This is a genomic window from Streptomyces sp. NPDC057877 (assembly GCF_042796855.1).
Classification (GTDB): domain Bacteria; phylum Actinomycetota; class Actinomycetes; order Streptomycetales; family Streptomycetaceae; genus Streptomyces.
Window position 1 is genome coordinate 111,747 of record NZ_JBHVMS010000012.1, and the last position, 209,141, is coordinate 320,887.

Consider the following 209,141-nt stretch of genomic DNA (forward strand, 5'->3'; position numbering starts at 1 on the left):
GCTGGGGCTGCGGATCTCCGCGTCGCTCGCCGAGTACTTCGCGTACGCGGCCCGCCGGATCCACCCGGACGTGCGGCTGGTCACCCGGGGCGGCACCGTCGCCTACGACGCGCTGCTGCAGTCCCGGGAGGCGGGCGGCACCTGGGTGCTGGCGTTCTCGCTGCCCCGGCACGCCCAGGAGACGCTCACCGCGGTGCGGGTGGCGCGCGAGGCGGGGCTCCGGGTCGCCCTGATCACGGATCTGGCGCTGGGGCCGATGGTCGACGAGGTCGACGTCACCTTCGCCACCGGGACCGGGTCCCGGCTGGTCTTCGACTCCTACGCCGCGCCGGGCGTGATGGCCGCCGCGCTGCTCCAGGCGATGACGGACGCCGACCCGGAGCGCACCCAGGCGCGGCTCGAGGCGTACGAGCACGTCTCCGACCAGCACCACTTCTTCCTGCGGGACTGACGGCCCGGCCCGACGGGAACGGCGGCCCCCGGTTCCCCATCACACATGAATGTTTTCATACCTCTTGCAATGGCGACGGCATATATAAATACTGCGGGCGGGCGCGGCCCCGGTCATCCCCTAGGCCGGGGCCGCCCCCACCGTCGGACCATCCGTGACGACGCAGCACACCGGAAGCGAAGATCATGCCCCTGACGTCCACGCGCACCAGCCCGGACTGGCCCTGCCAGGTGAAGACGCCCGGCAGCTACGACTGGGAACGCTCCGCGGCCAGGTGGCTCCGTGAGCTGGTGCCCGCGCGCTACGCCAGCTACCCGGTGTTCCTGCGCCACCCCGTCCTGCTCGCCCGGCACGCCCAGATCCAGGTCGAGCAGGAGATCCGGATCGCCCGCACCGCCCTCCAGACCGCCCGCACCGACCTGCCCCGCCTCGGCATGCACGAGTCGGCGATCGAGCACACCATCAAGCTCTACGCCGCCGAGGTCCTCCAGCTCCAGCACCTCGCCCGCAGCATCCGCACCGTCACCCAGGCACTCGCCGACCGGGGCACGGGACGCTGAGCCGCGCACGCATGGCGCGGGCCCGGTGTGGCACTCGTGGTGAGCATGAGCGCCACCCAGCAGCACCGGGCCGAGCCCGTGACCACGGTCCTCACCTGGCGGGTGCGCCCCGGCCGGGAGCGGCAGTTCGAGGAGTGGGCGCACGGCATCACCCGCTGTGCGCAGGAGTTCCCCGGCAACGAGGGCGTGACCTGGCTGCGCCCCGAGAACGGCGGCCACCGTTACCACGCGCTGCTGCGCTTCAGCGACTCCCACCGGCTCACCGCCTGGCTGGACTCCGAGGAGCGGGCCGACTGGCACGCCCGGATCGAGGGCATCGCCAGGGAGGTCAGCAGCCAGCGGCAGTCGACGACCGGCCTGGAGACCTGGTTCGGGCTGCCCGGCACCACGGTCCGCCCGCCGCCGCGCTGGAAGATGGTGTTCACCACGTTCCTGGGCGCGTACCCCTTCACGTTCCTCATCCAGTGGCTGATCACGCCCCACACCCAGACCTGGCCGCTGCCCCTGCGCGCCGCCGTGTTCCCGGTGCTCCTGCTGCCCCTGCTGACGTATCTGGTGATGCCGGTGCTCAGCAGGGCGCTGCGGCAGTGGCTGTACCCGCGGCCCTGAACGGATCTCTCCGGGCAAGGGCGCGACCGGGGCCACCTCGATGTGCCATGCTCAACGCGTGACCAGCGATCCGGCCGTCCCCCCGGAGCGCGGCGTCACGGCCGAGGGTGCCGGGACGTCGGCGGTCCTGGAGCGTGCCACGGGCGCGGTCATGGCGCTCACGGGCTGTTCGGCGGACGCCGCCTTCGAGGAGCTGACACAGCGCGCGAAGGCCGGGAACCGCACGCTGATCGAGGAGTGCTGGATCACGCTCGGCGGCCTGCTGGAGCGGGCGCCACGGATCGCCCCCGCCCCCGTGCGCCCCTCGCTCGGCACCGTCTCCCCGGACGCCCCCACGACACAGGACCGCTCCGGGGTGCTCGCCCGCCTCGGCGAGGGGCTCGTTCACGTCCGCACCACGCAGGACCTGGCCGGATGCCTGCTGGAGCACCTCGGGCCGCCGGTGGGCGCCGACGCCGTCATGATCTACGCCCGGCTGCCCGCCGGCGGCCTCGAACTCGCCGGGCGCGCCGGAATCGACGACACGCTGGCCGCGCAGTGGCGGCGGCTGCCCCCGCTGAGCGGGTTCCCCGCGCTGGACGCGCTGCGCTCGGGTGAGCCGCGCTGGCTGGAGGGCACCGGCGCGGACCAGGAGCGGTATCTGCCGATCGGCGGCCACCCGGGTCGCTGGCGTGCGAGCGCCTGGCTGCCCGTGCGGGCCGGGGACACCGCGGAGGTGTCCGTAGGGCTGCTGCGTGAGCACGGCGGACCGTTCACCCCCGGCGTCCGGGAGCTGCTCGGGGCCGTCGTCCCGCTGTGCGCCGGGCGCCTGCGCACCCTCTCCCGGGACACGGCCGACGCCGCCCTGGACGCCGTAGCGGCGGTGATCGGGGCGCTGCCGGGCGCGGTGGCGCTGCTGCGTCCGCTCCGCGCGGCGGCGGGTGGGCCCGAGGACCACCGCGTCGTCGCGGCCACCCCGGAGGCGGCCGACCTGCTGGGCCTGGCCGGACGCCCGCTCATCGGGCTGCGGCTCGGGGAGTGCTGGCCCGACGCGGACGACACGCTCCGGTCGGGGCTGCGGCGCGCCCTGGACACCGGGGAGCCGTACGAGGCCGGGCCGTTCGCGCTGCCGCCCGGTGCCGCGGCACCGGCCGCCCACAGCGTGCGCGCCGAGCGGCTGGGCGACGGGCTGGTCGTCAGCTGGTCCCGGTCCGCCCCGACGGACCAGCAGGAACAGCGGCTGGCGGACATGCAGCGGCTGGGCAACCTCGGCTGGGCGAGCTGGAACCTGGTCACCGACGAGGCGCTCTGGTCGGACCAGGTGCACACCGCCCTGGCCCTCGACCCCGCCGACGGCCCGCTCCCGCTCACCGCCCTCCCGGCCCTGGCCGTGCCCGAGGACCGCCCGGTCTTCACCGGCGCCGTCCGGGCCCTGCTGCGCGACGGGCGCCCGCTGGACGTGCCGTTCCGCATCCGCACGGCCGGGACCGTACGGCATCTGCGGGCCGTCGCCGAGACGGTGCAGGACGCCCAGGGCACGCCCGTGGAGGTGCACGGCTTCGTGCAGGACCTGACCGCCCAGCGCAGCGCGGAGCTGGCGCTGGTGGAGAGCGAGCGGGCGGTCCTGGTGCAGCACGGCGCCCTCCAGGCCGAGCGGGCGCTCGCGGGGCGCCTCCAGCACGCGTTGCTGCCGCTGCCGCGCCGACAGCCGCTGCGGCTGGCCGGGCTGCGGGTGGAAGTGGCCTACCTGCCCGCGCAGTCGGGGCTGCACGTCGGCGGCGACTGGTTCAGCGCCATCGAACTGCCCGACGGCAGCGCGCTGTTCGTGGTCGGCGACGTCGCCGGGCACGGCGTCGACGCCGTCGCCACCATGGCCCAGCTCCGCTTCACCGCCAAGGGCATGGTGAGCACGGGCTCGTCACCGACCGGCGCGCTCAGCCGCCTCAACACCCTGCTGCTGCACTCCCACGACCCCCATGGCACGGCGACCATGGTGCTGGCCCGCTACCACCCCGAGGAGCGGCGCCTGGCGTGGGCGCAGGCGGGCCACCCGCCGCCGCTGCTGAAGCGGGGCGGCGAGGTGCGCTACCTCGACCGGCCCGCCGGGATGCTGCTCGGGGCGACGGCCACGCCCCACTACGAGGAGGCCGAGTGCCGCCTCGAACCGGGCGACCGGCTGCTGCTGTACACCGACGGTCTGGTGGAGCGGCCCGGCGAGATCATCGACAGCGGGCTTGAGCGGCTCGCCCGAGCCGCCACGGCCCGCCATCTGGAGGCGCCGGGGTCGCTGAGTCCCCTGCTGTCGGCGGTGCTGGAGGGCGAGGACGAACGGCGGGACGATGTCTGCGTGCTCGACATCAGAGTGCCGCTCGGCCCCCGGTAACCCGGCGGTCAACCCTCGCCGGTGCGGCCCGCGGTCTCCCGCACCCGGTGCGCCTCGTCCTGGACGAGAAGCGCCAGCAGCGAGGCCACGCTCAGTCCGGACTCGGCCGGATGGCGCAGCACCTTCCCTGGCTCGATCCGGTACGTGTTCCCGCGGCCCTCCCTGGTGTGCGACAGGTATCCGTCCTGCTCCAGATCGGCGATGATCTTCTGCACGGCCCGCTCGGTGAGCCGGCAGTACGCGGCGATGTCCCGGATGCGGGCATTGCGATCATCGGCGATGGCGGCCAGCACGCGGGCATGATTGGTGAGAAACGTCCATCCTGTATGCGGCTCAGGCACTCCACCCATGGGCACAGCATACGACCGGCCATTCCCGCATACAAAAGCCCGAAATTCGTTTCCGGTATCTCTTGACGTGTTCTCCTCGCTGGGGTGAGCCTGTAGGCGTACGGCCGGAACACAAGGGAGAGGCGGCCATGCCGGAGTCCGCGCATTCCGCGTTGCCCCCGTCAGTGGACACCACGCCCACGGCAGTGGTCCCGTTGGTCGATGCCCGCCCGGAGGGCACCCGCACCCTCGTGACCCTCCAGGGTGAACTCGGCCTTCCGGTGGACGACCAGGTGCAGAAGGCCCTGCGGGAGGCCCTGACCGACTCCGCCGAGGGCGTCGACCTGGATCTCACGGGCGTTGAGTTCTGCGACTGCTCCACCCTCAACACCCTGCTCACCCTGCGCGAACAGGCCCTGGCCCAGGGGAAGACGGTCACCGTCCGGTCCACCGGGCCCGCCGCGGGGCGGCTGCTCGCCCTGACCGGCACGCTCGCGATGTTCACCCCGACACCGGCGGGCGGCGACGGCGACCGCAGCCTCGGGGTGGAGGTCGTCCAGCTGCGCCGGGCCATGCAGACCCGGCCGGTCATCGACCTGGCCCGCGGGGTCCTGATGGCCTCCTTCGGACTGAGCCCGGAACAGGCCTGGGAGGTGCTGGTGACGGCCTCCCAGCACACCAACACCAAGCTGCACCGCCTGGCCGACGACCTGGTGACCGCCGTCCAGGGCGACCCCCTGCCGGACGCGGTGCAGCGTCAGGTGGCCGCCGCGGTGGCCCGGGTGACGGCACCGGACGACGCCTGAGCCGTCACCCGGCGAGCAGGCGCCGCAGCGAGGTCTTGAACGCCGCGACGAAGGCGTCCCGCCGGTCCTCCGGCAGGGCGTCCAGGGACAGATACGGGTTCAGGTCCTCCAGCTCGACGAGCAGGAGTTCCCCGCCCGGGGCGCGGCAGGCGTCGACGCGCTGGATGCCGTGCTCGATGCCGTTCCAGTCGACGAAGCGGCGGGCGAACTCCAGGTCCTCGACGGTGGGTTCGTACGGCTCCAGCTGCCAGCGCCGGTCGGGGCGCGGGGCGTACAGGGCGTACCGGAAGTCGTGGTCGACGAAGTAGAACGAGACCTCGTAGGCGAAGTCGATGTGCGGCTGGACCAGTACGGTCCCGTCGACCAGGCCGGACAGCCCGTCCCCGGGCACGATCCGCAGGCCTATGGAGTCGGCGCCGAGCCTGGGCTTGACCACGTACCGCTCGGCCTCCGGCAGCCGGTGCAGGTCCGCCGCGCTGTCGACGGTGGGGATGACGGGGAACCCGGCGGTGGTGAGATCGACCAGGTACCGCTTGCCGCTCATGTCGGCGCGGCCGGTGAGCGGGTTGTAGACCCGCGCCCCGGTGCGCAGCGCGTGCGCGCGGAAGGCCTCGTACGCCTCCTGGTACGCGAGCACCGGCCCGCTGTTGCGGACCACCACGGCGTCGAAGGCGTCCATCAGCGCGAGAGCGTCCAGCGGATGGCACAGGGCCACGTCGAAGTCCTCGCGGAGCCGGGCGGTGAGGTGGATGTCCTCGTCGCAGTAGCGGCGCCCGCGCGCCTGGTACGCCAGGTCGGTCACGTACAGGATGCGGGGGCGGGTGGACGGCATGGCGGCTCTCCCAGGGGCGCGGAACGGTGCCGAAAGGTTAAGCGGTGCACGGCCGGGACCTGCTCTTACCCCTGGTTCGGCACGGAGTGCCAGCACAGAGTCATCCCCGGAGCACCTCGATCCCAAGTGGCTCCGGGCCCCTCCCCCGGCAACGCGCGACTGAGGCCCGAATTTCCGGTACCGAGTCCCTTTACGGCTGGCACTGAGTGCCATACGCTGTCGCCGTGCACGGTGGCACGGCGACCGGGCACGTCCGTGCACGGGTGAGCCGCGCACGTGGGATTTCCGGCCGAGCGCAGGGAGTTGACCAGCGTGTACCACCACTCAGGACACCACTCGGGACGTCAGCAGGGCACCGGTACCGCCACGGGCGTCCTCGACCACGCCACCCCGGACAAGGAGACCCTGGTCTACCAGCGCTGCACCTGGTGCGGCACGGCCATGTACCACCGGCTGCTGTGCCCGGTCTGCCAGGGCAGCGACCTGCGCACGGAGCGCAGCGAGGGCACCGGCACGGTCCGCCACTCGACGGTGGTGCACCGCAACACCCCCGCCGCGCGCAACATCTCCCTGATCGAGATGGCCGAGGGCTTCGTGGTGCGCGGCCGGGTCATGGGCCCGCCCGTCGGCATCCACAGCGGCGACCGGGTGCGGCTGTCCACCGCCAAGGACCCGGTGCGCGGCGAGCCGGTGTTCCAGCTTCTCGACGAGCCGTACCGGCCCTGGAGCTGACCCGGCCTCAGGGGTTCGGGGTGACCCGGATGCCGACGGTCCCGGACGCGCCCCGGCGCAGTCGGCTGCCGAGGAGCGTGAGGCGGCCGACGACGCCGTACTTGCGGGCGATGAGCTTGCGGTAGCGGGCGCTCGTGGCGGCGTCGCAGATCTCGGCGGTGGCCGGGTACTCCGGGCCCCGGGGGTTGCCGCGCAGATCGCAGGCGGCGACCCGGACGTCCGCGCGGCGCCGGATCCGCTTCACCTTCCAGGAGTCGGCGACCGTCCACACACCGAGCGCCTCCTCCCCGTCGCGGACCACCCAGACCGGGGTGGGCACGCCCGTGCCGTCCTTGCGGTGGCTGATCAGCAGCAGGTACCTGCCGTCGCCGAGCTGCTTCAGCAGCGTCTCGTCCATTCCCGGAGTGTAGGGCGGTCCAGGACGAAAACACCGGACCGGCGGCAAAGATCAACTCAGGCGTCTAGATTGCTCCTTGACACTGCACACGGCACCAGGCATTCCAGGAGCTGACCCGTGACCGAGAACCCGTCTGCGACGGACGGCGTCGCCGAGACGCTGCGTGAGCGCATCAACACCTCCCAGCCGCACACGGCGCGGATCTGGAACTACTGGCTCGGCGGCAAGGACAACTACGAGGTCGACCGCGCGGCCGGTGACCAGATCCGCCAGCTCCACCCGGGCATCGGCGAGTACGCCCGCGCGGACCGGCTGTTCCTCGGGCGGGCCGTGCGCCATCTGGTGAGCGAGGCCGGAATCCGCCAGTTCCTGGACATCGGCACCGGCCTGCCGACCGCCGACAACACCCACGAGGTGGCGCAGCGCATAGCCCCGGAGTCACGGATCGTCTACGTCGACAACGACCCGCTGGTCCTCGCGCACGCCCGCGCCCTGCTGACCAGCACCCCCGAGGGCCGTACCGACTACCTCGACGAGGACCTGCGCAACGTCGACGCGATCCTCGGCCACGCGGCGAAGACCCTGGACCTCAGCCAGCCCGTGGCACTGGTGCTGCTCGGCGTGGTCATCTTCCTGCGGGACGACGAGGACCCGTACGGCGTGGTGCGGCGGCTGATGGACGCGCTGCCCGCGGGCAGCCATCTGGTGCTGTCGCACACCATCACCAGCCCCTCGATGCCGGACGTCGACGAGGCGGTGCGGTTCTGGAACGAGCACGGCACCCCGAAGCTGACCCAGCGCACGCCCGAGGCCGTGACCCGGTTCTTCGACGGCTACGAACTCCTGGAGCCGGGCGTGGTGTCCTGCTCGCGCTGGCGTCCGGAGTCCGCCGCGGGGCCGGAGCCGGAGGAGGTCGCCATGTTCGGCGGCGTGGCGCTCAAGAGGTGAACTGAGCAAGGACGTTGAACGCCCCCGGGTCCCGGCACGTATGGACAGGGGGCGCTCGACAACCCGGGTGCCCCGCGGTGCTGACGCCGCGTGTTCGGGGTTCGGGAGCCATGCATGAGGCACGCACGACGACGGATCGTCCGGCGGGTGACACGGCTGGCGGCCGTCGGTGGACTTCTCCTGGGCACGGTGATGGTCACCCGGGCCGTCGCCAGCGAGCCTCCAGGGGTGCCCGCGGAGCCACGCGCCGCGACGGGTGCGGCGGTCGCGCCCGGCGCGGAACTCCTGGACCGCCTCGGCACCACCCGTACGGCGGGCAGCTGGATCGGCGACGACGGGCGGCCGGTCGTCGCGGTCACCGACCGGCAGGCGGCCGCCGAGGTGCGCGCCGCGGGCGCGGCGGCGAAGGTCGTACCGCACAGCATGCGCGAGCTGAAGTCGGCCACGGCCGCGCTGCGTTCGGCGCCCCGGGTACCGGGCACGGCGTGGGCGGTGGACTACCGCTCCAACGAAGTGGTCGTCCGCGGTGACACCACCGTCTCCGGCGCCGACTGGTCGCGGCTGACCGACCTCGCCGAGAGCCTCGGCGGCTCCGTGCGGATGGAGCGCACCGAGGGCACCTTCACCACCCGGCTGAACGGGGCGCAGCAGATCCTGTCGACGGCCGGGCGCTGCTCGGCGGGGTTCAACGTGACCGACGGGCGCCGTGACTTCATCCTCACCGCCGGGCACTGCGGGCCGGGCGGCTCGGTCTGGTTCGCCGACAGCCAGGGCAGGCAGCAGGTGGGCCGCACGGTCGACCGGAGCTTCCCCGGTGACGACTACTCCCTCATCCAGTACGGCGACGGCCGCGCGGGCGACGGCGCCGAGGTGGTCGCCGTGGGCGACGGGCGCGGCGTGCGGATCACCGGCCTGGGTGATCCCGCGGTCGGTCAGCGGGTGTTCCGCAGCGGCAGTACGACGGGGCTGCGGGACGGCCGGGTGACCGCGCTGGACGCGACGGTGAACTACCCGGAGGGCACGGTCAGCGGGCTCATCGAGACGGACGTGTGCGCGGAACCCGGGGACAGCGGGGGCCCGTTGTTCTCGGAGGGGATCGCGCTCGGGGTGACCTCGGGCGGCAGCGGTGACTGCACGGCGGGCGGTACGACGTTCTTCCAGCCGGTGACCAGGGCGCTCACCGATCTGGACCTGCGGCTGATCGTGGCGGCGCCGCGGGGCGCGGGCGGCCAGGAGGAGGGGGCGGGGGCGTCACCGGAGCCGTCCGCGTCGGCGACGCAGAGCGCGGTGGCACCCGGCGCCGCCTCGCCCGGGTCGTCGGCGCCGGTGGGCGGGGACGTCAGGGCGACGGCGGTGCTGTCGCGGCTGTCGGATCCCCGCAACGTCGGGCCGGGGCTGCTGATCGTGGCGGGGAGTCTGGTCGCGCTGGTGGCGACCCGGTGGATCCGGGCTGAGCAGGATCGCAGGTCCTATCAGCGCCATTACTCGGCGACTTGGGGATGACCCACCCGCCGCCGAGTACGACCGGAGGGATCAGGCGGCCCGCGCGGACTGCGGGGCCGCGGCGGCCCACTCCATCACGAGGCGCTGGTACTCCGCGCGCTGCTCGGTGTTGAGTGTCCCGCCCGACCGGCGCCACAGGGCCCTGATCTCCTCGTTGACCTCCGCGGCCGATCGCTCGGAGAGGGGTTCAACAGTGGTGGACATGCCGTGAAGCATACGAGTCCTGACGTGAAGGCGCTGTGAGTAATCAGGAGCGAACCCGGCAATTCGGACCGTGTTGCTGGTCACGTGCCCGGCTTGCGGCCGTACACGAACACGTCGTCGCCCTTCTTCAGGAGCGACCAGTACTTCTTGGCGGTGGTCGTGGTCATGTTGACGCAGCCGTGCGAGCCCGGCGGGTTCCACATGCTGAGGTTCGCCGAGTGGAAGGCCTGGCCGCCGTCGAAGAACTGGCTGTAGGGCATGGGCACGTCGTAGATGGTGGAGACGTGGTCGATGTTCCGCCAGTAGATCTTCTTCAGGCCGGTGCGGGTCTCGTACCCGTTGCGGCCGGTGCGCACCGGCACGGGTCCGTACACGAGCTTCTTGCCGTCCTGGATCCAGCTCAGCTGGAGGGTGAGGTTCACACAGGCGATCCGGCCCTTGTTCACCGGGCACTTACCGGCCTTGTTGGGGTTGGTGCCGACGGCCTTCTGCTTGAGCATGAGGTCCATCACACCCCAGGTGATGGGCCCGGCGTAGCCGACGTTCGGCTGGATGCCGTGCTTGGTCTGGAAGGCCTTGATCGCCTTGCAGTCGGCGGGTGACTGCCTGCCGTCGACCGGCCGTCCGAGGAACTTCTCGACCTGCTTCTGGTACGGCCCGGTCTGGGTCGTACAGCTCGCGGCCTGCGCCGGACCGGCGCCCGCGACAAGTGTGACCGGTGCCACCAACGCGGTGACTCCGAGAACGACGGCTCCCCGTCTGCGCATGTCCCCCATGGCTGGCCTCGCCTTTCACGCGGAGTGCTCCGCTGGTCGCTGCGGTGTCTGCTTGCTAGACCGACATGGGGGGCCGGTGGTTGCACGGCGGGGCTGAGGAAATGCGTCGATTGCGTCACAGGCCGGGTTTTCCGCCCGTGTGGTGTCCCGGGCCACAGGGACCGCCGAGCATCGCGTGTGTCAGCGGTAGCCGGTGGTGTCCGCGGGCCTGCCCGGGTCCTGGACCTCGACGAGATAGCGCCAGGCGTCGGGGCGGCTGCCGTCGAGGTCGGTGAAGCCGTACTCCTGGGCGAGGCCGCCGCTGGAGAGGGAGCCGCCGTTGAAGCGGGCCACGTCCGGGTCGGCGGCGAGGGCGGCGACGGCGCGGCCGACGTAGCGCGGGGTCTCGGAGATGGCGAAGTGGGGGACCTTGTCGAGGGCGTCACGCCAGTTGTCCTCGCCCACCCCGTAGGCCTCCAGCATCATCTCCGAGCGCAGCCAGCCCGGGGTGAGGGCCACGGCGGTGGCGCCGCGCGGGCCGAGTTCATGGCCGAGGGCGAAGGCCATCCGCAGGACGGACGCCTTGGCGAGGTCGTAGAAGAAGTTCACGCGGTAGGTGTCGCGGTTGTACTCGGCGGTGCCGTCGGTCATCTCGACCACCAGGCCGCCGGGGTGGCGCAGCAGCAGCGGCAGGGCGCGGTGGCTGGTGACGGCGTGGGTCTCCACGGCGAGGCGGAGCAGGCGCAGGCCGTTGTCGAGGTCGTGCTCCCAGACCGGGGTGTCCCACTGAAAGAGCTTCTCGCCGCCCCAGATGTCGTTGACGAGGACGTCGAGCCGACCCTGCTCGCCGTCGATGCGGTCCACCAGGGCGCGTACGGCCGCCGGGTCGAGGTGGTCGGTGGGTACGGCGATCCCCCGGCCGCCCGCGGCGGTGACCAGGTCGGCGGTGTCGTCGATGGTCTCGGGGCGGTCGTACTCCGAGCGGTGGCCGCGGGTGGTGCGTCCGGTGACGTAGACGGTGGCCCCGGCCGCGCCGAGTTCCACGGCGATACCGCGCCCGGCTCCCCGGCTCGCCCCCGCGACCAGTGCGACCCTGCCCGTCAGCGTTCCTGCCATGTGTCCGGCCTCCCGTGTCGTGGACTGTTCTCCGCTACGAGGGTGACGGGGAAGCCGGACATCTGCTGTCGTCTTTTTCGCCCGGGTCGGGCGAGGTCGGATCGAGGCCGTCAGTGGCCCCGGTCGATCCACTCCTGGAGGTGCGGGGCCTCTTCCCCGATGGTGGTGGCGTCGCCGTGGCCGGTGAGGACCTTGGTGTCCGGCGGCAGGGTGAGCAGCCGGTCGCGGATCGAGTCGATGATCGTCGGGAAGTGCGACCAGGACCGTCCGGTGGCGCCGGGGCCGCCCTGGAAGAGGGTGTCCCCGGTGAAGACCGCCCCGAGCCCGGGGTCGTACAGGCAGACCGCGCCGGGCGCGTGGCCGGGGGTGTGCACCACCGTGAGGTCGGCACCGGCGGCCTCGATCACCTGGCCGTCGACCAGCCAGGCGTCGGGCTCGCGGTCCGGGTGGGTCTGCTTCCACAGCGGCAGGTCGTCGTGGTGCAGCCAGATCACGGCGCCGGTGCGCTCGGCGAGGGCCGGGGCGGCGTTGACGTGGTCGTTGTGGGCGTGGGTGCAGACGATCGCGGTCAGCCTGCGGTCGCCGACGGCCGCCGCGATGGCGTCGGCGTCATGGGCGGCGTCGATGACGACGCACTCGGTGTCGTCGCCGACGATCCAGACGTTGTTGTCGACGTCCCAGGTACCGCCGTCGAGGCTGAACTGCCCGGAGGTGACGAGGCGTTCGACGCGGGCGGCCATCACAGCACCACCACCGAGCGCAGCACGTCACCGGCGTGCATCCGCTCGAAGGCCTTCTCCACCTCGTCGAGCTGGATCGTCTCGGTGACGAAGGCGCCGAGGTCGAGGCGGCCCTGCTGGTGCAGGTCGATGAGCATGGGGAAGTCACGGGAGGGCAGACAGTCGCCGTACCAGCTCGACTTCAGCGCGCCGCCGCGGCCGAAGACGTCCAGCAGCGGCAGTTCGAGTTTCATCTCCGGCGTGGGCACGCCGACCAGGACGACCGTGCCCGCCAGGTCACGGGCGTAGAAGGCCTGTCGGTACGTCTCCGGGCGGCCGACCGCCTCGATGACGACGTCCGCGCCGAAGCCGCCGGTCAGGTCCCGGACCGCCTCGACGGGGTCGGTCTGCGCGGAGTTGACGGTGTGGGTCGCGCCCATCGAGCGGGCCAGCTCCAGCTTGCGGTCGTCGATGTCCACGGCGATGATCTTCGCCGCTCCGGCCAGCCGCGCGCCCGCGATCGCCGCGTCACCGACACCACCGCAGCCGATCACGGCGACCGAGTCACCGCGGGTGACACCGCCGGTGTTGATCGCGGCGCCGATCCCGGCCATCACACCGCAGCCCAGCAGTCCGGCGACGGCCGGGGAGACGGCGGGGTCGACCTTGGTGCACTGGCCCGCCGCGACCAGCGTCTTGTCGGCGAACGCGCCGATGCCCAGGGCCGGGGACAGCTCCTGGCCGGTGGCGGCGAGGGTCATCTTCTGCCCGGCGTTGTGGGTGTCGAAGCAGTACCAGGGGCGGCCCCGCAGACAGGCCCGGCACCGGCCGCACACCGCCCGCCAGTTCAGGATCACGAAGTCACCGGGGGCCACGTCGGTCACACCCTCGCCGACGGACTCCACCACCCCGGCCGCCTCGTGGCCGAGCAGGAAGGGGAACTCGTCGTTGATGCCGCCCTGCTTGTAGTGCAGATCGGTGTGGCAGACCCCGCAGGCCCGCACCTGGACGACGGCCTCTCCGGGCCCCGGGTCCGGTACCACGATCGTCTCGATCCGGACCGGCTCGTCCTTGCCCGGTGCGATCACACCACGTACTTCCTGCGCCATGGCGCTGACCCCTTCCTCTGCTGCGTCCGTCGTCTCCGACCGTACGCGTGACTGATCAGTAACGTCAGCTCCCCGGGCGGCCGGGAGATTCGTTGTCAGTGGCCCCGCGTAGGGTGAACATCTCTCGCCCGACCGGTGAAGGAGCCCCGTGAGCATCGCCCCGACGGAACCCGCCCCGCCCCCTTGGCGGCTGCTGCTCGGCTATGTCGCGCCGCACCGCTGGTCGCTGCTCGTGGGCGCGCTGCTGTCGCTGGTCACCGGCGCCACGGGGCTGCTGCTGCCGCTGGTGGCACGGGAGTTGATCGACGACCTGTCCCATGACCGGACCATCACCGGCGCGCTGCTGCTGATGTCGGCGCTGGTCGTGGCCAACGCGTCGGTGGGCGCGCTGGGTTCGTTCGTGCTGCGGCGCACCGCCGAGTCGGTGGTGCTCGGCGCGCGGCGCGCCCTGTCGTCGTATCTGCTGCGGCTGCGGATAGCCGCCGTGGACCGCAGTGAGCCGGGCGATCTGATGGCCCGGATCACCTCCGACACCACCCTGCTGCGCGAGGTCACCACGGACTCCCTGGTGGGCCTCGGCACCGGCGGGCTGACCCTCGTGGCGACCGTGGTGATGATGGGCCTGGTGGACCCGGTGCTGCTCGCGGTGACGCTGGCGGTGGTGCTGGGCGCGGGGACCGTGCTCGGGGTGATCGTGCCGAGGATCAACCGGGCCAGCAAGCAGGCGCAGGACGCCATCGGGGTGATGGGCGCCTCGCTGGAGCGGGTGCTGGGCGCGCTGCGCACGGTGAAGGCGTCCGGCGCCGAGCACCGCGAGGAGCGCACCCTGCACGCGGCGGCCGAGGAGTCCTGGCGGCAGAGCGTGCGCGCCGCCAAGTGGTCGGCGGCGGCGGGCAACACGGCCGGTCTGGCGATGCAGAGCGCCTTCATCACGGTGCTCGCGGTGGGCGGGGCGCGGGTGGCGACCGACGCGATCGACATCGGCACCCTGGTGGCGTTCCTGCTGTACGTCTTCTATCTGATGGCGCCGATCCAGCAGGTGGTGGGCGCGATCACGCAGTACCAGACGGGTAAGGCCGCGCTCACCCGGATCCAGGAGGCGCTGCGGCTGCCCGCCGAGGAGCGCGCCCCGGCGGCCCCGCTCCCCGTCGACGCGACGGAACCGGCCGCGGTCGCCTTCCACGACGTCCGCTTCCGCTACGCCGACGATCTGCCGTACGTCCACCACGGGGTCAGCTTCGCCGTGCCACCGCGCGGCATGACCGCGTTCGTGGGGCCCTCGGGCGCGGGCAAGACCACCGTGTTCTCGCTGATCGAGCGGTTCTACGACCCCGAGTCCGGGGTGATCACGGTGGACGGCCGGGATGTCGCGGAGTGGGAGCTGCCGCGGCTGCGGTCCGCGATCGGCTATGTGGAGCAGGACGCGCCGGTGCTGTCCGGTTCGCTGCGGGACAATCTCCTGCTGGGCAATCCGGACACCGACGACGCCGCCCTGGCCCGGGTGCTGAAGACGACCCGCCTGGACGGGCTGGTGGCGCGGCTGCCGGGCGGTCTGGACACGCTCGTCGGGCATCGTGGCACCCGGCTGTCCGGTGGGGAGCGGCAGCGGGTCGCGATAGCCCGCGCGCTGCTGCGCCGCCCCCGGCTGCTGCTCCTGGACGAGGCGACCTCGCAGCTGGACGCGGTGAACGAGGCGGCGCTGCGCGACACGGTCGCCGATGTGGCGCGGGCGACGACGGTGCTGGTGGTCGCCCACCGGCTGTCCACGGTCACGATGGCGGACCGGATCGTGGTCATGGACGCGGGCCGGGTCCGGGCGGTGGGCACCCACCGCGAGCTGGTGGCCGCCGACCCGCTGTACGCGGAGCTGGCGGCCACGCAGTTCCTGGCCACGGCGGACTGAGCCGTCCGGCGCCGCGGGGTGGTGCTACTTGATGCCGTGGACCAGCCCGACGACGGGAGCGATCGGGGCGGCGACCTGCTCCAGTTCCTTGAGGCGCCTGAACTGGGCCACCTGCTGGGAGGGCAGCGGCAGGGCCTCCCGGTAGCGCAGGGGCATGTCCTTGACCTGGAGCGAGTCGACGATGGCCAGCGGGCTGATCTTGTCGGTGCCCTTGGACTCCGCCTCGGCGGCGCTCGCCGTGGGGGCGGCGAGGCCTGCGACACCGGCGGCGAGACCAACGGCAGCGACGATACGACGTGTTGAGATCATGCTTCCAGCAACGGCACCGGACCCGGCCCGGACACGGGGCCCCGGCGCCGGTCACCCATGAGGCGCAGCGGGCGGCCTGCGTTTGCCGGGCGGCGGGAGGCGGAGGACGCTCGTAGTGAGGCCCTTCGCGGCCCGCGCGGATCGGGCCGCGGCTCTTGGAGGAGGTCACCATGGGCACTGCGGCAGGCACCGGCTTCGACACCGAGACACTGCGCCGGGGCATCGAGGAACAGAACGCGTCCACCCTGCTGTCGCTGTACGCGGACGACGCGGAAGTGCGCGTCATCGACCGCAACACCCAGCCCAGCCACCCCAAGGTGATGCACGGCCGGGACGAGATCAGCACCTTCCTCGACGACGTCTACAGCCGGGACATGACCCACAAGCTGGACACCTGTGTGGTCCAGGGCGACCGGCTCGCGTTCAGCGAGTCCTGCCAGTATCCGGACGGCGTCCGGGTGCTCGCCGAGTCCATGGTCTCGCTGCGCGGCGGCAAGATCACCGAGCAGACGCTGATCCAGGCCTGGGACGAGTAGCCCGGCCCCGCACGGACCCGCCCCCGGGTCCGCCCCTCACGGACCAGCCCCCGGGTCCCAGCCCGCCGGGCGCAGGATGCACAGCAGCTGGCGGACCAGTTCGTCGACGGCCTCTTCCAGGGTGGCCTCGACCCATCCGGCGTTCCAGTCGTGCAGCAGTCCGTTGACGCTGCCGATGAAGGCCGTCGCCGCGAGGCGGTAGTCACGGGGGGCCGCCTCGCCCCGGGCGACGGCCGCGGTCGCCTCGGCGCACAGCAGGTCGACCCAGCGGGCGCGGCGGGCCAGCCGCTGTTCCTCCAGGCGGGGGCTGACGCCGACGATCTCGACGAAGGTGATGCGGATGCGGCGCGGATCGGCGGTGACGTTGGCGGCGTAGGCGCGGAAGATCGCGGCGGCCCGGTCGGCGAGCGGCAGCCCGCCCGCGTCCGCGAGGGCCGCCACGACCGCCTGCTCCGCCCAGTCGTTGACCTGGAGGTGCAGGGCGGCGAGGACGTCCTCGAGGGTGCGGAACTCCTCGTAGAACTGGCGGGTGGACAGGCCCGCGGCCTCGCTGAGGGCGGCGACGGTGGTGGCGCGGTAGCCGGGAGTATCGCCGAACAGCCGCAGTGCCGCGTCGAGGAACCGGCCGCGGCGCTCTGCCTTGCGCTCCTCGGCCGATCTGCCGCCGTAACGGCCGGTCGGCGCCTTGAGCCTGCCCGCCACGTGATCCACCCCGTTCCCCCGCCGTACCGGTCCCCGGTCCTGATCTCCAATTTTGTCGTGTACGCGGTCTTGTGGTGAAGGCCAACTCTCCTTACTTTTCAGTAAGTTCACTCTGAACGTGACCGTGTTCAGATTTCCCTTCCGGCTTCCCTCCCGAGGAGAGAGCACCCATGCCTGCCATCAGACCCAGGCACCTTTGCTCCGTGGCCGCCGCCCTCGCCCTGACCCTGACCACCGCCGCGACCACCGCCAGCGCCGACCCCGGCCCCGCCGCCCTGCGCGAGGTGCTGTTCGTCGGCAACAACTGGGACGGCACCGCCGACGTGCTGAAGTCCACCGGGGACTTCGCGAAGATCGGCCGGATCAACGTCGTACCCGACAAGGCACAGCGCATGGCCGAGATCAACGCCGACCCGATCCGGTGGATCTACTTCATGGCGATCCGCAACAGCGTCGGCGAGGGCCATGACCAGTTCGTCGACGACATGTACGCCACCCCGGACGGCCGCTCGATGGTCGTCTCCCGGCCGAGCTTCGCCGACGTGGTCTCCCTCGACCTCGCCAGCGGGAACATCAACTGGCGCTTCCCGGTGTCCGGTTACCGCGCCGACCACATGGCGGTCTCCCCCGACGGCACCCGGGTCGCGGTGTCCGCCTCGACCTCCAACACCGTGCACGTGCTGAACATCGACACGGGAGCGCAGGTCGGCAGCTTCGCCACCGGTGACAAGCCGCACGAGAACGTCTTCACCCGTGACGGCCGCATCTGGAACATGTCCATCGGCGAGGTGAACACCGACCTCGACGCGCCCTGGCTGGACTGGACGAAGGGCGACCGCCGCATCACGGTCGTCGACGCACGGACGTTCCAGCAGGTCAAGGTGGTCGACATGCGCTCGCGACTGGACGCGATCGGCCTGAAGGACTACTCGGACGCGGTACGGCCCGCGGCCTTCAGCCCTGATGAGTCCAAGCTCTACTTCCAGGTGTCGTTCTTCAACGGCTTCTTCGAGTACGACGTCGCCACCGACCGCATCACCCGCACCAAGACCCTGCCGAAGACCCCGGCGACCGGGGACGACCGCACCACCTTCGTCAACGACTCACGCCACCACGGCATCTCGATGAAGCCGGACGGCAGCAAGCTGTGCGTGGCGGGCACCATGGACGACTACGCCACCGTCGTGGACCGCGCGACGCTGCGGGAGGGCCCGCTCGTGCCCGCGGCCAAGCCCTACTGGGCCACCGTCAGCGGTGACGGCAGGTCCTGTGTGGTCTCCGAGAGCGGCGCCGACCAGGTCACCGCGATCGACTTCGCCACCGGCCAGAAGACCGTCTCCGTCCCCGTCGGCGACCATCCGCAGCGGGTCCGGCTGGCCCGCGTGCCCGCCGACTGGACCGGTCCCTCGTCGAGTTGACCGGTCCCGCGCCCCGGTCGCCCGACCGCACGGCCCGCGCCCGGCGTGGGCCGTGCCGTCATGTGTGGCCCTTGCGGCCGGAGAAGACGACCGACTCCAGCTGGTGGTCCAGGGCCGGGCGGATCTGACCGCTCGGGGAGCCGCCGGTGGCCTCGTCGACGGCCTGCACCACACGGCGCGCCGCGTGGATCGCCTTGGGGCAACTGGTCCCGGCCCGCTCCGCGATCCGGCGGAAGAACGTCTCCTGGCTCGTGCGCTCGCCGGTGAAGGGCTCTCCGGGCTGGTGGGCGACCCCCGCGGATGCTCGCCGATCTCGTGCGGGAGCCGCGCCGAGGCCTTCTCGGCCACGGTCGACGGCACCCGCTCCCCCAGCGTCTCCAGGCTCGCCCTGGTCGCCCGCCCGGCGGCGCCGCGGCTGTCCAGCCGGGCCCTGGCCCGCACCTGGCCCGCACCCGGCCGATGAACGGGTCATGCCGCATGACTCACTCCCACGGCGCCTATGTGCCATTTGCCGGATCTACCGGGCGCCCGGGGCCGAGGGGAGCGAAACGGAGATCGACGCGGATCCGCCGCGAGGGACCCGGCAGGGTTAGCATCGGGCCACGCGCATCATGCCCGCAGGTGAACGGCAAGCAACTCCAGGGGGCCCAGTAGCTCATGCCGGTCAAGGTCAGTGTGGTCGTCCCGGTCTACAACCCGGGTCGGTACATCGAGGAGTGCATCGCGTCGCTGCTGAGGCAGTCGCTCCCACCCGACGCATACGAGGTGATCTTCGTCGACGACGGGTCCACCGACGAGACCCCCGCCCGGCTGGACGCGCTCGCCGCCGAAGACCCCCGGGTCAAGGTCATCCACCAGGAGAACTCCGGCTGGTCGGGCAAGCCCCGCAACGTCGGCATCGCCGCCGCCCGCGGCGAGTACGTGATGTTCGTCGACAACGACGACCACCTCGGCGACCAGGCCCTTGAGCGGATGTACGACTACGGCGTCGCCCACGGCGCGGACGTGGTCGTCGGCAAGATGGCGGGCAAGGGCCGCGGCGTCCCGGTGGAGCTGTTCCGGGAGAACCGGCCCCGGGCCTCCGTGCGGAACGCGCCGCTGATCGACAGCCTCACCCCGCACAAGATGGTCCGCCGCGCCTTCCTCGACCGCACCGGCCTGCGCTTCCCGGAGGGCAGACGGCGCCTGGAGGACCATGTCTTCGTCACCGAGGCGTACTTGCGCGCCGAGAACGTCTCGGTGCTCAGCGACTACGTCTGCTACTTCCACACCCGCCGCGACGACGGCTCCAACGCGGGCTTCCAACGGTTCGACCCGGCCGGGTACTTCGGCAATCTGCGCGAGGCCCTCGACATCGTCGAGCGGTACACCGAGCCCGGTGAGCTGCGCGACCGGCTGCTGCGCCGCTGGCTGCGCAACGAGATGGTGGAGCGGCTGCGCGGGCGCCGACTGCTGGCGGCGCCGGAGGACTTCCGCCGCGAGCTGTTCGAGGAGATCCACAAGGTCGTCACCGAGCGCTTCGGGCCCGGTGTCGCGGCCGGACTCCAGCCCGTCCAGCGGATCGTCGCCGCGCTGGCCGCCGCCGGACGGTACGACGACGTGGTGGCGTTCGCCGAGTGGGAGGCCGCGGTCGGGCTGACGGTCACCACCGACGACGTCGAGTGGGACGACGGGGTCCTGCGCGTCCGGCTCAGCGCCGAGTTCGCGCTCGACGGGCAGCCCATGACCTACCCCGCCGACGCCGGGCAGCCCTCGTTCGACGCGCCGCCCCGCGATGTCGCCGAGGCGGTGGACCGGCTGGGCGCGGACAACGTCGCCCGGTTCGGCAAGGCGACCTTCGATCTGGTGCTGCGCGAACGCTCCAGCTCCGCCCCGCACTTCCAGCCGACCCGGGTCACCCATGAGACGGTCCCGGTCGGCGACGGCTCCCGGGTCCGCCTGGTGCTGCGGGCGACGGCCACGGTGGACCCCGGCCGGGCGGTGGGCGGGGGGCCGCTGGACGCCGGGGCCTGGGACGCCGTCGGCCGGGTCAGGCTCGGCGGCTGGACGAAGGAGGGCAGACCCGGCTCGGGGCCCGGGCTGCGGATGCCGTACGCCGGTGTCGTCGCCGGACGCGTGGTGCTGCCCTACCTCACCGATCCGCACGGCAACCTGTCGCTGGACGTGGACCGGCTGCGGGGGCGGCTGGGGCTCGCCCCGGTCGGGGCGGGTGACGTGCGTGTCACGGGCGGGCGGCTGCGGGCGCGGCTGCCGCTGTACGCGCCCGGCGCCGCCAAGGTGCGGCTGCGGCTGACCGCGAGCGGGGACCGGGCGGTCACCGTCCCCGGCACGCTGTCCCCCGTGGACTCGGGGCCGGGCGCGGTACTGGAGGCCGTACTGCCGACGGGTCAGCTGGCGGGCGGCGGGGTCCTGCGGGTCGGTCTCGGGCCGGATCCGCTCGCCGCCGAGCCGGAGTTCGTGCCGCTGCCGCTGCCCCTGCAAGCGGGGCCGGGCGGGGCACGCGTGCGGGTGGTGCGCACCCGGCCCACGGCCGCGCGGCGGCTGGCGCGGCGGGCACGGCGGGCGCTGGGCAAGGCGACGGCCTGGATCAAGGGGAGGTGACGCGGTGCGAGCGCTGGACATCGAGGGGGCCTGGGTCCTGGAGCCCAAGGCCTTCCCGGACGAGCGGGGCAGTTTCCACGAGTGGTACCGGGGTGCGGAGTTCCGCGAGGCGACCGGCTACGACCTGGATCTCGCGCAGGCCAACTGCTCGGTCTCACGGCGGGGCGTGGTGCGCGGGGTGCACTTCGCCGATGTGCCGCCCGGGCAGGCCAAGTACGTCACCTGTGTGCGCGGTGCCGTCCTGGACGTGGTGATCGATCTGCGCGTGGGCTCCCCGGACTTCGGGCGGTGGCAGGCGGTACGGCTCGACGACGACACCCGGCACGCCGTGTTCCTCGCGGAGGGCCTCGGGCACGCCTTCATGGCCCTCAGCGACGACGCGACGGTGGTGTACCTGTGCTCCACCGGGTACGCGCCGGAGCGTGAGCACGGGGTGCACGCGCTCGACCCGGACCTGGGCATCGAGTGGCCCGAGGGCATCGCCCCGGTGCTGTCGCCGAAGGACGCGGCGGCGCCGTCCCTGGCCGAGGCCCGGCGGACCGGGCTCCTGCCGTCGTACGACGCCTGCCGCGCCCACTACGAGCGGCTGCGCGGGTAGGGACGGGCTCAGGGGCTGGGGGCCAGCCGCTGCACGGCGGCGCGCAGCGGCTCCCAGCCCCGGGAGCGGCGCAGGCCGCGGTTGCGGGCCCGGATCAGCGGACGCCAGAAGTCGGCGCCGACGAACTCCTCGGGGCGGACGGCGCGGACGCGTTCGAGGACCGCCTCCGGCACCTTCTGCGGGTCGGGCACCTCGTACTCGGCCATGATCTCGTCGTACTTGTCCTTCAGCACGGTGTTGTGCGGATCGGCGCCGAACACCACGAGCTGGCCGGTGGGCTGGGTGTCGACGAGGACGGTCGCGAGGTCGGGGCGGTAGCGGGCGAGAATCTCGATGATCTTGTAGACATCGCCGGTCCAGGCACCGGTGTGGCGGTCGCGGGCCGCCTCGTCGACGTTGCGCGGCAGCATGTCGTCGAAGACGATGACGCTGGACCAGTCCGAGTGCCGCTCGATGTTGATGAAGTCGCGCAGCGCGTACTCGAACAGGTGCATGCCGTCGATGAACGACAGGTCGAGGGTGGTGCGCCGCCAGTGGCCCAGCGGGTGCCTGCCGCGGGCGATGTTGCGCACCGGGTGACGGCCCCCCTTGAGGTGGGACAGCGGATCGGCCCGGGCGAAGAAGTCGTCGCTGGTGGCCTTCACCAGATGGACGTCGCAGTGGATCTCCGAGGTCACCTTGAACGCGGGGTCGATCGCGATGCTGGGCACCCGGGACAGCCGCAGGCTGCGGCCGTCGTTGACCCCGATCTCCAGGTAGTTGCGGTTCGCGACGGCCTTGTGCAGTTCCCGGAGGAACTCATGACGTTTCACTTGGTCACTCCTTGGTGCTCCTTGCGGATCAGGGGCAGCGCCTCGTGCAGCGCGGCCCGCCAGGCGCGCGGCTCGGGCAGACCCACCGCCGCCCAGCGGCCGTGGGCGAGAACGCTGTACGCGGGACGCGGCGCGGGCCGCGGGTAGGCCGCACTGCTGGTGGGGCGCACCCGGCCGGGGTCGGCGCCGAGGCCGCGGAAGACCTCGCGGGCCAGGTCGTACCAGGTGGCCTCGCCGGAGGCGGTGGCGTGGAAGACGCCGTGGGCGTCCGGGCCGACGCGGGGGCCGAGGTCGGCGAGGAGCGCCGCGACGTCCGCGCTCCAGGTGGGCTGGCCGCGCTGGTCGTCGACGACGTCGACGGTGTCGCGGCTGGCCTCGAGACCGATCATCGTGCGCACGAAGCTGCGGCCGTGGACGCCGTACAGCCAGGCCGTGCGCACCACCGCGCTGTGCTCCGGGAGTTCGGCGCGGGCCGCCTGTTCACCGGCCAGTTTGGTGCGGCCGTAGGCGGTGCGCGGGGCGGGCGGGTGGTCCTCCGGGTAGGGCGTGGTGCGGGCGTCGCCGTCGAAGACGTAGTCGGTGGAGACGTGCAGCAGCCGGGCCCCGGTCGCCGCGCAGGCGCGGGCCAGGAGCCTGGGGCCCTCGGCGTTGACCCGGGCGGCGCGGGCCTCGTCGGTCTCGGCGTCGTCGACGGCCGTGTACGCCGCGCAGTTGACGACGATGTCCGGCTGGTGCTCGGTGAAGGCCCGCTCGACGGAGTCGGGTTCGGTGATGTCCAGCGCGGCCCGGCCCAGTCCGGTCACGTCCGCGCCGCGCCGCAGAAGGGCGTCGACGGTGTCCCGGCCGAGCATCCCGCCCGCCCCGGTGACCAGCCACCTCATACGCGCTCCCGCTTCAGCGGCTGCCACCAGTCGCGGTGCTCCCGGTACCAGGTGACGGTCTCGGCGAGGCCGGTGGTGAAGTCGTGGCGGGGGCGGTAGCCCAGTTCGGTGCGGGCCTTGGTCCAGTCGACGGAGTAGCGCAGGTCGTGTCCCTTGCGGTCGGGGACGTACCGGACGCGGTCCCAGTCGGCGCCGCAGGCCTCCAGCAGCAGGCCGGTGAGGTCACGGTTGCTCAGTTCGGTGCCGCCGCCGATGTTGTAGACCTCGCCGGGGCGGCCGTTCGTCCGCACCAGCTCGATGCCGTGGACGTGGTCCTCGACGTGCAGCCAGTCGCGGACGTTGAGTCCCTCGCCGTACAGCGGGACGGCCAGTCCGTCGAGGAGGTTGGTGATGAACAGCGGGATGACCTTCTCCGGGAACTGGCGCGGCCCGTAGTTGTTGGAGCAGCGGGTGACGCGGACGTCCAGGCCGTGGGTGCGGTGGTGGGCGAGGGCGAGCAGGTCGGAGGAGGCCTTGGAGGCGGAGTACGGGGAGCTGGGCTGGAGCGGGTGCGTCTCGGGCCAGGAGCCGGTGTCGATGGAGCCGTAGACCTCGTCGGTGGAGATGTGCACGAAGGGGCCGACGCCGTGTCTGAGGGCCGCGTCCAGCAGGGTCTGGGTGCCCAGGACGTTGGTGCGGACGAAGTCGGCGGCGGAGTCGATGGAACGGTCCACGTGCGACTCGGCGGCGAAGTGCACGACCTGGTCGGCCTCCGCCATCAGCTTGTCGACCAGGGCGGCGTCGCAGATGTCGCCGTGCACGAAGTCCAGCCGGGGGTGGCTGGCGGGCAGGTTGTCGCGGGAGCCCGCGTAGGTGAGCAGGTCGAGGACGGTGATCCGGGGCGCGTCGGGACTGTCGTCGGCGAGCAGCGTACGGACGTAGGCGGAGCCGATGAACCCGGCGGCGCCGGTGACGAGGAGGTTCATGTGTCGATCTGCACCTTGGTCATCTGTGGGTCTGCACCTGGGTCATATGTGGATCTGCACCTTGGTCATATGGGGGTCCGCACCTGGGTCATACGCGGGTCCGCACCTGGGTCGTACGGGGGTCTGCGCTCGGGTCATGTATGGATCTGCACCCTGCTGTGGTCGCCGAGGACGAGTCGGTGGGCGCTGGGCACGCTGGGCGCGGTGGTGACCTGGGCGTGCCTGCCGATGAGGGAGTTCTCGATGCGGCCGACCCCGTCGATGGAGGAGTCGCGGAGCACGATGGAGAACTCCAACTCGCTGTCCTTGATGCGGCAGTTCTCCGCGATGGAGGTGAACGGGCCCACGTAGGAGTCGGTGACGACGGTGCCGGAGCCGATGACGACGGGGCCGACGATGCGGGAGTTCGCCACCCGGGCGCCCGCCTCCACGACGACCCGGCCGATCGTCTCGGAGGCCTCGTCCACCTCGCCGTCGATCCGGCGCTCGACGGTTTCCAGGACCGTGCGGTTGACCTCCAGCATGTCGACGACGTTGCCGGTGTCCTTCCAGTAGCCCTTGATGATCGTGCAGCGGACGTCGGCGCCGGTGTCCAGGAGGTGCTGGAGGGCGTGGGTGATCTCCAGTTCGCCGCGCCAGGACGGGGTGATGGCGCGCACCGCCTCGTGGACGGCGGGCGTGAAGAGGTAGACGCCGACGAGGGCGAGGTCGCTCTTGGGCCGCTCGGGCTTCTCCTCCAGGCCGATCACCCTGCCGGTGGGCCCGAGTTCGGCGACGCCGAAGGCGCGCGGGTCGGAGACGCGGGTGAGCAGGATCTGCGCGTCGGGGCGGGTGGCCCGGAACTCGTCGACGAGGTCGGTGATGCCGCCGACGATGAAGTTGTCGCCGAGGTACATCACGAAGTCGTCGTCGCCGAGGTAGTCACGGGCGATCAGCACCGCGTGGGCGAGTCCCAGGGGGCGTTCCTGGGGTATGTAGGTGATCTTCAGCCCGAATCTCGATCCGTCGCCGACCGCCTCCCTGATCTCCTCGGCGGTGTCCCCGACGACGAGTCCCACGTCGGTGATACCGGCCGCCGCGATCGATTCCAGTCCGTAGAACAACACGGCCTTGTTCGCCACCGGCACGAGCTGTTTGGCCGAAGTGTGCGTGATCGGCCTCAGTCGTGTCCCGGCGCCTCCGGACAGCACGAGTGCCTTCATCTGCCTCACCTTAGCGGCGATCGCGCGAACGGACTTCGCTTTGCCTTCACTCAGCGGTCACGGCTGCTTGTCCGCCCGTTCGCCGGGTAGTCAGGTCGGTTCGGATCCGCCCACGCATACCCGGAATCGCGCTCACCACTCCCGGGCGGCCGTGAGCAACCGGTCGCGGACCAGCGTGACGTGCGCGCTGCGGGCCGGACCCGGGCGCTGCACCAGGAAGGACGTGTTGATCGGCGGGTCGTCGGGGGCGTCCAGGGGGGCGAGGGCGCCGGACTCGAGTGCCCCGGCGCACAGATAGCGGGGCAGCACGCTGAACCCCGCGCCGCCCGTCACCAGCGCCAGGACGGCCCGGAGGTCGGGGACGGAGACGGCGGCCCGGCAGTTGAGCCGCTTGCCGAAGACGTGCCGCCAGTAGCGGCGGACGATCGGCAGGTCCTCGGCGTAGGCGATCAGCGGCACGGTGTGCAGCACGCCGGGTCCGTCGGCCGCGAGCGGCGCCCGCAGCCGGTCGGCCCAGTCGGGCGCGGCCACCAGTACGAACTCCTCGTCGGCGAGCGGTACGGCGGTCAGGGTCCGGCCGCGCGGGCGGGTGGTGGCGATGACGAGGTCATGGCGTCCGGCGCGGAGTTCGTCGAGGAGCGGGTCGGTGAGTCCGGGTGTGGCGCGGACACGGACGCCCTCCGCCACCAGGGGGCCCAGCGCGGGCAGTGCCCGGGTCGCCAGCAGCTCGGCGGGCCCGGCCAGGTGCACCGGCTCCGGCGGGGTCTGCCGGGGCTCGCCGTCGCCGGTGGCGGCGGCCAGCGCGTCCAGGGGCGTGGCGATCCGGGCGGCCAGCTCGTCCGCCACGGTCGTGGGCGCGACCCCGCGCGGCAGCCGCTCGAACAGCTCGCGGCGCAGTTGCCGCTCCAGCGAGCGGATCTGCGTGGTGACGGTCGGCTGCGACAGCCCCAGCAGCTGTCCGGCGGCCGTGAACGAACCGGAGCGGTACACGGCGAGGAAGGTCCGCAGCAGATTGAGGTCGGCGGGGGCCGCGGGGACCGGTGCCGAGTCATTGGGTTCGTGATGCCTCACTCGGGTGAGGCTACGGCACGCCTATGGGTCAGCGGTTCAGTGCCATCTCGCTCCACACCTGCTTGCCGCCGCTGACCGGGACGCTCCCCCACGCCGTCGACATGGCCTCGATCAGCAGCAGCCCACGGCCGCCGGTGGCCTCCCAGCCGATGCTGGTCGGTTTCACGGGGGTGCGCGGGGAGGAGTCGGCGACCGAGATGCGCAGCCGGTCGCTGAGCAGGGTGAGGTCGAGGCGGACCTTGCCGTCGGTGTGCACCAGGGCGTTGGTCACCAGTTCGGAGACGACCAGGAGGGCGGCGTCCACATGCTCGGCCGCGCCCCAGGAGCGCAGGGTGCGCCGGGTGAAGCGGCGGGCGTGCCGGACAGCCTCGGGGACCCGCCACACCGTCCAGCTCTCCCGCCGGGGGCGTACGGCCATGCCGTCGTAGCGCATCAGCAGCAGGGCGATGTCGTCGCTGCGCCGGGCACCGCCCAGCAGGGCGTCGGCGACGTGGCCGAGGTGGTCGGCGCCGGCGGCGGCGAGCGCCTCGGCGAAGCGTTCCATGCCGGTGTCGATGTCGGAGTCCGGGGACTCCACGAGTCCGTCGGTGGTCAGCGCGATCAGGCTGCCGGGCTGGAGCCGCAGCGGGCTCATGGGGAAGTCGGCCTGCGCCACCACCCCGAGCGGTGGCCCGCCCTCGGCCTCCGCGATGTCCGTGGAGCCGTCCGGGTGCCGCAGCACGGGCGGCAGGTGCCCGGCGCGCACGCACCAGGCGGACCCCTCCTCCATGTCGACGTCGACATAGGCGCAGGTGGCGAAGAGGTCGGTCTCCATGTCGACCAGGAGCCGGTTGGCGTGGCTGACCACCACGTCCGGCGGGTGTCCCTCGGCGGCGTAGGCGCGCAGCGCGGTGCGCATCTGGCCCATCAGGGTCGCGGCGCCCGCGCTGTGCCCCTGGACGTCGCCGATGACGAGGGCCACGTGGTTGTCGGGCAGCGGGATGACGTCGTACCAGTCGCCGCCGACCTCCAGACCTGTCGTGGCGGGCAGATAGCGGGCGACGGCCTCCGCGCCCGGCAGTTTCGGCAGGCGGCGCGGCAGTAGCTGCCGCTGCAGCATGCCGACGAGTTCGTGCTCGGCGTCGAAGGCGTGGGCGCGCAGCAGCGCCTGTCCGGCGAGTCCGGCGGACGCGGTGAGCAGGGCGCGCTCGTCGGGGCCGAAGTCGTGCGGGGTGTCCCAGCCGATCAGGCAGGCGCCGACCATGCGGCCCCCGGCGGGCAGCGGCAGCACGGCGAGTCCGCCGGGGCCGACCTCGGCGAGGGCGGGCTCCAGGGCGGAGGCTCCGGCGGGCCAGATCTGGGCGCGTCCGTCGCTCAGCGCGGCGGCCAGGGTGGGCATGGTGCGCACCGGCGCGTCGGGCCACTCGCCGCGCCACTCCAGGCGCCACACCTCCGGCCAGGACTCGGGTTCGGGCGGGTCCAGGACGGTGACCACGAGGCGGTCGTGCTCCAGTTCGGCGAGGGCGATGCGGTCGGCCCGCAGCGGTTTGCGCAGCGCGGAGACGAGGGCCTGACTGACGTCGCGTACGGTGCCCGCCGTGGCGAGCGCGGCGGCCAGCCGCTGGATGCGGGCGACGTCGGTGACGTCGGAACGCAGGTGGGAGGCGTCGACGACGCTGCCGACGAGACGGGCCGGGTGCCCCTCGCCGCCGGGCAGCAGACGGCCGCGCAGCCGCAGCCACTTCGGCGGGCCGGTGGGCTGGAGCACCCGGAACTCCAGCTCCCGCTCGCCGATGGACATGTGGTCGGCCTCGACCACGGACATCAGCGACGGCAGGTCCTCGGGCACGGTACGGCCGAGCAGGGTCTCCACCCGGCCGTCGAACTCACGCGGACGCAGCCCGAACAGCTCCAGCAGGCCCTCGCCCACGTCGACCCGCCCGCTGTCCATCGACAGACCGAAGGCGTACGGCGGCGGCTCGCCGCCCTCGGGGCGCCAGACGGGGACGGGGCAGACGACGGCGTCGGCGATCAGCTCCAGGCACAGGCGCTCCTCCGGTCCGAAGCCCTCGGCGCGCTCGCTGACGGCGAGGAGACAGCCGCCCTCGTCGTCGTGGTGCGCGGGCAGCGCGCCCAGATGGAAGTCGCGCGAGGGGGTGCGCCGGGAGTCGGCCCGGTCGGCCAGCTCCCGCGGCCCGAGCCACACCGGCCGTCCGGTGCGGTGGGCGTCGGCGACCGGGGAGCGGCCGTCCACGGCGTAGCTGTCGCGCAGCCCGTACAGGGTGCGGGGCGCCCCGGCGGACTCGATCAGGAAGAGCGAGTCGCCGTCCTCGCTCGGCGTGTAGACGGCGGCGAAGGCGGCCCCCGCGAAGACCAGCGCCTGCTCGAGGACCCGATGCCGCCGTTCGGGGGAGTCGGGATCGGCCAAGAGCGCTTTCAGGGCACCTTCGGTGCGCAGCGTTACCGTGCTGCGTCCTGCGGCGCCATGACTGACCACGTGGGTATTACAGCGCTTATGCGGCCACCGCGCAGCCCCTGGGAACGCTCCGCGCCGTCCGGCGGGCCTGGGAACGTTCCGTGACGGCACCCGGCCGACCGCTCGGATCCGGCCGAAACCGGGGCGGCGCGCTCCCACGGCTCCGGCCGCGACCCGGAGCACTCTCGCCGTGCGCGACGCGCCCCGGAGAGGGAGATTTGTTCCCTGGGACCCGTTGTGCGGCACGGCGAGGAGGTGGTCGGCGTGTCCGAGGGGCAGGACACCGGGTGGCAGGCACCGGCCCCCCGGCTTCCGGTCGGCCTTCCGCTGCTGTCGCTGACGCTGGCCGCGATGATGGACGACGTCCACGCGCACTCCGGCGCGGTGTATCTGCTCGCGCCCGACGAGCCGGTGCTCCAGATGGCGGTGATGGCAGGCCTGCCCCGGGCGTTCGCCGCGCCCTGGGAGCGGGTGGGCCTCGCGGCGCCGATACCGGTCGCCGAGGCGGCCCGGGACCGGAACCTGGTCTGGGTCGCCGGCGCGGAGGAGATGGCGCGCCGCTTCCCCCGGGTGGCCGTGGTGCTGCCGTACCCGTTCGCGCTGGCCGCGCTGCCGGTGGCGACCGAGAGCACGCTGTACGGGTCGGTCTTCGTCACCTGGCCCGGCGGTCACCCCCCGGAGCTGTCGGAGCGGGAGCGGGACCATCTGACGGCGTCCTGCCGACGGCTCGCGGTGCGCCTGGAGCGCGCGGCGCGCGAGGGGCTGCCGACCCACCCGGAGCCCGATCTGCTGGCCACCCCGCTGATCGGCAACATGTCCGGCACCCTCGGGTCGGTGGAGGCGACCCGGATGGTGTCCCGGCTGCCGTACGGACTGTGCTCGCTGGACCTGCAGGGGCGGATCACCTTCGTCAACCCCGCGGCGGCCGACCTGCTCGACGTGTCGGCCGACCGGTTGCTCGGCACCCAGCTGTGGGCGTCGGTGCCCTGGCTCAACGACCCGGTGTACGAGGACCGTTACCGGGCCGCGCTGTTCAGTCAGCACGTCACCTCGTTCGTGGCGCTGCGCCCGCCGGGCGACTGGCTGTCGTTCCGGCTGTATCCGAGCACGACCGGGCTGAGCGTGCGGATCAGCAGGGCGCGGGCGGTGGCGGAGATGGCACGGGCCGGGCCGCGGCCGGGCGACGCGCCGTCCCGGCTGGTGACCATGTCGCAGGTGCTGAGCATGGCCGGGGCGCTGACCCAGGCGGTGGGCGTGCGGGACGTGGTGCAGCTGGTCGCCGACGAGATCGCGCCCGCGGTGGGCAGCCAGGCGCAGGTGCTGCTGGGGACGCGGGCGGGGCGGCTGCGGGTGCTGGGGCACCGCGGCTATCCGGACCCGCACATGGTGGAGCAGTTCGACGGGCTGCCGCTGAACTCGACGACGCCCGGCGCGCAGGCCCTGACCAGCGGGGTGCCCGCGTTCTTCGAGACCCGGGAGCAACTGGAGCGGCTGTATCCGGCGCGGCCCGCCACCCCGGACGGGTTCGTCTCCTGGGCGTTCCTGCCGCTGATCGCCTCCGGGCGGCCGGTGGGCACCTGTGTGCTCGCCTACGCGGAACCGCACTCCTTCCCGGCCGACGAGCGTGCGGTGCTCACGAGCCTGGGCGGGCTGATCGCCCTCGCCCTGGAGCGGGCGCTGCTCTACGACGCCAAGCACCAGCTCGCGCACGGCCTCCAGGCTGCGCTGCTGCCGCACTCGCTGCCGCCGCTGCCCGGCATCGACGCCGCCGCCCGCTATCTGCCGGGCACCCGCGGCATGGACATCGGCGGCGACTTCTACGACCTGGTGCCCACCGGGCGGCAGGCGGCGGCGGTGATCGGGGACGTGCAGGGTCACAACGTGACCGCGGCCGGGCTGATGGGGCAGATCCGCACCGCCGTGCGCGCGTACACCGCCGTCGGGCAGTCCCCGCAGGAGGTCATGGCCAGCACCAACCGGCTGCTGATCGACCTGGGTTCGGACCTGTTCGCCAGCTGTCTCTATCTGCGTCTCGACCCGGAGCACGGGCGGGCGGTGATGGCCAGGGCGGGCCATCCGCCCCCGCTGCTGCGCCGCCCGGACGGCCGGGTACGGGTGCTGGACCTGGCCGGGGGCCCGCTGCTCGGCATCGACGGCTCCGCCGTCTACCCGACGACCGAGGTCGCCCTCACCCCCGGCTCCGTGCTCGCCCTCTACACGGACGGTCTCGTCGAATCGCCCGGCGTCGACATCGAGGACGCCCTCACCGACCTCGGTCGGCGCTTCACGGACGCCGGGGACCTGCCGCTGGACGAGCTGGCCGACGCGCTGGTGCGGGAGGAGGCCGCGGCGGAGGAACGGGACGACGACGTGGCGCTGCTGTTGTTGCGGGCGCGGGGTGACTGACGGGCGGCCGTGCGAGCACCGCGGTCCGGTCCCTCCGCCGAAGGACCGGACCGCGTCGTCCGCTGCCGCTGGTGGGGGGCGGTCAGGGGACATTCATGGGGTGGTACGTCACCGGGTCTTGGACAGCCCGTTGCCGAGGCCGACCTCGTCGCCCAGACCGGGAACCTCACCGGCGCCCGTGTCCGCACCGGCACCGGCGTCCCCGGCGTCCCCGGCGTCTGCGGCCCCGCCCTCGCCCAGCGTCGCGCCGACCGCCTCCAGCGCCGTGGTCACCGGCTGGAAGAACGTCTCGCCGCCGATCGTGCAGTCACCGCTGCCGCCCGAGGTCAGGCCGATCGCGCTGCCGTCCTGGGTGAACAGGGAGCCGCCGCTGTCGCCGGGCTCGGCGCAGACGTCGGTCTGGATGAGGCCGGTGACCGTGCCCTCGGGGTAGTTGACGGTGGCGTCGAGGCCAGTGACGGTGCCGTCGAAGAGTCCCGTCGTGCTGCCCATCCGGAAGACCTGCTGCCCGACCGCCGCCTCGGCGGCCTGCGCGATCGGGACGAGTTGTCCGCCGCCCACGTTGACGTCGCTGGGCGCCTCGGTGGCCGGGTCGTCGTACGTGACGAGCGCGAAGTCGCCCGCGCCGGGGAAGACGGCCTGGTCGACGGTGCCGACCGGGGCCCCGCCCTGCGCGTCGGACCACTGCTCCGCCGCGACCCCGCAGTGGCCCGCCGTCAGGAAGGCCGGGGTGCCGTCGGCGGCGGTGACGTTGAAGCCGAGGGAGCAGCGCGCGCCGCCGCCGAAGATGGCGTCGCCACCGGAGGCGAAGGTCTTGAAGGTGCCGGTGGACTTCTTGATGGTGGCCATGCCGGAGCCCAGGGTCTCGACGGTGGACTCCAGCTGGTCCCACTTGTCGCCGGTGACGGTGGAGTCGGCGGTGACGAGGATCTTGTTGGTCCGGGGGTCGACCGCCCAGGCGGTGCCCGGGATGGTCGCCTCGCTCTTGAGGGTCTGCGCGGCGGCCTCGAGTTCGCCCATGCTGTTGTCGACCTGGCGCACGGTCGCCCCGGCCTTCTTGGCCTGGACAATCACCTGGTTGTCGTTGCCGACCACGTTCACGACGAGTTGCTGGTCGCCCGCGTCGTAGTAGGAGCCCGCGAAGGCGTCGCCGAGCAGTCCGGCGAGCTGAGTGGCCAGGTCCGAGGCGTCCGACGACTTGAGGGTCTTCGGGGCAGCGGCGTCCGACGCGCCGTCCTGGGAGGCGTTGGCATGGGGCAGCAGGATGGCCGCCGCTCCGAGCGCCGCCACGCCGCCCACCGCTATCGCGGCCTTGCGCTTCGGAATTCGCTTGTGACTCAACCTTCTCGACCTCCTGGGGGACGGGGTCTGCTCGCCGCCGGTCGGCGGCTGTCGGGGGCGCCTGGATGGTCATGGGTACGCACGGGGCGCACGGGACGTTCAATTCCGTTTCCGCGCGCCGGGTCTGACGGTCCGATTCGGCCGTGCGCGGGGAGAATCGCCGTATGACGATGACCACGGCCGAGGCCGACAAGATCCTGTCCGCCAACTTCGCCCCCTGGGTCCTGGAACTGGGCCTGTCGGTGGAGTCGTTGGGCGACGACCGCGCCGTGCTGCGGCTGCCCTGGTCGGAGCGGCTGTCCCGGGAGGGCGGCGGGCTGTCGGGACAGGCGCTGATGGCCGCCGCGGACACCGCGACCGTGATCGCCGTCTCGGCGGCGCGCGGCGGCTTCGTGCCGATGACGACGGTGCAGCAGTCCACGTCGTTCCAGCGCGCGGTGACGGGTTCGGACGTACGGGTCGAGGCGGTGCTGACCAAGCTGGGCCGCCGGATGGCGTTCGCCGACATCACCATGACCGTGGCGACGACGGGTGAGCTGGCGGCCCGCGCGAGCACCGTCTACGCCCTGCTGGGCTGAGCGGGGCCGATACCGGCCGTATCCGGTCGACGACGATCCGTTTCGAACAGGGGGCGGAATCCCGGGTTCAGGGAATCTGCACATCGATTGCCCAAGGCGGGCACCGGGTGGGGCGGATCTGCACAACCGCGGGCCGTCGGACACCCGTTTGGGGCGGGAGTGCCGGACGGGACGCCACGGCGGCAAGGGGTGGTGCGCGACGATCCCGCGCGGACTGTGAAGAAGTCGCCAGCGAGTCGTGCCCGGCTCTGCACGGTTGGTTGCCGGTGGGGCTCAAGTGCCCAGGTGGGACGGGGTGATTGATTGGAAGCACCCGGTGGCCGCGTGCTTTGATCCATCGCACCGCGGGGCTCGCCACGGCACCCGCAAGGGCGTCCGGCGCCCGCGGTCGCGGCCGTCCCTCTGTCCCCGGCAGGGGCCCGAAAAGGGGCCGCTCCCCCTTGTGAGATATCCATATGAAGGGAAGTTCCATCATGAACTCCACCCCCCAGGTTGAGACCGTCGAGATCGCCGACGCCGACCTCGACAACGTCTCCGGCGGCCTGCACGTGAACGCCCTGGGCACCGTCACCGGTCTCGTGGACGGCATCGCCCCGGTCTCCGGCCTGGTGGACACGGCCGTCGGCACCGTCGAGGGTGTCACCGGCCTGAACACCGCCCCGGTCGCCAACCTGGTCGCCGGTCTCTGATCGCACCCGCGTGCGTCCTCGAGGTCCCGGAGCCGTCGCCCGGCTCCGGGACCTCGGGCTGCGCCGAGGACATCCCGTGCAGTTCCGCCAACAGGCCCTCGCCAAGCTCCAGTCACCGGAGGAACTCGACCTCCCGGTGCGCCTCGCCCGCCCCCAGGGCTGGCTCGTGCTGTCCGTGACGGTCATCGCCATGGCCGCCGCCTCCGTGTGGGCGGTGACCGGCACCGTGTCCGCCACGGTGAGCGCGCCCGCCATCCTCACCCACGGGAAGGGCAGCTACGTCCTGCAGAGCCCCGTCGCCGGTCAGGTCACCGCGATCCTCGCGAAGGAGGGCGCGCGGCTGCCCGCCGACTCCCCCGTGCTGAAGGTCCGTACCGCCGAGGGCGAGACCGTGGTGCGCACCCTCGCCGCGGGCCGCCTCACCGCCCTTGCCGCGACCATCGGCCAGATCGTCGCCACCGGCGCCAACCTGGCCGCCGTGGAGAAGGCCGCCGGGGCGGACGACCCGCTGTACGCGACCGTGTACGTGCCCGCCCAGAAGGCCGCCGCCATCCCCGCCGACGCGAACGTGGACCTGACGCTGCAGACCGTGCCCGCGGAGCAGTACGGCGTGCTGCGCGGCCAGGTGACGTCGGTCGACCGCTCCCCGCAGTCGGCCCAGCAGATCGCCGCGTTCCTCGGGGACGGCCAGCTCGGCGAGCAGTTCACCAGGGACGGCCGCCCGGTCGCCGTCACGGTCCGCCTCAAGGCCTCCGCCGCCACCGACAGCGGCTACCGGTGGTCCTCGGCGGACGGCCCGCCGCACGCCCTCACCTCCATGACGCTCGCCACGGGCTCCATCCGGCTGGCCGACCAGCGTCCCGTCGACTGGCTGCTGCCATGACCGCCACCACCCAGGGCACCCGCGGCAGACGCCGCGCCGCCCCGCCCAAGCGCTCCGTGCCGAAGGCCCGCGCCCGCACCGTGCGCACCCCGACCGTCCTGCAGATGGAGGCCGTGGAGTGCGGCGCCGCCTCGCTCGCGATGGTCCTCGGCCACTACGGCCGCCACGTCCCGCTGGAGGAACTCCGCATCGACTGCGGCGTCTCCCGCGACGGCTCGCGCGCCAGCAACCTGCTCAAGGCCGCCCGCTCCTACGGCCTGACGGCCAAGGGCATGCAGATGGACCTCGCCGCCCTCGCCGAGGTGACGGCACCGGCGATCCTGTTCTGGGAGTTCAACCACTACGTCGTCTACGACGGCATGGGGCGCCGCTTCGGACGGCGCGGGGTGTTCGTCAACGACCCCGGCAAGGGCCGCCGTTTCGTGCCGCTGGAGGAGTTCGACGGCAGCTTCACCGGCGTGGTCCTCACCATGGAACCCGGCGAGGACTTCACCGGCGGCGGGCGCCGCCCCGGCGTCTGGGGCGCCATGCCCGCCCGGCTGCGCGGCACCGCCGGGACCCTGCCCGCCGCCGTGCTCGCCAGCCTGCTCCTGGTCCTGGTCGGCGCGGCGGTCCCCGCGCTCAGCCGGACCTACATCGACACGTTCCTGATCGGCGGCCAGACCTCGCTGCTCGGCGTGCTGTTCGCCGCCATGGGCGCCTGTGTGCTGCTGACGGTGGTGCTGACCTGGCTCCAGCAGGCCAACCTGCACCACGGCCGGATCATCTCCTCCACCCTCTCCAGCGCCCGCTTCCTGCGCCATCTGCTGCGGCTGCCGGTCACCTTCTACGCCCAGCGCAGCCCGGCCGACCTGGTGCAGCGGCTCCAGTCCAACGACGCGGTCGCCGAGACGCTGGCCCGCGACCTCGCGGCGGCGGGCGTGGACGCGGTCGTGGTGGTGCTGTACGCCCTGCTGCTCTACACCTACGACCCGCAACTGACCTTCGTCGGCATCGGCGTGGCCCTGCTGAACATCGTCGCCATGCGGGTCGTCGTACGGCTGCGCGCGACGCGTACGGCGAAGCTGCGCGCCGACAGCGCCCGGCTGACCAACACCGCCTACACCGGCCTGCAGCTGATCGAGACGATGAAGGCGACCGGCGGTGAGGACGGCTACTTCCGCAAGTGGGCGGGGCAGCACGCCACCACCCTGGAGGAGCAGCAGCGGCTCGGGGTGCCGACCGCCTGGCTGGGCGTGGTCGCGCCGACGCTGGCGACGGTGAACAGCGCGCTGATCCTGTGGATCGGCGGCATGCGGGCGATCGAGGGCCACATCTCGGTCGGTCTGCTGGTCGCCTTCCAGGCGCTGGTGACCCGCTTCACCGCCCCGCTGACCCGGCTCAACGGCGTCGCGAGCCGCATCCAGGACTTCGCGGCGGACGTGGCCCGGCTGAAGGACGTGGAGAACTTCCGCTCCGACCCGCTGTACGACCGTGCGGGCGGCGACTCCACGCGGCGGCTGCACGGGCATGTCGAGCTGCAGAACATCACCTTCGGCTACAGCCCGCTGGACAAGCCGCTGCTGACCGGCTTCGACCTGACCGTGGGCCCGGGGCAGCAGGTGGCGCTGGTCGGCGGCTCCGGCAGCGGCAAGTCCACGGTGTCCCGGCTGATCTCGGGCCTCTACGCCCCGTGGGACGGCGTGATCCGCGTCGACGGGCAGCGCCTGGAGGACATCCCGCGCGGGGCGCTCGCGGCCTCCGTCTCCTTCGTCGACCAGGAGGTGTTCCTGTTCGAGGGCACCGTCCGCGACAACGTGGCGCTGTGGGACCCGTCGATCCCCGACGAGGCGGTGGTCGAGGCGCTGCGCGACGCGGCGCTGTACGACGTCGTCGCGCGGCGGCCGGGCGGCATCCACAGCCCGGTGGAGCAGGACGGCCGCAACTTCTCCGGCGGGCAGCGGCAGCGGCTGGAGATCGCCCGGGCGCTGGTGCGCCGCCCCAGCATCCTCGTCCTGGACGAGGTGACCAGCGCCCTCGACGCCGAGACGGAGCAGGTGGTGATGGACAACCTGCGGCGGCGCGGCTGCGCCTGTGTGGTGATCGCGCACCGGCTGAGCACCGTACGCGACAGTGACGAGATCGTCGTGCTCCAGCACGGCGCGATCGTGGAGCGCGGGCGGCACGACGAACTGGTGGCGCGCGGCGGGGCGTACGCGGCGCTGGTCAGGGAGCGGTGAGATGACGTCCGTACCGGAAGGCGACCTCGTCCTCGGTGCCCTCGGGTCGCTGGGCACGGCGGTGGACTGCGCCGGGTTCACCCGCCTCGACCTGGAAGGGCCGCAGGTGCTGTGGCTGGTCGCGGCCGGGGCGCTGGACCTGTTCGCGGTGGACGCCGGGCAGCGGGGCCACTGGCACCACCTCGGGCGCCTGGAGGCGGGCTCGCTGCTGCTCGGCCCGGTCTCCGGACCGCTCCACACGCTGGTGGCCCGCCCGCTGCGGGAGTGCGTGGTGCACCGCATCGCCCTGCGCGAGCTGTACCAGCCCGCGCCCACCCAGACCTGGTCCTACGACGAGTACGGCAACCCGCGGTACGTGCCGCCCACCACCAGCCCGCTGGAGTACGCCCTCGCCCTGGGCGTGGGCCGTGGTCTGTCGGTCCTCTTCCAGGCGCCGATGGCCAGCGCGGGCGCGGCGGAGGTCACCGACGACGACGTGTTCTGGATGCAGGTGCCGCCCGGCAGCGTGCAGTACGGGTCGGTGTACGGCGCGGAGGCGGCGGCCGATCTGCTGATGGACCCGGCGGTGTGCCAGTCCATGGTCGACCAGCAGTACCGGCTGCTGACCACCCTGGACCGCTGGATCGAGCAGTTGGAACGCACCCACGAGACCCGTACGGCCGCCGGGATCCGCGCCGGTGAGGCGGTGCGCGACCAGGCGGACCGGACGCTGCTCGCGGCGATCGGCAAGCCGTCGGCGCGGCGCGTCACGGCCGCCGACGCGGACGCCACCTACGCGGCGTGCCGTCTGGTGGCCCGCGCGTCCGGGATCGCCCTGGCCGACCCCGGGCACGGCGGCGCCGAGAGCGACCGGCTCGACCCGGTGGAGCGCATCGCGCTGGCGTCCCGGGTGCGCACCCGGGCGGTCCGGCTGACCGGCCGCTGGTGGCGGGAGAACGTCGGCCCGCTGGTCGGCCACCGGGCGCTGTCCGGGGCGCCGGTGGCGCTGCTGTGGCGGCGCGGCGGCTATGTCGCCGTCCATCCGGCGACGGGCCGGGAGACCCCGGTGGAGAAGGCCAACGCGGCGGAGTTCGAGGCGCGCGCGGTGATGTTCTACCGGCCGCTGCCCGACCGCCCGCTCGGCCCGCTGGGGCTGCTGCGCTTCACCCTGGGCGGCACCCGCGGCGATCTGACCGCCCTGCTGCTGAGCGGGCTCGTGACGGTCGCCATCGGCGCGCTGGTGCCGATCGCCACCGGCAAGGTGCTCGGCGAGTACGTGCCGCGGGCGCAGGCCGGGCTGATCGCGCAGGTCTGTCTGGCGGTGCTGGTCAGCGGGGTGGTCGCGGCGGCGTTCCTGCTGATGCAGAACCTGACCGTGCTGAGGCTGGAGGGCCGGATCGAGGCCGCGCTCCAGCCCGCCGTGTGGGACCGGCTGCTGCGGCTGCCGACCGGGTTCTTCACCGGGCGCTCCACCGGCGAGCTGGCCAGCGCGGCCATGGGTGTCAGCGCGATCCGCCGGATGCTCGCGGGCGTCGGCCCCACCGTCGCCCAGTCCGTCACGGTCGGCGCGATGAACCTGGGGCTGCTGCTGTGGTTCAGCGTGCCGATGGCGCTCGCGGCGCTCGGCATGCTCGTGGTGATCGCGGCGGTGTTCCTGGGGCTCGGCCTGTGGCAGGTCCGCTGGCAGCGGCGGCTCGTGGTGCTCACCAACAAGCTCAACAACCAGGCCTTCCAGACCCTGCGCGGACTGCCCAAGCTGCGGATCGCCGCCGCCGAGAACTACGCCTACGCGGCCTGGGCGGGCGAGTTCGCGCGCAGCCGGGAACTCCAGCAGCGGGTGGGCCGGATCAAGAACCTCACCACGGTGCTCGGCGCGGTCTATCTGCCGCTGTGCTCGCTGCTGATGTTCATGCTGCTGGCGGGCCCGGCGCGGGGCAGCATGTCGGCCGCGGACTTCCTGGCCTTCCACACCTCGGTGACCATGCTGCTCACCGCCGTCACCCAGGTCACCGGCGCGTTCGTCTCGGCGGTGGCCGCGCTGCCGCTGTACGAGCAGATCAAGCCGGTGCTCCGGGCGGCCCCCGAGGTGCGCGCCTCCAGCACCCGGCCGGGCCCGCTCACCGGGGCGCTGGAGGCCCGGCGGCTGTCCTTCCGCTACTCCGACGACGGCCCGCTCGTCCTGGACGACGTGTCCTTCGCGGTGCGGCCCGGCGAGTTCGTCGCGGTCGTCGGCCCCAGCGGCTGCGGCAAGTCCACCCTCCTGCGCCTGCTCATCGGCTTCGACCGCCCGCTCACCGGCAGCGTCCTGTACGACGGCCAGGACCTCGCCGCCCTCGACCAGTCCGCCGTACGGCGGCAGTGCGGGGTCGTCCTCCAGCACGCCCAGCCGTTCACCGGCTCGATCATGGACGTCATCTGCGGCACCGAGCCGTATCCGCCCGAGGAGGTGATGGCGGCGGCCGAGATGGCGGGGCTCGCCGAGGACATCCGGCGGATGCCGATGGGGCTGCACACCATCGTCTCCGGCAGCGGCTCGGTCTCCGGTGGCCAGCGGCAGCGGCTGATGATCGCCCAGGCGCTGATCCGCCGCCCGCGGATCCTCTTCTTCGACGAGGCGACCAGCGCCCTGGACAACGACACCCAGCGCACGGTGATCGAGAGCACCAAGGCCCTGAACGCCACCCGGGTCGTCATCGCGCACCGGCTGTCGACAGTCATGGACGCCGACCGCGTCATCGTGATGGCGGACGGCAGGATCGCCCAGCAGGGGGCGCCCGCCGAGTTGCTGGCCGATACCACCGGACGGCTGCACGAGCTGGTACGCCGTCAGCTGGCGTAACCACACCGGGTACCGGGCCGTCCCCGCGGGCCGCTGACCGCCCGGTTCTCGCCGTTACGGTGCCGGACACCTTTGACACCCGCCGTGAACGGGTACTCGCGGGCCCATGCGAATCAGCGTGGTGGATGTGGGGTCGAACACGGTCCGGCTGGTGGTGGCGGATGCGGCGGGCGGGGTGCCGCTGCCGGTCCACACCGCGAAATGGCGGCTACGGCTGTCCGAACAGGTCAGGCCCGGCGGCGAGGTTCCCGACGACGCCGTGGAGCGGCTCGTCGGCGCGGTCGGCGAGGCGGCGCGCACCGCGGCCCGCTGGCACGCGGCGGGTCCGCTGGCCTTCGCGACCGCCGTGGTGCGCGCCGCCCCGAACCGCGCGGAGGTGCTCAGCGCCGTCCGGGAGAGAACCGGCGTGAACCTGTGCACGCTGCCGGGCGAGGTGGAGGCCGAGCTGACGTTCCTCGGGGCGCGGCGGTGGATGGGCTGGCGGTCCGGGCCGCTCGCGTTGCTCGACATCGGCGGCGGCTCGCTCGAAGTAGCCTTCGGGCGGGGGCGGCTGCCGGACTTCGCGGCGTCGCTGCCGCTGGGCGCGGCCCGGCTGACGCATGAGTACTTCGCGGACCAGGATCCGCCGTCGCCGGAGCTGATCCGGGTGCTGCGCCGCAAGGTCCGCCACCAACTGCGGGACGTGGCCGCCCGGATCCGCTGGGAGGGGCCCCGCACCGCGGTGGTCACCTCCCGGACGTTCCAGCAGCTGGGCCGGTTGTGCGGGGCGGCGCCGGGCCGTCACGGGCCGTTCGTGGACCGGCGGTTGAACCGGGCGGACCTGAGCCGGGCGGTGGCCCGGCTGGCCGCCCTGCCCGCCGCCGAGCGGTCCCGGCTGCCCGGCATCTCCGCGCCGCGCGCGGCGCAGAGCCTCGCCGGTGCGGTGGTCGGGCACACGGCGATGAAGCTGACCGGGCTGCGCACGGTCACCGTCTGCCCCTGGGCGATCCGCGAGGGCATCCTGCTGCGGCACATAGAGGACGGCGCGTCCTGGTGGGCGGAGGTGTCCCACCCCGCCGCCGAGGGGGAGACCGCCGAGCCCGTGCCGCTGCGGATCGCCACCTCGACGAACTGACAGGAGGATTGCGATGTCCGAGGAAGCCACGGGCCCCGGGAACGGTCCCGAGGAGCGCGCCGAGACGGCGCGTGAGGAGGTGCTGCGCGAGATAGAGAAGATCGAGCGCCGCACCCAGGACACGGAGGAACAGCGTCGCCGGGAAGGGGAGGCAGGAGAGGCCATCACTCCCAATGTGGAGGCGCAGGAGGAGTCGCGGGGGGAGTGAGCGGCCGCTGGCGGGGCGGGTGCACGCGCCGGATGGCCCCGGGTGGCCGGGAGCGGCCCCGTCAGCCGGGTGGCCCGGAGCGTCCTGGGCCGCGCCCCGCCGCGCTGCGCGAGCCGCGCGGCAGGACCCACTGCCCCGGCCCGCCAGGCGGCAGCGCCCCGCCGACCGCCGCCCGGCGCAAGCAGACACCCGGCCCACCAGGCAGCGCCCCGCCACGAGTGCCCACCACGCACCGCCCCGCCACCCGCGCGGCACGAGTGCCCACCACGCACCGCCCCGCCACCCGCGCGGCACGAGTGCCCACCACGCACCGCCCCGTCAACCAGGCGGCGCCCCCACCGGGCATTCCGTCAGCGCCCTGGCCACGCCGTACAGGTTGGCGGCCATGGCGCGGGCGGTGCGGTGGGACCAGTCGCGGCCCTTCTCCTCGTCGAGGTAGTCGGGGCCGGGTCCGGGGCCGAGGTGCCAGTAGGTCCAGGCCTGGCCCGGGACGGTGTAGCCGATGTCCCCGAGCGCCCCGGAGATCTCGCTGATCACATGGTGCGCGCCGTCCTCGTTGCCGGTGACGACCACGCCCGCGACCCGGTTGTAGGCGACGGGCCGGTTGTCGTCGTCGGTCTCGGAGAGCATCGCGTCCATGCGTTCCAGGACCCGCTGGGCGACGGACGACGGCCGCCCGAGCCAGGTCGGGGAGGCGATGACGAGGATCTCGGAGTCCAGCAGCCGTTCGTGGACGGGCGGCCACTGGTCGCCCTCGCGCACGGGCTCGCTGGTCACCCCGGGCGCGATGTCCAGGTCCACGGCCCGTACGACCTCCACCTGGACGCCGTCCTTCTCCAGCCGCTCGACGACGACCCGGGCCAGCGCCTCGGTGTTGGAGGGCTCCGGCGACGCCTTGAGCGTGCAGTTGATCACGAGTGCCTTCATGTCGACGCCGGGTACCCCGCCGCGCGGACGGGACACCGGGTGCGGCCCGGGTACCCGGGTCCCATGGCACATCAAGAACCCCAGTTGCCGCCCGCGCGGGGCCCGGTCTCCGCAGCCGTACTGGCCTGGCTGACGGAGGCGGGGCCGCCCCCGCGCCCCGAGGACCTCGCGGACGTGGCGGCGTACGGCGACGACCTCCAGCTCGCCCTGTACCTCTGCTACGAGCTGCACTACCGCGGCTTCGCGGGGGTGCGCCCGGACCACGAGTGGGACCCGGACCTGCTGCGCGCCCGCGCCGCGCTGGAGCACCGCTTCCTGTCCGCGCTGCGCGCCGACACCCGGGCGCACGACGGCGTGACCGACGCGCTGGCCGAACTGCTGGTGGAGCCCGTCGACGGGACCGGCGTCACCCACTACCTGCGGGACGAGGGCGAGCTGTGGCAGCTGCGCGAGTACGCGGCGCAACGCTCCCTGTACCACCTCAAGGAGGCCGACCCGCACGCGTGGGTACTGCCCCGGCTGTGGGGACGGGCGAAGGCGGCGATGGCGGCGGTGGAGTTCGACGAGTACGGCGGCGGCCGTCCCGACCGGGTGCACGCGCGGCTGTTCGCCGACCTGATGACGGACCTGGGCCTGGACACGTCGTACGGCCGCTACCTGGCGGTGGCGTCCGCCGAGGTGCTGGCCACGGTGAACCTCATGTCCCTGTTCGGGCTGCACCGCTCCCTGCGCGGCGCCCTCGTCGGGCACTTCGCCGCCGTCGAGGTCACCTCCTCCCCCGGTTCCCGGCGGCTCGCGGAGGCGATGCGCCGCACCGGCGCGGGACCGGCCGCCGAGCGGTTCTACGACGAGCACGTGGAGGCCGACGCGGTGCACGAGCAGGTGGTACGGCACGACGTCATCGGCGGGCTGCTGGAGGAGGAGCCGTATCTGGCGCAGGACGTGGCCTTCGGGATCGACGCCACCGGTCATGTCGAGGACCGTCTCGCGGCCCGGCTGCTGACCGACTGGCACGCGGGACGGTCGTCGCTGCACGCACCCGAATCCGACCTGCTGACCCATATGTCGTGACGGCCGGGGTACCTGGGACTCGTGACCCTTGAGGCGACACCGGTACCACCGGACCCCACGAGCCCCCTGGCCCCGCCGGGCGTCTACGCCCCGCAGGAGGACACCGCCCTGCTGGCGCACGCGCTGGCCGAGGAGCCGCTGCCCCCGGGTGCGGACGTCCTGGACGTCGGCACCGGGACGGGCGCGCTGGCACTGCGGGCCGCGCGGCGCGGCTCACGGGTGACCGCGGTGGACGTCTCCTGGCGGGCGGTGCGCGCGGCACGGATCAACTCCCGGCGGGCCGGGCTGCCGGTGCGCGTCCGGCACGGCGATCTGTTCGCGCCCGTGCGCGGGGAGTCGTTCGATGTGATCGTGGCCAATCCGCCGTACGTGCCGGGCCCGGACGAGGGCCCCGAGCCGCGCGGCCCGGTCTCGACCTGGCACGGCGGCCACGACGGGCGGACGGTCCTGGACCGGATCTGCCGGGAGGCGCCGGGCCTGCTGTCCCCCTCGGGCACCCTGCTGCTGGTGCACTCCACGCTCAGCGATCCCGACCGGACCCTCGGGCAGTTGCGCGCGGCCGGTCTGCGGGCCACGGTGACGCACCGGCGCGGGATCGCCTTCGGACCCGTCCTGCGCGCGCGGGAGAACTGGCTGCGCGAGCGCGGCCTGCTCTCCCCCGCCCAGCAACAGGAGGAGTTGGTGGTCGTCCGTGCCGAAGCCCCCCGCTGAGACGTCCGGCGCCGCGCACCGGGTCAGGATCCAGCGGCGTGGCCCGCTGCTGGTGGAGGGCCCGGTCGAAGTGGAGTTGGAGGACGGCACCGTCGTCTCCTCCGACCGCTTCCGGGTGGCCCTGTGCACCTGCCGCCGCAGCCGCCGCTACCCGTGGTGCGACACCAGCCACCGGGACCGCGCCTGACGCGTCCCGTTGATTCCCGAGGACCGGCAGGCGGCCCCACTCCGCCCGCCGGTCCCCAGTGCGGAACCGCCGTGCCCCGTGAAGGACCCGCACTCCCCAGTCACGGGTCGGCTGCTGCGCTCACGGGGACCGTGCGATCCCGGTCCTAGAACGTGAAGAGAGCCCCGTAGGAGTCCTTCACGCACGCGTTGCCGAAGGTGCGTTCATAGGAGACGCGCTCGCCGTGCCAGACGCCGTCGACGGTGACGACCACGGGGCGGTACTCGCGGGTGCACAGCACGTCGCCGCGAGCCTCCATGGCGTCCACGTCACCCCCTGCCACGCGCAGTTCGGCGCAGGCCTCCAGCGGCGCCGGATGCGTCCCGGCGGGCCGCGTCGCGCAGTCCAGGGTGACGGCGCGTTCGGGAGCCGTGGTCGCCGCCGTCTCACCGTGGCCCACGGTGAGCACCAGGGCGGACGGGGCGTAGAGCGCGGACGGGGCAGGGCCGGTGGCCTGCGCCGCCCCGGTCAGGGGTCCGCAGACGGTGGCGGCCGTGAGGCCGAGGGTCGCTGCCCAGCGCGCGGGGTTCCGCATTGTGTGCATCCTTCCGCTCGATTCCAGGGGTGCCGGAACGGACGTCTGGTCGGTGCCGGACCGGCGAGCGCGAGTCTGCCGAGTCCGTCGCGGAAACACACATCGACCCCACCGGTTTCAGTAACCTTGCGTGTTGAATCAGTGGCGGGAAGTCACAGAATTCGAACGTTACAACTCCGATCCCAGGCCACTCTTGATCAACCCTGATGACCGAATGGCCGGTTCACCCCTGCTTTTTAATCGGCCGGAAACAAACCGCGCGGGGCGCGATCCGGGTGACCCGGGGCCGTTGTCAGACCCCTCCGCTACGGTGCGGGCATGACCAACTTCGTACTGATGGCAGGGGCCTGGCTCGGCGCGTGGGCCTGGGAGGAGACGGCCGCCGAACTGCGCGCGGCCGGGTACGCCGTGCGCCCGCTGACCCTGACCGGCCTCGCCGAGAAGCGGGGCGTCCCGGCCGGGCAGCGGGCCCACGTCCAGGACGTCGTCGACGCGGTGGACCAGGGTGACCTGCGGGATGTCGTCCTCGTCGGGCACAGCTACGCGGGCGTCCCGGTCGGGCAGGCCGCCGAGCGGATCGGCGACCGGCTGCGGCGCGTGGTGTTCGTCGACTCCAGCGTGCCCGTCGACGGGGAGTCGTTCCTGTCGGGCTGGCCGAGTGACAGCGTGCGGGCGGCGATCGAGGCGAACGACGGCTGGTGGCCGCCGATCACGGCGGACGACTGCGCCGGACAGGGCCTGACGGACGATCAGGTCTCCCGGTTCCTCGGCGGCGCCACCCCGCACCCCGGCGCCTCACTCACCGAACCGGCCGAGCTGACCCGCCCGCTCGCCGACCTGCCCGCGACCTACGTCAAGTGCCTGCTGGACGACGAGGAGCCACCGGACGCCGCGGCCGGACCGCTGAAAAGCGGGCACTGGGACCTGGTGCGGATGGACACCGGGCACTGGCCGATGTTCTCCGCGCCCCGCGAACTGGCCCGCGTCCTGCGTGAGGCGGCGCCGCGCGAGTGAGGTCCGGCCGCTGGACGGACCCCGGCTTACTCGCCAGTATCGTCGGGGCGCGCGGCTCGGCGAGGACGACAGGCGGGAGTTGGCTGTGGCGAAGCACTGGGCGGACTTTCAGTACGAGATCTATCTGAACGGCATGACGGGCGCGGTGCCCCGGCTGCCCACCGATCTGACGCGGCTGGAGGAGCTGACCGAGCGGCGGCTCGGCCCGGGCCCGGTCGGCTATGTGGCGGGCAGCGCCGGGGACGGCAGCACGGCCCGGGCCAACCGGGCGGCGCTGGCCCGGCGCCGGATCGTGCCGCGGATGCTGCGGGACGTGCGCGAGCGGGACCTCGCGGTCGAGGTACTGGGGCGCGCGCTGCCCGCCCCGCTGGCGCTGGCCCCGGTCGGGGTGCTGTCGATCATGCATCCGGACGCCGAGGTGGCCGCCGCCCGGGCCGCCGCCGCCCAGGGGGTGCCGTTCGTGCTGTCCTCGGCGTCCAGCACGCCCCTCGAGCAGGTCGCGGCGGCGATGGGCGACGCCGAGCGCTGGTTCCAGCTGTACTGGGCCAAGGACCGCGAGGTGACCCGGAGTTTCCTCACCCGGGCGAAGGCGGCCGGGTTCTCGGTGCTGGTCGTCACCCTCGACACCCCGCTGCTCGCCTGGCGGCCCCGCGACCTGGACCAGGCGTATCTGCCGTTCCTGCACGGCGTGGGCACCGCCAACTACTTCTCCGACCCGGCGTTCGCGGCGGGACTGGCCAAGCCGCCGCACGAGGACCCGAACGCCGCCGTGATGCACTTCGTCGGCATGTTCGCCGACCCGGGCAAGACCTGGCCGGACCTGGCGTTCCTGCGGGAGAACTGGGACGGCCCGATCGTCCTGAAGGGCGTCCTGCACCCGGACGACGCCCGGCTCGCCGCCGACGCCGGGATGGACGGGGTGGTCGTCTCCAACCACGGCGGCCGTCAGGTGGCCGGTGCGGTCGCGGCGGCCGATGCGCTGCCGGGGGTGGTGGCGGCGGTGGGCGACCGGCTGACGGTGCTGTTCGACAGCGGGGTGCGCACCGGCGACGACGTCTTCAAGGCGCTCGCCCTCGGCGCCCGCGCCGTCCTCCTCGGGCGGCCGTACGTCTACGGTCTGGCCCTGGACGGGCAGGCCGGGGTCGAGCACGTGATCCGCTGTCTGCTCGCCGAACTGGACCTCACCCTCGCCCTGTCCGGCCACGCCACCCCCGCCACGGTCGGCGCCGCCGACCTGACCGAGGAGACCGGCTGAGGGCGGACACGCCACCCGGTGACCGGGGGCGTGCCCGCCCGCGTCAGGCGGTCCGCCCCGGCAGCTCCACCCGGCGCGCCGAAGGACTCTCCGTGCCGGTGACCGACAGCGGGTCGGGGCTCGCCGACGACGAGCCGGTCAGCCAGCGCTGGCCGTCGGAGCCGTCCCGGACCTTGACGACGATGTCGGCGCCCGGTGCCTCGGTGGTGGCGCCGAGGGCGAGCTGTTCCTCCCAGCGGGGCAGCAGCTCACCGCGCACGGTCAGGTCGTAGCGCACGTCGACCCCGCGCTCGGTGTCGGCGGCGGCGCACTCGCCGAGGATGACGACCCCGGCGTCCGCGTGCGAGTCCAGGCACAGATCGGGCGCGGCCACGCTGCGCAGCAGCCCGTCGTCCTCGTACGACCACTGCTGGCCGCGCGCGTCGGAGCACTCCGCCAGCTCGGTGCCCGCCCCGGCCCGCGCGGGGCCCCGGATGCCGAGGCACAGGTCGGCGGCGACGTTGCGCAGACCGATGCGGCGTATGGCGCCGGGCAGCGCGGCGCTGTCGGGGGGCGCGGAGGACACCCCGGGCGGTCCCTGACCACCGGCGGCGTTGCTGGAGGCCGTGGGGTCCACGTCACCGTCGTAGGACCACAGGTTGGCCACCAGGACGGTGGCGAGCACTCCGGCCGAGACCACGCCGACGCCGGTGAGCAGGGCCCGTGGGGTGGGCAGGACGACGGGGCTGGGGATGCGGGACAACAGCCGGTGGCGCCGGGTGCGCCCGCCGTGCCGTCGTCGGCCGCGTGGGCCCTGCTGGCCGCGGGCGGGCCGGGAGTCGAGGTAGCGGCGGGCCCCCCAGCCGAGCACGGCCTCGGCCAGCAGAGCGCCCAGACCGCTCTCGACATGGCTCAGTTGTTCGGCCGCGGAACGGCAGTAGCGGCAGTCGTCGAGGTGCTGCTGGACGTCCGGCAGCAGGGTGCCGCCCCGGCGGATCGGGACGTCGAGGAGACGGTTGTAGAAGCCGCACTCCTTGCTCGGCGCGAGTTCCCGGTGGGCGCGCACAACGCCTTCGCGGAATTTATCCCGGGCCTCTTCCAGAGCGGCCGACGCGCTGTGGGTGTCGATGCCGAGCAGAGAGGCGGGAACGGTTATCGGTTCCGCCTCGACCTCGCTGTGCCACAGCAGACAGCGGGCCGGTGGCGTGAGGCCGTGGAATGACCGTTCCGCCAGCTTGCGGCTTTCCGGCGTCAGGGAGCCCGCCGCGCGCATACCGCGGCCCCCGGCGGGTTTCAGCAGATCCGGCAGCACACCGGATATCCGGTCGTCGGCCGACCAGCGGCGGACCGTGTCACGCACGGTGACCAGGAGCAGGGGCCGCAGCGCGACGCCCGGCTCGCCCAGGGTCAGCCGGTCGAACACCTGGTGGAAGGCGGTGCCGGTGACCATGGAGGCGGCCTGCGCAGAGGAGGCGAGACAGATGACGGCGTACTCGTGCACCGGCTGCCAGTGGCGCGCCATCAGCACACCGGTGGAGTGGGCGACCTCGTCGTCCGGGGCACCGGTGAGCCGGGCCGCGAGGGCCTCGTCGGACTCACCGGGCACCGCGCCGGGCGGCGGGTAGGGAGGTCGAGGGGGGTGGGGGGTGGGCACTTGAGCGGGTTCCTTCCCACGCGCGCGTGGACACACATGAGTTCTGGGTCGCCGAAAAGGGCACCGGATTGGTGCGTACCTTTTTGGCGGTGAGCGGAGAGCGTGAATTCACCTTTGGGGCATCGGACCCGGTTCAACAAGTCCATGAGCCCTGGCAATTGCCCCCCGCATGACGTGGTCACCCTTGCACAGGTCACACAGGGCCAACAAGGCACTTGAGCAACATAGGTATCACTGAAAGTGAGTCAATTAGCATCGCCTCATCTGCGGGTTCGCACCGGCATTCGACTTTCCTTGCGCCCCGTGTGAATCACGCGCACAGACCCGCGCCCCGCGCACGCTGCCGTCCACCGGAGAGGGCGTTGTCCCATGGGGACCGGCCCTCTCGGAGGCCCCGCGCAGGACGGCGGCTCTCCTGCGCGCTGGGCCGCCTGGCCCCGTTCCCTCCGCCCTCGGCCAGGCGGCCCCGGGAGGTGGGGCACGCCGACCCTCAGATCTGCCAGGAGCGCAGCCTGTCCGCCGCCGCGTAGACGTCCACCTTGCCGTCGATCAGATCCCGCGCGAGGTCCACGAGGGCGCCGTAGGGCGGGTCGATGCCGACGCCGCTCACGAACATGTACGCCACCGCGGTCGCACAGGCGAAGCGGGCGTTGGCCGACGGCAGGGGCTTGAGCAGGGCGAGGGTGTGCAGCAGGGCGGCGGCGCGCCAGGCCGGGTCGGAGTCCACGCCGAGCCGGGGCGGGTCGACCCGGTGCCGGGCCACGGCGGCGACCAGCGCCGAGAAGTCGTTGACCGTGGGCTGGTCCGGCAGGACCTCCTCATGGCGCTGGAGCAGCCAGGGTACGTCGATATGGACGACGGGAGGTGTCATCGGTCAGGCGGCCTGTCCCTCGCCCTTGGCGGGCGGCTCGTCATCGGGGAAGGCCGCCGCGAATTCGTCCGCGTGCGCGGCGAAGAACTGGCGGAACGCCTCCGCACCTTCCTGGAGCGCCCGGTGCCGGGCGATATCGGCGGCAGCCGCCTCACGCACGAGGGCCTTCATCGACGTACCGCGCTCCTTGGCGATCTGTCGCAGGTCCTCCAGCTCGCGCTCGCTGAACTCCACATTCAGAGCTGGCATGCCTTCCACGGTACCGCTCGGGTACTTACTCGTAAATACCCGCAGCTCAGGACGGGTACGGCAAGGTACCGAGGAGACCGGAACCAGTCGATTTCGCTCGGATTCGACGAGACGGGGGTCACATTCGGGCGGATGGCTGTCACAAACAAGGTCACCGAGGGGGCGAAGGGGACAAAGAGGAAGGAGACAAGGAGGAAGGCGACAAAGAGGAGCACGCCAACGGCGGCTGAACATCCCGGCGTTCGGCTCCGTACAAGTACGGACGGCTTTCGTGACCAGGCCGCCCCCACACTTGTAGGAGTCATCCGTGAGACGCAACACGCGCAGACGCCCCAAGGGCGCGCGACGCGCGACCTTCGCAGCGATCGCCCTGATGCTCGGTGGCGGAGGGCTGGTGGCGGTGAACGTCTACGCCTCCGCCACCGACGGCGGTACGGGCGGCGGGGACCGCACGCTCACGGACGGTGCCCCGCCCGCCGCCACCATCGACTGCCCCGACGTCGGCGATCGGCTCACCGAGGTCCCGGACGACGCCCGCGGCGAGGTGGACCAGGAACTCGCCGCCCTGGACCAGCAGGTGGCGGAGGCCTACCAGCGGCTCCAGGAGACGGCCGCGCAGGGCGGCACCGTCGACGCGGCGGCGATCACGGGGCCGCTCCAGGAGCAGCGCGCCGCGACGATCGAGCGGATCACGGCCGCCGTCGGCCGGTCCGGTGAGGCTCCCCAGGGGCTGGCGGACCTCGCGGCCTGCACCGTGCGCACCGCTACGGCCCCGGAGCAGGCCGGGGAAGGCGAGGAGGAGCAGGCCGAGGGCGGCGACACCGGCAACGGACAGGCCGGGAACGGCCCCGTCGCCGCGGACTACGCCGACATCACCGCCGTACAGCCCTCCGCGCAGCGCCCGCCCCAGCAGGCGGGCGCCTCCCGCGGCACCTTCACCACCAGCTGCGGTGTCAACGCCGAGGGCCTGTTCAACTCCGACAACGTGATCGTCGCGCCGGGCGTCAGCAACGGCGCCCACCACTTCCACGACTACATCGGCAACCAGTCCAACACCGCCTTCGCCAGCGACGACGACCTCGCGAACGCCGAGACGAGCTGCGCCAACCCCGGCGACAAGTCGTCGTACTACTGGCCGGTGCTGCGCCTGCAGAACGGCACCGTGGAGCAGGACGCCGAGTCCCCCGGCGGCGGCATCGAGGGCAACGCGGGCGAGATCGTCACGCCCAAGGAGGTCACGCTGACCTTCGAGGGCAGCCCGGTCGGCGAGGTCACCGCCATGCCGCGGCTGCTGCGCGTCATCACCGGCGACGCCAAGGCGTTCGTCAACGGCACCGCCAACGCCAACGCCTCCTGGAGCTGCACCGGCTTCGAGGACCGCCAGCTCAAGGACAAGTACCCGCTGTGCCCCGACGGCAGCGACGTGGTCCGCACCTTCCGCTTCCAGAGCTGCTGGGACGGCAACAGCATCGACAGCGCCAACCACCGCACCCACGTGGCCTTCGCCGACCCAAAGGGCCGCTGCCCGGAGGGGTTCGAGGCGATCCCGCGGCTGGTGCAGCGGATCGTGTACGACGTGGACGCGCCGAGCCTGGACGACGGCGGCCGGACGACACCGCTGTTCGCCGTGGACTCCTTCCCCGAGCAGCTGCACAAGCCGGTCACGGACCACGGTGACTTCATCAACGTCTTCGACGAGGACCTGATGCGCGAGATGGTCGACTGCATCAACGGCGGTCGGCAGTGCGACTCGGGCGACCTGCCGGACGGCGGCGAGACGGGGCAGCCGACGGAGGAACCGACGGAGGAGCCCACCGAGGAGCCGGGCGAAGAACCGTCGGAGGAACCCACCGAGGAGCCGACCGAGGAACCCACCGAGGAACCCACCGAAGAACCGACGCAGGAGCCCACCCAGGATCCGCAGGAGTCCCAGCAGCCCGAGAAGCCCGAAGACCCCCGGGACAACGACGACGGCGAGCAGCCCGCCGACGACGAGCCAGCGGACGAGACGGGCGCCCCCACCACCGGCGCCGACGCCCCCAAGATCCGCACCTCACCCCCGGCCACGGCACGCGCCTCCGCCGCCCCGGCGGACACGGCGCGGGCCACCCCCGAGCGCACCGAGCCCCGGACCGAACCCCAGGCGGTCCGCGGCGGGCTCGCCGACACCGGCGCCAAGCTGTGGCCCGCGGCGGCCGGAACCATCCTGCTGATCTCCGGCGGTGTGCTCCTGCTGCGCACGACGAGGGGCAAGCGCTCGGTCTGAGCCGGGGTCGGCACACTGGTGATTTACGCGGTGCCGGGCATCCGGCGGGTGGCGAGACTGCGGTGACCTGTCCGCCCCCACCTCACGGAGGTGCAGATGCCCGGCTCCCGCACCGGAACCCCTACCAGGAACCACCGATTACCGCGATGGACCCGGCGGCTCGGCGTACTGTCGGCCGCCGTCCTGCTCTCGGCCGTAGGGCTGGCCGCCGCGCCCGCCACGGCCGCCGACGGACCGACCGTCACGACCCGCTACGGCCAGGTGCAGGGCAAGGCGGACGACACCGCCCACTCCTACGTCGGCATCCCGTACGCCGCCCCGCCGGTCGGCCCGAACCGCTGGCAGCCGCCGTCCCCGCCCTCGTCCTGGACGGGCGTCCGGGACGCCACCACCCCGGGCAACCCCTGCGTGCAGGCCGTCACCTCCACCCCTTGGGGCAACCTGGCGGGACCGGGCACGCCCAGTGAGGACTGCCTCTACCTGAACGTCTACACGCCCGCCAAGCGCTCCCTCGCCAAGCGACCGGTGATGGTGTGGATCCACGGCGGCGGCTTCACCGTGGGCTCCGGCACGTTCTACGACGGCGGCAAGCTGGCCGCCAAGGGCGATGCCGTGGTCGTGAACTTCAACTACCGCCTCGGCGCGTTCGGTTATCTGGCCCACCCGGACCTGGCGTCGGAGTCCTCGCTCGGCCTCTCCGGCAACTACGGCCTGCTCGACCAGCAGGCGGCGCTGCGCTGGGTGCGGCAGAACGTCGCGGCGTTCGGCGGCGACCCCGACAACGTGACGATCTTCGGTGAGTCGGCGGGCGGCGGCAGCGTCTGCCACCACCTCGTCTCGCCGCGCACCATCGGCCAGTTCGACCGGGCCATCGCCCAGTCGGGCTGCGGATTCCGCCTGCCCACCCAGGAGTCGCAGCAGAACAACGGCGTCGCCTGGGCGAACTCCCTGGGCTGCGCGGACGTGGCGTGCCTGCGCGCCAAGTCCGCCGACGAGTTGCTGCGGGCCTCCCTGGCTCCCACGGCCCGCTGGACGCCCAACGTCGACGGCAGGATCCTGCCCCTCCAGGTGACGGACGCGCTGGCGAGCGGACGCTTCCACCGGGTCCCGGTCCTCCAGGGCACCACCGCCGACGAGGGCAGGCTCACCGTGGCGACCGCCTACGACCTGGCCGGGCGGCAACTCACCGCGGCGGGCTACCCGGTGGCGGTCCGCGCGGCCTACGGCGACCGGGCCGACGCGATCCTGGCCCGCTATCCGCTGGCGGAGTACGGCACCCCGGCGGAGGCGCTCGGCGCGGTCTTCACCGACTCGCAGTTCGCCTGCATGCAGTCCCGCACGGCCCATCTGATGGCCCCTCACACCCGCTCGTACCAGTACGAGTTCGCCGACCGTCACTCCATGGACTATCTGAACCTGCCCATCAGCTTCCCCCTCGGCGCGCCGCACGGCTCGGAGATCCGCTATGTGTTCGGCGGTGTCTCCGGCACGCCCGCGCAGAACGCCCTGTCGGACCGGATGCTCGGCTACTGGACCAACTTCGCCAGGACGGGCGTCCCGTACGCCGCGAACGCCCCGCACTGGGGCCTCTTCCCGAAGGTGCAGACCCTCGCCCCCGAGGCGATCACCTCGGGGACCTCGTTCCCCCAGGACCACAAGTGCGACCTCTGGAGCCAGGACGCCTCCTGGCCCCTCACGGCCGACTAGCCTCACGCGGAGCCCGGCCGGGTGGTGCTGGACCACCCGGCCGGGTTCCCCGTGCGCCGCTCAGGCGGCCGTGAGCGCCGCCAGGGCGCGGTCCATCGCGGCGTAGAACTCCTCCGGCGCCAGCGGCAGCCGGGACTTGATGTCCCGGCTCCACTGGTCGGCGAGGACCTCGGCGGACCCCGCCTCGACACCGTCGAGCGCCGCGTCGGCCAGGTCCGACGGCGCGAGCTTGGCCACGGGCCAGCCCGCGGCCATGTCGGTGTCGGCCAGACCGAGGTGCACGGCCGTCACGAGCGTGCCCTGCTCGGCCAGTTCCAGGCGGACGCCGTTGGTCATGGCCCACGCGGCGGCCTTGGTCAGGTGGTACGCGCCCGCGCCCCTGCCCCCGAACCACGACATGGCGGACAGGACGTTCACGATCGCGCCCCCGCCGTTCCCGGCGAGCACCGGCGCGAACCCCCGGACCATCCCCAGGTGGCCGAACATGTTGGTCTCCAGCTCGCGCCGCACGGCGTCCAGCGAACCGGTCACCAGGTCGGTCCCCGTCTGGATCCCCGCGTTGTTGACGAGCAGCGAGACGTCCGGGGCGGCCTCGACGGCGGCCCGCACGGACGCGGCATCGGCGATGTCGAGGGCCAGCACCTCGACCCCGGGCAGGTCCACGGTCTCCGGTCGGCGGGCGGTCGCGTAGACCTTGCGGGCGCCCCGCTCCAGCAGGCGCTGGGCGAAGGCGCGGCCCAGGCCACGGTTGGCTCCGGTGACGAGGGCGACTGAGTCGTTGATCTCCATGTCCCGTACGCTAAAACCTGACGCTGACGTCAGAGGCAAGTGCTGGTCGTCAGGACGGTAGTGAGAGGAGTCACCATGGCCCTCCCAAAGGCCGCGGCCGAGCGGCTGATCCGCATCGGCGAGGTGGCGCGCGAGGCCGGAGTCTCCGTGCGCGCCGTGCGCTACTACGAGCAGCAGGGGCTGCTCAGGGCGGAGCGCAGTCCCTCAGGCCAGCGCCTCTACCGGCAGGACGCCGTCCCGTTACTGCGCTTCTTCCAGCAGATGTACGCCGCCGGTCTGACCAGCCGCAGGATCGCGGAACTCCTGCCGTGCTGGGACTCCGGGCACACCGACGCCGAGCAGCGGGCCATGCTGCGCGCCGAACGCGACCGCATACAGGCCAAGGTCGACGACCTCCAGGCCGCCCTGGACCGCCTCGACGAGGTCATCAAGATCACCGACAGCCACCCGTAGCACCGCGCGGCGGTCACTCGGAGGCGGACCGGCCTCGCGCGTCCCCGGTCAGCGCCGCCGCCGTGAGAGTGAGATGCCGCGCCAGCGCCTCGGCCGCCCCGTCGGCGTCGCGGGCGAGCGCCGCCTCCTCCAGTCGGCGGTGCTCGGCGACGCCGTCCCGGTCGGGGTCCCGGTGCGCCGACCAGCGGCGGGCCAGTTCGCTCGCGGTCCACAACCGGTCGAAGGTCTCCAGCAGTACGGGGTTGCCGCACCCCTCCAGCAGGGTCCGGTGGAAGACCCGGTGGGCCTCCGCCCAGGCGCCGCTGTAGTGCTCCCCCTCCTCCGGCGCATGCGCCGGGGTGCGGACCAGGCGGTGGTGGGCGGCCCGTACCCGCGTCTCCCAGTCGAGGTCGCCGCGCTCGACGGACATCCGCAGGACGGCGGGTTCGATGGTCCGGCGCGCCTCCGCGATCTCCTGCCAGCGCCGGTCGGAGAAGGCCGGGACGGCGAAGCCGCGGTTGGGCAGCCGGTCGGCGAGCCCCTCACCCACCAGACGCACGAGCGCCTCGCGCACGACGGCCAGGCTCACCCCCTGTTCCCTGGCGATGTCCTGCGGCTTGAGGGCGTCACCGGGGGCGTGGTCGCCCCGCATGATCGCGTCCCGCAGGTGGGCGTAGACCTGCTCGGAGAGCATCTGCTTCCCCGGCGCGGCGGAGGTGTGGGCGGTCCGACTCATGGACGGCATCATAGACGATGAGACAGATAATCGATTATCGGTGCTATGGTCGATGACGTCGGCCGGAAACGGCCAGAGAGGAAACCACGCCATGAGCGCCAACGACCCCTTCGCCCGCCTCCCCGAGGCGGCCCCCTTCACCGTGACCAGCACGACCGTCGCCGACGGCGACGACTGGCCGCCCGCGCAGTTCTCCGGCATCTTCGGCGTCCCCGGCGGGAAGGACGTCTCCCCGCAGCTGTCCTGGAGCGGCGCCCCGGAGGGCACCAGGAGCTACGCCGTCACCGTCTACGACCCCGACGCCCCCACCGGGTCCGGGTTCTGGCACTGGGCGGTCGCCGACATCCCCGCCACCGTCACCGAGCTGCCGGAGGGCGCGGGCGACGACACCGGCTCGGGCCTGCCCGAGGGCGCCTTCCAGCTGCCCGGCGACGCCCGCCTGGCCCGCTTCGTCGGCGCCGCCCCGCCCGCCGGGCACGGCCCGCACCGCTACGTCGTCGTGGTGCACGCCCTGGACGTGGAGTCCATCGGCGTCCAGGCCGACGCCACCCCGGCCGTCCTCGGCTTCACGATGTCCGGCCACACCCTCGGCCGCGCGGTCCTCACCGCCACCGCCGAGACGCCCGCCTGAAACCCGACGGCCCTCCGGATGCGGTGACCGGAGGGCCGTGGACCAGGGAAGCCATCGTGAACGCGCACGCGGGACGGGCCTCCCCACCGGTCGAACGGGCCCGGCAGGCGCTGGCCGCGTCGGGCGTGTGCCCGCTGAGCACGGCCGAGGTGACCGCGTACACCGGAACGGACGCCACCGGATGGGCGCGGTTCGCCCGGCACTGGGAGGAGCTGGCACCGACGGCGAACCGCTGAAGGAGGCGACCCTGAGCGAGCCGGGCGCCCCGCTGCTGGGCGACGACCGCCGCACGGTGCACGGGGTGTCCCCCGTCCATCCGCTCGACGGCGACGGAGCGGCCTGGCGGGACGTCCTGGTCGCCGCCCCGATCCCGGCCGGGAGCTGACCTCCCGGCCGGGTCCCGGCGCCCTACTCCTGGTCGGCGACGAAGGCCGCCATCCACGCCAGGGCGGCGTTCCAGTTGATGGTCAGCTCGTTGGTCGACCAGGACTGGATGTCGTCGATGTAGCAGAACTGGCCGACGCAGCCCTGCAGTTTCGACTGCGCGAGCGGGTCCTGGATGCTGGAGTTGGGGCCGCCCGAGAGGGTGCCGGACGGCGGGTTGGGCAGCTTCGGGTCCAGCTGACGGGCGTACCAGCGGCTGTGCTGGTTCTGCGCGCTGACCTCGCCGTAGCCGGTGACGTAGGACAGGTTCAGCGCGTTGCGGCCGAGGACGTAGTCCATGCTCTGCACGGCCCCGTCCCTGTACTTCGACCCGCCGGTGATGTCGTAGGCGGTGGCGATGACGACCGCGTTGTTGAGGACCTGGTGGTTGGAACCCCAGTCGAAGACGTTGCCGTCGGGGGCGTACGGCATCCCGTACGGCTGTGTCCTGAGGGTGCTGAGGTAGCGGTCGGCGCCCTTGACGACGGACTGGCGGACCTTGTCCCGGCCGGGGAGCCGGTTCGGCACGGTGGCCAGGTCGAGGCGGCCCGCCGCCGCGGTGCGGGCCCAGTCGAAGCCGGTCGGGCCGAAGATGTCGGCGGTGTGCACCGGCGAGTCGAGGACGTGCCGCTCGAACTGCTTCTCCCCGGTGGTGAGATACAGCTGCGCGGCGGCCCAGTAGAACTCGTCGCTGGCGTCGGTGTCGGGGTAGGCGCCGCCGCCGACACCGTCGTTCGGGTCGGGCAGCACGTCCGGGTGGGCGAGGGCCGCGGCGTAGGCCGTACGGGCGGCGGCGAGCAGTTCGGCGGCGAACTGCCGGTCGTAGGGCTTGTAGAGGCGGGCGGCCTGGGCGGCCGAGGCGGCGAGGTTCAGCGTGGCCGTGGTGGTCGGCGGGTGCAGCTCGCGCTTCTGCGGGTCGGCGCTGGGCATCAGCGGCAGACCGGTCCACGCCTCGTCATGGATCTTGTGGTGGGCCATCCCGGCCAGCGGCTCCCCGTCCGGCACCTGCATCTTCAGCAGGAACTCCAGCTGCCAGCGGACCTCGTCGAGCAGGTCGGGCACCTTGTTGCCGCTCTCGGGGATGGTCAGGGAGCCGTCGCCGAACCGCTCCGCCTGCCCGGTGCGGGCGTGCAGGGCGCGCTCGTAGGTGCTGAGCAGCTCCCAGACGGAGATGCCGCCGTTGACGACGTACTTGCCGTGGTCGCCCGCGTCGTACCAGCCGCCGGTGACGTCGAGCGTGTAGTCGCACACGCCGGGCTGGCAGGGCACGTCGGAGTCACCCTGGTTGGGGGCCACGTTCAGGTGCCCGGCCGCGCGTCCGTAGCCGGGGCGCAGGTCGTCGCGTATCTCGGTGCCGCTGCGCTGGGTGTAGTAGAACTTCAGCGAGTCGAGGCGCAGTCGCTCGTACGCCCGGGTGTCGATGTCGAAGGGGCGGCTCGTCTCCCCGTCGGCGACCAGCGTGAGGCCCTTGCCGCGGGCCTTGTAGGCGCCGAAGTCGATGGAGTGGACGGCCTGCGCGGAGGACACGTCGGTGCCGCGGGGCACGGTCCAGCCACGGGCGGCCACCGTCCCGTCGGCCCTCTTCAGCTGCCAGGGCAGCCGGGTGGTGGCGTCGGTGACCAGGGTGGCGTTCTTCGGCCCGGACGGCAGATAGGCGACCTGGTTGACCCGCACCCGCGGCCCGGTGTCGGGCTCGTACTGCTCGGGGGGCACGCCGCCCAGCAGGGACACGTCGTCCATGCAGAACCGCCAGGGATCGGCGCTGCCGCCGACCTGGAAGGCGACCTGCGCGCGGTCGCTGTCGACGGGCGAGGTGAAGGTGTACGAGTAGGAGTTGCCGGAGACGCTGAGCTGCGGGCTCACCTCGAACCAGGTGTCGTACGGCGCGTCGGAGAGGCCGACGAGCGCGCGGACCACCTGCCCGTCGGGGACACCGTTGGCGTAGAAGGAGAAGCGGTAGGACTCGCCCTGCGCGAGCGTGATGTCGTTCTGGCCGACGGTGGCGTCCCAGCGGTTCTGGGTGCCGCCGGGCACGTCCGCGCACAGGCGGCCGTCGGCGAGGGCGGCGGTGACGTTGCTGGTCGTCCACCAGGGGTCGAGGCTGGTGTCGAAGGTGCCGTTCCTTACCTGCTCGACCTCTTCGGCCCCGGCGGGGGCGGCGGGCAGGGCGATGAGGCCCCCCGCCAGCAGGGCTGTCAGGGACAGCAGGGCGGTTCTGGGTCGTTTCACGTCTGGGCTCCTGGAAGGGAGGTGCGGGCGACGCTCCATGGGAGCGCTCCCAGATGCGGTCGGAGGCCATCGTTGTGGGAGTCATGACACCCGTCAACGGTCCGGACGGCACCGGTTCCCAGCGGCCCCGGTCACCGGGTCCGTACGCGGGGGCCACGAGACGGGACATACGGACCTTGCCGACCAGCTCGGACCAAAAGCACTAGTCTGGAACTCAGGTAACACAGTTGTTCACTGTGCGTGGACGCGATGGAGTGGCGAGATGAGCCCGGATTACCCGTTCGACGAGGCCGCCACGGCCCGGGCTGCCCTAGACGGCGACGGCGTCCTCACCGAGTGGAACGAGGGCGCCCGGCGGCTGCTGGGCTGGTCCGCGCCCGAGGTGCTGGGCCGCCCCGCCGTCGATCTGGTGGCCGGCGGCAGCCTGGAACCGGTCCCCGGGCTCAGCGGTGACCGCCGCGGCGGCACTCTCACGCTGCGTCACCGGGACGGCCGTACGATCCCCGTCTGGCTGCTCGCCCACCCCCGGCCCCAGGGCTGGCTGGTGGTCACCCCGCTGGACAACGATCCCCCGGCGCCCGACGACCCGCTGGCCAGGATCGACCTCATCCAGTCGCCCTGCGCCATGGCGATCCACGACGAACAGCTGCGGCTGCGGCGGATGAACGAGGCCATGGCCGACGCGCTCGGCCTGCCCGAGGAGCGGCTGCGGGGCCTGCGCCCCACCGACCTGAACGGCCAGCCGGGCACCGTCGAGCTGGAACAGCACATGCACGAGGTGCTCACCTCCGCCCGCCGGACCCATGTGCGCGCCTATGTGCCGGTCACCGGCGACGGCCCGACCAGCGCCTGGCTCGCCCGGATGGCCCCGGTCGTGGACGCCGAGGGACGGGTGCGGGGGGTGTCCATCGCCGCGCACGACTTCACCGAGCAGTACCTCGCCCGCGAGCGGCTCCAACTGGTCAACGAGGCCAGCGTCAGCATCGGCAGCACCCTCGACGTCGGCCGTACGGCGCAGGAGCTGGTGGACGTGTGCGTGCCCGCGCTCGCCGACTTCGTCAGCGTGGATCTGCTGGACCCGGCCGACGGCGGCGATCCGCCCGCCCGGCTCACCGCTCCCGTCACGCTGCGCCGCGTCGCCCACCGGTCGGTGCTGCCCGGCACCCCGGAGGCCCTGGTCGAGCCGGGCGGCCTCGAGGAGTACCCCGCGGGGTCGCCCCAGGCCGACGCGCTGCTCACCGGCCGCACGATCATCGCCGCGCCGCAGGACCGCGACCTCGCCGAATGGCTCGCCCAGGACAGCCAACGCCGGGACCGGGCCCGCGAGTACGGCATGCACTGCGGGATGTCCGTGCCGTTGCGGGCCCGTGGCACCACGCTCGGCATCGCCCTGCTCACCCGGTCCCGGCGCCCCGACCACTTCACCGCCGACGACGCGATGCTGGCGGAGGAGATCGCCGCCCGCGCCGCCGTCTGCATCGACAACGCCCGCCGCTACTCCCGTGAGCGCGAGACCGCCCTCGCCCTCCAGCGCAGCCTGCTGCCGCGCAGCCTGGCGCGCACCGCGGCCGTGGCGGCGGCGTCCCGCTATCTGCCCGCGGCCCAGGCCGGGGTGGGCGGCGACTGGTTCGACGTGATCCCGCTGTCCGGGATGCGGGTCGCGCTGGTCGTCGGCGATGTCGTCGGGCACGGCCTGCAGGCCTCCGCGACGATGGGGCGGCTGCGCACCGCGGTGCGCACCCTCGCCGACATCGACCTGTCGCCCGAGGAACTCCTCACCCACCTCGACGACCTGGTGGTTCGGCTGTCGGAGGAGACCGGCGGCGACGGCAGTCCGGGCGAGGTCGGCGCGACCTGTCTGTACGCGGTGTACGACCCGGTGTCCCGGCGCTGCGCCATGGCCCGGGCCGGGCATCCGGCGCCGGTGCTGGTCCCGCCGGGCGACCAGCCCCGGGAGATCGAGCTGCCCGCCGGGCCGCCGCTGGGCGTGGGCGGTCTGCCGTTCGAGTCGGCGGAGATGGCGCTGCCCGAGGACAGTCTGCTCGCCTTCTTCACCAACGGCCTGATTGAGACCCACGCCCGGGACGTGGACGCCGCACGCGAGCTGCTGCGCGAGGCGCTGACCGGCGACACCGGCTCCCTGGAGCAGACCTGCGACCGGGTCCTGCACACCCTGCTGCCCAAGGACGACGTCGCCTGCGACGACGTGGCCCTGCTGGTGGCGCGCACCCGGGGACTGCCCGCCTCGCAGGTCGCCACCTGGGACATCCCCGCCGATCCGGCACTGGTCGCGCCGATCCGCAAGCAGGTCCTCGACCAGCTCGGCGACTGGAGCCTGAGCGAGGCGTCCTTCACCACCGAGCTGGTGGTCAGCGAACTGGTCACCAACGCCATCCGCTACGGCGCGCCGCCCATCCGGCTGCGGCTGATCCACGACGAGACGACGCTGATCTGCGAGGTCTCCGACACCAGCCACACCGCCCCGCACCTGCGCCGGGCCAAGACCTGGGACGAGGGCGGGCGCGGACTGCTGCTGGTCGCCCAGCTCACCCAGCGCTGGGGCAGCCGCCACACGGCCGAGGGCAAGACCATCTGGGCGGAACTGACCCTCCTCGAGGAGGGATGAGCCGCCCGGTACCGGGCAGCAGCACGAGTACGAACGCATCGGCGAACGTCTCGGAGCGCTGAGGAAGATGACGGCTGCCGCCTTACCGGCCCGGGTCCGCACCGCCCTCGTGGGCGCCGTCGCCGTACCGGTTCTGCTGCTGACCGGCTGCGGCGGATCGGTCGGCGGTACGCCCGACACACCGGGCGCCGTGGGCGCCCCGGCGCCGCGCGAACCGAGCACGGCGCACTCGATGTCGGTGAGCGTCCCGCCCGCCTCCGCGGGAGTCAGCACCTCGGACGCGCCGTCCGCCCGCTGCCGTACCCCCGACCTGCGCGCGTCGGTCGGCCGCAACTCCCCCGGCGCCGGACAGCACAACTACCCGGTCATCCTGACCAACGCGTCCTCCCGCACCTGCACCCTGTACGGCTACCCCGGCGCCGCCTTCGTCGACGCCGCGGGCGAGCAGTTGGGCCCTGACCCGGTCCGCGTCCCGGAGCGTCCCACGGCCGTGCGGCTGGCGCCGGGGCAGCGTGCCTGGGCGGGGCTGAGCTTCTCCAACCCGCGGATCAGCGGCGCCGAGACGGCCACGCCCGCCGCGCTGCTCGTCACCCCGCCGGACGAGCACGACGCGCTGAGGGTGGCGTGGACGGCCGGTCCGGTGCCGGTCGCCGGGAACACCTCCGTCGTGCAACTGACGATGGTCCGCTCCGGCACGGGAGGCTGACCGGTCCGGAGTCAGCCGGGCCCGGCCGCCCGGTAGGCGCCCGGGGGGACGCCGTAGCGCTCGCGGAACACCCGGCTGAAGTGGAAGGGGCTGGCGAACCCGGAGGCGGCGGCGACGCGTTCCACGGACAGGTCGCCGCTCTCCAGCAGCCGGGCGGCGTGCCGCAGCCGTGCCTCGCGCAGCGCCCGCATGGGTGACTGGCCGGTCTGCCGGGTGAACAGGTGCGCGAACCGGGAGGGCGACAGGGCGACCCGCTCGGCCAGGGAGTCGACGGTGTGCGGGGCGCCCGGATCGGCGGCGATCAGCGCCTGCGCCTCACGCACCCGGGCGTCGGTGCCGGGCGGCGGCGGCAGGGTGCGGGCGCTGACGGCGCTGAGCAGCACGACCTCCTCCAGCGCGCCGAGGGCGAGTTCCCGGGCCGCGCTGCCGTGGGCCACGGCGACCAGGTCGTCGCCGGGCGCGGCGGCGGGCGGGGCGCCGGTGCCGGTCCAGCGCGCGTCGGCGTGCATGCGGCGGAACGCGGTCTCGACGCGCTCGTGCACGCCGCCGGGGACGGGCGTGACGACGTACACCCCGTCCCCGGCGGCGTACGGCCGCAGCCAGTCCCACCAGCCGGGGCGGGCCTGGCAGTGCGCCCACCAGAACCGCCAGTGCCGGGCGCCGGGCGCGACGCCGTACCGCTGCCGGACCCCGGGCGCGAGCACGACGAGGTCCCCCGCGCCCGCTTCCACCTGGGCGGCGCCCTGCGAGAGCCGCCCCCGCCCGTGCGTGGTCCACAGGAACAGCCAACTGGCGGAGCCGTGCGGCCGGTCGACCCGGTATCCGGCAGGCTGGTCGAAACGGCCGGTCACCAGCAGGCCGGGTGGCGGGGACGGATCGCCGGGCGCGGCAGCCACGGGCAAGTCGTCAGCGCTCATGGGCATCCTCCGAATCCGCGCGTCGGCCTAGCGTGAGTGGCGATGACCCCTTCACCGAGGAGGACACGCATGACAGCCACGGATATCGGCGCCACCGGTGCTCCCATCCTGCCCGAGTCGGGCCTCGCCCGGTTCCGGGAGGACGGCTTCACGGTCGTCCGTGGTCTGTTCCGACGCGCCGAGGTCGACGGCCTGTGCGCCGAGTTCGAGGCGCTGCACTCGGCGGGACGCACGGTGCCGGGCCACTTCGAGCCACGCCCCGGGCGCCCGGGGGACCCGCTGGCCGCCTACCCCCGGGTGATGCACCCGCACGAGATCAGCGACCGCGCCCGGGCCGTCCTCCTGGCCCCGCGCCTGCGCACGATCCTGGAGGCGCTCCTCGGCGAGGAGGTCCTCGCCGCGCAGAGCATGTTCTACTTCAAGCCGCCGGGCGCCCGCGGGCAGGCCCTCCACCAGGACAACTTCTACCTCCGGGTGGAACCGGGCACCTGTGTGGCCGCCTGGCTCGCCTGCGACGTCATCGACCGCGAGAACGGCGGCCTGGAGGTCGTCCCCGGCACCCACCGCATGGACCTGTTCTGCCCCGAGGAGGCCGACGCGGACGTGTCCTTCGCCCGCGAGTACGTCCCGCCGCCGCCCGGCCTCTCCCCCGTCCCCGTCGACATGCGCCCCGGCGACGTCCTCTTCTTCAACGGCAGCCTGGTCCACGGCTCCCAGCCCAACCGGACCACCGACCGCTTCCGGCGCTCCTTCATCGGCCACTACGTGGGCCGCTCGGCGGAGCGCATCGGGACGTACTACCGGACGGTGTCGATGAGCGGGGAGCGGGTGGTCCTGGCGGAGAGCGAGGGGGCCGGACCGTGCGGGACGGAGTTCCCGGTGTCCGGTCCCCACTGAGGCGGCGGGGCCTCAGTGGCCGGAGACGGCCCGCGCCGTGTAGCCCCGCCCCAGCTCCTCGATCTCCTTGTCCGTCAGCTCCAGTTCCACGGCCGCCACCGCGTCGTCGAGGTGGTGGGGCCTGGCGGCGCCGATGACCGGGGCCGTCACCGTGGGCTGGTGGAGGAGCCAGGCGAGGGCGACCCGGGCGCGGGGGACGCCGCGGGTGTCGGCGATGTGGGTGACGGCGTCGACGATGGTGCGGTCGCTCTCCAGGTAGAGGCGGCTGCCGAAGGCGTCGGTGGCGCTGCGGGCGGTGGTGCTGTCCCAGTCGCGGGTGAGTCGGCCACGGGCGAGAGGGCTCCAGGGGAGGACGGCGACGCCCTGGTCCGCGCAGAGCGGGAGCATCTCGCGCTCCTCCTCGCGGTAGAGGAGGTTGTAGTGGTTCTGCATGGAGACGAAGCGGGTCCAGCCGTGCAGCCGGGCGGTGTACTGGAGCTTGGAGAACTGCCAGGCGTACATCGAACTCGCCCCGAGGTAGCGCACCTTGCCCGCCTTGACCAGGTCGTGCAGCGCCTCCATCGTCTCTTCGACGGGGGTGTGCGGGTCGTAGCGGTGGATCTGGTAGAGGTCGACGTAGTCGGTGCCGAGGCGGGTCAGGCTGTGGTCGATCTCGGTCATGACGGCCTTGCGGGAGAGGCCGCCGCCGTTGGGGCCGGGGCGCATCCGGCCGTGCACCTTCGTCGCGAGGACGATCTCGTCGCGGTGGGCGAAGTCGCGCAGCGCCCGGCCGACGATCTCCTCGCTGGTGCCGTCGGAGTAGACGTTGGCCGTGTCGAAGAAGTTGATCCCGGCGTCCAGGGCCTGCCGGATCAGCGGGCGGGAGGCCTCCTCGTCGAGGGTCCACTCGTGGACGCCCCGGTCGGGCAGGCCGTAGGTCATGCAGCCCAGGGAGATCCGCGACACTTCCAGGCCCGTCGAGCCGAGCTTCACGTACTGCATCCTTGCCGCTCCTGACGTCGCATCGGGTGCTTCCGGGCGAGCGTACGTCCTCGTGCGCGCTCCGACTCCGGCCTGGCCTGGGCGTTGCTGCCCCCAGGTGACCGTGCGGCGTGGGAGCGGCCCGGGTGGTCGGCGGGCCCGCATCCTCGGCTCAGGTGACCGGCGCCCGGCCGGTCCGGCCGTACGGGAGGAACGCCGTGCCGACACGTTCGACCTTGCGCGGAGCGCTGCGGACCATGACGGCGGCGGCCGTCCTGACCCTGGCCCTGGGCGGGCCCGCCGAGGGCCGCCCGCTCCCGGCGCGGACACCGGCCGCCGAGCCCCCGGCGACGCTGTGCGCGCCCGCCGGGACGCTGCGGGGCGCGGGCGGGCAGCGCGCCACCGTCAGTCTGTGCGCGGGCAGCGGCACCCCGTCGCTGTCCGTCACCGCACCGGCGGCCTGCCACCGCCCCGGCACCACCAGCCGCCTCGGCTGTGTGACGTCGGGCAGTTGGACCGCGCGGCAGCACGGCGAGACCGTCGCCTCCGGCACGCTGCCCGGTTCGGCCACCTATCCCGGGCCCGGGACCTACGACCTCGAGGCCGAGGTCCGGGTGCGCTCCACGCCCGACGGCGTCGACCTCAGCGGCACCGTCCGCGCCACGCTCACCCTGACCGCGCCGAAGGCGCGGCCCACGCACCGGATGGAGGTCACGGGCGGCCCGCTGCGGCCGGGCACCACGACCGCCCTCACCTACACCCTGTACCGCGACAGCGAGGAGGGGGACGGCAGCGCCCGCTTCGGTCTGATCGGGGAGGAGGCCAGCGGGGTGCGGCTGGCCACCGACGACGCGCGCTGCGTCAATCCGCTGATCGGCCGTCACCCCTCCGACGCCCGGCTGGCGTACTCCCTGGACTGCGCCCTCACCGACCTCCAGCCCGGCCGCCCCGCCACCGTGACCGTCCGCGTGACCCTGGGCGCGCGGTGCTCCACGGTCGTCTCCAAGCTGGGCTACTGGATCCCGCGCGGGCAGGCCCTCTACACCGGCGGCATGCTCGCGGGGCCGACCGTGGGGTGCCCCGCCTGAGGCCTCAGGGCTGGACCGGCATGGTCCAGCAGTTGCCGGACGCGGACTTGCCGGAGAGGCGGTCCAGGAGCCAGTCCGCCGCGTCGCCCTGGTCGGTGAGGAGCGGGCCGAAGTGGTTGAGGAGCGGGCTGACCACATGGGGCAGGATCACCGGCTTGTACGTGACGTTGCCGCCCCTGCGGCACCAGTCGACGGCGAGGCGGCGGGACTGGGCGTGGGGGACGAGGTTGTCGTTGACCCCGGTGGCGACCCGGACGGGTCCCGCGGGCTTCAGGTTGCCGATGCGCTGTTCGGCGAGGAACTCCTGGAGCGCGGGCTCGGCCTCGATGATCTCGCTGAGGGTACGGCCGTCCTTGGTCCACTTGGAGCTGCGCTGGTAGGCGTACGCGAACAGGGCGTCGCCCACGCAGCGGTGGGCCAGGTCGTCCAGCGCCGCCCGGCCCGCCTCGTTGATGTGCCGGTCGGCTATCGGCCGCAGGGCGGGCTCGGACTGGAGGAAGCCGTTGAGGGACCAGCCGAGCGCGCCGGTGAGTTCGGTGCCGTCGATCCCGGCGGTGACCTCGGTCAGCTCGGCGGGCGGGGCGCCGACGTAGGTGCCGGAGAGGGTGACGTCGGGCGCGTAGGCGGGCTGGAGTTCGGCGGCGGAGGCGGTGGCGCCGCCGCCCTGGCTGTAGCCGAACAGGCCGACGGGCGAGGACGCGGTGACCGACGCTCCGGGCAGGGAGCGGGCGGCGCGGACCGCGTCCAGCACGGCATGGCCCTCGTCGACCCGGTTGACGTAGGTGTGCAGCCGGTCGGTGGCGCCGAGGCCGATGTAGTCGGTGACGGCGACGGCGACGCCCCTGGCGAGCAGCCGGTAGATCGCGATGTCCTCGTAGCCGACGGAGAGGGTGTCGCCGTTGAGGCTGACGGGGTGCTGGAGGCCGAGTGAGGCGGCGCACTGGTCGCCCTGGCCCAGGGTGCCGGGGGCGACGACGACCAGCGGGCGGGGTCCGGTGCCGCGCCAGGCGGCGGTGGGTTCGAGGTAGGCGCCGGTGACGGCGGCCGGGGCGCCGTTCGCGTCGGTGGTCTTGTACATCAGGCGGGTGGCCTTGCCGGGGAACGGGCCGCCCAGGGTCGGCAGGCTGATGGCGAGCGGGAGCGGTTCACTGCGCACGAGGGCGCCGTTGGCCTCGGGCAGTGTGGCGGGCGGGGTGTAGAACGCCGGGACCGTGATGTCGCGCGCGGCGCTCCGCTCGGTCTCGGTGCTCGCGGCGGCGGGCAGGGCCTGGGCCCCGAGGCAGGCAGCGGCGGTGGCGGTGGTGACGGCCACGGCGAGCAGGCGGGTGCGGCTGCGTGCGGGCATGGCGAACCTCCTGGTGACGGCAAGTCGGCGGTACTGACCTAGCTCGCGCCACTCCGGAGTGACGGCCATGACCGTAACCAGCAAAGGGTTACCGGCGGTAGCACCCAGAAGGTTACGGTTCGGTAAGTTGACTCTGGAGTAAGGTGATGGCCGCTCAGAACACGCGGCGCCGCCCCCGCTAGCGGACCGGGAAGGACCGCCCCCGCTCGGACTCCGGCCGCGGACCGACGATCCGGCGCTCCCCCTCCTCGATGGGCACGTCATTGATGCTGGCCTCGCGCCGGGTCATCAGACCGCGCTCGTCGAACTCCCAGAGTTCGTTGCCGTACGAGCGCCACCACTGACCGTCGGCGTCCTGGGACTCGTACTGGAAGCGCACCGCGATGCGGTTGCCGTCGAAGGCCCACAGGTCCTTGCGCAGCGCGTACTCCCGCTCCCGCGCCCACTTCGCGGCGAGCAGCTCGGCGATCGCGGCCCGGCCCGTGACGAAGGTGTCCCGGTTGCGCCAGACCGAGTCCTCCGAGTAGGCGAGCGCGACCTTCCGCGGGTCGCGGGTGTTCCAGGCGTCCTCGGCGGCCTGCACCTTCCGGGCGGCGGTCTCGCGGGTGAACGGGGGCAGCGGCGGGCGGTCCGGCACGACGGCTCCTCAGGGGCGGGGACAGCGCGGAGAACGGACGTTCTCCGCGTCGCCTGCTACCGTACGAGAACGCACGTTCTCACGTCAACGGAGGGACCCCATGGACAGCGACGCCGCCCGCGAGCGGGCGCTGGACGCCGCGGAGCGGCTGTTCTACGGCCGGGGCGTGCAGTCCGTCGGGATGGACGAGATCCGCGGTGCCTCGGGGGTCTCGCTCAAGCGGCTCTACCAGCTGTTCCCGGCCAAGGAGCAGTTGGTCGAGGCGTATCTGGCGCGGCGCGACGAGCGGTGGCGCGGGCGGCTCGCCGCGTACGTGGCGCGGCGGGCCGATCCCGTCGAACGGATCCCGGCCGTCTTCGACTGGCTGGAGGCGTGGTTTCGCGAGCCGGACTTCCGCGGCTGCGCGTGGATCAACGCCTACGGCGAGCTGGGCGCCACCTCACAGGCCGTGACCCGGCAGGTCCGGGCCCACAAGGAGGCCTTCCGCGGCTACCTCGGCACCCTGGTGTCCGACGCGGGGCTGCCCGCCGCGCTGACCGGGCCGCTGTACCTGCTGGCGGAGGGCGCCATGGTGACGGCGGGCATCACGGGGAGCGCCGAACCGGCCGCCGAGGCGCGCACGGCGGCCCGGCTGCTGGTCGAGGCCGCCTGAAATTCGGTTGTCGGCGCACACCGGCAGGCAGCAGGATCCCGCCATGTCCGCCCACACCCATCCGTCGCCCCCGACCACCGCCCCCGACCGCTCGCCGGGGACGCGACAGCAGCGGTCCCACCCTGGAGGTCCGACGCCGCCGCGGTCATGACCGCCGCGCTCGTCGCCGGGCTGGTCGCGGGGTACGGCATCGCCGTCCCGGTCGGCGCGGTCGGCACCTATCTGGTGTCCCTGACCGCCCGCACCTCCCTGCGGACCGGTCTGTGCGCGGCCCTCGGCGTCGCCACCGCCGACGGGCTCTACGCCCTTCTCGCCGCCCTCGGCGGTTCCGCCCTCGCCGCCGCGCTACGGCCCGTGCTGGGGCCGCTGAGCTGGGCCGCGGCCCTGGTGCTGGTCACCCTCGCGGTACACGGCACGGTCACGGCCGTACGGCAGTACCGCGCACACCTCCTCACCACCCGGTCGGCGACGCCCCCGCCGAGTCCGGCCCGCGCCTATCTGGCGCTGCTCGGGATCACCCTGCTCAACCCGACCACCGTGATCTACTTCGCGGCCCTGGTCGTCGGCACCCGCGCCGCGGACGCCCTGAACCCGCTGGACCAGACGGTGTTCGTGCTGGCCGCGTTCACCGCGTCGGCCAGCTGGCAGCTGCTGCTCGCCGGGGGCGGCGCCCTGCTCGGCCGGACGCTGACCGGGCGCCGGGGGCGGCTGGTCACGGCGCTGGTGTCGAGCGGTGTGATGGCGGCGCTGGCGGTACATATGGTGGTGGTCTGAGTACGCGACGAAAGGTACGAAGTCATGCCTCTGGACGGCGAGTACGAGCCGAGCCCCACGAAGTGGGTGCGTGACCAGGTCGAGTTGTACGAGGGATCCGGCGGCACCGAGGGGACGACCCTCCTGGACACCGGGCGGCCGGTGATCCTGCTGACCAGCCGCGGGGCCCAGAGCGGCAAGCTGCGCAAGACCCCGCTGATGCGGGTCGAGCACGAAGGGCGCTACGCGGCCGTGGCCTCGCTGGGCGGCTCTCCGCGGCACCCGGTCTGGTACCACAACCTCAAGGCCGACCCCCGGGTGGAGCTTCAGGACGGCCCCGACAAACGGGACATGACGGCTCGTGAGGTCACCGGCGAGGAAAAGGAGGAGTGGTGGAAGCGGGCCGTCGCGGCCTATCCGGACTACGCCGACTACCAGAAGAAGACGGACCGGGAGATCCCGGTCTTCGTGCTGGAACCGGTCGACGGCCACTGAGGGGCGACCGCCCACCACGGGAGACGGCCGCTCACGACCAGGGGACGACCAGTCGGTGAATTCTCGTGTGCGGGAGGCATGAACCGCCCCGCGCCGGGCACCCGCACTTCAGGCCCCGCCGCGCTCCCCCGTCGCGGCGGGGCTTTCCCCTGCCTCCTGCGCAAGGCGGTCGGTCACGTCGAGGAACACCTGATCGGCCTCCGGCACGGTCCGGGCGATGGTCCGCTTGATGCGTACGGCGACCTCCTCGACCCGCTCGCTGTCCAGGCCCGGCACCAGGTCGACACGCGCCGCCACCAGGGCCGTATCGACGCCCGTCTTCATCGTGAACAGCGCCTCCACACTGTCGATCTCGGGCTGGGCCCGCAGCACGGCCTCGATGCGGCGGCTGGCCCGCGGGTCGGCGGCCTCACCGATCAGCTGGTCCCGGGCCTCGCGGCCCAGCCGGTAGGCGACGTAGACCAGCAGCGCGCCGATCGCCAGCGACGCCGACGCCTCCCACACCACCTGCCCCGTCGCCAGGTGCAGGGCCATCCCGGTGAGGGCGAGGCAGACGCCGACCACCGCGGTGCCGTCCTCGGCGACGACCGTGCGCAGCGCCGGGTCGCGCAGTCCGGCCGCGCGCCCGCCCTGCCTGCGCACCTGGTAGAGCGCCCGCAGCAGCGAGGCGCCCTCGGCGAGCAGGGCCACGCCGAGCACGACCATGCCCGCCACATAGCCGCCGAAGGACTCCTCGGTGCCGTTCCTGAGCGCCTCGAAGCCCTGGAAGAAGGAGAAGCAGCCGCCCATCACGAAGATGCCGACGGCCGCGAGGAGCGACCAGAAGAAGCGTTCCTTGCCGTAGCCGAAGGGGTGCCGCCGGTCGGCGGGGCGGCGGCTGCGGCGCAGGGCGGCGAGCAGGAACACCTCGTTCAGGGAGTCGGCCACCGAGTGCGCCGCCTCCGACAGCAGCGCGGGCGACCCGGCGATCAGGCCGCCGACCGACTTGGCCGCCGCGATCAGCAGATTGGCGGCGAGCGCCACCAGGACGGTGACCCGCGTCCTGCGGTCCGCCTTCCGGTCCCCTGTCATGCGCCCCTTCCGTGGAGTCGTGCCGCCGTACTGGAGTCCTGCCGCTCACCTTCGCCGAATGCCCCGGACGGAGGAGATCACACGGTGGTGGGCGGAAACGGCGGAAGTCGGGGAACCCGTTCGGCGGGAGCGGTTCCCGGTGTGGAGGAGAGCGGGACATGAGCGACGAGGGCGACGGGAACAGGGCGTACGGCAGGACCGCGTTCAAGCGGTCCAGGAGCCACTTCACGGACCGGATCACGGCCGACGGCCGGGACGGCTGGCCGGTGGCGGCCGGGCGTTACCGGCTGGTGGTCAGCCGGGCCTGCCCGTGGGCCAGCCGGGCGGTGATCTCACGGCGGCTGCTGGGCCTGGAGGACGCCCTGTCGATGGCGGTCGCCGACCCGGTGCAGGACGACCGCAGCTGGCGCTTCACCCTGGACCCGGACGGCCGCGACCCGGTGCTCGGCATCCGCTTCCTCAGCGAGGCCTACGACCGCCGCGAGACCGGCTATCCGGGCGGCGTCAGCGTGCCCGCGGTGGTGGACGTGCCCAGCGGACGGCTCGTCACCAACGACTACCAGCGGCTCACCCTCGACCTCGCCACCGAGTGGACGGCCCTGCACCGGGACGGGGCGCCCGACCTCTACCCACGGGCGCGACGCGACGAGATCGACGCGGTGATGGCGGACGTCTACGGGGACGTCAACAACGGTGTGTACCGGGCGGGCTTCGCCACCGGCCAGCAGGAGTACGAGGAGGCCTGCGCCGGGGTGTTCCGGCGGCTGGAGCTGCTGGCGGACCGGCTGGCCGGGCGGCGCTACCTGGTGGGCGACACCCTCACGGAGGCGGACATCCGGCTGTTCACCACCCTCGTCCGCTTCGACGCCGTCTACCACGGCCACTTCAAGTGCAACCGCTGGAAGCTGACGGAGAACCGGGTGCTGTGGGCGTACGCCCGGGACCTGTTCCAGACGCCCGGCTTCGGTGACACGGTCGACTTCGGCCACATCAAGCGGCACTACTACCAGGTGCACACCGGCATCAACCCGACCCGTATCGTGCCGCTCGGGCCGGATCTCGCGGGCTGGCTGACCCCGCACCACCGGGAGGAGTTGGGCGGGCGGCCGTTCGGGGACGGGAGCGCGCCCGGTCCGGTCCCCGCCGGTGAGGAAGTGCCCGCGGCGGGTTAGCCAGGTAGGAATGAGCTGCACGCCCGAACACGGACGTGCCGCAGGAGTGAGGAGACCCAGGTGGCGTACAAGAAGAAGATCCCGATCGGCTACCAGCCGCTGGGCTGGGTGCTCGGCTGGGCGGGCGGGGCGGTGGCGGGCATGGTCTTCCGCAGGACGTGGAAGGCGATCCGGCACGAGGACGATGCGCCCGACGCCCTGGACCCGAACCGCAAGTGGGGCGAGATCCTGCTGGCCGCCGCGATCCAGGGCGCCATCTTCGCGGCGGTGCGCAGTGCCGTGGACCGGGGCGGTGCCAAGGCCATCGAGCGGTCGACCGGGGTGTGGCCCGCCTCCGAGAAGGGCCGCCAGGACTGACCGGACGCCTCAGCCCAGCTTCGGGCCCTGCGGCACGGAGCGGCGCAGGCTGAAGGAGTGGCCCGCCGGGTCGGCGTAGGACCGTTCCTCGAAGGGGCCGGTGGCGTCCTTGGTGTCCGTGGGGCGCCCGCCGAGGGAGACGATGCGGCGCTCCGCCTCGTCCAGGTCCGTCACCTCGAACTCCAGATGGGCCTGGAGGGAGTTCTCGGGGCGCGGCCAGCTCGGCGGCGTCGCGTTCACATCGCGGCGCAGCGCCAGCTGGGTGCCGTCCGCGCTCCTGATCTCCACCCGGTTGGCGGTCAGATGGACCTCCTCGGCCTCCAGCAGTCCCTTGTAGAACTCGGCGAGCTTCTCGGGCTCGGCACAGTCGAGCACCACGACGCCCGCTTTCACCAGTGCCATGTCTCCTCCGTGGGATCGGCGGGCGCGGTGCGGTGGTGCGCCGCGCCCTCTTCCCACGGTTGTCCCGGCGCGGCGGTTTCAGTCGGCCACCAGCCACCGTCCGTCCCGCATCAGCTCCCGCCCGTCCAGTTCGTCGGCCTCGCGCCAGGCCTGGATGCGGGCGGGCCGGATCCGGAAGTACAGGTAGGGCGTGCTGAGGGTGCGCGGGTCGAAGCCCGTCTTGACGGCGAAGAGGTCGGCCTCCTTGTCGGACAGCTCGGCGGGGGGCACCGGTTCGGCGGTGCCCTCGACCATGACGACGTCCCGGGTCGGCCCGATCCCGATCCGCACCCGGCCGTTGCCCGTGAGGTTGCGTCCGGTGGGCGAGGCGGCCGGGGTGGACACCAGCAGGGTGCCGCCGTCCCAGAGGAAGGACAGCGGCACGAGGTACGGCACCCCCGCCGTCTCGTCGGCGGTGGCGATCCAGGCGTCGACGTCCTTCTCCAGCCGGTCGAGCGTGTCCTGCTTGCGCTGCTGCGCGCTGCGCACGGGCTCAGGGATCATCGTGGGCGGGCCTTCCGCGAGTTGTCGTACGGGGTGTGGTGCGCCCAGTGTGACGGGCGGGGGGTGAGGACGCGAAAGGGGGCGGGGGCGCTCAGCGGGTCGGCTGGAAGGTACGGCGGTAGGCCTGCGGGGAGACACCGATCGCGGCGTGCAGGTGCTGGCGCAGGGAGGCGGCGGTGGCGAAGCCGACCTCGGCGGCGACGCGGTCCACGGGGAGGTCGCTGGACTCCAGGAGGTGGCGGGCGCGGGCGACGCGCTGCTGGATGAGCCAGCGGCCGGGGCTGAGACCGACCTCGTCGTGGAAGCGGCGGGCGAAGGTGCGCAGGCTCATGGAGGCGTGGGCGGCGAGGTCGGTGAGGGTGAGGGGTTCGCCGAGCCGTTCGAGGGCCCAGACGCGGGTGGCGGCCGTGCTCGCGGCGCCGGGTTCGGGCACCGGCTGCTCGATGTACTGGGCCTGGCCGCCGTCCCGGAACGGCGGCACCACGCAGTACCGGGCGACGGTGTTGGCGAGCGCGCTGCCGTGGTCCTTGCGCAGCAGGTGCAGGCAGACGTCCACGCCGGAGGCGGCACCGGCCGAGGTGAGGACCTCGTCGTCGTCGACGAAGAGGACGTCGGGGTCGAGGTCGATGTGCGGGAACAGCCGCCGGAACCGGTCGGCGAGGTGCCAGTGCGTGGTCGCCCGGCGGCCGTCGAGGTACCCGGCGGCGGCCAGCACGAACGCGCCGGTGCAGATGGAGACGAGCCGGGTGCCGGGCCGGATGTGGGTGAGCGCGGCGGCGACCGGGGCGGGCAGGCCGTCGGTGAGGTACGGCGGGGCGACGGGCGCGACGATCACGGTGTCCGCGGTGGCCAGCGCCTCGGGGCCGTGCTCGGGCGTGACGGCGAAGTCGGCCGCGGTGCGGACCGGCTGGCCGTCGACACCGCAGGTCAGCACCTCGTACCGGTCACCGGCCATGCCCAGGATCCGGCTGGGGATGCCCAGTTCGAAGGGGTAGACGCCGGTCATCGCCAGGACGACGACTCGGTGTGGATCACTTCCGGCATGACTTCCGGCATGACTTCCGGCACCACTTGCGGCACCACTTGCGGCATCCCTCACAGCACTCATGGCACGATCCTATCGGAGCTTGGCAATCATGCCATTTCCCCGGCGGGCGGGCGCGGGCAGGCTGGGTCACCATGAACACCGTGAACACGATGCGTGCCATCAGCCAGGACGTCCTCGGCGGTCCCGAGGTCCTGAGGGAAGTGGAGTTGGAGCGGCCCGCGCCGCGGCCGAACGAGGTGCTCGTGCGGGTGCGCGCCGCCGGGGTCAACCCGACCGACTGGAAGCACCGCGCGACCGGGGGCTTCCTCGGCGCACCGCCGTTCGTGCTCGGCTGGGACGTCTCCGGCACGGTCGAGGCGACCGGCATCGGCGTGGCCGCCTTCCGGCCCGGCGACGAGGTCTTCGGCATGCTGTCCTACCCGTTCGGCCACGGCTCGCACGCCGAGTACGTCTGCGCCCCGGCCCGCGCCTTCGCGCCCAAGCCCGCCGGGCTCGACCACGTCCAGGCGGGCGCGCTCCCGCTGGTGTCGCTGACGGCCTGGCAGGCCCTGGTGGAGCTGGCCGACCTCCAGCCGGGCCAGCGTGTACTGATCCACGCGGCGGCCGGTGGCGTCGGCCACGCGGCCGTCCAGATCGCCAAGTCCCGTGGCGCCCATGTCATCGGCACGGCGAGCGCGGGCAAGCACGACTTCCTGCGCGGCATCGGCGTGGACGAGGCGATCGACTACCGCACGACGGACTTCACCGAGGCGGTACGGGACGCCGACGTCGTCCTGGACACCCTCGGCGGCGACAACTCACTGCGCTCGCTGCGCGTCCTGCGCCCGGGCGGCATCGTCGTCTCGATCCTGCCGGTCGGCTCCGACGAGTTCTACGAGGAGGCCGAGCGCCTCGGCGTCCGCGCGGCCCGCATGCTCGTGGACGCCGACCGCACCGGCATGCGCGCCATCGCCGACCTCGCCGAGTCGGGCGCGCTGCGCCCCACCATCGCGGGCACCTTCCCGCTCGCCGAGGCCGCCAAGGCGCATGAGCTGGGCGAAACGGGCCGTACGACCGGCAAGCTGGTCCTCGTCATGGACTGACCGCCACCGCACGAACAAGGGCCGAGCGCCTCGATGTCGGCGCGGTCCGCCGCGCTCGTGGTCTGACCGCCACTCCCCGCTCTCCACCTCCCCCGCCCTCAACAGCCCACCCCGCGCCCCGGCGTCCACGCAGACCCCGTGCTCGTGGACGCCGACCGCGTGCCCGCTCCGTGCCTCTCCCGCCCCGGAAGTGAACTCCCTTACGCTCGGCTGGAATTCAACGACATATGTCAATCGAACATGCTGGAATTCACTCCATCGGGGGTAACTTGCTGGGCGGGAAACATTGTGAGGCACGCTGGAGGCGATGTCGTCGTGGGTCAGGAGGCCGCGCCGCTCACCCGGCATCTGCGCGTGCTCCAGGACGGTGGGCACACCGTCCTGGAGTTCCGCGGTGAGATCGACATCCTCGCGGCGACGGAGATCGGCCCGCACCTGGACGCGGTGACCAAACAGCCGGGCTGCCGGATCGTGATCGACATGCGGCGGGTGGAGTTCTTCGACTGCTCGGGGCTGCGGCTGCTGCACCGGGCCAGGGTCCGGGTGCACGAGCACGGCGGGCGGCTCGCCCTGGTCTGCACCCACCCGCTGACCCTGCGGATCCTCCGCATCTCGGGCCTGTCCCTGCTGCTGCCCCCGCTGCCCACCCTGGAGGCGGCCCTCGACGGACCCGGCGCGCCTTCCGGCTCCTACTGACCCGTTCTGCCCCCACCCGGCTCCTGCAAGGGTCGTACATACCTCAACGACCGTGCCTGGCACGCGATTTGGGGGGCATCCGGTCAGTAGGAAGGAGGGCCGTCGCCATGACGACTCCCATCAAGCGCCTCCCCGGGCGCCTGCCCGGCTGGGCCAAGGTGCTGAGCGCCCTCGCACTGGTGCTCGCGCTGATGTTCGCCGGTTTCCGGCTGAGCGTGGTCCCGGGCCTGAAGGACTTCTTCGGCACGGAGACCCACGACCGCTCGGGCCCGGCGCTGCTCAAGTCCATCCAGGACATCAGCCGTTACGACGCCGCCTCCGGCAACTTCCAGGTCGTGGTGGACCTGGAGAAGGACACCAAGTTCCTGCCCGACGCCATCCGAGGCAGCCGCACCCTGTACGTCGGGGCGGGCACCGTGGACGCCTACGTCGACCTCGGCGCGGTCGGCGAACGGAACGTGACGGTCGACGACGACCGCACGACGGCCACCCTGCGCCTCCCGCACGCGCGGCTCGGCAAGCCCGCCCTCGACCCCGACCGCTCCTACGCCGTCTCCAAGCAGCGCGGGCTGCTCGACCGGCTCGGGGACGTCTTCTCGGACAACCCCAACAGCGAACAGGCCGTGCAGCGGCTCGCCGTACGGCACATCGGGGCCGCGGCGAAGGAGAGCGAGCTGACCGCGCGCGCCGAGTCGAACACCACCGACATGCTCGAGGGCCTGCTGGGTTCCCTCGGCTTCAAGGAGGTACGCGTCACCTACGGGAGCCCGGAGCGGCCGGAGGAACCGGAGCGGTCCGAGCAGCCCTAGCCGTCACGGGAGACCGAAGACTGGAGGACCGATGGCCCGTGTGGCCTTACGCTCCCTCGTACCGTCCCGACTGCGCCCCGCGAAGCCGCAGGGCGCCCCCGGACCGGAGCCGCCGCCCCGCAAGCGGCGCCTTCTCGCGGTCCTCGCCCGGCTGGCGGCGATGGCGTGCGCCTTCGTGTTCATGGTGGCCTTCGCGGTCGTCCTGGCCCGGGTGACCCTCCAGCCCTCCCCCGCCTCGGAGGCGCTGACCCACAGCAACCTGCACCCCGGGCGCTCGGTGCGGGCCTATCTCGACCAGCCCGAACTGCGCGACGCCGTACGGCAGATCGGCGGCAACGTGCTGCTCGGCATCCCGTTCGGCGTCCTGGTGCCGGTGCTCGCGCCACGGGCGCGCGGGGTGCTGCGGGTGCTGGCGCTCACCGCGCTGGTCATGCTGCTGGTGGAGCTGGCGCAGGGCGCGATGGTCACCGGGCGCGCCTTCGACATCGACGACGTCATCCTCAACTCCACGGGGGCGCTGTTGGGTTATCTGCTCCTCGGGCGGCGGCTCGGGCGGGCGGTGCACGCGCGGGCGGGGAGCGGCTGACGTCCGGGGCCGACCTCTGGTCCGGACCAAGGTATTGACGACCCCTTAGCTCACCTCTTAAATCAAGGGCAGCGCTTTCCCCGTTCTCACCCCCCACCACAGTCGGCGCCCCGTCCCACCGGGGCGCCGTACGGAAGGGAACGCCGTGCCCTCCCCCCGCCTGCCCCGCAGATGTCTGCTGGCCCTGCTGTCCGTCGTCCTGGTCGCCACCGCCGCCGCCGTGCCCGCGAGCGCGGAACCGGCCGCCGCCCCGGCCGCCATCCAGGCCGTCACCCCGGCCGCCGTCCAGGCCGTCACCTTCTCCGACACCTTCGACGGGCCCGCCGGGTCGGCGGTCAACTCCTCGAAGTGGCAGATCGAGACCGGCGACAACGTCAACAACCACGAGCGGCAGTACTACACGCCGGGCGCCAACAACGCCGCCCTCGACGGCCAGGGCCATCTGGTGATCACCGCCCGCCGCGAGAACCCGGCCAACTACCAGTGCTGGTACGGCACCTGCCAGTACACCTCCGCCCGGCTCAACACGGCCGGGAAGTTCACCGCGCAGTACGGGCATGTCGAGGCCCGGATGAAGATCCCGCGCGGGCAGGGCATGTGGCCCGCGTTCTGGATGCTCGGCAACGACCTCGGGGACGTCGGCTGGCCCGCCTCCGGCGAGATCGACATCATGGAGAACGTCGGCTTCGAGCCATCGACGGTGCACGGCACCCTGCACGGCCCCGGCTACTCCGGGTCGGGTGGCATCGGCGCGGCGTACTCCCTGCCGAACGGGCAGGCCTTCGCGGACGCGTTCCACACCTTCGCCGTCGACTGGGCGCCCGACTCGATCACCTGGTCCGTGGACGGCCAGGTCTACCAGCGCCGCACCCCCGCCGACCTGGGCGGCCGGGCCTGGGTGTTCAACAAGCCGTTCTTCCTCATCCTGAACCTCGCGGTGGGCGGCTACTGGCCCGGCGACCCCGACGGCTCCACCGTCTTCCCGCAGCAACTGCTCGTGGACCACGTCTCGGTGACCACCAGCGACTCCGCGACCGGCGCGGCGATCCGGGGCCTGGCCGGGAAGTGCGTGGACGTGGCCGGGGCGAACTCCGCCAACGGCACCCCCGTACAGCTCTACGACTGCAACGGCACCGCCGCCCAGCGGTGGACGGTCGGCTCGGACGGGACACTGCGGGCGCTCGGCAAGTGCCTGGACGTCACCGGAAACGGCACGGCCGACGGTTCCACGGTCCAGTTGTGGGACTGCACGGGCGGCGCCAACCAGCGCTGGGTGGTCACCGCGGCCCGCGACATCGTCAACCCACAGGCCGACAAGTGCCTGGACGTGACCGGGAACAACTCGGCCAACGGCACCCGCCTGCAGATCTGGACCTGCACGGGCGGCGCCAACCAGAAGTGGACGGTCGGCTGACGGGCCGCCGCACGGCGGGTCAGTGCGGGGTCCAGGTGAACTTGTCGCCGCCGACCCAGCGGACCACGTCGGGATCGTCCAGGTCGTGCACCGTGATGCCGAACGAGGCGGCGGTCTGGAGGACGTCCGTGACGGCCCTCGCCTCCCCGACCACCTCACCGTCGATCTCGACGATGCGGAAGGGCGGCCTGCCCGGCTGGACACCGAGCACCAGGATCCTCGGGTGGGACATGTAGGGGCTCGCGATTTCGGTCATGCCATAGAGCGTAGGACGCAATCGGACAAAGCGGACCCCTTGCGGCGCACCCCCCAAGCCTCCGCGGGGGTGCGCCGTACCGCCCTCCGGGACACCCTGGAGGAGGAGGTGGCGATGGATCCCGTCGAGGCGCTGGAGCGGATCGCCTTCCTGCTGGAGCGGGCCCTGGCACCGACGTACCGGGTCCGCGCCTTCCGCACCGCGGCCCGCACCCTGGCGGCGCTGCCCGGGGACGAGGTGCGGCAGCGGGCGGCGGCCGGGTCGCTGGAGTCCCTGCGCGGGGTGGGCCCGAAGACGGCGCAGGTGGTCGTGGAGGCGCTGGCCGGGGACGTGCCGGGGTACCTGGCGAAGCTGGAGGCTGAGGCGGCCGAGGCGGCGCAGGACACGCGCGCGCGGGCCGGTGGGCGGCTGCGGGCCCTGCTGCGCGGCGACTGTCACACGCACTCGGACTGGTCGGACGGCGGCAGCCCGATCGAGGAGATGGGCCGGGCCGCGGCGGCGCTGGGCCACGAGTGGACCGCGCTGACCGACCACTCGCCGCGGCTGACGGTGGCGCGCGGGCTCAGCGCGGACCGGCTGCGCGAGCAGCTCGACGTGGTCGCGGCGCTCAACGCGACCTGGGCGCCGTTCCGGCTGCTCACCGGGATCGAGTGCGACATCCTCGACGACGGCTCGCTCGACCAGGAGCCCGAGCTGCTGGAGCGGCTCGACGTGGTCGTGGTGTCGGTGCACTCCAAGCTGCGCATGGACGCGCCCGCGATGACCCGCCGCATGGTGCGCGCCGTCCGCGATCCGCACGCCGACGTCCTCGGGCACTGCACCGGACGGCTGGTGACCGGGCGGGGGCGGCCCGAGTCGCGGTTCGACGCGGAGGAGGTGTTCGCGGCGTGCGCCGAGTCGGGCACGGCCGTGGAGATCAACAGCCGTCCGGAGCGGCTGGACCCGCCGCGCGCCCTGCTGCGCCGGGCCGTCGCGGCGGGCGCCCTGTTCTCCGTCGACACCGACGCGCACGCGCCGGGCCAGCTGGACTGGCAGATCCTCGGCTGTGCGCGGGCGGAGGAGTGCGGGGTGCCCGCGGAGCGGGTGGTGACCACCTGGTCCGCGGACGAAGTGCTGGACTGGACCCGGGAGGGACGGGTGCCGGAGCGGGCTCGGTAGCCGGTCGCTGGGTACCCGGACGGGCGACGAAGGGAGAGCCACCGTGGAACGCGCCGCCGTGTTCGACGTCGACGGCACGCTCGTCGACACCAACCACCTCCATGTGACGACCTGGTGGGAGGCCTTCCGGCAGGCCGGGCAGCCGGTCCCGATGCACGCCGTGCACCGCGCGGTCGGGCTCGGCTCCCGTGACCTCGTCGCGCACCTGCTCGGCGAGGACCGGGACCGCGCGCAGGACGCGCGGATCAGCGCCGCGCACAAGGTCCTCTACGGGCAGTACTTCGACCGGCTGCCGCCCCTGCCGGACGCGGGCCGACTGCTGCACCGGCTGCACGAGGACGGCTGGGCGGTGGTGCTGGCCACCTCGGCGGGCGGGGCGGAGCTGGCCGCGCTGCGGCGGGCGATCGACGCGGACGACGCGATCACGGCCACGGCGAGCGCGGACGACGTGGCCGAGGGCAAGCCCGCGCCCGAGCCGGTCGAGCACGCCCTGGAGCTGGCCGGGGCGCCCGCGGACCACTCGGTGTTCGTCGGGGACACGGTCTGGGACATGCGGGCGGGCACCCGCGCGGGGGTGCGCTGCGTGGGCGTGCTGTGCGGCGGCATCCCGCGCGCCGACCTGGTGGCGGCGGGCGCCGAGGCGATCTACGACGATCCCGCGCACCTGCTTGCCACACTTCCAGAGAGCCCGTTCGCCTGAGAATCACAGGCGAGTGACACAGATCACCACGGATTGTGCGCCTCGATGGAACACCACAGGGGGGTTCCCCGTTGAACAGACCGTGGGTGCGGATGGGACAGTGTCCCCGGGCCTCACCTTCTGCCCACAGGGACGATCGTTCGGCTGAAGCCCTGTGGAGCGTCTCGCCGAGAGGCGACCGCCATCCGCGCCCACCGCTTGACCGCCCCGACCGTGATCCCCCCGTCCGGTCGGGGCTTTCTCCTGCCCTGACCGGGTACTCGGCCCTTCCGCGCGGAACGTACGGCCGAGAGGAGCCGAAGGTGAGCAGCGCAGCGGGCAGCAGGGTCGTCGTCACGGGCGCCACCGGCAACGTCGGCACCAGTGTGGTGCGCCTGCTCTCGGAGGATCCCGGGGTCGCCTCGGTGCTGGGGCTGGCCCGCCGGATCCCCGACTGGGAGCCGCCGAAGACGGACTGGGCCGGGGTCGACATCGCCTCGGAGCAGAGCGACCTCACGGAGCACTTCGCGGGCGCCGACGCCGTGATCCATCTGGCCTGGGCGTTCCAGCCGACCCACGACCCGGCCACCACCTGGCGGACCAACGTGCTCGGCGGCATGCGGGTCTTCGACGCGGTGGCCGACGCCGAGGTGCCGACGCTGGTGCACGCCTCCTCGGTCGGCGCGTACTCACCGGGTCCCAAGGACCACGCGGTGGACGAGTCCTGGCCGACGCACGGCTGGCCGGACGCCGCGTACTGCCGGGAGAAGGCCTATCTGGAGCGGGCCCTGGACACCTTCGAGGGCGCGCATCCCCGGGTGCGGGTGGTGCGGATGCGGCCCGCCTTCCTCTTCAAGCGGGAGTCGGCGAGCGAACAGCGGCGGATCTTCGGCGGGCGGTTCCTGCCGGGTCCGCTGGCCCGGCCCGAGCTGCTGCCGTTCCTGCCGGACATCCCGGGACTGCGCGTGCAGGCCCTGCACACCGACGACGCGGCACGGGCCTATCTCGCGGCGGCGCTGCGCTCGAACGCGCGGGGCGCCTTCAACCTCGCCGCGGATCCGCCGATCGACGCGGAGCTGCTGAGCGAGCTGCTCGGAACCCCGCGCCGGGTGCGGCTGCCGCGTGGCGCCGCCCGGTCGGCGATCGCCGCCGCGTGGGGGCTGCGGCTGCTGCCCGCCTCGCCGCACCTCTTCGACGCGGTACTGCGCCTTCCCCTGATGGACTGCGCGCGTGCGCACACCGAGCTGGACTGGCAGCTGCGGCACACGGCTACCGAGGTACTGGAGGAGTTCCTGCAAGGGCTCCAGCAGGGCGCGGGAGCGCCTACGGAGCCGATGCGGGGGCGGAAGGTGGGCTGAGCCGGGCGCCTGCCGAGGCAGGTCTCAGGCCGACGACTCGTCCGGCGTCGGGTGCTCCGGGTGCACGGTGGCCCCGTGCGCCGCGCCCTCCCGCCCGGTGCCCGCCTCGTCGGTGTCGGGGACCTCGTCCGTGGACTCCGTCTCCTGTCCGCTGTCGTCGGTGCCGGGGTCGGCGTCGCGCGGGTTCACGTCCCAGTGGTCCTCGCCCGCTCCGCTCTGCTGGTCCTGCATGTCCCGGGGCACGGGCTCGCTGCCGGTCTCGCCGGGTGCCTGGTGCCGGTGTGCGGCCACGATGCTCTCCCTTCGTGGTGGACAGCGCCTGTCGGGCGACTGACGAACCGGGCGGGTACCGCCGTGATCAGCGCCGAAACCTCAGCTCGGGGCCCGTTCCCGCAGGGCCGCGCGCCACGCCGGGGGCGGGCCCTCGGGCGCGGGTTCGGGGCGACGGCCGCCCCGGGCGAAGAAGTCGGCCAGCGGCAGGATCGCCGCCCCGACGGTGACCGCGTCGGGGCCGAGCGTGCCCAGCTCGATGGTGACCTTCTCGGCGGGGTGGCGCAGCGCGTACGCGGTGGCATGACGGCGTACGGCGGGCAGGAACCCGGTGCCGAGCTGCAGTCCGGCCCAGCCGCCGATGAGGATGCGCTCGGGCTGGAAGAGGTTGATCAGGTCGGAGAGCCCGGCGCCCAGGTACTCGGCGGTCTCCTCCAGCACGGCGAGGGCGACGGGGTCGACAGCGGACCCCCGGTCGGGATGCGCGGCGGCCAGCATCGCGGTGAGCGCGGTCTCCTCGTCGACGCCCTCCGGCGGATGTCCGCCGCCCTCGCGCCAGCGCTCCAGCAGCGACTCGGCACCGGCGTACGCCTCCAGGCAGCCCAGCGCCCCGCAGCGGCAGCGGCGCCCCCTGACCCGCACGGTCAGGTGCCCCCACTCCACGGCCCGGCCCTGCGCCACGTCCGCGGTGACCAGGCAGGCGCCGACGCCGGAGCCGAAGAGGACGACGGCTGCGTTGCGGGCGCCCCGGCCGCCGCCGAACCACATCTCGGCCTGGCCGAGCGTCTTGGCGCCGTTGTCGATGAAGCAGGCGACCGTGTCGGGCAGCCCGGCGGCGGAGCGCAGCAGGGACTCCAGCGGCACCGCGTCCCAGCCGATGGTCTGGCCGTGCACCACGGCGCCCCGGTCGGGGGTGCGCTCGACGATGCCGGGGACGCCGATGCCGACGCCGAGCAGTTGGCCGGGGGCGATGCCGGTGGCGGCGAGCACCTCGGCGACGCCGTCGCGGATGTGGCCGACGATCACCTCGACGTCGTAGCGCTGGGGGGTCAGCGGGCGTTCGGTGCGGGCGCGTTCGGTGAGGGTCAGGTCGAACAGCTCGACGCGGACCCGGGTCTCGCCGACGTCGACGCCGATCATGTGGCCGCTGCCGGGCGCCACGCGCAGCAGGGTGCGGGGGCGACCGCCGTCGGAGTCGACGCTTCCGGCCTCCTCCAGCAGGCCGTCGGCGATCAGGTCCGCGACGACGTTGCTGACGGAGCCGGAGCTGAGGCCGGTGGCCGGGCCCAGCTCGAAGCGGCTGAGGGGTCCGTCGAAGTAGAGCTTCTGCAACACGGCCGTGCGGTTGGCCCGCCGTAGATCGCGTACCGTGCGCCCGTTGCGCTCCGCCATGTGGCTCCCTTCGACCCCGCCCCGACCGGCGAACCCTCGCCCGACCTGCAACCTACCGTCACGGACCGGTCGGACGCGATATTACTCCAACCCTTAATTCATGTGATGAGACAAGCTGTGCGATGAGACAGGCACCCGGCGGGCCGGAGGCGTCAGGCGGCCAGATCCTCGATCTCGGTCAGCGCCGCGACGAGTTCCGGGGCGACCGTCTGCCGCACCCACCGCGCGTTTTCCTCGCCGACCGCCCGCGGGACCGTCTCGGTGAGCATGATCACGTAGAGGTAGGCACGGTAGAGCGCGAGCCGGAGCGACGCCGGTCCGTCGAACTCCGCCCGCCCTCCGGCCTGCCGGTAGCCCGCGAGGAACGCCTCGTCCTTGCGGATGTCGCCCAGCAGCGCCAGCGAGACGAAGTCGGCGAGCGGGTCGCCCCAGAACATGCGCTCGCCGTCGATGAGACCGCCGACGCGCGGCGGCCCGGACGCGCGGTCGACGAGGATGTTGCCCGGCCAGAGGTCGAAGTGGACCAGGCACGGGACGGTCACCTCCCCGAGCGCCGCCCGGGCGCCCCGCACGACGGCGGCGATCTCGTCGACGGGGCGCGGCAGCCGGGCCCCGTAGTGGCGGGCGTCGGCGAGGACGGCGTCGAACATCCCGGTGAAGGCCGTGGCCCAGTCGGCGGCGAGCGGGCCGAGGGCGCCGGACGGGTAGCCGAAGCCGGGTCCGGTGATCCGGTGCAGCCGGGCGACCGCGCGGCCCAGTTCGGCACGGAGGGCGCCCTGCTCGGCGGCGTCCAGCGCGGCGTCGTCCCAGCCCGCGCCCGGGCAGGCGGTCATCAGCAGATACGGCACCGGGGCGTCCGGGCCGGACAGGGACACCACCCGGGGCGCCGCCACGTCCGCCGCCGCGGCCCCGCGGTAGAACTCGGCCTCCCCGACCAGCAGCCCCGCTTCGTAGCGCAGTCCGGGCACGTCCGCGGCGGGCGGCACCTTGAGGACGTACCGGTCGCCGCCGGTGAGGCTCAGCTCCGCCACGGCGTTGTACGTGCCGCCGGTGAGCGGCCGGAGCCCCGTGAGCCGCTCCGGCGGGATGCCCGCCGCCCCCAGGACGCTCCGGGCCCGTTCCCAGGAGTCCACCGTCATGCTCCGCCCCTCCCCCTGATGCGACCCCCACCCTACGGAACACCACAGGCCGCCGTCCGGAAATCCATTCGACGTCACTTCTGCGCACCGCATACCTTAGGGAGCTGCCTAGGAACCCTAGGTTGGACCGTGATTCCGGAGACCCCCATGAAACCGCTCACCGAACAGGACATCCGCGCCTCCTTCGTCAACTGCTCGAAGGGAGAGGCCAAGCGGCTGGCCGTACCCCGCGATCTCGGCGAACGCCCCTGGGACGACCTCGACTTCCTCGGGTGGCGGGATCCCGGGGCGCCCGACCGCAGCTATCTGGTCACCGAGCGGGACGGCCGCACGGTCGGCGTGACCCTGCGCTTCCCGCCCCCGCAGCGCGGCTTCCTGCACCGCAGCCTGTGCGCGCTGTGCCTGACGGGGCACCCGCGCGGCGGCGTCTCCCTGATGACCGCGCGCAAGGCGGGCGCGGCGGGCCGCGAGGGCAACTCCGTCGGCCTGTACATGTGCGCCGACCTCGCCTGCTCCCTGTACGTCCGCGGCAAGAAGATCCCGGAGTCCGGCGCCCGCTTCGAGGAGAGCCTGACACTGGAGGAGCAGATCGCCCGTACGACGGGCAACCTGCACGCCTTCCTGGACAAGCTGTACGCCTGAGCCCCCCTGGGCAGGACGTGACTAGCCGTGACGAGCTGTACGCCTGAGTTGCGGCGATACGTTCGGTACGCGGCGTTGCGGGGAACAGCCCAAGGGATGCGAGTGGTGAGTGAGTGGCCGGAACCCTTGGTGCGCGCGGCGAAGCGGCGCCGGGAACCCGTCGTCGTGCAGGCGCTGCGGTCGACGTTCGCGGCGACGATCGCCTATGCCATCGCCCTGCAACTGAGCCCCGAGACGGCGCCGCTGACCGCGCCGCTGACCGCGCTGCTGGTCGTCCAGGTCACCCTCTTCGCCACCCTCACCAACGGCATCCGCCGGGTGAACTCCGTGGTCGCGGGGGTCCTGGTGGCCATCGCCTTCAGTCTGCTGGTGGGTCTGACCTGGTGGAGCCTGGCGCTGCTGATCCTGGCCTCGCTGGGGGTCGGGCACCTGGTGCGGGTCGACGAGTACGTCCCCGAGGTGGCGATCAGCGCCATGCTGGTGCTCGGCGTGACCACGCACGGGGAGTACGCGTGGGCGCGGGTGCTGGAGACGCTGATCGGCGCGGTCGTCGGGCTCGGCACCAACGTGCTGCTGCCGCCGCCGGTGTGGACGGGCGAGGCGGGCGCGTCGATCGAGGGGCTGGCCCGGCGCCTGCGCCAGCTGATGCTGCGCATCGGCGAGCAGGCCGCCGACCGCACCCCGTTCGCGCTGGCGGCCGAGCGGCTGCACGAGGCGCGCCGTCTGGACCACGACATCGTCCAGGTGGACGCCGCCCTGCGGCAGGCGGAGGACAGTCTGCGGCTCAATCCCCGGGTGCGTGAGGGCCTGCTGAACCGGGTGGTGCTGCGCACCGGCCTGGACACGCTGGAGATCTGCACGGTGGTGCTGCGGGTGCTCGCCCGCACCCTCACCGACCTGGCGAAGGAGCGCGAGCCGGAGCCGTTGTTCGAGCGGGAGACCGGTCTCGTCGTCCAGCAGGTGCTGTCGGAGATCGCCGACGCGGTGGTCAGCTTCGCGGTGCTGGTCACCACCCAGGTCAGCGCCAGCGCCGAGTCGGCGGAGGCCCGGCTCACCGCCGAACTGCACAGCGCGGCGGCCACCCGCGACAAGCTGGCCGAGCTGCTGCTCCAGGTGGTGCGGCGGGACGCCCGGCAGTGGGAGCTGCACGGCGCCGTGCTCACCGAGGTCAACCGCATCCTGGACGAGATGGACACCGAGCACCGCTCGCGCCGTCTGCTGGAGGAGCTGGACCGCGTCTCCCAGGAGCAGCGCGAGCGCATGCCCCGGCTGACCCGGTTCCAGGAGTGGCTGGGGCGTTTCCCGCGTCCCCGGAACCGCGGTGCCGCCGGACGGCGTTCTCTGTGAGGAGGCCGCTCGCGGGCGGCGGGGGCACGACGGCGAGGAGAGCGGGCGGATGACGGCGAGCGGCGTACGGATCGACGGGAACACCCTGCGGCTGCCGGGCGGGGTGGCGGTGCGGTTCATCCGCACCCTGCGCCTGCCCGAGAAGGGCACGCACGCGCTGCCGCCCGGCCTGGGCGAGTTCCCGGTGCGCCGGGTCGCCGACTACCCGGACACCGTGCCCGAGCAGTGGCGGGCGCGCGGCGGGGTGATGCTGCCGGTCTATCTGCGCGAGGCGATGTGGCTGAGCTTCGCGGGCACGCTGGAGCCCGCCGCGCTCCAGGTCGGGGTGGGCAAGGTGTGCGCGGTCTCCGGCAAGCCGTGGAGCGACCGGCTCACCCGCCGCCCGCAGAACTACGTGGTGCTGCCGCGCCAGCCCTGGCTGGACGGTATCAACTCCGGCAAGGGCACGGTCCGGCAGTTCGTGGCGGTGCCGCTCGGGCTGGGCGCGACCGTGGAGGGCCAGGTCACGGGTGAGGAGACCTGGGGCGGGGTACAGCTGCAGTCCTTCCCGCTGAACGACACCGTGCTGGAAGAGTGGCGGGCGCGGGAGCGGCGCCGGAGGGAGACCGCCGCACGCGTCCCGCAGGCGCCGGGGGCGGCGTTCGGCGGGCCGGTACCGGTGGCCGCGCAGATGGCCGCCCCGGGAAGCGCGCCGCGTGCCCGCCGGACCGGCGCGGCGATGGGGCTGGGCGTGGGCGGCTCCATGCGCCAGGAGGTCTACGAGGACGACCGGCCGCTGTCGGACTGGGCGCAGGCCCCGGCCGGACGGGTCTTCGTGCACTTGGTGACGCCGCCGGAGTGGCGCCGTATCACCGGTGAGGCCCCGCCGCCGTCGCCGGTGGACCGGGCCGCGTACACCGCGGCGGGACTGCCCTGGTACGACTACTACGACGCGGACGCCGACGACCTCGCGCCCACCGCCCCGCTCACCTCGGTGCAGCCGGTCGGCGAGTGGCTCGGCGACGATCTGGAGCCGTGGCAGGAGCCCTCGGACCAGCAGACCAAGCCGCTGGGGGACGCGCCGGGCAAGCCGGTGGCGGACGGCGACTGGTAGCGCGCCCGGAGCGCCGGTTTTGCGTCCGGCGGGCGGGACGGGTCAGGGTGGTCCCCATGGCCGGGGGCGATCGACGACCTGAGGTGCGGGCATGGGCGGTGGGACGGCGGCGGGCGGCGGCTGGAGCAGGCGGCGGTTCGTCGGGGCGCTGAGCGGTGTCGCGGTGGCGCTCCCGGCGGCGGCCTGCGGAACCCCGGAGCCCCCGGCGCCGCGGGCGGGTGCCGGGAGTGCGCGCCGGACCAGCGCGCCGCCCGGCCCCCGCCCGCTGTACCTGGGCACCTACACCTCGGCGGAGGGCGGCGGCAAGGGCATCGGCCTCGCGGAGTACGACCCGGCGACCGGCGAGATCACCGGCGGCCGCACGCTGCCGGGAGTGCGGGACCCGTCGTATCTGGCGCTGCATCCGGACGGCCGCACCCTGTACGCGGTCAGCGAGCGGGCGGACGGTGCCGTGACCGCGGTGCGGACGGGCGGCCACGAGGTGCTGGGCGCCCGGGGCACGGGCGGCGGGGGTCCCTGCCATCTGTCGGTGCATCCGGGCGGCCGGTGGCTGCTGAGCGCCAACTACACCTCGGGGAGCGTGGCCGTGCACCCGATCGACGCCTCGGGCGCGCTGGGCGAGCGCACCGACCTGGTCGTCCACACCAGTCCCGCGCCGGGGCCGGGTCAGCAGGGCCCGCACGCCCACCAGTTCGTCACGAGCCCGGACGGCGGCCATGTCCTGGCCGTCGACCTGGGCACGGACACCGTCTACACCTACCGGCTGGACGACGGGGCGGGCACGCTCACCGAGGTCTCCCGGGCGCGCACCCGGCCGGGCGCCGGGCCCCGCCAGCTGACCTTCCATCCGGACGGCCGGTACGCCTATCTGGCCAACGAGGGGGACAACACCGTCGCGGTCTGCCGCTACGACCCGGACACGGGCCGCCTGGCCCTGGGCGAGCCGCAGTCCACGGGCGCGGACCGGGGCACGAACCACCCGGCGCAGCTGGCGGTGACCCCGGACGGCGGGTACGCGTACCTCGCGAACCGGGGGCACAACAGCCTCGCCCGGTACGCGGTGGAGGCGGACGGGGCCCGGCTGCGGCTGCTCGGCACCGTGCCGGTGGGGGGCGACTTCCCCCGGCACCTCGCGCTGTCGCCGGACGGGTCGCTGCTGTTCGCGGCGAACCAGCGGTCGGGGACGGTGAGCGTCTTCCGGGTGGACGAAGGCAGCGGGCGGCTGACCCTCACGGGTCGGCCGTTCGCCTCACCCGTCGCCGTCTGCGCGCTGCCGGTGTAGGGCGCGCGGGCAGTTGGCGCTGGCCTGGGAGAGCAGGACGTGCATGCGCTCGGTGAGCTGGCCGAGGTCGTCGGCGGGGCGGTGGAACGGCAGTCGTACGTCGCCGTCGGCGCGGCGGCGTTCGATGCGCAGTGTGAGGCCGTGCCGGTCGACGGCGAGCGGCTGGACGCGGGTCGCGCCGAGCAGGCTGCCGGGCTCGACGAGCCGGGTGAGCCGTTCGACGGCGTCGCCGTGGCAGTCGGCGAGATGGGTGAGCAGCCGGGCCTCGGCGGTGGCGAGCGGGTCGGGCGCGGCGGCGGCGAAGTCGTCGAGGTCGACGACCAGCACGCCGGACCGCTCCCGCAGCACCACCCGGGTGGCCCGGAAGACGAGATGGCCCTCGGCGAGCGACAGCCAGCCCGCGATCCACAGCCGGGCCCGGATGCGGCCCCGCACGGGCACCGGCGCGACATCGGCGAACTCCAGCACGGCGGACGGCTCACCGCGGGGCGCGCAGACGGCGGCGGCGAGCAGGGCGCTGTCCTCGGGCACCCGCAGCGTGACCTGTCCGTCCTCGGCCACGGTGTGCGCGCCGACGAGTTCCTCGCGGACGCCCTCCGACGTCACCGTGCACGACCACGCGGCGGCGAGCACCGAGCGGGCGCGTTCCGCCGCGGCGGGGGCGGCCGTCCAGACCTGACTGTCACCCATGACCCATCCTCCTTAGGTAAGCCTTGCCTAACCTACCGAAGATCGAGGGGTACGCCAACCACACACGCCCAGCGGTCTACGACACCCAGTGGGCGGGCCGTCGCACCGTCCCCGGCAGCCGGGTGCCCACACTCCCCCGGGCCGCGTCGATCTGGGGCTGGGTCAGGAAGAAGGCGCCGGTCAGATCGGCGTCCGTGAGGTCGGCGTCGCGCAGGTCGGCGCCGATGAGGTCCGCACCGCGCAGATCGGCGCCGGTGAGATCGGCGGCGATCAGATAGGCGCCGCGCAGGTTCGCCCCGCGCAGGTCGGCGCCCTTCAGCCGGGCGCCCATGAGATCGGCGCCCCGCCGGTCCTTCTTCCGGCCGCCGACCGGGGCCCGCGCCAGCTCACTGCTCCTGAGCAGCAGTCCGCTCACCTCCTGGCGGTGCGCGCCCACGTCCAGCGCGGCGAGTTCATCCGGCGTCCCCAGGGTGAGCCGCTCGGTCTCCTCCAGGGCCCGGCGCAGTTCGGGGTGCAGGGGCCGGACGGCGGGCAGGGTGAGCGCCTCGGTCAGATACCAGAGCAGTTCGTGCAGGTGCCGTACCACCGGGAAGACGTCGAACATCCGGCGGGCGTGCTCGCGGGCGGCGCCGCGCCAGTCCCGTCCGGCGAAGGTGACCTGCGACACCTTCTGACCGGCGCCGAAGCAGTCGTAGACCGTGCAGCCGGTGAAGCCCTTGTCGCGCAACCGGGTGTGGATCGTGCACCGGTGGTCGGTCGCGAGGTTCGGGCAGGGCCTGCCCGCCTCCTTGTCGAGGGCGAAGTCGGCGGAGGCGGCGAAGGGCAGGGCGACACAGCACAGGCCGAAGCAGTTGACGCAGTCCCCGCGCAGCGCGGCGGCGCCGGTCACGGGGCCGCCCGGTTGTTCTTGCATGGCAAACACCCTAGACGGCGCCCCGGAACCCGACCTCACCGATGAGTTCCGGGCGCTGTGGGGGTCCTCTCATCCAACGGAAAACAACGTCGGCTACCACTGGGAGACAGGCCGAAAGGCAGGAGCCGTCCGCTTTCGAGGAGACCGCCATGTGCAGCCACCAGCCCCCGTGTCCGACCGCCGCAAGCTCCGATCACCACGCCGCCGTCATCGTCGCCGCCCACCCCGAACAGGGCTGGAACCTGCTGTGCAACGGCACCATCGTCTTCGACGACACCGGTGAGGTACTCCCCGACGGCCGGGCCGTCGCCCCGCACCGGGTCGCCGACCGGCTGGCGGTGGCTGTCTGACGTACCGTCAGCGCACCCCGAGGCGGGCGAGACGGTCGGCGTCGGCCAGGACGTACAGCTCGGTGATGCGGCCGTCGGCGACGGTCACCGTCAGCAGGGAGACGGGCCTGCCGTCGGAGACGGCCAGCGCGCCCACTCCGCCGTTGACCAGCACCACCCGCTCGCTGAAGCCCAGCTGACGGAAGATCAGCGCCTGTCCGGCGATCTTGGCCGAGCCGCGCAGCAGCTGCGACATCGTGCCCGCGTCCGCGCGCAGCACCGCGTCCGGGTGCAGGACGGCGACGAGCGCCTCGAAGTCGCCCTGCCGGGAGGCGGCGAGGAAGGCCTCGAGGACCTCCTTCTGCCGGGCGACGTCGGGCTCCGGCGCGGGGGCGGCGCCCTGCACCCGGCGGCGGGCGCGGCTGGCGAGCTGCCGGGTCGCGGCCGAACTGCGCTCCACGATCGGCGCGATGTCGTCGAACGGCACCGCGAACAGGTCGTGCAGCACGAACGCCAGCCGCTCGGCGGGCTCCAGGGTGTCCAGGACCACCAGCAGGGCGAGCCCGACGGAGTCCCCGATCAGGGCCTCCTGCTCGGGGTCGACATGGTCCAGCGGGCTGACGACGGGATCGGGGACGTAGGTCTCCATGGGCTGCTCGCGGCGGGCGGCGCGCGAGCGCAGCATGTTCAGGCACACCCGCCCGGCCACGGTCGTCAGCCAGCCGCCGAGGTTGCGCACCTCGGAGACGTCGGCGCCGCTGTACCGCAGCCAGGTCTCCTGGACGGCGTCGTCCGCCTCGGCCAGCGAGCCGAGCATCCGGTAGGCCACCGCGCGCAGGTGCCCGCGGTGCTCCTCGAAGCGGTCCGCCAGTACCTCGGTCTCGTTCACCGTGCTCTCCCCCGCTCCCGATGTCACCGGCTGAACAGCTCGAAGGCCACGGCGGGCTTCCCGCCGAACCGCTCCCCCACCGTCCGGGCGTGCCCGGTCAGGAAGCCTCGGACATAGGCCTCCGGGTCCTCGTCCGTCAACGCCTCGATGTAGGCGCGGTGTTCCAGCAGCGAGCGGATCCCGCGCTCCAGCCCGGCCGAGGCGTCCACCGCGTGGGTCGGGGTGCTGGACCCGGCGACCGCGACCCAGCGCACGCCGTCCCAGGGGTCCAGGCCCTGGGATCTCAGCTCGGGGAAGATCCAGCGGTTGCCCGCGTCGCCCACCGCGTCCAGGGTGGCCCGGCCGACGGCCACGTGGTCGGGGGTGTTCCAGGCGACGCCGCCCCAGGTGTCCCGGTGGTTGAGGGTGATCACCAGCTCGGGCCGGTGGCGGCGGACGGCGGCGGCGATGTCCCGGCGCAGCGCGACGCCGTACTCGATGACGCCGTCCCGGTGGTCGAGGAACTCCACCTCCGTGACGCCCACGACCGCGGCGCTCGCCCGCTGCTCCCGCTCCCGCAGCGGGCCGCACTCGGCGGGGTCCAGGGTGTCGATGCCCGCCTCACCCCGGGTGGCGAGCACATACGTCACCTCGCGGCCCTCGTCGGTCCACTGGGCGATCGCCGCCGAGCAGCCGTACTCCAGGTCGTCCGGGTGGGCGACCACGGCGAGGGCGCGCCGCCAGTCGTCGGGCATGGGCGTCAGCTGAGGGGGCGTCGGCTCGGTCATGTCGGCAGACTAACCCGGGCCGCTGACATCACGCTTCGTCGCGGGCGAGGGCCAGCAGGCGGTCCAGGACCCGGGGGCCGCCCGCGCGCACGCCGTCGTGTTCGAACTCGTCCGTGACCCAGGTGCGCAGGCCGCGGACGGCCCGGGCGGTGGCCAGGGAGTGGGCGGTGTCGACGTACATGTCGTCGTGGTAGACGGCCGCGGCGACCGGGACCTCGTTGGCGGCGAGGCGCGCGGGGTCGTACAGCGGGCGCCAGTCGGTGCGGGCGGCGAGGAGTCCGGCGGTCTCGCGCAGCGGGCGCAGGGCCGGGTCGCAGTCGAACATCCAGGGGTGCACGGTCTCGCCGGTGAACAGCAGCGGGGTGTCGCCCGCCAGCGCCTTGGCGGCGTCGAACTGCGGGAACTCGGCGCGCACCCGCTCCGCCGACCAGGCCGTGGGCCGCCCGTCCTGGCCGTAGATCGCCTCGTGGACCAGGGCGTACAGCGGGTGTCCGGCGTACGACAGCAGGCCCTGGACCTCTTCCTGGAAGGCGTCGGAGAGGGCCATGCCCTGGGGCGTGCGCACGAAGGCGTGCTCCAGGAGGTAGTGCAGCCGGTGGGAGCCCTCGCCGCCGCCGAGCAGGATGCCGAGGGACTGGAAGGCCTCGACGGTGAGGCGGTAGCCGCCCGGCAGCACGACCTCGTCGCTCATCAGGTGGTCGGCGATCCGGCGGGCCCGTTCGACGTCCTGCGGGTAGCGGGCGTAGTGCGCGGTGACCTTGCGCTCCACGCGCGGGTAGGCGGCGCGGTAGACGTCGTCGGCGTGGGCGTCGAGGGCGGGCAGTCCACCGGTGACCAGGGCGGTGCGCAGGCCCTCGGGGGCGAGGGAGAGGTAGGTGACCGTGCAGAAGCCGCCGAAGCTCTGGCCCAGCACGGTCCAGGGGGCGCCGCCGGTCAGCTCGCGGCGGATCAGCTCGCAGTCGCGGACGATGGAGTCGGCGCGGAAGTGGGTGAGGTAGTCGGCCTGTTCGGCGGGGCCGCCGCGCAGCGGGAGCGTCTGGCGGTTGGCGGGGGTGGAGTGGCCGGTGCCGCGCTGGTCGAGCAGCAGGACGCGGTACTCCTTCAGGGCCCGGCCGAGCCAGGCCTGCTTCCCGACGAAACGATTCGCCCCGAAGCCGGGGCCGCCCTGGAGGTAGACCAGCCAGGGCAGGTCCTGGTGCGCCTTGTCGCTCGCGACGACCTCACGGGCGTACAGCTCGATCGTCTCCCCGGCCGGGTCGGCGTGGTCGAGGGGCACGGTGAAGCGCCGGTCGGTGAGGACGACGCCGGGCTGGCGGTAGCTGTCGGTCAACGTGGCTCCCGGGACGGATGGTGTGCGGACCGCGTCCCAGTTCAGCACATGGCGGCGCGGTGCGCGGGACCGGGGATCATGAACAGCGGCTGACCGGCCATTCAGCACGCCCCGCCCCGGTCCTGAACGGCCGGTCAGCGGCCGGACAGGCTGGAGCGGCGCACCACCAGCTCCGGCTGGAGCACCACCCGGCGGTGTTCATGGCGCACCGGACCGCTCTCCGCCTCCGTCTCCTCAAGGAGCAGCCCCGCCGCCAGCGCGCCCATGGTGACGGCGGGCTGCCGTACGGAGGTCAGCGGGACGGCCGCCGCGGCGGCGAACTCGATGTCGTCGTAGCCGACGATGGCGAGGTCGTCGGGGACGCCGACCCCGGCCGCGTACATCGCCTGGAGGACCCCGAGGGCGAGCAGGTCGTTGGCGCAGAACACGGCGGTCGGGCGGTCGGCGAGGCCGAGCAGCCGGGCACCGGCGTCCCGTCCGGCGGCGACGTCGAGCCGCTCGGTCGGCAGCTCCCGCAGCGCGTCCGGCCCGAGCCCCGCCTCGGCGAGGGCGGTCAGGGCGCCGGTGCGCCGGTCGCGCACCTGGTTCAGCTCGGGCGGCCCGCTCACGTACGCGATGGAGCGGTGCCCGGCGTCCACCAGATGCCGGACGGCCAGCGCGCCGCCCGCCACGTCGTCGACGGAGACGGAGCACTCGGTGGCGCCCTCGGCCACCCGGTCCACCAGCACGAAGGGGATGCCGTGGCGGCGGAACGCGGCGATGTTGCGGCCCGTCGCGTCGGCCGGGGTGAGCAGCACCCCGCGCACCCGCTGCTCGGCGAAGAGGGACAGGTAGTCCGCCTCCTCGGCCGGGCTCTGGGCGCTGTTGCAGACCATCACGCCGAGTCCGGACTCCCGCGCGGCCCGTTCGGCGCCGCGTGCCACGTCGACGAAGAAGGGGTTGCCCATGTCCAGGACGAGCAGCCCCATGATCCGGCTGCGGCCCGCGCGCAGTTGGCGCGCGGACTCGCTGCGGACGTAGCCGAGCCGGTCGATCGCGGACAGCACCCGTGCCCGGGTCTCGCTGGCGACCGTGTCCGGCCGGTTGATGACGTTCGAGACCGTTCCCACGGAGACTCCGGCGGCGCGGGCGACGTCCTTGATACCCACCGACTGGGCCATCAGGCAGGGACCTCCAGGAAATCGAGGAGCGGCGGGAGAGTCCTCACACTACCGTCCTGCCGCCGCGTTGCTGAGTGGCTCATACGGGTAGCCGGAAGTCGGCCACACGCAGCGGCGAGGGCGTCGTACCACTGGACTTCTCCTGGTACATGAAGGACAGCACACCGTCCTGCGCGACCCGGGTCTCGTCCACCACGACCTCGCCGAAGGCGTTCAGGCCGCCGCCGTCGGACAGCAGCCGCCAGTCGGAGTGCCCGGAGGCCGCGGAGGCGCCCGCGATCCGGCCGAAGGGGAGGATCGCGTAGGCGTTGTCATAGCGGTCCAGGACCAGCTTGGTGCGCTGGCTGGAGTTCAGCGGGACCGGGATCTCGGTCTTCTGCCAGGCGCCCGCGGCGTTCCTGCGGACGTGGAAGGCGCGGCCGTTGCGGGTGCGGTCGGCGACGTAGTTCGTGGTGCACTGGCCGAAGCGGCCGGGGACGTAGCTGATGATCGCGTGCGGACGGCCCGCCGAGTCGGTGAACTGGCTCTCCTGGTTCATCAGGGAGTGGTCCGGGTTGAGCGGGTCGACGACCAGGCCGGGGTCGGTGACGGCGACCCGGTCGGAGCCGCCCGAGCCGCCGGTGGTGCCGACCAGCGTCCCGGCGTCGTTGCGCCAGGTCCGGCCGCGGTCGTCGGAGTAGACGTAGCCGGTGTCGTGGTTGGTGATGCCGCCACCGGAGCACATCACGGCGGCGTTCTGCTCGCGCCAGGTGAAGAAGGCGTGCAGGCGGCCGTTCCGGTCGTAGTCGATGCCGTGCAGATACATGTTGCGGGCCGTGCTGGAGCCGTGCTCGCTGGTGTAGGTGCCGGTGGAGCTGGTCCACTCGCCGAGCGCCGTCCAGCGGGTGCCGTCGTACTCGGCGAGGGCGCCTCGGCCGTTGCCGGAGACCGCGACCCGGTAGCTGAGCTGGAGGCGGCCCTCGGGGGTGGCGACGAACTGCGGGTAGGTGAACTGGCTGGTCAGGGTCAGCCCGTCCAGCGTGGACTGTGGCACGCCGAACCGGCTCGTGGTCCAGCTCAGTCCCGTCGGGTCGTCCAGCAGCCCGGCGACGGACTTGACGTAGGTGAAGCCGTCGCTGTGCGAGTCCATGTTGAGGTGGAGTCGGCCGTCGACGCGGGAGACGCCCATGGAGATCACGTTGTGGGAGTCGTTGTAGCGCAGGGTGTGGCCCACCTTCACGGTGGACCAGGTGCTCGCACCCAGCGGTCGGCGGCCGACGACGGCGTTGCGGTCGGCGGTGTACCAGGCGGCGTACTGGTGGCCCTGGTAGGTCAGCAGTCCGTTCTTCTGGAAGGAGTTGTTGTTGACCAGGCCGTCGTAGGAGACGAAGAAGATGGCCTGGGGGTCGAGCGTGGTGATGCCGGTCGGGCTGACGGACGGGCCGGGGCCGGCGGCACGCGCCGTCCCCGGGGTGGCGACAGCGGCCAGCAGTGCGGTCGCCAGCACGGTTCGTCTTCTCATGGAGGTCATGGAGGCAACTCCGGCTCAGGCTAGATGGAAGACTTCGGTGAGAGGCTTCATCGCCTCGTCGGGTCGGGCGCCGTCCAGCGACTCGAAGAACGGCGCCATCTCCGCCTGCCAGCGGGCGTTGACCTCGGTGGCTTCCATACCGGCCTGGGCGGCGGCGAAGTCCTCGGTCTCCAGGTAGCCGACCAGCAGGCCGTCCTCCCGGAGGAAAAGCGAGTAGTTGTGCCAGCCGGTGGCCGAGAGCGCCTGGAGCATCTCCGGCCACACGGCGGCGTGCCGCTCGCGGTACTCGTCGAGGCGGTCCGCCCGGACCTTCAGCAGAAAGCACACGCGCTGCATCAACAGCCCCCTGAGAATCAGAGTGTGGATCAGAAGTCGAACTGGTCGATGTTCTCGGCGTTGAACACGGTCGGCTTGCCGAGGCTGATCACACCGTCCTTGCCGATGGTGTACTCGCCCATGTCACCGGCGGTGAAGGTCTCGCCCTCCTTGCCGGTGATCTGCCCCGACACCAGCGCGACGGAGGTGCGGGCGGCCAGCTCGCCGAGCTTCGCCGGGTCCCACAGCTCGAACGCCTCGACGGTGCCGTCCTTGACGTAGTTGCGCATGTCGTTGGGGGTGCCGAGGCCGGTCAGCTTGACCTTGCCCTTGTACTTGGAGCCCGACAGGTACTGGGCGGCGGCCTTGATGCCGACGGTGGTCGGGGAGATGATCCCCTTCAGGTTCGGGTACTCCTGGAGCAGGCCCTGGGTCTGCTGGAAGGACTGCTGGGCGTCGTCGTTGCCGTAGGCGACCTTGACCAGCTTCATGTCCTTGTACTTGGGGTCCTTGAGTTCGTCCTTCATGAACTCGATCCAGGTGTTCTGGTTGGTCGCGGTCTGCGCGGCGGACAGGATCGCGATCTCGCCCTTGTAGCCGATCTGCTCGGCGAGCAGTTGCACCTCGGTGCGGCCGAGGTCTTCGGCGGACGCCTGCGAGATGAAGGCGTTGCGGCACTCGGGCCTGGTGTCGGAGTCGTAGGTGACGACCTTGATGTCATTGCTCATGGCCTGCTTCAGGGCCGTGCACAGGGCGCCCGGGTCCTGCGCGGACACGGCCATCGCGTCGACCTGCTGCTGGGTGAGCGTGTTGACGTAGGAGACCTGGCCGGAGGTGTCGGTGGCGCTGTTCGGGCCGACCTCCTTGTAGCTGGAGCCCAGCTCCTTCAGGGCCGCCTCGCCGCCCTTGTCGGCGGTGGTGAAGTACGGGTTGTTCACCTGCTTGGGCAGGAAGCCGACGGTCAGCCCCTTCTTCAGCTCGGCGTTCGGGTCGGCCTTCCCGGCCGCGGCGGCCGAACCGCCCTCGTTGGCCACGTCCTCCTTGGTGGTGCCACCGCAGGCGGTGGCGGCCAGGGCGAGGGAGGTGACGGCGGCGAGGGTCACGGAGACACGCCGGAGGGATGACTTGCGCATGGTGGTGGTCCTTTACGAGGGAGGCAGGGGGGTGGGTTCATGAGGACGGTGTCGGGGCGGCCTGGGCTCTGCGCCCGGCCCTGGCGACGGCGATCTGGCGGGCGACCCGGGGGCCGAGCACCGACAGGACGAGCAGCACACCGGTGACGACGATCTGCGACTGCGCGGAGACGTCCTGGAGGCTCATCACGTTCTGCAGCGCGCCGAGCAGGAAGACACCGGCGATCGCGCCGCCCAGCGTGCCCTTGCCGCCGTCGAAGTCGATGCCGCCGAGGAGTACGGCGGCCACGACGGACAGTTCGAGCCCGGTCGCGTTGTCGTACCGGGCACTGGCGTAGTGCAGCGCCCAGAAGACGCCGGTCAGGGACGCCATCAGACCGGTCAGCGTGAACAGGACCAGCTTCTGCCGCCTGACCCGGATCCCGGCGAACCGCGCCGCCTCCTCGCTCGCGCCGATCGCGAACAGCGACCGTCCGAACGGGGTGGCGTGCAGGGCGACGACGGCGATCGCGAGCAGTACGAGGAAGGGCAGGAGCGCGTACGGGATGAAGGTGTCCCCGATGCGTCCGGCGGCGAAGTCCAGGTACTGGGTGGGGAAGTCGGTCACCGCGTCGGAGCCGAGCACGATCTGCGCGATGCCCCGGTAGGCGGCGAGGGTGCCGATGGTGACGGCGAGGGACGGCAGTCCCAGCTTGGTGACGAGCAGGCCGTTGACCAACCCGCAGACCACGCCGAGCAGCAGACAGATCGGGATGATCGCCTCGATGGTCATGCCCTGGTTCCACAGGGCACCCATCACCGCGCCGGACAGCCCGGCCGTGGAGGCCACCGACAGGTCGATCTCGCCGGAGACCACCAGCAGCGTCATCGGCAGGGCGATCAGCGCGATCGGCAGGGTGTTGCCGATCAGGAAGGACAGGTTCAGCGCGTTGCCGAAGCCGTCCACGGTGGTGAAGGAGAACAGCAGCAGGACGATGAGCAGCGCGCCGACGACCGTGTCCCAGCGGACCGCGCGCGTGAGGGACTCAGGCATGGCGGGCGTTCCTCTTCTTCAGTGCGGTGGCCACGCGCAGTGCCACGATCCGGTCGACCGCGATGGCGAGGATGAGCAGGATGCCGTTGATGGCGAGCACCCAGACCGAGCTGACGCCGAGGGCGGGCAGCACGCTGTTGATGGAGGTCAGCAGCAGCGCGCCGAGGGCCGCGCCGTAGACGCTGCCGGAGCCGCCGGTGAAGACCACGCCGCCGACCACGACCGCGCTGACGACGGTGAGTTCGTAGCCGTTGCCGGTGCTGGAGTCGACGTTGCCGAACCGCGCCAGGTAGAGCGCACCGGCGAGTCCGGCGAGCGCGCCGCAGAAGGTGTACGCGGTCAGGATCCGCTTGCGGACCGGGATGCCGGCGAGCCGCGCGGCCTCCGGGTTGGAGCCGAGCGCGTACAGCTCCCGGCCGCTGCCGAAGTGCTTGAGGTAGTAGGCGGTGGCGACCAGCACGGCGACCGCGATCAGCGCCAGGTAGGGCACCGCGGAGATGCCGCCGGAGCCGAAGTCGACGAAGTCGCCGGGCAGGTCGGCCGCGGTGATCTGGCGGGAGCCGACCCAGATGGAGTCGATGCCGCGGATGATGTAGAGCGTGCCGAGGGTGACCACCAGCGCGGGCACCTGGCCGAGGCTGACCAGCAGACCGTTGAGGAGGCCGAAGCCGACGCCGGTCAGGACCGCGAGCACGATGGCCACGACGGAGTTGCCGCCGTCCTGGAGGTACGTACCGGCCGCGAAGGCGCTGATGCCGAGCGTGGAGCCGACCGACAGGTCGACGTTGCGGGTGATGACGACCAGGGACTGGCCGGTGGCGACCAGCACCAGGATGGTCGCGTTCAGCAGCAGGTCCTTGATGCCCTGCTCGGACAGGAACTCGCTGTTGCCCGCCTGGGTGACGGCGATCATCACCAGGAAGACCAGCAGGATGGCGAGTTCGCGCATCCTGAAGACGCGGTCGACCAGCCGGGTGCCGCTGGACTGGGGCACCTCGGCGATCGGGGCTTTCTCGGGTGTGGTCACCGTCATGCGGCGGCCCTCCCGGTGGCTGCGGCCATCACGGTTTCCTCGGTGGCTTCGGAGCGCGGGATCTCGGCGGTCAGCCGGCCCTCGTGCATCACCAGCACGCGGTCGGCCATGCCGAGGATCTCGGGCAGGTCGGAGGAGATCATCAGGACGGCCACACCGTCCGCGGCGAGCTGGGACAGCAGCCGGTGCACCTCCGCCTTGGTGCCGACGTCGATGCCGCGGGTGGGCTCGTCGACGATCAGCACCTTGGGCCCGGTGGCGAGCCACTTGGCGAGGACGACCTTCTGCTGGTTGCCGCCGGACAGGGTGGCCACCGCGTCGGCGATCCGGGCGTACTTGACATGGAGCCTGACGGCCCAGTCCAGGGAGCGGCTGCGCTCGGCGCCGCGGTCCATCAGGCCCGCCTTCACGGTCGTACGAAGACCGGTGAGGCCGATGTTGCGCTCGATGGACATGTCCATCACCAGGCCCTGGGCGCGGCGGTCCTCGGGGACCAGCGCGAGTCCGGCCGCCATGGCGGTGGAGGGGGCGCCGTTGGTCAGCTTGCGCCCGCCGAGTTCCACCTCGCCCGCGTCCCAGCGGTCGATGCCGAAGACGGCGCGGGCGACCTCGGTGCGTCCGGCGCCGACGAGCCCGGCGAGGCCGACGATCTCACCGCGCCGCACGTCGAAGGAGACATCGGTGAAGACGCCCTCACGGGTCAGGCGGCGGACGCTCAGGGCGACCTCGCCCGGTGTGACGTCCTGCTTGGGGTACAGCTCGTCGAGGTCGCGGCCGACCATGCGGCGGACCAGGTCGTCCTCGGTCATGCCGGTGAGCGGCTCGCTGGCGATCCAGGCGCCGTCGCGCAGGGTCGTCACCCGCTGGCAGATCTCGAAGATCTCCTCCAGCCGGTGCGAGATGAACAGCACGGCGGCGCCCTGCTCGCGCAGGGTGCGCACGACACCGAAGAGGCGGGCGACCTCGCTGCCGGTGAGGGCGGCGGTCGGCTCGTCCATGATCAGGACGCGGGCGTCGAAGGAGAGCGCCTTGGCGATCTCGACGATCTGCTGGTCCGCGATGGACAGTCCGCGGGCCGGACGGTCCGGGTCGAGTTCGACGCCGAGCCGGGCCATCAGGGCGAGCGTCGCCGCGTGGGTGGCCTTGTGGTCGATCCGGCCGAGGGCGCGCCGGGGCTGGCGGCCCATGAAGATGTTCTCGGCGATCGACAGGTCCGGGAAGAGCGTGGGCTCCTGGTAGATCACGGCGATTCCGGCGTCGCGGGCGTCGCCGGGTCCGTGGAAGACGACGGACTCACCGTCGAGCAGCACCTGGCCGGCGTCCGGCCGGTGCACCCCGGCGAGCGTCTTGATCAGGGTCGACTTCCCCGCGCCGTTCTCCCCGGCGAGGGCGTGTACCTCGCCGGGGAACAGCTCCAGGGAGACGTCCCGCAGGGCGCGCACCGCACCGAAGGACTTGGAGACGTCCTGCAGCGCAAGCACCGGCGCCGGACCCGTGTCGGACGGGTGGGTCATGGGTGGCTCCTCGACGACGCGGCGCGAACGGCGAGGCGTCCCACACGGCGTCGTGAAAGGTTTCAACTGGGTTGCCGGGACGTTAGGCAGGCCGGGCATGTCACGTCAATGGGTCCGTGTCGAAAAGTTTTCGATAGCCGAAGGTCACGGCCGGATCACGGAGAGCCGGGTCGGTCGGAGCCCTTGACACCCCTGCCAACGGCTCATAGCTTGCCGTTCTGAATCGTTTCACCCATGTCGTTTGCCACAGGAGCCCTCAAGTGACCGATGTCGCCGCGGTGAAGGCCGCCCTGAAGACCCAGGCCATCGAGACGCCGTCATGGGCGTACGGGAACTCGGGGACCCGTTTCAAGGTGTTCGCCCAGGCCGGTGTGCCCCGCGACCCCTACGAGAAGCTGGCCGACGCGGCCAAGGTGCACGAGTTCACCGGTGTCGCGCCGACCGTGGCGCTGCACATCCCCTGGGACAGGGTCGAGGACTACGCCGCGCTGGCGAAGTTCGCCGAGGAGCACGGGGTGCGGCTCGGCGCCGTCAACTCCAACACCTTCCAGGACGACGACTACAAGCTGGGCAGCATCTGCCACCCGGAGGCGCGGGTGCGCCGCAAGGCGGTCGACCACCTGCTGGAGTGCGTCGACATCATGGACGCCACCGGCTCCCGGGATCTGAAGCTGTGGTTCGCCGACGGCACGAACTATCCCGGCCAGGACGACATCCGCGCCCGGCAGGACCGGCTCGCGGAGGGTCTGGCGGAGGTGTACGAGCGGCTCGGGGACGGGCAGCGGATGCTCCTGGAGTACAAGTTCTTCGAGCCCGCCTTCTACTCCACGGACGTGCCGGACTGGGGGACCGCCTACGCCCACTGTCTGAAGCTCGGGCCCAAGGCGCAGGTCGTGGTCGACACCGGCCACCACGCGCCGGGGACCAACATCGAGTTCATCGTGGCGACGCTGCTGCGGGAGGGGAAGCTCGGCGGGTTCGACTTCAACTCGCGGTTCTACGCCGACGACGACCTGATGGTGGGCGCCGCGGATCCGTTCCAGCTGTTCCGGATCATGTACGAGGTGGTGCGCGGGGGTGGGTTCACCCCGGATGTCGCGTTCATGCTCGACCAGTGCCACAACATCGAGGCGAAGATTCCGGCGATCATCCGGTCCGTGATGAACGTGCAGGAGGCCACGGCGAAGGCGTTGCTGGTGGACCGGGAGGCGTTGGCCGCCGCGCAGGCTTCCGGTGACGTGCTGGGGGCCAACGGGGTGGTGATGGACGCGTTCAACACGGACGTGCGTCCGCTGCTTCGTGAGGTGCGTCAGGAGATGGGGCTGGGCCCCGATCCCATGGCCGGGTACGCCTCATCCGGCTGGGCCGAGAGGATCGTGGCCGAGCGGGTGGGTGGTCAGCAGGCGGGTTGGGGGGCGTGAGCGTCTGCCCCATGCCGCACGTCACCCGGCGCGGGCCGTCTGTGGCTGATCGCGCGGTTCCCCGCGCCCCTGGGTGGCGATGCACCACCCCCCGTCGAGAACTCACGTAAGGACTGAATGTTCATGGCTACTCACCCCGAAGCCGCCGCCCTCCTCGCCCGGTCCCACCGGCTCGGCTCAGATCCCCGGAACACCAACTACGCGGGCGGCAACGCGTCCGCCAAGGGCGTCGACACCGATCCCGTCACCGGGGGTGACGTGGAGCTGATGTGGGTCAAGGGGTCCGGTGGTGACCTCGGGACGCTGACCGAGGCGGGGCTGGCCGTGCTGCGCCTGGACCGGATGCGGGCGCTCGTGGACGTGTACCCGGGTGTGGAGCGCGAGGACGAGATGGTCGCCGCGTTCGACTACTGCCTGCACGGCAAGGGCGGCGCCGCCCCGTCCATCGACACCGCCATGCACGGGCTGGTCGAGGCCGCGCACGTCGACCATCTGCACCCGGACTCCGGTATCGCGCTCGCCTGCGCGGCGGACGGGGAGAAGCTGACCGCCGAGTGCTTCGGCGACACGGTGGTGTGGGTGCCGTGGCGGCGGCCCGGGTTCCAGCTGGGCCTGGACATCGCCGCGGTGAAGAAGGCCAACCCGCGGGCCATCGGGTGCGTGCTCGGCGGGCACGGGATCACCGCGTGGGGCGACACCTCCGAGGAGTGCGAGCGCAACTCGCTGCACATCATCCGCACCGCGGAGGCGTTCCTCGCCGAGCGCGGGAAGGCCGAGCCGTTCGGGCCGGTCATCGAGGGCTACGAGGCGCTGCCCGAGGCCGAGCGGCGGGAGCGGGCGGCGGCCCTGGCGCCGTACGTCCGTGGCGTCGCCTCTCGGGACCGGGCGCAGGTCGGGCACTTCAACGACTCGGACGTGGTCCTCGACTTCCTCGCCGCCGCCGAGCACCCGCGCCTGGCCGCGCTGGGCACCTCCTGCCCCGACCACTTCCTGCGCACCAAGGTGCGTCCGCTGGTCCTGGACCTGCCGCCGACCGCCCCGCTGGACGAGGCGATCGCCCGGCTGAAGGAACTGCACGCCGAGTACCGCGAGGAGTACGCCGCCTACTACCAGCGGCACGCCGAGCCCGGCTCCCCCGCGATGCGCGGCGCTGACCCGGCGATCGTGCTGGTGCCGGGCGTGGGCATGTTCTCCTTCGGCAAGGACAAGCAGACCGCCCGGGTGGCCGGTGAGTTCTACGTCAACGCCATCAACGTGATGCGCGGCGCGGAGGCCGTGTCGACGTACGCGCCCATCGAGGAGTCGGAGAAGTTCCGCATCGAGTACTGGGCGCTCGAGGAGGCCAAGCTCCAGCGGATGCCGAAGCCGAAGCCGCTGGCCACCCGGGTGGCCCTCGTCACCGGTGCGGGCAGCGGGATCGGCAAGGCGATCGCCGAGCGGCTGGTCGCCGAGGGTGCCTGTGTGGTCGTGGCGGATCTCCACGCGGAGAACGCGGAGGCCGTCGCCCAGGAGCTGGGCGGGGCGGACAAGGCCGTCGCCGTGACCGTGGACGTCACCTCCGAGGAGCAGATCGCCGACGCCTTCAAGGCGGCGGTGCTCGCGTTCGGCGGGGTCGACCTGGTGGTGAACAACGCCGGGATCTCCATCTCCAAGCCGCTGCTGGAGACGTCCGCCAAGGACTGGGACCTCCAGCACGACATCATGGCCCGCGGTTCCTTCCTGGTCGCGCGGGAGGCGGCCCGGGTGATGATCGCGCAGGAGCTGGGCGGCGACGTCGTCTACATCGCCTCCAAGAACGGTGTCTTCGCCGGACCCAACAACATCGCGTACGGCGCCACCAAGGCCGACCAGGCCCACCAGGTGCGCCTCCTCGCCGCCGAGCTGGGCGAGCACGGCATCCGCGTCAACGGGGTCAACCCGGACGGCGTGGTGCGCGGCTCGGGCATCTTCGCGGGCGGCTGGGGCGCCAAGCGCGCCGCCGTGTACGGGGTGCCGGAGGAGAAGCTGGGCGAGTTCTACGCGCAGCGCACCCTGCTCAAGCGCGAGGTGCTGCCGGAGCATGTCGCCAACGCCGTGTTCGCGCTGACCGGCGGCGAGCTGTCGCACACCACCGGCCTGCACGTCCCGGTCGACGCCGGCGTCGCCGCCGCCTTCCTGCGATGAGCGCGGACGTGAGGTCGTACGCCGCGGTCGACCTCGGCGCGTCCAGCGGGCGCGTCATGGTCGGCCGCGTCGGGCCGGACAGCCTGGAGCTGGCCGAGGCGCACCGGTTCGTGAACCGGCCGGTGCGGCTGCCGGAGGGGCTGCGCTGGGACGTGCTCGGGCTGTACGCGGGCGTCCTGGACGGGCTGCGGGCGGCCGGTCAGGTCGACTCCGTCGGCATCGACAGCTGGGCCGTGGACTACGGGCTGCTGGACGCCGACGGGGCGCTGCTCGGCAATCCGGTGCACTACCGGGACCCCCGTACCGACGGGATCGCGGAGAAGGTGTGGGCGACCGTGCCCGCCGAGGAGCTGTACGGCGCGACCGGTCTGCAGTACGCCCCCTTCAACACGCTGTACCAGCTCACCGCGGCCCGTGCGTCGGCGCAGTTCGCCCAGGCCGGGCGGCTGCTGCTCGTCCCGGACCTGCTGTCGTACTGGCTCACCGGCGAGCAGGGCACCGAGCTGACCAACGCCTCCACGACCCAGTTGGTCGACCCCCGGACCCGCGAGTGGTCGTACGAGGTCGCCGAGCGGCTGGGGATCGACCTGAGCCTGTTCGCGCCGCTGCGGCGGCCCGGGGACGCGGCCGGGGTGCTGCGGGCGGAGGTGCTGGAGGAGACGGGGCTGCGCGGGCCGGTGCCGGTGCGGGCGGTCGCCTCGCACGACACGGCGTCCGCGGTGGCCGCCGTGCCCGCGACCGGGGAGCGGTTCGCCTACATCTGCACCGGCACCTGGTCGCTGACCGGCCTGGAACTGGAGTCCCCGGTGCTGACCGAGGAGAGCCGGGCCGCCAACTTCACCAACGAGCTGGGCATCGACGGCACGGTCCGCTATCTGCGCAACATCATGGGCCTGTGGCTGCTCCAGGAGTGCGTACGGGCCTGGGGCGAGCCGGATCTCGGGGAGCTGCTGCGGGCCGCCGCCCGGGTCCCGGCGCTGCGGTCGGTGGTGGACGCGGGGGACGCGGCGTTCCTGGCGCCGGGCCGGATGCCGGAGCGGATCGCCGAGGCGTGCCGGGCGTCGGGGCAGCCGGTGCCCGAGTCGCGGGCGGAGATCACCCGCTGCATCCTCGACTCCCTCGCCCTGGCCCACCGCCGGGCGATCGAGGACGCCCAGCGCCTCGCCGACCATCCGGTGGACGCCGTGCACATCGTGGGCGGCGGCACCCGCAACGCGCTGCTGTGCCAGCTGACCGCCGACGCCTGCGGCCTGCCGGTGGTGGCGGGCCCGACGGAGGCCGCGGCCTTCGGCAACGTGCTCGTCCAGGCGCGGGCCGACGGCCTCGTGGGCGACCGGCACGACATGCGGCGGCTGCTGGTGCGCACCCAGCCGCTCACCCGGTACGAGCCGCGCGGTGACGCCGGGCGGTGGCGCGCCGCGGCGGAACGGCTCGCTCCGGCGGCCCGCTGATCCGTGCGGGTGAGTGCGGTCTCCCCCGGCCGCCTCACCCGCACTACCCTGCACCCATCCGATGACCGACGAACGAGGAGCCGCCATGCGTGTCGCCCTGTTCATGACCTGCATCAACGACACGCTCTATCCCGACACCGGACGCGCGGTGGTGAAGCTGCTGACCAGGCTGGGCGTCGAGGTGGACTTCCCGATGGCCCAGACCTGCTGCGGGCAGGCGCACTACAACACCGGCTACCGGCATCAGGCAGAGCCCATGGCCCGGCATTTCTCCGATGTCTTCGGGGAGTACGAGGCGATCGTGTCGCCGTCCGGGTCGTGCGCGGCGATGGTGCGGGAGCTGTATCCGCGGATGGGCGAGCGGGCCCGTGCCGAGGGGCGCGGCAGCGGCCTGGCGACCGCGGTGGCGCCGGTGGTGCCCAAGACGTACGAACTGACGGAGTTCCTGGTGGACGTGCTGGGGGTGACGGACGTCGGGGCGTACTACCCGCACCGGGTCACCTACCACCCGACCTGTCACGGGCTGCGCGGTCTGGGCCTCGGTGACCGTCCCCGGCGGCTGCTGGAGGCGGTGAAGGGGCTGGAGCTGGTGGAGCTGCCGGGCGCGGAGGAGTGCTGCGGCTTCGGCGGCACCTTCTCGGTGAAGAACTCCGACGTCTCCGCCGCGATGGGCGCCGACAAGGTGCGCAACGCCGAGTCGACCGGCGCCGAGGTGCTGTGCGCGGCCGACAACTCCTGTCTGATGCACATCGGCGGCACGATGACCCGGCTCGGCGCGGACCTGCGGCCGGTGCACCTCGCGGAGATCCTGGCGAGCACTAAGGAGGGACCGGCCGTATGAGTGGGACCTTCGTCGGAATGCCCGCCTTCCCCGAGGCCGCGCGGGAGGCGGTGCGCGACACGACGCTGCGGGGCAATCTGCGGCACGCCACCCACACCATCCGCGCCAAGCGGGCCAAGGCGGTCGCCGAGGTCGAGGACTGGGCGGAGCTGCGGGAGGCGGGCAAGCGGATCAAGGACCATACGCTCCGCCATCTCGACCGCTATCTGGAGCGGTTGGAGGAGTCGGTGACGGCGGCGGGCGGCGTCGTCCACTGGGCCGCCGACGCCGAGGAGGCCAACCGGATCGTGACCGAACTGGTCAGGGCGACCGGGGAGTCCGAGGTCGTCAAGGTCAAGTCGATGGCCACCCAGGAGATCGGCCTCAACGAGGCGTTGGAGGCCGCGGGCATCCACGCCTACGAGACCGATCTCGCCGAGCTGATCGTGCAGTTGGGCAAGGACCGGCCCTCGCACATCCTGGTCCCCGCGATCCACCGCAACCGCGGGGAGATCCGGGACATCTTCCGCTCCGAGATGGGCGAGTGGGGCCGCCCCGCCCCCGAGGGCCTCACCGACACGCCCGCCGAACTCGCCGAGGCGGCCCGGCTGCACCTGCGGGAGAAGTTCCTGCGCGCCAAGGTCGGCATCTCCGGCGCCAACTTCATGGTCGCCGACACCGGCACGCTGGTCGTCGTGGAGTCCGAGGGCAACGGGCGGATGTGCCTGACCCTGCCCGAGACGCTGATCTCGGTGGTCGGCATCGAGAAGATCGTGCCGACCTGGCGCGACCTGGAGGTGTTCCTCCAGACCCTGCCCCGGTCCTCGACGGCCGAGCGGATGAACCCGTACACCAGCACCTGGACGGGCACCTCGGACTCGGACGGCCCGAAGGTCTTCCACCTCGTCCTGCTCGACAACGGCCGCACCGACACCCTCGCCGACGAGGTCGGCCGCCAGGCCCTGCGCTGCATCCGCTGCTCGGCCTGCCTGAACGTCTGCCCGGTGTACGAGCGGGCGGGCGGCCACGCCTACGGCTCGGTCTACCCGGGCCCGATCGGCGCCATCCTCAGCCCCCAGCTGCGGGGCACCGGCAGCGAGATCGACGCCTCCCTGCCGTACGCGTCGTCGCTGTGCGGCGCCTGCTACGAGGTGTGCCCGGTGGCCATCGACATCCCCGAGGTGCTGGTGCACCTGCGGGAACGCGTCGCGCAGGGCGGCCAGGTGACCCGCGACGGCAACAAGGTGGTGCTGAAGCCCGCCAAGGGCCACGCCGCCGAGCGCGCCGCGATGCGCGCGGCCCGCTGGACCTTCGCCCACCCCGGCGCCCTGCGCACCGGCCAGCGGCTCGCCTCCCGCACCCGGCGTCTCCACCCGCGCACGCTGCCCGGTCCCGGCAAGGCGTGGAGCGGCACCCGGGACCTGCCTCCCCTACCGGCCGAACCGTTCCGGGACTGGTGGCAGCGGACCAACGGCGGAAAGGGCGCGAAGTGAGCAGCAGGGAACGGATCCTGGGCCGGGTGCGGCGCGCGCTGGCGGATGTGCCGGGGGACGACACTCCCCCGGTGCCTGAACGGCCTGGGAGGGACGCCCAGTACGAGCGGGCGGTCGCGCGGGACTACCTCACCGAGCACGGTGACCGCGACGCCGGGCAGACCGTGGATCTGCTCGCCGAGAACCTCGCCGACTACCGGGCGATCGTGCACCGCTGCGGCGCCGCCGAGCTGCCCGCGCTGCTCGCCCGGCTGCTCAGCGAGCGGGGCGCCGCGTCGGTGCTGGTCCCGCCGGGGCTGGACGAGGGCTGGCTCGCGCGGAGCGAGGTGCCCCGGGTCGCCGACCGCGCGGAGAGCACAGCAGGGGAGCTGGACCAGGTGGACAGCGTGGTCACCGGCTGCGCGGTGGCGATCGCGGAGACCGGCACGATCGTGCTGGACGGCTCCCCCGACCAGGGCCGCCGCCGGATCACCCTCGTCCCGGACCACCACATCTGTGTCGTACGGGTCCCGGAACAGGTCGTCCCGTCCGTCCCGCTGGCCATGCCCCGGCTGGACCCGCTGCGCCCGCTGACCTGGATCTCCGGGCCCTCGGCGACCAGCGACATCGAGCTGGACCGGGTGGAGGGGGTGCACGGGCCCCGGGTGCTGGAGGTCGTGCTCGTCGACTAGCACCCCTTCATGCTTCTCTCATTTGCCTAAAGCTATTAGGCAAATGCATACTCGGTCTTGCCCGAGGAGAGGAGCACCATGGCGCGCACAGGACTGACCCCGGAGCTGCTCACGCGGGCCGGGGCCGAGCTGGCCGACGAGGTCGGCTTCGACCAGGTGACCGTCTCCGCGCTCGCCCGCCGGTTCGACGTGAAGGTGGCGAGCCTGTACTCGCACCTGAGGAACTCCCAGGAGCTGAAGACCAGGATCGCCCTGCTCGCGCTGGAGGAGATGGCCGACCGGGCCGCGGAGGCGCTGGCCGGACGCGCGGGCCGGGACGCCCTGACCGCCTTCGCACACGTCTACCGCGACTACGCCCGGGAACACCCCGGCCGCTACACCGCGGCCCGGCTCAGACTCGACCCCGAGACCGCGGCCGCCAGCGCGGGCGTCCGGCACGCCCAGATGTCCCGGGCGATCCTGCGCGGCTACGACCTCACCGAACCGGACCAGACCCATGCCGTCCGGCTGCTGGGCAGCGTCTTCCACGGGTACGTCAGCCTGGAGGCGTCCGGCGGCTTCAGCCACAGCGAGCCCGGCTCCGAGGAGTCCTGGGACCGGATCCTCGACGCCCTCGACGCCCTGCTGCGGAACTGGCCCGCGACCGGTCCGGGCCCCCTCAGCGCAACGGATTGAGACCATGCACACCGAGCCCCACTGGATCACCACCCCCCTCACCGCCGAACTCCTGCGCGGCGCCCTCGACCTGGAGCGCACCGTGCACGGCCTGCTGCCGCACCGGCTGCCCGCCCGGGCCCGCGCCCAGAACACCGACCCGCAGCTGGAGATGGCCGAGTCGCAGCCCTCCGGCGTCCGGCTGGCCTTCCGCAGCCGGGCCACCGCCGTGGAACTGGACACCCTGCCCACCAAGCGCGCCTACACCGGCGCCCCGCCCCGCCCGGACGGCGTCTACGAACTGCTGGTCGACGGCGAACCGGCCGGGCGGACAACCGTGCCCGGCGGCCACACCGTGACCGTCGACATGAGCACCGGCGCGACCGAGCTGCGACCGGGGCCGCCCGGGACCGCCCGCTTCACCGGGCTCCCGGAGCATGCCAAGGACATCGAGATCTGGCTGCCGCACAACGAGATCACCGAACTGGTCGCGCTGCGCACCGACGCCCCGGTGGAGCCCCTGCCGGACCGGGGCCGCAGGGTGTGGCTGCACCACGGCAGCTCGATCAGCCACGGCTCCGACGCCGAGGGCCCGACCAGCACCTGGCCCGCGCTCGCCGCCCGGCTGGCCGGGGTGGAACTGGTCAACCTGGGCCTGGGCGGCAGCGCCATGCTCGACCCGTTCACGGCCCGCGCCCTGCGGGACACCCCCGCCGATCTGCTCAGCGTCAAGATCGGCATCAACGTGGTCAACCAGGACCTGATGCGGCTACGGGCCTTCACCCCCGCCGTCCACGGCTTCCTGGACACCATCCGCGAGGGCCACCCCGACACGCCGCTGCTGGTCGTCTCCCCCATCCTGTGCCCCATGCACGAGGACACCCCGGGGCCCACCGGGTACGACTTCGCCGCGCTCGCCGAGGGACGCCTCAGCTTCCAGGCCACCGGCGACCCGGCCGAGACCGCGAACGGCAAGCTGACCCTGGCCGTCGTCCGCGCCGAACTGGCCCGGATCGTCGAGCGGCGGGCGGTCGACGACCCCCGTCTGCACTACCTCGACGGCCGCGACCTCTACGGCGAGTCCGACGCCGCCGAACTGCCGCTGCCCGACCGGCTCCACCCGGACGCCGCCACCCACCGCCGCATCGGCGAGCGCTTCGCCCGGCTGGCCTTCGCCCCGGACGGCCCCTTCACGGACGGGACCGTGTAGGCGCGTCGTACTCCCGGCGCGCGCTCTCCACCTTCCCGAGGTTGTCGGCGGCCCACTCCGCCAGGTGCGCGAACAGCGGGGCGAGGCTGCGGCCGAGGTCGCTGATCTCGTACTCGACGCGCGGCGGGACCTCCGGGTGGTACGTGCGCACCACCAGCCCGTCCCGTTCGAGCTGGCGCAGCCGCTGGGTCAGCACCTTCGGGGTGATGTGGGTGATCCCGCGCTCGAGTTCGACGAACCGCTGGCGGCCGAAGGTGTGCAGGGACCACAGGATCGGCGTGGTCCACCGGCTGAAGACGATGTCCACGACGGGACTGACGGGACAGGCCAGTTCGGGATCGGTCCCGGTCCTGGCGGCCGAGGTCTCGGTCATGCGCTCCCCTGAGGTAGTCACTTTCCCCTAGGTACCTACTATCCCCACGATGTTAGCTTCCCCGAGTCAAGCGACAGCGACTGCTGGGGAGTTGGACATGATCGTGGTGACGGGGGCGACCGGCAACGTCGGGCGCTCGCTGGTACGGACCCTCGCGGCGGCCGGTGCGCCGGTGACCGCGACCTCGCGCGGGGTCGCGGAGGCCGAACTGCCGGACGGGGTGCGGCGGCTGCCCGCCGACCTCATCGAGGTGGAGAGCCTGCGGCCCGTGCTGGAGGGTGCCGACGCGCTGTTCCTGCAGAACGGCGGGCCGAGCGCGCACCTGCTCGACCCGGCGGGCATCCTGGGCGCCGCCAAGGCGGCGGGCGTGGAACGCGTCGTCCTGCTGTCCTCGCAGGGGGTGGCGACCCGGCCCGAGTCGGTCTCGCACGGGGGTGTCGCGCGGGCCATCGAGGACGCGGTACGGGAGTCGGGCCTGGAGTGGACGATCCTGCGGCCCGGCGGCTTCGCGTCCAACGCGTTCGCCTGGGCGGCGTCGGTGCGTGCCGAGCGGACGGTCGCCGCGCCGTTCGCGGACACCGGCCTGCCGGTCATCGACCCGGACGACATCGCCGAGGTCGCCGCCGTGGCCCTGCGCGAGGCCGGACACACCGGCCGCGTCTACGAACTGACCGGCCCGGCCCTCGTCACCCCGCGCGCGCAGGCGGCGGCGCTCGGCCACGCGCTCGGCGAACCGGTCCGCTTCGTCGAGCTGACCCGCGGGCAGGCCCGGGAGGCGATGCTGGCCTTCCTGCCGGAGCCGGTCGTGGAGACGACGCTCGCCATCCTCGGCGAGCCGAGCCCGGCCGAACAGCGGATCAGCCCCGACACCGAACTGGTCCTCGGGCGCCCGCCGCGCACCTTCGCCGACTGGGCGCAGCGGTACGCGGCGGCCTTCCGGTGAGGTCCCTGGGGTCGGCGACCCCGTGACAGAACGGGTGAACAAGCGCTTGGATAGGAGCGGACCCATTGGCCGCGACCGCCGGAGGACCGGTTGTTCACTTCCGTCGACGATGTCTCCGCCCGGCTCGCCCAGGCCGGATACCTGGCGTCCCCCGCGGTCGCCACGACCGTCTTCCTCGCCGACCGGCTCGGCAAGCCACTGCTCGTGGAGGGCCCGGCAGGTGTCGGCAAGACCGAGCTGGCGAAGGCGGTCGCCGAGGTCGCGGGGGCCCGGCTGGTGCGGCTCCAGTGCTACGAGGGCGTCGACGAGTCCCGGGCGCTGTACGAGTGGAACCACGCCAAGCAGTTGCTGCGGATCAGCGCGGGCCGCGACGAGACCTGGGACGAGACCCGCACCGACATCTTCAGCGAGGAGTTCCTGCTGCCCCGCCCGCTGCTCACCGCCATCCGTGGCGACGAGCCGAAGGTGCTGCTGATCGACGAGACCGACAAGGCCGACGTCGAGGTGGAAGGGCTGCTGCTGGAGGTGCTCAGCGACTTCCAGGTGACCGTGCCCGAGCTGGGCACGGTCACCGCGACCCGCCGCCCTTTCGTCGTCCTCACCTCCAACGCCACCCGCGAACTGTCCGAGGCGCTGCGCCGCCGCTGCCTGTTCCTGCACATCGGCTTCCCCGAGGAGGAGCTGGAGCGGCGGATCGTACGGCTGAAGGTGCCCGGCATCGACGCGGCGCTGGCGGAGGCGGTGGTGCGGGTGGTCGGCGCGCTGCGCGCCCTCGACCTGCGCAAGGCGCCGTCCGTGGCGGAGACCGTCGACTGGGCGCGCACCCTGCTCGCGCTCGGCGCCGACACCCTGGACGAGCAGGTGGTACGGGACACCCTGGGCGTCGTCCTCAAGCACCAGGACGACGTGGTGAAGGCGGCGGCCAAGCTCGACCTGGACGCCATGTGACCGCCCCGGACTCTCTCGCCGGGCGGCTGACGGGGTTCGTGGCCGCGCTGCGCGCGCACGGCGTGCGGATCGGCACCGGGGAGACCGTGGACGCGGCCCGCGCGATGACGGCGCTGGGGCTGGCCGACCGGGAGCTGCTGCGCGAGGGACTGGCGGCGACGCTGCTGCACACCGCGGCCCAGCGGCCGGTGTTCGACCCGGTCTTCGACCTGTACTTCCCGCGCGGCGTCGGCGGTCCCGAGCGGAGCACGAAGGACCGGGACGACCTGCGGGAGCGGCTGGCGGCGGCGCTCGCCGCGGGCGACTCCGACCTGCTGGGGCGGCTGGCGGCGGAGGCCGTGGACGGCTTCGGCGGATACGGCGGTTCACCGGGGTCGGACGGCTGGTCGTCGTACCAGACGCTGGACCGGGTCCGTCCGCAGACGCTGCTCGCGCGGGTGCGGGAGGGCATGCGGCCGGGCGCGGCCGGGTTCACCGACCGGCTGCTGGAGGACGAGATCAGGCGCCGGATCGAGGAGTTCCGGCGGCAGGTGGCCGCGGAGGCGCGGCGGCGGGTGGCCGAGCGGCGCGGGCGGGAGGAGATCGCCCGGCGGGCGGTGGCGCCGACCGCGGACCGGGTGGACTTCCTGTACGCCGGGAAGGACCGGGTCGCCGAGCTGCGGCGGACCGTGCAGCCGCTGGCGCGCAGGCTCGCCACCCGGCTGGCCGCCCGCCGCCGCCGTGCCGCCCGCGGCACCATCGACCTGCGGCGCACCCTGCGCGGTTCGCTGTCGACGGGCGGGGTGCCGATGCGGCCGGTGCTGCGCAGGCGCCGCCCGGCCCGGCCCGAACTGGTGCTGCTGTGCGATGTGTCGGGGTCGGTGTCCGGGTTCTCGGACTTCACGATGCTGCTGGTGCAGGCGCTGCACGACCAGTTCAGCAAGGTGCGGGTGTTCGCCTTCGTCAACCGGATCGACGAGGTGACCGGGCTGCTCGCGCACGGCGCCGCCGACCCGGAGGGGCTGGGCGCCCGCATCCGGGCCGAGGCGACGCTCACCGGCTGGCACGGCAGCAGTGACTACGGTGTCGCGCTGGGCGAGTTCGCGGAGCGGCACTGCGACGCGGTCGGGTCGCGGACGACGGTGTTCGTCCTCGGTGACGCGCGCACCAACATGAGCGACCCGAACCTGCCCGCCGTACGCCGGATCGCCGAACGGGCCCGCCGCCTGTACTGGTTGAACCCCGAACCACGCTCCCAGTGGGGCACCGGCGACTCGGCCGCGCCCGAGTACGCCGGGCTGGTGGAGATGCACGAGTGCCGCAACGCGCGCCAGCTGGGGGTGATCGTGTCCCGGTTGCTGCCGGTGTGACGCGGGGTGCCTAGTCGGCCTTGGCGTACTCCTGCGCCATCTGTCCGGCGAAGTCGTAGGCGACGCAGGGTTCGTCGCCGATCACCCAGGCGTCATGGCCCGGCGGGCACACGAAGACGTCGCCGGGGCCGACCTCGCTCTCGCCGCCGTCGTCCATCCGGATGTGCAGACGGCCGCTGACCACATAGCCGTTGTGGTGGACCTGGCAGCTGTCCGTGCCCGCGAGCGGCTTCACGGACTCCGACCAGCGCCAGCCCGGTTCGAACGTCGCCACGGCGAAGTCCAGCCCCGACATGTGCACGGCTTCCAGGTGGCCCCGGGGGAAATCGCGGCGCTCATCGGGCTTGTCCAGCGTCTTGACCTCCAGCATGGCACTCTCCCTTCCGGCCGCGGGGCTGGTCTGCGGCTGCCCCCACTGGCGTCGCGGTCACCCCGCCTCCGCCCTTCCATCGTCCGTCTGTCAAGCGGGGGCCGCCATTCGGGTCAGTCCCGCTGCCCGCACAGCAGCGCGAAGCGTTCCGCGTCGACGTTGCCGCCGGAGACGATGACCCCGATCCGGCGCGGCAGCGGGGTCACGCGGCCGGTGAGCAGGGCGGCGAGCGGGGTGGCGCCGCTGGGCTCGACGACCGTCTTCAGCCGCTCGAAGGCGAACCGCATCGCGGCGCGGATCTCGTCGTCCGAGACCAGGGCGACGGCGTCCACGAGACGCCGGTTGACCGAGAAGGTCAGTTCGCCGGGGGTCGTGATGGCCTGCCCGTCGGCGATCGTGCGCGGCACGGGGACGGTGACGCGCCGTCCCTCCTCCAGCGACCGCTTGGTGTCGTCGCCCGCCTCCGGTTCGACGCCGATGATCCGGATACCGGGGTACAGGTCCCTGGCCACGGTGGCGCTCCCCGCGATCAGCCCCCCACCGCCGACCGGGGCGACCAGCGCGTCCAGTTCCCCTGTCTCCTCGAGCAGTTCGAGGGCCGCGGTGCCCTGCCCGGCGATGACGTGCGGATGCTCGTACGGCGGGATGAGCGTGAGCCCGCGCTCGGCCGCCAGGTCCTCGGCGATGGCCGCCCGGTCGCCGGAGTAGCGGTCGTACGTGACGATCTCGGCGCCGTATCCGGCGGTGGCCGCGACCTTCGAGGGCGGGGCGTCCTCGGGCATGACGATGACGGCGGTGGTGCCGAGTTCACGGGCGGCGAGGGCGACGGCCTGGGCGTGGTTGCCGGAGGAGTAGGCGGCGATGCCCCGCGCCAACTGCTCGGGCGTCAGCCGGGAGGCCGCGTTGTAGGCGCCGCGGAACTTGAACGCGCCCACGCGCTGGAGGTTCTCGCACTTGAGGAAGACCTCCGCGCCGACGAGGCCGTCCAGGGTGCGGGAGCGCAGTACCGGGGTGCGGTGGGCCACGCCCTTGAGCCGTGCGGCGGCGTCACGGATGTCGGCGGCGGTGACGGGTGGGGCGGTGGTCGTCACGGGTGTTCTCCCTTGGGGGTGGGTTCGGGGGCGGTCTCGGTCTCCCTGGCCTGCGCGAGGTAGTGGTACGCCGAGGCGCGCGAGATGCCGAGGCGGGTGGCGACCTGCTCCACCGAGCGGCGGACGGCGAACACGCCGCGGGCGTCGAGGCCGCGGAAGAGGGCGAGGCGCTCGGCGCGGTCCAGCTCCGGCCAGCCGCGGCCGTGGCGGAGCCGCTGGGTGTCGACGATGGCGTCCACGACGGCGTCGATGTCGTTGCCGAAGGGGGTGACCGGCGCCTCGGCGGGGGCGTCGGTGCCCGCGAGCGCGGCGAGCAGGGTCTGGGCCTGGCTCACGGCGGTGACGTCCAGGTTGACGCAGAGCGCGCCGAAGACCGCGCCGGTGGAATCCCGCAGCACGGTCGTGGACGACTTGACCAGCCTCCCGGTGCCGGTGCGGGTGAGGTAGTTCCACTCGTCGGTGGCCCGCTCACCGCGCGCGAGGACGCGCATGCCGATCTCGCTCATGGCACCGCCGACCTCGCGTCCGGTCACCGAACCGGCGACCGCGACCACCGACTTCTCGGGACTGCGGTAGTCGTGCAGCACCGCCTCGCACAGCGGCCCGAAGGTCGCGGCGAGGGAGTCGACGACGGGCCGCAGCGCGGCGAGGATCGCGTCCCGCTCCCGGTCGAGGCCCTGCTCGTCGCGCGTCATCCACCCACCTGCCGTCCAAAGCCGCCCAGCTCGCCTGGACGATTCGTCCAATCACTGTACTCCTCGTCCAGTCGTCACGGGTATGTGACCGACACCACACGCCTCATCCGCAAGTTCTGCCGCGGACGGTGATTACCGCCCGCCCCGCATCCGTACTTCCTGGCGTTCGGGCTGTTCACTCCGGGAGGCACGATGCGCTTGTCGCGCAATATGGTCGGAACCGTCTTCGTGGGCGGCGCGCTGAGTCTGACGCTCACCGCGCTCGCGTACCCGGCCGTGCTCGGCATCGACAAGACCGCCTCGGACACCAGCCGCATCATCGCCAACACCCAGTACGGCCCGCTGACCGAGGCCGACCGCGACTTCGTGGTCAAGGTGCGCTCGGCCGGGCTGTGGGAGTACCCGCTGGGCGAGCTGGCGATGGAGCGCGGCACCACCCCGGAGATGAAGGAGGCCGGGGAGCACCTCATCGTCGGGCACGCGGCACTGGACGCCACCTGCCGGAAGATCGCCCCCGAGCTGGGCATCACCCTGCCCAACCAGGCGACCCCGCAGCAGCAGCAGTTCGTGGCCACCATCGAGTCCAAGTCCGGCAGGGAGTTCGACTCCACCGCGGCCAACATCATGCGGGTGACCCACGGCCAGATCTTCCCGGCGATCGCCAAGATCCGCGCCAGCACCCAGAACACGCTCGTCCGGCAACTGGCCGACCAGGCCAATGACACGGTCCTCGACCACATCACCGTGCTGGAGAACACCGGCATGGTCAACTACGACCAGGTCAACTTCCAGCAGACCGCACCCCCGAAACTCCCCGAGGAGCAGCTCACCCCGCCCGCGCCGCAGCCGGGCTCCCCCGTGGTCGTCCTGACCCCGCGGCCCGACCTGGACGTCCAGACCACCGCCCCGACGCCCAGCCCGAGCCCGACGGTCCGCTGACAAGGCCGACCCGAACGGCGCACGCATAGGATGATCCCCACAGGCCGCACGCGGGCGTCTCCGGTGGTCCACTGACCGGACCGCCGGGCCGACCCGCCAGGAGAAGGGGGTCAGCCATGGGCGCGCCACGCCTGGGCAGTACGCCGTTGCCCGGAATCGGCGTCCGCTACGACCTGACGACACGGGAGCAGCGCCATCTGTCGGTGGTCGCGCACCGCGACGGGCAGCGGACGCTGAACGCGTACGCCAAGGACGACCCGGACGCGTGCTCGCTGTCGGTGCGGCTGACCGCCGAGGAGGCGGCCACGCTGATCGACGCGCTGATGCCCGCGCACCACACCCCGAACCTGCTGTCCACCACGGACCTCGGGCTGGTGGCCGAGCGGATCGAGCTGACCGCGGTCTCGCACTGGAACGGGCGGCTGCTCGGCGAGACCCGGATGCGCACGGACACCGGCGCCTCCATCGTGGCGGTGCTCCGCCGCGCCGAGGCGATCCCCTCCCCCGCGCCGGACTTCCGGCTCGCCGGTGGTGACACCCTGATCGTGATCGGCACCCGCGAGGGTGTGGAGGCGGCGGCCTCGATACTCGGGCGGGAGTGACCGGACATGCACTCCTCGGCTGTCTTCCTGATCGAGTTCGGCGCGCTCATCCTCGGCCTGGGGCTGCTGGGCCGGTTCGCCGGACGGTTCCAGTTCTCGCCCATACCGCTCTATCTGCTCGCCGGGCTGGCGTTCGGCGAGGGCGGGGTGCTGCCGCTCGGGACCAGCGAGGAGTTCGTCGCCGTCGGCGCCGAGATCGGCGTCATCCTGCTGCTGCTCATGCTCGGCCTGGAGTACACGGCCAGCGATCTGGTGACCAACCTCAAGACGCACTACCCGGCCGGGCTGGTCGACGCCGCGCTCAACGCCCTGCCGGGCGCGGCGCTGGCGGTCCTGCTGGGCTGGGGGCCGGTCGCGGCGGTGGTCCTGGCCGGGGTCACCTGGATCTCCTCCTCGGGCGTCATCGCCAAGGTACTCGGCGACCTCGGCCGCCTGGGCAACCGCGAGACGCCGACGATCCTGAGCATCCTGGTCCTGGAGGATCTCTCCATGGCCGTCTATCTGCCGGTGGTCACGGCCCTGCTCGCCGGGACGAGCCTGGCGGCCGGGAGCGTGACGCTGGCGATCGCGCTCGGGGTCGCGGGGCTGGTGCTGGTGGTGGCGGTGCGCTACGGGCGGCACATCTCGCGGTTCGTCTCCAGCGACGACCCCGAGAAGCTGCTCCTGGTGGTGCTCGGGCTGACGCTGCTGGTCGCCGGGCTCGCCCAGCAGTTGCAGGTGTCCGCGGCGGTGGGCGCGTTCCTGGTGGGCATCGCGCTGTCGGGTGAGGTGGCCGAGGGCGCGCACACGCTGCTGGCGCCGCTGCGGGATCTGTTCGCCGCCGTGTTCTTCGTCTTCTTCGGGCTGCACACCGACCCCGCGACCATCCCGCCGGTGCTGTTGCCCGCGCTGGCGCTGGCCGTCGTGACCACGCTGACGAAGATCGCCACGGGGTACTGGGCCGCCCGGCGCGCCGGGATCTCCGTGAAGGGGCGGTGGCGGGCGGGTGGCGCGCTGGTGGCGCGCGGTGAGTTCTCGATCGTCATCGCGGGTCTCGCGGTCACGGCCGGTATCGAACCGTCCCTGGGCCCGCTGGCCACGTCGTACGTGCTGATCCTGGTCATCATCGGTCCCCTCACCGCCCGCTTCACCGAGCCGGTTGCCCTCTGGGTGACGGGGCGGCTGCGCGGGCCCGCACCGGCGCCGGACGCGGCGGTTCCCGCGTCCGAGCGGCCGGTCGACGACCATGACGCGGTGGGCCGCTGACAGCGCCGTCGTGACGGACGGGAGGCGGCCGTGCGCGGGTCCGTCGTGGCTGGTCGCGCGGTTCCCCGCGCCCCTTGGGGCGTGCGGTCGCCGTATCTCGCACAGCCGCGGGCGGTCGTGCCGCTGGGGCGACGGGGGGTCCCCCTGATCGAGCGAAGCCGGGGGCTTGGGGAAGGGTGGGCGCGGCGGCACCCCGTCAGCGCCGGGCCGCGCGGCCCACCCGCGGCCCGCACCCACGGCGGGACGCCGACCGCTAGGTTGTCCGCCATGAGCAACCTTGACCGCGCGCCCGTACCGAGCGTGTGCGGCGGACGTGGATTCGTCGTCGCCGAACCCGTCCGCGAACTGCTGAGCCCCCGGCAGGTGAAGCTCGGGGAGTCCACCGAAGTGCGCAGGCTGCTGCCGAACCTGGGCCGACGGATGATCGGCGCCTGGGCGTTCGTCGACCACTACGGCCCGGACGACATCGCCGACGAGCCCGGCATGCAGGTGCCCCCGCACCCGCACACGGGTCTGCAGACGGTGAGCTGGCTGCACGAGGGCGAGGTGCTGCACCGCGACTCGACCGGCAGCCTCCAGACCATCCGCCCGAGAGAGCTGGGCCTGATGACCTCGGGCCGGGCGATCAGCCACTCCGAGGAGTCCCCCCGTGCGCACGCCCGCTTCCTGCACGGCGCCCAGCTGTGGGTCGCCCTGCCGGACGCGCACCGCCACACCGAGCCCGCGTTCGAGCACCATGCCGACCTGCCCACCGTCACCGCGCCCGGCCTCACGGCGACCGTGCTCCTCGGCGCACTCGACGGCTCGGCGTCGCCCGGGACGGCGTACACCCCGATCGTCGGCGCCGACCTCACCCTGGCGAGCGGCGCCGCGGTGGCGCTGCCGCTGGAGCCGGACTTCGAGTACGGGGTGCTGGCGATGTCCGGCGAGGTGCGCGTCGACGGCGTACCGGTGCTGCCCGGCTCGATGCTCTACCTCGGCTGCGGACGCACCGAACTGCCCCTGCGCGCCGAGTCCGACGCCGCGGTGATGCTGCTCGGCGGGGAGCCGTTCGAGGAGGAGCTGATCATGTGGTGGAACTTCGTGGGCCGCACTCAGGCGGAGATCGAACAGGCCCGCGAGGACTGGATGCTCGGCACCCGCTTCGGCGAGGTCAAGGGCTACGACGGGACCCCGCTGCCCGCTCCCGAACTCCCGGCGACACCGCTCAGGCCGCGGGGCCGGGTGCGCTGACCCCACCGGCGCGGCGGGACTGGACCTCACGTCCCGTCCGCCTGCCCCGGTAAATAGTAGCCATGTACATAGTAGCCATGTACCGTATCTCTCATGAGTACGGCACCCGAGGGCGCGACGCCCGGTTTCCTCGTCTGGCGACTGTCGATGAAGTGGCGCGTCGCCGTCGACCGCGCGGTGGCCCCGCTGGGCCTCACGCATGCGCAGTACGCGCTGGTGGCCTCGCTGCACGGCATGCAGCGCGCCGGTGAGCGGCCCAGTCAGCGCCGCCTCGCCGACCACACCGGACTCGAACCGCTCTACGTGTCCAAGCTCGCCCGCGCCCTGGAGGCCGCCGGTCTCCTGGAGCGCGCCCGCGACCCGCACGACCCGCGCGCCGTCCAACTGGCGCTCACCGAGGCGGGAGCCGAGGTCACCCGACGGGCCATCAAGGTCGTCCACCGGCTGCTCCAGCAGTTGCTGGCACCCCTCGGCGGTCCCGACGACCCACGGGCCCGGGAGTTCGCACGGAACCTCGCGACCCTGCTCGACGCACCGCTCGATCCATCCGTCGACGGCACAGAAGACGTCGGCCACAGACAGGAGTAGGACATGACCACCACCGCACCCATCGCCGACAGCCGCGCCATAGCGCTGACCCACTACGCCGCGCGCGGCGTCCTGGAATCCGTACTGTCCCGCCACGACGCCACCTTCCAGCAGAGCGTCACCCTGCGGGTGATCGCCGTGGCCGAGGGCCCCATCGAGCGGGACGCGGCCGTCGGCCAGGTCGTCCAGTCGCTCAAGACCGACGCGGCACGGATACAGGGGACCGTGGAGGAGCTGGTCTCCAAGGGGCTGTGCGCCACCGAGGGGGCCGCGCTGCGGCTCACCGACGCCGGGCGGGAGTTCTACGACACCGTCACCGCCGAGACCGCGGAGATCTCCGCGCGGATCTGGGCGGACATCCCGGCGGAGGACCTGGCGGCGGCGGGCCGCGTCCTCGCCGTGGTCACCGAGCGGGCCAACGCCGAGCTGGCGGCGCTCCGGAGCTGAAGCAGTGGAGCGCTGACGTAGTGGAGCGCCTGACGTAGTGGAGTGCCGACGTAGTGGAGCGCCGACGTAGTGGAGCGCCGACGTAGTGGAGCGCCGACGTAGTGGAATGTTTAACCATCTCTCGTGGTTCAGTGCGTCGAAGGAGGTCAGCGTGAACACGACGTACTACGACCACGGAACACCGGCCGAGCGCTGGGAGCGCGGGCGGATGTTCTTCGACGCCAAGGACTACGCGGCCGCCGCCCGTGTGCTGGGCGGGCTGGTCGAGGAGGTGCCGGAGCAGACCGGGCCCCGGCTGCTGCTGGCCCGCGCCTACTACCACTCGGCCCAACTGGGGCGCGCCGAGGCCGAGTTGCGCGTCATCGTGGAGCGTGACCCGGTGGAGCACTACGCCCGTCTGATGCTCGGCCGCACCCTGGAGCGGCAGGGCCGTACGGCGGAGGCGGAGCCGCATCTGCGCCTCGCCTCGGCGCTCGCGGGTGACTTCGAGCGGCTCTGAGGGCAGGCGGGGGCATGTCATGCTGGCCGGATGGCTTCCCCCGCTGATCGCGCCGATCGCCCGCCACTGACCGAGCGGGTCGAGGAACTCCTCGCCGCCGGTGGCCCGTTGCCCCTCGTGGAGGCCGGAGACCCGGTCCTGCGACGGGGCACCGAGCCGTACGACGGCCAGTTGCCGCCCGCGTTGCTGGCCCGCTTCGTGGACGCCCTGCGGCTGACCATGCGCATGGCGCCCGGGGTGGGCCTCGCGGCACCGCAGGTGGGGGTGGGGCTGCGGATCGCCGTCCTGGAGGACCCGGCGCCGGTGCCGGAGGAGGTGGCGGTGGCGCGCGGGCGGGTGCCGCAGCCGTTCCGGGTGCTGGTGAACCCGTCGTACGAGCCCGTGGGTGCGGAGCGCGCCGCCTTCTTCGAGGGGTGTCTGAGCGTGCCGGGCTGGCAGGCGGTCGTGGCCCGGCACGCCGCCGTACGGCTCACGGGCCAGGACGAGTACGGCCGTACGCTCGACGAGGTGGTCGGCGGCTGGCCCGCGCGGATCGTGCAGCACGAGACCGACCACCTCGACGGCGTGCTCTATCTCGACCGCGCCGAGATCCGGTCCCTCTCGTCCAGCCGGGCCCTCGCCGAGCGCTGGAACGCGCCGACACCCCATGCCGCGGCGCGGGAACTGGGCTTCGAGCTGCCGGAGTGAAGGGCCCGGCAGCCCGCCGCCGTCCCGTCAGCCCCGGTAGGCCTCCAGCAGCCGCAGCCAGACCTCGCTGACCGTCGGATAGGACGGGACCGCGTGCCACAGGCGGCCGATCGGCACCTGTCCGGCGACGGCGATGGTGGCCGAGTGGACGAGTTCGCCGACGCCGGGGCCGACGAAGGTCACCCCGCGCAGGATCTCGTCCTCCAGGTCGACGACCATCCGGGCCCGGCCCCTGTAGCCCTCGGCGTACAGCCCCGCCCCGGCGACCGAGGAGAACTCGACGTCGACGGCCCGCACCCGGTACCCCGCCTGCTCGGCCTCCGCCAGCGACAGGCCCACGGACCCGGCCTCCGGGTCGGTGAAGACGACCTGCGGCACGGCGTGGTGGTCGGCGGTGGCGGCGTGCGCGCCCCAGGGGTCGGCCTCCGCCAGGGGGTCCCCGGCCGCGCGGGCGGCGATCGCGGCACCGGCGATGCGCGCCTGGTACTTGCCCTGGTGGGTCAGGAGGGCGCGGTGGTTGACGTCGCCGACCCCGTACAGCCAGTCGAAGCCCTCGACGCGCAGGCTGTCGTCGACCCGGAACCAGGAGCCGGGTTCCAGACCGACCGTGTCCAGGCCGATGTCCTCGGTGCGCGGGGCGCGGCCGGTGGCGAAGAGGATCTCGTCGGCCTCCAGGCGCTCCCCCGCGCCGGTGACGGCGACGACGGTGCCGTTCTCACGGGTCACGGACTCCAGCGAGGTGCCGGTGCGCACGTCGGCGCCCGCCTCGGTGAGCGCCTCGGCGACGAGTTCGCCCGCGAAGGGCTCCATCCGGTTCAGCAGGCCCTTGCCGCGCACCAGGACGGTCACCTGGGAGCCGAGGGCCTGCCAGGCGGTGGCCATCTCGGTGGCGACCACACCGCCGCCGACCACGATCAGCCGACCGGGGGCGGCCTTCGCGCTGGTGGCCTCGCGGCTGGTCCAGGGGCGTACGGCGTCCAGTCCCGGCAGATCGGGCAGCACCGCGCGGCTGCCGGTGGCCACGGCGACGGCGTGCCGGGCGGTCAGGGTGCTGACCGTGCCGTCCGGGGCCGTCACCGTGACCGTGCGGGTCCCGCTGATGCGGCCGTGGCCGCGGTACAGGTCGGCACCGATGCCGTTCAGCCAGTCGACCTGGCCGTCGTCCTGCCAGTGGGAGGTGTAGTCGTCGCGGTGGGCGAGCACCGCGGCGGTGTCCAGGGGTCCCTGCACCGCCTGGCGCAGGCCGGGCACCTTGCGGGCGTCGGCGCGGGCGATGACCGGCCGCAGCAGGGCCTTGCTGGGCATGCACGCCCAGTACGAGCACTCGCCTCCGACGAGTTCGCTCTCCACGACCGCGGTGGTCAGCCCCGCCGCGCGCGTGCGCTCGGCGACAATCTCCCCCACGGGCCCGGCCCCGAGCACCACTACGTCGTATGCGATGGAATCCGTTTCCGTCATGGGGTCAGTCTGGTGGGTGGTGTGGCGCGGGGCCACATGGGTACGGGCGTGTGCGGAATATGTGGCGGTCCGGCCATGTTGTGCCGACGGCTTCGCCCCCGACATCAGGAAGTGGGAACCACGCCATGAGCAGCACCGTGGAGCTGACCAAGGAGAACTTCGACCAGACGGTCACGGACAACGACTTCGTCCTGATCGACTTCTGGGCGGCCTGGTGCGGCCCGTGCCGTCAGTTCGCGCCGGTCTACGAGAAGGCGGCCGAGGAGAACCCCGACCTGGTGTTCGGCAAGGTGGACACCGAGGCGCAGCCGGAGCTGGCGGCGGCCTTCGGGATCCAGTCCATCCCGACGCTGATGATCGTCCGGGACCAGGTGGCGGTGTTCGCACAGCCGGGCGCGCTGCCGGAGGCCGCGCTGACCGATGTCATCGGGCAGGCCCGCAAGCTGGACATGGACGAGGTCCGCAAGGCGGTCGCCGAGCAGCAGGCGCAGGGCGGGCAGGGCGGGCAGGACGCCCAGTAGGTCCTTCAGGTCCTTCAGGTCCTTCGCGTACGACTCGTCCACGCCGCCAGGCCGGGGTCCCCGGTCTGGCGGCGTTCTCGTGTGGTCAGCTGGAGTCGCGGTGGACGACCGAGGCGCCCAGCACCTCGTGGCGTTCCGGTGGGGCGGCCGGGTCGCGGACCGCGCGGTCGACGAGTTCGGCGAGGTCGCGGCCGGAGGGCAGGTCGATGTGGACGGTGCTGAGCCGTGGGCGCAGCAGGCGGCCGAGCATCAGGTCGTCGGCGCCGATGACGGCCGTCTCGCCGGGGACGGTGACGCCCTCGTCCTGCAGGGCGCGCATCAGCAGCATGGCGTACTCGTCGTTGTAGGCGAAGACCGCGTCCAGGCCCAGGTCACGCCAGTGCGCGGCGAGGCGGGCGGCGGCCTCCTCCTCGTAGGCGAGGGGCAGTTCGGTGACGGTGGCGGCGGTGCCCCGTACGGCGTGCCGGACGCCGTGCAGCCGGGGCCGGGAGAAGACCTCGAGGCCGGGTTCCTCGGGGACGACGACGCCGATGCGGCGGCGGCCCCGGGCGCACAGATGGGCGGCGGCGGCCCGGCCGACGCCCGTGTGGTCCATGAGCAGGGCGTGCGCGCCCTCGACGGTCTCGGGGCCGAGGGTGACCACGGCCCGGGCGCCGGAGCGCTTGAGCACGGCGACGCCCTGCGGGCCGAGGCCGGAGCCGGGCACCAGGACGGCGACCGGGCGCAGTTCGGCCCAGGCGCGGGCGGCCTCGTCGCCGTGCACGCCGACGGTGCCGTACTGCACGACCGTGTAGTCGAGGCGGCCGAGCGCCCACTGGAGGTCGCTCAGGAACTGGCTGTAGAGCGGGCCCACCGGGATGGTGGGGGCGGGCATCAGGACCATCCGGCTGTGCCCGGCGCGCAGGCTGCGGGCGGCGGCGTGCGGGACGTAGCCGAGTTCCTTGGCGGCCTCGTGGACACGGCGGCGCGTGGGCTCGCTGATCCGTACGGCGCTGGTGTTGTTCAGGACGTAGGAGACGGTCGCGCGCGAGACTCCGGCGAGGCGGGCCACATCGGCGCTGGTGGGCACGGAGCGGCCGGGGGCCGACGCGGGCGTGGGCGATTTCGGTATCTGCACCATGACGTACGGCATCTTGGCAGAGGCCCAAAACGGGTCGTCGGGCGGGACCCGTCGGGTGAAGCTTGTACGAAACCGACGGCGCGTGGCCTGGTGTTTCCCGGCCGTCAGTTTGCCGGAAGCGTCCTGGTCAGCCGGTGGACCAGGTCCGTCCACCCGGCCTCCAGGCGGTCCAGCGGCATCCCGCACCGCTTGGTCAGATGGTGGATCGAGGCGGGGTCGAGGTAGCCCACCAGCGTCTGGGCGAGGAGTTCGCAGTCCGCGCCGGGCAGGGCCTCACGCAGCAGCATCAGCATGTGTCCGTAGACCAGACGCCGCGGCGGTGCGGTGAAGCGGCTGTCCGCGCTGTGCTCGGCGGCGAGTTGGAGTTCCAGTGTGTCGGCCGCCCGGCGCAGCGCGGCCACGCCGAAGGCGTCCAGCCGCTCCACGGGCGGTGCGCCGGGGCCCAGCGGCGGCGGGCCGGTGAGGAAGGCCGCCTGGAACTTCTTCTCGGAGTGGTCGAGCAGCGCGGTCAGCAGGCCGACCCGGTCGCCGAAGCGGCGGAAGACGGTCCCCTTGCCCACCTCGGCGGCGGCGGCCACCGCCTCCATCGTGAGCCCGGCCGCGCCGTGCTCCGCGACCAGCCGTGCGGCGGCCTCCAGCAGCCGGGCCCGGTTGCGGGCGGCGTCGGCACGCAGGCACGGGTCCTCCGCGGAGGTGCTGAGCTGGATCAACTCGGCGCTGTCAGCGCTTTCTTGGGAGGCCTGGGGCCGTGGCAGAGGCGGCAGGGCGGCGCACATGAGGACCAGGGTAAGGCACGGGAAGAAACTGGACCACGGTCCGGTTAGAGTGCTACAACATTGAACCGGACCTCGGTCCGGTTATCTCGGCAGTCACCTCCTCACCCCCTGGAGTACCCATGTCCGTGCAGATCCTGGTTCTCGTCGGAAGCCTTCGTTCCGGTTCGCACAACCGCCAGCTCGCCGAGGCCGCCGTCAAGCTCGCCCCCGAGGGCGCCGACGTGCGGCTCTACGACGGCCTGGCCGAGATCCCCTTCTACAACGAGGACATCGACGTCGAGGGCACCGTGCCGCCCGCCGCCGCCCGGCTGCGCGTGGCCGCGGACTCGGCCGACGCCCTGCTGCTGGTCACCCCCGAGTACAACGGCACCATCCCGGCCGTCCTGAAGAACGCCATCGACTGGCTGTCCCGCCCGTACGGCTCCGGCGCCCTCACGGACAAGCCGGTCGCCGTGGTCGGCACCGCCTTCGGCCAGTACGGCGGCGTCTGGGCGCAGGACGAGGCGCGCAAGGCGGTCGGCATCGCGGGCGGCAAGGTCCTGGAGGACGTCAAGCTGTCGATCCCCGGCTCCGTGACGCGCTTCGCCGAGACCCACCCGGCCGATGACGCCGAGATCGCCGCGCAGCTCGCCGAGGTCGTCGCCCGGGTGCACGGCCACGCGGGCACCCGGGCCGCCGCCTGAGCGCTCGGCTCAGGCCAGCCCGCTGATGACGAGGTAGGCGATGGCGAGCAGCAGGGCCAGGATCGCGACCGGCACCGCCAGGAGCCTCGCGATCCAGGTCAGGGCCTTGGTGGTGTGCTCCGCCGACTGCGGATAGCGGTCGGGCCGGGTGCCCAGCTCGTGCCGGGCCAGCGCCCGTAGCGCGATCGCGGCCACCGCGGCGACCAGGGCGACGACCAGCGGGGTGAGCAGTCCCTCGTCCCCGGCGTACCGCGCGATGTGGTCGATGGCGCGGTCCCGCCGCAGGCTCTCCGCGACGTCCGTCGCCGCGACGACCGCCCGCACCACCATGAACACCGAGACGACGGCCAGCGCGAGCGCCCCGGCGGCCAGGACAGGCGCCCGCCGGGCGCCCGGCGGCACGCGAGGGGCCGTCGGCCGGGGCGGTACCGGCGGTGACACCGGGCGGGTCGGGGGCGGGGGCGGTGGCGGGGCCTTCAGCGGCCTGGTGACGTCGTCCTCCGGCCGTCGAGGGGGCGGGGGCCGGTCGACGCTGACCTTCGCCTTTGGGGGAGGCGGCGGGGGCCGGTGCTCCTCTCGCGCGGGCCGGTGCTCGTCCGCCGGGGGCCTCTGTTCCTCGGCCGGAGGCCTCTGCTCCTCTTCTGGGGGCCGGTGCTCCTCCGTCGGAGGCCGGTGCTGCTTCTCCGGGGGCCGCTGCTCCTTCTCCGGAGGCCGCTGCTCCTCCTCCGCCGCCACCTCGGCCTCCACATGCACCACCGCCTCCCCCACCACTCCCTTCAGCACCAGGTCTCCCCTGAGCCGCCCCGGCGTGGTCGTCGACACGCGTACCTCTAGCCCGTCGTCCGTCGTCGTCGCCCGCAGCCAGTCGTCCTTGGGGTGCGGCACGCAGGAGCGGGCCAGGGGCGGGCCGAGCAGCCGTACGGACCGGTGCGGCGCGGGCGCGCCCCGCGGTACGACGCCGAAGTCCAGGCGCACCGGGTGCGGATTGATGGCGACCTCGTTCAGCGCGTGCTGGGCCTCCTCCGCGATGAACCGGATGTCCTTGCGCACCATCTCCGCCAGCGCCTCCCGCGCCCCCACCGCGATGGACAGGTCCGCGTTCTCCATCCGGGCGCGCAGTTCCGCGATGGCCCCGCGCCGGGTGTAGAGGTCGGGGCTGCGCATGGCGGCCAGGACGTCGTCGGGGACGGGCGCCGGTTCGATCCGCCGCCGTTGGCTGCGGGCCAGGTACATGTCGCCCTGCATGTCGACGGTGCGGCTCGGGGTCTGGTGGGGGTTCTGCTGCCGTACGCGGTCGAAGACGTACTCGTACAGCTCGTCCAGGGAGACCCGGCCGTCCTGGTCGAGGTCCGCCTCGCCGGTGGCCAGGCCCTGCACCACGGCGTGGGTGAAGACCGAGGGCCGGGCCCGGGGCCGGGAGCCCTCGGCGAGATCGGCGCCCTCGAAGGCGTACTCCATGGAGTTGGAGGCGGTGATGACCGCCCAGCCCCGGCCGCCGCCGAGCTTCTCCCCCGCGAAGGAGTCCAGCACGTGCACGTCCCCGGCGGCCCGTACGGACATCGGCCCCTGGGAGAAGGCGCCGCCGTAGCAGCAGTCCAGGAAGAGCACGATGCTGCGCGCCCGCGTCGTGGCCATGCGGCGGCGCACGAAGTCCGCGGCGACCGCGGTGGAGGCCAGTCGGCGGGGCAGGGTGTTGCGGGCGGCGAAGTACAGTTCGCCGGACTCGCTCTTGAGGCCGTGGCAGGAGAAGTGCAGCACGAGCGTGTCGGACGGGCGGCGGTCGGCGAAGAAGTCGTCGATGCGCAGCGAGATGACGTGCGCGGGTTCGTTGCGCACCACGGCCACCGCGAAGCCGCCGATGTCGGCGTCACCGAGGACCCCGGCGAGGGCGACGGCGTCGTGCGCGGGCGCCTCCAGCTTCTTCAGGCCCTCGTCGTCGTAGTGGTCGTTGGCGATGATCAGCGCGTCCCTGGTGTCGCCCATGGCTACGCGCCCACCGTTGAGTGGCGCTTGACGAACAGGTCGAACGCCTCCGCCACCTGCTCGTCCGTGGCGTCGGAGATCTCCAGCACGTCGTCGCCGAGGGCCAGCCGCAGCGCCGGGCGGGTCTCGTCGCGGTTGCGGCCCCACCACTGGCGTACCACGGCGACGATCTGCCCGATGCCGGTGGCGGCGCTGCCCAGGGTCACCAGCAGGGCGCCGACCGCGGCGACGTCCACGGCCCGGGCTCCGGGCGGCGGCTCCGGGGCCGGGACGGCTGTCACGTCGTCCACGTCGAGCTGGAGCAGTTCCTCGCGAAGATAGCCGGTCAGCCGTGCCACCCGCTCGGGTTCCGCCCCCTCCTCGGAAAGGACGATCCGCAGTTCTCTCTCCACCGGGTCAGCCCCTCGGTCGCGTTTCGTCGGGGCGGGCGCGGAGTCGTCGGGCGACCGGTGGCTCCGCGTCTTTCCTTACAGTGTGTGTCGCCACGCGCTTGGCGGCAAATCAGTGGAACTCTGTGCAACACCCCCTTTTTGACGGTTCAACCGTTGCCGACGACTGGCCGGTACCCGGCCCCCGGGGTCACGATGGATACAGGGGGCGCGCCCCGGGCGCAGCAGGAGGACCGTCATGGCCGACACCGTTTCCACACACCCGCCCCGATCCCCGGCCGGGCTGGAGCCCGGGGGAATCCGCAGCGGCAACCACCCCTGGCGGATACGTCTCGTCAAGCACCCCAAGCGGTTCGAGTCCTCGCACTTCCGCGCCGCGAAGAAGGCGGCGAAGAAGATCCTCGCGGAGACCGGGGACGACCATCTCCCCTACGGCCCGCGGCCCGGCGCGAACGAGCACTGGGAGATGCACCACGGCGGCAGCCTCTGGGTCAAGGGCACGGGCGGCTGGCAGATGTACCGGGCCCGGGTGGGCATCGAGTGGTCCATGCAGTTCTGCGCCGACCCGGTGAAGGTGGACCGGCTGCGCCGGGAGGCGGCCGAACTCGTCGAGGCCTTCCCGCGCACCCTGCCCGCGCTGGTCGCGCTGGGCTACGAGGAGGCCGAGGAACTGCTGGGTACCCCCGTCACGGACGCCGACGGCGTGGAGGCGTGGACCGACTCCCTCTTCAACGCCTGTGTCCCGCTGAGCCGGGGCAACCACCAGGGAGTCCTGCCCAAGGTGCCCGGCGAGCACCACTATCCGTGGCCCATCAAGGGCGCGGACTACGTCCGCTTCGAGGACTTCCAGCTGTGGGTGACCCTGCCCGACGGCACCCACGGCGCGGTGGCCCCGGTGGACCGCCGGGGCTCCGGCGACGGGCATGTCCGGCTGCTGCACGTGCCGGAGGGCAGTACGGCGTCGGACACGGTGGCCGAGGCCCAGGAGCTGCGGATGATGGCGGTGCTGCCGCCCAACAGCTCGGCGGCGCTCCAGGCGTTCGCGGAGCAGATCGTACCCGGCAGCCGCACCGCCTCCGGCCCGCTGGCGGCCGACGCCGCGGCGCGATCGCCGCAACCCTGATCAGCGGCGGGAGGCGGCATGCCGCGCAACATCGTGATCTGTCTGGACGGCACGGGAAACCAGGTGGGCGCCCACCACCCCACCAATGTGGTCAGGCTCTACGAGATGCTGGAGACCGGCGACCCCACCCGGCAGTTGCTCTACTACGACCCCGGGGTGGGCACCATGGCGTCGGCCACCGCGTACGGGCCGGTGACCCGCAGGCTGTCCCGGCTCGGCGGCCTGGCGTTGGGCACCGGCCTGAAGGCCAATCTCGCCGAGGCGTACACCTACCTGATGCGGAACTGGGAGCCGGGGGACGCGGTGTACGTCTTCGGCTTCAGCCGGGGCGCCTACACGGCCCGCGCGCTGGTGGGGATGCTCAACAAGCCCGGGCTGATGCGCCCCGGTTCGGAGAACCTGGTGCCGTACGCCGTGGCGAAGTACGCCTTCAACCAGGACATCTCCGAGAGCCAGCGGGAGGTCGCCCGGTTCTCCCGCGCCTTCTGCCGGGTCACCGAGGGCGAACCGCTGTGGCCGGTCGTGAAGCGCAACAACCCGCGGCAGGTGTCGCGTTACGCCCTGCCGGTCGCCTACCTCGGCGTCTGGGACACCGTGAAGGCGGCCGGAGTGCTGCGCCTGGGCAGCCTGCGCTGGCCGTACACCCGGATGCTGCCCAACGCGGCCCGGATCCGGCACGCGGTCTCCCTCGACGAGCGGCGCCGCCCGTACCGCGAGTACCGGGTCACGCCCCGGGAGGGGGAGCCGCGGGACACCGTCGAGGAGGTGTGGTTCGCGGGCGTCCACTCCGACGTCGGCGGGACGTTCGCCCATGAGCGGGGCGAGCCGCTGCTGTCCGCCGTCTCCCTGAAGTGGGTCACCGACGGGGTCCTCGACACCCTCGACTTCCGCCCCGGCGCCTACGCCGACGCCTGCGCGGTCACCGAGGAGTTCGCGCACGCCCCGGTGCACCGCAACGGCCCGCTGTGGTTCCTCGTGGGCCGCCGCACCCGGCCGCTGCCGCCGGACGCGCGGTGCCATGCGTCCGTACGGCTGCGGCTGGAGCGCGACGCCGGGTACCGCGCGGGCGGCGGCCTGCCCGATCCGGGGGACCCGGCCCGCTGGGCCGACCCCGAGTGGACCAAGCCGCAGCCGCCGCCGGGTGGTTGACGGGTCGCCGTACGGCTACGGCTTGCGGGCCACCGCCCCGTACATGGCGATGTCCTCGTCCCGGATGCCCTGCTCGCCGGTGCCGTCCGGGTGCCACTTGTGGACCTGGACGATGCCGGGGTCGACGAGTTCCAGGCCCTCGAAGAACTCCGCGGCCTCCGGGAGCGTCCGCAGCCGCATCGGCATGTTGCGGGCGGCGTACTCGCGGGCGACCCGTCCGACCTCCTCGGGCGCGAACTCGGCGGTGCCGATGGACATGGCCAGATAGCTGCCCGAGGGCAGCGGTTCCAGCAGTCGGCGCACGATGCCGACCGCGTCGTCCTCGTCCAGCATGAAGTGGACGATCGCGATCACCGTGAGGGCGACCGGCTGGCCGAGGTCGAGGGTCTCGCGGAACTCCGGGGAGCCGAGGATGGCCTCCGGGTCCCGGAAGTCGGCCTCGATGTACGCCGTGCGGCCCTCGGGCGCGCTGGCGAGGAGCCCCTGGGAGAGGGTGAGGACGATGGGGTCGTTGTCGACGTACACCACCCGGGACCCGGGGGCCACCTGCTGGGCGATCTCGTGCAGGTTGGGCGAGGTGGGGATGCCCGTGCCCATGTCGAGGAACTGCCGTATCCCCGCTTCCTCGGCCAGATAGCGCACCGCGCGGTTCATGAAGTCCCGGTTGGCGCGCATGTGGATCGGCAGGGCGGGCCACTCACGCGCCATGGCGTCGCCCGCTTCCTTGTCGGACGGGTAGTAGTCCTTGCCGCCGAGGATGTAGTCGTAGATACGCGCCGAATGCGCGCTCTCGGTGTCGATGCGGTCGGCCGGCCATCCGTTGTCGGGCAACGCCGCCCCTCCCCTTCGAAGTCGTCGAGCTGGTGGACACGCGGTCGGTTAACAGACGTGCGCAAGCGGGGTCACAGCAGGAAGTCGGCGTCGCCCGCCTTCACCCCCGTGAGGAAGCTGGTCATCTCGTGCGGGGTGAAGACCAGCGCCGGGCCCTCGGGGTCGGTGGACTGGCGGACCGCCACGCGGCCGTCGGCGAGCCTCTTCACTTCGACGCAGGCACCCCCGGCGTCGTCGCTCCACGGCCGGGTCCAGCCGCGTGCGCCCAGTTCCCGGGACGGCATGCCGTTGCGTATGTGGTGGTGCACGGTCACAGCTCCTTGCGTATCGCGCCGAGGAGTGCCTCGGTCTTCCTGGCGGGCGCCGCCTGGGCCCCCAGCCGGTCCATGGCCTCGCGGTAGACCACGACGTCGTCACCCTTGTCCAGGTAGACCGCTCCCACCAGGCCGTTGAGGTAGACGATGTCGGGCAGCTCGGGTGCCCGGAACCGGAACAGGTGATAGGCGCCGGCGCGCATCGCGGGGTGCGGACCGTTGGCGAACGGCATGATCTGCAGCGTCACATGGGGCAGCCGGTTGACCTCGACGAGGTGGTCGACCTGGGCGCGCATCACCTCGGGGCCGCCGACGGGCCAGCGCAGCACGGTCTCGTCCATCACCACCCACAGCCTCGGCGGTGACTCGCGCGACAGCAGTTCCTGGCGGCGCATCCGCAGCGCCACCCGGCGCTCGGTGGCCTCGGCCGGGGCGTGCGGGTTGCCCGCGCCGAGCAGGGCGCGGGCGTAGCTCTCGGTCTGGAGCAGGCCGTGCACGAACTGGTTCTCGTAGGCGCGGATCTGCAACGCGGCCTGCTCCAGGCTGAGATACGCCGCGAACCAGTCCGGCATGACATCGCGGTAGGTGTGCCACCAGCCGCGTTTGTTGGCCTCCCGGACCGACTTCAGGAAGGTGTCGATCTCCTGCTGGTCGGTCACGCCGTAGACCTGGATCAGCTTCTCGACGTCCGCGAGGCGCAGGCGGGCCACCTTGGCCGCCTCCATCCGGCGGATCGTGGAGTGGCTGACCCCGATGGCGGTGCCCGCGTCCTCGTAGCTCAGCCCGGCCCGGGTGCGCAGTTCCTCCAGCTGTCTGCCGAGGATCATGCGCAGGACGGAAGGGGCACCGCCCCAGTCGGTCTCCGCGGTCACGCCGTACCCCTTACGCCGAGCTTCCGCCAGAGCGCTTCCGGCGGATCGTTTCCGGCAGATCATTTCCGGTGGAAGCAGCATGCACTTGGCTACTTGCAAATTTCAACTCGCCAGTTGCGACACGATGTTGGCAGGTGTCACAGTAGGGCCTACCGACTCGGCTGCCGAACAGGCAGACACCGCGGCCCGGTTCGGGGGGAGGGGCTGTGTGCGGGCATACGAAAGGCGTACGGCAATGGCTCCGCCCTCCCTCTCCCGGCCACCGGCCCGACTGCCCGACGACCAGGGCCGGTTATCCAGCCCCTCTCCCCCGCCGGGTCTCCCCGACCGGCCACCCGGAGGCGAGCACCACGGTCGACTCCCCGGGCCCCAGGGCCCCGACCGGCTCGCCTCCGGGGCTCAACCGCCGCGCCGGGCGCAGACGTTCGTGCTTCCGGGGACCCCGGAGGCGGCGGGCCTGGCCCGCAGACAGCTGCGCGCCCTGCTCACCGCGTGGCACATCGGCGCCGAGGCCCATGACAACGCTGTCCTCGTCGCCTCCGAGCTGGTCGGCAACGCCATCACCCATTCGGCGAGCGAGCGGATCGTGTTCCGGGTGCAGCACAGCGCCACGGGCGCGCTCCGCATCGAGGTCGAGGACCAGAGCCGCGGCCTCACCTGCCCGAGCCTCAAGCAGTCCGGCCCCGACGACCAGGGCGGGCGCGGTCTCTTCCTGGTCGAGGCGCTCAGCACCGCCTGGGGCGTCCTGGACCTCCCGCACCGCCCCGGTCGCACGGTCTGGGCCGCGCTGCCCCCCGAGGCACCGTCCCCCAGTGCACCCGCACGCGCCCGGCCCACCCCCCACTCGGCCGAAGGAGTCCTCTCCCATGGACCGAACGCACAGCCCTGACCTGCCCTGTCCCCGCTCCGCCGCCCGCCCGCACCACCGCCCCGCCCGCGCCTTGAGAATCCCCGCCCAACTGCCCACGACCCTCGGATACGACGCCGTCGGCACCCCCCGTGAGCACGGCGAGCGCATCCTGTCCTGTCTGCCCCGCGTCGGCTGCGTCTCCGCCGACGACCGGCGCTGGTGGTGGATCGTCCCCGCCGGATCCCACATCGGCGTGGACTGGCCCCCGACCGTCCACTACGCCGTCGGCGCCCAGCTCTCCGACCCGTCCTGGACGCCCACCCGCCCCCGCCCCGTCCCCCACCTCATCCACACCCCGGACGCGGGCTCCCCCTACACCCCGCCCATCCCCCTGTACTTCCTCGCCTGCCGCCTGACGGGCAGCGCACCACGCTGGTCGCTGACGTCTCCCCACTGACGCCCGGCCCGCGGGCCGCGTCGACCGCCCTCGGCATCGGCCGTCCCTCTAGGCTGTGCGCCGGTTCTTCGCGGCGAGGAGCGTGGCGCAGTGGCCAGACGAGAGCACGGTGACAACGGGGGCGTCCCGGACGAGGTGTGGCGGCGGTTCGCCGAGGCCTGTCGTGCGCCCGGGGGCCCGCGGGCGCCGAGGGAGCCGTCCGCGCGGGAGCGGGCGGCGGGGGCGCGGGTGGAGCCGGAGCCGGTGGAGGCCGTCGGTGAGCTGTGGCGGCCCGCGGAGGCGCGGGACGCCCCCGCCTGGCGCGAACTGGACGGCCGGGGCCGCCGTCGGCTGGTGTACCGCGCGCTCGCGGCTGCCGCCGCGGTGGTGCTGTTCCTGCTCGTGGTGGCCGGTGGCCCCGGCAGCGGGCCGGACGGCTACGAGACACCCGGCGGTACGACGGTCCAGCAGTCGGAGGACGCCCCCGCCGAACGCCCCACCACCGCCGAGGAACTGCCCGACGCACCTGGCTCCGGGTGAGGATGTGGCGCTCGTACTGTCGCGTATGTCCCACCATGCACGGCTCCCCTCGCCCACTCCGGGCCGCCCCGCCACTCGGAAGCAGTATGGTCGGGTGGATTCAAGGGGGAGGAAGACCACGTCGCACGCGGTAAGGCAGGAGGATCAGCCATGGCCCGGACCGGCACGGAAATCCGTCGAGTGGCCCGTGGAGTCAAGCGGCGCATACGGAGGCTGGCGGAGCCCCCGGTTCCCCAGTCGGCCCACCGGCTCGTCCCCGAACCGGTGTTCATCATCTCCTCCGTGCGCTCCGGGTCCACCCTGCTGCGGGTCCTGCTCAACAGCCACCCCCGGATCCGCGCCCCGCACGAGATGCATCTGCGCACCCTGACGGTCGACCTCAGCAAGCCGTACACCAAGAAGGCGATGGCCGAACTCGGCCTCGAGCAGCGGGAGTTGGAGTATCTGCTGTGGGACCGCGTGCTGCACCGGGAGCTGGTGCGCAGCGGGAAGCAGATCATCGTGGACAAGACGCCGGGCAACGCCGGGGTGTGGGAGCGGCTGCACGAGGCCTGGCCGAAGGCCCGGTACATCTTCCTGCTGCGACACCCGGCGTCCATGGTGAGTTCGCTGATCAACAACCGCCCGGACCGGGACACCGAGGCGACGGTGAGGGAGGTGCGCGGCTATGTCGAGGCCGTCGAGGCGGCCCGCACCGCGCTGCCCGGACTCACCGTCCGCTACGAGTCGCTCACGGAGAGACCCACCGAAGTGACGCAGGAGATCTGCGCCTTTCTCGGGGTGAACTGGACATCGCGGATGCTGGATTACCGCAAGGAGGACCACGGGCCCTTCGTGCCGTTCATCGGCGACTGGAGCGAGAACATCAAGTCCGGGAAGATCCAGCGGGCCCGCCCGCTGCCCGACCCGGAGGACGTTCCGGTGCCGCTGCGCGAGATCACGCGCGCCTGGGGATATCCGAGTTGACCGCCCGCAGTGACCGCGGCGGGGTGCGCTGCCGGTGCACCTGCCCCGGCGCCACGGTATGGGTGACGGGCGACTGCGCGGCCGACCGGCTGGCCGCCGCCTACGCGCTGGCCGAGCGGCTGCACGCGGAGCGGCGCCGCGTCGAGGTGCTCGACCGGTTCGACGACCTGGGCACCGACGCCCGCCGCGTCGGGCTGATCGCGGAGGTGCTGGCCCGCAACGGCGTGGTGGCCGTGGTCCCCTGCGCCCCGCGCACGATGGCCGCCGTACGCGCCCGGCACGCGGCGAGCGACACCCGCTACCTCGAGGTGTGCGTCGACGGGCGGCGGAGCCCGCAGGAGTCGGCGCTCGCGGTGCACGGACGGCTCGCCGGGCGCCACTGAGGCCCGCTGCCCCGCTGTGACCTCCTAGGTTTACTCGGCGGGAAGGCCGTGGCTAGGGTGACCCGGTGTTTGCCCGCCCGTCACGTACGCAACTCCAGTAAGAGGTGTTCTGTTCTGTCTGGGTTCCCCCAAAAAGGAATCGTTAGCGACACACTGCCGCGCGGCACGGGGCAGGCACCGCCACCACCGGCGGCCTCCGGCGCGCCCGCGGACCGGGCGGCCAGACCGGGCGGCGGCAAAGGACGGGACGCGTTCTTCGACAACGCCAAGTACCTCGCGATCGTGCTGGTCGCGATGGGGCACGCATGGGAGCCGCTGCGCGGCGGGAGCCGCACGGTCACCGCGCTGTACATGCTCGTCTACGCCTTCCACATGCCCGCCTTCATCATCATCTCCGGCTACTTCTCCCGCGGCTTCGACGCGGCCCCGGGACGCGTGAAGCGGCTGCTGACCGGTGTGGCGGTGCCGTATGTCGTCTTCGAGGTGGCGTACACCCTCTTCACCCGCTGGGCCGACGGCGAGCCGGACCGCCCGATCAGCCTGCTGGACCCGCTGTACCTGACCTGGTTCCTGGCGGCGTTGTTCATCTGGCGGCTGACCACCCCCATCTGGAAGGTGGTCCGCTGGCCGCTGCCGATCGCGCTGGCGATCGCCATGCTGGCCACGCTCTCCCCCGAGATCGGCAAGGACCTCGACCTCCAGCGGGCGCTGCAGTTCCTGCCGTACTTCGTCCTCGGCCTGCTGCTGAAGCCGGAGCACTTCCAGCTGGTACGCCGCCGTGCGGCGCGGATCGCGGCGGTGCCGGTCTTCCTGGGCGCGGCGGTCACGGCGTACTGGGCGGTGCCGCGGATGAACTACGCGTGGTTCTTCCACCGCAGCAGCGCGGCGGAACTGGCCGCCCCTGCCTGGACCGGGCCGCTCATGACACTCGCGCTGTTCGGCTGCTGTCTGGTCCTCGTCGCCTGTTTCCTCGCGCTGGTGCCACGGCGCCGGATGTGGTTCACCGCGCTGGGGGCGGGCACCCTGTACGGCTATCTGCTGCACGGCTTCTTCATCCAGGCGGCCAACCACTGGGACTGGTCCGACCACACCTGGTTCCACCAGCCCCTGGGCAAGATCACCGTCACCCTGGTCGCCGGGGCGGGCGTGACCCTGCTCTGCACGCCGCCGGTGCGGCGGGTCTTCCGCGGTGTGATGGAGCCGAAGATGGCGTGGGCGTTCCGCCGGAACCAGGACGCCTGAACCGGCCTTCCCCGTTTCGCCTCAGCGGGCCGCGCCCTGCGTGGCCCGCAGGACCATCCCGTCCCCGTCCGCACCGGTCAGGACGAGCCTGGCGGCGTCGCCCCCGATCCGCAGCGGGCCCTCGGCCCGGGGGAAGTACCGCGCGAAGTCGTCGTAGCAGGCGATCGCGGTCGACGTCAGAGTGTTGAAGGTGACGGTCCCGGCGGCCTCGTCGGTCTCGGTCCCGCCCCTGAAGTGGTTGCAGCCGTCGGCTCCCGAGACGGTGCCCCGCTCCTCGTCGGGCCGGACGTTCACAGGGCGTTCGGGAATCGGTCGTGCCCCACCTCCTCGTTCGGGAACGGGACCGGGAAGGGGACCGTCTGCAACGATGGACCCAGCTCCGTGCGGAGCATGTGAGGGGCAGGGGCGCTGGTGGTCCGTCCCCGCTCGCGGGGTGTGGGGAACGGCCGCCGGTGGAGGGGATGTGCCCGAGGAGAACGGCCGACTCGCCGTGCTGTCCACCCTGCCGTTCGCCATGATGGCGGTGGTGTCCTCAGTGGACGTCGCCATAGGACCGGCGGTGGGGCTGCTCCCGCTGGTGGCGCTCGGTCCCGCCTTCGCCCCGCTGGTCGGCGACTGGCGGCGCACCGTCTGCGTCGGCGTGACAGCGCTGCTGCTCACGGTCGCGCTGGGCCTGTACGACGACCTCTTCGAGGGCGTGCGCGGCTATGTGAGCGTCGTCTCCGTGATCGGGGTGACGGCGGCGGGCCTGGTCGCGGTGGCGATGCGGCAGCGGCGCGAGGCGGAGCTGGCCAGCGTGCGGTCGATCGCGGAGGCGGCGCAGCGGGTGCTGCTCAAGCCGGTGCCGCGGTTGGCGGGGCAGCTGCGGGCGGCGGTGTCGTACACGTCGGCGGTGGCCGAGGCCCGTATCGGCGGTGATCTGTACGAGGTGGTCGCGGCCCCGCAGGGCGTACGGGTGATCGTGGGCGATGTGCAGGGCAAGGGGCTGGAGGCGGTGGAGACCGCGGCCGTGGTGCTCGGGGCGTTCCGTGAGGCCGCCCTGGACGAGGCGGATCTGACCGGGGTCGGGCGGCGTCTGGCGCGGTCCGTCGACCGGCAGTTGGAGGGCGAGAAGTTCGTCACCGCGATCCTCGCCGAGGTGACCGACCACGAGGTGACCTTCCTCAACCACGGCCACCCGGCGCCGCTGCTGATCCGTGCCGACGGCTCCGCCGCGCTGCCCGAGCCGGAGGCCTACGCCCTGCCCCTCGGCCTGGGCGCGCACGGCCCGTCCGCACCGCGGCCGTTCCGCGCCGACTTCCGGCGCGGGGACCAACTGCTGCTCTACACCGACGGCATCACCGAGGCCAGGGACGGCTTGGGCCGCTTCTATCCGTTGACCGAGCGGGCCCACCTGCTGAAGGAGCACGACCCGGAGGCCGCCCTGGAGACCCTGCGGCAGGACCTCCTCCAGCATGTGGGCGGCCCGCTCCAGGACGACGCGGCGATGCTGCTGCTGCGTTACCGCTGAGGGCCCGGGCCGGTGCGGCGCAGGCTCCACCGGGCCAGTGGCTGGAGTGCCTCCAGGAGCGACCGGCCGTCCGGGGACAGCCGGTAGCGGATCTGCACCGGCGTGGTCGGGATGACGACGCGCTGGATCAGGCCCGCGGCCGCCGAGAACCTGCCCCAGACCCGTGAGCTGGCCCGGCTGGCCGAGGCCCGCGGTCTGGACCACGTGGCCGTGCAGGACCACCCCTACCAGCCCGGCCACCTGGAGACCTGGACGCCGATCTCGCACCTGGCCGGGATCACGGACCGCGTCGCCTTCCTCACCGACGTCGCCGACCTCCAGCCGCGCCCACCGGCCATGCTCGCCAAGGCCGCCGCCTCGCTGAGCGTGATCACCGACGGCCGCATCCAGCTGGGCCTCGGCGGGGCGGCATCCCGGACGCCATCGCCTCGATGGGCGGCCCCGCCCGGCGCGGCGCGGACATGGTCGCCTTCGCCGAGGAGTCCCTCACGCTGTTGCGCCGGGCGCTGGCCGGAGGCCCGGTGCGGCTGCGCACCCCCCGGCACAGCGTCGGCGGCCACCACGCCGGTCCGGTGCCCCCGAAGCCCATGGAGCTGTGGCTCGGCGCGCGGAAGACCAGGATGCTCCAGGTGACGGGCCGCGCGGCGGACGGCTGGATCTCCCCGCTGAACCTCTATGTCACGCCCCCCGAGGTGCCCTCCCGGCAGCGGATCATCGACGACGCCGCCCTGGCCGCCGGACGCGACCCCCGGTCGGTCCGCCGCGTCTACAACGTGATCGGCGCCATCGGCGACCACCGCGGCGGACCGGGCCTCGTCGGCGGCACGGACCGCTGGGTGGACGCCCTCACCGGCTGGGCCGTCGACCTCGGCTTCGACACCTTCGTCTTCTGGCCGGTCGCCGAGCCCGACCGTCAGCTCTGCCTCTTCACCGATGAGATCGTGCCCGCGGTCCGCGAGCGCGTGGCCGCCACGAGGAGCGGACGATGACCTTCGACCCGGGCACCGTGCCCACCGCACTCGACGGCAGACTCGTCACGCCCGACGACCGCCGCTACCACCTGCTGCGCTCCACCTACACCACCGTGGGCCGCCCGGCCGTCGTCGCCCTGCCCGAGTCCGCGGCCGAGGTCGCCGCCGCGCTGCGGCTGGCCCGCGACCAGGGCCTGCCGCTGGCCGTCCGCAGTGGCGGGCACGGCCTGGCCGGGACCGGCACCAACGCGGGCGGCCTTGTCATCGACCTCAGCGCGATGCGCCGCGTGGACGTCCTCGACTGCGCCACCCGTCGGGTACGGGTGGCGGCGGGCGCCCGCTGGGCGCGGGTCGCCCAGGCGCTCGCCCCGCACGGGCTGGCGATCAGCTCGGGCGACCACGGCAACGTGGGCGTGGGCGGGCTGGCCACCGGCGGCGGCATCGGCTGGGCTGTACGGCACTTCGGGCTGACCGTCGACCGTGTCCGCGCCGTCGAGGTGGTGCTGGCCGACGGCGCCCTGGTCCGTGCGGACGCGGCCACCGAGCCCGATCTGCTGTGGGTGATGCGCGGCGCCGGGGCGGGGGCGGGGATCGCGGTGGCCTTCGAGATCGAGGCCGTGGAGCTGCGCACCGTCGGCCACGCGCAGCTCGCCGTCGCCGTCGACCCGGCCGGGGAGACCCTGCGGCGCTGGGAGGAGGCCGTCGCCCGGTCGCCCCGGGAGCTGTCCAGCGCCGTGCTGCTGACGGCGCGGGGCGCACAGCCCGTCGCGTTCGTCACCGCGGTGGTGGCGTCCGACGACCGGGCCCTGATCCGCGAGGCCGTCGAGCCGCTGCTCGGCATCGGCGACGTCCTCGGGCAGCAGGCCCACCAGGTGCCGTACCCCGAGCTGGTGTCGACCGCGCATCCGCACGCCAACACCGGGCAGATGCCGTCACTCACGACCAGCGGCCTGCTCCCGGAGATCGGCCCGGACGCGGCCCGCGCCCTGGTCACGGCGGCGTCCGGACCCCAGCCCGCGCTGATCCAGCTGCGTTCACTGGGCGGCGCGACGCACGACCCGGCGCCCGACGACATGGCGTTCCCGCACCGCCACCAGAAGACCCTGGTCGTCGCCTCGGTGTTCCCGCCGGACGACCGGGACACGCTCACGCGCGCGGCGGACGGCGTCCTCGCGCACGCCGACGGCGCGTATGTGAACTTCGAGAGCCACCGCGACGCCGACTCCTTCGCCCGCGCCTACCCCGGACCGACCGGCTCCCGGGTCACCGAGCCGTGGAAGCGCTACGACCCCGAGGGCGTCCTGCGTCCAGGACGGACCTGAGCCCGGTCACTTCCCGCCCGACTCCACCAAGGACTTGGTCTCGGGCAGATGCTTCTCGGCCCACTTCCCCAGTTCCCTGATCGCGGGTTCCAGGGCGGCTCCGGGCTCGGTGAGCGTGTACGAGACCCGCAGCGGCGGGCCCTCGTAGACCTCGCGGACCACGAGCCCGGCGGCGCCGAGTTCGGTCAGACGGTCGGAGAGCATGCGCTCGCTGATGCCGGGGATCGCCCTGCGCAGCTCGGCGAAGTGCGTGGGCTGCTCCATCAGCACGGCCACGATCGGCCCGGTCCAGCGCTTCCCCAGCAGTTGGAAGACCCGGGTGATGGCGTCGTCCACCTGCTTGCAGGCTCCGGCGGTGTGGTTCTGCTCGACCGTCATGGCTCCAGCATACTGTCGGGCGTAGGAGGTGAAAAAAAGTAAGCACCTGTGTAATCTGAAGTCACGCACGAAAAAGCGAACCCTCTGGTCGCCCCGGCGTCCAGGGCACCCCCTTACTTGGAGAAACGCATGACCACGCTGCTGCACATCGACTCGTCCGTCTTCCCGGGCGACGCGTCCGCCTCCCGGACCGTGGCGGAGACCTTCCGCCGGACCTGGCAGGAGCAGCACCCCGACGGCACGGTGGTCTACCGCGACCTCGCGAAGGACCCGGTCCCGCACCTCACCGCCGACGCCCACACCGCGGGCTTCGCCGATCCCGCCGAGCACACACCCGAGCAGGCCGCGGCCTTCGCCCGGCGGCTGGAGCTGATCAGGGAGCTGGAGGAGGCCGACGCCGTCCTGATCGGCGCGCCGATGTACAACTTCACGATCCCCTCGACCCTGAAGGCCTGGCTGGACAACGTGATCCTGTTCGGCCGCACCGCGGGCGAGACCCCGTCCGCGAAGGGCACTCCCGTCACGGTCATCGCCAGCCGCGGCGGGTCCTACGCCCCCGGCACGCCCAAGGAGCCGTACGAGTACGTGCAGAACTACCTGACCGCGGTCCTCACGGACGCCCTGGCCATGGACACCGAGTTCATCGTCCCGGAACTCACCATGGCCCCGCACAACCCCGCGATGTCCGAGCTGATCCCCCTGTTCGAGGCCTCCCGGCAGCGCGCCCACGAGCACGCGGCCACCAAGGCCCGCCAGCTGGCGCGGGCGAGCTAGCGGATCCTCAACGGCCGGTTCCGGCAAGGCCTTTCTGAGGTTACTGTCCGGTAGACCCCTGACTGCCGGAGGCCCGTATGACGTTCGACCCCGCCGTGACGGGACTGACCGGGACCGCCCGGGCGCTGGCCGACGGCCAGGTGACCGCGCGGGCGCTCGCGGAGAGCGCGCTGGCGCGGATCGCGGCGACGCAGGGCACGGTCAACGCCTTCCGGATCGTGCGGGCCGAGGCCGCGCTCGCCGAGGCCGACGCCGCCGACCGGGAACTGGCCGCCGGGGGCCGCCGTCCGCTGCTGGGCGTGCCGGTGGCGGTCAAGGACGACATGGACGTGGCCGGTGAGCCGACCGCGTTCGGCTGCGCCGGGGACTTCCCGCCGGTCCCGGCGGACGGGGAGGCGGTACGACGGCTGCGCGCGGCCGGAGCGGTGATCGTCGGGAAGACGAACACCTGCGAGTTCGGGCAGTGGCCGGTCACCGAGGGGCCCGCGTTCGGCGCGACCCGCAACCCCTGGAGCCCGGCGCACACCCCGGGCGGCTCCTCCGGTGGTTCGGCGGCGGCGGTCGCCGCGGGCCTGGTCCCGGCCGCGCTCGGCTCGGACGGCGCCGGTTCGGTGCGGATACCGGCCGCCTGGACCCATCTGGTCGGCATCAAGCCACAGCGCGGCCGGATCTCGACCTGGCCGCGCGGTGAGTCCTTCCACGGCATCACCGTCAACGGCACCCTGGCCCGCACGGTCGCCGACGCGGCCCTGCTCCTGGACGCCGCGAGCGGCAACCACCGGCACGATCCGCACCAGCCCCCGGCCGTCGACGTTTGTGCCGCCGTCGGCCGCGATCCCGGCAGGCTGCGCGTCGCCCTCTCCCTGAAGCCGCCGTTCACCGCGCTGCCCGCCCGGCTGCACCCGGAGATCCGGGCGCGGGTCGTCGCGCTCGCCGAACGGCTGGCGGCGGCGGGGCACACCGTGGCGGAGGCCGACCCGCCGTACGGGCAGATCGGGCTGGCCTTCGTACCCCGGGCCACCGCCGGGATCGCCGAGCGGGTGGGCGAGGCCCCCTTCCCCGCGCTGCTCGACCGGCGCACCCGGGGGGCGGCCCGGCTGGGGCGGCTGCTCGGCGGGGCTCCGCTGCGGGCGGCGCGGCGCGCCGAGGGCGTCCTTCAGCGGCGTATCGGCGCGTTCTTCTCGTCGTACGACGTGATCCTGGCGCCGACGACGGCCGGGCCGCCGCCCCGGATCGGGGCCCTGCTCGACCTCGGCGGATTCGCCACCGACCGGGCCGTGATCACCGCCTGTCCCTACGCCTGGCCGTGGAACGTGCTGGGCTGGCCCGGCGTCGGTGTCCCGGCCGGTTTCACCGGCGACGGGCTGCCGGTCGGGGCGCAGTTGCTCGGGCCCGCGCACAGCGAACCGCTGCTGGTGTCGCTGGCCGCGCAACTGGAGGCGGAGCTGCGGTGGCACGAGCGGTGGCCGCCGCCGCGCGGAGCTGACGCGGCATCGAGTTCCGTCCCCGGGTCCCCGTGATCGGCGCCGCCCTCTACGGTGATTCCCGTGACTGCGCTGACCGATGAGAACGCCCCGGGCCGCCATGGCCCCACCGCCACCACCGAGGCCGACCCGCGCGAGGTGGGCCGGGTGCGCACCGAGTACTCCCCCGCCTACGACGGCGATCCCGACCCCGGGGAGATCGTCTGGACGTGGGTCCCCTATGAGGAGAACGACGGGCGCGGCAAGGACCGGCCGGTCCTGGTGGTGGCCCGGGAGGCGGCGGGCACCCTGCTCGCCGTCCAGTTGTCCAGCAAGCGGCACGACGGCGAGCGGGACTGGGTGCCGATCGGCAGCGGGCCGTGGGACCGGTCGGGGCGGGAGTCCTGGGTGGACGTGGACCGGGTGCTGCGGCTCCATGAGCAGGGGATGCGGCGGGAGGCGTGCGCGCTGGACCGGATGCGGTTCAACTCGGTGCGGCACCGGCTGAAGGAGCGCTACGGCTGGAGCTGACGCTCCGGGAACGCCCGTTCGAACGCGGCCCGCACGCTGTGCCCCGGTGTGCGGTCCAGGACGCCGAAGACCACCTCGGCGAACGTCCCGGCGAACCGTCCGTCCGACGTCAGCAGCGCCCGGAAGGCGCCCGCGACCCGCGCCGGGTCGTTGCGGAAGACGCCGCAGCCCCAGGCGCCGAGGACCAGGCGGCGGTAGCCGTGGCGGGCGGCGACCTCCAGGACCCTTTCGGCGCGGCGGGCGAGGGCGGCGGGCAGTTCGGGGGCCCGCTCCGGGGTCCGGCTCAGCACCACGCCCGCGTTCGGTGCGGCGGCGGTGAGGAAACCGGCGGTGTACGGCTCGGCGAGGAGACGGCCGCGGTCGTCGCGGAAGACGGGCACGGCGGGTGAGTGGATGACACGGTCGGTGTAGAACGCGTCGCGGTGGGCGCGGTGGTGGTCGTAGAACTCCGGGGCCCTCAGCTGGCAGGTGTAGAGCGCGGAGGCACGGCACAGGGCCTCCTCCTGCGCCTGCGCGCCGTTGAGGTAGCCGCCGCCGGGATTGCGGGCCGAGGCGAAGTTCAGCACCGCCAGCGGGCCGGGGTCTGTCGTGAGCATCCTGTGGGCGGCCTCCAGGCTGCTCTCGCCGGTGACCTCGAAGGACGTGTCCGCGCGGGGGACCTCCGGGACCGGCACCGGGTCCGGGCCGTGCATCCGGGTGCCCCGCCGGGCCGCGTCGATCGCCGCGGCGAGGGACACCTCGCGCCCGTCCGGCGCGCGGTAGCCGCCCGCCGCGACGATCTCCTCGGTCTCCCGCGCGATGCCGCGCAGGCGCGCGCTCATGGCGCCACCCCCGTGGGCGCCACGCCCGCGCGCCCCGCGGACGTATCGGTCGTCGCCATGTCCCCCGTCGTCTCCCCCGTCGTGCTCATGAACGCATCGTGAGCGATGCTGGTCCTGCGGTGCAACAGAGTTTCCCGGCCGCCGGAAAGGTTCCGGAGGCCGGTCGTCCGGTCCTGAAAGTCCACCTTGCCCCCTTGTGCGGGACGGCGCGACGGTCTTGGGTGGGACGGGTGTGCCGGTCGGGCCCCACCGGGTCCTGACCGGCGGCATGGTGGAATCTCAGGAGGATCCCGACATGTCCGATGCAAGAAGCGCTCCCTCGGGGAGTGGCTGTACCGATACCCGTACCGCTGTCACCGAAGCCGAGGTGGAGGCCCTGGTCCGGGGCATCTGCTTCAAGACCGGACCGCCTCGCTCCCTCGGGGTCGAAGTGGAATGGCTCGTCCAGGATCCGCGGGCACCGCGGCTCCCCGTCTCCCCCGAACGTCTCGAAGCGGCCTACGCCGCACTGCGGGCCGTGCCGCTGGAATCGGCGCTCACCGTCGAACCAGGTGGCCAGCTGGAACTCAGCTCGCCGCCCGCCGCCTCCCTGATGGAGTGCGTGGGCACCGTCTCCGCCGACCTCGACGCCGTCCGCGCGACATTGCGCGCACACGGCCTCGCCCTCCTCGGCATCGGCCAGGACCCCTGGCACCCGCCCCGTCGTTTCCTGCGCCAGCCGCGGTACGACGCCATGGAGACCTGTCTCGACCGCACCGGCCCCGCCGGGCGCGCCATGATGTGCACCTCCGCCTCCGTCCAGGTCTGTCTGGACGCGGGCACCGAGGAGCCCGGCCCGCTCGGGCACGTCCGCCGCTGGTGGCTGGCCCACCATCTGGGCGCCGTCCTGGTCGCGGCGTTCGCCAACTCCCCGCTCGCCGCCCGGGAGCCGACCGGCTGGCGCTCCACCCGGCAGCTGACCTGGATGGAGATCGGCACCGGCCGGGCGGGCGCGCCCCCGCTGGACACCGACCCGCGCGGCGCCTGGGCGCGGCACGTGCTGGACGCCCCGGTGATGTGCGTACGGCGGGACGGCGGGCCGTGGGAGGTGCCCGAGGAGCTGACCTTCCGGGAGTGGACCCGGTCGGGCGGGCCCCGGCCGCCCACGCCGGACGATCTCGACTACCACCTGACGACGCTCTTCCCGCCGGTCAGACCGCGTGGGCATCTGGAGCTGCGCATGATCGACGCGCAGCCGGGTGAGCACGGCTGGATCGTGCCGCTCGCGGTGACGGCCGCGCTGTTCGACGACCCGCAGGCCGCCGAGACCGCCTACCGGACCGTGAAGCCGCTGGCCGAGCGGACCCTGGGGCTGTCCGCGCCGCACAATCCGCTGTGGATCGACGCGGCCCGGCAGGGGCTCGCCGACCCCGAGCTGCACGAGGCGGCCGTGACCTGCTTCGCGGCGGCTCTGGCGGCGCTGCCCCGGCTCGGGGCCAGCGCCGATGTCATCGCCGCCGTCACCGCGTACCGGGACCGCCATGTCGTGCCGGGCCGCTGCCCCGCCGACGAACTGCTGGACGAGCTGCACGGGAAGGACCTCCGCACATGACCGAGCACGCCATCGACCCCGCCACCGACGCCGAGGCGCTGCGGGAGCGTGCGCTGGCCTCGCTGCTCACCGCCCGGGACCGGACCACCCTGCTGACGTCCTGCGTCGAGGAGCCGGACCTCACCGCCCAGCACTCGCCGCTGATGTCCCCGCTGGTGTGGGACCTCGCCCACATCGGCAACCAGGAGGAGCAGTGGCTGCTGCGGGCGGTCGCCGGGCAGGAGGCGATACGGCCCGAGATCGACAGCCTGTACGACGCCTTCGAGCATCCGCGCGCCGAACGGCCCCGGCTGCCGCTGCTGCCGCCCGAGGAGGCCCGCAGGTACGCGGCCGAGGTGCGCGGGCGGGCGCTGGACGTGCTGGAGCGGGCCGCGTTCGAGGGGACGCGGCTGACGGAGGCGGGCTTCGCCTTCGGCATGATCGCCCAGCACGAGCAGCAGCACGACGAGACGATGCTGATCACCCATCAGCTGCGCAAGGGCCCGCGGGCCCTGACCGCCCCGGACCCGGAGCCCGTGCCGCCGTTCACCGGACCGGCCGAAGTCCTGGTCCCCGGCGGCCCGTTCACCATGGGCACCTCCACCGAGCCCTGGGCGCTGGACAACGAACGGCCCGCGCACCGCCGTGAGGTGGCGCCGTACTGGATCGACACCACGCCGGTGACGAACGGCGCGTACCAGGCGTTCATCGAGGACGGCGGCTACGGCGATCCGCGCTGGTGGACGGCGGAGGGCTGGGCGCACATCCGGCGCCACTCCATCGAGGCGCCGCTGTTCTGGCGCCGGGACGGCGGGCAGTGGCTGCGGCGCCGGTTCGGCGTGACGGAGGTGGTGCCGCCCGAGGAGCCGGTGCTGCACGTGTGCTGGTACGAGGCCGACGCCTACGCCCGCTGGGCCGGACGTCGGCTGCCGACCGAGGTGGAGTGGGAGAAGGCGGCCCGCTTCGACCCGGCGACCGGCCGCTCCCGGCGCTACCCGTGGGGCGACGCCGACCCGGCGCCCGAGCACGCCAACCTCGGTCAGCGGCATCTGCGCCCGGCCCCGGCGGGCAGCTACCCGGCCGGGGAATCACCGCTGGGGGTGCGGCAGTTGATCGGCGACGTGTGGGAGTGGACGGCGAGTGACTTCCTGCCGTACCCGGGCTTCACGGCGTACCCGTACAAGGAGTACTCGGAGGTGTTCTTCGGGCCCGACCACAAGGTGCTGCGCGGGGGTTCGTTCGCGGTGGACCAGGTGGCCTGCCGGGGCACCTTCCGCAACTGGGACTATCCGATCCGGCGGCAGATCTTCTCCGGCTTCCGCACCGCGCGTTCGGCGGCGACCGCCTGATGTGCCGTCATATCGCCTACGTGGGACCCGAGGAGCCGCTCGGCAGGCTGCTGGTGGAGCCCCCGCACGGCCTGTACCGGCAGTCGTGGGCACCCCGGCGGCAGCGGTACGGGACGGTCAACGCCGACGGCTTCGGCGTCGGCTGGTACGCGGCGGGCGACCCGGTACCGGCCCGCTACCGCCGCGCCGGGCCGATCTGGGCCGACCTGTCGTTCGCGGACCTGGCGCGGGTGGTGCGCTCCACCGCGCTGCTGGCCGCCGTCCGGGACGCGACCCTGGCGGGCGCGGACGCGGAGGCCGCGGCGGCGCCGTTCGCCGCCGGGCGCTGGCTGTTCAGCCACAACGGCGCGGTCACCGGCTGGCCGGGCTCGCTGGCCGCGCTGTCCCGGACGCTGGCGCCGGAGGACCTGCTGTCCCTGGCGGCCCGCAATGACTCCGCGCTGGTCTGGGCGCTGGTCCTGGCCCGGCTGCGGGCCGGGGACGACCCGGGCCTGGCGCTGTCCGACACGGTCCCGGAGGTCGCCGCGGCGGCCCCCGGCTCCCGGCTCAACCTGCTGCTGACCGACGGCACGACGATCGCCGCGACCGCCTGGGGCGACACGCTCTGGTACCGCGCGCTGCCCGGCGGCGGCACGGTCGTCGCCTCCGAGCCCGCCGACGACGAGCCGCACTGGCAGGAGGTCCCCGACCGCACCCTGCTCACCGCGAGCCGCACCGAGGTGCGGCTCACCCCGCTCAAGGAGCCGAGCGACGCCTCGGCCTCCGCCCCGCCGAAGGAGCCCCGCACGTGAGTCCGTTCCTTCTCACCCGCACCCTGCCCGAGGACGCCACCGACGCCGCGCTGCGCGCCGATGTCCTTGCGGGCCTGACGAGCACCCCCAAGACGCTGCCGCCGAAGTGGTTCTACGACGCCCGGGGCAGCGAGCTGTTCGAGCAGATCACCGAACTGCCCGAGTACTACCCGACCCGCGCCGAGCGGGAGATCCTCATCGACCGCGCCGACGCCATCGCCGAGGCGGCCCACGCCCGCACCCTGGTGGAGCTGGGCTCCGGCTCCTCCGAGAAGACCCGCTACCTGCTGGACGCGCTGACCGAGCTGGGGACCCTGGAGACGTATGTCCCCGTCGACGTCAGCGAGAGCGCCCTCACCCAGGCCGGGCAGGCGCTCGTGGCCGAGCGGCCGGGGCTGCGGGTGCACGCCCTGATCGCCGACTTCACCGCCGGGCTCCGGCTGCCGGAGGTGCCCGGGCCCCGGCTGGTGGCGTTCCTCGGCGGCACCATCGGCAATCTGCTGCCCGCCGAGCGCGCCGTGTTCCTCGCCGCGGTCCGCGCCCTGCTCTCCCCGGGCGACGCCCTGCTGCTGGGCACCGACCTGGTGAAGGACGAGGGTGTCCTGGTGCGGGCGTACGACGACGCGGCGGGGGTGACGGCCGCGTTCAACAAGAACGTCCTGGCGGTCGTCAACCGTGAGCTGGGCGCCGACTTCGACCCCGACGCCTTCGACCACGTGGCCCTGTGGGACGCCGGGCAGGAGTGGATCGAGATGCGGCTGCGCGCCCGCGGCGCCCAGACCGTGAAGGTCCACGCGCTGGACCTCGCCGTGGACTTCGAGGCGGGCGAGGAGCTGCGCACCGAGGTGTCGGCGAAGTTCCGCCAGGACGGCGTGCGCGCGGAACTCGCGGCGGCCGGTCTGGAGCTGACCCACTGGTGGACGGACGCCGAGGGCCGGTTCGCGCTGTCGCTCAGCGTGGTGCCGTAGCCGTCCCCCGCTCAGGCGACGGGGACCGCCAGCGCCTCGGTGATCCGGCGTGAGGCGCGGCGGGCCTCCGTCGCGGGGTCGGCGCCGTTGAGGACCCTGGTCATGTACTCCTTGATCGGGTTGTCCGCCTCGACGTTGGCCCACTCGGGGGTGGCGGGGGTCGCCCGGCCCTGTGCGGCACCGGCCGCCATGGCGGCGACCCCCTCCTCACCGGCGACCGCCTTGGCCAGCGTGGTCTTGTTGGGGACGTAGTTCATCGTGCGGGCCAGCTCGGTGTTCCACTTCTCCCCGGCGAGCGCCGAGACGACGGCGATCGCGCCGTCCCGGTGGTCGGTGTTCTTCGGTACGACGAGGTCGGAGCCGCCGGTGAAGACCGCGCCGGGCCTCTCGGCGGTCGGGCCGGGGACCGGGAAGAAGCCGAGCGCGTCCTCCAGGTCGGGGTTCTGCTGGACGATCGCGCGGGCGGTGCCGGGGACGGCGACGATCTGCGCGACCTCGCCGGAGGCGAACACCCCGGCCTGCGGCGGGTGTTCCTCGTCGGCGTCGACCGGGCCCTCCCCGAGCGCCTGGAGCTGCTGGTAGAAGTCCATGCCGCGCAGGGCGGCGGCGCTGTCCAGGGTGCCCCGCCAGGTGCCGCCGCTGTCCTTGGCGAGGTCGCCGCCCTCGTCCCAGATGAACCCGGCGAGGGTGTACCAGTCCTGTCCGGCGAGGTAGATGCCCTGGTCAGCGCCCGCGTCGAGCTGCTCGGTGGCGGTCAGCCACTCCTCACGGGTCCTGGGCACCTCCTCGATCCCGGCCCGCGCGAACAGGTCCTTGCGGTAGATGACGACGCGGTTGGCGGCATACCAGGGGATGCCGTACTGCTGGGACAGCTGCTCGCCGGGCTCGGCGAGGCCGGGCAGCCAGTCGCGCATGCCCCAGTCCCGCATCGACTCCAGGGTCAGGTCGACCAGGCCGCCGCCGTCGACGTACTGCGAGACCTGGGTGTTGCCGACCTCGATGACGTCGGGGCCGTCGGCGGCGTCGTCCTCGAGGGCGGCGTGCACCTTCTCGCCGATGCCGGTCCACTCCTGGATGCGGATGTCGAGGTCGAGGTCGTCGTGCTCGCGCTCGAACTCCTCGGTGAACCGGTCGATGAACTCCTGCGACGCGCTGTCCTTCATCAGCCACACGGTGACCGTCCGCCGCTCGGTGCCGCCCTCCGGCAGCAGCCCGCAGCCGCTGGCCAGGGTGGCGGACAGACATACGAAGGCGAGCAGGCGACGTCTCACGAGGGGGTCCTGTTCTGTCTGGTGGACAGGGGCGGGGGGCCCGACGTGGGGGGACGAGCGCCAGGGGCTCGTACGGGTGTGCTGGATTTTGGTATGGACCAATGCGGAGGTCAAGCGGGACAAGAGGGACGGAAGCGACACCTCGCGCTTCGTCGCAGCCTGGGGCACGGTGGAGTGACGCACGACACACCGACCACGGCGGAAGGAACCCCCGCATGTCGAACCACACCTACCGGGTCACGGACATCGTCGGCACCTCGCCCGAGGGCGTGGACCAGGCCATCCGCAACGGCATCACCCGCGCCTCCCAGACCCTGCGCAACCTCGACTGGTTCGAGGTCACCGAGGTGCGCGGCCAACTGGACAACGGGGACATCGCGCACTGGCAGGTGAGCATGAAGGTCGGTTTCCGCCTGGAGGACACGGACTGACGTCCGAGCCCGTGGAGCCGGGGCCGCTCAGGTGCGGCCCTCCCGCTCCTGGGCCACCTTCAGCTCGGCGGACGGGGTGGCCCAGCGGGCGCGTACGACGGTGAAGCCCGCGCGTTCGGCATCCTCGCAGACGAGTTCGTCGTCGTCGACCAGGACCCGGATGTCGCGGGTGCGGGCCAGGCGGCGCAGCGTCTCCAGCTTGGTGCGGCGGGCGGGCCTGCGGTCGTCGTCGCGCCGCATGTACACCCGCCCCTCGGGCAGCCCGTGCGCGGCGAGCCACTCCAGGGTGTCCCGGCGGCAGCGCTCGGGCCGCCCGGTGAGGTAGACGACCTCGCACTCCTCGGCGTGCTCCAGCGCCAGCGCCACCCCCCGCGCCAGCGGCGGGTCGTGCGGCGCCGCCGCGAAGAACGCGTCCCAGTCGCGCGGCCCGCGCTCCAGGAACCGCTGCCGGTGCGCGGTGTCGGCAAGGGTGTTGTCCAGGTCGAACACGGCCACGGGGCGCTTGCTGTCGGCTGTCACACGGCCACCCTAGACAACGCGGGAATGCGCCGCCGCGCCAGGCGTTGAACCCTGCGTGGGCTCCCTGATCGCGTCGACGCGCTTCTCCGTCCTGGACCGTTCCCGCACCCGTGAGGGGCGGCCGGACGGTGAGGCGCTGCGTGACACCGTGCGCCTCGCGCGGGAGGCGGAGCGGCTCGGCTACCACCGCTTCTGGGTCTCCGAGCACCACGGCGTGCCCGGCGTCGCGGGCTCCGCGCCGACCGTGCTGGCCGCCGCCGTGGCCGCGGCGACCACCAGCATCCGGGTCGGCACCGGCGGCGTCATGCTGCCCAACCACCAGCCGCTCGTCGTCGCCGAGCAGTTCGGCGTACTGGAGTCCCTGTACCCCGGCCGTATCGACATGGGCCTCGGCCGCTCGGTCGGCTTCACCGACGGCGTGCGCAAGGCGCTCGGCCGGGACAAGCACGCCGCCGAGGACTTCGCCGCCCAGCTCGACGAACTCCTCGGCTGGTTCCGCGGCACCTCCCCGGCCGGCGTGCACGCGCGCCCCGCCGAGGGCCTGACCGTGCCGCCGTTCGTGCTGGCGATGGGCGAGGGCGCCGACATCGCGGCCCGCGCGGGCCTGCCGATGGTGATCGGCGACCTGCGGAGCGGGGAGCGGATGCGGCGCGGCATCGACCGCTACCGCGACCGCTTCCGCCCCTCCCCCTGGGCGGCCGAACCGTACGTCGTGGTCTCCGGCACCATCGCGGTCGCCGCCACCCCCGAGGAGGCCCGGCGGCTGCTGCTCCCCGAGGCCTGGTCGATGGCCCACTCCCGCACCCACGGCACCTTCCCGCCCCTGCCGCCCGCCGAGCGGGTCGAGTCCCGCACGATGACCGCCAAGGAGCGCGGCTTCTACGAGGAGGGCCTCGCCGGGCACGTCGCGGGCACCGAGGAGCAGGTGGCGCACGAGCTGGAGACGGTGCTGAAGGAGACCGGCGCGCAGGAGGTGCTGGTCACGACCAGTACGTACGACCGCGCGGCCCTGCTGGACTCCTACCGGCGACTGGCGGCGGTCACCTCCGGTTAGCGGCCTGCCGCCCCCCTCGCCCCCGGATGGGCCAACTCCGCACGCGCGCCCCGCCCCCTGCCACCAGAGTGGGCAGCATGACGGAATCCGGCGAGCGACGGCGCGGCCCCGCCTCCTCCCCCGCCCGCGAAACCACGCGCGAACCCACGCGCGAAACCACTCGCGAACCCACGCGCGGCCACGCCCGCGAACACACCGGCGAACAAGACCGCGGACGCACCCGCAAGAACGGCCTGCGCGGCGCCCAGGACGCCGCCGAGTGCGCCGCGGAGAGCCTCAGCGGCCTCATCCGGCACCGGCTGGAAGGCGTCTCGGCGGTGCGCCGTGGCGAGGACCACGGCTGGATCGTCAACGTCGACGTCCTGGAACTGGCGCGCATCCCCGACACCACCAGCCTGCTCGCCGTCTACGAGGTGGAACTGGACGCGACCGGCGAACTGACCCAGTACCGCCGCATCGCACGCTACCGGCGAGGGGCCCAGGACCAATGAACAGCAGCCCCGAGCGGCAGCCCGGAAGGACACCGATGATCACCTACGAAGAAGAGGTCGTCTGCGCGCCCCGCGCCGGAACCCTTTACGACGTCCTGGAACTCATCCTCGACCGCGGCATGGTGATCGACGTCTTCGTCCGCGTCTCCCTCGTCGGCATCGAGATCCTCAAGGTCGACGCCCGGATCGTGGTCGCCAGCGTCGACACCTACCTGCGCTTCGCCGAGGCCTGCAACCGGCTCGACCTGGAGCACGACGCGCGCAGCAAGACCGTGCCGGAGCTGTTCGGCGGACCGGTGACCAAGACGCTCGGCCGGGCGGGCGTCAAGCGGGCCGGGCGGTCGCTGACGGAGAAGGTCCACGACCTGCTCACCCCGGAGCCCGAGGACGACGAGGAGCCCGGGACCGACGAGCGGGACGAGAGGGACGAGCGGCCGCGTCGCCGCACGTCCGCCGAGCGCCCCGCGCGCCGGGAGAGCGACCGCCCGGCCCGCCCGCGCGCCCGCCGCCGCGACCACGAGGAGGAATGACGGTGCCCGCGACCACCGCCACCGCGTCCGACACCCTGTACGTCTACGGCATCGCCCCCGCCGACGTGCGCCCGCCGCGCTCGACCGGCGTTGCCGGAGCGCGGGTGCGGCTGCTGCACGAGTCCGGACTGTGCGCGGCGGTGTCCGACCCGCCGGAGCGGCTGCGCCCCCGGCGCCGCGACCTGGCCGCCCATCAGGCGGTGCTGGCGGCGCTGGCCGCCCAGGGACCGGTGCTGCCCATGCGGTTCGCGGTCGTCAGCCCCGACGCCGACGCCCTGCGCACCCAACTGCGCGTCGGCCGCCAGGACCTGACCCGCCAGCTGGAGGACGTACGGGGCTGTGTGGAGATGAACGTCAAGGGCGCCGTCGTACCCGGCTGCTTCGCCCAGCTGGTGCGCCGGGACGAGCGCCTGCGCGCCCTGGCCGCGCGCACCCGGCGGCGCCCCGGCTACCAGGCGAACGTCCAGCTCGGCGAGGCCATCGCGCGGGCCGTGCGCACCGAGGCGCGCCGCGCCGCCCAGCAGGTCCTCGCCCGGCTGGTCCCCCTGGCTGTGCGCACGGCGGAGGGCGAGGTCGACGACGAACAGGTGCTCAGCGTGTCGTTCCTGCTGCGCGCGGCCGACGAGCGGCGGTTCCGGGACGCGGTCGCCGAGCAGGCCCGCGCCCACGGTGACCGGCTGGCGCTCAGCGTCACCGGGCCCCTGCCCTGCTACAGCTTCGTCGACACGCGGCCCGCCGCCCCGGCCGGGCGGTGACCGATGGGACTGGTGAGCGGACTCCTGCTGCTGCCGCTGGCTCCGGTGCGGGGGACCCTGTGGGTCGCCGACCACCTGGTGACCGAGGCCCGGCGGCAGGCCCACGATCCACGAGCCGTGCGGGCCCGCCTCGCCGCGCTGAACGACGCCCTGGACCGGGGCGACATCGACGAGGCGGCCTTCGAACGGGAGGAGGAGCGACTGCTCACCCTCCTGGAGCGACACCGACAGGGAAGGCAACCATGAGCGACAGCAAGGTGGCCATCGCGGCGGCCGTGGCGGGCGGCTACCTCCTGGGCCGTACGAGGAAGGCGAGGCTGGCCCTGGCCGTCGCCTCGTATCTCGCCGGACGGCACGGCATGGCGACCCTGCAACGGGCGCCGCACTTCCAGGAGTTGTCGGACCAGATGCGCGGCGAGCTGTTCCAGGCGGGCCGTGCGGCGGTCACCGCCGCCGCGAACCGCCGTCTGGCGGACCTCGCCGACTCCCTCCGGGACCGCACCGACGCCCTCTCCGGCAGGTGACACCCCGGATGGCGACCTCCTCTGCGGTGGACGACCTGAAGGGCGCGCTGGGCGGCTACGTCTCCGCGCGGGTCGGCCGCCTGACCGAGCGGCTGACGGACGCCGCCGGGAAGGGCGGTCGGCGCCGCGACGGGGGCGGCGGCGGGGTCAAGGCCACGCACATCATGGAGTCCGTCGACGTGGGGGTGCCGCTGCGCACCGCGTACGACCAGTGGACCCGGTTCGAGGACTTCAGCGTGTTCACCAAGGGCGTCCGCAGCGTCACCCGGTCCGACGACGTGGAGTCCGACTGGAAGATCAAGGTCGGCCCGTCCAGCCGCGGTTGGCGCGCGACGGTGCTGGAGCAGTTGCCCGACGAACGGATCGCCTGGTCCTCCGAGGGCCCCAAGGGCACCACCCGGGGCGTGGTCACCTTCCATGAGCTGGCGCCCACCCTCACCAGGATCGTCGTGGTCGTCGAGTACCACCCGGCGGGCTTCTTCGAGAAGACCGGCAACCTCTGGCGCGCCCAGGGCCGCCGACTGCGCCTGGACCTCAAGCACTTCGCCCGGCACGTCACCCTGCACGCCGACGAGGAGGTGGAGGGCTGGCGCGGCGAGATCCGCGACGCCGAGGTGGTCCGCACGCACGAGGAGGCGTATGAGGACGAGGTCGAGGACGAGTACGAAGAAGACGAAGAGAACGAAGAGGACGAGTACGACGATGAGGCCGAGGACGACGGCGAGGAAGAGGACGACGAAGAGAGCGAAGACGAGTACGAGGATGAGGACGAGGACGAGGGCGAGTACGACGACGAGGACGAGGGCGACCGCCCCGGCCGCCCGCGTCGCTGACCGGCCGGGAGGCACGCCGTGACCGACGTCGGCACCTGGCCGCCCGCGGCCGACGAGGCGCAGCCGTACGCGCCCGTCACCGGGAACCTCGCCGACCTGCTCGAACGCGTCCTGGACAAGGGCATCGTCATCGCGGGTGACATCAAGATCGACCTGCTCGACATCGAGCTGCTCACCATCCGGCTGCGGCTGTTCATCGCGTCGGTGGACACGGCCAGGAAGGCGGGCATCGACTGGTGGGAGACGGATCCCGCCCTGTCCTCCCGGGCCGCGAAGGACGCGCTCGCCCAGGAGAACGCCCTGCTGCGGGAGCGCCTCGCGGCACTGGAGGGCGCCTCGGACCCGGACGACGAGCGGGAGGGGTCCCGGTGACCACGACCTTGGTGTGCGCCTTCGCCGTCACCCGCACCCCGCCGTCCGCGACCGGTCCGATCGACGCGCCCGGCCACGACGGCGGCGGCCCGCTGCGGGTCCTCGCGGCCGGGGACCTCCGCCTGCTCGTCCAGGAGGTGCCCGCGGACCGCTTCGACGAGGCCGCGCTCGCGGAACGGCTCAACCGGCCGGAGGAGTTGGAGGGCGTCGCCCGCGCGCACCACCGGGCCGTGGCGGCGGCGGCCCGGTGGGGTCCGGTCGTGCCCCTCCCGCTGGGAACGCTGTATCGCACCGAGGACGCGGCCGTGCGGGCCGTCACCGAGCGGGAGGCGGAGCTGGCCGCCCTGCTCGACCGGCTGCATGGCCGTACGGAGTGGGCGGTGAAGGTCCATGCGGCCGCCGATCCGGCACCGCGCGAGGCCGCGCCCGGCGGTGTCGACGGGCGCGCGTACCTGAGCCGGGCCAGTGCCCGGCGCCGTACCCGGAACGAGGAACGCGAGCGGGCCGTGGCCGAGGCGCGGGCCGTGGACCGGGAGCTGAGGCGGTACGCCGTGGCCGCGACCCGGCACCGGCCGCAGAGCGAGCGGCTGACCGGCACCGCCGCACCGCAACTGCTGAACGGCGCCTATCTGGTGGACGACGGGCAGCGGGCGGCGTTCACCGGCGCCCTGGAGCGACTCGCCGCCGAGGGGCGGCGCGGGGGCGTCGAGGTCGTCGCTTCGGGGCCGTGGATCCCGTACTCCTTCGCCCGCCTGGACGAGTCGCGGCAGGAGGTCGGCGTATGACCGTGTCCCAGACGCGGGCGCCGGTCCCGTGGGAGGAGCCGGAGCCGTACGCGCCGGTCGGGGTGCCGCTGGTCGATCTGCTCGACCGGGTGCTGGCGACCGGGGTGGTGGTCAGCGGGGATCTGGTGCTGGCCATCGCGGACGTGCCGCTGGTGCGGATCTCGCTGCACGCCCTGCTGTCGTCGGTCAACGAGCGGGTGCCCGCTCCCTGGCCGGACAGCGGGCCGCTGTGAGCGCGCCGCGCACCCGCTCCGTGGACCTCGATCCGGAGCGGGTGGCGAACGACCTCTCGGCGCTCGTCCTGACCGTGGTGGAGCTGTTGCGGCAGCTCATGGAACGGCAGGCGGTGCGCCGCTTCGACGAGGGGACGCTCAGCGCCGAGCAGGAGGAACGGCTCGGCACCGCCCTGATGATGCTCGACCGGCGCATGGACGAACTGTGCGAGCGGCACGGGCTGAGCCGCGCCGACCTGAACCTCGACCTGGGTCCGCTGGGCCCGCTGCTGGCGGACCCGGACGCCCTCTAGTCGCGCGGGTCCGCCAGCGCCTCGGCGTCACCGGCGTGCGGGTGCGGTGCCCGGCTGACGCGGGCGGCGCCGACCGCCGCCCGGTGCCACGACGTGACGGGTCAGCCGTCCTGCGGCCGGATGTCGCCGGGCTCGACGCCCTCGGCCTCGATGTGCTCCTTGCGGACCCGGCCGCGTACGGTCTCCTCCTCGGTACGCTCGTCGGTGGTCATCCGCACCCGCTCCACGGGTACCGCCTCGGTCTCCACGACGGGGCGCTCCTCGTGCAGGGTGACCTCGTGCTCGGCCTCGCTGATCTCGGGGCCGGAGAGCGCGGCGTCGCGGTTGGCGTCGGTGATGGGCTCCCGTTCGACGCGCACCTCCTCGTGCCGGAGCGGCACGGTCGTCTCGACCTCCTCGGTGACGACGTACTTGCGCAGCCTGGCCCGTCCGGCCTCGCGCCGTTCGACGCCGACGTGCATCTGCTCCTCGGAGCGGGTCATGGCGTCGTCGTCGGCGTACCGCCCGGTCCTGCCCGCGGCACCGGCCATGCCCGCGGTACCGGCGGTGTCGGCCGCACCCGCCGTGCCGGTGGCGTAGCCGGTCTGACCGTACTGCCCGGTCTGGTCACCGTCGTCGAGGACGCTGTCCCAGTTGATGCCGTAGTAGTCGTAGAGGCGGTGCTCCTCCGACTCCGACAGGTGGCCGCCCGCATCCACGTCCACGTTGGGCGCTTCCTTGACCTGGTCCTTGTGGTAGGGGACCTCCACGCGGTCCTCGACGAGGTGCGCGTCCCGGATGGGGACGAAGGACTCGTTGGAGCCGAACCACCCGGTCTTGACGGTCACCCACTCGGGACGGCCGGACATGTCGTCGAAGAAGACGTGCTTGGCCTCACCGATCTTGTGACCCTCCCCGTCGTAGACCGGGTGGTCCAGTACGTTGTTGATCTGCTCGCGGGTGATCATCTGGCATCACCCTCCTTCCGGAATGAGGTGCGACGCGTTCCGAGTCACCGCCACAGGGGTGCAGAAACGGGACAAAAGCACCTCAAAGCACATATTTCACTCACCCGGTCTGTGCGGCGTGGGCCAGCGCGCGGCGGTCCGGGTGGGTGACGGGCGGGATCACGGGCCGTACGTCCACCTCCGCGACCAGGCCACGGGTGGCCGTCACCCGCCAGAGGGAGGCCAGCAGGGAGTCGTCCCCGACGAAGGCGGCGGCCGTGCTGGCGGCCCCGCTGTCCAGGCGGTAGCCCAGCCGTACGGGCTGCACCGGGACGCCCGCGTCCAGGGCCGCCTGGAACACGGCCCGCCGGAAGGTCCCCTGCGCGCGCCCGCACCAGGTGCTGCCCTCGGGGAACACGCCCACGGCGGCGCCGGAGCGCAGCGCGCCCGCGAGGTGCGCGACGGTGCCCGGGAGGGCGCGCAGCCGGTCGCGCTCGATGAAGACGACCCCGGCCCGCGCGGCGAGCGCCCCCGCGACCGGCCACCGCCGTATCTCCACCTTGGCGATCATCCGCGCGGGGCGTACGGCGGCCAGCAGCGGGATGTCCAGCCAGGAGATGTGGTTGGCGACCAGCAGCACCCCGCCCGCCGGGGCGGCGCCGCCGCGCATCCGGACCCGCACCCCCGCGGCGCGTACGACCGTCAGCGCCCACCAGCGCACCAGCGCGGCCGGGACGCGCCTGCCGACCGGCAGCAGCACGATCCCGGCGAGCAGCACCACCGCCACGGCCGTCAGCCGCAGCACGGCCCGCACCACGGCCGCACCCCGCTGAGCGGGCTCCACGCACGCCCGCGGGGTGCAGGGCGCGCCGGGCAGCCAGACGCTCATCAGACCGAGGGGACGAGGGAGAGGAAGTGCCGCAGATAGCGCTCGTTGACCCGGCGCATGGACAGCAGCACGTACAGGTCGGCGACGCCGAAGTCCGGGTCGTGGGCGGGCTCGCCGCAGACCCAGGCGCCGAGGCGGAGGTAGCCGCGCAGCAGCGGCGGCAGCTCGGTGCGTCCGGTGGGCCGGGCCACGCCGTCCGGGCTCCAGGGCAGCAGCGGCCGTACCCGGTACTCCTCGGGCGCCAGGTGCTTGGCCCGCACCCGGTCCAGGGTGGCGGCGGCGAGGGCGCCGCCGTCGGCGAGCGGTACGGAGCAGCAGCCCGCCAGCCACTCGTGGCCGCGGTCGGTCATGTAGCGGGCGATCCCGGCCCAGATCAGGCCGATGACCGTGCCGTCGCGGTGGTCGGGGTGGACGCAGGAGCGGCCGACCTCGACGAGTTGCCCGCGGATCGGGTCCAGGTTGCCGAGGTCGAACTCGCCCTCGGAGTACAGCCGCCCGGCGACCGACGCCCGCTCGGGCGGCAGCAGCCGGTAGGTGCCGACGACCTGTCCGGCCAGGTTGTCGTGGACGAGCAGGTGGTCGCAGTAGGCGTCGAACGCGTCGACGTCGAGCCCGGGCTCCTCGCTGGCGAGCAGCGCACCCAGCTCCCCGGCGAAGACGTCGTGCCGCAGCCGCTGGGCGGCGCGTACGTCGGCCTCGTCGCGGGCGAGGGTGACGGTGTAGCGGGTGGGGGCCGCGGGCTGCGGGGGACGGTCGAGCGTGGAAACGCCGGTCATGGCTTTCTCCTGGTCACGGGCGAAGACGGCGAGCGGTGCCGTCGCTCCTGTTGTCCCGAGGGTGGTTGGCGTGTACGTGACCACTGCCAGGAGAGCTGATGTGAAGCTGTTGAACGGCGGACGCGGCCCGTGCGCCGGAAACGAGACGGGGCCGGGGATGAGCACCACCCCGGCCCCGCCCGCCCGCCGTTCCGGCGAACGTCTGGTGACCGCCCGCTACCGCTTCCCCGCCTTGCGGGTGGCCCGCAGCCACTCCTTGTTCATGCTGGTGATGGACATCAGCGGAATGCCCTTGGGGCAGGCGGTCGCGCACTCCCCGGTGAGGGTGCAGCCGCCGAACCCCTCCTCGTCCATCCGCGCCACCATGTCAAGCACCCGCGACTCCCGCTCGGGCGCGCCCTGCGGCAGCACGTTCAGGTGGTTGACCTTGGCGGAGGTGAACAGCATCGCGGCTCCGTTGGGGCAGGCCGCCACGCACGCCCCGCACCCGATGCACTCCGCGTGTTCGAACGCGAAGTCGGCGTCCGGCTTCGGCACCGGCGTGGCGTGCGCCTCCGGCGCGGACCCGGTCGGCGCGGTGATGTACCCCCCGGCCTGGATGATCCGGTCGAACGCCGACCGGTCCACCACCAGGTCCTTGATCACCGGGAACGCGGACGCCCGCCACGGCTCGATGTCGATCGTGTCGCCGTCCTCGAAGGACCGCATGTGCAGTTGGCAGGTCGTCGTCCGCTCCGGCCCGTGCGCGTCCCCGTTGATCACCAGGGAGCAGGCGCCGCAGATGCCCTCGCGGCAGTCGTGGTCGAAGGCGACCGGGTCCTCACCCTTGAGGATGAGTTCCTCGTTGAGGGTGTCGAGCATCTCCAGGAACGACATGTCCCGCGAGATCCCGTCCACCTCGTAGGTGGACATGGCGCCTTCGGCGTCGGCGTTCTGCTGGCGCCAGACGCGCAGGGTGAGCCTCATGCGTAGCTCCGCTGGGTGGGGTGGACGTACTCGAAGACAAGGTCTTCCCTGTGCAGCACGGGGGCCGTGCCGGTGCCGGTGAACTCCCAGGCCGCGGCGTAGGAGAACCGCTCGTCGTCGCGGGCGGCCTCGCCGTCGGGGGTCTGGGACTCCTCGCGGAAGTGGCCGCCGCAGGACTCGGCGCGGTGCAGCGCGTCGAGGCACATCAGCTCGGCCAGCTCCAGGTAGTCGACGACGCGGTTGGCCTTCTCCAGCGACTGGTTGAACTCCTCGCCGGTGCCGGGCACCTTGATCCGCCGCCAGAACTCCTCCCGGATCTGCGGGATCCGCTCCAGCGCCTTGCGCAGTCCGGAGTCGGTACGGGCCATGCCGCAGAACTCCCACATCAGCTCGCCGAGTTCACGGTGGAAGGAGTCGGGGGTGCGGTCGCCGTCGACGGACAGGAGCAGGCTGAGCCGGTCCTCGGTCTCGGCCAGGACCTCCCGCACGGCCGGGTGTTCGTCGGTGACGGGCGCCAGGTGCGAGGTGCGGGCGAGGTAGTCGTTGAGGGTGGCGGGCAGCACGAAGTAGCCGTCGGCCAGACCCTGCATCAGGGCGCTCGCGCCGAGCCGGTTGGCGCCGTGGTCGGAGAAGTTGGCCTCGCCGATCGCGAACAGACCGGGGACGGTGGTCTGGAGGTCGTAGTCGACCCACAGGCCGCCCATCGTGTAGTGCACGGCCGGGTAGATCCGCATGGGCACCTGGTACGGATCCTCGTCGGTGATCCGCTGGTACATGTCGAAGAGGTTGCCGTACCTGGCCTCGACGGCCTTGCGGCCCATGCGCCTGATCGCGTCCGCGAAGTCCAGGTAGACGCCCTGGCCGCCGGGGCCCACTCCCCTGCCCTCGTCGCAGACGTTCTTGGCGGCGCGGGAGGCGATGTCGCGCGGGACCAGGTTGCCGAAGGACGGGTAGACGCGCTCGAGGTAGTAGTCGCGTTCGTCCTCGGGGATCTGGTTCGCCGGGCGGTCGTCGCCCTTGGCCTTCGGCACCCAGATCCTGCCGTCGTTGCGCAGCGACTCGCTCATCAGGGTCAGCTTGGACTGGTGGTCCCCGGTGCGCGGGATGCAGGTGGGGTGGATCTGGGTGAAGCAGGGGTTGCCGAAGTACGCGCCGCGCCGGTGCGCCCGCCAGACGGCGGTGGCGTTGGAGTTCATGGCGTTCGTCGACAGGTAGAAGACGTTGCCGTAGCCGCCGGAGGCGAGGACGACGGCGTCCGCGTAGTAGGTGTCGATCTTGCCGGTGATCAGGTCCCGGGCGACGATGCCGCGCGCCCGCCCGTCGACCACGATCAGGTCGAGCATCTCGGTGCGGGGGTGCATCTCGACGTTGCCCGCGGCGATCTGCCTGCTGAGGGCCTGGTAGGCGCCGAGGAGGAGTTGCTGGCCCGTCTGGCCGCGGGCGTAGAAGGTACGGGAGACCTGGACGCCGCCGAAGGAGCGGGTGTCGAGGAGGCCGCCGTACTCGCGGGCGAACGGCACGCCCTGCGCCACGCACTGGTCGATGATCTCGACGGAGATCTGCGCGAGGCGGTGGACGTTGGACTCGCGGGCCCGGAAGTCGCCGCCCTTGACGGTGTCGTAGAAGAGGCGGTGGACGGAGTCGCCGTCGTTGCGGTAGTTCTTCGCCGCGTTGATCCCTCCTTGCGCGGCGATGGAGTGGGCGCGGCGCGGGGAGTCCTGGTAGCAGAACTGGACGACGTGGTAGCCCTGTTCGGCGAGGGTGGCCCCGGCGGAGCCGCCCGCGAGGCCGGTGCCGACGACGATGACGGTGTGCTTGCGCCGGTTGGCCGGGTTGACCAGCTTGGCCTCGAAGCGGCGCTTGTCCCAGCGCTCGTGGACCGGTCCTGCGGGGGCCTTGCTGTCGGCGACCGGCTCGCCCGTCGCGTAGTTCGTGTACTCAGCGGTCATGTCAGCTCACCAATCCGGTCATGACGCCCACGGGTGCGGCGATGAAGCCCAGCGTGAGCGTCAGCGCCAGGACGTTGGCGGTGGTCTTCAGGGCGCGGTCGCGGGTGCGGCTGCCGACGCCGAGGGTCTGGGCGGCGCTCCAGAAGCCGTGCCGGATGTGCAGGCCGAGCGCGAGCATCGCGGTGAGGTAGATGACGTTGCCGTACCAGGTGGAGAAGGTGTCCACGACGTTCTGGTAGGGCTTGCCGGACTCGAAGCCGCCGGTGTGCACGGTGCCGGTGGTCAGGTCCAGGATGTGCCAGACGATGAACAGGCCGAGGATGATGCCGCCCCAGCGCATGGTCCGGGTGGCGTAGGACGACCGGGGCTTGCTGTGCACGTACTTGCTGGGGCGCGCCTTGAGGTCGCGGCGGCTGAGCTGGTACGCGGAGACGGCGTGCGCGACGACGGCCACGATCAGCACCACGCGGATCATCCAGAGCGCCCACTCGTAGTGCAGGAAGGGTTCGCCGAGGGTGCGCAGCCAGTGGGCGTAGTGGTTGAACTCGCCGGGTCCGAAGAAGATCTTCAGATTGCCGATCACATGGACGACCAGGTAGATCAGCATGATCAGTCCACTGACCGCCATCACTGTCTTCTTGCCGACGGAGCTGTCCCACATCGTGCGCGCCATGGACGGCCGTCGGTCCGTCCGCGTTGCCAGAGCCATGGGTCAAGACGCTAGGGCCGAAGGTCCCCATCGGTCCAAGACATGGAACACCTTGATTCGATAGGGACTGCCTATGGTGTGCCTATGCTGGGGGCATGCAGTTCCAGCAGCTCCAGTACTTCGTGGCGGTCGCCGAGACGCGCCACTTCACCCGTGCCGCGGATCTCGTGCATGTGGCCCAGCCGTCGCTGTCCCAGCAGATCAAGGCGCTGGAGCGGGAGCTGGGGGCGGATCTGTTCCTGCGCGCCCGCGGGAACATCACCCTCACCGACGCCGGGGAGGCGCTGCTGCCGCTGGCCCGGCGGATCCTCGCGGACGCGGAGACGGCGCGGCTCGAGGTGCAGGAGCTGGTGCAGTTGCGTGGGGGGCGGGTGCGGCTGGGGGCGACGCCGAGTCTGTGCACCGGGCTGCTGCCGGATGTACTGCGGGCCTTCCATGACCGCTATCCCGGCATCCGGCTGCTGATCGAGGAGGGGGGCTCGCACGACCTGGTACGGGAACTGGCGCGGGGGGCGCTCGATCTGGCGCTGGTGGTGCTGCCACTGCCGACGCCGTCTCCGGCGCTGACCACGGTGGAACTGCTGCGGGAGGACCTGGTGGTGGTGTCGTCGCCGGAGGCGGCCCGGCCGGGGGGTGAGCGGCGGACGGTGCGGATCGCCGATCTGGAGAGTGAGCGGCTGGTGATGTTCCGGCACGGCTACGACCTGCGGGAGCTGACGGTCGCCGCGTGCCGTGCGGAGGGGTTCGAGCCGGACTTCGCGGTGGAGGGGGGTGAGATGGACGCGGTGCTGGGGTTCGTGCGGGCGGGGCTGGGGGTGGCCGTGGTGCCGCGGATGGTGGCGGCGCGGTCGGGGCGGGGGCTGCGGGTTACTCCGCTGGCGCGGCCTGGGCTTCATCGCACCATCGCGCTGGCGCATCGGAGTGATGTGGCGCCGCCGCGGGCCGCGCGGGAGTTGCAGCGGATGCTGTTGGAGCGGTGACCGGGTTCCGGGGACGGGGTTGATCGCCGTCGCGGAGTGCGGGTGCGGGTGAGTGGGGGCTGGTCGCGCGGTTCCCCGTGCCCCTTTCAGGCATGCTGTGCGCGCCCCCTGTCGCCAAGGGGCGCGGCACGGGTCAGCCCGTCGCGTCGACCAGGGCCAGTTCGTGGAGGCGGTCCGGTGGCCCCGGGCGGGCGTAGTACCAGCCCTGGGCCGTGTCGCAGCCGAGTATGCGGAGTTGTTCGGCCTGGGCGCCGGTTTCGACGCCCTCGACGGTGACGGCGAGGTCGAGGCTGTGGGCGAGGGAGACGATGCCTTCGACGATCTTGAGGTCCACGGGGTCGGCGGGGAAGCGCTGCATGCTCTGGGTGAAGGAGCGGTCGAGTTTGAGGACGCTGACCGGCAGGCGGCGCAGGTTGGCGAGGTTGGAGTAGCCGGTGCCGAAGTCGTCGAGGGCGATGTCGACGCCCATCTCGGCGAGTCGGCGCAGCGGCTTCAGCAGGTCGTCGTCGGCGCCGATGAGCGCGGACTCGGTCACCTCGAGGCAGAGGGCGTCCGGAGCCACGCCCGCGGCCTGGAGGATCTCCACCGTGTCCTGCACCAGACCGGGGTGGGTCAGCTGGCAGGGCGAGAGGTTGACGTTGATGCGCAGCGGACCCGCGGTGGTCTCGTCGTACCGCTCCCGCCACTCCCGGGCCTGCCGTACCGACTGCTCAAGGACCCAGCGGCCCAGCGGCACGATCAGCCCGGTGTGCTCGGCGAGCGGGATGAAGCGGTCCGGGCCGAGCACGCCGTGCTGCGGGTGCAGCCAGCGCACCAGGGCCTCGGCGCCGCGCACACTGCCGTCGACGAGGTTGACCAGCGGCTGGTACTCGATGAAGAACTCGCCCCGGTCCAGCGCGGTCGGCAGCGCGGTGGTCAGACCGTGCCGGGTGATGGCGCGGGCGTCGGCCTCCGGGTCGGCCAGCTCGAAGCGGTTGCCGCCCGCCGACTTGGCCCGGTACATGGTGATGTCGGCGCTGCGCAGCACCTCCGCGGGGCTGCGCTGGCCGCCCGCCGGGCCCTCGACGATGCCGATGCTGCCGCGCACGGTCAGCTCCCGGCCGTCGATCCGGACCGGGGCGAGCAGCGCGTTCATGATCCGGGCGGCGAGTTCGTCGACCTCACGGCTGGCGTCGGGTCCGCAGGTCAGCGCCACGAACTCGTCGCCGCCGAGCCGGGCCACCATCTCGCCGGGCGCGGTCGCGCAGGCCTGGAGCCGGTCGGCGACCTCCACGAGCAGCCGGTCACCGGCCGCGTGGCCGAGGCTGTCGTTGATGGTCTTGAAGCCGTCGAGGTCGAGGTAGCAGAGCCCGAACCGCTGGTCGTCGCCCACACTGAGCGCCTTCTCCAGGCGTTCGAAGAACAGGGTGCGGTTGGGCAGCCCGGTGAGGGCGTCGTGGGTGGCCTCGTAGCGCAGCCGGAGGTTGAGCAGCCGTCGCTCGGTGGTGTCCTCCATCATGGCGAGCTGGTACTGCGGGTTGCCGTCCGCGTCCCGCAGCAGGGAGACCGTGAGGTTGGTCCACAGGACGGTGCCGTCGGGGCGGTAGAACGCCTTCTCCACGTGGTAGTGCTCGCGCTCGCCGCGCACCAGCTCCTCGTAGAGCCGCCACACCGTGGGCGCGTCCTCGACGTGCGTCCACTCCTGCACGTTGCGGGCGCGCATGCCCTGTTCGGAGCCGCCGAACATGCGCAGCAGGGCGTCGTTGACCTCCAGGATGGTGCCGTTGAGGTCGGCGATGCCGATGCCTATGGCCGCGCCTTCGAACAGCGCCCGGAAGCGGGCCTCACTGGCGTGCAGGGCCTGCGCCACGACGCCCTGTGCCTGCAACGCGGCCTGGGCGATGGCCTCCTGCTCGGCCAGGGTGCGCTCGCGCAGCGCCTGGGCGAACCCGGCGGCCATCGCGTGCTGGAGCCGCGAGGAGCGGGCGCGCAGGTCCTCGTGCGGGTCGTCGCCACCGCAGTACAGCACCAGATAGGCGTCGACGCAGTCGAGGGAGCGGCTGAGCGCCTCCGGGTCGGTGCAGTGCGCGTCGACGAGACCGGCGCCCACCGCCCGCCCCGCCTCCGCGTGGAACGTCCGCTCCCGCAGCGCCTCGCTGAGCCGCGCCGCCAGCGGCAGCAGCCGCTCCTCGAACTCCGGCCGGGTCAGCGAGGTGGAGGTCACCGGGAACACCGCCCGGCTCCAGATCGTCGCGAACCGGCGCAGTCTGTCCTGAGGGCCGTCCGGCTCCGCGCTCACGCTGTACGCCCCACGCCCGCGAAACCGGAGAAGGCATACGGGTCCTCGTCCTCCGGTGCGGTGTCCGGCCGCCAGTGCGGCATCGGCACCAGTCCGGGTTCCACCATGTCGTACCCCTCGAAGAACCGCGCGATCTGGTCGCGCGAGCGCATGATCAGCGGGTTGCGAATGTCCTTGTATACGCCCACCGTGCCCTCGGACCGCTCCGCCGGAAGGGGGATTCCCTCGTACGAGGCATGCGTGAGGATCAGCAGGCTGCCGGGCGCGAACGCGTCACGCAGCTCGGCCACCGCCTCGTAGGGGTCGTCCGCGTCTTCCACGAAGTGCAGTATGGCAACGAGGAGCAGTGCCACTGGGCGGTTCGGGTCGATCAGTCGGGTCACTTGGGGGCTCGACAGGATCTCCTGCGGCTTGCGGAGGTCGGCGGCGACGACGTCCGTGTGCTCCTCCCCCTCGAGTACGGCCTGGCTGTGCGCGACGGCGACCGGGTCGTGGTCGACGTACACGACATGCGCGCCGGGGCTGGCCGACCGTGCCACCTCGTGGACGTTGCCGAAGGTGGGGATGCCGGAGCCGATGTCCAGGAACTGCGTGATGCCCTGGGCAACCGCGTACCGTACCGCGCGGCGCATGAAGGCCCGGTTGGCCTGCATGATCTTCGGCAGGCCCGGCATGAACTCCATGGCCCTGCGGGCCGCTTGCCGGTCGACCTCGAAGTTGTGCGAACCGCCCAGGTAGTAGTCGTAGATCCGCGCGACGCTCGGCACCGAGATGTCGATGCTCCGTGGGGCCCAGGCGGGACGCTCCATCTATCTCTCCAAGGGCTTAGGCGATCCGGTGTTCGAGCTGAGGCTACTGATCGCCCGCCAATGGAGCGAGCAGAAACGGAAATTGACCATCCGTTCCCGGTCACTGCCTGCGGCACGTGCCGATTCGGCTACCCGCCGAAACCACGGCACGCACAGCGGTCCGCCCCTCCGCGCGGTCGCGGAGGGGCGGACGGGTCCGTGCGTCGTCCCGCCTACTTGTCGGGGAGGCCGACCGGCTTCCCGTCGGGCGCCACGGCGTACCAGGTGCCGCCCACGCCCTGGCCGTTGGTGTCGCCGGGGGCCTTGTCACCGGCGAAGGTGTAGATCGGCACGCAGTCGATGGACTGCTGCTTGATGCCGTCGGGCCGGTTGAAGACCACATAGCCCCGGTTGGGGGTGGAGCCCTGGAGGTCGATGCCCTTGGTGTCCTCGGCGTCGACCGGGGCGACCACCGGCCACTTCTCCAGGCACTCGCCGGTGCACGCGGTCGACATCGGCCACTGGGTGTCCTTCATGAAGCGGTAGACCGTCATGCCGTTCTTGTCGATGACGATCTCGCCGAGCTTGGGGTCCTCCCGGGTGGACAGTCCGGGCAGATCGGCGAGCTGGGCCTTCTTGCCGTCGGGAGCGAGCGCGTACCACGTGCCGTTCACGCCCTGGCCCTTGGTGTCGCCGGGGTTGGTGTCCTTGGCGAAGCGGTACGCGGGCCAGCCGCCGATGGTCAGTTGCCTGGTGCCGTCGGAGCGGGTGACCTCGCCGAGCATCGCCTCCTCGATGCCCGCGCCGGCCGTGGCGTCGTCCGCGAGCACCGGCGGCCAGGTGGTGGCGCAGTCGCCGTCGCAGGTGGACTTGGGCGGCTTGGCGGTGTCCTCGTCGAAGCGGTACAGGGTGCGGCCCGCGCTGTCCGTGACCACCTCGCCGAGTTCGGCGTTGGCGGACACCGCCAGCTTGCCCGCGGAGGCCGCCTCGGCCCCGGCCGCGCCCTGCTGTTCGGTTCCGCCGCCGTAGCCGTTGCCGGTGCCGATGCCCGCGCCGTCGTCACCCGCCGGGGCCGTGGCCGTGGCGTTCACGTTCTGGCCGACCGACTGCGTACCGCCGTCTTCCTGACCGCACGCCGTCGTCAGCGCCAGCACGGCCGCAGCGCTCGCCACGAGTGAGGCGCTCCGCCAGGAGGTCTTCATCGTCTACTCCCCGATAGTCACAAGCGTGTCGCAGCGCCCTGCTGAGCCGCCGCACGGCATGGGGTACGCACGGGGACGCCGGTTGTGTTCAACCCCGGCCGGGTTTTCTTTCCGGCGCCTGTGACTCCGTACGCGTGTGCCCATCCGCCTACAGGCCAACATGGGCTGGGCAAACCGCCGTTCACCGTCCGTCCCTCCTTCGGGGCAATCCGACGGGGGCCGGGGCGTGCCGGGGCGGCCGGGGGCCCAGGATCTTCGTCGTGCATGGACCCGAACCGACCCTCCGCCCCCTCGCCGCACGGGGGTTGGCGCTGATGACGCTGGCCTGGCTGCTCGTCGGCGCGCCGGCCGGTGTCGCGGTGGCCGACGCCTGCGCGTACGCCTCCACCGGACCGGGCGGCACGGACGCGGTGGCGGTCGCCGGGAACGGCGGCGGCCTGACCTGGCCGACGATCCCGGCGTGCCCGACGCCGACGCCGACGCCCTCACCGCCGCCTCCGAAGCCTCCGCCGCCTCCGAAGCCCACCCCGACCCCCTCGCCGACGCCGCCCCCGAAGCCACGGCCGACGCCGCCCGAGCCACCGCCGCCGGTCGCGGCTCCCCCGGCGCCCCGGCCGACCCCGACTCCCCCGCCCGCGCCGCGTCCGCGTCCGACGCCGAGTCCGACCCCGAGTCCGACCCCGACGCCCACACCCACCCCGCGGCCGTCCGCCTCGCCGGTGACCTATCCGGAGTACCGCGCCAAGCCGCCCCAGCCGGTCGTGCACGAGGGCACCTCGCCGCTCACCTTCGTCCTGCTCATCACCCTGCCCGCGGTCATCGCCGTGGCCGCGCTGCGGCCCCGTTGACGCGGCCGGGCCGCAGACCCCTGGAGGAACCCCTTGCCGGAATGGCTTGTTCTCACCCTCGCCATGGTGGCCGCCTGTGCCCTGGTGGTCATCATCACCCTGCTGCGGCACCGCAGCGCGGACGACGACGAGGATCCCAGCGAGACCCCGGACGTCATCGAGTACATGACGATGTGGATCGGCGTGGTGTACGCCATCGTCCTGGGTCTGGCCATCGCCGGGGTCTGGGAGGCCCGTGGCATGGCGCAGGACCATGTGCGGGCCGAGGCGCAGGCGCTGCACGAGATCTCGGAGCGGGTCCGGGTCTATCCCGCCGACGTGCGTGACCGGATTCGGGAGGATGTCAACTCCTATGTCGGACACGTCGTCGACACCGAGTGGAAGGTGATGGCCGACAGCGGAGCCGTCACCGAGCGCGGCGACGAGATGATGCAGCGCATCCGCCGCGACGTCACCGACTACCAGCCCGCGACCGACTTCGAGGCCCAGGCCTACCAACCGCTGGTCGACCAGGCCGCCGCGGCGGACCAGGCGCGCGCCGCGCGGGCGGACTCCACCGAGCCGACCATGCCGGGGGTGGTGTGGTTCGGGCTGATCGTCGGGGCCGTGGTCACCATCGGGATGATCCTGGCCCTCCAGATCCGGCGCACCCCGCGCGAGCTGATCCTCGCCGCGCTGTTCTCGGCGCTCATCGCCTTCCTGCTGTTCCTGATCTGGGACTTCGACGCGCCGTTCAGCCGTGGGCTGGCGGCGACGGCGGATCCCTTCCTGACGCTGTTCCCGGGCGCCGGGGACTGACGGGAACGGGCCGTCCGGGGGACGGGGACGCCACGCCGCCGCCGTCCCCCGGACGGCCCACCCGGTTAACCCGTTCGCACTACTACGATCGCGCCCCGCCGGACACCTTCTTAGCGTTTCGGGCATCGAGGTGCATTTCTGGCGCGAGCGGAACCGGTCCGCCGCCGCTCCTCGGAGACCCGGAGGATTCACCATGCGCGCGATATGCGTCGCCTCGGCCGCGCTGCTGGGCATCGGCGCCCTCAGCTCCTGTGCGCCGGCCGCCGTCGCGAACACCGACGGCACCGGCCCGGCGTTCGGCATCAGTGTCACCCCCTCGTCCGTGGCGGCCGGTGGGCAGGTCACCCTGCGGGTGGACCGGGACGCGGGGGGCTGCCGGGGGACCGCCACCGTGACGTCGGGCGTCTTCGACACCGTGCACATCCGGCCGGGGCACTCCTCGGCCACCGCGGTCGTCGACCGGGACGCCCGGGCGGGGGCGACGTACCGGGTGACGTTCGCCTGCGACGGGCTGAGCGGCTCGACGGACCTCACCATCACGGGCGGCGGTGCCACGCACCGTCCCGACCACCGCCCCGACCACCAGCCCAAGCAGGAGCACGTGGTGCCGAAGCAGGAGCACGTGGTGCCCAAGCAGGAGCACGTGGTGCCCAAGCACGGCGTGCACGCCGGTGGGGGCGGCACCCTCGCCGGGTTCGACCTCCAGGAGATCGGCCTCGGCCTCGCGCTCGTCACCGGCTCGGTGGGCGTGGCGTACCACCTCTCGCGCCGCCGGAGCGGTGAGGACGGCGCCTGACCCAAGCCCTGCGCCCCGGAACCCAAGGTTCCGGGGCGAGCACGGCATGGCCGCTGTCGTACGGGGCCGGTTCAGACCCGCCGCTCGGCGCGGCGCCGCATCCAGAAGACGCCACCGCCGATGACCGCGGCGGCGACGAGACCGCCGCCGATCGCCATGTCGGTCGGCGTCGCACCGCTGGTGCTGCTGCCGCCGATGCCGCCGCGGACACCGCCGATGACGGTGAAGGCCGCCGGGCGGGTCAGGGTCCGGCCACCGCAGTTGACGGTGATGTCGTACGGTCCCGGCCGGGCGTTGCTGTTGATGGTGGCGGTGCCCTTGGCGGTCTCGTTGGCACCGTGGATGGGGGTCAGCCGGGACGTCGGGAAGGCGCCCGAGGTCATGGTGCCGCCGTTGCGGCAGCCGTCGACGGTGACCGTCAGCTGGCCGCCGCGGGCGATGACGCTGGGCAGGGCGACGATATTGCTCGGGGTGTCCCAGGCGACGGCGGCGGGGGCGGCGAGCCCGAGCGCGGCGATCGCGGCGCCCGAGGCCGCCAGGGCACGTGTTCTACGCATGTGGTCCTCCGCGGAAGACGCCCCGGGGCCCGTCCCCGGTCGATCGGCGAGAAAGCGCCTCCCGCACACGACCCTCGAACGCGCCGCACGGACCCGCATGTCGGGAATGGTCCGTCCTGGTGAGCCGACACGCCGCCGGACAACCACACAATCGCATATCACCGCAGGTCACGGTCTGTCAGAAATTTCCTGCCGATGGCAACTCGGATGGCGCACCACGCCACGCCGGGGCCACCCGTTCGTATCTGCCCCGTCGCCGGTTCCGCGCATGCCATTTAGCGTGCTCCTATGCGCGGAATGACGGGGCGACGGCCTCGTCGAGAGGGGAAGGCGAATGTCTGTTTCCGAGCTGGCCGAGGAGGAGGAGCGGCGGAAGAAGCGCGCCCCGTGGGGCGTGATAGCGCTTGTTCTGCTGACCGGTCTCGCGCTCATTCGGAATGGTTCGGGAGAGTTCGACGTGGGCCCGCCGCAGCCCGCCACCGCGGCGGCGGCGGACGCGGACGGCCGTAGTTCCCGGCAGGTCTTCCCGCCCGCCGCCCTGCCGTTGCCGTACGCCGTCCCGGACCGGGTGCGGATCCCGTCGATCCAGGTCGACGCGCCCATCATGCCGGTGGGCCTGGACGCGGCGGGCTGGGTGGACGCGCCGCCGCCGGAGGACCCCAACCTGGCGGGCTGGTTCACCGGCGCCGTCTCCCCCGGCGAGAAGGGCACCGCGGTCGTCGTCGGCCACGTCGACAACAAGCAGGGCCCCGCCGTGTTCTACGGGCTCGGCGCCCTGAAAAAGGGCAGTCAGGTCGAGGTGTCACGGCAGGACGGGAAGACGGCCGTTTTCGAGATCTACGGCATCGAGGTGTTCGACAAGAACAACTTCCCCGGCGACCGTGTCTACGGCTCCAAGGGCGCCTCGGAATTGCGGGTCATCACCTGCGGGGGCGGTTTTTCCCAGCAGAACGGCTACGACGGCAATGTGGTCGTCTTCGCCCGCCTGGTCGAGGTCCGCTGAAAGGGCTCGACCTGGCAGGCGCTATTCCCGTCAGGCGGACCGCCGCCAGGGAACGGTGACAGCGCTCGACCAGGCGGGCGCTATTCCCGTCAGGCGGACCGCCGCCAGGGAACGGTGAAAGGGCTCGACCGGGCGGGCGCTTTCCCCGTCAGGCGTACCGCCGCCGGGGAACGGTGACGCGGTAACCGGAGTCCAGCAGATCCGGCAGATAGTCACGCAGGGCCCGGACGCTCTGGGTGCGGTCGCCCCCGGCGTCGTGGGAGAGCACCACGACGCCGGGGGCGGCGCCGTCCTCGACCCGGGAGACGATGGTGCGGGTGCCCGGGCTGGTCCAGTCGAGGGTGTCGACGGTCCAGGCGAGCGGTTCCATGCCCAGTTCGGCGCCGAGTTGGAAGGCGGCGCGGTTCCAGGCGCCGTAGGGGGCGCGGAACCACTCGGGGCGTTCGCCGTAGGTGTCCTCGATGATCTCGCAGGTACGTTCCATCTCGGCGCGGACGCGGGAGCGCCGCAGCCGGGTGAGCAGGGGGTGGGACCAGGTGTGGTTGCCGACGACATGGCCCTCGTCGGCCATCCGGGCGACCAGGTCCCGGTTCTCGGCCACCATCTCCCCGCAGACGAAGAACATCGCGCGCACGTCGTACTCCGCGAGGGTGTCCAGGATCGCCGGGGTGTAGCGGGGGTCGGGGCCGTCGTCGAAGGTCAGCACCATGGTGCGGCCGAGCCCGGAGACCCGTAGCAGCGGCTCCCGACGGACCGGCGGCAGTCGGGGCACGGCCCGGGGCGGACCGTGTCCGGCGAGCGGCTGGAGGCGATACGCGGAGGGCTTCATCGGCCGCCGCACCGGGGGCCCGGCGGCCGGAGCGGAGGACCGCGCCGCCTCACCCCCCGCCCCGAGGGCGAACACCCCGGCCGTCCCGGCCGCTCCCAGTCCAACGGTCCCCGCGATCAACGCCCGGCGCCGCGTGAGCAACTGATCCTTCTTCATGACTCATCAGTCGCCCGCCCGCTCCCCACGGCCCCGCACGACCACCGGTCCGGCGGCACGAGTCCACCCGCCCGGCGCACAGGGAACCAGGGGCGCGGGGCCGTATCGACAGGCGGCTCCGCCGCGTGGACGGCCAACCGCCGTCCGATAACCTCGCCCCGTGACGGAACAGCACGCGCAACGGTTCGAGCGGGGTACCGACGGCCCGAAGGTGATCGTCGTCGGAGTCGACGGCTCCGACTCCTCGCTGCGCGCCGCCGCGTACGCCGGTGGCCTCGCCCGGCGGCAGCGGGCGCTGCTGGCCGTGGTGTACGTACAGCCGCTGCTCGCCGGAGGCGCCGCGCTGGGCGCGCCCGTCGCCGACACCACCGACGAGATCGCCGAGGATCTGGTCGCCCAGATCCGGGACGCCACCGAGCGGGTCAAGGACATATACGAGATCCGCTGGGAGTTCCACACGTTCCGCGGCGACCCGTACAACGGCCTGGTGAGGGCCGCCGACGAGCTGAAGGCGGACGCGGTCGTCGTGGGCGCCTCCGAGCAGGCCGGGCACCGGATCGTCGGGTCGGTCGCGATCCGGCTGGTGAAGGCCGGGCGGTGGCCGGTGACCGTGGTGCCGTAGGCCGCCCGGCCCGGCGCTCACTCCCCCATCACGAGGCCGTCCTGCGCCGCGCCCCGGCTCAGCACCACGTCGCGGACGCGGTCGCGCACGGCGCGCACGTCCGCGCCCTGCTCCAGGGCGGTGTTGAGGTTCACCACCCGCCCGGCGTCCACGTCGAAGAGTTGGGGTACGAACTCGGCCCGCGTGACCTCCCAGCGCCCGCCGGGCCGCGCGGGCGGGGTGAAGGTGAAGCGGCCGACGGTGGACTGGTTGCCGCGCGGGTCGACCGCGCCCTGGTGGTTGACCATCTCTCCGGCGATCTGGTCGCCCATGCCGTAGATCACCCAGGTGCCGTTGACCTTCTCGTAGGCCTGCGGGACATGGGCGTGGGTGCCGAGGACGAGGTCGATGTCCGGGCGGTCGCCGGTGGCGGAGGCGGTGAGCCGGTCGGCGAGGGTCAGCTGCTGGCGGTCCGGGGTCTCCTGCCACTCGGTGCCCCAGTGGACCGAGACGACGACCACGTCCGCACCGGCCTGCCGGGCCGTGCGCGCGTCCGCCACGATGCGGGCCTCGTCGATCAGGTTGACGGCCCAGGGCTCCCCGTCGGGCAGGGGACGGCCGTTGGTGCCGTAGGTGTAGGAGAGGTGGGCGACCTGGGCGGCTCCGGCGCGCAGCACGGTGACGGTGCGCGCCTCGTCCTCCGTGCGCGCCGAGCCCGCGTGCCGTACGCCCGCGCGATCGAGGGCGTCCAGGGTGCGGCGGATTCCGGCCGCGCCGTCGTCGAGGGTGTGGTTGGAGGCGGTGGAGCAGCCGTCGTAGCCGGTTTCGGCCAGCCCCCGGGCGACTTCCGGTGGGGATTTGAAGGCGGGGTAGCCCGTGTAGTTCCCGTTTTCGCCGTACACCGTCTCCATGTGGCACAGGGCCAGGTCCGCGCGGGAGACCACCGGTTCGATTCCGGCCAGCATCGGGCGGAAGTCGTAGCCCTGGCCGCCCGCGTCGAAGCGGGCCCGGTCGATGATCGAGGTGTGCGGGAGGACGTCCCCGGAGGCGACCAGGGTGAAGCCGCGGTCGGCGGAGGTGGTGGGGGCGGGGCGTCCGGGCCGGTCGGGCGGCTCCCGGCGCTCGGCCTGGCAGGCGGCGCCCGCGGCGAGCACGGCGGTCAGGGCCAGGGCCACCTGGTGTCTGCGTGCGATCATCCGTTCACCCCAGAGCGCGATCAATCGTATTTACGCATAAATAGGTACGAATCTGGATGAGGTGGCAAACGGCCCCAGTACCCCCATTAACCCGTCCGGTGTCCGCCCACCGGGTCCATGGACCGTTCGTCGAACCGTTCGTCGACTCGATCGACCGTCCGTCGCAGATCCTTGTCCGCCGTCTGTCCCGGCGCCGTGCCCTGCGATGCCATACGGCCATGACGGCCGGAACCACACTCACCGAAGTGACGACGACCGCCGAGCACGAGCTGGCCGCCCTCCAGCGCGAGCACGGTCGGCCGCTTTTCGCACTGCTGCTGCGGCTGTGCGACGGCGACCGGCAGCGCGCGGAGGACCTGGTGCAGGAGACCCTGGTACGTGCCTGGCAGCATCCCGAGGCACTGCGCGCCGACGCCTTCGACTCCGTACGGCCCTGGCTGCTCACCGTGGCCAGGCGGCTCGCGATCGACGCGCGCCGGGCCCGGCAGGCCCGCCCGCCCGAGGTCGGCGACGCGGTGCTGGAGAACGCCCGGGTGTGCGCCGATCACGCCGAACGGTCCGCCGCCGCCGTCGACGTACGGGAGGCTGTGAAGACACTCACTCCCGAGCACCGTGAAGTCCTGGTGCTCGTGTACTTCCAGGAGGCGAGTGTGGCGGAAGCGGCGAAGGCCCTGGGGATTCCGCCCGGTACCGTGAAGTCGCGCGCGTACTACGCGCTGCGCGCCCTGCGCCGGGTGCTTCCCGGATATGCCGCCGACCTGCGGTGAAACCGAGAGCCTGGTCAAGCCTCCGTAAAGCGCCTTGCCGCGGACCCCGGTTGGGTAATCGGCTGTCCTCATCCGTGTTCCGGAGCGGGACTCGGGGGTCGGGCGACGCGCGCAGGCACCGGAGGAAGGCAGGAAGGGATGCAGGACAGAGGTCAACCGAGTACAGGCGGCACTGACGGCGGCGAACTGACCGTCCCCATGGCCTGGTTGTACGCCGAGTACATCGCGGAGGAACTGCTGCGGACCGGCGATCTGATGCCGCCGACGTCCTTCGAGTTCCGCGCCGGGCGCGATGCCCTGGCGCTGACGATCTTCCTCGCCGACAGCGAGGGGGAGTTGTCCGGCATCCAGGTCGTCTCCCAGCTGGAGACCTGGCTGTCGCTGACGGCGTACGACCAGCCGTGGCAGGACTGGGTGAGCGAGCGGATGGCGCACCTGCGCGCCGAGGCCGCCGCGTCCGGTGACGCGGCGCCGGACCTGGACCTGGCCCGCGCCGCCTGGCGCTGGCTGGAGGAGACCGAGCTGCTGGCCCCGGACCTGAACGCGGTGCCGGGCGGCGCGGCGGCGGTGGGCGAGGACGACGGACCGAAGGTGTGGACACCGGCGTGGCAGCTCGGGCTGCCGCTCGGGCACCTCGCCATCCATCTGTTCTGACCCGCTGTTCTGACCCGCGCGGATCTCGTCGCCAGTGATCCGTCGTCGGTCGTCTGCGGATTTCCCCGGCATCGGACCAATCCACGGGCCGGGCGGCTCCGAATCACCAGGTTGCGATTCGGTGTACGCCTTGAGTGATTCGGCTGCCTGGTGCGTACCGGTGGGAGCAAGGAGTAACCCCACCCGCACCCAAAGGCACGAGGATTCCGGCATGAGGTCCCTGGAGAGGCATCGCGACGTCGGCGCGTACGCGCTCGGCGTGCTGGACGAGGCGGAGGCGTTCCGCTTCGAGGACCACCTCATGGACTGCGCCAGCTGTAGCGCGCGGATCACCGAATTCGGCCCCGCCACCCGGCAGCTGATGCTCTACCGGCGGGCGACGCCGCGCTCGGTGCACCCCATGGCGGGGCCGGGTCCCCGGTTCCTGGACCGGCTGCTCGGCGAGGTCGCGGCCCGGCGCCGGGTCCGCCGCAGGCGGCACCTGTACGCGGTGGCGGCGGCGGTGGTGCTCGCGGTCGCCGGGCCCGGCATCGCCGTCCTCGCGGGCGGTGGCGACGGGGCGGTGCGGGTGGCGGCGACGGACCCGCGGTCGGGTGTGTGGGCGCAGGTCACCACCGAGGACGAGGCCTGGGGCAGCCAGGTGGAGGTCACCGTGAAGGACGCGGCGGGCCCGCGCGTGTGCCGACTGGTCGCCGTCGGCCGCGACGGCTCGGAGGAGACCGTCACCACCTGGACGGTGCCCCGGCACGACGCCCGCCCCAACACCATGCGGGGCGGCGCGGCCCTGCACCTCGACGAGATCGACCACTACGAGGTGCGGACGGCGGACGGGGTGTCGCTGGTGAAGCTGACGGCACCCCGCTGAACCGCCTCGGCACTACCTGAGCAGCCTGGACATCCTGCGGTCGGCCAGCGGTTTGCCGCCCGTCTGGCAGGTCGGGCAGTACTGGAGCGAGGAGTCGCTGAAGGAGACCTCGCGGATGGTGTCGCCGCACACCGGGCAGGGCTCACCGGTCCGGCCGTGCACGCGCAGGCCGATCCTCTTCTCCGCCTTCAGCCGTCCCGCCGCCAGGCCCCGCGAGCGCTCGACGGCCTCGGTGAGGGTGCCGCGCAGGGCCTCGTACAGGGTCCGGGACTCCTCGGGGGTGAGGGAGGCGGCGAGTTTGTACGGGGACATCTTCGCGGCGTGCAGGATCTCGTCGCTGTAGGCGTTGCCCACCCCGGCGATCAGGCCCTGGTCGCGCAGCGCGCCCTTGATCCGGCGGCGCTCGTCCTTGAGCAGCGCGGCCAGCCGTGCCTCGTCGAAGTCGTCGGCGAGCGGGTCCGGGCCGAGCCGGGCCACGCCCGGCACCTGCCGCGGATCGGCCACGACGTACACCGCGAGCCGCTTCTGGGTGCCCGCCTCGGTGAGGTCGAAGCCCGCGCCGGTCTCCAGGGCCACCCGCAGCGCGAGGGGGCCCTTGCCCGGCTTCGGCGGGCCGTCGGGCAGGCGGTCCTTCCACCGCAGCCACCCCGCGCGCGCCAGATGGGTCACCAGATGCGGGCCGCCGCCGGTCTCGACGTCGAGGAACTTGCCGTACCGCCGCACGGCGGTGACCTCATGGCCCTCCACGGCGGACAGGGGTGGGTCGTACGTCTTCAGGACGCTGATGGCGACCGGCAGCACCCGGACGATCTCATGACCGACGAGATGCTCGGTCAGGAAGTCCCTGAGCGCTTCGACCTCGGGCAGTTCCGGCATACGTCCAGGGTGCCAGCGGCTGCTGCTCAGCGCCTGACCGGCACCACGAACTCGCACCACACGGCCTTGCCGCCGCCGCGCGCCTCCACGCCCCACACGTCCGTCAGCAGGTCGACCAGGAGCAGGCCGCGCCCGGAGACCCCGGACTCGCCCGCCTCCCGGCGGCGGGGCAGGGCACTGGAGGAGTCCTCCACCTCGACGCGCAGCCTGCGGTCGCCGCCGGTGAGCACGCGCAGGGTCAGGATGGCGGCGCCCTCCGTGTGCATCAGCGCGTTGGTGACCAGTTCGTCGGCGACGAGTTCGATCTCGTCGGCGCGGTCCGCGGCGCCCCAGGAGCGGACCGCGGCGCGGATCATGTGCCGGGCCTGGGTGAGCGCCTCGGGGTCTCCCGGCGCCACGTGCTGCTGGAGGCGGCCACCGGTCTGCGGGGCGTCCAGTCCGCGGCGGCGCAGCAGGAGCAGCGCCACGTCGTCCTCGCCGCCGCGTTCCCCGGCCACCTCGATCAGCCGGTCCGCGAGGTCGCGTACGTCGTCGGGGCCGGTGGCGACGATCCCGGTGAGGATCTGCATCCCGTCGTCGAGATCGGCGCCGGGCTGTTCGACCAGGCCGTCCGTGCACAGCAGCAGGGTGTGACCGGGGTCCAGTTCGAGCGTCGACACCGGGTACTCCAGGCTGCCGAACTCGGCCGACAGACCGAGCGGCAGGCCCCCGTCGACGGGCACCCGGCGGCAGCTGCCGTCGGTGGCCCGCACCAGGGGGTCGATGTGCCCGGCCCGCACCACCTGCACCACCCCGGTGGCGAGGTCGGCCTCCGCGTACAGGCAGGTCGCGAAGCGGTCGGTGTCCAGTTCGTGCAGGAAGACGGAGGCACGGGCCATCACGGTGGCCGGGGTGTGGCCCTCGGCGGCGTAGGCGCGCAGCACGATCCGCAGCTGGCCCATGACGGCGGCGGCATGGGTGTCATGGCCCTGGACGTCGCCGATGACGGCGCCGACCCGGCCGCCGGGCAGCGGGATCAGGTCGTACCAGTCACCGCCGATGTCCCGCCCGAGGGAGCCGCCGACCTCCGACGAGCGGTAGCGCACGGCCACGTCGGCGCCGCGCACGCTGGGGATGGTGCGCGGCAGCATCGCGTGCTGGAGGCCCTCGGCGAGGTCCTTCTCCTGCTCGTAGAACATGGCGCGCTGGAGGCTCTGCGCGATGCTGCTGCCGAGGGCGACGAGGATGTTGCGTTCCTCGGGGGTGAAGCCGCGGCGGTCGCTGTAGAGCAGGCCCATCGCGCCGATCGGGCGGGCCTGCGCGATCAGCGGCAGATAGGCCGCCGAGGTGATGTGCAGGTCGGTGATGTGCGGCCACAGCAGCGGATAGCTCTCGGCGAAGTCCTGTGCGGACTCGATGAAGCGGGGGCGCAGGGTGCGTACGACCTCGCTCATCGGGTACTGCTCGTTGATCCCGGTGACCTGGGTGCCGGGCACGAAGCTGCCCGCCGGGCCCTCCGCGATCAGCCGGATGCGGTGCGCCTCGACCAGGCCCATCACCAGGCTGGTCGCGCCGAGGTGCATCAGACCGTGGGTGTCCTTCAGGACGTCGATGACGTCCCGGACGGTCCGGGCGTGCGCGAGGGCGGCCGTGGTCAGCTCGACCACGTTGGTCTGCTGGCGCCGGGCGTCGTCGTCGGCGTTCTGGGCCCGGCGGGCCTGGAGGTCCTGCAGTTCCTCGGTGGCGTCCCGGACGATGCCGATGATCCGGCGCGGGAGGCCGGTCTCGTCCCGCCTGATGTAGCCCTGGGTGTGCGTCCAGCGCAGGCTGCCGTCGCGGCGGCGGACGCGGAAGTAGGCGCCGTAGTTCTGGCTGCCGTCCTTGAGCGCCTGGGAGACGTAGGTGTCGATCCGCCGGGACTCGGAGGGCGGCACGCGCTGGCCGAGGGTCTCGGGGTGGTCGTCGTACTCGTCGGGGCGCAGGTCGAAGATCTCGTGGGCCTGGGCGTCCATGACCATCAGGCCGGTGTCCAGGTCCCAGTCGAAGGTGCCCATGCGGTTGAGCGCCAGGATCGGGTCCGGGTGGGCGGGCCAGTCGTCCGGGAGTGAAAGGGCGCTCGCTCCCCGATCAGCCATGCGCCCACCTTGCCAGGATCTGGCCGATTCTTCGACTCGTCTGTGGCTCATTCGACCGGGAGGGGGTCATCGGTTTCGGTGTCTTCGCTGGTCCGGGCGTCCGGGGGATCGGGGGTGTCCGGACCGTCCGGGGTCTCCGGGCCCTCTGGGCTGTCTGGCCCGTCCGGGGCATCCGTCGCGTCCGGGATCAGCCCGCCGCCGTCGGGCAGGTCGGGGGTGTCCGGGACGGAGTCGGGGCCGGTCTCGTCGGTGGGCGGCAGACCCGAGGCGGGGGCGTCCACCGAGAGCCGGGTGGGCGGCCCGGGCGGCCCGGGCGGCTCGGGCGGCTCCGTCGGCCACGGCTCCCGGTCCCCAGGGGTCGGCGTCGGCTCCGGGCTCTCCCGCACCGGCGCCTGAGGCCGCGGCGGCCGATCCGGTGGCGGCAGCGGACGGTCGTGCTGGACCGCGTGCCCGATGCGCCGTTCGATCCAGGTGTTGTCGGCGACGTCGAGGAGGGTGATGCCGCTCATCACCCGGGGCGCCCGGGCCACCACGACGACCTCGGTGGGCCGGTAGCCCGGCCAGGGCCTGCCGTCGGTGGCGGTGCCGCCCGGCAGCGCGCGCGGCGGGCTCAGCGGGTTGCCGCAGGCGCAGCGCACCCGGGGCAGGCCCCGTTCGTCGGCCAGCACGGCGGTGCCCGTCTGCAGCACGGCCTGGCGGTCCACGGCGCGCCCCGCGCGGTACCCGTGGTCGGTGACCCGGGTGTCGGCGCGCAGGACGACCGGGGTGAGGGAGTGCAGATAGGCCGACAGTTCCTCCGGCGCCACCCCCATGGCCTGGGCGAAGGCGCCCGCTCGGGCCGGGTCGGTGGTCAGCAGGTCGGTCTGCCGTTCGACGTCGCAGCTGAGGGTCCGCTCGGAGCCGCCGTAGAGTCCCGGGGTGCCGCCGGAGAGCACGCGCAGACCGGTCAGGGTCGCCGGGGCGCCCATGCCGTGCGGCGCGGGCGCCGAGCGCGGCGTTCGGGCGAGCGTGGGCGGGGTAGCCGGGGTGGTGGCCGTGGAGTCCGTGAAGGGGTCCGGGCCCTGGGCTCCGGCAGGGTGCAGGAGGAGTGCGGGGCCGGGCCGTGGGGCGCCGTCGTCGGTGCAGCCGGTGACGAGGAGCGCCGCCCAGAGCAGCGCGGTGGCCAGGATTCCGGTGGAGGTACGCACCGCTCACTCCCGCTCGGTCTCGGCCAGATTCGTCACCATTGTCTGCTTCACCCACACTGGTAACGCAAACGGAACGACCGCACACCCTTGGCGACGGCGGTGGCAGGGAGGGAGGACGCACGACCGTGGACTGGTTCACCGCTACCGACTACTGGCTGAGCCGACTGGTCTTCCAGCGGGCCCTCGCCGCCGTGTACCTCGTCGCCTTCCTGACGGCTGCCCTGCAGTTCCGGGCGCTGCTGGGGGAGCGCGGGATGCTGCCGGTGCCCCGGTTCGTGGCGCGGGTGCCCTTCCGGCAGGCGCCGAGCGTGTTCCACCTCCACTACTCCGACCGGTTCTTCGCGGTCTGGGCCTGGGCGGGGTGCGCGGTGTCGGTGGCGCTGCTGGCGGGCGTGGACGGGCAACTGCCGCTGTGGGGCGGGATGCTGCTGTGGCTGGTGCCGTGGCTGCTGTACCTGTCGATCGTCAACGTCGGCCAGACCTGGTACGCGTTCGGCTGGGAGTCGCTGCTCCTCGAGGTCGGCTTCCTCGCGGTCTTCCTCGGCAACGACGAGGTGGCGCCGCCGGTCGTCGTACTGTTCCTGCTGCGCTGGATCCTGTTCCGGGTGGAGTTCGGGGCGGGGCTGATCAAGATGCGTGGCGACGCGTGCTGGCGGAAGCTGACCTGCCTCGACCACCACCACGAGACCCAGCCCATGCCGGGCCCGCTGAGCTGGTTCTTCCACCATCTGCCGAAGCCGCTGCACCGGGCCGAGGTCGCGGCCAACCACGTCACCCAGCTCGCCGTGCCCGTGCTGCTGTTCGCCCCGCATCCCGTCTCCACGGCCGCCGCCGCTCTGATGATCGTCACCCAGCTGTGGCTGGTGCTGTCCGGCAACTTCTCCTGGCTGAACTGGATCACCATCGTGCTCGCCCTGTCGGCGGTCCGCTTCCCGGCCGACCCGCCGTCCGTGCCGGACGCGCCGCTCTGGTACGTGGTCGTGGTCCTCGCCGTGGCCGCGCTGCTGCTGTGTCTGAGCTACCAGCCGGTGCGCAACATGATCTCCCGCCGCCAGATCATGAACCGCTCCTTCGACCCGCTCCACCTGGTCAACACCTACGGCGCGTTCGGCAGCGTCAGCCGCATCCGGTACGAGGTGGTGATCGAGGGCACGTCGGAGGACACCCCCCGCGAGGACTCGGAGTGGCGGGAGTACGAGTTCAAGGGCAAGCCCGGTGATCCACGGCACTGGCCACGCCAGTTCGCGCCCTACCACCTGCGCCTGGACTGGCTGATGTGGTTCGCCGCGCTGTCGCCCGCCTACGCCGGTGCGTGGTTCGGGGCGCTGGTGGAGCGGCTGCTGGAGAACGACCGGGACACCCTGAAGCTGCTGCGCCGCTCACCGTTCCCACCCGACGAGCCCCCGCGCTTCATCCGCGCCCGTCTCTTCCACTACCGCTACACCACCTGGCGGGAACTGCGGGAGACCGGCGCGTGCTGGGAACGCAGCTTCGTACGGGAGTTCCTGCCGCCGACGCGGCTGTCCGGGGTGTCTCAGAGGCCGTAGACGCGGGTGGCGGTGACCCCGAGGACCGCCGCGCGCTCACCGTCCGCGAGCTGGTCGATCAACTGCCTCGTCACGTCGACGACTTCGCCGTACGTCGCCGCGAGCGTGCACACCGGCCAGTCGGAGCCGAACATCAGCCGGTGCGGACCGAAGGCCTCCAGGGCCACTTCGGCGTACGGCCGCAGGTCGTCGACGCTCCAGGTGCCGGGGGCGGCCTCGGTGACCAGGCCGGAGAGCTTGCCGACGGTGTGGGGCAGGGCGGCGAGGTCGCGCAGGGCGGTGGCCCAGGGTTCGAGGTGGCCGTGCGCGACGGGTGGCTTGCCGAGGTGGTCGAGGACGAAGGTGAGCCCGGGGTGGCGGGCGGCGGCCCGGACGCAGGCGGGGAGCTGGTGGTGCCGTACGACGAGGTCGAAGCGGAGTCCGGCGGCGGCCACGGCGGCCAGCCCGCGCTGGACGTCCGGGCGCAGCAGCCACTCGGGGTCGGGCTCGTCCTGCACCTGGTGGCGGATGCCCTTCAGATACCGTCCGCCGGGCAGTTCCCGAAGCCGGGCGAGTTCGTCGGCGAGGTCCGGGCGGGTGAGGTCGGCCCAGCCGACGACACCGGCGACCAGCTCGTGGTCGGCGGCCAGGGCGAGGAACTCGGGGGTCTCCTCCGGCACGGTGACCGTCTGGACGAGGACGGTGCGGGTGACGGCGGCGGCGTGGGCGTGGGGGGCGAGGTCGGCGACGGTGAAGTTCCGCCGGAGCGGCCCGAGTCCGGGGGCCGTCAGCCACGGCTGGTCGCGGACGGACAGGTCCCATACGTGGTGGTGGGCGTCGACGACGGTCATGACGGCTCCGGGGCGGGCACGGGAGCGTCGGGCGCCAGCAGGCCCGTCGTCCGCAGTTCCTGCCAGACGGCGGCGGGAACCGGTGTGGCGAACTGGTCGGCGCAGTCGTGCACCTCGGCGGCCGAGCGGGCGCCCACGAGCACGCTCGCGACCGCCGGGTGCGCGGCGCAGAAGGCCAGGGCGACGGCGCGCAGCGACACCTGGTGCCGTTCGGCGAGGGCCCGCATCCGCAGCGCCCGGTCCAGCAGCTCGGCGGGGGCCGGGGCGTAGTCGTACGTCGCCGTCGGCCTCGGGTCCGCCAGGAGACCGGAGTTGAAGGGGCCGCCGATGACGACGGACACGCCGCGGGCCAGGGCGGCGGGCAGCAGGTCGGTCAGCGCCGCCTGGTCGAGCAGGGTGTAGCGCCCGGCGCACAGCACCACGTCGATGTCCGTGTCCCGGACGAAGCGGGTGAGCAGCGCGGACTGGTTCATGCCGACGCCGATCGCGCCGACCACTCCCTCGGCGCGCAGCCTCTCCAGCGCCGGGTAGCCGTCCCGGAGGGCTTCCTCGGCGTGGTCGTCGGGGTCGTGGAGGTACACGATGTCGACGCGGTCGACGCCGAGCCGGGTCAGGCTGCCCTCCAGGGTGCGCCGTACGCCGTCGGCGGTGAAGTCCCAGACGCGGCGGTGGGTGGCGGGGACGGCGAAGCCGTGGGCGAGGTCGTCGCCGGTCCCCGCCGCGGGTTCCAGGCGGCGGCCCACCTTGGTGGAAAGCGTGTACCGGTCGCGGGGGTGCTCGCGCAGGGCGGCGCCGATCCTGCGTTCGGACAGGCCGAGGCCGTAGTGCGGGGCGGAGTCGAAGTAGCGGACGCCGCGCTGCCAGGCGGCGGTCACGGCCTCGTACGCCTGCTCCTCGGTGACCTCGGTGTAGAGGTTGCCGATGGCTCCGCCCCCGAAGCCCAGCGTGCTCAGCCCGGTCATCCGGTCACCGGCCGGAGCCTGAGGCCCTGCATGCCGCCGTCGACGGCGAGGGCGGTGCCGGTGGTGGCGCCGGACAGCGGGCTGGCGAGATAGGCGATGGCACCCGCGACCTCGGCCGCCGAGACCAGCCGCCCGGTGGGCTGGCGGGCCTCCAGCGCGGCGCGTTCGGCGGCCGGGTCGTCGGCGGCGTCCAGCAGACGGCCGATCCACGGGGTGTCCGCGGTGCCGGGGTTGACGCAGTTGACGCGGATGCCCTCGCGGACGTGGTCGGCGGCCATGGCCAGGGTCAGGGACTGCACCGCGCCCTTGGTCGCGCTGTAGAGGACGCGTCGCGGCAGGCCCGCGGTCGCCGCTATCGAGCACGTGTGGACGATCGCGGCGTGCGCGGAGCGCCGCAGGTGCGGCAGCGCGGCCCGCGCGGTGCGGACCATCCCGACGACATTGACGTCCAGGACGCGGTGCCACTCGGCGTCGTCGTTGTCCTCGACCGTCCCCTGGGCGCCGATCCCGGCGTTGTTGACCAGCACGTCCAGCCCGCCCAGGTCGGCGACGGCCGCCGCCACCGCCGTACGCACGGAGGTGTCGTCGGTGACGTCGGCTCGGTAGCCGAGCAGCGGCGCACCGACCGGTGACGGGTCCAGGTCGAGTACGGCGACCCGGGCGCCGCGCTCGGCGAGGAGTTCGGCGGTGGCCCGGCCGATGCCGGAGGCGCCGCCGGTCACCAGCGCCGCAAGCCCTGCGAAGTCGCTCACGCCGCTCTCCCCTCGTCGCCCCCGGCCGCGCGGTCGGCGCTCCAGAAGGTGCCGCCGGGATAGGTGTACCGCGCGATCGACTCCGGTCGCATCGCCGCCGAGAAGCCCGGCGCGGTGGGCACCGCGTAGTGGCCGTCCCGGATCACGACCGGGTCGAGGAAGTGGTCGTGCAGATGGTCGACGTACTCGATGACCCGGTCCTCGGTCGTCCCGGACACGGCGAGGAAGTCGAACATCGCCAGGTGCTGGACGAGTTCGCACAGGCCCACCCCGCCCGCGTGCGGACACACCGGCACGCCGAACTTGGCGGCGAGCAACAGGATGGCGAGGTTCTCGTTGACGCCGCCGACCCGGGCCGCGTCGAGCTGGACGACGTCGACGGCACCGGCCTGGAGCAGTTGCTTGACGACGATCCGGTTCTGGGCGTGCTCCCCGGTGGCGACCTTGACCGGGGCGACGGCGCGGCGGATCGCGGCGTGGCCGAGGACGTCGTCGGGGCTGGTGGGCTCCTCGATCCAGTACGGGTCGAACTCGGCGAGCGCCCTGGTCCAGCGGATCGCCTCGTCGACGTCCCAGCGCTGGTTGGCGTCCACGGCCATCCGGACGTCCGGGCCGACGGCGGCACGGGCGATGCGGCAGCGGCGGATGTCGTCGGCCAGGTCGGCGCCCACCTTCAGCTTGATCTGCCGGAAGCCGTCGGCGACCGCGCGGGAGGCGAGCCGGGTGAGCTTGTCGTCGTCGTAGCCGAGCCAGCCCGGGGAGGTGGTGTAGGCGGGGTAGCCGCGCTCGACCAGCGCGTCCCGGCGCTCTGGCGCGCCCCTGCGCCCCCGGCGCAGCAGGCCCAGCGCCTCCTCGGGCGTCAGCGCGTCGGTCAGGTACCGGAAGTCGACCTGCCCGACGAGCCACTCGGGCTCGGCGTCGGCGAGGAGCCGCCACAGCGGTTTGCGGGCGCGTTTGGCGGCCAGGTCCCAGGCGGCGTTGACGACCGCGCCGATCGCCATGTGCATCACGCCCTTCTCCGGCCCCAGCCACCGCAACTGGCTGTCGCCGGTCAGATCGCGGTACAGGCTGCCCGGGTCGGCGCACAGCCCGTCCACGGACCGGCCGACCAGGTGCCCGCGCAGCGCCTCGACCGCGGCGACCTGCACTTCGTTGCCCCGCCCGATGGTGAAGGTGAACCCGTGCCCCTCGTGCCCGTCGCCCGCGTCGGTGCGCAGGACGACATACGCCGCCGAGTAGTCGGGGTCCGGGTTCATCGCGTCGGAGCCGTCGAGTTCACGGGAGGTGGGGAAGCGGATGTCGGAGGTGTCGACCGCGCTGACGCGGGCGGGGGTCGGTGGCACGGAAGGCCTTTCCGGGAGATCCAAGGGGACGTCGCTCCCTCTTACTTATCAGACCACTTCACCCCCGGAACACCCTCTGTTGGCGAATCGACCCGCAGCATCCCCAGATTGGTCGGACCACTCCCCTGGCTAGACTGCCGCGCACCGGCGACAGGAGAGACGGCGTGGACGACGACACGGAGACGGGCCCGGCGGCCCCGCAGCGGGGCACGGTCACCCAGCGCGCCATCGAGCACCTCAAGGCGATGATCGCCGAAGGCCAGCTGGAGCCCGGCCAGCGACTGCCCACCGAACGCGATCTCGCGACCCGGCTCGGCATCTCCCGCAGCTCGGTGCGCGAGGCCATCCGCGCGCTCACCGTCCTCGGCGTCCTGGAGGCCCGGCACGGCTCCGGCATCTACGTCACCCAGCTGAAGGCCGGTGACCTGCTGGAGACCTTCGGTGTGGTCGCCGACCTGTCCCGCGGCCCCCGCCTGGTCGAACTCCTGGAGATCCGCCGCACCCTGGAGTCCACGGCGACCGCCCTGGCCGCCGCCCGGATCACCCCCGCCCGACTGGCCGAGGTCGAAAGGCACCTCACGGCGATGAACACGACCGACGACCCCGAACGCGTCCTCGCCCACGACCTCGCCTTCCACCGCGAGATCGCCGCCGCCGCGGGCAACGAGACCCTGGCCGCGCTCCTGGAGGGCCTCTCCTCCCGCACCTTCCGCGCCCGCGTCTGGCGCGGCTACCAGGAGGAGGGCGCCTTCGACCGCACCCGGCGCGAGCATGCCGCCATCCACCGCGCCCTGACCGCCCGTGACCCCGAGGCGGCCAGGACGGCAGCCGCCGCCCACGTCGGCGAGGTGGAGCAGTGGCTACGGGCGCGGCTCGCCGACGGGTCAGGTCCGCCGCAGCCGTAGGGTCATGAGCTGGAAGGGGCGCAGGCGTACGGTGATCCGGTCGCCGTCCAGCTCCACGGTCTCGTCCGGCAGGGGGCGCTCCAGGAGGTCGGTCGCCGTGACCCCGGCCACCGCGAATCCGGCCGTGAGCGCGGCCCGGGCCCGGCCGCCGTGGGCTTCGTGGAAGCGGACGACGACATCGCCGCCGCCGTCGTCGGCCAGTTTGACGGCGGTGATGACGACGGCGTCGTGATCCGTCGTGACCAGTGGGGTCACTTCGTCTCCGCCGGTCAGCCGCCGCTCGGGCAGGTTGATGCGCCAGCCCTCGCGTACCGCGTCGCCGATGCCCGCGCCGGGTAGCAGGGCGTGGCGGAAGCGGTGGATGCCCTGGTCGGTCTCGGGATCGGGGAAACGGGGCGCGCGCAGAAGAGAAGCGCGGACCGTGGTGGTCGTACCGCCGTCCCCGGCGCGGACGGTGCGGGTCACATCATGGCCGTACGTCGAGTCGTTGACGACGGCCACGCCCCACCCGGGCTCCTCCAGTTGCACGAAGCGGTGGTTGCAGGCCTCGAACTTGGCGGCTTCCCAGCTGGTGTTGGTGTGGGTGGGACGGTGGACGTGCCCGAACTGGGTCTCCGAGGCGTAGCGTTCGGCGTGCACATCCAGCGGGAAGGCCAGTTTCAGGAACTTCTCCGTCTCGTGCCAGTCCACTTCCGTGTCGATCAGCAGGCGCCGCTCGCCGGGCGGCAGGGACAGTACCTGGGTCACCCGCGACGCGCCGAAGGAGCGTGTGACCCGCACGGACGCGCCGTCCTCCCCGGCCGTGACCGACTCGGCCTCGGTGAGGTCGGTGACGGTGTTGCGGTAGAACTCGTCGACGTCCCAGGCGTCCCACATGTTCGGGAAGTCGGCGTGCAGTTGCAGCAGGTTGGCGGCGGCGCCGGGCGCGATCGTCTCGCGGTCCGCCTCGAGGTCGTAGGCGCGGACGACCAGCCCGCGGGCGTCGACCTCGACGCGCAGCAGGTCGTTGTGCAGGACGAAACCGCCGTCCTCGCCTGCCGTGCGGGCCGTGCGGCCGGAGACAGCCGGTGCCCCGGCCCCGCCCGCGGCGATCCCCGCTCGCGGGTGCGGCGCCGCGTTGAAGACCAGGGGGACCGGGCCCTCCCCGGCCAGGGCGCGCTGCGCCGCCTCGATGACCGTGTTCAGCTCCCCGGCGACACGCTCGTACGTGGCGCGGGCCTCACGGTGGACCCAGGCGATGGAGGACCCGGGCAGGATGTCGTGGAACTGGTGCAGCAGCACCGTCTTCCAGATCCGGTCCAGGTCCTCGTACGGGTAAGGGAACCCGGTGCGTACGGCGGCGGTGGCCGCCCACAACTCCGCCTCGCGCAGGAGGTGCTCGCTGCGGCGGTTGCCCTGCTTGGTCCTGGCCTGGCTGGTGAGGGTCGCCCGGTGCAGTTCGAGGTACAGCTCGCCCACCCACACCGGCGGTTCCGGGTACTCCGCCTCCGCCTGGGCGAAGAACGCCGACGGTGTCTCCCACACCACCGTCGGGGAGCCCTCCAGGTCCCGCACACGCGCCGCCTTGGCGACCATCTCACGCGTCGTGCCGCCGCCCCCGTCGCCCCAGCCGGTCGGGGCCAGGGAGTGCCGTGCCCGGCCCTTGTCCCTGAAGTTGCGGGCGGCGTGCGCGAGTTCACCGCCTGTCATCGCGCAGTTGTAGGTGTCGACCGGCGGGAAGTGGGTGAAGATCCGCGTGCCGTCGATGCCCTCCCAGCGGAAGGTGTGGTGCGGAAACGCGTTCGTCCGTGACCAGGAGATCTTCTGCGTCAGGAGGTACTTCGACCCGGCCGCCTTGATGATCTGCGGAAGCCCGGCCGCGAAGCCGAAGGTGTCCGGCAGCCACGCCTCGTCGTTCTCGATCCCGAACTCATCGAGGAAGAACCGCTTGCCGTGCACGAACTGCCGGGCCATCGCCTCCGACCCCGGCATGTTCGTGTCCGACTCCACCCACATCCCCCCGGCGGGCACGAACCGCCCCTCCGCCACCGCCTTCTTCACCCGCGCCCACACCTCGGGTCGGTGCTCCTTCACCCACGCCCACTGCTGCGCCTGCGACATGGCGAACACGAAGTCGGGCTCGTCGTCCAGCAGCTCGGTCATGTTGGCGGTGGTACGGGCCACCTTGCGCACCGTCTCCCGCAACGGCCACAGCCACGCCGAGTCGATGTGCGCATGCCCCACCGCGCTGATCCGGTGGGCGGAGGGGACGGCCGGGGCGGCGAGGACGCCGGTGAGCCGGTCACGGGCGCGGGCGGCGGTGCCGTTGACGTCCTGGAGGTCGAGGACGTCCAGGGCCGCGTCCACGGCGCGCAGGATGTCGTAGCGGCGGGGCGAGTCCACCGCCAGCTCCGCCATCAGCTCACCCAGCACCTCGAAGTCGAGCGCCAACCGCCACACGGTCTCGTCGAACACAGCGAGATCCATCCGCGTGAGCGTGTACTGCGGCTCGCTGCCCGCCGTCTCCTTGTCACCCAGCCCGGTCGGCCGGAACCCGCGGTGCCCCAGGACGACCGGGTTGGAGGCGGCCTCGATGTGGAGTCGTACGTCCTCACCGCCCGCGACGGGCGCACCGATCCGCACCCACTGGTTGCGCGGGTTGAGGCCCTTCACCGGGCTGCCATCGGGCCGGTAGACCAGCCCCTCGCACTGGAAACCGGGCATGTTCTCGTCGAAGCCGAGATCGAGAACCGCCTCCACCGTCCTCCCGGCCCACTCCTCCGGAACCGTCCCGGTGACCGTGAACCAGCTCGTGCCCCACGGCACACCCCACCGGGCGCCCACCTCGATCGGTGACGCCGACGCGGCCAGCCCTTCGGCGACCGGCACCGGCTCACCGGGGGCGTCCCACACCGAGACCCGGAGCGGTACGGAGGCGGGGTACACGGCAGGGCGGACCCGTTCGTCAAGGACACGCCGGAGACGGGCTTCCACGAGGCTGCGGTCGTCATGCATGTGGGTACAGCTCCCCTGTCCCGGGCGTTTCGAACCACGCCGACCGCTACGATGAGCGGTCCATCTGATCTCCGGACAGGGGTCTCCTCGGCAGGGGAAGGGGAACGGAGTTGGTGGACGGCTGGAAGGGCGCACTGGAGGCCGCCACCGTCGCGCTCGACCTCCCCGACGGCGGGGGCGGCACGGGCTTCGTACTGGCGCCGGGTGTGGTGGTGACCTGCGCGCATGTGGTGGCGGGTGCGGACCGGGCGCGGGGCAGAATCGCGGCGACGGGGCATGACACGCAGCTGACGGTCTCCTCCGCAGCCTGCTACCGCACGGCGACCGGCCTGGATGTGGCGGTGCTGCGGGGAGAGGCTGAGGGCCTGTCCCCCGTCCTCACTTCCCCTCACGTGTCCCTCGGTGACCGTATGGCGGCCTACGGCCACCCCCGCGGCGACTTCCGCGCCGGGCAGTGGGCGGCCCTGGAGTACCAGGGCGACTCCCGGCTGAGCTTCGACGACGCGATGCCCATGCCGCGGGTGTACGGCACCCCGGTGGGGCAGGGCTGCAGCGGCAGCCCGGTGGTCAACCACCGTACGGGGGCGGTGTGCGGGATGCTCGTCACCTCCGACTCGGCGGGGAGCGCGCACATGGTGCCGGTCGCGGAGATCCTGGCCCGCTGCCCGGCCTCACAGCCCCCCGTCGGCTGGCTGCGCGTCCTCACCGACGAGCAGGTGCGCGCCGGGGAGTTCCGGTACCCGGGTCCTCGGCTGCGGGACTACCTGGCGGCGGCGCGGGACGGGGCGGACGAGCATCCGTACGCCTCCCTGCAGACGGATGTGGGGAACGTGCCGCTGTCGCGGGTGTACGTGCGGCAGGAGGCGTCCCAGCGGGACGGGGCGGCGGGGAAGGACGGCACCGCCGCGGAGAGCGTGCTGGAGTCCGGCCACCAGGTGCTGTTCACGGGCGGCGCGGGGTCGGGCAAGTCCAGTCTGCTGCGGCGGCTGACGCTCACGGCGGCGTCGGCCTGGCTGGAGGAGCCCGAGCAGGCACCGCCGTACCTCCCGGTGCGGGTCGCCGCCGACCAACTGCTCGACCTGCCGTTCCCGGAGGCCGTGGCAACGGCGGTGGCCCGGGACCTGCCCGGACTGCGGCGGTCGCTGCCCGCGGACGTGTTCGGTGCCGCGCCCCTGCCCTCGGTGGACTGGCTGGTGTGCGTCGACGGGCTCGACGAGGTGCTGGACCCCGAGGCCCGGCGCGAGGTGATCAAGCGGCTGCAGCGGTGGGCGCAAGAGCCGTATCTGCGGTTCGTGGTGGCCAGCCGGTCGCTGCTGCACACGGAGATGGAGCGGCTGAACGCCCTGCGGCGGTACGCCCTGCTGCCGCTCGGCGACCTGGAGATCCAGGGGGTGGCTCGGGCCTGGTTCGAGGCGCTGAAGGTGCCGGACGCCGCGCGGCGGGCCACGGAGCTGGTCGGTGAACTCCGGCACGGGCGGCTGGACGAGGTCTCCCGCAACCCGCTCACCCTGACGATGATCTGCGTCGTGGCGGCGCTGTCGGAGCTGCCGCGCAACCCGGCCGACCTGTACGGCCGTTTCGTCCGCATCCTCCGGGACAAGGGCGCCCAACGCCTCGACCGGACCGCCTCGACGGCCCATGGCATCACCTCCGACCTGCTGGACCGTATGCACGAGGTGCTGCGCCGGGTGGCCGAGCAGCGGCAGGGCGGGGACGCGCGGCCCCTGCTCGACCAGGTGCTCGAACTACTGGCGCCCGAGGCACCGTCGAAGGACCTGGTCCTCCGCGCCCTGACCTTCACCGGGCTGGTCACCCAGCGGGGCGGGGAGCTGTCCTTCCCGCACCAGACCGTGCAGGAGTACCTGGCCGGGTGCGCGATCGCCGAGCGGCTGAGCCCCAAGGACCCCGAGGCGCTCCGCATCATCCGCGAGGAGATCGCGGCCGAACGCCCCAACATGGCCCTGTTCATGGCCGCGCACTGGCACGAACAGGGCATGCCGCTGAAGGAGTTCCTGCGGACGACCGTGGACAGCGGCGGCTGGCGGGATCTGCTGCTGTGCGCGACGATCCTGAGTGACGGGCTGGTGATCGACCGGAAGTTGGCGGCATGGTTCAGCCGGGCGGTCATCAAGCTCTACGACCACACCGTCTCCGTCGGCGATCTCAGCGTGAGCAGCGTGCTCGACCGGTTGTACGCGGTGCTCGACCCGTCGGAGCTGGCCTCCCTCGTCAGCGACGGCCTCGTCCCGCCCCAGGCGCGGGACGAGGCACTGCGCCACTACGTGCGCCGGGAGGCGGACCGGGCCGCGGACCTGGCCGCCCGGCTGGCGGACGAGCCCGACCTGCCCGCCGCCAGACGGATGTCCGCGGCGAAGCTGCTCGCCGACGCGGGCGACACCGCCGGGGCCGTCCACCGTCTTCTGGCTCTTGCCCGGGATCCGGCTGAACTGCCCGATTCCAGGTGCCGGGCCGCGGGCCTGCTGTTCGGGTTGGAACAGCGGACGGGCCTGGTGACGTTCGCCGAGCTGTTGAGGACGGCTGACCTCCCCCAGTACACGGTCGACCTGGTCAGAGCCCAGGCGTCGGCCGTCGAGGACCGGGACGCGTGGGCGGGACTCACCGACGCGCTGGCCGAGAATCCGGCACTGGGGAAACCGGACTCCCCCAAGTACCGCTTTCTCATGGGCATGCTGCAAGCCGGTGTCGAACCAGAGGTGGCACTGCGGCTCTGCTCGGACCGCTCGCTGCCCGTGCACCTCCGCCTCAAGGCGAGCTGGTGGTCGAGGAAGTCCGCGCAGAAAGCGGCTCAGGCCGCGGAGCAGTCCCTGTACTGCGACATCCTCGCCGACCCGGCGTCCTCGGAATCCGCCGTCCACACGGCCGTCGGCGCCTCCAGGGCCGCCGATCTGGTCGAGCGCGCCGCCCGGGACGAGCGGCTCTCCGCCCATGTGCGGGTGCGGGCCGTCGGGCGCCTCGTGGAACTCGATCAGCGCGCGGCAGCCGCGGAGTGTGCCGAAGCCCTGCTCGCCCAGCCTGTATCGCCCTGGTACCTGAATCAACTCGCCCTGGTGCTGGCCGAACTCGGCCAGCACGCCAGGCACCGGCGGATCCTCCTCGACGGCGTGCGGAACGCGGCACTGACCGTGGAGGACCGCGTGCACAGTGCCCGCGCCCTGGCCGGTCTGGGGGAGACGGACTCGGTACGGGATGTCCTCGCCGACCTGGCGACGGCACCGGACATCTCGGCGGACGACCGGCTGCTGGCCCTCGCCGCCATGCCGCCCCGGAACCCGGCCGCGGAGTGCGACACCCTCGCCGCGACGGCAGGTGACCCCACGCTGCCCAGCCGGGTACGCCAGGAGGCGGCCCGTCGGCTGCTGCACGCGGGGCGCCGGGACCAGGCCTCGGTCCTGCTGCGCCGCATCACCGCGGATCCCTTCATGGCGACGGCGTACCGCATCCGGGCCCTGACGGAACTGGCCGAGGTGGACGTCCGGGGAGCCGCCGAGGCTCTGCACCAGTTCCTCGACGACACCGCGCTGCTCGACGAGCATCTGTGGCAGTTGCTGGAACTCGCCGACGCCTTGCATCCGGACGTGACCCTGCGGGAGCGCCTGCACGCCCTGCTCGGCGACGAGACCGTGCCCGCGGCGTCTGTCCTGGCCATCGAGAGCCACTGCCAACGGCACACAGCCGTCGTCCCCTTGCTGCGCGCGGTGCTCGACCGGCTGGCCGACGACCCCGGTGCCGATCCCGAGGTCCGGGCCGAGGCTGCCGCCCGAACCATCGGACTGGTCCCCTACCCCAGGTGGAAGAACCGTATGACCGGGCTGAGCCCGGACCCCCTGCGGCGTCTGAGCCTGCACACGGCCATCGGCAGCCGGTCCTCCTCCGGCATCTACCCCGCCGTGTGGGAGAAGCTGTCCTTCAACAGGGCCGGGGAGCGGTACGAGGCGGAGTCCGGCGCTCTGGCGGGGGTCGACACCCATGCCGCCGTGGCGGAGTGGCTGGACCTGGTGGCCCGGCGCCGCACCACGCCCCTCACCGAACTGCGGTTCATCTCCCATCTCATGCGCGAGCCCTCGGAGATCGACCGGCTGAACGGCCTGCTCCTCGCCTGGGCAGGAGACCCCGCCGCGCCGCTCGCGGACCGGATCTCGGCCCTGCACGCGACACGCGGCAACCTGGGCCGCCCCTGGTACGACCTCGCCGCCGCCCCCACCACCCCACCCCGACTCCGCGTCGCCCTCTGCCGCGCCCTCCCCACCAGCGGCGCCCTCAACCGCATCCCCCTCACCCGGACCCTGGCCACAGACCCCTCCTGCCCACCCGCGGCCCGGGCCGTGGCCGCCACACTGCTCGCCAAGGATCTCGGCGCCGAGGGCCGCGATGTCCTCCTCGCCCTCTCCAGCCCCCACACCACCGACCCCGCATCCCACCTCGCCGCGGCCTCCGCCTGGGAGGAACTGGACATCGGCTCCGAAGCGGTGGCCGCGTACCGCCGCATCCTCGATGACGACCCGCCCACGACGACCCCCGGCCACCGCGTCACCGCCGCCCAGGCCCTCATCAAGTACCGAGCCTGGCGCCCACACGCCACGCGTACGCTCACGGCGATCCTCAACGACCCCGCCGCCCCCACCCCCACCCGCCTCGACTCCGCCCAGCACCTCATCACCGCCCACGCGACCGCCGAGGCCCACCTGGGCCTCCTCCGCCTCACCCGCGCCACCCCCCACCTCACCCCCGAGGACCGCGCCCGCGCCCTGCGCCTCCTGCCTCCCGACCTCCACCCCTGCGCCACCGCCCCGACCGAGGAGCCCACGTGACCGACTGGACCGGCCGCACCGCCACCGACATCGCCGCCGCCGTACGGGACAAGCAGGTCACGCCGAGGGAGGTCGTGGAGCAGCACCTCGCCCGTATCGCGCGCCTGGACGGCAGGATCGGCGCCTTCCGCGAGGTACGCGCCGACCGCGCGCTCGCCGAGGCGGACGACACCGGCGCGCGGCCGGACCTCGGCGAACTCCCCCTCGCTGGCGTGCCCGTGGCCGTCAAGGACAACCTGGCCGTGCGCGGCGAGTCCACCCGGGTCGGCTCGGCCGCGACCCCGGACAGCCCGGCCGCCGAGGACCATGTCACGGTGGCCCGGCTGCGGGCGGCGGGGGCCGTCGTCGTCGGGATGACGAACGTCCCCGAACTCTGTGTCTTCGGCACCACGGAGGGCCCGTACGGCACGGCCCGCAATCCCTGGGACACCACCCGCTCGGCGGGCGGCTCGTCCGGGGGCAGCGCCGCCGCGGTGGCCGCGGGCATGGTGCCGATCGCCCTCGGCAACGACGGCATGGGCTCGTTGCGCATCCCCGCGGCCAACTGCGGGCTCGTCACCCTCAAGCCGGGCCATGGGGTGGTCCCCGCGGGGACCAGTGACTGGTTCGGCATGTCGGAGAACGGCCCGCTGGCCACGACGGTCGAGGACGCGACCCTGATGCTGTCGGTGCTGGCCGACCGGGCGTTCGTACCCGGCACCGGCCACCTGCGCATCGCCCTGTCCCTGCGCAGCCCTCTCGCCGGAGTCACCGTCAGCGAGCCGTATACGAGCGCCGCGCGGGAGGCCGCGAGCGTGCTGATGGGGGCAGGTCACCTCGTCCGCCGGGCCGACCCGCCCTACCCCGCGTCACTCGGCGTCACCGCGCTCACCCACTGGACGGCGGGTACGGCGGTGGACGCCCGAGGTCTCGACCCGCGCCTGCTGGCCCGGCGTACCCGGGTGCACGCGGCACTCGGGCGGCGTTTCGTCACCCGGGCGCAGTCCGGAGAGGCCCGGCAGGCGCTGCGGTACGGGCTGGAGCCGTTCTTCGACGCGTACGACGTCCTGCTCACCCCCGCGCTCGCCCGCCGCTCCCCCAAGGCGGGCCCCTGGCACGAACGGGGCTGGCTGCGCAACGTCGCCGCGAACAGCGCGTACTCGCCGTTCACACCGCCGTGGAACCTGACCGGCTGGCCCGCGCTGGTGGTGCCGTTCGGCACGCTGCCGTCCGGTGCGCCCGGCGCCGTGCAGTTGGTGGGGCGGCCGGGGTCGGAGCCGGTGCTGCTGGGGCTGGCGGCCGGGATCGAGGGGCGGCGGCCGTGGCGGCGGACGGCGCCCGTGGACTAGGGGCCGGTTCGACCATTCCCGTCGTCGCCCGAGGGGCGGCTCAGCGGCGTCAGGTGCGCGCTTTGGGGTTCCCCTGCGTGCAGGCGGGAATGGTCAGGCAGGCCCTAGAGGGCCCGGTGCATCACGTGCAGCCCCACGAGTCCGTGCCGCGGATGGTCGTAGGCCTCCGGCACCGTGGCCAGGACGGTGAAGCCGAGGGACTTCCAGAGGCCGACCGCCGGGTTCGTCTCCACGACGGCGTTGAAGACCATGCCGCGGTAGCCCCGCGCCTTGGCCTCGGCGAGCACGTGTTCCGCGAGGGCCCGGCCGATGCCCCGGCCGCCCTGCTCGGGGTCGACCATGAAACCGGCGTTGGCGATGTGCGCGGCGGGGCCGCCGTAGTTGGAGGTGAGGTAGGCGGAGCCGACGACGGCGCCGGTGGCGTCCTCGGCTACGTACACCCGTTTGGCCGGGTTCATCCACAGGGCGCGGGCCGCCGTCTCGGAGGTGTCCGGGTCCCAGGCGTAGGTCTCGGCGGCGGCGACGATGCGGTGCCAGAAGGGCCAGATGTGCGGCCAGTCGTCGTCGGTGGCTTCCCTGATCTGCATGGACGTGAGTCTGGCACGCCCATGCGGATCGGCGATCGCGAGGTGTTGCCGTCGGGCGCGGTCAGTCCACGCTGGGCAGGATGTGGGGCTCGGCGAGGTCGTCCTCGTAGCCAGCGAGGCGGATGGGGGCGGACCGGGCCCACACGTCGAGGCTGCCGATCTCGCCCGGCCTGCGGCCCGCGCGTTCCGTGCGTTCCTTGGGGCGTTGGTCGCGATTCGTCTTCTCCGGTGTCACCGCGCACTCCTTATGTGTCGGGTAACCCTCGGGGCATACCGTCCGGCCACGCTCCGGCCCGTCCGGCGCCCACTCGGGTCCTGCATTGCGAACGTCGGACGCGGTGGCGCCGGCAAGTCGTGGGAGAGCGGGCCGTGGTGAACCGGCTTGTCCCGGGACGGACCGTGGGTTGGGTGGAGCCCCGTACTGCTGTCCGTCGCCTACAGATTAACCAAATGAGCGGCCCCCCGCTCGATGGGGCTGGAAACAACGTGTAACTATGCCAAGTCGAGACGTAATCGCTTTATGCCGTTCACCGACGGTTTGTTACATGATGCACGGCTCTCCCGACACCCGCCCGGGCTAGGCGATCGAACGCACCTTCGACGTAATCCTTGTGTGCGACCGCGCAGTTCACGTCTCGTTGGCTGGCGTTGGCCGATCCGCAAGCTGCCCGTGATTGCCTGGCGTACCGCTACGGCTGTCTCGCGGGAGGACTGACGCATGGAACTGCGCAGCGTCGAGGAGCTGATGGAGCTGCTGTACGTCTGCGATCAGCACGACCACGCGCTGCGGACCGCGGCGCTGCTGCGCCGAAGTCGGCCCGCGGACAAGGAACTCCAGGTGGCGGGGCTGGTGCACGCCATCGGTGAGTCACTGTCCGCCGACGGCACCGGGCGCGCCGACCTCACCGCAGACGCCGTACGGCCGCTGCTCGGCGAGCGGGTCGCCCGGCTGGTGCGGCTGCATGTGCGCGCCGAGGGCTATCTCGCCGCCCTCTCGCCCGGTCATCTGCGCCCCGCGCCGGGCGCCCGGGGCGGGGCGATGTCGCCCGCCGAGGTCGCCGCCTTCGCGCGCGACCCGCTCGCCGACGACGCCCTGACCCTTCGCCAGGCCCATGAGGCGGCCATGGTCCCGGGACTGGACGCCGGTGTCCTGGAGGACTGGCGCACACTCCTGGAGCTGGTGGCGGCCCGGGCCGTTCACCACTTGCCGGGCGCGTAGTCCTTCAGGAAGACGCCGTACAGGTCCTCGCCCTGCTCGCCGCGCACGATGGGGTCGTAGACACGGGCGGCGCCGTCGACGAGGTCGAGCGGGGCGTGGAAGCCCGCCTCGGCGAGGCGGACCTTGTCGGGGTGGGGACGCTCGTCGGTGATCCAGCCGGTGTCCACGGCGGTCATCAGGATGCCGTCCTGCTCGAACATCTCCTGGGCGCTGGTGCGGGTCAGCATGTTCAGCGCGGCCTTGGCCATGTTGGTGTGCGGGTGCCCCGCGCCCTTGTAACCGCGGGCGAAGACGCCCTCCATGGCGGAGACGTTGACGATGTAGGTGCGGCGGGCGGACGAGGCCGCCATCGCCGGGCGCAGTCGGCTGATCAGGATGAAGGGCGCGGTGGAGTTGCAGAGCTGGACCTCCAGCAGTTCCACGGGGGTGACCTCGTCCACCGTCTGCACCCAGCTGTTGGTGTCGTGCAGGTCGGGCACCAGACCGCCCGCGTCGATGGCGGTACCGGCGGCGATCCGCTCCAGCGAGGCGGAGCCGGAGACCAGGGCCAGACCGGTGACGTCCTGCGCGGTGAGCGTGCCGCCGCCCGCGACGGGCAGGGCGGCGACCGCCCCGGAGCCGAAGGTGCCGATCACCTCGGCGGTGGGCAGTTCACCGGCGGGCAGCGGGGCGGACTCGGCGGCCAGCAGTTCGCTGTAGGCGCCCGGGGAGCGGCGTACCGTCTGCGCGGCGTTGTTGATGAGGATGTCCAGCGGACCCGCGGCGGCGACCGAGTCCGCCAGCGCCACCACCTGGGCGGGGTCGCGCAGGTCGATGCCGACGATCTTCAGCCGGTGGATCCAGTCGGCGCTGTCGGGCTGGGCCTTGAAGCGGCGGATGGCGTCGTTGGGGAAGCGGGTGGTGATGGTGGTGTGGGCGCCGTCGCGCAGCAGCCGCAGCGCGATGTACATGCCGATCTTGGCGCGGCCACCGGTGAGCAGCGCGCGCTTGCCGGTGAGGTCGGCGCGGGCGTCGCGGCGGGCGCGGTTGTCGGCGGCGCACTTCTGGCAGAGCTGGTGGTAGAAGTAGTCGACCTCGACATAGCGCTGCTTGCAGACGTAGCAGGAGCGGGGACGCTGGAGTATCCCCGCGATCGCGCCCTCCTCGGTCCTGGAGGAGGGCAGGATGCCCTCGGTCTCGTCGTCGATGCGCTCCGCGGAGCCGGTGGCGGTGGCCTCGGTGACCGCCTTGTCGTGCGCGGTCTTGGCGGCCCGGCGCTCCTGGCGGCGGCGCTGCTTGACCGTGCGGTAGATGTGCGAGGTCGCCCGGCGGACCAGGATCGCGTCGGGGTGGTCGACGTCGAGCTTGTCGAGTTCCTCCAGCACGCTCAGGCAGACGGCGAGCCGCTCCGGGTCGATGCCGGGGCCGTGGACCACCGCTTCCGTGGTCGCCGAGCCGTCGTCTGTCACCGTCATGGCCGCTGCCGTTCCCTGGTCTGCCGTCGTGGCGCGCCGCTCGCGCCGCATTCGAACAGGGGATTTTACGTAGCGGTGGGCCGTGCCGCCAAACTCGTGATGATCATGGACAGTGGACGGCCGGTGAACCCGTGACGCTCATGGACCGCAGACGGCCGTGAGTGCCGCCACCTCCTCGGTGACCGCGCGGGCGAGCACGTCGAGGTCGGGGACCGCCTCGGCGTCGGCGACGAGCCCGTAGTGGACGCGCCCGCGGTAGGTGGAGATGGCGATGGCGAGGGACTGGCCGCGGGCGAGGGGCGCGAAGGGGTAGACGGCGGTCAGCCGGTTGCCGCCGAGCTGCAGGCCGAAGCCGGGCAGTGGCACGCTCGTGACCAGGATGTCGAACCAGAGCCGGGCGGCCTGCGCGACCAGCGGTCCGCCGAGCCGGTGGCCGAGGGCGGGGACGTGGTCGGCGAGCAGGGCGACGGCGCCCGCGCCCCGGCCGGGCCCCGCGTCCTTGTTGCGGTCCATCGCGCAGCGCACGGCGGCGAGGCGGGCGAGCGGGTCCGGGTCGCCGACGGGAAGCCGTATCAGGTAGCCGGAGAGCCGGTTGCCCTGCGGGTGGGCGGTGCGCGGGCGGCGCTTGGAGACGGGGATCAGGGCGCGGGGCGCCACCCCGTCGCTGCCGTCGCCGCGCTCGTCCAGCCAGCGGCGCAGGGCCCCGGCCACCACGGCGATCAGGACGTCGTTGACGGTGCCGCCCTCGGCCTTGCGGATGCGGTGTACGTCGTCGATGTCGACGATCACCCCGGCGGTACGGCGGCTGCCGCTGGGCTCGGAGGTGAGCGCGGGCGTGGTCTTCATGCCGAGGGTGGACACGGCGACCGAGGTGCCGATGTCGAGGGCGCGGCCCACGTCGGAGAGGGCGCCGCGCAGCATCCCGGGCAGACGCCGCACATCGGGGAGCAGTCCGCGCGGGGGCCGCGGGGGGCGGGGCCGGGGCGCGGGCATGTCGATCGGGTCGAGGACCGCGGCGGCGAGCGCGAGGGCCCGCAGCCCGTCGGCGAGGGCGTGGTGGAACTTGAAGAGCACGGCGAACGACGCCCCGTCCACGCCCGGCAGCACATGGGCCTCCCAGGGCGGGCGTCCGCGCCCCAGCGGGCGCTGCATCAGGCGTCCGGCGGCCTGCTGGAAGTCGGCGGCCGGGGCGTGCAGCCGGACGTGGTCGAGGGGGTCGAATCCGGGGTCGGGCTCCCGGGCCGCGCCACCGAAGGCGAGCGGCGCCCAGACGTCCCGGATGCGCATCCTGAGGCCGGGCACCGCGGCGGCGCGGGCGGCGAGCAGATCGGCGGCGTGGGCGCCCGCGGTGGGCGAGTGCGCCGCGAAGACCCCGAGCGCGCCGAGGTGCATGGGGTGCCGGTCGGAGTCGATGTTCCAGAACGCCAGGTCGAGGGGTGCGAGCAGGTCGGAAGTCAATGGCTTGCCTCGCGATGACGACGGGTGGACCAGCAGTCAATCGCCATGGGATGATTACGGTCAAGTACGATCAAGCTACGCACAGTTAACAGCAGATTAAGCACTGACGCGCTATGGCTGCGGCCGAACGGTCAGGAAAAGGCCGTGACTCGGCCATCCGAGTAATACGGGTGATCGGGTGTTCGGAGTGATAGGGGTGATCGGAGTGATCGGGATCGGGGTGATCGGATCGGGGTGAAGGGCCCCTGGCTCGGTCATTCGGGTTACGACACGCGCTGTCCCTTGCCCAGCGCGATCACCCCGCCCTTGGACACCGTGTACAGCTCGGCGTCCCGCTCCGGGTTCACCCCGATCGTCGCACCCGGCGGCACCTCGACGTTCTTGTCCAGCACCGCCCCGCGCACCACCGCGCCCCGCCCGATGTGCACGTTGTCGTGCAGCACCGACCCCTGCACCACCGCCCCCGGGTCGACCACCACCCCCGGCGACAGCACGGACCGGGTGACCTGCCCCCGGATCAGGCACCCCGCGCTGATGATCGACTCGCTGGCCATGCCCCCCGCGTTGAACCGGGCCGGGGAGAGCTGGCCCGAGTGGGTGTAGATGGGCCAGCTGCGGTTGTAGAGGTTGAAGGCGGGCCGCTCGGCGATCAGGTCCATATGGGCGTCGTAGTACGCGTCGAGGGTGCCGACGTCCCGCCAGTACCCCTGGTCGCGGCTGGTCTCGCCCGGCACGTGGTTGCCGCTGAAGTCGTACAGCCGCGCCTCGCCGCGCTCGGTGAGCTGGGGCAGGATCGAACCGCCCATGTCATGGACGGAGTTCGGGTCCTCGGCGTCCCGCTGGAGGGCCTCTATCAGGGCCTTGGTGGTGAAGATGTAGTTGCCCATGGAGGCGAAGACGCAGTCGGGGCTGTCCGCCAGGCCGGGCGGGTCGGCGGGCTTCTCCAGGAACCGCTCCACCGTCGTCCCGTCGGAGCCGGGCGTGATCACCCCGAACGACGACGACTCGGCGCGTGGGACGCGTATCCCCGCCACCGTCACCCCGGCGCCGGACTCCATGTGCTGGGCGAGCATCTGCCGCGGGTCCATGCGGTACACGTGGTCGGCGCCGAACACGACGACGTACTCGGGCCGTTCGTCGTAGACCAGGTTCAGCGACTGGAGGATGGCGTCCGCGCTGCCGAGGTACCAGCGCGGGCCGAGCCGCTGCTGGGCGGGGACGGGGGTGACGTAGTTGCCGAGCAGGCTGGACATCCGCCAGGTGGTGGTGATGTGCCGGTCCAGCGAGTGCGACTTGTACTGCGTCAGTACGCAGATGCGCAGGATGTCGCCGTTGACCAGGTTGGAGAGCACGAAGTCGACGAGGCGGTAGGTGCCGCCGAAGGTCACCGCGGGCTTCGCGCGGTCCGCGGTCAGCGGCATCAGCCGCTTGCCCTCCCCGCCCGCCAGCACGATCCCGAGCACCGAAGGTCCTCCACGACGCATGGCCGCCCCCTCCCTCACCCTGGTTGACCGATGAGTGCCCCGTGGCACGAGTGAGTAAGCCTGTTCGAGAGTCCCGGGGCGTTCTACGGCACCTTCAGGATCTCCTCGTACAACCGCACCGTGCGCCGCGCCACCGTGTCCCAGCCGAACTCCCCCACCGCCCGCTCCCGCCCCGCCCGCCCCATCCGCCGGGCCGCCGCCGGGTCGGCGAGGACGGCGTCCAGGGCCCGCGCCAACCCGCTCTCGAACTCCTCGCCCATGGGCACGAGCAGGCCCGTCTCCCCGTCGGCGACCACCTCGGGGATGCCGCCGACCCGGGAGGCCACCACGGGCGTGCCGCAGGCCATCGCCTCCAGGTTGACGATGCCGAGGGGCTCGTAGACCGAGGGGCAGACGAACACGGCGGCATGGGTGAGGAGCTGGATCACCTCGGGGCGCGGCAGCATCCGGGGGATCCAGTGCACGCCGTCCCGTACGGCGCTCAGGTCCTGGAAGAGTTCCCGGAACTCCCGGTCGATCTCCGGGGTGTCGGGGGCGCCCGCGCACAGCACGACCTGCGCCGCAGGGTCGATGTCCCGCACCGCGCGGAGCAGTTGGGGCACGCCCTTCTGCCGGGTGATCCGGCCGACGAACAGCACGTAGGGGCGGTCCGGGTCGAGGCCGACGCGCTCGAGGACGTCGGTGCCGGGGTCGGGCCGGTAGATGCCGGTGTCGATGCCGTTGTGCACGACGTGGACACGGGCGGGGTCCAGGGCCGGGTAGCAGGCGAGGATGTCCTCGCGCATGGCGCCCGACACGGCGATCACCGCGTCGGCGGCCTCGATCGCGGTGCGCTCCGCCCAGCCGGACAGCGCGTAACCGCCGCCGAGCTGCTCGGCCTTCCAGGGCCGCAGCGGCTCCAGCGAGTGCGCGGTCATCACGTGCGGAACGCCGTACAGCAGCTTGGCGAGGTGCCCGGCGAGATTGGCGTACCAGGTGTGGGAGTGGACCAGTTCACGGCCCTCAAGACCGGCGGCCATCGACAGGTCCACGGAGAAGGTGCGCAGCGCGTCGTTGGCCTCGTCCAGGGCGGACCAGGGCCGGTGGCGCACCACGCCCGCCCCGCGGCCCTCCCCCCAGCAGTGCACGTCGAGGTCGACCAGCGAGGTCAACTCACGGGCGAGGAACTCGACATGGACACCCGCGCCGCCGTACACGTCCGGCGGGTACTCCCGGGTCAACAGTCCGACTCGCACCCGCGGCTCCCTGGTTCGGCGGCTGGTGTCCTCATGGTCACCCATGAGGTGGTACGGGGGGAAGGGCGCGGGTGACTCAAGGGGCGGGCGGGGCGCCGGGGTCCGGGGCGCCGAGGTCCGGGGCGCCGAGGTCCGGGGCGCTGGGGTCCGGGGCGCCGAGGTCCGGGGCGCCGAGGTCCGGGGCGCCGAGGTCCGGGGCGCCGAGGTCCGGGGCGCCGAGGTCCGGGGCGCCGAGGTCCGGGGCGCCGGGGGGCCGGGTGAAGCAGCAGTCGCCGCAGACTCCCCCGCCGGGCACCCGGTAGTAGAGACAGCAACTGCGGCGCCGGAAGGCGGTGCCGGTGAGGGTGCCGGTCCCGGTGAGCAGGGGGTGGGTGAGGAGCCGCCGGGTGAGGGACCCGGCCCGGGCGGCTACGTCCGGGCGGCCGTTGGCGTACGCCCAGCGGTCCAGTTCGCGGGCGGCGCCGGTCAGCGCGGAGGCCGCGTTGCCCCACAGCAGCCCGGCGGCGATCCGGTACCGGGCGCGCAGCAGCGCGGCGAGGGGTTCGAGGTGGGCGTGCAGCACGGTGGCCGCGACCGTCTCCGCGTCGCCGGGCAGCGGGCGCACCTCGGTCAGCCAGAGGTCGTCGGGGGCGCTCGCGTCGGGGTCCCAGCGCAGCAGCCGCGGGTCGAGGTCGGGGATCCGCCCGGTGCGGGCGGCGCAGCCGAGCGCGGCCGACCACAGCCGGGAGGCGAGGCCCAGTTGGGCCACCGAGGCGGCGGTCCGCGCGTCGGGCGCCCGCAGGGCGCGGGCCACCTTCCGGACGCGGAAGGTGACGCAGTCACCGTGGACATCCGACGTGGTGCCGCCGTAGCTCTGGGCGAGTGTCGAAAGCCCCGCGCGCGGGGCGTGCGCCGGGTCCACGATCGTCCTCAGGACGAAGTAGCCGCCCAGCGGGCCGAGGGCGCCCAGTCCGGGGTCGAGATCCGCGTCGAAGTCCACGATGAGCAGTAGTACCAAGGCCCTTAGGGGCAATGCCGTTGTTTTAGCCTGCGGGCGTACGCTGCTGCGTAGTGCTTCCCGGGGGTGGTGCGGGTGTCTGCGGATATCGGCGAGTTATCGGGGC

Annotated in this window: 213 protein-coding genes and 2 pseudogenes (1 of these 215 only partly in view); 120 read left to right on the forward strand and 95 right to left on the reverse strand. The window is 73.0% G+C overall.

All coding sequences use genetic code 11. The features are described from left to right. From ACFVQG_RS32195 to ACFVQG_RS32210, 4 genes are all read left to right on the forward strand, one after another. Window positions 1–451, forward strand: the 3' portion of a protein-coding gene (locus ACFVQG_RS32195; protein WP_383390221.1) for a MurR/RpiR family transcriptional regulator. It extends 473 nt beyond the left edge of the window; the window shows 451 of its 924 coding nt (coding positions 474–924); its start codon lies off the left edge, out of view; its stop codon occupies window positions 449–451. A 185-nt stretch (window positions 452–636) separates the two neighbouring features. Continuing rightward, window positions 637–1,011, forward strand: coding sequence for a hypothetical protein (locus ACFVQG_RS32200; protein WP_383390222.1), 375 nt, complete (start codon window positions 637–639; stop codon window positions 1,009–1,011). A 45-nt stretch (window positions 1,012–1,056) separates the two neighbouring features. Beyond that, the gene (locus tag ACFVQG_RS32205) at window positions 1,057–1,620 is read left to right on the forward strand and encodes an antibiotic biosynthesis monooxygenase (protein ID WP_383390225.1); all 564 of its coding nucleotides are present in this window, start codon (window positions 1,057–1,059) and stop codon (window positions 1,618–1,620) included. A gap of 40 nt (window positions 1,621–1,660) precedes the next feature. Continuing rightward, window positions 1,661–3,982 (forward strand): SpoIIE family protein phosphatase, encoded by a 2,322-nt coding sequence (locus tag ACFVQG_RS32210; protein WP_383390228.1) that lies wholly within the window; start codon window positions 1,661–1,663, stop codon window positions 3,980–3,982. Window positions 3,983–3,990: 8 nt separating this feature from the next. Here the strand turns inward: ACFVQG_RS32210 and ACFVQG_RS32215 are convergent, their stop codons facing one another. Further along, a complete protein-coding gene (locus ACFVQG_RS32215; RefSeq protein ID WP_383390231.1) occupies window positions 3,991–4,332 on the reverse strand; it encodes a MarR family transcriptional regulator in 342 nt (113 codons plus the stop codon). 128 nt (window positions 4,333–4,460) lie between these two features. On the opposite strand from ACFVQG_RS32215, the gene ACFVQG_RS32220 reads away from it, so the two are divergent. Then, window positions 4,461–5,117: an ANTAR domain-containing protein gene (locus ACFVQG_RS32220; protein WP_383390233.1), complete on the forward strand. Its 657-nt coding sequence runs from the start codon at window positions 4,461–4,463 to the stop codon at window positions 5,115–5,117. A gap of 4 nt (window positions 5,118–5,121) precedes the next feature. On the opposite strand, the gene ACFVQG_RS32225 is transcribed toward ACFVQG_RS32220, so the two are convergent. Then, window positions 5,122–5,949, reverse strand: coding sequence for a hypothetical protein (locus ACFVQG_RS32225; protein ID WP_383390236.1), 828 nt, complete (start codon window positions 5,947–5,949; stop codon window positions 5,122–5,124). A 312-nt stretch (window positions 5,950–6,261) separates the two neighbouring features. On the opposite strand from ACFVQG_RS32225, the gene ACFVQG_RS32230 reads away from it, so the two are divergent. Next, the gene (locus ACFVQG_RS32230) at window positions 6,262–6,681 is read left to right on the forward strand and encodes a Zn-ribbon domain-containing OB-fold protein (RefSeq protein WP_383390239.1); all 420 of its coding nucleotides are present in this window, start codon (window positions 6,262–6,264) and stop codon (window positions 6,679–6,681) included. A 7-nt stretch (window positions 6,682–6,688) separates the two neighbouring features. On the opposite strand, the gene ACFVQG_RS32235 is transcribed toward ACFVQG_RS32230, so the two are convergent. Beyond that, on the reverse strand, window positions 6,689–7,078 hold the full coding sequence (locus tag ACFVQG_RS32235) for a PPOX class F420-dependent oxidoreductase (protein WP_383390241.1): 390 nt from the start codon (window positions 7,076–7,078) through the stop codon (window positions 6,689–6,691). A 117-nt stretch (window positions 7,079–7,195) separates the two neighbouring features. Between ACFVQG_RS32235 and ACFVQG_RS32240 the strand changes: the two genes are divergently transcribed. Both ACFVQG_RS32240 and ACFVQG_RS32245 read left to right on the forward strand, forming a co-directional pair. Further along, complete coding sequence (locus tag ACFVQG_RS32240) at window positions 7,196–8,026, forward strand: SAM-dependent methyltransferase (RefSeq protein ID WP_383390244.1); 831 nt, start codon at window positions 7,196–7,198, stop codon at window positions 8,024–8,026. Between the two features lie 114 nt (window positions 8,027–8,140). Continuing rightward, on the forward strand, window positions 8,141–9,529 hold the full coding sequence (locus ACFVQG_RS32245) for a S1 family peptidase (protein WP_383390246.1): 1,389 nt from the start codon (window positions 8,141–8,143) through the stop codon (window positions 9,527–9,529). Between the two features lie 30 nt (window positions 9,530–9,559). On the opposite strand, the gene ACFVQG_RS32250 is transcribed toward ACFVQG_RS32245, so the two are convergent. The 5 genes from ACFVQG_RS32250 to ACFVQG_RS32270 all read right to left on the reverse strand — a co-directional run bounded on the left by ACFVQG_RS32250 (window position 9,560) and on the right by ACFVQG_RS32270 (window position 13,432). Continuing rightward, a complete protein-coding gene (locus ACFVQG_RS32250; protein WP_210919516.1) occupies window positions 9,560–9,745 on the reverse strand; it encodes a hypothetical protein in 186 nt (61 codons plus the stop codon). Window positions 9,746–9,813: 68 nt separating this feature from the next. Continuing rightward, window positions 9,814–10,242, reverse strand: coding sequence for a L,D-transpeptidase (locus ACFVQG_RS32255; protein WP_383390250.1), 429 nt, complete (start codon window positions 10,240–10,242; stop codon window positions 9,814–9,816). 447 nt (window positions 10,243–10,689) lie between these two features. Next, the gene (locus tag ACFVQG_RS32260; protein ID WP_383390252.1) at window positions 10,690–11,604 is read right to left on the reverse strand and encodes an SDR family oxidoreductase; all 915 of its coding nucleotides are present in this window, start codon (window positions 11,602–11,604) and stop codon (window positions 10,690–10,692) included. A gap of 110 nt (window positions 11,605–11,714) precedes the next feature. After that, a complete protein-coding gene (locus ACFVQG_RS32265) occupies window positions 11,715–12,344 on the reverse strand; it encodes an MBL fold metallo-hydrolase (RefSeq protein WP_383390254.1) in 630 nt (209 codons plus the stop codon). Next, the gene (locus ACFVQG_RS32270) at window positions 12,344–13,432 is read right to left on the reverse strand and encodes an S-(hydroxymethyl)mycothiol dehydrogenase (RefSeq protein WP_383390256.1); all 1,089 of its coding nucleotides are present in this window, start codon (window positions 13,430–13,432) and stop codon (window positions 12,344–12,346) included. The genes ACFVQG_RS32265 and ACFVQG_RS32270 overlap by 1 nt, the downstream gene beginning before the upstream one ends. A 148-nt stretch (window positions 13,433–13,580) precedes the next feature. Here ACFVQG_RS32270 and ACFVQG_RS32275 point away from each other — a divergent pair, with 148 nt between their 5' ends. Beyond that, entirely contained in the window at window positions 13,581–15,335 is a 1,755-nt protein-coding gene (locus tag ACFVQG_RS32275) for an ABC transporter ATP-binding protein (protein ID WP_383390257.1), read from the forward strand. Window positions 15,336–15,359: 24 nt separating this feature from the next. Here the strand turns inward: ACFVQG_RS32275 and ACFVQG_RS32280 are convergent, their stop codons facing one another. Continuing rightward, on the reverse strand, window positions 15,360–15,644 hold the full coding sequence (locus tag ACFVQG_RS32280) for a hypothetical protein (protein ID WP_383390259.1): 285 nt from the start codon (window positions 15,642–15,644) through the stop codon (window positions 15,360–15,362). A gap of 170 nt (window positions 15,645–15,814) precedes the next feature. Between ACFVQG_RS32280 and ACFVQG_RS32285 the strand changes: the two genes are divergently transcribed. Next, window positions 15,815–16,180 carry a nuclear transport factor 2 family protein gene (locus tag ACFVQG_RS32285; protein WP_383390261.1) on the forward strand — a complete coding sequence of 122 codons (366 nt, stop codon included), beginning with the start codon at window positions 15,815–15,817 and terminating at the stop codon, window positions 16,178–16,180. Window positions 16,181–16,216: 36 nt separating this feature from the next. Here the strand turns inward: ACFVQG_RS32285 and ACFVQG_RS32290 are convergent, their stop codons facing one another. Beyond that, entirely contained in the window at window positions 16,217–16,882 is a 666-nt protein-coding gene (locus tag ACFVQG_RS32290) for a TetR/AcrR family transcriptional regulator (RefSeq protein WP_383390264.1), read from the reverse strand. A 170-nt stretch (window positions 16,883–17,052) separates the two neighbouring features. Between ACFVQG_RS32290 and ACFVQG_RS32295 the strand changes: the two genes are divergently transcribed. Beyond that, window positions 17,053–18,300: a YncE family protein gene (locus tag ACFVQG_RS32295; protein ID WP_383390267.1), complete on the forward strand. Its 1,248-nt coding sequence runs from the start codon at window positions 17,053–17,055 to the stop codon at window positions 18,298–18,300. 348 nt (window positions 18,301–18,648) lie between these two features. Here the strand turns inward: ACFVQG_RS32295 and ACFVQG_RS32300 are convergent. After that, window positions 18,649–18,741, reverse strand: a pseudogene (locus ACFVQG_RS32300) (DUF2267 domain-containing protein); the annotation flags it as partial. A 216-nt stretch (window positions 18,742–18,957) separates the two neighbouring features. Here ACFVQG_RS32300 and ACFVQG_RS32305 point away from each other — a divergent pair. Together ACFVQG_RS32305 and rfbC are read left to right on the forward strand one after the other, a co-directional pair. Then, window positions 18,958–20,901, forward strand: coding sequence for a glycosyltransferase family 2 protein (locus ACFVQG_RS32305; RefSeq protein ID WP_383390269.1), 1,944 nt, complete (start codon window positions 18,958–18,960; stop codon window positions 20,899–20,901). 4 nt (window positions 20,902–20,905) lie between these two features. Next, the gene (rfbC, locus tag ACFVQG_RS32310) at window positions 20,906–21,499 is read left to right on the forward strand and encodes a dTDP-4-dehydrorhamnose 3,5-epimerase (RefSeq protein WP_383390272.1); all 594 of its coding nucleotides are present in this window, start codon (window positions 20,906–20,908) and stop codon (window positions 21,497–21,499) included. Window positions 21,500–21,507: 8 nt separating this feature from the next. Here rfbC and ACFVQG_RS32315 read toward each other — a convergent pair whose 3' ends face one another. The 6 genes from ACFVQG_RS32315 to ACFVQG_RS32340 form a co-directional block, all read right to left on the reverse strand. Continuing rightward, complete coding sequence (locus tag ACFVQG_RS32315) at window positions 21,508–22,311, reverse strand: class I SAM-dependent methyltransferase (protein WP_383390273.1); 804 nt, start codon at window positions 22,309–22,311, stop codon at window positions 21,508–21,510. Beyond that, window positions 22,308–23,192 (reverse strand): dTDP-4-dehydrorhamnose reductase, encoded by an 885-nt coding sequence (gene rfbD / locus ACFVQG_RS32320; RefSeq protein WP_383390276.1) that lies wholly within the window; start codon window positions 23,190–23,192, stop codon window positions 22,308–22,310. Before rfbD ends, ACFVQG_RS32315 begins: the two co-directional genes overlap by 4 nt. Next, a complete protein-coding gene (gene rfbB / locus ACFVQG_RS32325; protein ID WP_383390279.1) occupies window positions 23,189–24,157 on the reverse strand; it encodes a dTDP-glucose 4,6-dehydratase in 969 nt (322 codons plus the stop codon). The genes rfbD and rfbB overlap by 4 nt, the downstream gene beginning before the upstream one ends. Window positions 24,158–24,291: 134 nt before the next feature. Then, window positions 24,292–25,359: a glucose-1-phosphate thymidylyltransferase gene (locus tag ACFVQG_RS32330; protein ID WP_383390282.1), complete on the reverse strand. Its 1,068-nt coding sequence runs from the start codon at window positions 25,357–25,359 to the stop codon at window positions 24,292–24,294. A gap of 132 nt (window positions 25,360–25,491) precedes the next feature. Continuing rightward, window positions 25,492–26,430 (reverse strand): LysR family transcriptional regulator, encoded by a 939-nt coding sequence (locus ACFVQG_RS32335; RefSeq protein ID WP_383390285.1) that lies wholly within the window; start codon window positions 26,428–26,430, stop codon window positions 25,492–25,494. Window positions 26,431–26,458: 28 nt separating this feature from the next. Continuing rightward, window positions 26,459–28,906 carry a SpoIIE family protein phosphatase gene (locus tag ACFVQG_RS32340; RefSeq protein WP_383390288.1) on the reverse strand — a complete coding sequence of 816 codons (2,448 nt, stop codon included), beginning with the start codon at window positions 28,904–28,906 and terminating at the stop codon, window positions 26,459–26,461. Between the two features lie 234 nt (window positions 28,907–29,140). Between ACFVQG_RS32340 and ACFVQG_RS32345 the strand changes: the two genes are divergently transcribed. Further along, window positions 29,141–31,291: a SpoIIE family protein phosphatase gene (locus tag ACFVQG_RS32345; RefSeq protein WP_383390733.1), complete on the forward strand. Its 2,151-nt coding sequence runs from the start codon at window positions 29,141–29,143 to the stop codon at window positions 31,289–31,291. 108 nt (window positions 31,292–31,399) lie between these two features. Here the strand turns inward: ACFVQG_RS32345 and ACFVQG_RS32350 are convergent, their stop codons facing one another. After that, the gene (locus ACFVQG_RS32350; RefSeq protein ID WP_383390290.1) at window positions 31,400–32,632 is read right to left on the reverse strand and encodes a S1 family peptidase; all 1,233 of its coding nucleotides are present in this window, start codon (window positions 32,630–32,632) and stop codon (window positions 31,400–31,402) included. A 164-nt stretch (window positions 32,633–32,796) separates the two neighbouring features. On the opposite strand from ACFVQG_RS32350, the gene ACFVQG_RS32355 reads away from it, so the two are divergent. The 7 genes from ACFVQG_RS32355 to ACFVQG_RS32385 all read left to right on the forward strand — a co-directional run bounded on the left by ACFVQG_RS32355 (window position 32,797) and on the right by ACFVQG_RS32385 (window position 41,141). Next, window positions 32,797–33,210 (forward strand): PaaI family thioesterase, encoded by a 414-nt coding sequence (locus tag ACFVQG_RS32355; RefSeq protein ID WP_383390293.1) that lies wholly within the window; start codon window positions 32,797–32,799, stop codon window positions 33,208–33,210. A gap of 473 nt (window positions 33,211–33,683) precedes the next feature. Further along, complete coding sequence (locus tag ACFVQG_RS32360) at window positions 33,684–33,899, forward strand: type A2 lantipeptide (RefSeq protein ID WP_383390294.1); 216 nt, start codon at window positions 33,684–33,686, stop codon at window positions 33,897–33,899. Window positions 33,900–33,975: 76 nt separating this feature from the next. Continuing rightward, entirely contained in the window at window positions 33,976–34,782 is an 807-nt protein-coding gene (locus ACFVQG_RS32365; protein ID WP_383390297.1) for an HlyD family efflux transporter periplasmic adaptor subunit, read from the forward strand. Then, a complete protein-coding gene (locus ACFVQG_RS32370; RefSeq protein WP_383390299.1) occupies window positions 34,779–37,001 on the forward strand; it encodes an NHLP family bacteriocin export ABC transporter peptidase/permease/ATPase subunit in 2,223 nt (740 codons plus the stop codon). The genes ACFVQG_RS32365 and ACFVQG_RS32370 overlap by 4 nt, the downstream gene beginning before the upstream one ends. 1 nt (window position 37,002) lies before the next feature. Continuing rightward, on the forward strand, window positions 37,003–39,819 hold the full coding sequence (locus ACFVQG_RS32375) for an NHLP bacteriocin export ABC transporter permease/ATPase subunit (RefSeq protein ID WP_383390302.1): 2,817 nt from the start codon (window positions 37,003–37,005) through the stop codon (window positions 39,817–39,819). Window positions 39,820–39,925: 106 nt separating this feature from the next. Further along, entirely contained in the window at window positions 39,926–40,933 is a 1,008-nt protein-coding gene (locus tag ACFVQG_RS32380; protein ID WP_383390304.1) for a Ppx/GppA family phosphatase, read from the forward strand. Between the two features lie 13 nt (window positions 40,934–40,946). Next, window positions 40,947–41,141: a hypothetical protein gene (locus tag ACFVQG_RS32385; RefSeq protein WP_383390306.1), complete on the forward strand. Its 195-nt coding sequence runs from the start codon at window positions 40,947–40,949 to the stop codon at window positions 41,139–41,141. A gap of 318 nt (window positions 41,142–41,459) precedes the next feature. Here ACFVQG_RS32385 and ACFVQG_RS32390 read toward each other — a convergent pair whose 3' ends face one another. Beyond that, window positions 41,460–42,068 (reverse strand): flavodoxin family protein, encoded by a 609-nt coding sequence (locus ACFVQG_RS32390; protein WP_383390309.1) that lies wholly within the window; start codon window positions 42,066–42,068, stop codon window positions 41,460–41,462. A gap of 63 nt (window positions 42,069–42,131) precedes the next feature. Between ACFVQG_RS32390 and ACFVQG_RS32395 the strand changes: the two genes are divergently transcribed. From ACFVQG_RS32395 to ACFVQG_RS32405, 3 genes are read left to right on the forward strand one after another with little or no spacing between them, the layout of a single operon-like run. Then, the gene (locus ACFVQG_RS32395; RefSeq protein ID WP_383390311.1) at window positions 42,132–43,139 is read left to right on the forward strand and encodes an iron-containing redox enzyme family protein; all 1,008 of its coding nucleotides are present in this window, start codon (window positions 42,132–42,134) and stop codon (window positions 43,137–43,139) included. A 21-nt stretch (window positions 43,140–43,160) separates the two neighbouring features. After that, window positions 43,161–43,850 (forward strand): HemK2/MTQ2 family protein methyltransferase, encoded by a 690-nt coding sequence (locus ACFVQG_RS32400; RefSeq protein ID WP_383390314.1) that lies wholly within the window; start codon window positions 43,161–43,163, stop codon window positions 43,848–43,850. Continuing rightward, entirely contained in the window at window positions 43,831–44,037 is a 207-nt protein-coding gene (locus ACFVQG_RS32405) for a CDGSH iron-sulfur domain-containing protein (RefSeq protein WP_383390316.1), read from the forward strand. The genes ACFVQG_RS32400 and ACFVQG_RS32405 overlap by 20 nt, the downstream gene beginning before the upstream one ends. 145 nt (window positions 44,038–44,182) lie before the next feature. On the opposite strand, the gene ACFVQG_RS32410 is transcribed toward ACFVQG_RS32405, so the two are convergent. Next, complete coding sequence (locus tag ACFVQG_RS32410) at window positions 44,183–44,611, reverse strand: subtilase-type protease inhibitor (RefSeq protein ID WP_383390319.1); 429 nt, start codon at window positions 44,609–44,611, stop codon at window positions 44,183–44,185. A gap of 318 nt (window positions 44,612–44,929) precedes the next feature. Between ACFVQG_RS32410 and ACFVQG_RS32415 the strand changes: the two genes are divergently transcribed. Further along, window positions 44,930–45,625, forward strand: a complete 696-nt coding sequence (locus ACFVQG_RS32415) for an alpha/beta fold hydrolase (RefSeq protein ID WP_383390322.1) — start codon at window positions 44,930–44,932, stop codon at window positions 45,623–45,625. Window positions 45,626–45,710: 85 nt separating this feature from the next. Next, complete coding sequence (locus ACFVQG_RS32420) at window positions 45,711–46,880, forward strand: alpha-hydroxy-acid oxidizing protein (protein ID WP_383390325.1); 1,170 nt, start codon at window positions 45,711–45,713, stop codon at window positions 46,878–46,880. 43 nt (window positions 46,881–46,923) lie between these two features. On the opposite strand, the gene ACFVQG_RS32425 is transcribed toward ACFVQG_RS32420, so the two are convergent. The 3 genes from ACFVQG_RS32425 to ACFVQG_RS32435 all read right to left on the reverse strand — a co-directional run bounded on the left by ACFVQG_RS32425 (window position 46,924) and on the right by ACFVQG_RS32435 (window position 49,633). Beyond that, window positions 46,924–48,513: an RICIN domain-containing protein gene (locus ACFVQG_RS32425; RefSeq protein WP_383390328.1), complete on the reverse strand. Its 1,590-nt coding sequence runs from the start codon at window positions 48,511–48,513 to the stop codon at window positions 46,924–46,926. Window positions 48,514–49,003: 490 nt separating this feature from the next. Then, window positions 49,004–49,384: a toxin Doc gene (locus ACFVQG_RS32430; protein WP_383390331.1), complete on the reverse strand. Its 381-nt coding sequence runs from the start codon at window positions 49,382–49,384 to the stop codon at window positions 49,004–49,006. Window positions 49,385–49,387: 3 nt separating this feature from the next. Further along, window positions 49,388–49,633, reverse strand: coding sequence for a hypothetical protein (locus ACFVQG_RS32435; protein WP_383390334.1), 246 nt, complete (start codon window positions 49,631–49,633; stop codon window positions 49,388–49,390). A 373-nt stretch (window positions 49,634–50,006) separates the two neighbouring features. Between ACFVQG_RS32435 and ACFVQG_RS32440 the strand changes: the two genes are divergently transcribed. After that, entirely contained in the window at window positions 50,007–51,899 is a 1,893-nt protein-coding gene (locus ACFVQG_RS32440; protein ID WP_383390735.1) for a DUF1996 domain-containing protein, read from the forward strand. A gap of 96 nt (window positions 51,900–51,995) precedes the next feature. Next, a complete protein-coding gene (locus ACFVQG_RS32445) occupies window positions 51,996–53,606 on the forward strand; it encodes a carboxylesterase/lipase family protein (RefSeq protein ID WP_383390335.1) in 1,611 nt (536 codons plus the stop codon). A gap of 60 nt (window positions 53,607–53,666) precedes the next feature. On the opposite strand, the gene ACFVQG_RS32450 is transcribed toward ACFVQG_RS32445, so the two are convergent. Then, on the reverse strand, window positions 53,667–54,395 hold the full coding sequence (locus ACFVQG_RS32450; protein WP_383390337.1) for an SDR family oxidoreductase: 729 nt from the start codon (window positions 54,393–54,395) through the stop codon (window positions 53,667–53,669). Window positions 54,396–54,470: 75 nt separating this feature from the next. On the opposite strand from ACFVQG_RS32450, the gene ACFVQG_RS32455 reads away from it, so the two are divergent. Further along, a complete protein-coding gene (locus ACFVQG_RS32455; protein WP_383390340.1) occupies window positions 54,471–54,848 on the forward strand; it encodes a MerR family transcriptional regulator in 378 nt (125 codons plus the stop codon). 13 nt (window positions 54,849–54,861) lie between these two features. Here ACFVQG_RS32455 and ACFVQG_RS32460 read toward each other — a convergent pair whose 3' ends face one another. Next, window positions 54,862–55,563: a GntR family transcriptional regulator gene (locus ACFVQG_RS32460; RefSeq protein ID WP_383390343.1), complete on the reverse strand. Its 702-nt coding sequence runs from the start codon at window positions 55,561–55,563 to the stop codon at window positions 54,862–54,864. A 91-nt stretch (window positions 55,564–55,654) separates the two neighbouring features. Here ACFVQG_RS32460 and ACFVQG_RS32465 point away from each other — a divergent pair, with 91 nt between their 5' ends. From ACFVQG_RS32465 to ACFVQG_RS32475, 3 genes are read left to right on the forward strand one after another with little or no spacing between them, the layout of a single operon-like run. Further along, complete coding sequence (locus ACFVQG_RS32465; RefSeq protein WP_383390344.1) at window positions 55,655–56,194, forward strand: YbhB/YbcL family Raf kinase inhibitor-like protein; 540 nt, start codon at window positions 55,655–55,657, stop codon at window positions 56,192–56,194. A gap of 56 nt (window positions 56,195–56,250) precedes the next feature. Further along, window positions 56,251–56,430 (forward strand): hypothetical protein, encoded by a 180-nt coding sequence (locus tag ACFVQG_RS32470; RefSeq protein ID WP_383390347.1) that lies wholly within the window; start codon window positions 56,251–56,253, stop codon window positions 56,428–56,430. After that, a complete protein-coding gene (locus ACFVQG_RS32475; protein ID WP_383390348.1) occupies window positions 56,376–56,579 on the forward strand; it encodes a 2OG-Fe dioxygenase family protein in 204 nt (67 codons plus the stop codon). The genes ACFVQG_RS32470 and ACFVQG_RS32475 overlap by 55 nt, the downstream gene beginning before the upstream one ends. Window positions 56,580–56,602: 23 nt before the next feature. Here the strand turns inward: ACFVQG_RS32475 and ACFVQG_RS32480 are convergent, their stop codons facing one another. Beyond that, a complete protein-coding gene (locus ACFVQG_RS32480) occupies window positions 56,603–58,846 on the reverse strand; it encodes a glycoside hydrolase family 9 protein (protein WP_383390351.1) in 2,244 nt (747 codons plus the stop codon). Between the two features lie 262 nt (window positions 58,847–59,108). Here ACFVQG_RS32480 and ACFVQG_RS32485 point away from each other — a divergent pair, with 262 nt between their 5' ends. Together ACFVQG_RS32485 and ACFVQG_RS32490 are read left to right on the forward strand one after the other, a co-directional pair. Beyond that, window positions 59,109–61,472, forward strand: coding sequence for a SpoIIE family protein phosphatase (locus tag ACFVQG_RS32485; RefSeq protein WP_383390354.1), 2,364 nt, complete (start codon window positions 59,109–59,111; stop codon window positions 61,470–61,472). A 67-nt stretch (window positions 61,473–61,539) separates the two neighbouring features. Then, window positions 61,540–62,178 (forward strand): DUF4232 domain-containing protein, encoded by a 639-nt coding sequence (locus ACFVQG_RS32490; RefSeq protein WP_383390356.1) that lies wholly within the window; start codon window positions 61,540–61,542, stop codon window positions 62,176–62,178. An 11-nt stretch (window positions 62,179–62,189) separates the two neighbouring features. Here ACFVQG_RS32490 and ACFVQG_RS32495 read toward each other — a convergent pair whose 3' ends face one another. Further along, window positions 62,190–63,095 (reverse strand): helix-turn-helix domain-containing protein, encoded by a 906-nt coding sequence (locus ACFVQG_RS32495; RefSeq protein ID WP_383390359.1) that lies wholly within the window; start codon window positions 63,093–63,095, stop codon window positions 62,190–62,192. A gap of 69 nt (window positions 63,096–63,164) precedes the next feature. On the opposite strand from ACFVQG_RS32495, the gene ACFVQG_RS32500 reads away from it, so the two are divergent. Beyond that, window positions 63,165–63,992 carry a phytanoyl-CoA dioxygenase family protein gene (locus tag ACFVQG_RS32500; RefSeq protein ID WP_383390362.1) on the forward strand — a complete coding sequence of 276 codons (828 nt, stop codon included), beginning with the start codon at window positions 63,165–63,167 and terminating at the stop codon, window positions 63,990–63,992. A 12-nt stretch (window positions 63,993–64,004) separates the two neighbouring features. Here ACFVQG_RS32500 and ACFVQG_RS32505 read toward each other — a convergent pair whose 3' ends face one another. Further along, on the reverse strand, window positions 64,005–64,973 hold the full coding sequence (locus ACFVQG_RS32505) for an aldo/keto reductase (protein ID WP_383390365.1): 969 nt from the start codon (window positions 64,971–64,973) through the stop codon (window positions 64,005–64,007). A 197-nt stretch (window positions 64,974–65,170) separates the two neighbouring features. Here ACFVQG_RS32505 and ACFVQG_RS32510 point away from each other — a divergent pair, with 197 nt between their 5' ends. Next, window positions 65,171–66,040: a hypothetical protein gene (locus ACFVQG_RS32510; RefSeq protein ID WP_383390367.1), complete on the forward strand. Its 870-nt coding sequence runs from the start codon at window positions 65,171–65,173 to the stop codon at window positions 66,038–66,040. Window positions 66,041–66,044: 4 nt separating this feature from the next. On the opposite strand, the gene ACFVQG_RS32515 is transcribed toward ACFVQG_RS32510, so the two are convergent. Together ACFVQG_RS32515 and ACFVQG_RS32520 are read right to left on the reverse strand one after the other, a co-directional pair. Then, window positions 66,045–67,385, reverse strand: coding sequence for a lipase family protein (locus ACFVQG_RS32515; protein ID WP_383390370.1), 1,341 nt, complete (start codon window positions 67,383–67,385; stop codon window positions 66,045–66,047). Window positions 67,386–67,563: 178 nt separating this feature from the next. Continuing rightward, window positions 67,564–68,022 carry a nuclear transport factor 2 family protein gene (locus ACFVQG_RS32520; protein WP_383390373.1) on the reverse strand — a complete coding sequence of 153 codons (459 nt, stop codon included), beginning with the start codon at window positions 68,020–68,022 and terminating at the stop codon, window positions 67,564–67,566. 100 nt (window positions 68,023–68,122) lie between these two features. Between ACFVQG_RS32520 and ACFVQG_RS32525 the strand changes: the two genes are divergently transcribed. The 3 genes from ACFVQG_RS32525 to ACFVQG_RS32535 all read left to right on the forward strand — a co-directional run bounded on the left by ACFVQG_RS32525 (window position 68,123) and on the right by ACFVQG_RS32535 (window position 69,922). Next, complete coding sequence (locus tag ACFVQG_RS32525; RefSeq protein WP_383390375.1) at window positions 68,123–68,674, forward strand: TetR/AcrR family transcriptional regulator; 552 nt, start codon at window positions 68,123–68,125, stop codon at window positions 68,672–68,674. Window positions 68,675–68,821: 147 nt separating this feature from the next. Next, window positions 68,822–69,448, forward strand: coding sequence for a LysE family transporter (locus tag ACFVQG_RS32530; protein ID WP_383390378.1), 627 nt, complete (start codon window positions 68,822–68,824; stop codon window positions 69,446–69,448). A 24-nt stretch (window positions 69,449–69,472) separates the two neighbouring features. Beyond that, entirely contained in the window at window positions 69,473–69,922 is a 450-nt protein-coding gene (locus ACFVQG_RS32535; protein ID WP_383390381.1) for a nitroreductase family deazaflavin-dependent oxidoreductase, read from the forward strand. Window positions 69,923–70,030: 108 nt separating this feature from the next. Here the strand turns inward: ACFVQG_RS32535 and ACFVQG_RS32540 are convergent, their stop codons facing one another. Beyond that, window positions 70,031–70,993 carry a cation diffusion facilitator family transporter gene (locus ACFVQG_RS32540; RefSeq protein ID WP_383390383.1) on the reverse strand — a complete coding sequence of 321 codons (963 nt, stop codon included), beginning with the start codon at window positions 70,991–70,993 and terminating at the stop codon, window positions 70,031–70,033. Window positions 70,994–71,151: 158 nt separating this feature from the next. Between ACFVQG_RS32540 and ACFVQG_RS32545 the strand changes: the two genes are divergently transcribed. Beyond that, a complete protein-coding gene (locus ACFVQG_RS32545) occupies window positions 71,152–72,165 on the forward strand; it encodes a glutathione S-transferase family protein (RefSeq protein WP_383390386.1) in 1,014 nt (337 codons plus the stop codon). Window positions 72,166–72,225: 60 nt separating this feature from the next. Further along, a complete protein-coding gene (locus ACFVQG_RS32550; protein ID WP_383390389.1) occupies window positions 72,226–72,522 on the forward strand; it encodes a DUF4235 domain-containing protein in 297 nt (98 codons plus the stop codon). A gap of 9 nt (window positions 72,523–72,531) precedes the next feature. Here ACFVQG_RS32550 and ACFVQG_RS32555 read toward each other — a convergent pair whose 3' ends face one another. The 3 genes from ACFVQG_RS32555 to ACFVQG_RS32565 form a co-directional block, all read right to left on the reverse strand. Further along, window positions 72,532–72,924, reverse strand: coding sequence for a VOC family protein (locus ACFVQG_RS32555; RefSeq protein ID WP_383390392.1), 393 nt, complete (start codon window positions 72,922–72,924; stop codon window positions 72,532–72,534). Between the two features lie 78 nt (window positions 72,925–73,002). After that, window positions 73,003–73,467, reverse strand: coding sequence for a pyridoxamine 5'-phosphate oxidase family protein (locus ACFVQG_RS32560; protein ID WP_383390394.1), 465 nt, complete (start codon window positions 73,465–73,467; stop codon window positions 73,003–73,005). A 91-nt stretch (window positions 73,468–73,558) separates the two neighbouring features. After that, window positions 73,559–74,575 (reverse strand): GlxA family transcriptional regulator, encoded by a 1,017-nt coding sequence (locus ACFVQG_RS32565; protein WP_383390397.1) that lies wholly within the window; start codon window positions 74,573–74,575, stop codon window positions 73,559–73,561. A 71-nt stretch (window positions 74,576–74,646) separates the two neighbouring features. Between ACFVQG_RS32565 and ACFVQG_RS32570 the strand changes: the two genes are divergently transcribed. From ACFVQG_RS32570 to ACFVQG_RS32590, 5 genes are all read left to right on the forward strand, one after another. Next, window positions 74,647–75,597, forward strand: coding sequence for an NADP-dependent oxidoreductase (locus tag ACFVQG_RS32570; protein WP_383390399.1), 951 nt, complete (start codon window positions 74,647–74,649; stop codon window positions 75,595–75,597). Between the two features lie 315 nt (window positions 75,598–75,912). After that, window positions 75,913–76,293, forward strand: coding sequence for an STAS domain-containing protein (locus ACFVQG_RS32575; RefSeq protein WP_383390402.1), 381 nt, complete (start codon window positions 75,913–75,915; stop codon window positions 76,291–76,293). 107 nt (window positions 76,294–76,400) lie between these two features. Beyond that, entirely contained in the window at window positions 76,401–77,102 is a 702-nt protein-coding gene (locus ACFVQG_RS32580; protein ID WP_383390405.1) for a DUF4230 domain-containing protein, read from the forward strand. 31 nt (window positions 77,103–77,133) lie between these two features. Continuing rightward, window positions 77,134–77,688 carry a VanZ family protein gene (locus tag ACFVQG_RS32585; RefSeq protein ID WP_383390408.1) on the forward strand — a complete coding sequence of 185 codons (555 nt, stop codon included), beginning with the start codon at window positions 77,134–77,136 and terminating at the stop codon, window positions 77,686–77,688. A 145-nt stretch (window positions 77,689–77,833) separates the two neighbouring features. Further along, window positions 77,834–79,102 (forward strand): ricin-type beta-trefoil lectin domain protein, encoded by a 1,269-nt coding sequence (locus ACFVQG_RS32590; RefSeq protein WP_383390410.1) that lies wholly within the window; start codon window positions 77,834–77,836, stop codon window positions 79,100–79,102. Window positions 79,103–79,121: 19 nt separating this feature from the next. On the opposite strand, the gene ACFVQG_RS32595 is transcribed toward ACFVQG_RS32590, so the two are convergent. Further along, complete coding sequence (locus ACFVQG_RS32595) at window positions 79,122–79,358, reverse strand: hypothetical protein (protein ID WP_383390412.1); 237 nt, start codon at window positions 79,356–79,358, stop codon at window positions 79,122–79,124. A gap of 114 nt (window positions 79,359–79,472) precedes the next feature. On the opposite strand from ACFVQG_RS32595, the gene ACFVQG_RS32600 reads away from it, so the two are divergent. From ACFVQG_RS32600 to ACFVQG_RS32610, 3 genes are all read left to right on the forward strand, one after another. Continuing rightward, complete coding sequence (locus ACFVQG_RS32600; protein ID WP_383390738.1) at window positions 79,473–80,516, forward strand: PHP domain-containing protein; 1,044 nt, start codon at window positions 79,473–79,475, stop codon at window positions 80,514–80,516. A 43-nt stretch (window positions 80,517–80,559) separates the two neighbouring features. Beyond that, window positions 80,560–81,216, forward strand: a complete 657-nt coding sequence (locus ACFVQG_RS32605; protein ID WP_383390415.1) for an HAD family hydrolase — start codon at window positions 80,560–80,562, stop codon at window positions 81,214–81,216. A gap of 302 nt (window positions 81,217–81,518) precedes the next feature. Beyond that, window positions 81,519–82,553: an SDR family oxidoreductase gene (locus ACFVQG_RS32610; RefSeq protein WP_383390416.1), complete on the forward strand. Its 1,035-nt coding sequence runs from the start codon at window positions 81,519–81,521 to the stop codon at window positions 82,551–82,553. A gap of 24 nt (window positions 82,554–82,577) precedes the next feature. Here the strand turns inward: ACFVQG_RS32610 and ACFVQG_RS32615 are convergent, their stop codons facing one another. The 3 genes from ACFVQG_RS32615 to ACFVQG_RS32625 form a co-directional block, all read right to left on the reverse strand. Continuing rightward, window positions 82,578–82,844 carry a hypothetical protein gene (locus tag ACFVQG_RS32615; RefSeq protein WP_383390419.1) on the reverse strand — a complete coding sequence of 89 codons (267 nt, stop codon included), beginning with the start codon at window positions 82,842–82,844 and terminating at the stop codon, window positions 82,578–82,580. Between the two features lie 81 nt (window positions 82,845–82,925). Beyond that, the gene (locus tag ACFVQG_RS32620; RefSeq protein ID WP_383390421.1) at window positions 82,926–84,215 is read right to left on the reverse strand and encodes an ROK family protein; all 1,290 of its coding nucleotides are present in this window, start codon (window positions 84,213–84,215) and stop codon (window positions 82,926–82,928) included. A gap of 152 nt (window positions 84,216–84,367) precedes the next feature. Then, window positions 84,368–85,354 carry a phosphotransferase family protein gene (locus tag ACFVQG_RS32625; protein ID WP_383390424.1) on the reverse strand — a complete coding sequence of 329 codons (987 nt, stop codon included), beginning with the start codon at window positions 85,352–85,354 and terminating at the stop codon, window positions 84,368–84,370. 147 nt (window positions 85,355–85,501) lie between these two features. Between ACFVQG_RS32625 and ACFVQG_RS32630 the strand changes: the two genes are divergently transcribed. The 4 genes from ACFVQG_RS32630 (at window position 85,502) to ACFVQG_RS32645 (ending at window position 89,718) form a co-directional block, all read left to right on the forward strand. After that, window positions 85,502–85,996: an FBP domain-containing protein gene (locus ACFVQG_RS32630; protein WP_383390427.1), complete on the forward strand. Its 495-nt coding sequence runs from the start codon at window positions 85,502–85,504 to the stop codon at window positions 85,994–85,996. A 96-nt stretch (window positions 85,997–86,092) separates the two neighbouring features. Next, window positions 86,093–87,343: an aromatic acid exporter family protein gene (locus ACFVQG_RS32635; protein WP_383390429.1), complete on the forward strand. Its 1,251-nt coding sequence runs from the start codon at window positions 86,093–86,095 to the stop codon at window positions 87,341–87,343. 49 nt (window positions 87,344–87,392) lie between these two features. Beyond that, window positions 87,393–88,436: a hypothetical protein gene (locus ACFVQG_RS32640; RefSeq protein WP_383390431.1), complete on the forward strand. Its 1,044-nt coding sequence runs from the start codon at window positions 87,393–87,395 to the stop codon at window positions 88,434–88,436. 91 nt (window positions 88,437–88,527) lie between these two features. Then, on the forward strand, window positions 88,528–89,718 hold the full coding sequence (locus ACFVQG_RS32645) for a lactonase family protein (RefSeq protein ID WP_383390433.1): 1,191 nt from the start codon (window positions 88,528–88,530) through the stop codon (window positions 89,716–89,718). Here the strand turns inward: ACFVQG_RS32645 and ACFVQG_RS32650 are convergent. Both ACFVQG_RS32650 and ACFVQG_RS32655 read right to left on the reverse strand, forming a co-directional pair. Continuing rightward, window positions 89,686–90,408 carry a DUF2470 domain-containing protein gene (locus ACFVQG_RS32650; RefSeq protein ID WP_383390435.1) on the reverse strand — a complete coding sequence of 241 codons (723 nt, stop codon included), beginning with the start codon at window positions 90,406–90,408 and terminating at the stop codon, window positions 89,686–89,688. The two genes, ACFVQG_RS32645 and ACFVQG_RS32650, sit on opposite strands and share 33 nt — an antisense overlap. Window positions 90,409–90,484: 76 nt before the next feature. Beyond that, window positions 90,485–91,321, reverse strand: a complete 837-nt coding sequence (locus ACFVQG_RS32655) for a pentapeptide repeat-containing protein (RefSeq protein WP_383390437.1) — start codon at window positions 91,319–91,321, stop codon at window positions 90,485–90,487. A gap of 149 nt (window positions 91,322–91,470) precedes the next feature. Here ACFVQG_RS32655 and ACFVQG_RS32660 point away from each other — a divergent pair, with 149 nt between their 5' ends. Then, the gene (locus ACFVQG_RS32660; RefSeq protein ID WP_383390440.1) at window positions 91,471–91,671 is read left to right on the forward strand and encodes a DUF5999 family protein; all 201 of its coding nucleotides are present in this window, start codon (window positions 91,471–91,473) and stop codon (window positions 91,669–91,671) included. Window positions 91,672–91,678: 7 nt separating this feature from the next. Here the strand turns inward: ACFVQG_RS32660 and ACFVQG_RS32665 are convergent, their stop codons facing one another. From ACFVQG_RS32665 to ACFVQG_RS32710, 10 genes are all read right to left on the reverse strand, one after another. Continuing rightward, window positions 91,679–92,539, reverse strand: coding sequence for a sigma-70 family RNA polymerase sigma factor (locus tag ACFVQG_RS32665; RefSeq protein WP_383390442.1), 861 nt, complete (start codon window positions 92,537–92,539; stop codon window positions 91,679–91,681). A gap of 23 nt (window positions 92,540–92,562) precedes the next feature. Further along, window positions 92,563–93,306, reverse strand: a complete 744-nt coding sequence (locus ACFVQG_RS32670) for a PIG-L deacetylase family protein (RefSeq protein ID WP_383390443.1) — start codon at window positions 93,304–93,306, stop codon at window positions 92,563–92,565. A 28-nt stretch (window positions 93,307–93,334) separates the two neighbouring features. Further along, entirely contained in the window at window positions 93,335–94,636 is a 1,302-nt protein-coding gene (locus ACFVQG_RS32675) for an alpha/beta fold hydrolase (RefSeq protein WP_383390448.1), read from the reverse strand. Between the two features lie 134 nt (window positions 94,637–94,770). Then, a complete protein-coding gene (locus ACFVQG_RS32680; RefSeq protein WP_383390450.1) occupies window positions 94,771–95,796 on the reverse strand; it encodes a LacI family DNA-binding transcriptional regulator in 1,026 nt (341 codons plus the stop codon). Window positions 95,797–95,875: 79 nt separating this feature from the next. Next, window positions 95,876–97,297, reverse strand: coding sequence for a BNR repeat-containing protein (locus tag ACFVQG_RS32685; protein ID WP_383390453.1), 1,422 nt, complete (start codon window positions 97,295–97,297; stop codon window positions 95,876–95,878). 24 nt (window positions 97,298–97,321) lie between these two features. Then, entirely contained in the window at window positions 97,322–97,642 is a 321-nt protein-coding gene (locus ACFVQG_RS32690; RefSeq protein WP_383390454.1) for an L-rhamnose mutarotase, read from the reverse strand. Between the two features lie 29 nt (window positions 97,643–97,671). Then, the gene (gene rhaS / locus ACFVQG_RS32695; RefSeq protein WP_383390456.1) at window positions 97,672–98,754 is read right to left on the reverse strand and encodes a rhamnose ABC transporter substrate-binding protein; all 1,083 of its coding nucleotides are present in this window, start codon (window positions 98,752–98,754) and stop codon (window positions 97,672–97,674) included. A 37-nt stretch (window positions 98,755–98,791) separates the two neighbouring features. Continuing rightward, on the reverse strand, window positions 98,792–99,787 hold the full coding sequence (locus ACFVQG_RS32700) for an ABC transporter permease (RefSeq protein ID WP_383390457.1): 996 nt from the start codon (window positions 99,785–99,787) through the stop codon (window positions 98,792–98,794). Then, on the reverse strand, window positions 99,780–100,820 hold the full coding sequence (locus tag ACFVQG_RS32705) for an ABC transporter permease (RefSeq protein ID WP_383390459.1): 1,041 nt from the start codon (window positions 100,818–100,820) through the stop codon (window positions 99,780–99,782). The genes ACFVQG_RS32700 and ACFVQG_RS32705 overlap by 8 nt, the downstream gene beginning before the upstream one ends. Beyond that, complete coding sequence (locus tag ACFVQG_RS32710; protein WP_383390461.1) at window positions 100,817–102,334, reverse strand: sugar ABC transporter ATP-binding protein; 1,518 nt, start codon at window positions 102,332–102,334, stop codon at window positions 100,817–100,819. Before ACFVQG_RS32710 ends, ACFVQG_RS32705 begins: the two co-directional genes overlap by 4 nt. A gap of 260 nt (window positions 102,335–102,594) precedes the next feature. Between ACFVQG_RS32710 and rhaI the strand changes: the two genes are divergently transcribed. From rhaI to ACFVQG_RS32750, 8 genes are all read left to right on the forward strand, one after another. Further along, window positions 102,595–103,755, forward strand: coding sequence for an L-rhamnose isomerase (rhaI, locus tag ACFVQG_RS32715; protein ID WP_383390464.1), 1,161 nt, complete (start codon window positions 102,595–102,597; stop codon window positions 103,753–103,755). A gap of 123 nt (window positions 103,756–103,878) precedes the next feature. Next, complete coding sequence (locus tag ACFVQG_RS32720) at window positions 103,879–105,918, forward strand: bifunctional aldolase/short-chain dehydrogenase (RefSeq protein WP_383390467.1); 2,040 nt, start codon at window positions 103,879–103,881, stop codon at window positions 105,916–105,918. Continuing rightward, window positions 105,915–107,369, forward strand: a complete 1,455-nt coding sequence (locus tag ACFVQG_RS32725; RefSeq protein ID WP_383390469.1) for a rhamnulokinase family protein — start codon at window positions 105,915–105,917, stop codon at window positions 107,367–107,369. The genes ACFVQG_RS32720 and ACFVQG_RS32725 overlap by 4 nt, the downstream gene beginning before the upstream one ends. 85 nt (window positions 107,370–107,454) lie before the next feature. Further along, complete coding sequence (locus tag ACFVQG_RS32730; RefSeq protein WP_383390741.1) at window positions 107,455–108,210, forward strand: (Fe-S)-binding protein; 756 nt, start codon at window positions 107,455–107,457, stop codon at window positions 108,208–108,210. Beyond that, window positions 108,207–109,682 carry a LutB/LldF family L-lactate oxidation iron-sulfur protein gene (locus ACFVQG_RS32735; protein WP_383390472.1) on the forward strand — a complete coding sequence of 492 codons (1,476 nt, stop codon included), beginning with the start codon at window positions 108,207–108,209 and terminating at the stop codon, window positions 109,680–109,682. The genes ACFVQG_RS32730 and ACFVQG_RS32735 overlap by 4 nt, the downstream gene beginning before the upstream one ends. Next, window positions 109,679–110,353: a lactate utilization protein C gene (locus tag ACFVQG_RS32740; RefSeq protein ID WP_383390474.1), complete on the forward strand. Its 675-nt coding sequence runs from the start codon at window positions 109,679–109,681 to the stop codon at window positions 110,351–110,353. Before ACFVQG_RS32735 ends, ACFVQG_RS32740 begins: the two co-directional genes overlap by 4 nt. A gap of 78 nt (window positions 110,354–110,431) precedes the next feature. Beyond that, the gene (locus ACFVQG_RS32745) at window positions 110,432–111,028 is read left to right on the forward strand and encodes a TetR/AcrR family transcriptional regulator (RefSeq protein ID WP_383390477.1); all 597 of its coding nucleotides are present in this window, start codon (window positions 110,432–110,434) and stop codon (window positions 111,026–111,028) included. A 4-nt stretch (window positions 111,029–111,032) separates the two neighbouring features. Further along, entirely contained in the window at window positions 111,033–112,217 is a 1,185-nt protein-coding gene (locus ACFVQG_RS32750; protein WP_383390480.1) for a GDSL-type esterase/lipase family protein, read from the forward strand. Here the strand turns inward: ACFVQG_RS32750 and ACFVQG_RS32755 are convergent. After that, window positions 112,198–112,590: a winged helix-turn-helix transcriptional regulator gene (locus tag ACFVQG_RS32755; protein ID WP_383390483.1), complete on the reverse strand. Its 393-nt coding sequence runs from the start codon at window positions 112,588–112,590 to the stop codon at window positions 112,198–112,200. The two genes, ACFVQG_RS32750 and ACFVQG_RS32755, sit on opposite strands and share 20 nt — an antisense overlap. Before the next feature lie 97 nt (window positions 112,591–112,687). Between ACFVQG_RS32755 and ACFVQG_RS32760 the strand changes: the two genes are divergently transcribed. The 3 genes from ACFVQG_RS32760 to ACFVQG_RS32770 all read left to right on the forward strand — a co-directional run bounded on the left by ACFVQG_RS32760 (window position 112,688) and on the right by ACFVQG_RS32770 (window position 115,830). Further along, complete coding sequence (locus ACFVQG_RS32760; protein ID WP_383390485.1) at window positions 112,688–113,533, forward strand: NAD(P)H-binding protein; 846 nt, start codon at window positions 112,688–112,690, stop codon at window positions 113,531–113,533. 90 nt (window positions 113,534–113,623) lie between these two features. Continuing rightward, window positions 113,624–114,481 carry an AAA family ATPase gene (locus tag ACFVQG_RS32765; RefSeq protein WP_383390488.1) on the forward strand — a complete coding sequence of 286 codons (858 nt, stop codon included), beginning with the start codon at window positions 113,624–113,626 and terminating at the stop codon, window positions 114,479–114,481. Then, entirely contained in the window at window positions 114,478–115,830 is a 1,353-nt protein-coding gene (locus ACFVQG_RS32770) for a VWA domain-containing protein (RefSeq protein ID WP_383390489.1), read from the forward strand. The genes ACFVQG_RS32765 and ACFVQG_RS32770 overlap by 4 nt, the downstream gene beginning before the upstream one ends. 10 nt (window positions 115,831–115,840) lie before the next feature. Here ACFVQG_RS32770 and ACFVQG_RS32775 read toward each other — a convergent pair whose 3' ends face one another. The 3 genes from ACFVQG_RS32775 to ACFVQG_RS32785 form a co-directional block, all read right to left on the reverse strand. Then, on the reverse strand, window positions 115,841–116,200 hold the full coding sequence (locus ACFVQG_RS32775) for a cupin domain-containing protein (RefSeq protein ID WP_383390493.1): 360 nt from the start codon (window positions 116,198–116,200) through the stop codon (window positions 115,841–115,843). Window positions 116,201–116,313: 113 nt separating this feature from the next. Then, window positions 116,314–117,291: a threo-3-hydroxy-L-aspartate ammonia-lyase gene (locus ACFVQG_RS32780; RefSeq protein WP_383390497.1), complete on the reverse strand. Its 978-nt coding sequence runs from the start codon at window positions 117,289–117,291 to the stop codon at window positions 116,314–116,316. After that, on the reverse strand, window positions 117,288–117,986 hold the full coding sequence (locus ACFVQG_RS32785; protein ID WP_383390500.1) for a transcriptional regulator: 699 nt from the start codon (window positions 117,984–117,986) through the stop codon (window positions 117,288–117,290). The genes ACFVQG_RS32780 and ACFVQG_RS32785 overlap by 4 nt, the downstream gene beginning before the upstream one ends. Before the next feature lie 192 nt (window positions 117,987–118,178). On the opposite strand from ACFVQG_RS32785, the gene ACFVQG_RS32790 reads away from it, so the two are divergent. The 8 genes from ACFVQG_RS32790 to ACFVQG_RS32825 all read left to right on the forward strand — a co-directional run bounded on the left by ACFVQG_RS32790 (window position 118,179) and on the right by ACFVQG_RS32825 (window position 124,226). After that, window positions 118,179–118,925 carry a DUF4142 domain-containing protein gene (locus ACFVQG_RS32790; protein ID WP_383390503.1) on the forward strand — a complete coding sequence of 249 codons (747 nt, stop codon included), beginning with the start codon at window positions 118,179–118,181 and terminating at the stop codon, window positions 118,923–118,925. 116 nt (window positions 118,926–119,041) lie between these two features. Next, complete coding sequence (locus ACFVQG_RS32795) at window positions 119,042–119,527, forward strand: cation:proton antiporter regulatory subunit (RefSeq protein ID WP_383390506.1); 486 nt, start codon at window positions 119,042–119,044, stop codon at window positions 119,525–119,527. A 6-nt stretch (window positions 119,528–119,533) separates the two neighbouring features. Beyond that, on the forward strand, window positions 119,534–120,772 hold the full coding sequence (locus ACFVQG_RS32800) for a cation:proton antiporter (RefSeq protein ID WP_383390508.1): 1,239 nt from the start codon (window positions 119,534–119,536) through the stop codon (window positions 120,770–120,772). Window positions 120,773–121,039: 267 nt separating this feature from the next. After that, window positions 121,040–122,005 carry a pirin family protein gene (locus ACFVQG_RS32805; protein WP_383390511.1) on the forward strand — a complete coding sequence of 322 codons (966 nt, stop codon included), beginning with the start codon at window positions 121,040–121,042 and terminating at the stop codon, window positions 122,003–122,005. Window positions 122,006–122,098: 93 nt separating this feature from the next. Further along, window positions 122,099–122,593, forward strand: coding sequence for a MarR family winged helix-turn-helix transcriptional regulator (locus ACFVQG_RS32810; protein WP_383390514.1), 495 nt, complete (start codon window positions 122,099–122,101; stop codon window positions 122,591–122,593). A 3-nt stretch (window positions 122,594–122,596) separates the two neighbouring features. Next, window positions 122,597–123,040, forward strand: a complete 444-nt coding sequence (locus ACFVQG_RS32815) for a MarR family winged helix-turn-helix transcriptional regulator (RefSeq protein WP_383390517.1) — start codon at window positions 122,597–122,599, stop codon at window positions 123,038–123,040. Window positions 123,041–123,191: 151 nt separating this feature from the next. After that, window positions 123,192–123,539: a tetratricopeptide repeat protein gene (locus ACFVQG_RS32820; protein ID WP_383390519.1), complete on the forward strand. Its 348-nt coding sequence runs from the start codon at window positions 123,192–123,194 to the stop codon at window positions 123,537–123,539. 30 nt (window positions 123,540–123,569) lie between these two features. Beyond that, a complete protein-coding gene (locus tag ACFVQG_RS32825) occupies window positions 123,570–124,226 on the forward strand; it encodes a peptide deformylase (protein WP_383390522.1) in 657 nt (218 codons plus the stop codon). Between the two features lie 27 nt (window positions 124,227–124,253). On the opposite strand, the gene ACFVQG_RS32830 is transcribed toward ACFVQG_RS32825, so the two are convergent. After that, window positions 124,254–125,684, reverse strand: a complete 1,431-nt coding sequence (locus tag ACFVQG_RS32830) for a dihydrolipoyl dehydrogenase family protein (protein WP_383390525.1) — start codon at window positions 125,682–125,684, stop codon at window positions 124,254–124,256. Between the two features lie 125 nt (window positions 125,685–125,809). Between ACFVQG_RS32830 and trxA the strand changes: the two genes are divergently transcribed. Continuing rightward, window positions 125,810–126,205: a thioredoxin gene (trxA, locus tag ACFVQG_RS32835; RefSeq protein WP_383390528.1), complete on the forward strand. Its 396-nt coding sequence runs from the start codon at window positions 125,810–125,812 to the stop codon at window positions 126,203–126,205. Between the two features lie 85 nt (window positions 126,206–126,290). On the opposite strand, the gene ACFVQG_RS32840 is transcribed toward trxA, so the two are convergent. Both ACFVQG_RS32840 and ACFVQG_RS32845 read right to left on the reverse strand, forming a co-directional pair. Further along, window positions 126,291–127,337, reverse strand: a complete 1,047-nt coding sequence (locus ACFVQG_RS32840) for a LacI family DNA-binding transcriptional regulator (protein ID WP_383390530.1) — start codon at window positions 127,335–127,337, stop codon at window positions 126,291–126,293. Between the two features lie 92 nt (window positions 127,338–127,429). Next, the gene (locus ACFVQG_RS32845) at window positions 127,430–128,101 is read right to left on the reverse strand and encodes a TetR/AcrR family transcriptional regulator (protein WP_383390532.1); all 672 of its coding nucleotides are present in this window, start codon (window positions 128,099–128,101) and stop codon (window positions 127,430–127,432) included. Between the two features lie 119 nt (window positions 128,102–128,220). Between ACFVQG_RS32845 and ACFVQG_RS32850 the strand changes: the two genes are divergently transcribed. Continuing rightward, window positions 128,221–128,784, forward strand: a complete 564-nt coding sequence (locus ACFVQG_RS32850) for an NADPH-dependent FMN reductase (protein WP_383390535.1) — start codon at window positions 128,221–128,223, stop codon at window positions 128,782–128,784. Window positions 128,785–128,793: 9 nt separating this feature from the next. Here ACFVQG_RS32850 and ACFVQG_RS32855 read toward each other — a convergent pair whose 3' ends face one another. Both ACFVQG_RS32855 and ACFVQG_RS32860 read right to left on the reverse strand, forming a co-directional pair. After that, a complete protein-coding gene (locus ACFVQG_RS32855; RefSeq protein ID WP_383390537.1) occupies window positions 128,794–130,767 on the reverse strand; it encodes a caspase family protein in 1,974 nt (657 codons plus the stop codon). Window positions 130,768–130,769: 2 nt separating this feature from the next. Beyond that, window positions 130,770–131,159 (reverse strand): hypothetical protein, encoded by a 390-nt coding sequence (locus ACFVQG_RS32860; RefSeq protein ID WP_383390540.1) that lies wholly within the window; start codon window positions 131,157–131,159, stop codon window positions 130,770–130,772. Between the two features lie 235 nt (window positions 131,160–131,394). Here ACFVQG_RS32860 and ACFVQG_RS32865 point away from each other — a divergent pair, with 235 nt between their 5' ends. Both ACFVQG_RS32865 and ACFVQG_RS32870 read left to right on the forward strand, forming a co-directional pair. After that, window positions 131,395–132,279, forward strand: coding sequence for a DUF6424 family protein (locus ACFVQG_RS32865; RefSeq protein WP_383390543.1), 885 nt, complete (start codon window positions 131,395–131,397; stop codon window positions 132,277–132,279). Between the two features lie 18 nt (window positions 132,280–132,297). Next, complete coding sequence (locus ACFVQG_RS32870) at window positions 132,298–133,428, forward strand: phospholipase effector Tle1 domain-containing protein (RefSeq protein ID WP_383390545.1); 1,131 nt, start codon at window positions 132,298–132,300, stop codon at window positions 133,426–133,428. A gap of 15 nt (window positions 133,429–133,443) precedes the next feature. On the opposite strand, the gene ACFVQG_RS32875 is transcribed toward ACFVQG_RS32870, so the two are convergent. From ACFVQG_RS32875 to ACFVQG_RS32885, 3 genes are all read right to left on the reverse strand, one after another. Continuing rightward, window positions 133,444–134,259: an SAM-dependent methyltransferase gene (locus ACFVQG_RS32875; RefSeq protein ID WP_383390548.1), complete on the reverse strand. Its 816-nt coding sequence runs from the start codon at window positions 134,257–134,259 to the stop codon at window positions 133,444–133,446. Window positions 134,260–134,330: 71 nt separating this feature from the next. After that, on the reverse strand, window positions 134,331–134,543 hold the full coding sequence (locus ACFVQG_RS32880; protein WP_383390743.1) for a DUF397 domain-containing protein: 213 nt from the start codon (window positions 134,541–134,543) through the stop codon (window positions 134,331–134,333). Between the two features lie 26 nt (window positions 134,544–134,569). Then, entirely contained in the window at window positions 134,570–135,445 is an 876-nt protein-coding gene (locus ACFVQG_RS32885) for a helix-turn-helix domain-containing protein (protein WP_383390551.1), read from the reverse strand. A gap of 427 nt (window positions 135,446–135,872) precedes the next feature. On the opposite strand from ACFVQG_RS32885, the gene ACFVQG_RS32890 reads away from it, so the two are divergent. The 6 genes from ACFVQG_RS32890 (at window position 135,873) to ACFVQG_RS32915 (ending at window position 139,862) form a co-directional block, all read left to right on the forward strand. Continuing rightward, window positions 135,873–136,334, forward strand: coding sequence for an ATP-binding protein (locus ACFVQG_RS32890; RefSeq protein WP_383390554.1), 462 nt, complete (start codon window positions 135,873–135,875; stop codon window positions 136,332–136,334). Continuing rightward, on the forward strand, window positions 136,312–136,752 hold the full coding sequence (locus ACFVQG_RS32895; protein WP_383390557.1) for a hypothetical protein: 441 nt from the start codon (window positions 136,312–136,314) through the stop codon (window positions 136,750–136,752). The genes ACFVQG_RS32890 and ACFVQG_RS32895 overlap by 23 nt, the downstream gene beginning before the upstream one ends. 90 nt (window positions 136,753–136,842) lie before the next feature. Further along, window positions 136,843–137,271 carry a hypothetical protein gene (locus tag ACFVQG_RS32900; RefSeq protein WP_383390560.1) on the forward strand — a complete coding sequence of 143 codons (429 nt, stop codon included), beginning with the start codon at window positions 136,843–136,845 and terminating at the stop codon, window positions 137,269–137,271. A gap of 180 nt (window positions 137,272–137,451) precedes the next feature. Continuing rightward, a complete protein-coding gene (locus tag ACFVQG_RS32905; protein ID WP_383390563.1) occupies window positions 137,452–138,237 on the forward strand; it encodes a sulfotransferase family protein in 786 nt (261 codons plus the stop codon). Continuing rightward, entirely contained in the window at window positions 138,234–138,620 is a 387-nt protein-coding gene (locus ACFVQG_RS32910) for an adenylyl-sulfate kinase (protein WP_383390566.1), read from the forward strand. Before ACFVQG_RS32905 ends, ACFVQG_RS32910 begins: the two co-directional genes overlap by 4 nt. 138 nt (window positions 138,621–138,758) lie before the next feature. After that, on the forward strand, window positions 138,759–139,862 hold the full coding sequence (locus ACFVQG_RS32915) for an acyltransferase family protein (RefSeq protein WP_383390746.1): 1,104 nt from the start codon (window positions 138,759–138,761) through the stop codon (window positions 139,860–139,862). A gap of 21 nt (window positions 139,863–139,883) precedes the next feature. Here ACFVQG_RS32915 and ACFVQG_RS32920 read toward each other — a convergent pair whose 3' ends face one another. Next, window positions 139,884–140,156 carry an META domain-containing protein gene (locus ACFVQG_RS32920; RefSeq protein ID WP_383390569.1) on the reverse strand — a complete coding sequence of 91 codons (273 nt, stop codon included), beginning with the start codon at window positions 140,154–140,156 and terminating at the stop codon, window positions 139,884–139,886. A 220-nt stretch (window positions 140,157–140,376) separates the two neighbouring features. Here ACFVQG_RS32920 and ACFVQG_RS32925 point away from each other — a divergent pair, with 220 nt between their 5' ends. Further along, complete coding sequence (locus tag ACFVQG_RS32925; RefSeq protein ID WP_383390748.1) at window positions 140,377–141,372, forward strand: PP2C family protein-serine/threonine phosphatase; 996 nt, start codon at window positions 140,377–140,379, stop codon at window positions 141,370–141,372. On the opposite strand, the gene ACFVQG_RS32930 is transcribed toward ACFVQG_RS32925, so the two are convergent. After that, window positions 141,363–141,470 (reverse strand): hypothetical protein, encoded by a 108-nt coding sequence (locus ACFVQG_RS32930; RefSeq protein WP_383390571.1) that lies wholly within the window; start codon window positions 141,468–141,470, stop codon window positions 141,363–141,365. The genes ACFVQG_RS32925 and ACFVQG_RS32930 overlap by 10 nt on opposite strands. Window positions 141,471–141,483: 13 nt before the next feature. Between ACFVQG_RS32930 and ACFVQG_RS32935 the strand changes: the two are divergent. From ACFVQG_RS32935 to ACFVQG_RS32945, 3 genes and pseudogenes are all read left to right on the forward strand, one after another. Then, a pseudogene (locus ACFVQG_RS32935) lies at window positions 141,484–141,765 on the forward strand (LLM class flavin-dependent oxidoreductase); the annotation flags it as partial. Window positions 141,766–141,803: 38 nt separating this feature from the next. Next, complete coding sequence (locus tag ACFVQG_RS32940; protein WP_383390574.1) at window positions 141,804–142,361, forward strand: LLM class flavin-dependent oxidoreductase; 558 nt, start codon at window positions 141,804–141,806, stop codon at window positions 142,359–142,361. Beyond that, entirely contained in the window at window positions 142,358–143,665 is a 1,308-nt protein-coding gene (locus ACFVQG_RS32945; protein WP_383390576.1) for an FAD-binding oxidoreductase, read from the forward strand. The genes ACFVQG_RS32940 and ACFVQG_RS32945 overlap by 4 nt, the downstream gene beginning before the upstream one ends. A gap of 6 nt (window positions 143,666–143,671) precedes the next feature. Here ACFVQG_RS32945 and ACFVQG_RS32950 read toward each other — a convergent pair whose 3' ends face one another. After that, window positions 143,672–144,043, reverse strand: a complete 372-nt coding sequence (locus ACFVQG_RS32950; protein WP_383390579.1) for a winged helix-turn-helix transcriptional regulator — start codon at window positions 144,041–144,043, stop codon at window positions 143,672–143,674. Between the two features lie 129 nt (window positions 144,044–144,172). Between ACFVQG_RS32950 and ACFVQG_RS32955 the strand changes: the two genes are divergently transcribed. The 3 genes from ACFVQG_RS32955 (at window position 144,173) to ACFVQG_RS32965 (ending at window position 146,811) form a co-directional block, all read left to right on the forward strand. Then, window positions 144,173–144,817: an FMN-dependent NADH-azoreductase gene (locus ACFVQG_RS32955; RefSeq protein WP_383390582.1), complete on the forward strand. Its 645-nt coding sequence runs from the start codon at window positions 144,173–144,175 to the stop codon at window positions 144,815–144,817. A 77-nt stretch (window positions 144,818–144,894) separates the two neighbouring features. Continuing rightward, window positions 144,895–146,337 (forward strand): amidase, encoded by a 1,443-nt coding sequence (locus ACFVQG_RS32960; RefSeq protein WP_383390584.1) that lies wholly within the window; start codon window positions 144,895–144,897, stop codon window positions 146,335–146,337. Window positions 146,338–146,364: 27 nt separating this feature from the next. Continuing rightward, complete coding sequence (locus ACFVQG_RS32965) at window positions 146,365–146,811, forward strand: type II toxin-antitoxin system PemK/MazF family toxin (protein ID WP_383390587.1); 447 nt, start codon at window positions 146,365–146,367, stop codon at window positions 146,809–146,811. On the opposite strand, the gene ACFVQG_RS32970 is transcribed toward ACFVQG_RS32965, so the two are convergent. After that, entirely contained in the window at window positions 146,796–147,632 is an 837-nt protein-coding gene (locus tag ACFVQG_RS32970; protein WP_383390588.1) for a TIGR02452 family protein, read from the reverse strand. The two genes, ACFVQG_RS32965 and ACFVQG_RS32970, sit on opposite strands and share 16 nt — an antisense overlap. Before the next feature lie 295 nt (window positions 147,633–147,927). Between ACFVQG_RS32970 and egtA the strand changes: the two genes are divergently transcribed. Genes egtA through egtD form a run of 4 tightly spaced genes read left to right on the forward strand, consistent with a single transcriptional unit; the run spans window position 147,928 to window position 152,310 of the window. Next, window positions 147,928–149,223 (forward strand): ergothioneine biosynthesis glutamate--cysteine ligase EgtA, encoded by a 1,296-nt coding sequence (gene egtA, locus ACFVQG_RS32975; RefSeq protein ID WP_383390591.1) that lies wholly within the window; start codon window positions 147,928–147,930, stop codon window positions 149,221–149,223. Continuing rightward, a complete protein-coding gene (gene egtB / locus ACFVQG_RS32980) occupies window positions 149,220–150,551 on the forward strand; it encodes an ergothioneine biosynthesis protein EgtB (RefSeq protein ID WP_383390593.1) in 1,332 nt (443 codons plus the stop codon). Before egtA ends, egtB begins: the two co-directional genes overlap by 4 nt. After that, window positions 150,551–151,342 (forward strand): ergothioneine biosynthesis protein EgtC, encoded by a 792-nt coding sequence (gene egtC / locus ACFVQG_RS32985; protein WP_383390595.1) that lies wholly within the window; start codon window positions 150,551–150,553, stop codon window positions 151,340–151,342. The genes egtB and egtC overlap by 1 nt, the downstream gene beginning before the upstream one ends. Beyond that, window positions 151,339–152,310: an L-histidine N(alpha)-methyltransferase gene (gene egtD / locus ACFVQG_RS32990; protein WP_383390598.1), complete on the forward strand. Its 972-nt coding sequence runs from the start codon at window positions 151,339–151,341 to the stop codon at window positions 152,308–152,310. Before egtC ends, egtD begins: the two co-directional genes overlap by 4 nt. 11 nt (window positions 152,311–152,321) lie before the next feature. Here the strand turns inward: egtD and ACFVQG_RS32995 are convergent, their stop codons facing one another. Then, entirely contained in the window at window positions 152,322–153,581 is a 1,260-nt protein-coding gene (locus tag ACFVQG_RS32995) for an extracellular solute-binding protein (RefSeq protein ID WP_383390601.1), read from the reverse strand. A gap of 215 nt (window positions 153,582–153,796) precedes the next feature. Here ACFVQG_RS32995 and ACFVQG_RS33000 point away from each other — a divergent pair, with 215 nt between their 5' ends. Next, window positions 153,797–154,012: a dodecin gene (locus ACFVQG_RS33000; RefSeq protein ID WP_383390603.1), complete on the forward strand. Its 216-nt coding sequence runs from the start codon at window positions 153,797–153,799 to the stop codon at window positions 154,010–154,012. Between the two features lie 27 nt (window positions 154,013–154,039). Here the strand turns inward: ACFVQG_RS33000 and ACFVQG_RS33005 are convergent, their stop codons facing one another. Continuing rightward, window positions 154,040–154,531, reverse strand: coding sequence for a hypothetical protein (locus ACFVQG_RS33005; protein ID WP_383390606.1), 492 nt, complete (start codon window positions 154,529–154,531; stop codon window positions 154,040–154,042). Between the two features lie 55 nt (window positions 154,532–154,586). On the opposite strand from ACFVQG_RS33005, the gene ACFVQG_RS33010 reads away from it, so the two are divergent. The 11 genes from ACFVQG_RS33010 to ACFVQG_RS33060 all read left to right on the forward strand — a co-directional run bounded on the left by ACFVQG_RS33010 (window position 154,587) and on the right by ACFVQG_RS33060 (window position 160,401). After that, window positions 154,587–155,585, forward strand: coding sequence for an LLM class flavin-dependent oxidoreductase (locus ACFVQG_RS33010; protein WP_383390609.1), 999 nt, complete (start codon window positions 154,587–154,589; stop codon window positions 155,583–155,585). Between the two features lie 233 nt (window positions 155,586–155,818). Continuing rightward, a complete protein-coding gene (locus tag ACFVQG_RS33015; RefSeq protein WP_383390750.1) occupies window positions 155,819–156,076 on the forward strand; it encodes a gas vesicle protein in 258 nt (85 codons plus the stop codon). 35 nt (window positions 156,077–156,111) lie between these two features. Continuing rightward, entirely contained in the window at window positions 156,112–156,606 is a 495-nt protein-coding gene (locus tag ACFVQG_RS33020) for a gas vesicle structural protein GvpA (protein WP_383390753.1), read from the forward strand. After that, window positions 156,603–157,361, forward strand: a complete 759-nt coding sequence (locus ACFVQG_RS33025) for a GvpL/GvpF family gas vesicle protein (RefSeq protein WP_383390611.1) — start codon at window positions 156,603–156,605, stop codon at window positions 157,359–157,361. Before ACFVQG_RS33020 ends, ACFVQG_RS33025 begins: the two co-directional genes overlap by 4 nt. Before the next feature lie 3 nt (window positions 157,362–157,364). After that, on the forward strand, window positions 157,365–157,607 hold the full coding sequence (locus ACFVQG_RS33030; RefSeq protein ID WP_383390612.1) for a gas vesicle protein GvpG: 243 nt from the start codon (window positions 157,365–157,367) through the stop codon (window positions 157,605–157,607). Next, on the forward strand, window positions 157,604–157,885 hold the full coding sequence (locus ACFVQG_RS33035; RefSeq protein WP_383390614.1) for a hypothetical protein: 282 nt from the start codon (window positions 157,604–157,606) through the stop codon (window positions 157,883–157,885). Before ACFVQG_RS33030 ends, ACFVQG_RS33035 begins: the two co-directional genes overlap by 4 nt. A gap of 8 nt (window positions 157,886–157,893) precedes the next feature. After that, window positions 157,894–158,718, forward strand: a complete 825-nt coding sequence (locus tag ACFVQG_RS33040; protein WP_383390617.1) for an SRPBCC family protein — start codon at window positions 157,894–157,896, stop codon at window positions 158,716–158,718. Between the two features lie 18 nt (window positions 158,719–158,736). Further along, window positions 158,737–159,090 carry a gas vesicle protein gene (locus ACFVQG_RS33045; protein ID WP_383390623.1) on the forward strand — a complete coding sequence of 118 codons (354 nt, stop codon included), beginning with the start codon at window positions 158,737–158,739 and terminating at the stop codon, window positions 159,088–159,090. Then, window positions 159,087–159,875: a GvpL/GvpF family gas vesicle protein gene (locus tag ACFVQG_RS33050; RefSeq protein WP_383390626.1), complete on the forward strand. Its 789-nt coding sequence runs from the start codon at window positions 159,087–159,089 to the stop codon at window positions 159,873–159,875. The genes ACFVQG_RS33045 and ACFVQG_RS33050 overlap by 4 nt, the downstream gene beginning before the upstream one ends. Further along, entirely contained in the window at window positions 159,872–160,108 is a 237-nt protein-coding gene (locus ACFVQG_RS33055) for a gas vesicle protein (protein ID WP_383390629.1), read from the forward strand. The genes ACFVQG_RS33050 and ACFVQG_RS33055 overlap by 4 nt, the downstream gene beginning before the upstream one ends. After that, window positions 160,105–160,401 carry a gas vesicle protein K gene (locus tag ACFVQG_RS33060; protein WP_383390631.1) on the forward strand — a complete coding sequence of 99 codons (297 nt, stop codon included), beginning with the start codon at window positions 160,105–160,107 and terminating at the stop codon, window positions 160,399–160,401. The genes ACFVQG_RS33055 and ACFVQG_RS33060 overlap by 4 nt, the downstream gene beginning before the upstream one ends. Before the next feature lie 101 nt (window positions 160,402–160,502). Here the strand turns inward: ACFVQG_RS33060 and ACFVQG_RS33065 are convergent, their stop codons facing one another. The 6 genes from ACFVQG_RS33065 to ACFVQG_RS33090 all read right to left on the reverse strand — a co-directional run bounded on the left by ACFVQG_RS33065 (window position 160,503) and on the right by ACFVQG_RS33090 (window position 166,580). Then, window positions 160,503–161,348 (reverse strand): DUF2382 domain-containing protein, encoded by an 846-nt coding sequence (locus tag ACFVQG_RS33065; protein ID WP_383390633.1) that lies wholly within the window; start codon window positions 161,346–161,348, stop codon window positions 160,503–160,505. Between the two features lie 100 nt (window positions 161,349–161,448). After that, window positions 161,449–162,216, reverse strand: coding sequence for a lysophospholipid acyltransferase family protein (locus ACFVQG_RS33070; protein ID WP_383390635.1), 768 nt, complete (start codon window positions 162,214–162,216; stop codon window positions 161,449–161,451). Beyond that, window positions 162,216–162,992, reverse strand: coding sequence for a GNAT family N-acetyltransferase (locus tag ACFVQG_RS33075; protein ID WP_383390638.1), 777 nt, complete (start codon window positions 162,990–162,992; stop codon window positions 162,216–162,218). The genes ACFVQG_RS33070 and ACFVQG_RS33075 overlap by 1 nt, the downstream gene beginning before the upstream one ends. 216 nt (window positions 162,993–163,208) lie before the next feature. Continuing rightward, window positions 163,209–163,958, reverse strand: coding sequence for a succinate dehydrogenase/fumarate reductase iron-sulfur subunit (locus ACFVQG_RS33080; protein ID WP_383390641.1), 750 nt, complete (start codon window positions 163,956–163,958; stop codon window positions 163,209–163,211). Next, window positions 163,955–165,907, reverse strand: a complete 1,953-nt coding sequence (locus ACFVQG_RS33085) for a fumarate reductase/succinate dehydrogenase flavoprotein subunit (RefSeq protein WP_383390643.1) — start codon at window positions 165,905–165,907, stop codon at window positions 163,955–163,957. Before ACFVQG_RS33085 ends, ACFVQG_RS33080 begins: the two co-directional genes overlap by 4 nt. 1 nt (window position 165,908) lies before the next feature. Then, a complete protein-coding gene (locus ACFVQG_RS33090; RefSeq protein ID WP_383390755.1) occupies window positions 165,909–166,580 on the reverse strand; it encodes a succinate dehydrogenase in 672 nt (223 codons plus the stop codon). Between the two features lie 131 nt (window positions 166,581–166,711). Here ACFVQG_RS33090 and ACFVQG_RS33095 point away from each other — a divergent pair, with 131 nt between their 5' ends. Beyond that, the gene (locus ACFVQG_RS33095; RefSeq protein ID WP_383390645.1) at window positions 166,712–167,596 is read left to right on the forward strand and encodes a LysR family transcriptional regulator; all 885 of its coding nucleotides are present in this window, start codon (window positions 166,712–166,714) and stop codon (window positions 167,594–167,596) included. Between the two features lie 133 nt (window positions 167,597–167,729). Here the strand turns inward: ACFVQG_RS33095 and ACFVQG_RS33100 are convergent, their stop codons facing one another. The 3 genes from ACFVQG_RS33100 to ACFVQG_RS33110 all read right to left on the reverse strand — a co-directional run bounded on the left by ACFVQG_RS33100 (window position 167,730) and on the right by ACFVQG_RS33110 (window position 171,864). Beyond that, window positions 167,730–169,874, reverse strand: coding sequence for a putative bifunctional diguanylate cyclase/phosphodiesterase (locus tag ACFVQG_RS33100; protein ID WP_383390647.1), 2,145 nt, complete (start codon window positions 169,872–169,874; stop codon window positions 167,730–167,732). Beyond that, complete coding sequence (locus ACFVQG_RS33105; protein ID WP_383390649.1) at window positions 169,871–170,683, reverse strand: SAM-dependent methyltransferase; 813 nt, start codon at window positions 170,681–170,683, stop codon at window positions 169,871–169,873. Before ACFVQG_RS33105 ends, ACFVQG_RS33100 begins: the two co-directional genes overlap by 4 nt. 212 nt (window positions 170,684–170,895) lie before the next feature. Next, on the reverse strand, window positions 170,896–171,864 hold the full coding sequence (locus ACFVQG_RS33110; protein ID WP_383390651.1) for an SCO0930 family lipoprotein: 969 nt from the start codon (window positions 171,862–171,864) through the stop codon (window positions 170,896–170,898). Window positions 171,865–172,124: 260 nt separating this feature from the next. Between ACFVQG_RS33110 and ACFVQG_RS33115 the strand changes: the two genes are divergently transcribed. From ACFVQG_RS33115 to ACFVQG_RS33125, 3 genes are all read left to right on the forward strand, one after another. After that, a complete protein-coding gene (locus ACFVQG_RS33115) occupies window positions 172,125–172,712 on the forward strand; it encodes a hypothetical protein (protein WP_383390652.1) in 588 nt (195 codons plus the stop codon). A 33-nt stretch (window positions 172,713–172,745) separates the two neighbouring features. Beyond that, window positions 172,746–173,510, forward strand: a complete 765-nt coding sequence (locus ACFVQG_RS33120) for a DUF4239 domain-containing protein (protein ID WP_383390654.1) — start codon at window positions 172,746–172,748, stop codon at window positions 173,508–173,510. Window positions 173,511–173,703: 193 nt separating this feature from the next. After that, complete coding sequence (locus ACFVQG_RS33125) at window positions 173,704–174,306, forward strand: hypothetical protein (RefSeq protein ID WP_383390657.1); 603 nt, start codon at window positions 173,704–173,706, stop codon at window positions 174,304–174,306. A gap of 71 nt (window positions 174,307–174,377) precedes the next feature. Here ACFVQG_RS33125 and ACFVQG_RS33130 read toward each other — a convergent pair whose 3' ends face one another. Then, the gene (locus ACFVQG_RS33130; RefSeq protein ID WP_383390659.1) at window positions 174,378–174,863 is read right to left on the reverse strand and encodes a hypothetical protein; all 486 of its coding nucleotides are present in this window, start codon (window positions 174,861–174,863) and stop codon (window positions 174,378–174,380) included. 334 nt (window positions 174,864–175,197) lie between these two features. Between ACFVQG_RS33130 and ACFVQG_RS33135 the strand changes: the two genes are divergently transcribed. Beyond that, window positions 175,198–175,866 (forward strand): class F sortase, encoded by a 669-nt coding sequence (locus tag ACFVQG_RS33135; RefSeq protein ID WP_383390662.1) that lies wholly within the window; start codon window positions 175,198–175,200, stop codon window positions 175,864–175,866. A 148-nt stretch (window positions 175,867–176,014) separates the two neighbouring features. Here ACFVQG_RS33135 and ACFVQG_RS33140 read toward each other — a convergent pair whose 3' ends face one another. Beyond that, on the reverse strand, window positions 176,015–176,851 hold the full coding sequence (locus ACFVQG_RS33140; protein WP_383390666.1) for a polysaccharide deacetylase family protein: 837 nt from the start codon (window positions 176,849–176,851) through the stop codon (window positions 176,015–176,017). A 160-nt stretch (window positions 176,852–177,011) separates the two neighbouring features. On the opposite strand from ACFVQG_RS33140, the gene ACFVQG_RS33145 reads away from it, so the two are divergent. Then, window positions 177,012–177,473 (forward strand): universal stress protein, encoded by a 462-nt coding sequence (locus tag ACFVQG_RS33145; RefSeq protein ID WP_383390669.1) that lies wholly within the window; start codon window positions 177,012–177,014, stop codon window positions 177,471–177,473. Window positions 177,474–177,490: 17 nt separating this feature from the next. Here the strand turns inward: ACFVQG_RS33145 and ACFVQG_RS33150 are convergent, their stop codons facing one another. After that, window positions 177,491–178,648 carry a CapA family protein gene (locus tag ACFVQG_RS33150; protein WP_383390671.1) on the reverse strand — a complete coding sequence of 386 codons (1,158 nt, stop codon included), beginning with the start codon at window positions 178,646–178,648 and terminating at the stop codon, window positions 177,491–177,493. Window positions 178,649–178,866: 218 nt separating this feature from the next. On the opposite strand from ACFVQG_RS33150, the gene ACFVQG_RS33155 reads away from it, so the two are divergent. The 3 genes from ACFVQG_RS33155 to ACFVQG_RS33165 all read left to right on the forward strand — a co-directional run bounded on the left by ACFVQG_RS33155 (window position 178,867) and on the right by ACFVQG_RS33165 (window position 180,934). Next, the gene (locus tag ACFVQG_RS33155; RefSeq protein ID WP_383390674.1) at window positions 178,867–179,415 is read left to right on the forward strand and encodes a sigma-70 family RNA polymerase sigma factor; all 549 of its coding nucleotides are present in this window, start codon (window positions 178,867–178,869) and stop codon (window positions 179,413–179,415) included. A gap of 138 nt (window positions 179,416–179,553) precedes the next feature. Beyond that, on the forward strand, window positions 179,554–180,069 hold the full coding sequence (locus ACFVQG_RS33160; protein ID WP_383390676.1) for a hypothetical protein: 516 nt from the start codon (window positions 179,554–179,556) through the stop codon (window positions 180,067–180,069). A gap of 211 nt (window positions 180,070–180,280) precedes the next feature. Further along, window positions 180,281–180,934 (forward strand): zf-HC2 domain-containing protein, encoded by a 654-nt coding sequence (locus ACFVQG_RS33165; protein WP_383390678.1) that lies wholly within the window; start codon window positions 180,281–180,283, stop codon window positions 180,932–180,934. 12 nt (window positions 180,935–180,946) lie between these two features. On the opposite strand, the gene ACFVQG_RS33170 is transcribed toward ACFVQG_RS33165, so the two are convergent. Genes ACFVQG_RS33170 through ACFVQG_RS33180 form a run of 3 tightly spaced genes read right to left on the reverse strand, consistent with a single transcriptional unit; the run spans window position 180,947 to window position 185,111 of the window. Beyond that, entirely contained in the window at window positions 180,947–181,810 is an 864-nt protein-coding gene (locus ACFVQG_RS33170; RefSeq protein ID WP_383390680.1) for an Fpg/Nei family DNA glycosylase, read from the reverse strand. Between the two features lie 26 nt (window positions 181,811–181,836). After that, entirely contained in the window at window positions 181,837–183,924 is a 2,088-nt protein-coding gene (locus ACFVQG_RS33175) for a SpoIIE family protein phosphatase (RefSeq protein ID WP_383390683.1), read from the reverse strand. 47 nt (window positions 183,925–183,971) lie between these two features. Beyond that, window positions 183,972–185,111, reverse strand: coding sequence for a DUF6777 domain-containing protein (locus ACFVQG_RS33180; RefSeq protein WP_383390685.1), 1,140 nt, complete (start codon window positions 185,109–185,111; stop codon window positions 183,972–183,974). Window positions 185,112–185,236: 125 nt separating this feature from the next. Between ACFVQG_RS33180 and ACFVQG_RS33185 the strand changes: the two genes are divergently transcribed. Further along, window positions 185,237–186,658: a lipase maturation factor family protein gene (locus tag ACFVQG_RS33185; protein ID WP_383390687.1), complete on the forward strand. Its 1,422-nt coding sequence runs from the start codon at window positions 185,237–185,239 to the stop codon at window positions 186,656–186,658. Here the strand turns inward: ACFVQG_RS33185 and ACFVQG_RS33190 are convergent. The 4 genes from ACFVQG_RS33190 to ACFVQG_RS33205 are packed head-to-tail and all read right to left on the reverse strand — an operon-like array spanning window position 186,646 to window position 190,545. Next, window positions 186,646–187,488 carry an amidohydrolase family protein gene (locus tag ACFVQG_RS33190; RefSeq protein ID WP_383390689.1) on the reverse strand — a complete coding sequence of 281 codons (843 nt, stop codon included), beginning with the start codon at window positions 187,486–187,488 and terminating at the stop codon, window positions 186,646–186,648. The genes ACFVQG_RS33185 and ACFVQG_RS33190 overlap by 13 nt on opposite strands. Next, a complete protein-coding gene (locus ACFVQG_RS33195) occupies window positions 187,485–188,450 on the reverse strand; it encodes an aldo/keto reductase (protein WP_383390692.1) in 966 nt (321 codons plus the stop codon). Before ACFVQG_RS33195 ends, ACFVQG_RS33190 begins: the two co-directional genes overlap by 4 nt. Next, a complete protein-coding gene (locus ACFVQG_RS33200) occupies window positions 188,447–189,202 on the reverse strand; it encodes an SDR family NAD(P)-dependent oxidoreductase (protein ID WP_383390694.1) in 756 nt (251 codons plus the stop codon). Before ACFVQG_RS33200 ends, ACFVQG_RS33195 begins: the two co-directional genes overlap by 4 nt. Continuing rightward, complete coding sequence (locus tag ACFVQG_RS33205) at window positions 189,199–190,545, reverse strand: enolase C-terminal domain-like protein (RefSeq protein WP_383390696.1); 1,347 nt, start codon at window positions 190,543–190,545, stop codon at window positions 189,199–189,201. Before ACFVQG_RS33205 ends, ACFVQG_RS33200 begins: the two co-directional genes overlap by 4 nt. A 164-nt stretch (window positions 190,546–190,709) precedes the next feature. Here ACFVQG_RS33205 and ACFVQG_RS33210 point away from each other — a divergent pair, with 164 nt between their 5' ends. Beyond that, on the forward strand, window positions 190,710–191,450 hold the full coding sequence (locus ACFVQG_RS33210; protein WP_383390698.1) for a FadR/GntR family transcriptional regulator: 741 nt from the start codon (window positions 190,710–190,712) through the stop codon (window positions 191,448–191,450). On the opposite strand, the gene ACFVQG_RS33215 is transcribed toward ACFVQG_RS33210, so the two are convergent. Beyond that, entirely contained in the window at window positions 191,430–194,444 is a 3,015-nt protein-coding gene (locus ACFVQG_RS33215; RefSeq protein ID WP_383390700.1) for an alpha-mannosidase, read from the reverse strand. The two genes, ACFVQG_RS33210 and ACFVQG_RS33215, sit on opposite strands and share 21 nt — an antisense overlap. 113 nt (window positions 194,445–194,557) lie before the next feature. Here ACFVQG_RS33215 and ACFVQG_RS33220 point away from each other — a divergent pair, with 113 nt between their 5' ends. Then, entirely contained in the window at window positions 194,558–199,273 is a 4,716-nt protein-coding gene (locus tag ACFVQG_RS33220) for a trypsin-like peptidase domain-containing protein (protein WP_383390702.1), read from the forward strand. Continuing rightward, a complete protein-coding gene (locus ACFVQG_RS33225; RefSeq protein WP_383390704.1) occupies window positions 199,270–200,601 on the forward strand; it encodes an amidase in 1,332 nt (443 codons plus the stop codon). Before ACFVQG_RS33220 ends, ACFVQG_RS33225 begins: the two co-directional genes overlap by 4 nt. A 104-nt stretch (window positions 200,602–200,705) precedes the next feature. Here the strand turns inward: ACFVQG_RS33225 and ACFVQG_RS33230 are convergent, their stop codons facing one another. Both ACFVQG_RS33230 and ACFVQG_RS33235 read right to left on the reverse strand, forming a co-directional pair. Beyond that, the gene (locus tag ACFVQG_RS33230; protein ID WP_383390707.1) at window positions 200,706–201,188 is read right to left on the reverse strand and encodes a GNAT family N-acetyltransferase; all 483 of its coding nucleotides are present in this window, start codon (window positions 201,186–201,188) and stop codon (window positions 200,706–200,708) included. 61 nt (window positions 201,189–201,249) lie between these two features. Continuing rightward, a complete protein-coding gene (locus tag ACFVQG_RS33235; RefSeq protein WP_376736073.1) occupies window positions 201,250–201,423 on the reverse strand; it encodes a hypothetical protein in 174 nt (57 codons plus the stop codon). 483 nt (window positions 201,424–201,906) lie between these two features. Between ACFVQG_RS33235 and ACFVQG_RS33240 the strand changes: the two genes are divergently transcribed. Continuing rightward, the gene (locus ACFVQG_RS33240; protein WP_383390709.1) at window positions 201,907–202,407 is read left to right on the forward strand and encodes a metal-dependent phosphohydrolase; all 501 of its coding nucleotides are present in this window, start codon (window positions 201,907–201,909) and stop codon (window positions 202,405–202,407) included. Here the strand turns inward: ACFVQG_RS33240 and ACFVQG_RS33245 are convergent. From ACFVQG_RS33245 to ACFVQG_RS33265, 5 genes are all read right to left on the reverse strand, one after another. Beyond that, the gene (locus ACFVQG_RS33245) at window positions 202,386–203,861 is read right to left on the reverse strand and encodes an SDR family NAD(P)-dependent oxidoreductase (RefSeq protein ID WP_383390712.1); all 1,476 of its coding nucleotides are present in this window, start codon (window positions 203,859–203,861) and stop codon (window positions 202,386–202,388) included. The two genes, ACFVQG_RS33240 and ACFVQG_RS33245, sit on opposite strands and share 22 nt — an antisense overlap. A 138-nt stretch (window positions 203,862–203,999) precedes the next feature. After that, on the reverse strand, window positions 204,000–205,319 hold the full coding sequence (locus tag ACFVQG_RS33250) for a wax ester/triacylglycerol synthase family O-acyltransferase (RefSeq protein ID WP_383390715.1): 1,320 nt from the start codon (window positions 205,317–205,319) through the stop codon (window positions 204,000–204,002). A 263-nt stretch (window positions 205,320–205,582) separates the two neighbouring features. Then, window positions 205,583–206,803 (reverse strand): glucose-1-phosphate adenylyltransferase, encoded by a 1,221-nt coding sequence (gene glgC / locus ACFVQG_RS33255; RefSeq protein ID WP_383390717.1) that lies wholly within the window; start codon window positions 206,801–206,803, stop codon window positions 205,583–205,585. An 83-nt stretch (window positions 206,804–206,886) separates the two neighbouring features. Beyond that, complete coding sequence (gene glgA / locus ACFVQG_RS33260) at window positions 206,887–208,038, reverse strand: glycogen synthase (RefSeq protein ID WP_383390719.1); 1,152 nt, start codon at window positions 208,036–208,038, stop codon at window positions 206,887–206,889. A 76-nt stretch (window positions 208,039–208,114) separates the two neighbouring features. After that, complete coding sequence (locus tag ACFVQG_RS33265) at window positions 208,115–209,035, reverse strand: (2Fe-2S)-binding protein (RefSeq protein WP_383390721.1); 921 nt, start codon at window positions 209,033–209,035, stop codon at window positions 208,115–208,117. Between the last annotated feature and the right edge of the window lie 106 nt (window positions 209,036–209,141).

Excerpts from the sequence above, each read along its gene's own strand:
- ACFVQG_RS32525 (WP_383390375.1), top strand. The coding sequence starts at position 68,123 with ATGGACAGCGACGCCGCCCGCGAGCGGGCGCTGGACGCCGCGGAGCGG.
- trxA (WP_383390528.1), top strand. The coding sequence starts at position 125,810 with ATGAGCAGCACCGTGGAGCTGACCAAGGAGAACTTCGACCAGACGGTC.
- ACFVQG_RS32560 (WP_383390394.1), bottom strand. The coding sequence starts at position 73,467 with ATGATCCCTGAGCCCGTGCGCAGCGCGCAGCAGCGCAAGCAGGACACG.
- ACFVQG_RS32895 (WP_383390557.1), top strand. The coding sequence starts at position 136,312 with ATGGACCGAACGCACAGCCCTGACCTGCCCTGTCCCCGCTCCGCCGCC.
- ACFVQG_RS33160 (WP_383390676.1), top strand. The coding sequence starts at position 179,554 with ATGCAGGACAGAGGTCAACCGAGTACAGGCGGCACTGACGGCGGCGAA.
- ACFVQG_RS32475 (WP_383390348.1), top strand. The coding sequence starts at position 56,376 with ATGGGCGCGGTTCGCCCGGCACTGGGAGGAGCTGGCACCGACGGCGAA.
- ACFVQG_RS32375 (WP_383390302.1), top strand. The coding sequence starts at position 37,003 with ATGACGTCCGTACCGGAAGGCGACCTCGTCCTCGGTGCCCTCGGGTCG.
- ACFVQG_RS32455 (WP_383390340.1), top strand. The coding sequence starts at position 54,471 with ATGGCCCTCCCAAAGGCCGCGGCCGAGCGGCTGATCCGCATCGGCGAG.
- ACFVQG_RS32395 (WP_383390311.1), top strand. The coding sequence starts at position 42,132 with ATGGCACATCAAGAACCCCAGTTGCCGCCCGCGCGGGGCCCGGTCTCC.
- ACFVQG_RS32435 (WP_383390334.1), bottom strand. The coding sequence starts at position 49,633 with ATGCCAGCTCTGAATGTGGAGTTCAGCGAGCGCGAGCTGGAGGACCTG.
- ACFVQG_RS32720 (WP_383390467.1), top strand. The coding sequence starts at position 103,879 with ATGGCTACTCACCCCGAAGCCGCCGCCCTCCTCGCCCGGTCCCACCGG.
- ACFVQG_RS32685 (WP_383390453.1), bottom strand. The coding sequence starts at position 97,297 with ATGAGAAGACGAACCGTGCTGGCGACCGCACTGCTGGCCGCTGTCGCC.
- ACFVQG_RS32295 (WP_383390267.1), top strand. The coding sequence starts at position 17,053 with ATGCCTGCCATCAGACCCAGGCACCTTTGCTCCGTGGCCGCCGCCCTC.
- ACFVQG_RS32260 (WP_383390252.1), bottom strand. The coding sequence starts at position 11,604 with ATGGCAGGAACGCTGACGGGCAGGGTCGCACTGGTCGCGGGGGCGAGC.
- ACFVQG_RS32415 (WP_383390322.1), top strand. The coding sequence starts at position 44,930 with ATGACCAACTTCGTACTGATGGCAGGGGCCTGGCTCGGCGCGTGGGCC.
- ACFVQG_RS32580 (WP_383390405.1), top strand. The coding sequence starts at position 76,401 with ATGACGACTCCCATCAAGCGCCTCCCCGGGCGCCTGCCCGGCTGGGCC.
- ACFVQG_RS32940 (WP_383390574.1), top strand. The coding sequence starts at position 141,804 with ATGGGCGGCCCCGCCCGGCGCGGCGCGGACATGGTCGCCTTCGCCGAG.
- ACFVQG_RS32255 (WP_383390250.1), bottom strand. The coding sequence starts at position 10,242 with ATGGACCTCATGCTCAAGCAGAAGGCCGTCGGCACCAACCCCAACAAG.
- ACFVQG_RS32445 (WP_383390335.1), top strand. The coding sequence starts at position 51,996 with ATGCCCGGCTCCCGCACCGGAACCCCTACCAGGAACCACCGATTACCG.
- ACFVQG_RS33130 (WP_383390659.1), bottom strand. The coding sequence starts at position 174,863 with ATGCGTAGAACACGTGCCCTGGCGGCCTCGGGCGCCGCGATCGCCGCG.
- ACFVQG_RS32555 (WP_383390392.1), bottom strand. The coding sequence starts at position 72,924 with ATGGCACTGGTGAAAGCGGGCGTCGTGGTGCTCGACTGTGCCGAGCCC.
- ACFVQG_RS32650 (WP_383390435.1), bottom strand. The coding sequence starts at position 90,408 with ATGGGTGACAGTCAGGTCTGGACGGCCGCCCCCGCCGCGGCGGAACGC.
- ACFVQG_RS32870 (WP_383390545.1), top strand. The coding sequence starts at position 132,298 with ATGCCGCGCAACATCGTGATCTGTCTGGACGGCACGGGAAACCAGGTG.
- ACFVQG_RS32460 (WP_383390343.1), bottom strand. The coding sequence starts at position 55,563 with ATGAGTCGGACCGCCCACACCTCCGCCGCGCCGGGGAAGCAGATGCTC.
- ACFVQG_RS32700 (WP_383390457.1), bottom strand. The coding sequence starts at position 99,787 with ATGCCTGAGTCCCTCACGCGCGCGGTCCGCTGGGACACGGTCGTCGGC.
- ACFVQG_RS33165 (WP_383390678.1), top strand. The coding sequence starts at position 180,281 with ATGAGGTCCCTGGAGAGGCATCGCGACGTCGGCGCGTACGCGCTCGGC.
- ACFVQG_RS33095 (WP_383390645.1), top strand. The coding sequence starts at position 166,712 with ATGCAGTTCCAGCAGCTCCAGTACTTCGTGGCGGTCGCCGAGACGCGC.
- ACFVQG_RS33090 (WP_383390755.1), bottom strand. The coding sequence starts at position 166,580 with ATGGCGCGCACGATGTGGGACAGCTCCGTCGGCAAGAAGACAGTGATG.
- ACFVQG_RS33195 (WP_383390692.1), bottom strand. The coding sequence starts at position 188,450 with ATGACCGGGCTGAGCACGCTGGGCTTCGGGGGCGGAGCCATCGGCAAC.
- rhaS (WP_383390456.1), bottom strand. The coding sequence starts at position 98,754 with ATGCGCAAGTCATCCCTCCGGCGTGTCTCCGTGACCCTCGCCGCCGTC.
- ACFVQG_RS32305 (WP_383390269.1), top strand. The coding sequence starts at position 18,958 with ATGCCGGTCAAGGTCAGTGTGGTCGTCCCGGTCTACAACCCGGGTCGG.
- ACFVQG_RS32500 (WP_383390362.1), top strand. The coding sequence starts at position 63,165 with ATGACAGCCACGGATATCGGCGCCACCGGTGCTCCCATCCTGCCCGAG.
- ACFVQG_RS32565 (WP_383390397.1), bottom strand. The coding sequence starts at position 74,575 with ATGAGTGCTGTGAGGGATGCCGCAAGTGGTGCCGCAAGTGGTGCCGGA.
- ACFVQG_RS32955 (WP_383390582.1), top strand. The coding sequence starts at position 144,173 with ATGACCACGCTGCTGCACATCGACTCGTCCGTCTTCCCGGGCGACGCG.
- ACFVQG_RS33030 (WP_383390612.1), top strand. The coding sequence starts at position 157,365 with ATGGGACTGGTGAGCGGACTCCTGCTGCTGCCGCTGGCTCCGGTGCGG.
- ACFVQG_RS32810 (WP_383390514.1), top strand. The coding sequence starts at position 122,099 with ATGAGTACGGCACCCGAGGGCGCGACGCCCGGTTTCCTCGTCTGGCGA.
- ACFVQG_RS33230 (WP_383390707.1), bottom strand. The coding sequence starts at position 201,188 with ATGCAGATCAGGGAAGCCACCGACGACGACTGGCCGCACATCTGGCCC.
- ACFVQG_RS32855 (WP_383390537.1), bottom strand. The coding sequence starts at position 130,767 with ATGGGCGACACCAGGGACGCGCTGATCATCGCCAACGACCACTACGAC.
- ACFVQG_RS32250 (WP_210919516.1), bottom strand. The coding sequence starts at position 9,745 with ATGCTTCACGGCATGTCCACCACTGTTGAACCCCTCTCCGAGCGATCG.
- ACFVQG_RS32725 (WP_383390469.1), top strand. The coding sequence starts at position 105,915 with ATGAGCGCGGACGTGAGGTCGTACGCCGCGGTCGACCTCGGCGCGTCC.
- ACFVQG_RS32750 (WP_383390480.1), top strand. The coding sequence starts at position 111,033 with ATGCACACCGAGCCCCACTGGATCACCACCCCCCTCACCGCCGAACTC.
- ACFVQG_RS33140 (WP_383390666.1), bottom strand. The coding sequence starts at position 176,851 with ATGAAGAAGGATCAGTTGCTCACGCGGCGCCGGGCGTTGATCGCGGGG.
- ACFVQG_RS32760 (WP_383390485.1), top strand. The coding sequence starts at position 112,688 with ATGATCGTGGTGACGGGGGCGACCGGCAACGTCGGGCGCTCGCTGGTA.
- ACFVQG_RS32745 (WP_383390477.1), top strand. The coding sequence starts at position 110,432 with ATGGCGCGCACAGGACTGACCCCGGAGCTGCTCACGCGGGCCGGGGCC.
- ACFVQG_RS32535 (WP_383390381.1), top strand. The coding sequence starts at position 69,473 with ATGCCTCTGGACGGCGAGTACGAGCCGAGCCCCACGAAGTGGGTGCGT.
- ACFVQG_RS32630 (WP_383390427.1), top strand. The coding sequence starts at position 85,502 with ATGAAACCGCTCACCGAACAGGACATCCGCGCCTCCTTCGTCAACTGC.
- ACFVQG_RS33190 (WP_383390689.1), bottom strand. The coding sequence starts at position 187,488 with ATGACCGTCGTCGACGCCCACCACCACGTATGGGACCTGTCCGTCCGC.
- ACFVQG_RS32495 (WP_383390359.1), bottom strand. The coding sequence starts at position 63,095 with ATGAGCGCTGACGACTTGCCCGTGGCTGCCGCGCCCGGCGATCCGTCC.
- ACFVQG_RS32815 (WP_383390517.1), top strand. The coding sequence starts at position 122,597 with ATGACCACCACCGCACCCATCGCCGACAGCCGCGCCATAGCGCTGACC.
- ACFVQG_RS32960 (WP_383390584.1), top strand. The coding sequence starts at position 144,895 with ATGACGTTCGACCCCGCCGTGACGGGACTGACCGGGACCGCCCGGGCG.
- ACFVQG_RS32200 (WP_383390222.1), top strand. The coding sequence starts at position 637 with ATGCCCCTGACGTCCACGCGCACCAGCCCGGACTGGCCCTGCCAGGTG.
- ACFVQG_RS32625 (WP_383390424.1), bottom strand. The coding sequence starts at position 85,354 with ATGACGGTGGACTCCTGGGAACGGGCCCGGAGCGTCCTGGGGGCGGCG.
- ACFVQG_RS32800 (WP_383390508.1), top strand. The coding sequence starts at position 119,534 with ATGCACTCCTCGGCTGTCTTCCTGATCGAGTTCGGCGCGCTCATCCTC.
- ACFVQG_RS32440 (WP_383390735.1), top strand. The coding sequence starts at position 50,007 with ATGCTCGGTGGCGGAGGGCTGGTGGCGGTGAACGTCTACGCCTCCGCC.
- ACFVQG_RS32880 (WP_383390743.1), bottom strand. The coding sequence starts at position 134,543 with ATGCCGTCCCGGGAACTGGGCGCACGCGGCTGGACCCGGCCGTGGAGC.
- ACFVQG_RS32225 (WP_383390236.1), bottom strand. The coding sequence starts at position 5,949 with ATGCCGTCCACCCGCCCCCGCATCCTGTACGTGACCGACCTGGCGTAC.
- ACFVQG_RS32710 (WP_383390461.1), bottom strand. The coding sequence starts at position 102,334 with ATGACCCACCCGTCCGACACGGGTCCGGCGCCGGTGCTTGCGCTGCAG.
- ACFVQG_RS32945 (WP_383390576.1), top strand. The coding sequence starts at position 142,358 with ATGACCTTCGACCCGGGCACCGTGCCCACCGCACTCGACGGCAGACTC.
- ACFVQG_RS32600 (WP_383390738.1), top strand. The coding sequence starts at position 79,473 with ATGGATCCCGTCGAGGCGCTGGAGCGGATCGCCTTCCTGCTGGAGCGG.
- ACFVQG_RS33075 (WP_383390638.1), bottom strand. The coding sequence starts at position 162,992 with ATGACCGGCGTTTCCACGCTCGACCGTCCCCCGCAGCCCGCGGCCCCC.
- ACFVQG_RS32270 (WP_383390256.1), bottom strand. The coding sequence starts at position 13,432 with ATGGCGCAGGAAGTACGTGGTGTGATCGCACCGGGCAAGGACGAGCCG.
- ACFVQG_RS33175 (WP_383390683.1), bottom strand. The coding sequence starts at position 183,924 with ATGGCTGATCGGGGAGCGAGCGCCCTTTCACTCCCGGACGACTGGCCC.
- egtB (WP_383390593.1), top strand. The coding sequence starts at position 149,220 with ATGACCGAGCACGCCATCGACCCCGCCACCGACGCCGAGGCGCTGCGG.
- ACFVQG_RS33085 (WP_383390643.1), bottom strand. The coding sequence starts at position 165,907 with ATGACCGCTGAGTACACGAACTACGCGACGGGCGAGCCGGTCGCCGAC.
- ACFVQG_RS32775 (WP_383390493.1), bottom strand. The coding sequence starts at position 116,200 with ATGCTGGAGGTCAAGACGCTGGACAAGCCCGATGAGCGCCGCGATTTC.
- ACFVQG_RS32850 (WP_383390535.1), top strand. The coding sequence starts at position 128,221 with ATGTCCGTGCAGATCCTGGTTCTCGTCGGAAGCCTTCGTTCCGGTTCG.
- egtA (WP_383390591.1), top strand. The coding sequence starts at position 147,928 with ATGTCCGATGCAAGAAGCGCTCCCTCGGGGAGTGGCTGTACCGATACC.
- ACFVQG_RS32690 (WP_383390454.1), bottom strand. The coding sequence starts at position 97,642 with ATGCAGCGCGTGTGCTTTCTGCTGAAGGTCCGGGCGGACCGCCTCGAC.
- ACFVQG_RS32825 (WP_383390522.1), top strand. The coding sequence starts at position 123,570 with ATGGCTTCCCCCGCTGATCGCGCCGATCGCCCGCCACTGACCGAGCGG.
- ACFVQG_RS32585 (WP_383390408.1), top strand. The coding sequence starts at position 77,134 with ATGGCCCGTGTGGCCTTACGCTCCCTCGTACCGTCCCGACTGCGCCCC.
- ACFVQG_RS32970 (WP_383390588.1), bottom strand. The coding sequence starts at position 147,632 with ATGAGCGCGCGCCTGCGCGGCATCGCGCGGGAGACCGAGGAGATCGTC.
- ACFVQG_RS32670 (WP_383390443.1), bottom strand. The coding sequence starts at position 93,306 with ATGACCGAGCCGACGCCCCCTCAGCTGACGCCCATGCCCGACGACTGG.
- ACFVQG_RS32540 (WP_383390383.1), bottom strand. The coding sequence starts at position 70,993 with ATGACAGGGGACCGGAAGGCGGACCGCAGGACGCGGGTCACCGTCCTG.
- ACFVQG_RS32545 (WP_383390386.1), top strand. The coding sequence starts at position 71,152 with ATGAGCGACGAGGGCGACGGGAACAGGGCGTACGGCAGGACCGCGTTC.
- ACFVQG_RS32840 (WP_383390530.1), bottom strand. The coding sequence starts at position 127,337 with ATGCCGTACGTCATGGTGCAGATACCGAAATCGCCCACGCCCGCGTCG.
- ACFVQG_RS32830 (WP_383390525.1), bottom strand. The coding sequence starts at position 125,684 with ATGACGGAAACGGATTCCATCGCATACGACGTAGTGGTGCTCGGGGCC.
- ACFVQG_RS32515 (WP_383390370.1), bottom strand. The coding sequence starts at position 67,385 with ATGCCCGCACGCAGCCGCACCCGCCTGCTCGCCGTGGCCGTCACCACC.
- ACFVQG_RS33055 (WP_383390629.1), top strand. The coding sequence starts at position 159,872 with ATGACCGTGTCCCAGACGCGGGCGCCGGTCCCGTGGGAGGAGCCGGAG.
- ACFVQG_RS32280 (WP_383390259.1), bottom strand. The coding sequence starts at position 15,644 with ATGATCTCAACACGTCGTATCGTCGCTGCCGTTGGTCTCGCCGCCGGT.
- ACFVQG_RS32490 (WP_383390356.1), top strand. The coding sequence starts at position 61,540 with ATGACGGCTGCCGCCTTACCGGCCCGGGTCCGCACCGCCCTCGTGGGC.
- ACFVQG_RS33080 (WP_383390641.1), bottom strand. The coding sequence starts at position 163,958 with ATGAGGCTCACCCTGCGCGTCTGGCGCCAGCAGAACGCCGACGCCGAA.
- ACFVQG_RS32595 (WP_383390412.1), bottom strand. The coding sequence starts at position 79,358 with ATGACCGAAATCGCGAGCCCCTACATGTCCCACCCGAGGATCCTGGTG.
- ACFVQG_RS33035 (WP_383390614.1), top strand. The coding sequence starts at position 157,604 with ATGAGCGACAGCAAGGTGGCCATCGCGGCGGCCGTGGCGGGCGGCTAC.
- ACFVQG_RS32795 (WP_383390506.1), top strand. The coding sequence starts at position 119,042 with ATGGGCGCGCCACGCCTGGGCAGTACGCCGTTGCCCGGAATCGGCGTC.
- ACFVQG_RS33170 (WP_383390680.1), bottom strand. The coding sequence starts at position 181,810 with ATGCCGGAACTGCCCGAGGTCGAAGCGCTCAGGGACTTCCTGACCGAG.
- ACFVQG_RS32235 (WP_383390241.1), bottom strand. The coding sequence starts at position 7,078 with ATGGACGAGACGCTGCTGAAGCAGCTCGGCGACGGCAGGTACCTGCTG.
- ACFVQG_RS32790 (WP_383390503.1), top strand. The coding sequence starts at position 118,179 with ATGCGCTTGTCGCGCAATATGGTCGGAACCGTCTTCGTGGGCGGCGCG.
- ACFVQG_RS32865 (WP_383390543.1), top strand. The coding sequence starts at position 131,395 with ATGGCCGACACCGTTTCCACACACCCGCCCCGATCCCCGGCCGGGCTG.
- ACFVQG_RS32210 (WP_383390228.1), top strand. The coding sequence starts at position 1,661 with ATGTGCCATGCTCAACGCGTGACCAGCGATCCGGCCGTCCCCCCGGAG.
- ACFVQG_RS32330 (WP_383390282.1), bottom strand. The coding sequence starts at position 25,359 with ATGAAGGCACTCGTGCTGTCCGGAGGCGCCGGGACACGACTGAGGCCG.
- ACFVQG_RS32735 (WP_383390472.1), top strand. The coding sequence starts at position 108,207 with ATGAGTGGGACCTTCGTCGGAATGCCCGCCTTCCCCGAGGCCGCGCGG.
- ACFVQG_RS33020 (WP_383390753.1), top strand. The coding sequence starts at position 156,112 with ATGATCACCTACGAAGAAGAGGTCGTCTGCGCGCCCCGCGCCGGAACC.
- ACFVQG_RS32505 (WP_383390365.1), bottom strand. The coding sequence starts at position 64,973 with ATGCAGTACGTGAAGCTCGGCTCGACGGGCCTGGAAGTGTCGCGGATC.
- ACFVQG_RS32805 (WP_383390511.1), top strand. The coding sequence starts at position 121,040 with ATGAGCAACCTTGACCGCGCGCCCGTACCGAGCGTGTGCGGCGGACGT.
- ACFVQG_RS32380 (WP_383390304.1), top strand. The coding sequence starts at position 39,926 with ATGCGAATCAGCGTGGTGGATGTGGGGTCGAACACGGTCCGGCTGGTG.
- ACFVQG_RS33150 (WP_383390671.1), bottom strand. The coding sequence starts at position 178,648 with ATGATCGCACGCAGACACCAGGTGGCCCTGGCCCTGACCGCCGTGCTC.
- ACFVQG_RS32245 (WP_383390246.1), top strand. The coding sequence starts at position 8,141 with ATGAGGCACGCACGACGACGGATCGTCCGGCGGGTGACACGGCTGGCG.
- ACFVQG_RS33065 (WP_383390633.1), bottom strand. The coding sequence starts at position 161,348 with ATGATCACCCGCGAGCAGATCAACAACGTACTGGACCACCCGGTCTAC.
- ACFVQG_RS33070 (WP_383390635.1), bottom strand. The coding sequence starts at position 162,216 with ATGAGCGTCTGGCTGCCCGGCGCGCCCTGCACCCCGCGGGCGTGCGTG.
- ACFVQG_RS33240 (WP_383390709.1), top strand. The coding sequence starts at position 201,907 with ATGGAACTGCGCAGCGTCGAGGAGCTGATGGAGCTGCTGTACGTCTGC.
- ACFVQG_RS33000 (WP_383390603.1), top strand. The coding sequence starts at position 153,797 with ATGTCGAACCACACCTACCGGGTCACGGACATCGTCGGCACCTCGCCC.
- ACFVQG_RS32215 (WP_383390231.1), bottom strand. The coding sequence starts at position 4,332 with ATGGGTGGAGTGCCTGAGCCGCATACAGGATGGACGTTTCTCACCAAT.
- ACFVQG_RS33125 (WP_383390657.1), top strand. The coding sequence starts at position 173,704 with ATGCGCGCGATATGCGTCGCCTCGGCCGCGCTGCTGGGCATCGGCGCC.
- ACFVQG_RS32355 (WP_383390293.1), top strand. The coding sequence starts at position 32,797 with ATGACGATGACCACGGCCGAGGCCGACAAGATCCTGTCCGCCAACTTC.
- ACFVQG_RS32220 (WP_383390233.1), top strand. The coding sequence starts at position 4,461 with ATGCCGGAGTCCGCGCATTCCGCGTTGCCCCCGTCAGTGGACACCACG.
- ACFVQG_RS32465 (WP_383390344.1), top strand. The coding sequence starts at position 55,655 with ATGAGCGCCAACGACCCCTTCGCCCGCCTCCCCGAGGCGGCCCCCTTC.
- ACFVQG_RS32635 (WP_383390429.1), top strand. The coding sequence starts at position 86,093 with ATGCGAGTGGTGAGTGAGTGGCCGGAACCCTTGGTGCGCGCGGCGAAG.
- rfbB (WP_383390279.1), bottom strand. The coding sequence starts at position 24,157 with ATGAACCTCCTCGTCACCGGCGCCGCCGGGTTCATCGGCTCCGCCTAC.
- ACFVQG_RS33135 (WP_383390662.1), top strand. The coding sequence starts at position 175,198 with ATGTCTGTTTCCGAGCTGGCCGAGGAGGAGGAGCGGCGGAAGAAGCGC.
- ACFVQG_RS32620 (WP_383390421.1), bottom strand. The coding sequence starts at position 84,215 with ATGGCGGAGCGCAACGGGCGCACGGTACGCGATCTACGGCGGGCCAAC.
- ACFVQG_RS32205 (WP_383390225.1), top strand. The coding sequence starts at position 1,057 with ATGAGCGCCACCCAGCAGCACCGGGCCGAGCCCGTGACCACGGTCCTC.
- ACFVQG_RS33245 (WP_383390712.1), bottom strand. The coding sequence starts at position 203,861 with ATGACGGTGACAGACGACGGCTCGGCGACCACGGAAGCGGTGGTCCAC.
- ACFVQG_RS32950 (WP_383390579.1), bottom strand. The coding sequence starts at position 144,043 with ATGACGGTCGAGCAGAACCACACCGCCGGAGCCTGCAAGCAGGTGGAC.
- rfbD (WP_383390276.1), bottom strand. The coding sequence starts at position 23,192 with ATGAGGTGGCTGGTCACCGGGGCGGGCGGGATGCTCGGCCGGGACACC.
- ACFVQG_RS32285 (WP_383390261.1), top strand. The coding sequence starts at position 15,815 with ATGGGCACTGCGGCAGGCACCGGCTTCGACACCGAGACACTGCGCCGG.
- ACFVQG_RS32645 (WP_383390433.1), top strand. The coding sequence starts at position 88,528 with ATGGGCGGTGGGACGGCGGCGGGCGGCGGCTGGAGCAGGCGGCGGTTC.
- ACFVQG_RS32450 (WP_383390337.1), bottom strand. The coding sequence starts at position 54,395 with ATGGAGATCAACGACTCAGTCGCCCTCGTCACCGGAGCCAACCGTGGC.
- ACFVQG_RS32705 (WP_383390459.1), bottom strand. The coding sequence starts at position 100,820 with ATGACGGTGACCACACCCGAGAAAGCCCCGATCGCCGAGGTGCCCCAG.
- ACFVQG_RS33025 (WP_383390611.1), top strand. The coding sequence starts at position 156,603 with ATGACGGTGCCCGCGACCACCGCCACCGCGTCCGACACCCTGTACGTC.
- ACFVQG_RS32655 (WP_383390437.1), bottom strand. The coding sequence starts at position 91,321 with ATGCAAGAACAACCGGGCGGCCCCGTGACCGGCGCCGCCGCGCTGCGC.
- ACFVQG_RS32485 (WP_383390354.1), top strand. The coding sequence starts at position 59,109 with ATGAGCCCGGATTACCCGTTCGACGAGGCCGCCACGGCCCGGGCTGCC.
- ACFVQG_RS33110 (WP_383390651.1), bottom strand. The coding sequence starts at position 171,864 with ATGAAGACCTCCTGGCGGAGCGCCTCACTCGTGGCGAGCGCTGCGGCC.
- ACFVQG_RS32640 (WP_383390431.1), top strand. The coding sequence starts at position 87,393 with ATGACGGCGAGCGGCGTACGGATCGACGGGAACACCCTGCGGCTGCCG.
- ACFVQG_RS32385 (WP_383390306.1), top strand. The coding sequence starts at position 40,947 with ATGTCCGAGGAAGCCACGGGCCCCGGGAACGGTCCCGAGGAGCGCGCC.
- ACFVQG_RS33040 (WP_383390617.1), top strand. The coding sequence starts at position 157,894 with ATGGCGACCTCCTCTGCGGTGGACGACCTGAAGGGCGCGCTGGGCGGC.
- ACFVQG_RS32925 (WP_383390748.1), top strand. The coding sequence starts at position 140,377 with ATGATGGCGGTGGTGTCCTCAGTGGACGTCGCCATAGGACCGGCGGTG.
- ACFVQG_RS33105 (WP_383390649.1), bottom strand. The coding sequence starts at position 170,683 with ATGGAGCGTCCCGCCTGGGCCCCACGGAGCATCGACATCTCGGTGCCG.
- ACFVQG_RS32530 (WP_383390378.1), top strand. The coding sequence starts at position 68,822 with ATGACCGCCGCGCTCGTCGCCGGGCTGGTCGCGGGGTACGGCATCGCC.
- ACFVQG_RS32680 (WP_383390450.1), bottom strand. The coding sequence starts at position 95,796 with ATGGCCCAGTCGGTGGGTATCAAGGACGTCGCCCGCGCCGCCGGAGTC.
- ACFVQG_RS32410 (WP_383390319.1), bottom strand. The coding sequence starts at position 44,611 with ATGCGGAACCCCGCGCGCTGGGCAGCGACCCTCGGCCTCACGGCCGCC.
- ACFVQG_RS33215 (WP_383390700.1), bottom strand. The coding sequence starts at position 194,444 with ATGCATGACGACCGCAGCCTCGTGGAAGCCCGTCTCCGGCGTGTCCTT.
- ACFVQG_RS32570 (WP_383390399.1), top strand. The coding sequence starts at position 74,647 with ATGAACACCGTGAACACGATGCGTGCCATCAGCCAGGACGTCCTCGGC.
- glgC (WP_383390717.1), bottom strand. The coding sequence starts at position 206,803 with ATGCGTCGTGGAGGACCTTCGGTGCTCGGGATCGTGCTGGCGGGCGGG.
- egtC (WP_383390595.1), top strand. The coding sequence starts at position 150,551 with ATGTGCCGTCATATCGCCTACGTGGGACCCGAGGAGCCGCTCGGCAGG.
- ACFVQG_RS32785 (WP_383390500.1), bottom strand. The coding sequence starts at position 117,986 with ATGACGCGCGACGAGCAGGGCCTCGACCGGGAGCGGGACGCGATCCTC.
- ACFVQG_RS32755 (WP_383390483.1), bottom strand. The coding sequence starts at position 112,590 with ATGACCGAGACCTCGGCCGCCAGGACCGGGACCGATCCCGAACTGGCC.
- ACFVQG_RS32360 (WP_383390294.1), top strand. The coding sequence starts at position 33,684 with ATGAACTCCACCCCCCAGGTTGAGACCGTCGAGATCGCCGACGCCGAC.
- ACFVQG_RS32845 (WP_383390532.1), bottom strand. The coding sequence starts at position 128,101 with ATGTGCGCCGCCCTGCCGCCTCTGCCACGGCCCCAGGCCTCCCAAGAA.
- ACFVQG_RS32390 (WP_383390309.1), bottom strand. The coding sequence starts at position 42,068 with ATGAAGGCACTCGTGATCAACTGCACGCTCAAGGCGTCGCCGGAGCCC.
- ACFVQG_RS33155 (WP_383390674.1), top strand. The coding sequence starts at position 178,867 with ATGACGGCCGGAACCACACTCACCGAAGTGACGACGACCGCCGAGCAC.
- ACFVQG_RS32730 (WP_383390741.1), top strand. The coding sequence starts at position 107,455 with ATGCGTGTCGCCCTGTTCATGACCTGCATCAACGACACGCTCTATCCC.
- ACFVQG_RS32660 (WP_383390440.1), top strand. The coding sequence starts at position 91,471 with ATGTGCAGCCACCAGCCCCCGTGTCCGACCGCCGCAAGCTCCGATCAC.
- ACFVQG_RS32430 (WP_383390331.1), bottom strand. The coding sequence starts at position 49,384 with ATGACACCTCCCGTCGTCCATATCGACGTACCCTGGCTGCTCCAGCGC.
- ACFVQG_RS32265 (WP_383390254.1), bottom strand. The coding sequence starts at position 12,344 with ATGGCCGCCCGCGTCGAACGCCTCGTCACCTCCGGGCAGTTCAGCCTC.
- ACFVQG_RS32370 (WP_383390299.1), top strand. The coding sequence starts at position 34,779 with ATGACCGCCACCACCCAGGGCACCCGCGGCAGACGCCGCGCCGCCCCG.